The sequence below is a fragment of the Rhodanobacter denitrificans genome, assembly GCF_000230695.2.
Classification (GTDB): domain Bacteria; phylum Pseudomonadota; class Gammaproteobacteria; order Xanthomonadales; family Rhodanobacteraceae; genus Rhodanobacter; species Rhodanobacter denitrificans.
In genome coordinates, this window is record NC_020541.1 from 2,973,896 (window position 1) to 3,196,490 (window position 222,595).

At 67.7% G+C, this 222,595-nt stretch carries 221 protein-coding genes and 2 tRNA genes (2 of these 223 cut by a window edge); 91 read left to right on the top strand and 132 right to left on the bottom strand.

Annotation, left to right across the window (positions count from 1 at the left end):
• The 15 genes from R2APBS1_RS13795 to R2APBS1_RS20635 form a co-directional block, all read left to right on the top strand.
• Window positions 1-573, top strand: the 3' end of a protein-coding gene (locus R2APBS1_RS13795; RefSeq protein WP_015448386.1) for a hypothetical protein. It extends 1,032 nt beyond the left edge of the window; the window shows 573 of its 1,605 coding nt (coding positions 1,033-1,605); its start codon lies beyond the left edge, outside the window; it ends in the stop codon at window positions 571-573.
• Complete coding sequence (locus R2APBS1_RS13800) at window positions 567-2,195, top strand: DUF935 domain-containing protein (RefSeq protein WP_015448387.1); 1,629 nt, start codon at window positions 567-569, stop codon at window positions 2,193-2,195. The genes R2APBS1_RS13795 and R2APBS1_RS13800 overlap by 7 nt, the downstream gene beginning before the upstream one ends.
• 123 nt (window positions 2,196-2,318) lie before the next feature.
• On the top strand, window positions 2,319-3,584 hold the full coding sequence (locus tag R2APBS1_RS13805) for a phage head morphogenesis protein (protein WP_015448389.1): 1,266 nt from the start codon (window positions 2,319-2,321) through the stop codon (window positions 3,582-3,584).
• A complete protein-coding gene (locus R2APBS1_RS13810) occupies window positions 3,584-4,063 on the top strand; it encodes a phage virion morphogenesis protein (protein WP_015448390.1) in 480 nt (159 codons plus the stop codon). Before R2APBS1_RS13805 ends, R2APBS1_RS13810 begins: the two co-directional genes overlap by 1 nt.
• Before the next feature lie 227 nt (window positions 4,064-4,290).
• The gene (locus R2APBS1_RS13815; protein WP_015448391.1) at window positions 4,291-5,373 is read left to right on the top strand and encodes a phage protease; all 1,083 of its coding nucleotides are present in this window, start codon (window positions 4,291-4,293) and stop codon (window positions 5,371-5,373) included.
• Window positions 5,374-5,442: 69 nt separating this feature from the next.
• Window positions 5,443-5,847: a hypothetical protein gene (locus tag R2APBS1_RS13820; RefSeq protein WP_015448392.1), complete on the top strand. Its 405-nt coding sequence runs from the start codon at window positions 5,443-5,445 to the stop codon at window positions 5,845-5,847.
• Window positions 5,848-5,944: 97 nt separating this feature from the next.
• A complete protein-coding gene (locus R2APBS1_RS13825; protein ID WP_015448393.1) occupies window positions 5,945-6,841 on the top strand; it encodes a Mu-like prophage major head subunit gpT family protein in 897 nt (298 codons plus the stop codon).
• Window positions 6,842-6,921: 80 nt separating this feature from the next.
• Window positions 6,922-7,287 carry a hypothetical protein gene (locus R2APBS1_RS13830; RefSeq protein WP_015448394.1) on the top strand — a complete coding sequence of 122 codons (366 nt, stop codon included), beginning with the start codon at window positions 6,922-6,924 and terminating at the stop codon, window positions 7,285-7,287.
• A gap of 123 nt (window positions 7,288-7,410) precedes the next feature.
• Window positions 7,411-7,671 (top strand): hypothetical protein, encoded by a 261-nt coding sequence (locus R2APBS1_RS13835; RefSeq protein WP_015448395.1) that lies wholly within the window; start codon window positions 7,411-7,413, stop codon window positions 7,669-7,671.
• A 2-nt stretch (window positions 7,672-7,673) separates the two neighbouring features.
• Window positions 7,674-8,186: a gp436 family protein gene (locus tag R2APBS1_RS13840; protein WP_015448396.1), complete on the top strand. Its 513-nt coding sequence runs from the start codon at window positions 7,674-7,676 to the stop codon at window positions 8,184-8,186.
• The gene (locus tag R2APBS1_RS13845; protein ID WP_015448397.1) at window positions 8,183-8,650 is read left to right on the top strand and encodes a phage tail terminator protein; all 468 of its coding nucleotides are present in this window, start codon (window positions 8,183-8,185) and stop codon (window positions 8,648-8,650) included. The genes R2APBS1_RS13840 and R2APBS1_RS13845 overlap by 4 nt, the downstream gene beginning before the upstream one ends.
• Window positions 8,647-8,814 carry a DUF7210 family protein gene (locus R2APBS1_RS20220; protein ID WP_157769754.1) on the top strand — a complete coding sequence of 56 codons (168 nt, stop codon included), beginning with the start codon at window positions 8,647-8,649 and terminating at the stop codon, window positions 8,812-8,814. Before R2APBS1_RS13845 ends, R2APBS1_RS20220 begins: the two co-directional genes overlap by 4 nt.
• 3 nt (window positions 8,815-8,817) lie before the next feature.
• On the top strand, window positions 8,818-9,576 hold the full coding sequence (locus R2APBS1_RS13850) for a phage tail tube protein (RefSeq protein WP_015448399.1): 759 nt from the start codon (window positions 8,818-8,820) through the stop codon (window positions 9,574-9,576).
• A 2-nt stretch (window positions 9,577-9,578) separates the two neighbouring features.
• Window positions 9,579-10,112 carry a DUF6631 family protein gene (locus tag R2APBS1_RS19395; RefSeq protein ID WP_015448400.1) on the top strand — a complete coding sequence of 178 codons (534 nt, stop codon included), beginning with the start codon at window positions 9,579-9,581 and terminating at the stop codon, window positions 10,110-10,112.
• Complete coding sequence (locus R2APBS1_RS20635; protein ID WP_015448401.1) at window positions 10,112-10,237, top strand: hypothetical protein; 126 nt, start codon at window positions 10,112-10,114, stop codon at window positions 10,235-10,237. The genes R2APBS1_RS19395 and R2APBS1_RS20635 overlap by 1 nt, the downstream gene beginning before the upstream one ends.
• On the opposite strand, the gene R2APBS1_RS13860 is transcribed toward R2APBS1_RS20635, so the two are convergent.
• On the bottom strand, window positions 10,238-10,504 hold the full coding sequence (locus R2APBS1_RS13860) for a zinc ribbon domain-containing protein (RefSeq protein WP_015448402.1): 267 nt from the start codon (window positions 10,502-10,504) through the stop codon (window positions 10,238-10,240).
• A 38-nt stretch (window positions 10,505-10,542) separates the two neighbouring features.
• Here R2APBS1_RS13860 and R2APBS1_RS19400 point away from each other — a divergent pair, with 38 nt between their 5' ends.
• The 12 genes from R2APBS1_RS19400 (at window position 10,543) to R2APBS1_RS13925 (ending at window position 22,732) form a co-directional block, all read left to right on the top strand.
• Entirely contained in the window at window positions 10,543-13,395 is a 2,853-nt protein-coding gene (locus R2APBS1_RS19400; protein ID WP_015448403.1) for a phage tail length tape measure family protein, read from the top strand.
• A 1-nt stretch (window position 13,396) separates the two neighbouring features.
• The gene (locus tag R2APBS1_RS13870) at window positions 13,397-14,251 is read left to right on the top strand and encodes a hypothetical protein (protein WP_015448404.1); all 855 of its coding nucleotides are present in this window, start codon (window positions 13,397-13,399) and stop codon (window positions 14,249-14,251) included.
• Window positions 14,251-15,147: a hypothetical protein gene (locus R2APBS1_RS13875; protein ID WP_015448405.1), complete on the top strand. Its 897-nt coding sequence runs from the start codon at window positions 14,251-14,253 to the stop codon at window positions 15,145-15,147. The genes R2APBS1_RS13870 and R2APBS1_RS13875 overlap by 1 nt, the downstream gene beginning before the upstream one ends.
• A 9-nt stretch (window positions 15,148-15,156) precedes the next feature.
• On the top strand, window positions 15,157-16,857 hold the full coding sequence (locus R2APBS1_RS20225) for a hypothetical protein (RefSeq protein WP_157769755.1): 1,701 nt from the start codon (window positions 15,157-15,159) through the stop codon (window positions 16,855-16,857).
• Complete coding sequence (locus tag R2APBS1_RS20230) at window positions 16,854-17,645, top strand: phage BR0599 family protein (RefSeq protein WP_015448407.1); 792 nt, start codon at window positions 16,854-16,856, stop codon at window positions 17,643-17,645. The genes R2APBS1_RS20225 and R2APBS1_RS20230 overlap by 4 nt, the downstream gene beginning before the upstream one ends.
• A 9-nt stretch (window positions 17,646-17,654) precedes the next feature.
• Window positions 17,655-17,897: a hypothetical protein gene (locus tag R2APBS1_RS13890; RefSeq protein ID WP_015448408.1), complete on the top strand. Its 243-nt coding sequence runs from the start codon at window positions 17,655-17,657 to the stop codon at window positions 17,895-17,897.
• Complete coding sequence (locus R2APBS1_RS13895) at window positions 17,897-18,127, top strand: hypothetical protein (protein WP_015448409.1); 231 nt, start codon at window positions 17,897-17,899, stop codon at window positions 18,125-18,127. The genes R2APBS1_RS13890 and R2APBS1_RS13895 overlap by 1 nt, the downstream gene beginning before the upstream one ends.
• The gene (locus R2APBS1_RS13900; protein ID WP_015448410.1) at window positions 18,120-20,321 is read left to right on the top strand and encodes a phage tail protein; all 2,202 of its coding nucleotides are present in this window, start codon (window positions 18,120-18,122) and stop codon (window positions 20,319-20,321) included. Before R2APBS1_RS13895 ends, R2APBS1_RS13900 begins: the two co-directional genes overlap by 8 nt.
• A 2-nt stretch (window positions 20,322-20,323) precedes the next feature.
• On the top strand, window positions 20,324-21,160 hold the full coding sequence (locus tag R2APBS1_RS13905; RefSeq protein WP_015448411.1) for a hypothetical protein: 837 nt from the start codon (window positions 20,324-20,326) through the stop codon (window positions 21,158-21,160).
• Complete coding sequence (locus R2APBS1_RS19765) at window positions 21,157-21,486, top strand: tail fiber assembly protein (RefSeq protein ID WP_015448412.1); 330 nt, start codon at window positions 21,157-21,159, stop codon at window positions 21,484-21,486. Before R2APBS1_RS13905 ends, R2APBS1_RS19765 begins: the two co-directional genes overlap by 4 nt.
• 133 nt (window positions 21,487-21,619) lie before the next feature.
• Window positions 21,620-22,414 carry a DNA adenine methylase gene (locus tag R2APBS1_RS13920; protein WP_015448413.1) on the top strand — a complete coding sequence of 265 codons (795 nt, stop codon included), beginning with the start codon at window positions 21,620-21,622 and terminating at the stop codon, window positions 22,412-22,414.
• A 147-nt stretch (window positions 22,415-22,561) separates the two neighbouring features.
• Window positions 22,562-22,732, top strand: coding sequence for a hypothetical protein (locus tag R2APBS1_RS13925; protein WP_015448414.1), 171 nt, complete (start codon window positions 22,562-22,564; stop codon window positions 22,730-22,732).
• Here the strand turns inward: R2APBS1_RS13925 and R2APBS1_RS20570 are convergent.
• The 3 genes from R2APBS1_RS20570 to R2APBS1_RS13940 all read right to left on the bottom strand — a co-directional run bounded on the left by R2APBS1_RS20570 (window position 22,714) and on the right by R2APBS1_RS13940 (window position 24,992).
• On the bottom strand, window positions 22,714-23,106 hold the full coding sequence (locus tag R2APBS1_RS20570) for a cytochrome b/b6 domain-containing protein (RefSeq protein WP_236126956.1): 393 nt from the start codon (window positions 23,104-23,106) through the stop codon (window positions 22,714-22,716). The genes R2APBS1_RS13925 and R2APBS1_RS20570 overlap by 19 nt on opposite strands.
• A gap of 25 nt (window positions 23,107-23,131) precedes the next feature.
• Window positions 23,132-23,404 carry a PepSY domain-containing protein gene (locus R2APBS1_RS13935; RefSeq protein WP_007507599.1) on the bottom strand — a complete coding sequence of 91 codons (273 nt, stop codon included), beginning with the start codon at window positions 23,402-23,404 and terminating at the stop codon, window positions 23,132-23,134.
• 181 nt (window positions 23,405-23,585) lie between these two features.
• Window positions 23,586-24,992: a GGDEF domain-containing protein gene (locus tag R2APBS1_RS13940; RefSeq protein WP_015448415.1), complete on the bottom strand. Its 1,407-nt coding sequence runs from the start codon at window positions 24,990-24,992 to the stop codon at window positions 23,586-23,588.
• Between the two features lie 185 nt (window positions 24,993-25,177).
• Here R2APBS1_RS13940 and R2APBS1_RS13945 point away from each other — a divergent pair, with 185 nt between their 5' ends.
• From R2APBS1_RS13945 to R2APBS1_RS13960, 5 genes are all read left to right on the top strand, one after another.
• Complete coding sequence (locus R2APBS1_RS13945) at window positions 25,178-26,569, top strand: MBL fold metallo-hydrolase RNA specificity domain-containing protein (RefSeq protein ID WP_015448416.1); 1,392 nt, start codon at window positions 25,178-25,180, stop codon at window positions 26,567-26,569.
• A 233-nt stretch (window positions 26,570-26,802) separates the two neighbouring features.
• Window positions 26,803-26,940, top strand: coding sequence for a hypothetical protein (locus R2APBS1_RS20235; RefSeq protein WP_015448417.1), 138 nt, complete (start codon window positions 26,803-26,805; stop codon window positions 26,938-26,940).
• Between the two features lie 240 nt (window positions 26,941-27,180).
• A complete protein-coding gene (locus R2APBS1_RS13950) occupies window positions 27,181-27,426 on the top strand; it encodes a hypothetical protein (protein ID WP_015448418.1) in 246 nt (81 codons plus the stop codon).
• 59 nt (window positions 27,427-27,485) lie between these two features.
• Window positions 27,486-28,388: a c-type cytochrome gene (locus R2APBS1_RS13955; protein WP_027490599.1), complete on the top strand. Its 903-nt coding sequence runs from the start codon at window positions 27,486-27,488 to the stop codon at window positions 28,386-28,388.
• Window positions 28,388-30,085 carry a cbb3-type cytochrome c oxidase subunit I gene (locus R2APBS1_RS13960; protein WP_015448420.1) on the top strand — a complete coding sequence of 566 codons (1,698 nt, stop codon included), beginning with the start codon at window positions 28,388-28,390 and terminating at the stop codon, window positions 30,083-30,085. Before R2APBS1_RS13955 ends, R2APBS1_RS13960 begins: the two co-directional genes overlap by 1 nt.
• A gap of 120 nt (window positions 30,086-30,205) precedes the next feature.
• Here the strand turns inward: R2APBS1_RS13960 and R2APBS1_RS13965 are convergent, their stop codons facing one another.
• The gene (locus tag R2APBS1_RS13965; protein ID WP_015448421.1) at window positions 30,206-30,769 is read right to left on the bottom strand and encodes a cytochrome b; all 564 of its coding nucleotides are present in this window, start codon (window positions 30,767-30,769) and stop codon (window positions 30,206-30,208) included.
• Window positions 30,770-30,955: 186 nt separating this feature from the next.
• On the opposite strand from R2APBS1_RS13965, the gene R2APBS1_RS13970 reads away from it, so the two are divergent.
• The 3 genes from R2APBS1_RS13970 to R2APBS1_RS13980 all read left to right on the top strand — a co-directional run bounded on the left by R2APBS1_RS13970 (window position 30,956) and on the right by R2APBS1_RS13980 (window position 33,410).
• Entirely contained in the window at window positions 30,956-31,717 is a 762-nt protein-coding gene (locus R2APBS1_RS13970) for a cyclic nucleotide-binding domain-containing protein (RefSeq protein WP_007507585.1), read from the top strand.
• A 245-nt stretch (window positions 31,718-31,962) separates the two neighbouring features.
• Window positions 31,963-32,535, top strand: coding sequence for a GNAT family N-acetyltransferase (locus R2APBS1_RS13975; RefSeq protein ID WP_015448422.1), 573 nt, complete (start codon window positions 31,963-31,965; stop codon window positions 32,533-32,535).
• Window positions 32,536-32,579: 44 nt separating this feature from the next.
• Window positions 32,580-33,410 carry a universal stress protein gene (locus R2APBS1_RS13980; RefSeq protein ID WP_007507583.1) on the top strand — a complete coding sequence of 277 codons (831 nt, stop codon included), beginning with the start codon at window positions 32,580-32,582 and terminating at the stop codon, window positions 33,408-33,410.
• On the opposite strand, the gene R2APBS1_RS13985 is transcribed toward R2APBS1_RS13980, so the two are convergent.
• Window positions 33,407-34,093: a DUF2238 domain-containing protein gene (locus R2APBS1_RS13985; protein WP_015448424.1), complete on the bottom strand. Its 687-nt coding sequence runs from the start codon at window positions 34,091-34,093 to the stop codon at window positions 33,407-33,409. The genes R2APBS1_RS13980 and R2APBS1_RS13985 overlap by 4 nt on opposite strands.
• Window positions 34,094-34,258: 165 nt before the next feature.
• Here R2APBS1_RS13985 and R2APBS1_RS13990 point away from each other — a divergent pair, with 165 nt between their 5' ends.
• The 5 genes from R2APBS1_RS13990 to R2APBS1_RS14010 all read left to right on the top strand — a co-directional run bounded on the left by R2APBS1_RS13990 (window position 34,259) and on the right by R2APBS1_RS14010 (window position 40,905).
• Complete coding sequence (locus R2APBS1_RS13990; protein WP_015448425.1) at window positions 34,259-36,541, top strand: nitric-oxide reductase large subunit; 2,283 nt, start codon at window positions 34,259-34,261, stop codon at window positions 36,539-36,541.
• Window positions 36,542-36,624: 83 nt separating this feature from the next.
• Complete coding sequence (locus tag R2APBS1_RS13995) at window positions 36,625-37,029, top strand: SirB2 family protein (RefSeq protein WP_015448426.1); 405 nt, start codon at window positions 36,625-36,627, stop codon at window positions 37,027-37,029.
• Window positions 37,026-38,981, top strand: a complete 1,956-nt coding sequence (locus R2APBS1_RS14000) for a pyridoxal phosphate-dependent decarboxylase family protein (protein ID WP_015448427.1) — start codon at window positions 37,026-37,028, stop codon at window positions 38,979-38,981. The genes R2APBS1_RS13995 and R2APBS1_RS14000 overlap by 4 nt, the downstream gene beginning before the upstream one ends.
• A gap of 14 nt (window positions 38,982-38,995) precedes the next feature.
• Window positions 38,996-40,102, top strand: a complete 1,107-nt coding sequence (locus R2APBS1_RS14005) for a PLP-dependent cysteine synthase family protein (protein ID WP_007507572.1) — start codon at window positions 38,996-38,998, stop codon at window positions 40,100-40,102.
• On the top strand, window positions 40,099-40,905 hold the full coding sequence (locus R2APBS1_RS14010) for a prephenate dehydrogenase/arogenate dehydrogenase family protein (RefSeq protein ID WP_015448428.1): 807 nt from the start codon (window positions 40,099-40,101) through the stop codon (window positions 40,903-40,905). The genes R2APBS1_RS14005 and R2APBS1_RS14010 overlap by 4 nt, the downstream gene beginning before the upstream one ends.
• 35 nt (window positions 40,906-40,940) lie before the next feature.
• On the opposite strand, the gene R2APBS1_RS14015 is transcribed toward R2APBS1_RS14010, so the two are convergent.
• Window positions 40,941-41,246 carry a hypothetical protein gene (locus R2APBS1_RS14015; protein WP_007507567.1) on the bottom strand — a complete coding sequence of 102 codons (306 nt, stop codon included), beginning with the start codon at window positions 41,244-41,246 and terminating at the stop codon, window positions 40,941-40,943.
• Between the two features lie 14 nt (window positions 41,247-41,260).
• Entirely contained in the window at window positions 41,261-41,752 is a 492-nt protein-coding gene (locus R2APBS1_RS14020) for a hypothetical protein (RefSeq protein WP_007507566.1), read from the bottom strand.
• Window positions 41,753-42,078: 326 nt separating this feature from the next.
• On the opposite strand from R2APBS1_RS14020, the gene modA reads away from it, so the two are divergent.
• From modA to R2APBS1_RS14045, 5 genes are all read left to right on the top strand, one after another.
• Complete coding sequence (gene modA, locus R2APBS1_RS14025; RefSeq protein WP_231378400.1) at window positions 42,079-42,855, top strand: molybdate ABC transporter substrate-binding protein; 777 nt, start codon at window positions 42,079-42,081, stop codon at window positions 42,853-42,855.
• A gap of 27 nt (window positions 42,856-42,882) precedes the next feature.
• Window positions 42,883-43,557, top strand: coding sequence for a molybdate ABC transporter permease subunit (gene modB, locus R2APBS1_RS14030; RefSeq protein WP_007507564.1), 675 nt, complete (start codon window positions 42,883-42,885; stop codon window positions 43,555-43,557).
• Window positions 43,550-44,623 (top strand): molybdenum ABC transporter ATP-binding protein, encoded by a 1,074-nt coding sequence (modC, locus tag R2APBS1_RS14035; protein ID WP_007507563.1) that lies wholly within the window; start codon window positions 43,550-43,552, stop codon window positions 44,621-44,623. The genes modB and modC overlap by 8 nt, the downstream gene beginning before the upstream one ends.
• A gap of 252 nt (window positions 44,624-44,875) precedes the next feature.
• Complete coding sequence (locus R2APBS1_RS14040) at window positions 44,876-45,937, top strand: tellurite resistance/C4-dicarboxylate transporter family protein (protein ID WP_015448429.1); 1,062 nt, start codon at window positions 44,876-44,878, stop codon at window positions 45,935-45,937.
• A gap of 123 nt (window positions 45,938-46,060) precedes the next feature.
• Window positions 46,061-47,716 carry an MFS transporter gene (locus R2APBS1_RS14045; protein ID WP_015448430.1) on the top strand — a complete coding sequence of 552 codons (1,656 nt, stop codon included), beginning with the start codon at window positions 46,061-46,063 and terminating at the stop codon, window positions 47,714-47,716.
• A 181-nt stretch (window positions 47,717-47,897) separates the two neighbouring features.
• Here R2APBS1_RS14045 and R2APBS1_RS14050 read toward each other — a convergent pair whose 3' ends face one another.
• From R2APBS1_RS14050 to moaA, 13 genes are all read right to left on the bottom strand, one after another.
• Window positions 47,898-49,220, bottom strand: coding sequence for an MFS transporter (locus R2APBS1_RS14050; protein WP_015448431.1), 1,323 nt, complete (start codon window positions 49,218-49,220; stop codon window positions 47,898-47,900).
• 87 nt (window positions 49,221-49,307) lie between these two features.
• On the bottom strand, window positions 49,308-50,219 hold the full coding sequence (locus R2APBS1_RS14055) for a peptidylprolyl isomerase (protein WP_007507559.1): 912 nt from the start codon (window positions 50,217-50,219) through the stop codon (window positions 49,308-49,310).
• A 2-nt stretch (window positions 50,220-50,221) separates the two neighbouring features.
• On the bottom strand, window positions 50,222-50,926 hold the full coding sequence (gene narI / locus R2APBS1_RS14060; protein ID WP_015448432.1) for a respiratory nitrate reductase subunit gamma: 705 nt from the start codon (window positions 50,924-50,926) through the stop codon (window positions 50,222-50,224).
• A complete protein-coding gene (gene narJ, locus R2APBS1_RS14065) occupies window positions 50,923-51,606 on the bottom strand; it encodes a nitrate reductase molybdenum cofactor assembly chaperone (protein WP_015448433.1) in 684 nt (227 codons plus the stop codon). Before narJ ends, narI begins: the two co-directional genes overlap by 4 nt.
• Entirely contained in the window at window positions 51,603-53,147 is a 1,545-nt protein-coding gene (gene narH, locus R2APBS1_RS14070) for a nitrate reductase subunit beta (RefSeq protein WP_007507556.1), read from the bottom strand. Before narH ends, narJ begins: the two co-directional genes overlap by 4 nt.
• Entirely contained in the window at window positions 53,147-56,905 is a 3,759-nt protein-coding gene (locus tag R2APBS1_RS14075; protein ID WP_015448434.1) for a nitrate reductase subunit alpha, read from the bottom strand. Before R2APBS1_RS14075 ends, narH begins: the two co-directional genes overlap by 1 nt.
• Window positions 56,906-57,198: 293 nt before the next feature.
• A complete protein-coding gene (locus tag R2APBS1_RS14080; RefSeq protein ID WP_015448435.1) occupies window positions 57,199-57,552 on the bottom strand; it encodes a hypothetical protein in 354 nt (117 codons plus the stop codon).
• Window positions 57,549-58,133: a molybdenum cofactor guanylyltransferase gene (locus R2APBS1_RS14085; protein ID WP_015448436.1), complete on the bottom strand. Its 585-nt coding sequence runs from the start codon at window positions 58,131-58,133 to the stop codon at window positions 57,549-57,551. Before R2APBS1_RS14085 ends, R2APBS1_RS14080 begins: the two co-directional genes overlap by 4 nt.
• Window positions 58,111-58,611, bottom strand: a complete 501-nt coding sequence (locus R2APBS1_RS14090; protein ID WP_015448437.1) for a molybdenum cofactor biosynthesis protein MoaE — start codon at window positions 58,609-58,611, stop codon at window positions 58,111-58,113. Before R2APBS1_RS14090 ends, R2APBS1_RS14085 begins: the two co-directional genes overlap by 23 nt.
• Before the next feature lies 1 nt (window position 58,612).
• Window positions 58,613-58,873, bottom strand: a complete 261-nt coding sequence (locus R2APBS1_RS14095) for a MoaD/ThiS family protein (RefSeq protein WP_015448438.1) — start codon at window positions 58,871-58,873, stop codon at window positions 58,613-58,615.
• Window positions 58,870-60,123 carry a molybdopterin molybdotransferase MoeA gene (locus tag R2APBS1_RS14100; protein WP_015448439.1) on the bottom strand — a complete coding sequence of 418 codons (1,254 nt, stop codon included), beginning with the start codon at window positions 60,121-60,123 and terminating at the stop codon, window positions 58,870-58,872. The genes R2APBS1_RS14095 and R2APBS1_RS14100 overlap by 4 nt, the downstream gene beginning before the upstream one ends.
• A complete protein-coding gene (moaCB, locus tag R2APBS1_RS14105) occupies window positions 60,120-61,127 on the bottom strand; it encodes a bifunctional molybdenum cofactor biosynthesis protein MoaC/MoaB (RefSeq protein ID WP_015448440.1) in 1,008 nt (335 codons plus the stop codon). Before moaCB ends, R2APBS1_RS14100 begins: the two co-directional genes overlap by 4 nt.
• Complete coding sequence (moaA, locus tag R2APBS1_RS14110) at window positions 61,124-62,104, bottom strand: GTP 3',8-cyclase MoaA (RefSeq protein WP_015448441.1); 981 nt, start codon at window positions 62,102-62,104, stop codon at window positions 61,124-61,126. Before moaA ends, moaCB begins: the two co-directional genes overlap by 4 nt.
• A 251-nt stretch (window positions 62,105-62,355) precedes the next feature.
• On the opposite strand from moaA, the gene R2APBS1_RS14115 reads away from it, so the two are divergent.
• Together R2APBS1_RS14115 and moeB are read left to right on the top strand one after the other, a co-directional pair.
• Window positions 62,356-62,760 carry a hypothetical protein gene (locus R2APBS1_RS14115; RefSeq protein ID WP_015448442.1) on the top strand — a complete coding sequence of 135 codons (405 nt, stop codon included), beginning with the start codon at window positions 62,356-62,358 and terminating at the stop codon, window positions 62,758-62,760.
• A gap of 71 nt (window positions 62,761-62,831) precedes the next feature.
• Complete coding sequence (gene moeB / locus R2APBS1_RS14120; RefSeq protein WP_015448443.1) at window positions 62,832-64,010, top strand: molybdopterin-synthase adenylyltransferase MoeB; 1,179 nt, start codon at window positions 62,832-62,834, stop codon at window positions 64,008-64,010.
• Between the two features lie 24 nt (window positions 64,011-64,034).
• Here the strand turns inward: moeB and deoD are convergent, their stop codons facing one another.
• The 15 genes from deoD to R2APBS1_RS14195 all read right to left on the bottom strand — a co-directional run bounded on the left by deoD (window position 64,035) and on the right by R2APBS1_RS14195 (window position 79,283).
• Window positions 64,035-64,748: a purine-nucleoside phosphorylase gene (gene deoD / locus R2APBS1_RS14125; protein WP_015448444.1), complete on the bottom strand. Its 714-nt coding sequence runs from the start codon at window positions 64,746-64,748 to the stop codon at window positions 64,035-64,037.
• Between the two features lie 10 nt (window positions 64,749-64,758).
• Window positions 64,759-65,967 carry a phosphopentomutase gene (locus R2APBS1_RS14130; RefSeq protein WP_015448445.1) on the bottom strand — a complete coding sequence of 403 codons (1,209 nt, stop codon included), beginning with the start codon at window positions 65,965-65,967 and terminating at the stop codon, window positions 64,759-64,761.
• The gene (locus tag R2APBS1_RS14135; RefSeq protein WP_015448446.1) at window positions 65,964-67,298 is read right to left on the bottom strand and encodes a thymidine phosphorylase; all 1,335 of its coding nucleotides are present in this window, start codon (window positions 67,296-67,298) and stop codon (window positions 65,964-65,966) included. Before R2APBS1_RS14135 ends, R2APBS1_RS14130 begins: the two co-directional genes overlap by 4 nt.
• Window positions 67,295-68,053 carry a deoxyribose-phosphate aldolase gene (deoC, locus tag R2APBS1_RS14140; protein WP_041676793.1) on the bottom strand — a complete coding sequence of 253 codons (759 nt, stop codon included), beginning with the start codon at window positions 68,051-68,053 and terminating at the stop codon, window positions 67,295-67,297. The genes R2APBS1_RS14135 and deoC overlap by 4 nt, the downstream gene beginning before the upstream one ends.
• A 192-nt stretch (window positions 68,054-68,245) precedes the next feature.
• Complete coding sequence (gene trhA / locus R2APBS1_RS14145; protein WP_174315856.1) at window positions 68,246-68,905, bottom strand: PAQR family membrane homeostasis protein TrhA; 660 nt, start codon at window positions 68,903-68,905, stop codon at window positions 68,246-68,248.
• A gap of 23 nt (window positions 68,906-68,928) precedes the next feature.
• Entirely contained in the window at window positions 68,929-70,137 is a 1,209-nt protein-coding gene (gene fabB, locus R2APBS1_RS14150; protein ID WP_015448448.1) for a beta-ketoacyl-ACP synthase I, read from the bottom strand.
• Between the two features lies 1 nt (window position 70,138).
• The gene (fabA, locus tag R2APBS1_RS14155) at window positions 70,139-70,654 is read right to left on the bottom strand and encodes a 3-hydroxyacyl-[acyl-carrier-protein] dehydratase FabA (protein ID WP_007507524.1); all 516 of its coding nucleotides are present in this window, start codon (window positions 70,652-70,654) and stop codon (window positions 70,139-70,141) included.
• Between the two features lie 103 nt (window positions 70,655-70,757).
• Window positions 70,758-72,206, bottom strand: a complete 1,449-nt coding sequence (locus R2APBS1_RS14160; protein WP_015448449.1) for an L-aspartate oxidase — start codon at window positions 72,204-72,206, stop codon at window positions 70,758-70,760.
• Window positions 72,203-73,228 carry a quinolinate synthase NadA gene (gene nadA / locus R2APBS1_RS14165; RefSeq protein ID WP_015448450.1) on the bottom strand — a complete coding sequence of 342 codons (1,026 nt, stop codon included), beginning with the start codon at window positions 73,226-73,228 and terminating at the stop codon, window positions 72,203-72,205. Before nadA ends, R2APBS1_RS14160 begins: the two co-directional genes overlap by 4 nt.
• Window positions 73,229-73,429: 201 nt before the next feature.
• Window positions 73,430-73,813, bottom strand: a complete 384-nt coding sequence (locus R2APBS1_RS14170) for a putative zinc-binding protein (protein WP_007507518.1) — start codon at window positions 73,811-73,813, stop codon at window positions 73,430-73,432.
• Complete coding sequence (locus tag R2APBS1_RS14175; RefSeq protein WP_015448451.1) at window positions 73,810-75,063, bottom strand: hypothetical protein; 1,254 nt, start codon at window positions 75,061-75,063, stop codon at window positions 73,810-73,812. The genes R2APBS1_RS14170 and R2APBS1_RS14175 overlap by 4 nt, the downstream gene beginning before the upstream one ends.
• Complete coding sequence (locus R2APBS1_RS14180; RefSeq protein WP_015448452.1) at window positions 75,044-75,325, bottom strand: DUF2249 domain-containing protein; 282 nt, start codon at window positions 75,323-75,325, stop codon at window positions 75,044-75,046. The genes R2APBS1_RS14175 and R2APBS1_RS14180 overlap by 20 nt, the downstream gene beginning before the upstream one ends.
• A gap of 74 nt (window positions 75,326-75,399) precedes the next feature.
• Window positions 75,400-76,659: an alginate export family protein gene (locus R2APBS1_RS14185; protein ID WP_015448453.1), complete on the bottom strand. Its 1,260-nt coding sequence runs from the start codon at window positions 76,657-76,659 to the stop codon at window positions 75,400-75,402.
• Window positions 76,660-76,877: 218 nt separating this feature from the next.
• Window positions 76,878-78,395, bottom strand: a complete 1,518-nt coding sequence (gene nirK / locus R2APBS1_RS14190; RefSeq protein ID WP_007507508.1) for a copper-containing nitrite reductase — start codon at window positions 78,393-78,395, stop codon at window positions 76,878-76,880.
• A 126-nt stretch (window positions 78,396-78,521) separates the two neighbouring features.
• Entirely contained in the window at window positions 78,522-79,283 is a 762-nt protein-coding gene (locus R2APBS1_RS14195; RefSeq protein WP_007507504.1) for a helix-turn-helix domain-containing protein, read from the bottom strand.
• A gap of 438 nt (window positions 79,284-79,721) precedes the next feature.
• Here R2APBS1_RS14195 and R2APBS1_RS14200 point away from each other — a divergent pair, with 438 nt between their 5' ends.
• Both R2APBS1_RS14200 and R2APBS1_RS14205 read left to right on the top strand, forming a co-directional pair.
• Complete coding sequence (locus R2APBS1_RS14200; protein WP_015448454.1) at window positions 79,722-81,335, top strand: methyl-accepting chemotaxis protein; 1,614 nt, start codon at window positions 79,722-79,724, stop codon at window positions 81,333-81,335.
• 16 nt (window positions 81,336-81,351) lie between these two features.
• Window positions 81,352-83,157 carry a GGDEF domain-containing protein gene (locus R2APBS1_RS14205; protein ID WP_007507499.1) on the top strand — a complete coding sequence of 602 codons (1,806 nt, stop codon included), beginning with the start codon at window positions 81,352-81,354 and terminating at the stop codon, window positions 83,155-83,157.
• Window positions 83,158-83,280: 123 nt separating this feature from the next.
• Here R2APBS1_RS14205 and R2APBS1_RS14210 read toward each other — a convergent pair.
• From R2APBS1_RS14210 to grxD, 7 genes are all read right to left on the bottom strand, one after another.
• Window positions 83,281-83,357 (bottom strand) — tRNA-Asn (locus R2APBS1_RS14210).
• A gap of 69 nt (window positions 83,358-83,426) precedes the next feature.
• Window positions 83,427-84,827, bottom strand: a complete 1,401-nt coding sequence (gene ppnN / locus R2APBS1_RS14215; protein WP_007507498.1) for a nucleotide 5'-monophosphate nucleosidase PpnN — start codon at window positions 84,825-84,827, stop codon at window positions 83,427-83,429.
• Window positions 84,828-84,978: 151 nt separating this feature from the next.
• Window positions 84,979-88,317, bottom strand: coding sequence for a TonB-dependent receptor (locus R2APBS1_RS14220; protein WP_015448455.1), 3,339 nt, complete (start codon window positions 88,315-88,317; stop codon window positions 84,979-84,981).
• 363 nt (window positions 88,318-88,680) lie between these two features.
• Window positions 88,681-90,393: a bifunctional ornithine lipid synthase OlsF gene (gene olsF, locus R2APBS1_RS14225; RefSeq protein WP_015448456.1), complete on the bottom strand. Its 1,713-nt coding sequence runs from the start codon at window positions 90,391-90,393 to the stop codon at window positions 88,681-88,683.
• A gap of 98 nt (window positions 90,394-90,491) precedes the next feature.
• Window positions 90,492-91,091: a YhgN family NAAT transporter gene (locus R2APBS1_RS14230; RefSeq protein WP_007507491.1), complete on the bottom strand. Its 600-nt coding sequence runs from the start codon at window positions 91,089-91,091 to the stop codon at window positions 90,492-90,494.
• Between the two features lie 65 nt (window positions 91,092-91,156).
• Window positions 91,157-91,927 (bottom strand): SDR family NAD(P)-dependent oxidoreductase, encoded by a 771-nt coding sequence (locus tag R2APBS1_RS14235; RefSeq protein WP_015448458.1) that lies wholly within the window; start codon window positions 91,925-91,927, stop codon window positions 91,157-91,159.
• A complete protein-coding gene (gene grxD / locus R2APBS1_RS14240; RefSeq protein WP_007507486.1) occupies window positions 91,924-92,247 on the bottom strand; it encodes a Grx4 family monothiol glutaredoxin in 324 nt (107 codons plus the stop codon). The genes R2APBS1_RS14235 and grxD overlap by 4 nt, the downstream gene beginning before the upstream one ends.
• A gap of 113 nt (window positions 92,248-92,360) precedes the next feature.
• On the opposite strand from grxD, the gene R2APBS1_RS14245 reads away from it, so the two are divergent.
• Window positions 92,361-92,954, top strand: coding sequence for a superoxide dismutase (locus R2APBS1_RS14245; protein ID WP_007507484.1), 594 nt, complete (start codon window positions 92,361-92,363; stop codon window positions 92,952-92,954).
• A 67-nt stretch (window positions 92,955-93,021) separates the two neighbouring features.
• On the opposite strand, the gene R2APBS1_RS14250 is transcribed toward R2APBS1_RS14245, so the two are convergent.
• Together R2APBS1_RS14250 and purE are read right to left on the bottom strand one after the other, a co-directional pair.
• Complete coding sequence (locus tag R2APBS1_RS14250; RefSeq protein WP_015448459.1) at window positions 93,022-94,176, bottom strand: 5-(carboxyamino)imidazole ribonucleotide synthase; 1,155 nt, start codon at window positions 94,174-94,176, stop codon at window positions 93,022-93,024.
• The gene (gene purE / locus R2APBS1_RS14255) at window positions 94,173-94,676 is read right to left on the bottom strand and encodes a 5-(carboxyamino)imidazole ribonucleotide mutase (protein WP_015448460.1); all 504 of its coding nucleotides are present in this window, start codon (window positions 94,674-94,676) and stop codon (window positions 94,173-94,175) included. Before purE ends, R2APBS1_RS14250 begins: the two co-directional genes overlap by 4 nt.
• A gap of 58 nt (window positions 94,677-94,734) precedes the next feature.
• Between purE and R2APBS1_RS14260 the strand changes: the two genes are divergently transcribed.
• The 4 genes from R2APBS1_RS14260 to R2APBS1_RS14275 all read left to right on the top strand — a co-directional run bounded on the left by R2APBS1_RS14260 (window position 94,735) and on the right by R2APBS1_RS14275 (window position 98,669).
• A complete protein-coding gene (locus R2APBS1_RS14260) occupies window positions 94,735-95,004 on the top strand; it encodes a Trm112 family protein (RefSeq protein ID WP_007507478.1) in 270 nt (89 codons plus the stop codon).
• A 122-nt stretch (window positions 95,005-95,126) separates the two neighbouring features.
• On the top strand, window positions 95,127-97,376 hold the full coding sequence (locus tag R2APBS1_RS14265; protein WP_015448461.1) for a DUF1631 domain-containing protein: 2,250 nt from the start codon (window positions 95,127-95,129) through the stop codon (window positions 97,374-97,376).
• Complete coding sequence (gene nadC, locus R2APBS1_RS14270; RefSeq protein WP_015448462.1) at window positions 97,373-98,230, top strand: carboxylating nicotinate-nucleotide diphosphorylase; 858 nt, start codon at window positions 97,373-97,375, stop codon at window positions 98,228-98,230. The genes R2APBS1_RS14265 and nadC overlap by 4 nt, the downstream gene beginning before the upstream one ends.
• Window positions 98,231-98,273: 43 nt before the next feature.
• A complete protein-coding gene (locus R2APBS1_RS14275; protein WP_015448463.1) occupies window positions 98,274-98,669 on the top strand; it encodes a DUF3301 domain-containing protein in 396 nt (131 codons plus the stop codon).
• Between the two features lie 45 nt (window positions 98,670-98,714).
• Here the strand turns inward: R2APBS1_RS14275 and R2APBS1_RS14280 are convergent, their stop codons facing one another.
• From R2APBS1_RS14280 to petA, 5 genes are all read right to left on the bottom strand, one after another.
• Window positions 98,715-99,173 (bottom strand): ClpXP protease specificity-enhancing factor, encoded by a 459-nt coding sequence (locus R2APBS1_RS14280; RefSeq protein ID WP_015448464.1) that lies wholly within the window; start codon window positions 99,171-99,173, stop codon window positions 98,715-98,717.
• Window positions 99,160-99,798, bottom strand: a complete 639-nt coding sequence (locus tag R2APBS1_RS14285) for a glutathione S-transferase N-terminal domain-containing protein (protein WP_007507466.1) — start codon at window positions 99,796-99,798, stop codon at window positions 99,160-99,162. The genes R2APBS1_RS14280 and R2APBS1_RS14285 overlap by 14 nt, the downstream gene beginning before the upstream one ends.
• 73 nt (window positions 99,799-99,871) lie before the next feature.
• Entirely contained in the window at window positions 99,872-100,609 is a 738-nt protein-coding gene (locus tag R2APBS1_RS14290) for a cytochrome c1 (RefSeq protein ID WP_007507464.1), read from the bottom strand.
• A 13-nt stretch (window positions 100,610-100,622) separates the two neighbouring features.
• A complete protein-coding gene (locus tag R2APBS1_RS14295) occupies window positions 100,623-101,924 on the bottom strand; it encodes a cytochrome b (RefSeq protein ID WP_007507462.1) in 1,302 nt (433 codons plus the stop codon).
• Complete coding sequence (gene petA / locus R2APBS1_RS14300; protein WP_007507459.1) at window positions 101,924-102,529, bottom strand: ubiquinol-cytochrome c reductase iron-sulfur subunit; 606 nt, start codon at window positions 102,527-102,529, stop codon at window positions 101,924-101,926. The genes R2APBS1_RS14295 and petA overlap by 1 nt, the downstream gene beginning before the upstream one ends.
• Window positions 102,530-102,689: 160 nt before the next feature.
• On the opposite strand from petA, the gene R2APBS1_RS14305 reads away from it, so the two are divergent.
• Complete coding sequence (locus R2APBS1_RS14305) at window positions 102,690-103,871, top strand: S1C family serine protease (protein ID WP_007507457.1); 1,182 nt, start codon at window positions 102,690-102,692, stop codon at window positions 103,869-103,871.
• Between the two features lie 11 nt (window positions 103,872-103,882).
• Here the strand turns inward: R2APBS1_RS14305 and R2APBS1_RS14310 are convergent, their stop codons facing one another.
• On the bottom strand, window positions 103,883-105,013 hold the full coding sequence (locus R2APBS1_RS14310) for a lytic transglycosylase domain-containing protein (protein ID WP_015448466.1): 1,131 nt from the start codon (window positions 105,011-105,013) through the stop codon (window positions 103,883-103,885).
• A 229-nt stretch (window positions 105,014-105,242) separates the two neighbouring features.
• Here R2APBS1_RS14310 and miaB point away from each other — a divergent pair, with 229 nt between their 5' ends.
• Together miaB and R2APBS1_RS14320 are read left to right on the top strand one after the other, a co-directional pair.
• Complete coding sequence (gene miaB / locus R2APBS1_RS14315; RefSeq protein WP_015448467.1) at window positions 105,243-106,595, top strand: tRNA (N6-isopentenyl adenosine(37)-C2)-methylthiotransferase MiaB; 1,353 nt, start codon at window positions 105,243-105,245, stop codon at window positions 106,593-106,595.
• Window positions 106,592-107,086 (top strand): GNAT family N-acetyltransferase, encoded by a 495-nt coding sequence (locus tag R2APBS1_RS14320; RefSeq protein ID WP_015448468.1) that lies wholly within the window; start codon window positions 106,592-106,594, stop codon window positions 107,084-107,086. The genes miaB and R2APBS1_RS14320 overlap by 4 nt, the downstream gene beginning before the upstream one ends.
• 27 nt (window positions 107,087-107,113) lie before the next feature.
• On the opposite strand, the gene R2APBS1_RS14325 is transcribed toward R2APBS1_RS14320, so the two are convergent.
• From R2APBS1_RS14325 to R2APBS1_RS14340, 4 genes are read right to left on the bottom strand one after another with little or no spacing between them, the layout of a single operon-like run.
• Window positions 107,114-108,223, bottom strand: coding sequence for an ABC transporter permease (locus R2APBS1_RS14325; RefSeq protein WP_015448469.1), 1,110 nt, complete (start codon window positions 108,221-108,223; stop codon window positions 107,114-107,116).
• Entirely contained in the window at window positions 108,220-109,170 is a 951-nt protein-coding gene (locus R2APBS1_RS14330; protein WP_015448470.1) for an ABC transporter ATP-binding protein, read from the bottom strand. The genes R2APBS1_RS14325 and R2APBS1_RS14330 overlap by 4 nt, the downstream gene beginning before the upstream one ends.
• Entirely contained in the window at window positions 109,167-110,141 is a 975-nt protein-coding gene (locus tag R2APBS1_RS14335; protein ID WP_015448471.1) for an HlyD family secretion protein, read from the bottom strand. The genes R2APBS1_RS14330 and R2APBS1_RS14335 overlap by 4 nt, the downstream gene beginning before the upstream one ends.
• Window positions 110,138-110,812: a TetR/AcrR family transcriptional regulator gene (locus R2APBS1_RS14340; protein ID WP_015448472.1), complete on the bottom strand. Its 675-nt coding sequence runs from the start codon at window positions 110,810-110,812 to the stop codon at window positions 110,138-110,140. Before R2APBS1_RS14340 ends, R2APBS1_RS14335 begins: the two co-directional genes overlap by 4 nt.
• A gap of 110 nt (window positions 110,813-110,922) precedes the next feature.
• Between R2APBS1_RS14340 and R2APBS1_RS14345 the strand changes: the two genes are divergently transcribed.
• From R2APBS1_RS14345 to R2APBS1_RS14370, 6 genes are all read left to right on the top strand, one after another.
• Window positions 110,923-111,903, top strand: a complete 981-nt coding sequence (locus R2APBS1_RS14345; RefSeq protein WP_015448473.1) for a PhoH family protein — start codon at window positions 110,923-110,925, stop codon at window positions 111,901-111,903.
• Window positions 111,900-112,361, top strand: coding sequence for an rRNA maturation RNase YbeY (gene ybeY, locus R2APBS1_RS14350; protein ID WP_015448474.1), 462 nt, complete (start codon window positions 111,900-111,902; stop codon window positions 112,359-112,361). Before R2APBS1_RS14345 ends, ybeY begins: the two co-directional genes overlap by 4 nt.
• Before the next feature lie 117 nt (window positions 112,362-112,478).
• Window positions 112,479-113,318 (top strand): CorC family transporter, encoded by an 840-nt coding sequence (locus R2APBS1_RS14355; RefSeq protein WP_015448475.1) that lies wholly within the window; start codon window positions 112,479-112,481, stop codon window positions 113,316-113,318.
• 14 nt (window positions 113,319-113,332) lie between these two features.
• Complete coding sequence (locus tag R2APBS1_RS14360; protein ID WP_015448476.1) at window positions 113,333-114,550, top strand: lipoprotein N-acyltransferase Lnb domain-containing protein; 1,218 nt, start codon at window positions 113,333-113,335, stop codon at window positions 114,548-114,550.
• A gap of 40 nt (window positions 114,551-114,590) precedes the next feature.
• Entirely contained in the window at window positions 114,591-115,607 is a 1,017-nt protein-coding gene (locus tag R2APBS1_RS14365) for a magnesium and cobalt transport protein CorA (RefSeq protein WP_027484451.1), read from the top strand.
• Window positions 115,608-115,683: 76 nt separating this feature from the next.
• Window positions 115,684-116,244 carry an NUDIX hydrolase gene (locus R2APBS1_RS14370; RefSeq protein WP_007507427.1) on the top strand — a complete coding sequence of 187 codons (561 nt, stop codon included), beginning with the start codon at window positions 115,684-115,686 and terminating at the stop codon, window positions 116,242-116,244.
• A 51-nt stretch (window positions 116,245-116,295) separates the two neighbouring features.
• Here the strand turns inward: R2APBS1_RS14370 and R2APBS1_RS14375 are convergent, their stop codons facing one another.
• Window positions 116,296-116,658, bottom strand: coding sequence for a hypothetical protein (locus tag R2APBS1_RS14375; RefSeq protein WP_027484452.1), 363 nt, complete (start codon window positions 116,656-116,658; stop codon window positions 116,296-116,298).
• Between the two features lie 203 nt (window positions 116,659-116,861).
• Here R2APBS1_RS14375 and R2APBS1_RS14380 point away from each other — a divergent pair, with 203 nt between their 5' ends.
• Window positions 116,862-117,212 (top strand): hypothetical protein, encoded by a 351-nt coding sequence (locus R2APBS1_RS14380; protein WP_015448478.1) that lies wholly within the window; start codon window positions 116,862-116,864, stop codon window positions 117,210-117,212.
• Window positions 117,213-117,304: 92 nt separating this feature from the next.
• Here R2APBS1_RS14380 and R2APBS1_RS14385 read toward each other — a convergent pair whose 3' ends face one another.
• From R2APBS1_RS14385 to R2APBS1_RS14435, 11 genes are all read right to left on the bottom strand, one after another.
• The gene (locus R2APBS1_RS14385) at window positions 117,305-117,604 is read right to left on the bottom strand and encodes an STAS domain-containing protein (protein WP_007507420.1); all 300 of its coding nucleotides are present in this window, start codon (window positions 117,602-117,604) and stop codon (window positions 117,305-117,307) included.
• A 10-nt stretch (window positions 117,605-117,614) separates the two neighbouring features.
• Window positions 117,615-118,793 carry a methyl-accepting chemotaxis protein gene (locus R2APBS1_RS14390; protein WP_015448479.1) on the bottom strand — a complete coding sequence of 393 codons (1,179 nt, stop codon included), beginning with the start codon at window positions 118,791-118,793 and terminating at the stop codon, window positions 117,615-117,617.
• A gap of 17 nt (window positions 118,794-118,810) precedes the next feature.
• Window positions 118,811-119,902, bottom strand: a complete 1,092-nt coding sequence (locus tag R2APBS1_RS14395) for a protein-glutamate methylesterase/protein-glutamine glutaminase (RefSeq protein WP_015448480.1) — start codon at window positions 119,900-119,902, stop codon at window positions 118,811-118,813.
• A 77-nt stretch (window positions 119,903-119,979) separates the two neighbouring features.
• Entirely contained in the window at window positions 119,980-120,630 is a 651-nt protein-coding gene (gene cheD / locus R2APBS1_RS14400; RefSeq protein ID WP_015448481.1) for a chemoreceptor glutamine deamidase CheD, read from the bottom strand.
• A complete protein-coding gene (locus R2APBS1_RS14405; RefSeq protein WP_015448482.1) occupies window positions 120,627-121,511 on the bottom strand; it encodes a CheR family methyltransferase in 885 nt (294 codons plus the stop codon). Before R2APBS1_RS14405 ends, cheD begins: the two co-directional genes overlap by 4 nt.
• A gap of 2 nt (window positions 121,512-121,513) precedes the next feature.
• Window positions 121,514-123,235 (bottom strand): methyl-accepting chemotaxis protein, encoded by a 1,722-nt coding sequence (locus R2APBS1_RS14410; protein WP_015448483.1) that lies wholly within the window; start codon window positions 123,233-123,235, stop codon window positions 121,514-121,516.
• Between the two features lie 18 nt (window positions 123,236-123,253).
• Complete coding sequence (locus R2APBS1_RS14415) at window positions 123,254-123,760, bottom strand: chemotaxis protein CheW (RefSeq protein WP_015448484.1); 507 nt, start codon at window positions 123,758-123,760, stop codon at window positions 123,254-123,256.
• A 138-nt stretch (window positions 123,761-123,898) separates the two neighbouring features.
• Window positions 123,899-125,620 (bottom strand): methyl-accepting chemotaxis protein, encoded by a 1,722-nt coding sequence (locus R2APBS1_RS14420; protein WP_015448485.1) that lies wholly within the window; start codon window positions 125,618-125,620, stop codon window positions 123,899-123,901.
• A 151-nt stretch (window positions 125,621-125,771) separates the two neighbouring features.
• Window positions 125,772-127,763 carry a chemotaxis protein CheA gene (locus tag R2APBS1_RS14425; protein ID WP_015448486.1) on the bottom strand — a complete coding sequence of 664 codons (1,992 nt, stop codon included), beginning with the start codon at window positions 127,761-127,763 and terminating at the stop codon, window positions 125,772-125,774.
• Between the two features lie 10 nt (window positions 127,764-127,773).
• Window positions 127,774-128,136, bottom strand: coding sequence for a response regulator (locus R2APBS1_RS14430; protein WP_015448487.1), 363 nt, complete (start codon window positions 128,134-128,136; stop codon window positions 127,774-127,776).
• A 13-nt stretch (window positions 128,137-128,149) separates the two neighbouring features.
• Window positions 128,150-128,551 carry an STAS domain-containing protein gene (locus tag R2APBS1_RS14435; protein ID WP_231378403.1) on the bottom strand — a complete coding sequence of 134 codons (402 nt, stop codon included), beginning with the start codon at window positions 128,549-128,551 and terminating at the stop codon, window positions 128,150-128,152.
• A gap of 122 nt (window positions 128,552-128,673) precedes the next feature.
• On the opposite strand from R2APBS1_RS14435, the gene fliK reads away from it, so the two are divergent.
• Entirely contained in the window at window positions 128,674-129,816 is a 1,143-nt protein-coding gene (gene fliK / locus R2APBS1_RS14440) for a flagellar hook-length control protein FliK (RefSeq protein WP_007506929.1), read from the top strand.
• Window positions 129,813-130,067, top strand: a complete 255-nt coding sequence (locus tag R2APBS1_RS14445) for a hypothetical protein (RefSeq protein ID WP_007506934.1) — start codon at window positions 129,813-129,815, stop codon at window positions 130,065-130,067. Before fliK ends, R2APBS1_RS14445 begins: the two co-directional genes overlap by 4 nt.
• A 36-nt stretch (window positions 130,068-130,103) precedes the next feature.
• Here the strand turns inward: R2APBS1_RS14445 and R2APBS1_RS14450 are convergent, their stop codons facing one another.
• The 44 genes from R2APBS1_RS14450 to R2APBS1_RS14665 form a co-directional block, all read right to left on the bottom strand.
• Window positions 130,104-130,457 (bottom strand): DUF2802 domain-containing protein, encoded by a 354-nt coding sequence (locus tag R2APBS1_RS14450; protein WP_015448490.1) that lies wholly within the window; start codon window positions 130,455-130,457, stop codon window positions 130,104-130,106.
• Complete coding sequence (locus tag R2APBS1_RS14455; protein ID WP_015448491.1) at window positions 130,447-130,926, bottom strand: chemotaxis protein CheW; 480 nt, start codon at window positions 130,924-130,926, stop codon at window positions 130,447-130,449. Before R2APBS1_RS14455 ends, R2APBS1_RS14450 begins: the two co-directional genes overlap by 11 nt.
• Window positions 130,927-130,963: 37 nt before the next feature.
• Window positions 130,964-131,971, bottom strand: a complete 1,008-nt coding sequence (gene motD, locus R2APBS1_RS14460) for a flagellar motor protein MotD (RefSeq protein ID WP_015448492.1) — start codon at window positions 131,969-131,971, stop codon at window positions 130,964-130,966.
• Window positions 131,968-132,708 (bottom strand): flagellar motor protein, encoded by a 741-nt coding sequence (locus tag R2APBS1_RS14465; protein WP_007506948.1) that lies wholly within the window; start codon window positions 132,706-132,708, stop codon window positions 131,968-131,970. The genes motD and R2APBS1_RS14465 overlap by 4 nt, the downstream gene beginning before the upstream one ends.
• Window positions 132,709-132,713: 5 nt before the next feature.
• Window positions 132,714-134,588, bottom strand: coding sequence for a chemotaxis protein CheA (locus R2APBS1_RS14470; RefSeq protein ID WP_015448493.1), 1,875 nt, complete (start codon window positions 134,586-134,588; stop codon window positions 132,714-132,716).
• A gap of 13 nt (window positions 134,589-134,601) precedes the next feature.
• Window positions 134,602-135,243 (bottom strand): protein phosphatase CheZ, encoded by a 642-nt coding sequence (locus R2APBS1_RS14475; protein WP_007506953.1) that lies wholly within the window; start codon window positions 135,241-135,243, stop codon window positions 134,602-134,604.
• On the bottom strand, window positions 135,240-135,647 hold the full coding sequence (gene cheY / locus R2APBS1_RS14480) for a chemotaxis response regulator CheY (RefSeq protein WP_007506954.1): 408 nt from the start codon (window positions 135,645-135,647) through the stop codon (window positions 135,240-135,242). Before cheY ends, R2APBS1_RS14475 begins: the two co-directional genes overlap by 4 nt.
• Before the next feature lie 62 nt (window positions 135,648-135,709).
• Window positions 135,710-136,438, bottom strand: a complete 729-nt coding sequence (locus tag R2APBS1_RS14485; protein ID WP_007506956.1) for an RNA polymerase sigma factor FliA — start codon at window positions 136,436-136,438, stop codon at window positions 135,710-135,712.
• Window positions 136,435-137,391 carry a nucleotide-binding protein gene (locus R2APBS1_RS14490; protein WP_015448495.1) on the bottom strand — a complete coding sequence of 319 codons (957 nt, stop codon included), beginning with the start codon at window positions 137,389-137,391 and terminating at the stop codon, window positions 136,435-136,437. The genes R2APBS1_RS14485 and R2APBS1_RS14490 overlap by 4 nt, the downstream gene beginning before the upstream one ends.
• Window positions 137,388-138,641: a flagellar biosynthesis GTPase FlhF gene (gene flhF / locus R2APBS1_RS14495; RefSeq protein ID WP_015448496.1), complete on the bottom strand. Its 1,254-nt coding sequence runs from the start codon at window positions 138,639-138,641 to the stop codon at window positions 137,388-137,390. Before flhF ends, R2APBS1_RS14490 begins: the two co-directional genes overlap by 4 nt.
• Window positions 138,642-138,744: 103 nt before the next feature.
• A complete protein-coding gene (gene flhA, locus R2APBS1_RS14500) occupies window positions 138,745-140,838 on the bottom strand; it encodes a flagellar biosynthesis protein FlhA (protein ID WP_007506959.1) in 2,094 nt (697 codons plus the stop codon).
• Window positions 140,839-140,853: 15 nt separating this feature from the next.
• Window positions 140,854-141,990, bottom strand: a complete 1,137-nt coding sequence (flhB, locus tag R2APBS1_RS14505; protein ID WP_007506960.1) for a flagellar biosynthesis protein FlhB — start codon at window positions 141,988-141,990, stop codon at window positions 140,854-140,856.
• Between the two features lie 4 nt (window positions 141,991-141,994).
• Window positions 141,995-142,765 (bottom strand): flagellar biosynthetic protein FliR, encoded by a 771-nt coding sequence (fliR, locus tag R2APBS1_RS14510; protein ID WP_007506961.1) that lies wholly within the window; start codon window positions 142,763-142,765, stop codon window positions 141,995-141,997.
• Entirely contained in the window at window positions 142,762-143,031 is a 270-nt protein-coding gene (gene fliQ / locus R2APBS1_RS14515) for a flagellar biosynthesis protein FliQ (protein WP_007506969.1), read from the bottom strand. The genes fliR and fliQ overlap by 4 nt, the downstream gene beginning before the upstream one ends.
• A gap of 859 nt (window positions 143,032-143,890) precedes the next feature.
• Window positions 143,891-144,640: a flagellar type III secretion system pore protein FliP gene (gene fliP, locus R2APBS1_RS14520; RefSeq protein WP_015448497.1), complete on the bottom strand. Its 750-nt coding sequence runs from the start codon at window positions 144,638-144,640 to the stop codon at window positions 143,891-143,893.
• Window positions 144,637-145,008, bottom strand: a complete 372-nt coding sequence (fliO, locus tag R2APBS1_RS14525; RefSeq protein WP_015448498.1) for a flagellar biosynthetic protein FliO — start codon at window positions 145,006-145,008, stop codon at window positions 144,637-144,639. The genes fliP and fliO overlap by 4 nt, the downstream gene beginning before the upstream one ends.
• Before the next feature lie 46 nt (window positions 145,009-145,054).
• Entirely contained in the window at window positions 145,055-145,402 is a 348-nt protein-coding gene (fliN, locus tag R2APBS1_RS14530) for a flagellar motor switch protein FliN (protein WP_007515026.1), read from the bottom strand.
• A complete protein-coding gene (gene fliM / locus R2APBS1_RS14535; protein WP_007515028.1) occupies window positions 145,399-146,415 on the bottom strand; it encodes a flagellar motor switch protein FliM in 1,017 nt (338 codons plus the stop codon). The genes fliN and fliM overlap by 4 nt, the downstream gene beginning before the upstream one ends.
• A 16-nt stretch (window positions 146,416-146,431) precedes the next feature.
• Window positions 146,432-146,932: a flagellar basal body-associated FliL family protein gene (locus R2APBS1_RS14540; protein ID WP_015448499.1), complete on the bottom strand. Its 501-nt coding sequence runs from the start codon at window positions 146,930-146,932 to the stop codon at window positions 146,432-146,434.
• 264 nt (window positions 146,933-147,196) lie between these two features.
• Window positions 147,197-148,297: a flagellar hook-length control protein FliK gene (locus R2APBS1_RS14545; protein WP_015448500.1), complete on the bottom strand. Its 1,101-nt coding sequence runs from the start codon at window positions 148,295-148,297 to the stop codon at window positions 147,197-147,199.
• A gap of 91 nt (window positions 148,298-148,388) precedes the next feature.
• Window positions 148,389-148,814: a flagellar export protein FliJ gene (gene fliJ / locus R2APBS1_RS14550; RefSeq protein WP_015448501.1), complete on the bottom strand. Its 426-nt coding sequence runs from the start codon at window positions 148,812-148,814 to the stop codon at window positions 148,389-148,391.
• Window positions 148,811-150,178 carry a flagellar protein export ATPase FliI gene (gene fliI / locus R2APBS1_RS14555; protein ID WP_015448502.1) on the bottom strand — a complete coding sequence of 456 codons (1,368 nt, stop codon included), beginning with the start codon at window positions 150,176-150,178 and terminating at the stop codon, window positions 148,811-148,813. Before fliI ends, fliJ begins: the two co-directional genes overlap by 4 nt.
• A 115-nt stretch (window positions 150,179-150,293) precedes the next feature.
• A complete protein-coding gene (locus R2APBS1_RS14560; protein WP_007511350.1) occupies window positions 150,294-150,914 on the bottom strand; it encodes a FliH/SctL family protein in 621 nt (206 codons plus the stop codon).
• Complete coding sequence (gene fliG / locus R2APBS1_RS14565; RefSeq protein WP_196802026.1) at window positions 150,914-151,903, bottom strand: flagellar motor switch protein FliG; 990 nt, start codon at window positions 151,901-151,903, stop codon at window positions 150,914-150,916. Before fliG ends, R2APBS1_RS14560 begins: the two co-directional genes overlap by 1 nt.
• 16 nt (window positions 151,904-151,919) lie before the next feature.
• Window positions 151,920-153,623, bottom strand: a complete 1,704-nt coding sequence (gene fliF, locus R2APBS1_RS14570; protein ID WP_007511355.1) for a flagellar basal-body MS-ring/collar protein FliF — start codon at window positions 153,621-153,623, stop codon at window positions 151,920-151,922.
• A 47-nt stretch (window positions 153,624-153,670) separates the two neighbouring features.
• Window positions 153,671-153,997 (bottom strand): flagellar hook-basal body complex protein FliE, encoded by a 327-nt coding sequence (fliE, locus tag R2APBS1_RS14575; protein ID WP_015448504.1) that lies wholly within the window; start codon window positions 153,995-153,997, stop codon window positions 153,671-153,673.
• A gap of 161 nt (window positions 153,998-154,158) precedes the next feature.
• Window positions 154,159-155,583 carry a sigma-54 dependent transcriptional regulator gene (locus R2APBS1_RS14580; protein ID WP_015448505.1) on the bottom strand — a complete coding sequence of 475 codons (1,425 nt, stop codon included), beginning with the start codon at window positions 155,581-155,583 and terminating at the stop codon, window positions 154,159-154,161.
• A gap of 350 nt (window positions 155,584-155,933) precedes the next feature.
• A complete protein-coding gene (locus R2APBS1_RS14585) occupies window positions 155,934-156,548 on the bottom strand; it encodes a PilZ domain-containing protein (protein ID WP_015448506.1) in 615 nt (204 codons plus the stop codon).
• A gap of 173 nt (window positions 156,549-156,721) precedes the next feature.
• Window positions 156,722-157,006 (bottom strand): flagellar protein FliT, encoded by a 285-nt coding sequence (gene fliT, locus R2APBS1_RS14590; RefSeq protein WP_236126959.1) that lies wholly within the window; start codon window positions 157,004-157,006, stop codon window positions 156,722-156,724.
• Window positions 157,003-157,410, bottom strand: coding sequence for a flagellar export chaperone FliS (gene fliS / locus R2APBS1_RS14595; protein WP_007511364.1), 408 nt, complete (start codon window positions 157,408-157,410; stop codon window positions 157,003-157,005). The genes fliT and fliS overlap by 4 nt, the downstream gene beginning before the upstream one ends.
• A 12-nt stretch (window positions 157,411-157,422) precedes the next feature.
• Window positions 157,423-158,817 (bottom strand): flagellar filament capping protein FliD, encoded by a 1,395-nt coding sequence (gene fliD / locus R2APBS1_RS14600; RefSeq protein WP_015448507.1) that lies wholly within the window; start codon window positions 158,815-158,817, stop codon window positions 157,423-157,425.
• 65 nt (window positions 158,818-158,882) lie between these two features.
• Window positions 158,883-160,325 (bottom strand): flagellin N-terminal helical domain-containing protein, encoded by a 1,443-nt coding sequence (locus R2APBS1_RS14605; RefSeq protein WP_015448508.1) that lies wholly within the window; start codon window positions 160,323-160,325, stop codon window positions 158,883-158,885.
• 123 nt (window positions 160,326-160,448) lie between these two features.
• Window positions 160,449-161,651 carry a flagellar hook-associated protein FlgL gene (gene flgL, locus R2APBS1_RS14610; RefSeq protein WP_015448509.1) on the bottom strand — a complete coding sequence of 401 codons (1,203 nt, stop codon included), beginning with the start codon at window positions 161,649-161,651 and terminating at the stop codon, window positions 160,449-160,451.
• 3 nt (window positions 161,652-161,654) lie between these two features.
• The gene (gene flgK / locus R2APBS1_RS14615) at window positions 161,655-163,529 is read right to left on the bottom strand and encodes a flagellar hook-associated protein FlgK (RefSeq protein ID WP_015448510.1); all 1,875 of its coding nucleotides are present in this window, start codon (window positions 163,527-163,529) and stop codon (window positions 161,655-161,657) included.
• Window positions 163,530-163,601: 72 nt separating this feature from the next.
• On the bottom strand, window positions 163,602-164,678 hold the full coding sequence (gene flgJ, locus R2APBS1_RS14620) for a flagellar assembly peptidoglycan hydrolase FlgJ (RefSeq protein ID WP_015448511.1): 1,077 nt from the start codon (window positions 164,676-164,678) through the stop codon (window positions 163,602-163,604).
• Between the two features lie 15 nt (window positions 164,679-164,693).
• Window positions 164,694-165,767, bottom strand: coding sequence for a flagellar basal body P-ring protein FlgI (locus tag R2APBS1_RS14625; protein WP_007511377.1), 1,074 nt, complete (start codon window positions 165,765-165,767; stop codon window positions 164,694-164,696).
• Window positions 165,768-165,916: 149 nt separating this feature from the next.
• The gene (gene flgH, locus R2APBS1_RS14630; protein WP_015448513.1) at window positions 165,917-166,597 is read right to left on the bottom strand and encodes a flagellar basal body L-ring protein FlgH; all 681 of its coding nucleotides are present in this window, start codon (window positions 166,595-166,597) and stop codon (window positions 165,917-165,919) included.
• A gap of 11 nt (window positions 166,598-166,608) precedes the next feature.
• Window positions 166,609-167,394 (bottom strand): flagellar basal-body rod protein FlgG, encoded by a 786-nt coding sequence (flgG, locus tag R2APBS1_RS14635; protein WP_015448514.1) that lies wholly within the window; start codon window positions 167,392-167,394, stop codon window positions 166,609-166,611.
• Window positions 167,395-167,444: 50 nt separating this feature from the next.
• Complete coding sequence (gene flgF, locus R2APBS1_RS14640; protein WP_015448515.1) at window positions 167,445-168,185, bottom strand: flagellar basal-body rod protein FlgF; 741 nt, start codon at window positions 168,183-168,185, stop codon at window positions 167,445-167,447.
• A gap of 146 nt (window positions 168,186-168,331) precedes the next feature.
• Entirely contained in the window at window positions 168,332-169,555 is a 1,224-nt protein-coding gene (gene flgE / locus R2APBS1_RS14645) for a flagellar hook protein FlgE (RefSeq protein ID WP_015448516.1), read from the bottom strand.
• Between the two features lie 36 nt (window positions 169,556-169,591).
• Complete coding sequence (locus tag R2APBS1_RS14650) at window positions 169,592-170,230, bottom strand: flagellar hook assembly protein FlgD (protein ID WP_231381729.1); 639 nt, start codon at window positions 170,228-170,230, stop codon at window positions 169,592-169,594.
• 34 nt (window positions 170,231-170,264) lie between these two features.
• Complete coding sequence (flgC, locus tag R2APBS1_RS14655; protein WP_015448518.1) at window positions 170,265-170,681, bottom strand: flagellar basal body rod protein FlgC; 417 nt, start codon at window positions 170,679-170,681, stop codon at window positions 170,265-170,267.
• Window positions 170,681-171,085: a flagellar basal body rod protein FlgB gene (gene flgB / locus R2APBS1_RS14660; protein WP_015448519.1), complete on the bottom strand. Its 405-nt coding sequence runs from the start codon at window positions 171,083-171,085 to the stop codon at window positions 170,681-170,683. Before flgB ends, flgC begins: the two co-directional genes overlap by 1 nt.
• A 170-nt stretch (window positions 171,086-171,255) precedes the next feature.
• On the bottom strand, window positions 171,256-172,194 hold the full coding sequence (locus R2APBS1_RS14665) for a chemotaxis protein (protein WP_015448520.1): 939 nt from the start codon (window positions 172,192-172,194) through the stop codon (window positions 171,256-171,258).
• A 196-nt stretch (window positions 172,195-172,390) separates the two neighbouring features.
• Here R2APBS1_RS14665 and R2APBS1_RS14670 point away from each other — a divergent pair, with 196 nt between their 5' ends.
• From R2APBS1_RS14670 to R2APBS1_RS14690, 5 genes are all read left to right on the top strand, one after another.
• Window positions 172,391-173,695 carry a methyl-accepting chemotaxis protein gene (locus R2APBS1_RS14670; protein ID WP_015448521.1) on the top strand — a complete coding sequence of 435 codons (1,305 nt, stop codon included), beginning with the start codon at window positions 172,391-172,393 and terminating at the stop codon, window positions 173,693-173,695.
• Window positions 173,692-174,423 (top strand): flagellar basal body P-ring formation chaperone FlgA, encoded by a 732-nt coding sequence (gene flgA, locus R2APBS1_RS14675; RefSeq protein ID WP_015448522.1) that lies wholly within the window; start codon window positions 173,692-173,694, stop codon window positions 174,421-174,423. The genes R2APBS1_RS14670 and flgA overlap by 4 nt, the downstream gene beginning before the upstream one ends.
• A 109-nt stretch (window positions 174,424-174,532) precedes the next feature.
• Window positions 174,533-174,856 carry a flagellar biosynthesis anti-sigma factor FlgM gene (flgM, locus tag R2APBS1_RS14680; RefSeq protein ID WP_007511401.1) on the top strand — a complete coding sequence of 108 codons (324 nt, stop codon included), beginning with the start codon at window positions 174,533-174,535 and terminating at the stop codon, window positions 174,854-174,856.
• Window positions 174,853-175,299 carry a flagella synthesis protein FlgN gene (locus tag R2APBS1_RS14685; protein WP_015448523.1) on the top strand — a complete coding sequence of 149 codons (447 nt, stop codon included), beginning with the start codon at window positions 174,853-174,855 and terminating at the stop codon, window positions 175,297-175,299. Before flgM ends, R2APBS1_RS14685 begins: the two co-directional genes overlap by 4 nt.
• A gap of 105 nt (window positions 175,300-175,404) precedes the next feature.
• Entirely contained in the window at window positions 175,405-176,688 is a 1,284-nt protein-coding gene (locus tag R2APBS1_RS14690; RefSeq protein WP_015448524.1) for an EAL and HDOD domain-containing protein, read from the top strand.
• 28 nt (window positions 176,689-176,716) lie between these two features.
• On the opposite strand, the gene R2APBS1_RS14695 is transcribed toward R2APBS1_RS14690, so the two are convergent.
• The 7 genes from R2APBS1_RS14695 to rsmD form a co-directional block, all read right to left on the bottom strand.
• Complete coding sequence (locus R2APBS1_RS14695) at window positions 176,717-177,751, bottom strand: TMEM43 family protein (protein ID WP_015448525.1); 1,035 nt, start codon at window positions 177,749-177,751, stop codon at window positions 176,717-176,719.
• Window positions 177,751-178,623 (bottom strand): MBL fold metallo-hydrolase, encoded by an 873-nt coding sequence (locus R2APBS1_RS14700; RefSeq protein WP_015448526.1) that lies wholly within the window; start codon window positions 178,621-178,623, stop codon window positions 177,751-177,753. Before R2APBS1_RS14700 ends, R2APBS1_RS14695 begins: the two co-directional genes overlap by 1 nt.
• A 166-nt stretch (window positions 178,624-178,789) precedes the next feature.
• Complete coding sequence (gene ggt / locus R2APBS1_RS14705) at window positions 178,790-180,514, bottom strand: gamma-glutamyltransferase (protein ID WP_015448528.1); 1,725 nt, start codon at window positions 180,512-180,514, stop codon at window positions 178,790-178,792.
• Window positions 180,511-180,771: a YfhL family 4Fe-4S dicluster ferredoxin gene (locus R2APBS1_RS14710; protein WP_007511409.1), complete on the bottom strand. Its 261-nt coding sequence runs from the start codon at window positions 180,769-180,771 to the stop codon at window positions 180,511-180,513. Before R2APBS1_RS14710 ends, ggt begins: the two co-directional genes overlap by 4 nt.
• Before the next feature lie 94 nt (window positions 180,772-180,865).
• On the bottom strand, window positions 180,866-181,369 hold the full coding sequence (locus R2APBS1_RS14715) for a hypothetical protein (RefSeq protein ID WP_007511410.1): 504 nt from the start codon (window positions 181,367-181,369) through the stop codon (window positions 180,866-180,868).
• Window positions 181,362-181,901, bottom strand: a complete 540-nt coding sequence (coaD, locus tag R2APBS1_RS14720; protein ID WP_015448529.1) for a pantetheine-phosphate adenylyltransferase — start codon at window positions 181,899-181,901, stop codon at window positions 181,362-181,364. The genes R2APBS1_RS14715 and coaD overlap by 8 nt, the downstream gene beginning before the upstream one ends.
• A gap of 43 nt (window positions 181,902-181,944) precedes the next feature.
• Window positions 181,945-182,526, bottom strand: coding sequence for a 16S rRNA (guanine(966)-N(2))-methyltransferase RsmD (gene rsmD, locus R2APBS1_RS14725; RefSeq protein WP_015448530.1), 582 nt, complete (start codon window positions 182,524-182,526; stop codon window positions 181,945-181,947).
• A gap of 89 nt (window positions 182,527-182,615) precedes the next feature.
• Between rsmD and ftsY the strand changes: the two genes are divergently transcribed.
• The 5 genes from ftsY to R2APBS1_RS14750 all read left to right on the top strand — a co-directional run bounded on the left by ftsY (window position 182,616) and on the right by R2APBS1_RS14750 (window position 186,408).
• Entirely contained in the window at window positions 182,616-183,770 is a 1,155-nt protein-coding gene (gene ftsY, locus R2APBS1_RS14730) for a signal recognition particle-docking protein FtsY (RefSeq protein WP_015448531.1), read from the top strand.
• A 23-nt stretch (window positions 183,771-183,793) separates the two neighbouring features.
• Window positions 183,794-184,861, top strand: a complete 1,068-nt coding sequence (locus R2APBS1_RS14735) for an AsmA family protein (protein ID WP_015448532.1) — start codon at window positions 183,794-183,796, stop codon at window positions 184,859-184,861.
• Window positions 184,858-185,919: an A/G-specific adenine glycosylase gene (gene mutY, locus R2APBS1_RS14740; protein ID WP_015448533.1), complete on the top strand. Its 1,062-nt coding sequence runs from the start codon at window positions 184,858-184,860 to the stop codon at window positions 185,917-185,919. Before R2APBS1_RS14735 ends, mutY begins: the two co-directional genes overlap by 4 nt.
• A gap of 53 nt (window positions 185,920-185,972) precedes the next feature.
• Entirely contained in the window at window positions 185,973-186,251 is a 279-nt protein-coding gene (locus R2APBS1_RS14745; protein WP_015448534.1) for an oxidative damage protection protein, read from the top strand.
• Between the two features lie 81 nt (window positions 186,252-186,332).
• Window positions 186,333-186,408 (top strand) — tRNA-Phe (locus R2APBS1_RS14750).
• A gap of 280 nt (window positions 186,409-186,688) precedes the next feature.
• On the opposite strand, the gene R2APBS1_RS14755 is transcribed toward R2APBS1_RS14750, so the two are convergent.
• From R2APBS1_RS14755 to R2APBS1_RS14775, 7 genes are all read right to left on the bottom strand, one after another.
• Complete coding sequence (locus tag R2APBS1_RS14755; protein WP_015448535.1) at window positions 186,689-187,171, bottom strand: hypothetical protein; 483 nt, start codon at window positions 187,169-187,171, stop codon at window positions 186,689-186,691.
• A gap of 212 nt (window positions 187,172-187,383) precedes the next feature.
• Window positions 187,384-187,764 (bottom strand): hypothetical protein, encoded by a 381-nt coding sequence (locus tag R2APBS1_RS19775; protein ID WP_015448536.1) that lies wholly within the window; start codon window positions 187,762-187,764, stop codon window positions 187,384-187,386.
• A gap of 296 nt (window positions 187,765-188,060) precedes the next feature.
• Window positions 188,061-189,098, bottom strand: coding sequence for a hypothetical protein (locus R2APBS1_RS14760; RefSeq protein WP_015448537.1), 1,038 nt, complete (start codon window positions 189,096-189,098; stop codon window positions 188,061-188,063).
• A gap of 124 nt (window positions 189,099-189,222) precedes the next feature.
• Complete coding sequence (locus tag R2APBS1_RS14765; protein ID WP_041676796.1) at window positions 189,223-189,420, bottom strand: hypothetical protein; 198 nt, start codon at window positions 189,418-189,420, stop codon at window positions 189,223-189,225.
• Window positions 189,417-190,220 carry a hypothetical protein gene (locus R2APBS1_RS14770; RefSeq protein ID WP_015448539.1) on the bottom strand — a complete coding sequence of 268 codons (804 nt, stop codon included), beginning with the start codon at window positions 190,218-190,220 and terminating at the stop codon, window positions 189,417-189,419. The genes R2APBS1_RS14765 and R2APBS1_RS14770 overlap by 4 nt, the downstream gene beginning before the upstream one ends.
• A 49-nt stretch (window positions 190,221-190,269) precedes the next feature.
• Window positions 190,270-190,686: a hypothetical protein gene (locus R2APBS1_RS20240; RefSeq protein WP_157769756.1), complete on the bottom strand. Its 417-nt coding sequence runs from the start codon at window positions 190,684-190,686 to the stop codon at window positions 190,270-190,272.
• 140 nt (window positions 190,687-190,826) lie between these two features.
• Window positions 190,827-191,594, bottom strand: coding sequence for a hypothetical protein (locus R2APBS1_RS14775; RefSeq protein ID WP_015448540.1), 768 nt, complete (start codon window positions 191,592-191,594; stop codon window positions 190,827-190,829).
• A gap of 196 nt (window positions 191,595-191,790) precedes the next feature.
• Between R2APBS1_RS14775 and R2APBS1_RS14780 the strand changes: the two genes are divergently transcribed.
• The 5 genes from R2APBS1_RS14780 (at window position 191,791) to R2APBS1_RS20250 (ending at window position 198,046) form a co-directional block, all read left to right on the top strand.
• The gene (locus R2APBS1_RS14780; protein WP_236126961.1) at window positions 191,791-194,415 is read left to right on the top strand and encodes a protein kinase domain-containing protein; all 2,625 of its coding nucleotides are present in this window, start codon (window positions 191,791-191,793) and stop codon (window positions 194,413-194,415) included.
• A 62-nt stretch (window positions 194,416-194,477) separates the two neighbouring features.
• Window positions 194,478-194,582 (top strand): HNH endonuclease, encoded by a 105-nt coding sequence (locus R2APBS1_RS20710; RefSeq protein WP_081602828.1) that lies wholly within the window; start codon window positions 194,478-194,480, stop codon window positions 194,580-194,582.
• A gap of 47 nt (window positions 194,583-194,629) precedes the next feature.
• Window positions 194,630-195,034, top strand: a complete 405-nt coding sequence (locus tag R2APBS1_RS14790) for an H-NS histone family protein (RefSeq protein ID WP_015448542.1) — start codon at window positions 194,630-194,632, stop codon at window positions 195,032-195,034.
• Window positions 195,035-195,910: 876 nt separating this feature from the next.
• Window positions 195,911-197,131, top strand: a complete 1,221-nt coding sequence (locus R2APBS1_RS20245; protein WP_015448543.1) for a hypothetical protein — start codon at window positions 195,911-195,913, stop codon at window positions 197,129-197,131.
• A gap of 234 nt (window positions 197,132-197,365) precedes the next feature.
• A complete protein-coding gene (locus R2APBS1_RS20250) occupies window positions 197,366-198,046 on the top strand; it encodes a hypothetical protein (protein WP_157769757.1) in 681 nt (226 codons plus the stop codon).
• Between the two features lie 83 nt (window positions 198,047-198,129).
• Here R2APBS1_RS20250 and R2APBS1_RS14800 read toward each other — a convergent pair whose 3' ends face one another.
• Together R2APBS1_RS14800 and R2APBS1_RS20255 are read right to left on the bottom strand one after the other, a co-directional pair.
• Entirely contained in the window at window positions 198,130-199,911 is a 1,782-nt protein-coding gene (locus R2APBS1_RS14800; protein ID WP_015448545.1) for an ATP-dependent nuclease, read from the bottom strand.
• Between the two features lie 165 nt (window positions 199,912-200,076).
• Entirely contained in the window at window positions 200,077-200,748 is a 672-nt protein-coding gene (locus tag R2APBS1_RS20255) for a hypothetical protein (protein WP_157769758.1), read from the bottom strand.
• A gap of 773 nt (window positions 200,749-201,521) precedes the next feature.
• Here R2APBS1_RS20255 and R2APBS1_RS14810 point away from each other — a divergent pair.
• Window positions 201,522-202,262, top strand: coding sequence for a PEP-CTERM sorting domain-containing protein (locus R2APBS1_RS14810; RefSeq protein WP_015448548.1), 741 nt, complete (start codon window positions 201,522-201,524; stop codon window positions 202,260-202,262).
• A gap of 425 nt (window positions 202,263-202,687) precedes the next feature.
• On the top strand, window positions 202,688-203,395 hold the full coding sequence (locus R2APBS1_RS14815) for a hypothetical protein (protein WP_015448549.1): 708 nt from the start codon (window positions 202,688-202,690) through the stop codon (window positions 203,393-203,395).
• Between the two features lie 207 nt (window positions 203,396-203,602).
• Here the strand turns inward: R2APBS1_RS14815 and R2APBS1_RS14820 are convergent, their stop codons facing one another.
• Complete coding sequence (locus R2APBS1_RS14820) at window positions 203,603-204,451, bottom strand: N-acyl amino acid synthase FeeM domain-containing protein (RefSeq protein ID WP_231381730.1); 849 nt, start codon at window positions 204,449-204,451, stop codon at window positions 203,603-203,605.
• 514 nt (window positions 204,452-204,965) lie between these two features.
• Here R2APBS1_RS14820 and R2APBS1_RS14825 point away from each other — a divergent pair.
• From R2APBS1_RS14825 to prsT, 7 genes are all read left to right on the top strand, one after another.
• On the top strand, window positions 204,966-206,021 hold the full coding sequence (locus R2APBS1_RS14825; RefSeq protein ID WP_015448551.1) for a nitroreductase family protein: 1,056 nt from the start codon (window positions 204,966-204,968) through the stop codon (window positions 206,019-206,021).
• A 637-nt stretch (window positions 206,022-206,658) separates the two neighbouring features.
• A complete protein-coding gene (locus R2APBS1_RS14830) occupies window positions 206,659-207,471 on the top strand; it encodes a PEP-CTERM sorting domain-containing protein (protein ID WP_015448552.1) in 813 nt (270 codons plus the stop codon).
• 163 nt (window positions 207,472-207,634) lie between these two features.
• Window positions 207,635-208,630 carry a ThiF family adenylyltransferase gene (locus R2APBS1_RS14835; RefSeq protein ID WP_244868492.1) on the top strand — a complete coding sequence of 332 codons (996 nt, stop codon included), beginning with the start codon at window positions 207,635-207,637 and terminating at the stop codon, window positions 208,628-208,630.
• Window positions 208,631-208,856: 226 nt separating this feature from the next.
• Entirely contained in the window at window positions 208,857-210,026 is a 1,170-nt protein-coding gene (gene wecB, locus R2APBS1_RS14840) for a non-hydrolyzing UDP-N-acetylglucosamine 2-epimerase (protein ID WP_015448554.1), read from the top strand.
• A gap of 67 nt (window positions 210,027-210,093) precedes the next feature.
• A complete protein-coding gene (prsK, locus tag R2APBS1_RS14845; protein WP_015448555.1) occupies window positions 210,094-212,175 on the top strand; it encodes an XrtA/PEP-CTERM system histidine kinase PrsK in 2,082 nt (693 codons plus the stop codon).
• Entirely contained in the window at window positions 212,172-213,533 is a 1,362-nt protein-coding gene (gene prsR, locus R2APBS1_RS14850; RefSeq protein ID WP_015448556.1) for a PEP-CTERM-box response regulator transcription factor, read from the top strand. The genes prsK and prsR overlap by 4 nt, the downstream gene beginning before the upstream one ends.
• Window positions 213,523-216,378 (top strand): XrtA/PEP-CTERM system TPR-repeat protein PrsT, encoded by a 2,856-nt coding sequence (gene prsT / locus R2APBS1_RS14855; protein ID WP_236126962.1) that lies wholly within the window; start codon window positions 213,523-213,525, stop codon window positions 216,376-216,378. Before prsR ends, prsT begins: the two co-directional genes overlap by 11 nt.
• A gap of 27 nt (window positions 216,379-216,405) precedes the next feature.
• Here the strand turns inward: prsT and R2APBS1_RS14860 are convergent, their stop codons facing one another.
• Together R2APBS1_RS14860 and R2APBS1_RS14865 are read right to left on the bottom strand one after the other, a co-directional pair.
• A complete protein-coding gene (locus R2APBS1_RS14860) occupies window positions 216,406-216,603 on the bottom strand; it encodes a hypothetical protein (RefSeq protein WP_007511439.1) in 198 nt (65 codons plus the stop codon).
• On the bottom strand, window positions 216,600-217,289 hold the full coding sequence (locus tag R2APBS1_RS14865) for a phosphatidylserine decarboxylase (RefSeq protein WP_015448558.1): 690 nt from the start codon (window positions 217,287-217,289) through the stop codon (window positions 216,600-216,602). The genes R2APBS1_RS14860 and R2APBS1_RS14865 overlap by 4 nt, the downstream gene beginning before the upstream one ends.
• 529 nt (window positions 217,290-217,818) lie before the next feature.
• Here R2APBS1_RS14865 and R2APBS1_RS14870 point away from each other — a divergent pair.
• A complete protein-coding gene (locus R2APBS1_RS14870; RefSeq protein WP_015448559.1) occupies window positions 217,819-220,110 on the top strand; it encodes an RIFT barrel domain-containing protein in 2,292 nt (763 codons plus the stop codon).
• Between the two features lie 146 nt (window positions 220,111-220,256).
• Here the strand turns inward: R2APBS1_RS14870 and R2APBS1_RS14875 are convergent, their stop codons facing one another.
• The gene (locus R2APBS1_RS14875) at window positions 220,257-221,984 is read right to left on the bottom strand and encodes a hypothetical protein (protein ID WP_007511445.1); all 1,728 of its coding nucleotides are present in this window, start codon (window positions 221,982-221,984) and stop codon (window positions 220,257-220,259) included.
• Window positions 221,985-222,160: 176 nt separating this feature from the next.
• Window positions 222,161-222,595: the 3' portion of a class I SAM-dependent methyltransferase gene (locus tag R2APBS1_RS14880; protein WP_015448560.1), read on the bottom strand. The gene runs 429 nt beyond the window's last position; 435 of the gene's 864 nt are visible here — the last part of the coding sequence; the start codon falls outside the window, past its right edge — the gene reads right to left on this strand; it ends in the stop codon at window positions 222,161-222,163.

Consider the following 222,595-nt stretch of genomic DNA (forward strand, 5'->3'; position numbering starts at 1 on the left):
CAGATCGAGCAGAACCTGACGCGCCGCGTGCCGTTCATGTTGGAGCTGCGCAACATGCCGCACCGCCAGCAGGAACAGATCCTGTTCTTCGTGTGCGATCGCCTGCCGAACTTCGTCAAGGCAGCGGTGGATGCTCGCGGCAACGGCAGCGCCGTGGCCGAGTTCCTCGCCCAGCGCTATGGCTATAGTCGCGTCGAGCTGATCATGGCCACCGACTCCTGGTACCGCGAGCAAATGCCGCCGCTTAAAGCGGCCTTTGAAGACGGCACCATCCTGATTCCGCGCGACAAGGACGTGGCCAGCGACCTGCGCCTTGTGAAGATGATCCGCGGCGTGGCCCGCGTGCCGGACGAACGCACCACCGGCAAGGATGGCAACAAACGCCACGGCGATGCCGCCATCTCCATCGCCATGATGCATTACGCCAGCCGGCACCCCGGCGCCGAAATCGCCTGGCAGGCATTGCCCATCCAGCCCCGCGGCTTCGACAACCGCCTCGCCGACGACGGCGGCATGCGCATGCGCGCCGACGATGGCGCCGACTTCGCACTACCGGAATCCAAAGCATGGTGACCTCGACGATCCTCGGGTTGGACGGCCAGCCGATCCGCACGGCGGATCTGGCCGAGCCGCAAACCAGCCGCAGCCTGGCGCTGCGCAATGAATGGCAGAACCATCCGAGCCGCGGCCTCACGCCGTCGCGCGTGGCGGCCATCCTCGATGGCGCCGAGCAAGGCGACCTGGTCGCGCAGTGCGAGCTGTATGAAGACATGGAGGAAAAGGACGGCCACCTGGCCAGCGAGATGCTCAAGCGCCGCGGCGCCATCCGCGAGCTTGACTGGGACATCGTGCCGCCGTCGTCGCCGTATGCGGCGGAAAAGAAGAACGCCAAGCAGCTGAAGGAGCTGCTGGCGGAGATCCCCGACTTCGACGAGCTGGTGTTCGACGTCACGGATGCGATCGGCAAGGGCTACTGCTGCCTGGAGATCGAGTGGCACCAGCTCGACGGCTGGTGGCTGCCCAAGACCGTCACGCACCGGCCGCAGAGCTGGTTCACCGTGCACCGCGGCTACCGCGAGGAGATCCGCCTGCGCGACGGCACTGTCGCCGGCGAACCGCTGCAGCCGTTCGGCTGGATCACCCACACGCACAAGGCCAAGAGCGGCTACCTGGCGCGCAGCGGCATGTTCCGCGTGCTGGTGTGGCCGTACCTGTTCAAGAACTACAGCGTGGCGGACCTGGCCGAGTTCCTGGAGATCTACGGCATCCCGTTGCGCGTGGGCAAGTACCCGCCGGGCAGCAGCAAGGCCGAAAAGGCCACCCTGTTGCGCGCGCTCAGCGAGTTGGGCCATAACGCCGCCGGCATCATCCCCGACGGCATGACGCTGGATTTCCACGACGCCGCAACGGGCGACCCCGATGCCTTCGTGGCCATGATCGACTGGTGCGAGAAGACCCAGAGCAAGGTGATCCTGGGCGGCACGCTCACCAGCCAGGCCGACGGCAAGACCAGCACGAACGCGCTGGGCAAGGTGCACGACGAGGTGCGCAAGGACCTGCGCGACGGTGACGCCAAGCAGATCGCCGCCACGCTCAGCCGCGACCTGATCTACCCGATCGCCGTGCTCAACGGGCTGGCCACCAACCTGCGTCGCGCACCGCGCCTGATCTTCCCGGTCGAGGAAACCGAGGACATCAAGACGTACGCCGACGCGCTGCCGTCGCTGGTGGCGATGGGCATGAAGATCCCGCGCCAGTGGGCGCAGGAGCGCATCGGCATCCCGGAGCCGGAAGCCGACGACGCGGATCTGCTGGTGGCCCCGAAGCCGGCGGCGCCAGTCGTGGCGTCGCCCGCGCCCGCGCCCGCTGCCGCACCGGCGCCGGCTGATCCTGCTGTTGCGCCGCCCGCGCCCGGCACGGCCGTTGCCACCGCGCAGCCCGCCACGCCGCTGGACCCTCCCGCGCGCATGGTCGACCAGCTCGACACCGCGGTGGCGCCGGCGATCGGCGACTGGCTGGCGCAGATCCGCGCGCTGGCTGGTCGCGTCGACTCCCTCGAAGCGCTGCGCGATGGCATCCTGCAGCTGGCGCCGGACATGAGCCTGGAGCAGTACGCCGAGGCGATGGCGCAGGGGCTGGCGGCGGCCGCGCTGGCTGGACGCTACGAGATCCTGCAGGAGGCGAGCGGCGCATGAATGCCCATCAACGTCGGACACGCCTGCGGAAGCTGCTTGCTGAAGCGAAGCGGCTCGGCATGACTCTGCAGCCCTATCAAAGAGGATGGCTCTTGGCGGACGCGATCCGCGCGTGGAAGCGCCGTGGCTGACCGCGTCGCCTACGGCTCCCTCCCGTTCAAGGAACAGATCGCGTTCTTCCGCGCAAAGAAGAACGTGCTCACCGAAGCCTGGACCGACGTGTGGGAGGCGGAGCACGACCACGCCTTCATGGTCGCCGGCGCCAACCGGATCGACTTGCTGGTCGATCTGCGCGCGGCGGTGGACAAGGCGATCGCCGAGGGAACCGGCCTGGAGGCGTTCCGCCACGACTTCGATCAGATCGTGGCCAAGTACGGCTGGGCCTACAACGGCGGGCGTAACTGGCGCACGCGCGTCATCTACGAAACCAACCTGCGCACCAGCTACGCGGCTGGCCGCTACGCGCAGCTGCAGGCGCTGAAGGCAGTGCGGCCGTACTGGCGTTACCGGCACAGCGACGCCGTGCAGCATCCGCGGCCCATGCACCTGGCATGGAACGGCCTAGTGCTCGCTGCCGACGATGGCTGGTGGAACACGCACTACCCGCCGAACGGCTGGGGCTGCCAGTGCACCGTCGAGGCGCTCAACGCACGCGACCTGGCGCGCCTGGGCAAGACCGGCCCGGACACCGCGCCGCCGGTGGACATGCAGGAGGTCGTGGTGGGCCAGCGCGGCCCGCACCCGCGCACCGTGCAGACGCCGGCGGGCGTGGATCCAGGCTTCGGCTATGCGCCGGGCAAGAGCGCCTTCGAACGCAGCATGCCGCCCGTGCCGGTGCCGCCGCCGCGCGCGCCGCTGGTGCGCCTCACCCAGGACACCGTGCGCAAGGCCGCCCAGCTTCCGGCGCTGAGCGGCGCCGAGCTGCTGGCCCAGCTGCTGCAACGGCCCGGCGTTGCCCAGGTGCTCGATGCCACCTTCGACGCCTGGCGGCAATGGCTAATCGGACTCGGCCTGGCGGCCGCCACCCAGGTGCCGCACGACGACCTGGTGCTGGGCGCGCTCGATGCCGACACCGTGCAGGCGCTGGTCGCGGCCGGCATCACGCCCGCCAGCGCACCCATCGGCTCCGGCGACGCCGCGCTGGCCCGCAACGCGGGCGATGTCCCCCGCGTGCTGCGCAAGGCCGACGCCGTGCTGCTCGATCGCGCCGGCGGCCAATTGCTGTACGTGCTCAGCGGCGCCGGCAGTAACGCCAGCGTGGCGCGCGTGCAGCTGGCGCAGGCGCCCGGCGCCATCAATGCCTACGCCGGCCGCGAGATCGTGCCCACCGCCGGCCTGCAGGCGCGGCTGGCCAGCGGCGAGCTGGTGCTGTTGAGGGGCGCGCTGTAATGGCCGGCGCGCGCATCGAGCTTCAGCTCGACGTCGGCGAAGCATCGGCGGCGCTCAACGACGCCGCGGCCAAGCTGAGCCCCGAAGGCTCGCGCCTGTTGCTCTCCGACATCGGCGAGTACCTGCTACGCAGCACGCGCGACCGTGGCGACCACGAAGTGGACCCCGACGGCCGTCGGTGGCGCGCGCTCGAACCGTCCTACAGGCGCTGGAAGGCCAAGAAGCGCCCTGGCGTGCCCATCCTCAAGTTCGACCATCACATGCTGGGCGACCAGCTCAGTTGGCAGCTCGATGGCGACACGGCGGTGCTGGTCGGCACCAACGCGATCTACGGCGCCGTCCACCAGTTCGGCAGCCGCGACCCGAACCGGGGCATCCCCGCTCGCCCTTGGCTCGGCATCAGCGCCACCGATGCCGACGAGATCGTGGCGCTGACCCGCGATCACCTGCTCGCCGCCTTTTCCGGGCCGGCCGCCTGACGCGCCCTGTGAGCGCCTCCGGGGCTCCCGGTGGCGGCACTGATACGCCGGCAGTACCCCGCGGCGTTTTTAAACGGGTTTTAAATGCCTTCAAAGGCATTCGGGGCGTCTTGCCGGCCTCCCGCCCGACAGCGTAGGCTGTCCATCACCCCGAATCGGGTGCATCCCGCCGCCGCTGAAGCGCTTCAGTCTGCCCCCGGCACCCCGGCATCGCGACACTGATCGCCATGCCGCGCACCTCTCTCGCCATTGCCCTTGCCGCCTGCAGCTTCCAGCTGCCGACGAGTGACGCCACCACCGTCAGCATCCAGCTGACGCCCACCGGCGACTTCAAGCCGTGGGACGGCCGCGAGCTGAAGCCGGGCCGCTGGCACATCGACCAGGCGGTAGCGTCCGCGGTCATCGCCCGCTTTGCCGCCCGCAAGAATCCCCGCGTGCTCGACTACGAGCACCAGACCCTGCTCAAGGAAAAGAACGGCCAGCCGGCGCCCGCCGGCGGCTGGATCACCGGGCTGGAATGGCGCGAGGGCCAGGGGCTGTTCGGCACCGTCGAGCTGACGGCGCGCGCCCGCAAGGCGATCAACGACGGCGAATACAAGTTCGTCAGCCCCGTTTTCAGTTACGACCAGGCCACCGGCGATGTGCTCGATGTCCGCATGGCCGCGCTCACCAACGAACCCGGCATTGATGGCATGGAGCCGCTCGCGCTGCAGGCCGCCGCTACCGCTCTTTTTTCCGACGACGAGGAACCACCCATGAACAAGCTGCTCCTGGCGGTCTGCACCGCGTTGGCCCTGAGCGCCACCGCGACCACCGAAGACCAGGCCATCGCCGCGCTCGATGCCCACTTCAAGGCCGACCCGCTGGCGGACATCCGCAAGACCCTGGGCGTGGATGCCAAAGCGGACGCCACCGCCATCTGCACCGCGATCACCGCGCGCGGCACCGCCGAAGTCGACCCGGCCAAGTTCGTGCCGGTCAGCGTGGTCGAAAGCCTCAAGACCGACCTGGCCGCGCTCACCGCCAAGGTGCAGGGCGCCGACGTGGACGCCCTGGTGTCCGCCGGCCTGGCCGACGGTCGGCTGCTGAAGGCGCAGGAAGAGTGGGCGCGCGGCCTGGGCAAGAAGGACCTGGCCGCGCTGTCCGCCTACCTGGACACCGCCGCGCCCATCGCCGCGCTCACCCGCACCCAGACCGACGGCAAGCAGCCGGTGGTGGATACCGCCAACGGCCTCACCGCCGACGAGCTGGCCGTGTGCAGCGCCACCGCCGTGGACCCCAAGGACTTCGCGGCGGCCAAGGCCGCCTGACCCGAACTGCACGACGCGCGGCCGTAGCCGCCTGAGCCCAGCCGGGCCAGTCATCAAGGAACCATCGCAATGACCGCAACCACCGAAGGCCGCAACACCAAGCGCCGCGACGGCAAGCAGTTCAGCTTCCCGGCCGCGGCCAGCCTGTGCCTGGCCGGCACCATCGCCGTGCTCAACAGCTCGGGCAACGCCGAGATGGGCACCACCGCCACCGGCAAGGTGGCCGTGGGCGTGTTCGACGAAACCGTCGACAACACCGCCGGTGTCGCCGGCGGCGTCCAGGTCGCCACGCGCCGCGGCTGTTTCCAGTTCGCCAACAGCGCGAGCACTGACGCCATCGCCAACACCGACATCGGCACCACCTGCTACATCGTCGACAACCAGACCGTGGCCAAGACCAGCGGCACGAACACGCGCTCGGTCGCCGGCGTGGTTCGCGCGGTCGACAGCGCCGGCGTGTGGGTCGAGTTCTGACCGACTGACCGCTGATCCGCTGACCAGCGACACGCACAACTTCCGCAGCCGAGCCGTGGAACCGGCTGGCCCAGGCTAAACCCAAGAGGCTCTATCCATGATCATCAACGCAGGCAATTTGAAGACCCTGTTCGTTGCCTTCAAGGCGGCGTTCCAGGCCGGGCTGGGCATGGCCGAGTCGCAGTACAAGCGCATCTGCACCATCGTCCCGTCCACCACCGGCAGCGAAGAGTACGGCTGGCTGGGCAGCTTTCCCGGCATGCGCGAATGGCTGGGTGACCGCGTCATCAACGGGGTCAAGTCGCACGGCTACACCATCAAGAACAAGCCGTTCGAGCTCACCGTCGGCGTGCCGCGCGCGGCGATCGAAGACGATCAGTACGGCGTGTTCACCCCCATGCAGCAGGAGCTGGGTCGCGCCACCGAAGCGCATCCGGACGAGCTGGCTTTCGGACTGCTCAAGGCCGGCATCTCCACGCCGTGCTACGACGGCCAGTACTTCTTCGACACCGATCACCCGGTGATCGGTGCCGACGGCGCGGTGGCCAGCCAGTCCAACTACGACAGCGCCGGTGGTGGCAGCACCTGGTACCTGCTGGACACCAGCCGCGCGCTGCGGCCGCTGATCTTCCAGAACCGCAAGGCGCCCAACTTCGTCAGCCTCACGGCGGAGACCGACGAGAACGTGTTCAGCCGCGCCGAGTACCTCTACGGTGTCGACTGCCGGCGCAACGTGGGCTACGGGTTCTGGCAGATGGCCTACGCGTCGAATCAGCCGATCACCGAGGACAACATTGTGGCGGCCTACACCGCCATGACCGAACGCACCGGCGACAACGGCCGACCGCTCGGCCTCAAGCCGAACCTGCTGGTGGTCCGCCCTGGTTCGAAGTTCGCCGCGGCCAAGATCGTCAACGCCAGCACGCTGGCGAACGGCGCCGAGAACGTGATGAAGGGCATCGTCGAGGTCCTGGACACGCCCTGGATCATCTGATCCGCCGGCACCCGTAACCGCGCATAGAGCATGGGCGGCGCCAGGCAACTGCCGCCGCCCATCCGCACCTGGAGCAATCCATGACGCTGATCACCATCAAATCCAAGGGCGAGCGCTTCCGCCGCGCCGGCATCGAGTTCAGCCGCGCCGGCGTGGAGCTGAATACCGACGACCTGACGCCGGAACAGACCCTGGCCATCGCCAGCGAGCCGCAGCTGATCATCCTGGTCGACGGCAAGGAAATCCCGCGGCCTGATGCCGCGCAGCTCGCCGACATGCGGGCAGCGTTCGAACAGCGCGCCGCGGAGAAGGCTGCCGACAAGCAGACCGCTGCCGATGAGGAGAAGACCGCCGAGGAGCGAGCGACTGCCGACGCCGGGAAAGCTGCCGAACAGCCGGCCGCGGCCGCGAAGAAAACCGCCGGCGGCAAGAAGTCCGGCAAGTAATTCGATGGCCCGCATGGGCCGACATAAAGCGACCAGCAAGTGTCGCAAAAGCCCACCCGGCCGAGGAGCGCCTCGGCCGGGGAACCAAGAAGGCCGGCAAGTAAACCGACGAGGGATTCAAAAATGCATTACCGCAACGGCCGCGAGGCCAAGAACGGCGACAAGGTTGTATCACTGGCCGGCTACAGCAACGGCAAGCCGATCATCAACGCGATCGGCATCCTGTTCGACGCCACTCCGGGCAATGACTACTGCAATGGCATGATCGCCCCGATCACGGGTGGCGCCGTCACCGGCGCGTGCATGTGCGACTGCCTGCACATGGATGACGTCATGGCCATCCTGGCCGAGAAGGGCCTGGATAAGCGGCCCGAAGGCAAGTAAGCATGTACGTCACGCCCGCCCAACTTGCCGATCGACCTGGTGCCCGCGAGCTGGCCCAGGTGGCAACGCGCGAGCGTGACGCGATCGTGGCCGATGACTTGATGGAAGCCACTCTGCGCGCCACCGATCGCAGCGCCTGGTCAGCCGATCAGATCGCGATCGCGGACGACGCGCTGACGCGCATCACCCAGGCGATCGCCGACGCCGACGGCACGATCGACGGCTTCCTGGCCAAGCGCTACCCGGTGCCGCTGTCGCCCGTGCCGAGCGTGGTGGTGAACTGGTCGCGCGCCATCACGCGCTACAACCTGCACAAGGACCGCATCAGCGGCGAGGCGAACGATCCGATCCTGCGCGACTACCGCGACGCGCTGAAGCTGCTGCAGCTCACCGCCGACGGCAAGTTCAGCCTGGGCGCGGACGATCCGGTACTCGCCGACGCCGGCGACGCGGAGGTGCAGTTCACCGGCGACGGCCGCGTGTTCCGCCGCGACGCATCGCGAGGCTACCCGTGAGCTTCGCGCCCTTCAACGTGCAGCCCGTCGCCGACCGCATCCGCGCCGGCGTCGCGGGCCTGCGCCTGGTGGGCCTGGCCGCCGACTACGCCGCGGTGAAAAGCCTGCGCGACTTCACCCCGCCCAGCGTCTATGTGGTGCTGGCGCAGGAAACGTTCGAAGGCAACCCGCCTGGCCACGGCCAGCGCGGCGAGCAGGTACGCACGGCACAACGCGGCACGGTGGCGGTGGGCGTGGTCATTGTGGGCCGCAACTACCGCGAGCAGGCCGGCGCGCAGCTCAGCGCCGGCATGAACGCCCTCATCGGCCAGGTGCGCGGCGTGCTGTCCGGCTGGGTGCCAGATGTGCCCGGCGCCCGCCCATTCGAACTGCAGCGCGGCGACCTGCTGCAGTACGACGACTCCACCGCGCTGTGGTGCGACGTGTGGAAAACGCAAACCTTCATAGGCGCTGGAGCGCAATGACCATGATCGTGACCCTGAAGAAGGACCATACCCATGCCGGCAAGGATTACCCGGCCGGCGCCGAGATCGACGTGCCGCCGCATGACGCCGAGTGGCTCGCCGCCAACGAAGTCATCGACCCGTTGCCCGACACCAAGCGCGGCCCGGCCGCGAAGGAGAAGTAAGCCATGCGCGATTTCAGCTTCCAGGGCAAGGTGTACCTGGGCAACCGCGACGCGGTCACCGGCAAATCCCAGGCGCTGCGCTGGGTGGACGACGCCGCCGAGCTGCAGGTGAAACTGTCGGTGGACACCGAGGAGCGCACCGAAAGCTACAGCGGCAACAAGCTCACCAGCGTGCGCCTGCAAAAGGCCAAGAAGGCGGAGTTCTCGCTGAAACTCAACGCGTTCAGCAAGCTCAACCTGGCGCTGGGCCTGGCCACCACACCCATCGACGTCACCACCGGCACGGTCACCGCCGAGCCGCTGCCGACCGGCCTGGTAGCCGGCGACGTGGTGCAGCTGGACAAGCGCGACGTGTCCAGCGTGGTGGTGAGCGACTCGGCCGTCACGCCGGCCACGCTGATCGCCGGTACCGACTACGTGGTGGATTCCGCCGCCAACGGCATCGTGAAGATCCTCAACGTCGGCAGCTACACGCAGCCGTTCAAGGCGGCCTACAGCAATGCGGCCGCGATCCGCCTGCCCATGTTCACCGCCGGCGTGCAGGAGCGCTTCCTGGTGCTGGACGGCATCAACACGGTGGACAACAGCCGCGTGCGCGTGAGTCTGTACCGCTGCTCGTTCGACCCGATCAGCCAGCTCGACATGATCACCGACTCGCTCAGCTCGCTGGACCTCAGCGGCGCAGTGCTGTTCGACACGATCAACGCGGCCGACGCCAACATGGGCGGCTTCGGGCGCATCGACCTGCCGGCGGAGGTGTAGCGGTGGCGCGCAAGGTCACCGCCAGGAAGAGCCCGTCGGCGCCGCCCCCCAGCGGCGCCGACGATGTGGCGGTCATGCACCCCGACGTCACGCTCACCATTGCCGGCCGCGAGATCACGGTGCGCGAGTACGGCTTCGTCGATGGCCTGCGCGTGCGTGCGCAGACGCGGCCGTTCCTGCTGGCGCTGGAGCAGCTGTTCGGCGCCGGCGAGGGCCTGGCTGACGATGTGCTGGCGGTGGTCGGCGAGCACTACGACCTGATGCGCGGCGCGATCGCGCAGAGCGCCGGCGTCGACGTGGCCTGGATCGAGTCGCTCGGCGACACGGATGCCGACCGGCTGCTGATGGCATGGTGGACCGTGTGCGGCCCTTTTTTTCTCCGCCAGCTCATCCGCCGGAGCGGCGAACGAACCAGGCGGATCGAACTGATCGCTGGGCCGACGTCTATCTCGACCTCGCCGCCGCCGGCTTCGGCGACCCCGACCGGCTCGGCCGCTACACCGAGCGACAGCTCCGGCTCTTCCACGCGCGCCTGATGCACCGGCGCGACCGGCACCAGGCAGATCTGATCGAGGCGATCGCCAACGGCTACAGCTGCTGCCAGAGCAAAGCCGCCCTCAAGCAGATGCAGGCACTAGTGGAGGCACTGCGGAAGGGCTGATCAGCCGTGGTGCCACCAGCCGCCGATGGCCGAACCGACAAACAGGAGCAAGCCAATAACAACAATCGTCAGGCCTGCCGCTCCACCAATCGCCGCCGCCGAAAAGAACCCGCCGACCGCCACTATGAAGCCGATCAACATCCCGCCCTTGTATGACTTGCTGGTCTGTTCGACCTGCACCGGCGCGATCGGCCGTCCGCAGTTCGGGCAGGCGGGCGCGGTGTCCGACACGCTGTGTTTGCAGTCCGGGCAATTGATCAATGCCATGTCGCTCCCCTCAGTGATTGACCGAGCGGAGCATACCAGTGGCTGACCGCAACCTCGAAATCGCGCTGCGCATCAAGGCCGACCTGGAATCGGCCCGCCAGCAGCTGGACGAGTTGAACAAGTCGGTCAAGGCCACCGGCGACAACAGCAAGGCCAGCGCCGACAAGATCGCCGCCGTCGGCGAGCGCATCGGCGAGATGGAAGCGGAGGCCGCCCAGGCGAACAAGACGCTGGGGCAGACCGGCAAGGTCGCGGACGCTACCGCAGGCAAAGCGCGCAACCTCGGCCAGGAATTGGCCAGTCTTGCGCGCAACCTTGCCAACGGAAACTTCAGGAGTGCCGCCAGCGACCTGGAGCAGATCGGCAAGTCGACGTTGATCAGCGCCGGGCGTTCCAGCATGGTCGGTGTGGCAGTCGGTGCCACCACTGCCGCGCTCGCGCTCTTGGCCGTCGCCGCTGTGAAGGGTTACCAGGAGGAACAGCGCCTCAACCGCGAGATCATCGCGACTGGCAACTATGCCGGCGTGACCACCGGCATGCTTCGCGGCATGGCGGAACAATTGTCCGGGCCGGTCGGCACGGCAAATCAGACGCTTTCGTTGCTGGTGGCGTCTGGCCGTGTGGCCGGGACTGAATTGCAGAAAGCCGCACAGGCCTCGATCGACCTGGCCACGGTTACCGGCACCAGCGTCGACAAGGCCGTGACGCAGATCCTGCGTCTGCGCGAAGACCCGGTGCGTGCGATCGCCGAGCTCGATGCGCAGTACCACCTTCTCTCGCTGACGCAGTACGAATCCATCAAGGCATTGGCCGCGCAAGGCAATGCCGAGGCGGCTGCCACGCTGGCGCAGGACTCTGCCGCGGCGGCGCTTGCCGGCCGCGCCGCCCAGGTCCGCCAGAACCTGGGCTTGTTGGAGCGCGCGTGGGCAGAGGTGCGGGACACGGCCTCCGCGGCATGGGCCGCCATGAAGGGCGTCGGCCGGCCCGGCAGCAACGTCGACGACGTCGCCGCTGCGGACAAGGGCCTGCAGGCGATCAAGAACCGCCTGCCACAGACGAAGAGCCTGACGGATCAACAGCTGCTGGCCGCGGCCAAGAATGCGTCCGATCCGAACCATGCATTCTTCGCCGGCGACCTCGGCACCATCCAGCAGCTCGTTTCGCAGAAGAACGCCGCGCAGGCCGGCGCCAACTTCGAGCGCTGGGTCGCCGAGACGGAAGGCGAGCAGCGCCAGCTCGACACCTTGGGCAAGCAAGCCAGCGATGTGATGACGCGCTACCTGCAGTCGGCGAAGTCCGACGAGGCTAAAGCGGCCGAAATCGCTTCGGTGAAGGAGGCGACGCAGAAGCTGATCGCCGCCAATCCGTCGAGCGCCGCCAAGTACCTCGCGGATGAAAAGACCGCGCTGGCATACATCGAGAAGAAGTACCAGCCGCCCAAGGAACCCAAGGCCCGCGACACCACCAACGCCCTCGCCGCCGCGCAGAAGCAATTGCAGGACCAGATCCTCAATCTCGGCAACACCGCATTGGGCCCCGTCACGGGCATCTGGGACAAGTACACGAAGGCGATGCTCGATGCCGCCTCGGCCGGGGGCAAGGCGATCAAGGCCGGTGGCGACGTCGCCGCCGTGCAGGCGCAGGTGAGCCAGGTGCAGACCCTGGCTGCGCAGGCGCGCGATCGCGCGCTGGCCGAGCAGTCGCGCGGCCTGAACATCGCCTACCTGCAGGCCACCGGCCAGCAGGCCGAGGCAGCACGGCTGCAGATCGAACAGCAATACGGTGCGCTGCTGGAGGATCTGCAGCGCCGGGGCGACGCGGCCGGCGTGCGCCTGGTCAAATCGCTGATCAACGTGGGCGAGGCGCGCGCACAGCTGCAGCAGCTGCAGCAGCAGGTGGATGCGATTCTGGCCAGCCAGGGCCGGCAAGAGCAGAACATCCAGGCCGAGCAGCAGGCCGGCTTGATCAGCGAGTACTCCGCGCGCAAGCAGATCCTGGACCTGCACCACGCCACCGCCGCCCAGCTCGATGCGCTGCTGCCGAAGATGCGCGAGCTGGTGGCCGCCACCGGCGATCCGCGCGCGGTGGAGCAGCTGAAGAACCTGGAAGCCGAGCTGGGCCGCCTCAAGCTGCAGACGAATGACCTTAAAACCGCGTTTGAAAGCGGTTTGACCAGCGGCCTGGAACAGGCGCTGGAAGGGCTGGCCACGCGCACCATGACCGTGGGCGAGGCGTTCAAGACGCTGGCGCGCACCGTGGTGCAAAGCCTGGCGCAGGTGGCGGCCCGCGCGCTGGCGGCCAAGACCATCGAAGGCCTATCCAACCTGTTCGGCGGCGGCGATCAGAAGGCCGATGTGAGCGCGGGAGCCACCAAGCTCACCGTGGCCGGCGGCGTGGTCGGCGGCGCGGCGGTCATGCTGGGCTCCAGCGCCGACAAACTGCAGGCGGCCGCCACCACGCTGCTGATCGCCAACAGCGTCGGCTCGGTCGGCGGCTTTGCCGAGGGCGGCTACACCGGCCACGGCGGCAAGTACGAAGTGGCCGGTGTGGTCCACCGCGGCGAAGGCGTGCTCACCCAGAAGGAAGTCAACGCGCTGGGCGGCCCGTCCGGCTTCTACGCGCTGCGCCACGCGATCGCCTATGGCTACGCCGAGGGCGGCTACGTGAATGCGCTGCGCGACGCGCCGCGTTTGCCCGCCACCACCTCGCGCACGCGCCTGCCCACCGTGGCTGCCAACGACGCGCATGCCGCCCCGCAAATCAACCAGCGCATCGTGGTCGGCCTGGATACCAGTGCGCTGGATGACTGGGCCACCAGCAGCAGCTTCGAGGAGTCCGTGAAAGTGGTCATCGGCCGCAACCCTTCCTTCATCCGCCAGTCGGTGCGCTGAAATGGCCTACGAAATCGGCTTCGTCGACAACACCGGCACCGAGGGCCTGGCCCATTGGCAGATGCTACTCAAGATCAAGACGCTGGCCGAGGCCAACGGCTGGACCACGCTGCGCTATCTCAACCCCACGGACGGCAGCAACCGCGAGCTGATCCTGCAGGGCGTAGGTCTCTCCGGCACCGAACAGATCTTCATCGGCTTCCGCAGCTACCACAGCGCCACCAGCGACTACTACAACCTCAGCGTCGCCGCGTTCACCGGCTACGTCGCCGCGGCGGCCTTCACCGCGCAGCCGGGTTACATGGAAAGCGGCGTGTGCGCGCACAACCAGCGCATCGACTACTGGCTGTGTGTGAATGCGCAGCGCATCACGTTCGGCTTGAAGGTCGGGGTGGGCAGCTATCAGCACGGCTACGCCGGTTTCTTCTTCCCCTACGGCACGCCGGGCCAGTACCCGTACCCGATCGCGGTGTTCGGCATGCTCAACGGCGTGCCGGCCACGCGCTATTCCGACACCAGCTATTCGATGGGTCTCAAGGGCTACATCCAAGCCACCGCCACCTATAACGGCCCCAACGCGCGCATCCGCGACGTCGCCGGCACGTGGCAGCAGGTGTACAGCGCGCCCTGGAACACGGGCATGAACATGCGCGACACCGGCGGCTATTACCTCGCCAAGAAGATCGCGCTGTATCAGGCCAACCAGGTCTGGGGCGAGCTGGATGGCGTGCGCTTCATCAGCGGCTTCAACCAGGTCGTCGAGAACACCTGCGTCATCAATGCCAAGACCAACGTCGTGCTGCGTGACGTCACCCGCACCGGGTTCGCCGACTACTTCCTGCTGGAGCTGAGCTGATGGGCGCGTACGTCACCGGCACCGCCAACTCCTACGCGGATCTGCTCGCCGCGCTGCAAACCGCGTGCACCGCGAACGGCTACACGCTCACCGGCAACGTGCTCTCCAAGGGCACGCTGTTCATCGAAGCCAAGGTCGTGGGCAGCACGCTGCAGATCCAGGGCGGCAGCGGGCAAGCCGGCGGCGTGCTCAGCGGCCGCAGCAATGCGCAGCCGTCGATCATCGGGCTGACCGTCGTGACGGCATCGCCGATTGTCAATCACCCAATCGTTTTCCCAGTTACCTACGACATCCACATCAACGCCGCGCCGGACGAGGTGTACCTGTGGATCAACTACGAGGCCACCTGCTACCAGTATCTGGCGTTCGGCCAGAGCGATCAGCCCGGCCTGGTCGGCACGGGCAACTGGTACTACGGGACGGCGGGCACGAACACCAACGGATCGAGCTGGGACTTCCGCACGATCGGCGGTGGCAACACCGTAGGGCAGAGCTTCAACTGCGGACTGTTCGACGCCCTGACGAGCTATTACGCGGGCGTAGGCGGCATCGACCATCAGCTGGATGCGGCCGGCAACTGGAGCGGCTATTACTCCGCGAGCGATCGTTGGCCGGTGCAGCAGAACTCACCGAGCGCATGGAATGGCGAGTCGGTGCTGTCGCCCATCATTGTCTACGCAGCGCGACCATCCTCTCTGTTCTCGCAGGTGTTGCAGACGCGCCACCTGCGCTGGGTCATGCTCGACAACCTTACCGACGGCCAGATCGTCACGTTGGGTCCCGATCGCTGGAAGATGTACCCGTTGTGGCGCCGCAGCGCGCGCACCCTGGGCCCCACGCCGGATGGGCAAGGCACCGGCACGCTCGGCTATGCCGTGCGCTACAACGGGCCGTAACCGATGCCCGTGATCCTCGCCACTGATGGTGCAAGCGCCAACGCGGGTTACGTCAACCCGAACGTTTCGGCGGCGCTGCGCAGCTTCGCGGTCGATTACTGGCCGGCGCACACGGCGGACGCCAGCCTGGTGCCCGGCGCCTACGCGATGACGCCCGCCTGGCCGCCGGCCGCGCCGAAGGCAGTTAGTGCAGCCGCGGCGGTCAGCTATTTCGACGACTTCTACAACCGCATCCACGTGCGGCCGGCCGCGATCGACCTGGGCAACCTGGTGAGCGCGCAGACGCGCAGCATCGTCGTGTGGAATGCATGGCCCGATACCGCGCAATCGCTGACCAGCCTGCTGGCCAGCAACGCGGACGGCATCATGCTCACCGGCGAGGGCGCGCTGCCGCTCGCGTTCAGCCCACTGCAGCAACGCACGTGGACGGTCGCCGTCGATACCATTGGCCCTGCGGTGATCGACGCCGCGCTGCAGTGGCTGTTCGCCGGGCTCGACCCGGTGCAGGCGACCATCACCGGCCAGCGCCTCACCGCATGGATGATCGCACCGGACTGGGCCAGTCCGGTGCTGGAGTCGCTCACCTGGCTCACCGACGTGCAGGATGCCGTCGACGGCAGCCAGCTGCGCCTGCCATGCCGCGACGTGCCGCGCCGCGAGTGGGAGTTCGGCGTGGTTGCCGAAGGCGCGGAGCGACAGATCATGGAACATGCGCTGTACGACTGGAGCGCGCGCATCTGGGCGCTGCCGGTGTGGCCGGACATGACCTGGCTGGCCGCGCCGCTCGCCGCCGGCGCCAGCGTGATCTCGCTGGACACCACCAACCTCGATTACCGGGTGGGCGGCCTGGTGGCGCTATACCGCTCGGCGTCGCGTTTCGAGCTTGCGGAAATCACGGCCGTCGCCGCCGGCAGCCTCACGCTCAAGCAGCCGCTGGCGAAAGACTGGGGCGTAGGCGATCGCGCCGCACCCGTGCGCACGGCCACGCTCACCGATTACCCCTCGCTCGGGCGCAGCACCGACCGGCTGGTGCAGACGCAGGTGCGTTTCCAGGCGGCGGAGGATTGCGCGTGGCCAGCCGTCGCGCCGGCCACGCTGTACCTGGGCGTGCCGGTGCTGGAGCCGCGCAGCAACGAAACGGGCGACATGGCGCGCGTGTTCCGTCGACGCGTGGAGAACATCGACAACGACCAGGGCACGCCGACGCCGCACGACGCCAGCGGCCTCACGTACGCCAGCCAGCCGTGGCAATGGCTGCTGCACGGCCGCGCCGAACGCGCCGCGTTGCGCAGCCAGTTCTACTGGCTGCAGGGCCGCGGCAATGCGTTGTGGCTGCCAAGCAGCTGCGACGACATCACGCTCACGGCCGCCGTGACAGCCGCCGCCACCACGCTCAGCGTGGCCTGGGCAGGCATCACGCGCTTCGCATTCGGCAAACCGGGTCGGCGCCATGTGCGCATCGAGCTGGCCGACGGCCGCGTGTTCTACCGCCGCGTCAACGCAGCGGTGGAGGTCGACGAGCAGACCGAGCAGCTCGGCCTCGATGCCGCCCTGGGCACGGCAGTGGCGCCGGCACAGGTGCGGCAGATCAGCTGGATGATGCTGGCCACGCTGGCCGGCGATCGCGTGGAGCTGTCGCACGTTACCGACAGCGAAGGGGTCGCCACCGTCGCCGCCAGCTTCGTCGGCGTGCCGAAGGAGGAGCCGTGAGCTTCCTCAGCCGCTGGACCGAGTTCTACGATTTTGCGCGCGGCGTGGAGCACTACCGCTACACCACCGACAACGCCCCGCTGGTCTACAACGGCCAGACCTACACGTACGGCAACATCAAGCGCAGCGGCCTCAACGAAAGCGGCGACCTGGCGCGCGCGGTGCTCGACTTGTCCGTGCCCATCACGCTGCCGCTGCTGGATCTCTACCGCGGCGCTTCGCCGATGCAGGAGATCGCGATCACGCTGTACCGAAAGCGCAAGAGCGACGGCGTGGTCGAGACGCGTTGGGTGGGCGTGATCGGCGGCGTCGAATGGAGCACGCACAAGGCCATCATCCACGGCCTGCCACCGCTGGCCAGCCTGCAGGGCCAAGGGCTCACCCGCAACTGGCAGAAGGGTTGCCCGCTCACCACCTACAGCACCGGCCTGGGCCAATGCAACGTGGACCGCGAAACCATGCGCGTCAACGCCACCGTCACCGGCGCCAGCGGCAGCACGGTCACTGCGGCGGAGTGGGCTGCCAAGGCGGACGGCTGGTTCAGCGGCGGCTACCTGGAATGGTCCGTCGCCGGCGTGGTGGAGCGCCGCGCCATCGTGTCGCACGTGGGCAGCACGCTCACCCTGCTGCTGCCGCTGCGCGCGCCGGTGGGCACCGTGGTGGCCAGCTACCCCGGAGACGATCACTCGCTCACCACCTGCGCCAACAAGTTTCACAACGACATCAACTACGGCGGCGACCCGTTCATCCCGGAGAAAAACCCGATGGGCGCGGACCCGATCTACTGAGGAACAGGCATGGACCCGATCACCTGGGTTTACATCATCGTGCTGGTCGTGTCGCTGGTCGTCGCAGTGGCGATGGCGCCGAAGCCCAAGAGCGCCAAACCGCCGGCGCTCAGTGATTTCAGCGTGCCGACGGTGGAGGACGGCCGCGAGATCGTCGATTTCGGAGGCACCGTGTGGATCGACGATCCCAACATCACCTGGTACGGCGATCTCAAGGTATACCCGCCCATCAAGGCCACGGGCGGCAAGTGATGGCTCGCATCGTCGTCACCATGCAGCACGTGCGCGCCGCCAAGCTCGGCGGTGTCGGCGTGCTGTGCGCGCCCGGCATCCGCGCATGGTGCGAGCAACACGGCGTGGATCTGCGGCAGCTGGTTGAGGAAGGGCTGCCGATCGAGCAGGCCGAGCAGATCGACAACGCGTTCGCGCAGCGCGCTTGCGCGATCGCGCGCGCCGAAGCGGAGGCCGCGAGCAATGGGTAAGGGCGGCGCCGTCACCATCGGCTACTGGTACCAGATGGGCCTGCTGTTCGGCCTGTGCCGCGGGCCGGTCGACGCGCTGCGCAAGATCACGGCCGGCGGCCGCGTGGCGTGGTCGGGCAACCTCACCGCCAGCAGCACGTTCGCCATCAATGCGCTGGAGCTGTTCGGCGGCGAGAAGCGCGAGGGCGGCGTCCAGGGCACCGCCGACCTGATGATGGGCGAAGCCACCCAGATGCCCAACGCCTACCTGATCGGTCAGCTCGGCACGCCCATGCCGGCGTTCCGCGGCAAGGTGATGGTGGTGTTTCGCGGCCGCGTGGGCGCGATGAACCCGTACATCAAGCCGTGGGCATTCCAGCTGCAGCGTTTCACCGCCGGCTGGCGTACGCCAGTATGGGAACCCGCGCTGTGCCAGATCGACCAGGGCATGAACGGGGCGCACTACATCTACCGCGCCATCACCGACCCGGTCACGGGGCTTGGCAAACCGGATACCGTGCTGGACCTGCCGCGCATGAAGGCCGCGGCGCAGACGCTGTTCGATGAAGGCCTGGGCCTGTGCCTCAAGTGGTCGCGCAGCGACGTCGTCGGCAATTTCATTCGCCTGGTGTGCGACCACGTGGGCGGCGATTTCGTCACCGACCCGGCCACCGGCAAACAGTACCTCAAGCTGTTTCGCGGCGATTACGACATCAACACCGTGCCGCTGGTCGACGAAAGCAACATCGTCGAGCTGGTGAGCTTCGAGGTCGGCACCCTGGCCAACACGGTCAACCAGATCGTCGTGACCTATCACGACAGCGAAACCAACAAGGATGCCGCGACGCCCGCCATCCAGAACCTGGGCAACATCCAGGCGCAGGGCCGCGTGGTGAGCGAGGCCACGCGCTACGACGGCGCGTGGAACGGCACGCTGGCCGCTCGCCTCGGCGAGCGCGACCTGCGCGCCAAAAGCAGCCTGCTGGCACGCGGTAAGCTCAAGGTGCAAGCGTCGTTGGTCGTGGCCAAGGGCGACGTGCTGGCGTTCAGCTGGGCGGAACTCAACGTCTCGCGCATGCCCATCCGCGTGCTCGACATCGAGCGCGGCACGCCCACCGATACCACCATTACGCTGACCTACGCGCAGGACGTTTTTGCGCTGCCCACCAGTACCTACCTGGTGCAGCAGCCGACGCTGTGGGTTGCGCCTGTCATTGCCCCGCAACCGATTACCGTGCAGCGCCTGCTGGAAGCCAGCTATCGCGACCTGGCTGCCAATCTGCGCCCGGCCGACCTGTCCGCCGTGACTGCATTGGCGGGCTATGTGGGCGCGCTGGCGGTGCGGCCGGCGGGCGTGCCGATCAACTACGCGCTCACCACCCGTCTAGGCAGCACCGGCGCGTTCGCCGACGTGGCAACGGGCGACTTCACGCCCACCGGCCTTCTGGCCGCCGCCATGCCTGCCGGCGCAGTTCCCGTCGCGGTCACACTCACCAGCCCCAAGGACCTCGATCTCGTCGCCGTCGGCAGCGAGGCGCTGATCGACGACGAGATTTTCCGCGTCGACGCCATCGACCCGATCGCAGGCACCGCCACGCTGGCCCGCGGCTGCGTCGACACCGCGCCGGCAGCGCACGCCCTCGGCGCCCGCGTCTGGTTCACCGACAACTACACCGCGGCCGACCGCACCGAATACACCACCGGCGAAACCGTGCAGGCCCAGCTGCTCACCGTCGCGGGCGGCGGCAAGCTCGACCCCGCGCTGGCCACCACCGCCAGCATCGTGCTCAACAAGCGCCAGATTCGCCCCTATGCACCCGGCAACCTGCAGGTGCAGGGCGTGGCCTACCCCGCCACCGTGGAAGGCGCGCTCGCGCTTTCCTGGTCGCATCGCGATCGCCGCGGCCAAGCCGACCAGCTGATCGACACCACCACCGGCAACATCGGCCCCGAGGCCGGCACCACCTACACCGTCGCCGTGTACCTCAACGGCGTGCTCGACAGCACCACCAGCGGTATCACCGCGACCAACCTGACGCCCACGGTGAGCGGCGATGGCACCGTGCTGGTGCAGATCGATGCGGTGCGCGATGGCTATACATGCTGGCAGTCGCTGGCAGCGACATTCACCTATTACCGCGGCCAGATTCGTCTGCTCGAAACCGGCGATACCCGCATCACTGAAGCGGGCGACACCCGCATCCTGGAGTCCTGATCATGGCCAAGAAGATTTCCGACCTCGCTGCGGCCGTAGCGCTCGCCGGCACCGAGCTCATGGAGGTTGTGCAGGGCGGCGGCAACGTGCGCAGCGCGGCCTCGCAGGTTGCGGCTCTCTCCACACCAGGCTTAAAGAACTATCTGATCAATGGAGATTTCGCGATCAATCAGCGCGCGTTCGCTGGCGGGGCGTTGGCCGCTGGCGTGTATGGCTTTGATCGCTGGAAAGCGGGCACGGGTGGCTGCAATATCTCGCTGAGCGCCGGCGTGCTGACGCATACCAGCGGCCCGCTGGTGCAGGTGATCGAGGCACCGAACCTCGCGGGCAAGACGATCACGGTGAGCGTCGATGGGCTGAGCGGCGGTAACCTGGCGGTGAACGTGGAAGGGGTCGCGGGAGTCATCGTCGCGTCCGCTGGACGTTCGGGTGCTTCCATCGCCGTGCCGGGCACCAGCACCGGCAATGTGACCGTCACCCTGACGCCGGCAAGTGGCGCGGTGACCTACAAGCGCGTGCAGGTGGAGTTGGGAAGCGCAGCGACGGCGTTTGAGTGGCGTCCAGCAAATATAGAGCGTTCGATGTGCGAACGTTATTACCAATTAGTCAATGCAAGTTTCCAATACCCGTTCTCGGGTACAGCTATTAGCTTCTTCTTTTTCCACAACAAAATGCGCGCGACTCCGTCGTCTACCATCACGAATGCCGGCGCTCAGGCAGGACTTACTTCGGTTGGGGTGAACAGCTCGACTACGGATGGCGTTGCGGTTCAATACACGCTTTCCGGTACGGGAGGCTATGCAGTGGGTTTACAAACCGGATCGGACGCGGAGCTATGACCATATACCAACTTACCCCAAACCCCGATCAAGTGATTCGCCTTGATGACGGAGCGGACATTCCTCGTGGACACCGTTGGTGGGACGACTATGAAGCATGGCTTGCCGCGGGCAACACGCCGCAGGCTGCACCGGATACCCGCGCCGCTGACGCCCGCGCCACCCGCGACAGCCTGATCGCCTCATGCGACTGGACGCAGATTGCCGATGCGCCATTGACCGCTACTCAGCGCGCCGCGTGGGGGACTTACCGTCAGGCGCTGCGCGATGTGCCCGCGCAGGTGGGTTTCCCGGCAACGATCAACTGGCCCATCAGGCCGGCATAAAGCAAAACGGAGCGCCGGGCTGTCTCACCAGCCCGGCCTCTCTCCACGGTGTGTCGTGGATCGAGCGTGGCCCCTTCCGTGATCACGGCGAAAAGGAGGTTATGCAATCCCGATCTCAGATGTGGAGACAGTCATGGCTCAACCGATCATCCCCTGGCTTGGCGGCAAGCGCCGACTCGCCGATCGCCTGTTCAAGTTCTTTCCCAACACGCATACCTGTTACGTCGAGCCCTTCGCCGGCGGCGCCGCGCTGTTCTTCCTCAAGCCGCCCAGCGACGTCGAGGTGCTCAACGACATCAACGGCGATCTGATCAACCTCTATCGCGTGGTGCAGAACCACCTGGAAGAGTTCGTCCGGCAATTCAAATGGGCGTTGAGCAGCCGCAAGGTGTTCGAGTGGCAGAAGATGACCAAGCCCGAGACGCTGACCGATATCCAGCGTGCGGCGCGCTTCTACTACCTCCAGCAGAGCGCCTTCGGCGGCAAGGTCGATGGCCAGTCCTACGGCACCGCCACCACTGCACCGCCTGGCCTCAACCTGCTGCGCATTGAGGAGACGCTGTCGGCGGCGCACCTCCGCCTGGCCAACGCCTACATCGAGCACCTGCCGTGGCAGGCGGTCATGGCAAAGTACGACCGGCCACATACCCTGTTCTTCATCGACCCGCCGTACTGGGAGACCGAGGGCTATGGCGTCGAGTTTGGCTGGGACCAGTACCAGGCACTGGCTGAGACCATCGGCTCGATCCAGGGCAAGGCGATCGTGACGCTCAATGATCACCCGGCTATCAGGGATCTGTTCTGCCGCTTCCACATCGAGCGTGCCGACCACTCTTACACCGTCGGCGGCGGTGCCAAGGCCAAAGATGTCAGCGAGGTCTTCATCTTCAGCTGGGACGTGCAGGCCGAGCCGGCGGGCCTGTTTTAGTCGGCCGCGGCGCCTGAGACGCCGGCGGCGGCCGGCAGGAAAGACGGCGACAGCGCGGCGCTGGCCCATGTCGCACAGCGACATCGAAAGCGCTGGACTTGTCTTCCCCGTAGAGCGTCAATGGTTCCGTCCACCAAGGAGCACGCCATGAGCACCGTCGACCACCGCATCAACGCCCTGCAGCCCGGCCAGTCCATCCGCATCTCTGGCGACGCCGCCTGCTGGTGCACCGTCGAGCGCAGCGGCAATGGTCTGCAGCTGCGCTGGGTGCGCCACACCCCCAAGGGCTTCAAGGTGTTTCATCGCGAACGCTGCTGACCCCTCGCCACCGGCCAGAGACGGGCGCCGAGGCGCCCGTTTTCGTTTGTGCCGCCCGGTGACCCCGCTTCAAGTCCCGTTTGAGCCCCCCTCAACGACCCGTTACGATGCCCGTTCCGTGGCCTCCAGGCGCTTCGCAAACCAAGTGTCCCGACTTTGCAAACCAAGTGTCCGCTTACATCGGCGAAACGTGCATGCCGCGTGCCGACCCAGCCCCACACGAAGCGCACCGCGAGCAGGGCCAGCACGGCGTAGCCGATCCCGCGGTGGACCAGCTCGCCGTCCTCGGTGAAGAAATTGGCGAGGAACAAGCCCGCCAGCGACCAGTGAAACACGCGTACCAGCGGATCCCATACCTTGACCGTGGCGTGCATGGCTTGTCCTCGCTCGGGTGATCGATCAGCCACCCTTCCGCTTGACGATGCGGCCGTCGGTGGGGTCGAAGTAGATCTCGACGTTCTTGCCGGCCTTGTCCTTGCCGTAGATCTCGTAGCAGTTGCCCGAGACCTGGAACACCTTGATGGTGTAGCCCTGGTCGAGCACCTTCTGCTTCATCGCAGCTTCGGTGAGCCACTGCGCACGCGGCGCATTGGTGCATTGCGGTGCGGCGAAGGCGGACGCCGACAACGCGGCGGCGGCGAGGAAGAACGATGCAACGAGGGTGTGTTTCATGATGCGTCTCCGGTGTCGGCAGGATTGCCTTGGACGGCATTGCAACCGGAACGGCTTACGTGGGTCTTAAGGACCCGGCGCGTCACCCCGCGGGCGCTGAGCGGCGGCACGCGCCCGGCGCAGCCGCAGCGGCCGGCTGCGACCGGCGACGCCGGCGGCGGGACCGGGGGCAAGGCGCTGCTCAGGCTCCCGCGCGAGCCGCCCCCGGAGGCGCCACCGCCGCGACCACCACGATCTGGTCGCACCCCGCATGCTTGGCGTCATACAGCGCGGCGTCGGCACGCCGGATCAGGTTCTCGGCGGCGTCGCCGTTGGCGGACTGCGCCACGCCGATGCTGATCGTGACCAGGCGGTGTGGCCACTCGAAGGTGCGAAATGCGTCGAGGATGCGCATCGCCACCTCGCTGGCCCCGGCCAGGTCGGTCTCCGGCAACAGCAGCACGAACTCCTCGCCGCCATAGCGCGCGGCCAGGTCCGACGGCCGCAGCGCGGCGCGCAGCAGGTGGCCGGTGATGCGCAGTACCTGGTCGCCGGCGAGGTGGCCGAACTCGTCGTTGAAGGTCTTGAACCGGTCCAGGTCGAGCATCAGCAGCGAAAACATCCGGTCGTGTTCGCGCTGGCTGTGCAGCAGGCCGGCCAGCGCCTCGTCGAGCGCGCGCCGGTTGGCCAGCCCGGTCAGGATGTCGGTGTCGGCGTCGTTGCGCAGCAGCATGCTCTCGCGGCGCTGGCGCTCCAGCTTGTCGAACAGGTTCGCCGCCCACCACACCAGCCCGGCCACCGCGCCGCCGCTGAACAGGGTCATGAACACGGAGGCCAGCGTTTCGGACAGGCCCAGCCAGGACTGCAGCAGTTCGAATACGAACGCAAACACGCCCGGCAGCAGCAACGCCGGCAGCAGCAGTCGGCGCGCCAGCGCGCCACCCAGCGTGTCCGCCGTGGCCACCCGGGTCAGCCCGAGGGTGGGTGTGGCGGACAGCCAGCCCAGGGTCGCCAGCAGCAACAACAGCATGGTGTGGATCGGCATCCGTCCGAACAGCATGTCGTCCTTGCCGGCCAGTGCGATGCCGTAGGAAGCCAGGCCGCTCATGGCGATAGCCAGCAGGCCCACGGCCAGACCTTCGCGCAGGTACAGCCAGCGCCGGACCGGCAGCAGCAGGCCCAGGCCGCCAAGCAGCACGAACCCCGCCGCGACCGGTTCGGCCATGCGCCCTGGCCACGGGCCGGACCCATGCGCCGGCAGACCGCCGAACAGGTGGTCGATGCCCAGGTCGGTCGGCCAGAGGTATTCCACCAGGGTGGCCTCGCCGATCGCCAGCACGAGCAGCGACAGCCAGCGGCCGAGACCCGACCACCGCGGCGAGGCGTGCCGGCTGAGCAGCAGCGAACTGCCGGAAAGCACGAAGCCGATCGCCGCATTCGCCGTCATCGCGGCCTGCCCCGGCCATACCGTGGTCAGCCGCGGCCAGTTCCAGCACCAGCCGGCCAGCACCACCAGCGCCACCGCGCAGATCAGTGCGGCAGCCGCGCGCGAGAACTGCAGGAACCCCCGCACGACGTGCGAATCGTGGTGGAAAGGCACCGTGATCATGGCAAACCCCCGCGTGTGCCGGACGCCCGCCGCCGCCGTGCACGGCGGCACAACGACACAAGACGCACCATGGCACAGTCGCCGGGCGCCCCGAATTGACGACGATCAATCCGGCTGCCGGGGTACTCTGCCAGAGTGCGCCGCGAGCCGCCCGGGCCGCCCTCATCCATACCGTCGGGGAACGCATGATCATCTACAGCTGCCACGGCGCCGCCAAGCAGGTCACCGGCTCCTGCCACCTGATCACCTGCAACGACCGTCGCGTGCTGATCGACTGCGGCATGTTCCAGGGCAGCGAAGAAGTCGAGCGCGCCAACGCCGAGCCGTTCGGCTTCGACCCGGCCGGCATCGACGTGCTACTGCTCACCCATGCCCACCTGGACCACTGCGGGCGGATCCCGCTGCTGGTGCGACGGGGTTTTCGCGGCCGCATCCTCACCACCGCCGCCACCCGTGAACTGGCCCGCGTGGTGATGCTGGATGCCGCCGGCCTGCAGGAAGAAGACGCGCGCCGCGCGCAACGCAACAACCGCCGCGGCGAGGCGGTGGCGCCGCCGCTGTACACGCTGGACGACGCGCTGCACGCGCTGGACTTCTTCGGCGCCGACGTCGGCTACGACAAGACCGTGCCGGTCGTCGACGGCGTCAGCGCCCGCTTCCTCGACGCCGGCCACATCCTCGGCTCGGCCTCGATCCTGCTGGAACTGGACGACGGCAAGCAGCACCGTCGCATGCTGTTCTCCGGCGACCTGGGCAATCCAGGCCGCCCGCTGCTGCGCGACCCGACGCCCGCGCCGCCGGCCGACTACGTGGTGATGGAAAGCACCTACGGCGACCGTCCGCACCGCTCGGTACCCGACTCGGTCGACGAGATGTACCAGGCCATCCGCGACACGGTGAACCGGCGCGGCAACGTGGTGATTCCCACCTTCGCGCTGGAACGCACCCAGGAAATCCTCTACTACCTGCACCGCGGCATCGCCGGCGGCGCGATCCCGCCGCACGTGCGCGTGTTCCTCGATTCGCCGATGGCGATTTCCGCCACCGAGATCTTCCGCCGCCATCCGGAATGCTTCGACGACGGCTTCCTCGACGAGCTGCAGCATGGCGACCCGTTCGCCATGCCGGGCCTGCACTTCACCCGCGAGACGGCCGAGTCGATGGCGATCAACAACGTCGACGGCGGCGCGATCATCCTGGCCGGCTCGGGTATGTGCAACGGCGGCCGCGTGCGCCACCACCTCAAGCACAACCTGTGGCGCGAGCGCTGCAGCGTGGTGTTCGTCGGCTATGCCGCGGAAGGCACGCTGGCGCGGCGGATCATCGATGGTGCAGCCAGCGTGCGCGTGTTCAACGAGGAGATCCCGGTGCGCGCGCAGGTGTGGACGATCAACGGCTTCTCCGCGCACGCCGACCAACCCTCGCTGCTGGCCTGGCTGGGCGATGCGCCGCGACGCAAGGTGTTCCTGGTGCACGGCGAATACGGCCGCGGCATGCAGGCGATGCAGGAGACGCTGGCCGCACGCGGCGTCGGCTGCCAGCTGCCCGGGCTGCACGAGCCGATCAAGATCGACTGATGCCCCCTGGCGCGCGCCGAATGGCACGGCACGGTCACGCTGCGCCATGCCGGCTGCGAACCGCTGCGCCACCGCCTGACGCTGGACGACCTCAAGCAGGACCTGCACTTGCGCCTGGACTGTTCCGCCGCGGTGACGGCGACGGCGGCACGCGTGGCGCTGCCGGCAGCGACACCGGCAGCGACGGCAGCAGCGACGGTGACGACGCGCCCGCTGCCCGCCCACCGTCGACCATGCCGCAGCGTCAGCTGCGTCAGCTGCGCCAGCTGCGGACTCTGCAGGAGTTGCTGGACGAAGGACTCATCAGTCCGGCCGAGGAACAGCGCGTGCGTCGAAAGATCCTGCAGCTCGGCAGCGGCGCCGACGACTAGCCGCAGCCACTACCGCGCGTGGCCCGCGCGGCAACGCCGATCGTTCCCGCGCAAGCGATGGCCGGCGCCGAAGCCCCGCGACCATGCGCGTCGAAAACACGCGCACGCTTGACCTGGATCATGCGTGCGCGCAAATGCCACACCTAGTATTCAGCCCGCCTTGCACGCGAATCCCTCGGGGTAGGGTTTCGATGGTTCTGGTGCTATCCGACGAGGCTCGAACCCTTTGGGGAAAATCGCATGACGCAACGGATCACTGATCTGACGCTTTCGGTGCTGGCCTGTGTGGCAGCCCTTCTATTGTCCTGGCCATTCTGGCGCAACTTCGAGTATTGGCCCGAATCGCATCTTGCATGGTGGATCTACTTCATCACCGGCTTCGTGCTGGCGGTGTACGTGTTCTACGTCTTCATCGGCAGCCTGCGCATCCTGTTCCTGCACGACACCCAGGAGCAGGCCACCACCGTCAAGGACAAACTCTCATGAGCTGCGGAACCGGCGGTAGCAGTTGCGAGACGCCCCGGCGCCGGGGTGCATTTCTGGTATTGGCCATCCTGGCCCTGATCTTCGTCGCGCTGTCGATCTTCTCCTTCCTGAAGTCGCGCCATCAGGTAACCCCGGACACGGTTTCCTTCGGCCCCTATCAGGCGGTCGACGGCAAGCGTGTGTTCCAGGCGTACAACTGCATGGGTTGCCACACCATGGTCGGCAACGGCGCCTACCTGGGGCCGGATCTCACCGAAGAATACAAGCGCGTCGGTCCGGCCTGGCTGGCCGCCTTCCTGCCCTCGGCCGGAGGCTGGCCGACGACCGCGGCGGTGCGTGCGCAGTTGCTCGATCCGAACCAGCAAGCCGACACCGGCACCGATTCGATCGAGGCTTACCTCAAGAAATTCCCCGGCGCAGCGCAGCGCATCGAGCGGCGCGGCGGCGGCACCACGATGATGCCGAACCTGCCGTTCAGCAAGGACGAAATCGGCCAGCTGATCGCCTACCTGAAGTACACCTCGGCAATGAACACCGAAGGCTGGCCGCCGAAGGTGGAAGTGGAAGGGTTCGACCATCGCCTGCAGCTTGCGCACGGCATCGCGCCCGTCGCCCAGGCGAACGCTGCAGCGGCATCGCCGGCGCCCGCCGCGGCTGCGCCGGATCCCGTAGCCCACGGCGCGCAACTGGTCAAGGACACCGGCTGCCTGGCCTGTCATGCCACCGACGAGAAGCGGCTGGTCGGCCCGGGCTGGGGCGGCCTGTACAACTCGAAGGTCAGCCTCGCCGACGGCAGCACGGTCACCGCCGACGACGCCTACCTGAAGGAATCGATCCGCCAGCCCAACGCGAAAGTCGTGGCGGGTTACCCGGCCAGCGTGATGCCTGTCTATGAGACTTTGCTCAAGGACGACGAAGTCAACGCCATCGTGGCCTACCTCCACTCCCTGGAGAAGCAGTGATGCAGATCGAATTCCAGACTCAACGGCTGAGCATGCGTTTCTTCATGCTGATGCTGGTGCTGTTCGTGCTGCAGGTCGGTTACGGCCTGCTGCTGTCGGTGCAACAGACCGACCCGACCGTGCTGGCGGGGGTGATGAACTTCAACGTCGCGCGCGCCGAGCACCTCAACCTCGGCATCCTGTGGATCCTGTGCGGCTTCATCGGCGCGATCCTGTTCGTCGGCCCGCTGCTGGCCAAGCGCGAGATGGTCTCGCCGTGGCTGATCAAGCTGCTGTTCTATGCGTTGATCGTGATCGCCGTGTGGAACTTCTTCACCCTGCGGCTGGCCCAGTTCGGCATTGCCGGGTGGTGGCACGGGCAGCCATGGCTGCAGCAGGGGCTTGAGTACCTGGAGGCAGGTCGCATCGCCGGCGTGCTGGTGCTGATCGGCTTCGCGATCCTCGCCTACGTGGTGCTGCGCACGTTCCCGCCGGTGCGCCAGTGGAACGAGATCCACTGGGGCCTCGGCCTCGGCGTCAGTGCGCTGATGGCGGTCTGGGTGTTCGGCCTGTTCTACGTGGCGCGGCTGGACCTGCAGGAGTACTTCCGCTGGTTCGTGGTGCACTACTGGGTGGAGGGCGTGTGGGAAGTCATCCACATCACCCTGGTCGGCTTCCTGCTGGTGCTGATGTTCAAGGTCGACGTCAAGTCGGTGGGCTTTGCGGTGTTCTGGGGCGTGGCGCTGGTGTGGCTGTCCGGGCTGATCGGCAACGCGCACCACTATTTCTGGATCGGCACGCCGGCGTTCTGGCAATTCTGGGGCTCGCTGTTCAGCGCGCTGGAACCGCTGCCGCTGGTGTTCTGCTTCTGGCACATCTACCTCGATGCGCACACCAACAAGCGCCCGCTGGAAAACGCGCCCGCGTTCTACTTCATCCTGGGCTCGGTGGTGCTGGAGCAGATCGGCGCCGGCATCCTCGGCTTCACCATGACCTTCGCGCTGACCAACGTGTGGTCGCATGGCACCTGGGTGACGCCGGGGCATGCTCACCTGGCGCTGTTCGGCACCTTCGGCATGCTGGGCATCGCGGCGGCCTATTTCGCGGTACCGATCCTGCGCAAGGTGCCGAACTACGACCAGCGGCTGGGCAAGCTCAGTTTCTGGCTGGTGCTCACCGGCGTGCTCGGCATGGCGTTCTCCTTCTCGATCGGCGGCACGGTGCAGATCTACGTCTACCGCATCCTCGGGCTGGACTGGTTCGGCGGTGACGTGGCCCGCTCGATGGGCGTGTTCAAGCTGATGCTGCCGCTGTTCGGCGTGGTCTTCGCGACGGGTGCGGGCGTGCTGGTCTATGACCTGCTCACCCTGGGCCGCCGCCTGGCCGTGCCGGCCGGTGCGGATACCCACGGCGAGCCTGCCGAGGCCCATCCCGTCACCCGCTGGAGCCGGCCGCTGAGCGGCTTCGAGGCAGGCATCTGGCTGATGATGATGTGGATCTTCGGCACGATCATCACGCTCGGCCTGCTCAGCTTCAACCTGCCGCGGGTGCGCGTGGCCGGCGACCCGACCCTGCCCTACCTGCTGGCCGGCGTCGGCTACCCGGGGCTGCTGCTGGTCACCCTGCTGTTCGTGTGGCGCTTCCTCGCCTCGATGGAAGCGCGCGCGAAGGCGGTGGCGGCGCCTTCACTGTTGCGGGTGTTGCCCGCGCAAGCCTGAGTTCGAACCGGCCCCGGGGAACGGGGCCGGGAAGCAGCAAGACAAGGCCGCCGGGGAAACCCGGCGGCCTTGTCTTTGCATGGCCAACGGCGGCGCCCGGCGCCGGCGTGGCGGACGGCCTTACGGGCGCTGCCCGCCACGCCGCGGCAACATGCGCAGCAAGGTGTTGTCGCGGTTCACGTAGTGATGCACCAGTGCGGCCGCCGCGTGCAGGCCGACCAGGTAGTAGCCCACCGTGCCGATGGTCCCGTGGATGTCTTCCAGCGAGTCGGCGAACGCCTTGTCCGCCCCCACCAGCGCCGGCAAGTGCAGGCCGAAGAACGGCACCGGCTTGCCTGCGGCGCTGAGCACCAGCCAGCCGAGCAAAGGCATCACGATCAGGAAGGCGTACAGCGCCAGGTGCATCAGCGCGGCCAGGCGCTCCTGCCACACGGGTGGCGCCGGCCGGATCGGCGGCCGCGGCCCCGACCCGAGACGGATTGCCAGCCGCACGAAGACCAGGGCGAACACCCCCAGGCCAAGCATGAAGTGCCAAGTCTTCAGGCCCTCGCGCAGGTCGCTCCCGCGTGGGTAGAACTCGCGCAACTCGATGCAGGCATACACGGCGACCAGCAACAGCAGCGTCAGCCAATGCATGCCGATCGACAGCGCGCCGTAACGATCCTCGGTGTTCTTCCAGTTCATGGTGTTCTCTGCAGGTGAAAGTCGGGAGACACCGACCCGGCCGCCAGCCTACGGCGGGGTCACGGCGCGCCATTTGACCGCAGTCAAATACACACAGAATTTGCGTATCGTCATGCTAAGGTCCAGCCCTGCCCGGCCACAACCGGGTTCACCAGCCCCCTCCGCTCCAGCTACGCGAGGACGTTGATGGTTCCGGAAACCAACGTTTTCGACCTGAACCAGCTGCGCCGCAGTTGCTCCTCCTGCGCGTTGGGTGAGCTGTGCCTGCCGGCCGGCATCGGCCACGACGACCTGGATCGGCTGGACACCACAGTTCGCGACAAGCGGATGCTGGATCGCGGCGGCGTGCTGTACCGCGATGGCGACCCGTTCGCGGCGCTCTACGTGGTGCGTTCCGGCTCGCTCAAGACCTTCGTGCAGGACGAGGCCGGCGACGTGCAGGTGCTCGGTTTTCACCTGCCCGGCGAAATCATCGGTTTCGACGCATTGGCGCTGAACCGGCATGTCAGTCAGGCCGAGGCGCTCGAACGCAGCAGCATCTGCGAACTGCCCTATGCACGGCTGCAGCAGGTCATCAGCGAGGTGCCGGCACTGCACCGGCAGCTGATGCGGGTGATCAGCCGCGAGGTGATCGAGGAACACCGCCACCTGGTGATGATGGGCCGACAGCAGGCCCAGGAGCAGCTGGCGATCTTCCTGAAGAGCCTGGCCGACCGCTACCAGCGCCTGCAGCGCGATGGCATCGCGCTCTCCCTGCCGATGTCCCGCTACGACATCGCCAACTACCTCGGCCTGGTGGTCGAGACGGTCAGCCGGCTGTTTTCGCGGCTGGAGGAAATGGGCGTGCTCGAAGTCAATCGCAAGGCCGTGCGTATACTGCGCCCCGACCTGCTCGCCGACCTCTGCCGCAACAACACGGCGGCGACGAAACGACACGACACCGGCTGAGAGACCGGCCATCGAACCGCCGCGCGAGCGCGCACGTGCTGGCCGGCGCCGTTGCCGACCGATGCCGCGGCACGCCGGTTCATGCATGGGCACACGGCCCGCGCTCGCGTTCCGCACGGATTGACCGAGGTCAACTCGGGCCGCGGCCGGCCGGCGTAGAACTCGTCTCGCAAGCCGCCATGCCGTGATCGCCGCCGCTCACGGCATCGGAATCGCTCACGGTTCATCTGCCGCGGGAACAGTCCATGTCGAATATCCACCACACCGAACCCACCCCCACCCCCGCCGCGCCGTTCGGCGCCATCGAGGGAACCCACTGGATCGAGACCCTGAACGATGGCAGCCCGGTGCTGGTACGCCCGCTGCGCGCGGAGGACCGCCAGCGCGAAACGGAGTTCATCGACCGCCTGTCCGAACAGGCCTGCCGCTTCCGCTTCCTCGGCAACCTGAAGGAAGCCAGCCCGGCCCTGCTCGACCAGTTGATGAACGTGGATTACCACGACCGCATGGCGTTCGTCGCGCTCGCCCACGACAACGGCGAGCTGCGCCTGGTCGGCGTCAGCCGCTACGGCGCCAGCGGCGACGACAAGCAGTGCGAATGCGCGGTGACCGTGGCCGACGACTGGCGCCACCGCGGCCTGGGCGTGCTGCTGATGCGGCGGCTGATCGAGATCGCGCGCAAGAACGGATTCCGCCGGATGTTCTCGATCGACGCCACCGAGAACGAACCGATGCGCGAACTGGCCGGTTTCCTGGGTTTCCAGCGCCGGATCGATCCGGATGACGCCACCCAGGTCATCCACTCCCTCGACCTCTGAGCACCGCCGAACCCGGGCCATCCGCCATGACAAGCACCGACCCCATGCCGCGCGTGACGCGCCCGGGCGACATCCTCGCGCTGGTGACCGACACCGACCCGTGGAGCCCCGCCGCCGTTGCCGGTGTCGCCATCGCCGCACGCTGGGACGGCAACCTGACCGGCTGCTACGTCGACCCCGCCCTGCGCAAACTCACTGCCGGCGAAGCCGGCAGCGAGCCCACCGTACTCGGCCTGCTGCTCGAACCGCGGGCCGAGCTCGCCGACGAACACGCCGCCTTCGGCTCGTTCGCGCGCCATGCCGGCGTGCGCAACGCCGACTGGATCGTGGCCCGCTCCGGCATCACTCCGACCCTGCGCTGGCTCGGTGCGCGACACGACCTGGCGGTGATCGAACGCGACATGGTGCAGGCATCCGGCCTGCTCGACATCCTGGGCGAAGCGATCCTGGACTGCCGCCTGCCCTGCCTGGTACTGCCCCCGCACTGGGCCGGCGAGCTCCGCTTCGAGCGCATCGTGATCGGCTGCAACGGCAGCCTCGAGGCGATCCGCGCAATCCACTCCGCGCTGCCGTTCCTCAAGGTGGCAAAACAGGTCACCCTGGTCGACGGCGACGTGCGCGACGGCGACCAGGGACATCCGCGCTTCGACCCGTTCGTCTATCTGCTGCGCCATGGCATCATGGCCAAGCCCAGCTACGTCCGTGCCTCCTCCGCGATGGCCGGCGAGATCCTGCTGAAGGAAGTCGGCAACATCGACGCCGACCTGCTGGTGATGGGCGCCTACGGCCGCTCGCGCATGCGCGAGCGCGTGTTCGGCGGCGCCACCCGGCGCGTGCTGGAGGAAGCCACCCTCCCGGTGCTGATGCAGCACTAGCGGTGCGCTGACCCATTCGGCGTGGGCGTGGTGACGGCGTTGCGGCGACGGCGACGCCGGGCCACGCCGGCCAGCACCGCCACCGCGGCAAGGCTGCCCAGCAGGGCGAGCAGCATATCCTGCTGCGCGTCCCACGGATCGCCCTGGGTGCCGAGGTAGGCCACGCCGAGGTCGCCGCCGAACCCCACGGCGGCGGCCCATTCGAACAGTTCGTACAGGGTCGAGCTGGCAGTCATCAGACTGACCGGCACGATCCAGCGCCAGGCGCCGGGCGAGGACGTGCGCGCGGCCACCAGCTCCACCACCGCTGGCGTCACCAGCAGGCCGTAGGCGAAATGGATGGCACGGTCGAAGTGGTTGCGCGACAGGCCCAGTGCCGCATCCAGCGAGAAGCCGAACAGTGCGGCGAACCACTGGTCCCACGGCACCTCCGAGTAGGTGTAGTGCGCGCCGATCTCGTGCAGCAGCAGGAACGCGAACAGCGCCGCATAGCTGGCGTTCGAAAAGCGCAGCCGGCGAAACCCCAGCACCAGCGCCGGCAGCACCAGGAGCACCAGCACGTTCTCCATCAGCCAGTCCTGGCGATAGCGCGGCGCGATGCCCAGGGCCACCGCGGCAACCAGGAAAACAGCCAGCAACAGCAGCGGAAATCGAGATCCTTCCTTCCCGGGTCGCTCGTTCATGCCTGCCTGCATTCCGTCAGCGCTGCGCGTCGTGCCGATCATGCCACGCCGGCCGCGGGCCACTGCGACAATTCGCGCGGCACGCCGGCCGGACCGCCTGACCTGCATCAAGATCAGCGGACACTGCCTCGCCGAGCATGCGCGCACCTTTCTGGGAGATGCGCAATGAGTACCACCCGAAAACTCTGGCTGGGCCTGGCGGCCTTGCTGGTAGCGTCGTTCGCCGTGCTGCTGTGGGTCGGCAGCGTGGTCCACCAGCAGGCGCCACCGCTGCCCGCGGCGGTCGTCACCAGCGACGGCCAGACGCTGTACACCAAGGCCGACATGGAGCAAGGCCGCCAGGTGTGGCAGAGCATCGGCGGCCAGCAGCTGGGATCGATCTGGGGCCACGGCGCGCTGCTGGCGCCGGACTGGAGCGCCGACTGGCTGCATCGCGAAGCCACCGCCATGCTGGAACTGCTCTCGCGCGACGCAGGGCTGGGTCCGTACGACTCGCTCGATGCGCCACAACAGGCGGCCCTGAAAGCGCGGGTGCAGGAAGAACTGCGCACCAACACCTACGACGCAGCCAGCAACACCATCACCGTCTCGGCGCTGCGCGCGCACGCGATGGAAGCCGTCGCGGCGCATTACATGAGCCTGTTCGGCAACGACCCGGCCACGCACAAGCTGCGGGTAGGCTATGCCATGCGCGAGAACACCGTGGCCGAGATGGAGCATCGGCGCGCGGTCACCGCGTTCTTCTGGTGGACCAGCTGGGCCGCCGCCACGCAGCGACCGAACGAGGCGATGAGCTACACCCAGAACTGGCCATACGAACCGCTGGTCGGCAACGTGCCGACCTCGACCAGTTTCCTGTGGTCGGTCTTCAGCATCCTGTTCATGATCTTCGGCATCGGCCTGCTCGGTTGGCATCACGCGCGCCAGGCAAGCCATGAACCCCTGCCGCCGATCCCCTCGCGCGACCCGTTGACCGAAATGAAGGCGACGCCTTCGATGAAGGCTACCGGCAAGTATTTCTGGACCGTGCTGGCGCTGTTCCTGGCGCAGATCCTGCTGGGCGCCACCACCGCGCATTACCAGGTGGAAGGCCAGCAGGCCTACGGCTTCGCGCTGGCCAACTACCTGCCGTACAGCCTCACCCGCACCTGGCACACCGAGCTGGCCGTGCTGTGGATCGCCACCGCGTGGCTGGCGACCGGCCTGTACATCGCGCCGCTGATCTCCGGCCACGAGCCGAAGTTCCAGCGGCTCGGGGTGAATTTCCTGTGGGTCTGCCTGCTGCTGATCGTGGTCGGCTCGTTCGCCGGCCAGTGGTTTGCGGTGATGGACAAGATGGGCCTGCAATACAACTTCTGGTTCGGCCACCAGGGCTGGGAATACACCGACCTCGGCCGCTTCTGGCAGATCTTCCTGTTCATCGGGCTGATGCTGTGGCTGTTCCTGGTCGGCCGCGCGCTGTGGCCGGCGATGCGCGGCGGCAGGGAAGGCGCCTCGATCGTGGGCCTGCTGTTCCTCTCCACCGTGGCGATCGGCCTGCTCTACGGCGCCGGCCTGATGTGGGGCGAGCACACCCACATCGCGATGGTCGAGTACTGGCGCTGGTGGGTGGTGCACCTGTGGGTGGAAGGCTTCTTCGAGGTGTTCGCCACCGCGGTGATCAGCTACCTGTTCGTCAAGCTGGGCCTGCTGCGCGTGGGCAGCGCCACCACCAACGTGCTGTTCGCCACCATCGTGTTCATGGCCGGTGGCGTGCTCGGCACGCTGCACCACCTGTACTTCAGCGGCACCACCACGGCGGTGATCGCGCTCGGCGCCAGCTTCTCGGCGCTGGAAGTGGTGCCGCTGGCGCTGATCGGGCTGGAAGCCCACGACACCTGGAAGAAGCAGCACGCCGCGCCGTGGATGGCGCGCTACCGCTGGCCGATCCTGTTCTTCGTGGCGGTGAGCTTCTGGAACCTGGTCGGCGCGGGCCTGCTCGGCTTCCTGGTCAACACGCCGATCGCGCTGTACTACATGCAGGGCCTGAACCTCACCGCCAGCCACGGCCATACCGCGCTGTTCGGCGTGTACGGCATGCTCGGCCTGGGCCTGATGCTGTTCTGCCTGCGCGGCATCAAGCCGCAGGCGCAGTGGCGCGAAGGCTGGCTGCGCGGCGCGTTCTGGTGCCTCAACATCGGCCTGTCGCTGATGGCCGCGCTGACCCTGCTGCCGCTGGGCATCCTGCAGCTGAAGGCGGTGCTGGAACACGGCTACTGGTTCGCCCGCTCGGCCGAGTTCATGGATCGCCCGCTGATCCACATGCTGGTGTGGATGCGCGTGCCGGGCGACACCCTGTTCGCCGTCGGCGCCCTGCTGATCGCGGTGTTCGTCGCCGCCCTGTGGCTGTGGCCGAAGCGCCGGACCGCCAGCGCGCCCCTGCCGCAGGGCGTTCCCGAGCGCGCGTGATCCCTCGCGCACATGACGTACGTCAGGGCGCGCCGCACGGCGTGCCCTGATGCTTTCACCGTATCCCGAACCCCGGAACCCGCATGTTCGAGTTCTATCCGCAGATCAAATGGGTGCACATCGCCTGCGTGCTGGCCAGCGGCACGCTGTTCGCGTTGCGCGGCCTGCTGGTGCAGGCCGGCCACGCCGGCGCCGCGCAGTGGGAGCCGGTGCGCTGGCTCAGCTACGCCATCGACACCACCCTGCTCACCGCCGCATTGATGCTGGTGAGCATCCTGCCCGGCGCGATGTTCGCCAACGGCTGGCTGACCACCAAGCTGGTGCTGCTGGTGGCCTATGTGGTGCTCGCCATGCTCGCCCTGAAACGGGCACGCACGCCGCGCGCGCGGCGGGCCTTCTACGTGGCGGCACTGGCCACCTACGTCTACATGCTGGGCGTGGCCCGCATGCATCATCCGCTGAGCTGGCTGCACGGATGGCTGGCATGAGCGCGGCACAACCGTTCGACCACGTCGAGCCGCGCGACCACACGCTGGACGCCTGCTTCCTCGGCCCCTACGGCGAGAACGACACGCTGCTGGAAAAGCTGCTGGTGGAGTTCCTGCGCGATCACGTCTACTGGCGGCGCAACTTCCACCCGGAGGACCCGCCGGCGATCGGCACCGGCGCCGCGCACCACCCGGACTACCTCGCCTTCGAATCGCGCATGCGCCGCGAGCTGCACCAGCTCTCCGCCGCGCTGAAGAAGTCGGTGCCGTTCCACAGCCCGCGCTACATCGGCCATATGGCTTCCGACCTGCTGCTGCCGGGACTGGCCGCGCAGATGCTCACGCTGCCGTACAACCCCAACAACGTCAGCGAGGACGCCGCCCCGGTCACCGTCGACCTGGAAGTGCAGGCGGGCCTGCAACTGGCGCGCATGCTCGGCTATCCGCACGACCCGGCGCAGGAGGCCTGCGCGTTCGGCCACCTCACCTCCGGCGGCACCCTGGCCAACTACCAGGCGCTGCGCCTGGCATTGGCACTGAAAGCGTTCCCGGTGGCGCTGCGCGCCGCCGGCGCGCCGGAGCTGGCGCTGCCGGCGGACGACTGGAGCGCCTTCAATCTTTCCACGGCCGACGGCATCGCGTTGCTGGAGACCTGGCAGCACTGGCTGGCCGCGCAGACACCGGCGCAACGCGCGCACTGGCTGCACCGGGTCGAGAACGAGCGCATCGAACAACTCGGTCTGGTCGGCTTCTTCGCCGCGCATCCGTCATTGCGCGTGCCGCTGGTGCTGGCGCCGGTCACCGCGCACTACTCGTGGAGCAAGGGCCTGAAGCTGCTCGGCCTCGGCCGCGACCAGTTGGAACTGCTGCCCACCGACGGTATGCGGCTGAATCCGGCCGCGCTGGCCGACACGCTGGAACGCTGCGCGCGCGAACGCCAACCGGTGCTGATGTGCGTGGCCGTGCTCGGCGGCACCGAGTACGGCACGATCGACCCGATCGACGCCGTGCTCGCCGCGCGGCAGGCCTCGCGCGGGCGCGGCCTGGATTTCGCCGTGCACGTCGACGCCGCCTGGGGCGGCTACCTGGCCACATTATTCCGCAACGAAGACGGCTCGCTGCGCACGCGCGAGGAGGTGGCCGCCGACTACGTGCAGTTCCCCACGCCGGCAGTGCATGCAGCGTTCGCTGCGCTGGGCGAGACCGACTCGGTCACGGTCGACCCGCACAAGCTCGGCTACCTGCCCTACGGCAGCGGCGCCTTCATCTGCCGCGACCACCGCGCGATGACGCTGCTGGCCGAGCGCGCCGACTACGTGTTCCACGCCGCCACGCCCGCCGGATATCTGGCGCGCTACCGCAGCCTGGGCCAGTTCATCCCGGAAGGCTCGAAATCCGGCGCGGCCGCCGCCGCGGTGTACGTGACGCACCGGGTGCTGCCGCTGGACCACGCCCACTTCGGCGCCCTGCCGCGCGCCACCGTGCGCGCGGCGGAGACCTTCCACGCGCGCGCGCAGCGCTTCGCGCTGGAGCTGGCCGACGACGTCCACGCGCTGGTGCCGTTCGCGCCGGACAGCAACCTGGTCTGCCTCGCGCTCAACCCCTGCGGCAACACCTCGGTGGCCGCGGCGAACGCCTTCGTGCGCGAGCTGCACGACACCCTTCGCTGCGACCCGCACCAGCCGCTGCAGACGAAGGAATTCTTCGGCTCGGTGACCAGCCTGCGCCCGGACATGCTGGGTCCGGTGCAGACCTCGCGCATCTTCGCCGCGCTGGGCCTGGATACGGCCAGCCTCGGCCCGGACGAGGACCGGCTGCTGATCCTGCGCCACACGCTGATGAACCCGTACCTGATCGATCACGAAAACGGCATCAGCTACATCGACCGCTATTTCGACTTCCTCGGCCGTCGCATGCGCATGCTGCGCGGCGGCGCCACCAGCCAGACATGAACCCGGAGCCTCCCATGGACAGCGTCCTGCGCCTGGTCAGCCTGCAACACGAGACGGACCGCCGCTGGGTGCACGACGCCCTGGCGAAACTGGCGCAGGAAGCGGCACGCTCGGCCGACACCCACCTGCTGAAGCTGAACTTCCCCGGCTTCCACGGCATCGACTTCTACTTCAAGGACGAGGCCGCGCACCCCAGCGGCAGCCTGAAACATCGCCTCGCCCGCTCGCTGTTCCTGTACGCGCTGTGCAACGGCCGGCTGCGCGGCGGCCAGGGCGTGGTGGACGCCTCTTCCGGCAGCACGGCGATCTCCGAAGCGTGGTTCGCACGCCTGCTCGGCCTGCCCTTCACGGCCGTGATGCCGGCCTGCACCGCACCGGGCAAGATCCACGACGTGCGGGCGCTGGGCGGCGAGTGCGACCTGGTCGACGACCCCGCCCAGGTGCACGCCCGCGCCGCCGAGCACGCCGCGCGCGGCGCCTGCCACCTGGACCAGTTCGGCCTGGCCGAACGCGCCACCGACTGGCGCGGCAACAACAACATCGCCGAGTCGATCATCGGCCAGCTCGCGCTGGAGGCCGAACCGGAACCCGCGTGGATCGTCTGCGGCGCCGGCACCGGCGGCACCTCGGCCACCATCGGCCGCTACCTGCGCTACCGCCGGCTGCACACGCAGCTGTGCGTGGCCGAGCCGGCCGGCAGCGCCTATGTGCACGGCTGGCGCAACCGCGACGCGCAGGCGCTGGCCAGCCAGCCAACCCTGATCGAAGGCATCGGCCGGCCGCGGGTGGAACCGGGCTTCATCTTCGAGGTGGTCGACCGGGTAAGCGAAGTGCCCGACGCCGCCTCGATCGCCGGCGCCTGGCTGCTGGAGGAGCTGTTCGGCCACCGCTACGGCGGCTCGTCCGGTACCAACCTGGTCGCCTGCCTGCAGCTGGCCGCCTCGATGCGTGCCCGCGGCGAGCGCGGCAGCATCGTCAGCCTGCTGTGCGACCGCGGCGAGCGCTATGCGCAGACGCTGTTCGATCCGTCGTGGCTGGCCGCCCACCGCATCGACCTCGCGCCGTGGACGACCGCGCTGCGCGCCAGCCTGGCCAGCGGCCGCCCGCCGCTCACCGCATGAGCGCGGCCGGACCGCGCGAACCGGCGCCACCCGCTGCGACGGTTGCCGTGCTCGGCTACGGCCGCTTCGGCCAGGCCTTCGCCGGGCTGCTGCAGCAGGCGGGGCATCGCGTGCGTGCATGGGATCCGCGCGCGCAGATCCCCGCTGCGCTGGCTGCCACGTCGATGCCGACGGCGATCGACGGCGCAGCATGGATCGTGCTGGCGATGCCGGTGCCGCAGCTACGAGAGTCGCTGATCGCGCTGCGCCCGCTGCTGCATGCCGGACAGACCGTGCTCGACGTGGGCAGCGTGAAGATGCACCCCTGCGCGACGATGGACGAGCTGCTCGGCGCGGCCATTCCGCACGTCGGCACGCACCCGCTGTTCGGCCCGCTCAGCCTGGCCCGCGACGAGCGTCCGCGGCGCACGGTGATCTGCCCAGCCGCGGATCACCCAGAGGTCGCCGAGCGCGCCCGCGAGCTGTTCGCCGGACTCGGCTGCGAAGTCATCGAGCAGAACCCGGAAGCGCACGACCGTGCCATGGCGATGACCCATGCGCTGGCGTTCTTCGTCGCCAAGGGCCTGCTCGACATCGGCGTGAACGACGGCCTGCCGCTGGCGCCGCCTTCGTTCCAGGGCATGCAGCACATGCTGGCAGCGGTGCGCGGCGACGCCGGCCACCTGTTCGCCGCGATCCAGCGCGAGAACCCGTTCGCCGCCGAGGCGCGTGCGCGGCTGCTGGCCGAACTCGAACGGGTGCACCGGCAACTGCTGGCCGACGCGGACGGCGACAGCCTGGCCATCCCCGCGCCGCCCGCGTGAGCTTGCGCGACCTGCGCGGTTTCCGAACGCCGCCCTCACTCGTGCATGGACGCTTCCGGCAACGTCGCCAGCACCGCCAGCGCTTCGCGCAGCTCGGCCTGCAAGGCCAGCCACGAGCGTTCCCATTGGCCTTCATGCGGCGTGGCCAGAACAAAGCGCTGCAGCATCGCGCGGGCCCGCGCAAGCTGCGCGTGCAGCGCCGTGATTTCCGCCAGCGCGCGTTCGTGCGCCTCCTTGCCGACCATCAGGATCTTGTGGTCGCGGCACACGCCGATGCACGGCTGCGGCGCTTCGATCTTGCCGCAGCCGATGCATTGCCAGGCCTGGATCCAGTCAGTCATGCGCCGGCATCCGCTCAGGGCTCGTCGTGCATCTCGTGCACGGCCGGGGCCGGCTTGTCCCAGCCGGGGTCGTTGAAATACTGCGGATAGTGCGCGATCGCCGCACGCATCTCGGCTACCGCCGACACCTTTTTCGGGTCGGCCTTCAGCGTCTGCGCCGCGCTCATCAGCGGCACCAGGATGCCGTGCAGCGCGGCATCGGGCTCGGGTGCCAGCTTGCAGTTGGCGAACATGTAGGTCACCGCCTGCTCGACCTCGGTGGCGCGGTCGACCGCCATCGGCGCGCTCATGTGGCCCATCTCGTAGTGGCGCAGTTCGTCCACCGCCACATGGGCCCGGCGCATGCCCTCGCTGAGCGGCGCGTCCGGTGCCCAGCGCTGCGCCGGCGCGGCAGTCGTGGCGGCGTGCGCGGGGTGGCTTTCATGGGCGTGCTGGGGGGATGCCTGGGCCGCCAGGCCCAGGCCAAGGCCACACGCCAGCGCAATCACAACATTGACCGATTTCATGCGGAAGACTCCGGCAAGCGGCACGGCGGCCGCGGATGGGAAAAGGCTAGCGCACCGCGACCTCGCCGCGACTGACCCACGTCAACCTGGCGCCAGCGCGGCATGCGCCTGCGGCAAACGGCCGCCCGGCGGCCTGGGCACGCCGCAAGAACGCCCTTCGCGCCCGGCCAGCGGCTGCGGCAAGTTGCCCGGGATCCACCTGCGCGGTCCGCCGTTGTGTATAAATCGAACCCACCCATGCTGGCGGCCACGTCCGCACCGGGAATCGGCGCGGCAGGCCGGAACAACCCACCGAGGGGCAGGCGTTGCAGCTGAAAATCGTCCACATGCTGGTTCGTCGCGCCGTGCCGGTGCTGCTGGCCATCGCCAGTCTGGCCGCCTGGCCAGCAGGCCGGGCCAGCGCGAGCACGCCACCGGTGGCGCGGGCGCGGGTCGCCGTTGCCGCCAATTTCAGCGAGGTGGCCCACCTGCTGGCGGCACAATACACACGCCGCAGCGGCAACCGCATCGACATCAGCGTGGCCTCGACCGGCAAACTGTATGCGCAGATCCGCCATGGCGCGCCGTTCGACGTGCTGCTGGCGGCGGACGACAGCACGCCGCAGCGCCTGGTCGACGAAGGGCTGGCGGTGCGCTCGTCGCTGTACGACTACGCGCGCGGCCGGCTGGTGTTGTGGAGCCGCGATGCCGCGCTGGTCGCCGACGGCGAGCAGGTGCTGCGCCGGCACGACTTCCGCAAGTTCGCGATCGCCAACCCCGCGCTGGCACCCTACGGCGCCGCCGCACGCCAGGTGCTGCAGCACGTCGGCCGCTGGGACACGCTGCAGCCGCGGCTGGTGCTCGGCGAAAACGTGGGCCAGGCCACCCAGTTTGTGTTGAGCGGCAATGCCGAGGCCGGGCTGTTGCCGCGCTCGCTGGTGCTGGAGGCGCAGCGCCAGGTCGGCGGTTCGGCCTGGCTGGTTCCCGCCGACTGGCACCGGCCGATCGTCCAGAGTGCGGTCCTGCTCGACCACGGCCGCGACAACCCGGCGGCGATTGGCTTCCTGGAATATCTGCGCGACGATACCGCCCGACGCACCATCGCGGCCCACGGTTATGACTGAGCCGGCACCGGCATCGCAACGACGGCCATGACGACGCTGCAGGCCGCCATCCTGGTCACCCTCAAGCTTGCCGGGCTGACTACGCTGATCCTGCTGCTGCTGGGCATGCCGCTGGCCTGGTGGTTGGCGCGCAGCCGTTCGCGCTGGCGCATGCCGGTCGGGGCGCTGGTTGCCCTGCCGATGGTGCTGCCGCCCACCGTGCTGGGCTTCTACCTGTTGCTGGGGATGGGGCCGGACGGACCGCTTGGCCAGCTCACCACGGCACTGGGGCTGGGCACGCTGGCGTTCACTTTCCAGGGGCTGCTGCTTGCCTCGGTGCTGTATTCGCTGCCGTTCGTGGTGCATCCGCTGCAGTCCGGCTTCGCCGCGATCGAGGCGAGCGTGCTGGAGGCCGCCGCCACGCTGCGCGCGTCGCCGTTCGACCGTTTCATCAGCGTGGTGCTGCCGCTGTCGAAACCGGCGCTGGTCACCGCCACGCTGTTCGGCTTCGCCCACACGGTGGGCGAGTTCGGCGTGGTGCTGATGGTGGGCGGCAACATCGATGGCCAGACGCGGGTGCTGTCGGTATTGCTGTACGACCAGGTCGAGGCCATGGCCTACGCCGACGCCCACCGGCTGGCGGCCGGGCTGCTGGCGTTCTCCTTCGGCATGCTGCTGGTGGTGCAGTGGCTGGGCCGGCGGACGGCGCTCGCGCATGACTGAGCCGGCCCCGGGCATCGAGCTGCGCCTGCAGCTGCGGCGCACGAATTTCGCGCTGGACGTGGCGCTGTCGCTGCCCGCGCAGGGCGTCGCCGTGGTGTTCGGCCCCTCCGGCAGCGGCAAGAGCACCCTGCTGCGCGCGATTGCCGGCCTCGAGCCGGCGGCTCGCGGCGAGCTGCGCATCGGCGGGGAGACCTGGCAGGACGCGCACGTCCGCCTGCCGCCGCACCGGCGCCGGGCGGGCGTAGTGTTCCAGCATGCGGCGCTGCTGCCGCACCTGTCGGTGCACGACAACCTGCGCTACGGCTGGCGGCGTGCCGGCGCGCCAACCAGCGTCATGCAGGAGTGGATCGACAAGCTGGCGCTGGGGCCGCTGCTGGCGCGGCCGCCGGCCACGCTGTCCGGCGGCGAGCGGCAGCGCGTGGCGCTCGGCCGCGCACTGGTGTGCCAGCCGCGCTGGCTGCTGCTGGACGAGCCGCTGAGCGCGCTCGACGCCGAGCGGCGCGCCGAGATCCTGCCGTACCTGGAAGCGATCCGGCGCGAGACGCGCATCCCCCTGCTGTACGTCACCCATGCGGTGGAAGAAGCCACGCGCCTGGCCGACCACCTGGTGCTGCTCGAAGCCGGCCGGGTGCGTATCGCCGGCCCGGCGCTGGAAGTGCTGAACCGCTCCGACCTGCCGTTGGCGCTGCGCGATGACGCTGCCAGCGTGATCGAGGCCAGCGTGCTCGGCCACGACGGACACGGCCTGCTGCGGCTGGACACGCCCGCCGGTACGCTGCACGCCCACGGCCCCGCCCACCCCGCCGGCACCCGCGTGCGCCTGCGCGTGCAGGCGCGCGACGTCAGCGTCGCACTGAGCGCGCACGCCGACACCAGCGTGCTGAACATCGTCCCGGCCGTGCTGCAAGCGCTGTCGCCGCTGCCCAACGGGCAGCTCCAGTTGCAGCTGCAGGCCGGTGGCCTCCCCTTGCTGGCGCGCGTCTCCCACCAGTCGGCGCTGCGCCTGCAGTTGCGCGAGGGCCTGGCCGTGTGGGCGCAGATCAAGTCGGTAGCGCTGCTGGTCTGAAACGCGCCGCGGCATGGCCCGGCACCGGACCCGGCCCGGCCATGCCGGCAGCCTTCGCCGGGCGGGTTGACTGCAATCAACTTGCGCCCGTCCCGACCACCCTAATCTGTCCGCAGGCACGGACGCACACCTGCCGTCGAGGGAGCCGCCCCGTGCCGTGATTCGCATCCATCCCGCCACCGACCACGGAGGCGGGACCGTGATTTCCCGCCGTCCATTCCGGCTACGCCGGCGACCATCGAGAAACGCCACATGCAGCAGGCATCGCGCTTCCCCCCTTCCGCCCTGGCAGGACTCTCGCCGGCCTACTTCGGCATGGTCATGGCCACCGGCATCGTCTCCATCGGCGCCTGGCGGCTGGGCCTGCCGCGGCTGGCCTGGGGCCTGTTCGCCATCAATGCCGGCGTCTATGCATTGCTCTGGCTGCTCTACGCCTTGCGCCTGGCGCGCTATCCGCAACGATTCCTCGGCGACCTGACCGACCACCTGAGCGGGCCGGGCTTCTTCACCATGGTGGCCGCCTCCAGCATCCTGGGCTGCCAGTTCCTGCTGCTGGCCGGCAGTGTCCGCGGCGGCCTGCTGCTGTGGGGCGTGGCGATCGTGCTGTGGCTGGCGCTGACCTACACGGTGTTCACCGCCTTCACCGTCAAGGAAGGCAAACCCACGCTGGACCGCGGCATCAGCGGCGGCTGGCTGCTGGCAGTGGTGGCGACCCAGTCGATCGCGGTGCTGAGCGCCCTGCTCGCCGCGCACGCGGCGCAGCCGTACAAGCTGGAGCTGAACTTCTTCGCGCTGTCGATGTGGCTGTGGGGCGGCATGCTGTACATCTGGATGATGTCGCTGATCTTCTACCGCTACACGTTCTTCGAGTTCTCGCCGGCCGACCTGTCGCCGCCGTACTGGATCAACATGGGCGCGATGGCCATTTCCACCCTGGCCGGTTCGCTGCTCAGCATCAATGCGGTGGATGCGCCCTACCTGCTGTCGCTGCAACCCTTCATCAAGGGTTTCACGGTGTTCTACTGGGCCACCGGCACCTGGTGGATCCCGATGCTGCTGGTGCTCGGCGTGTGGCGCCATGTCTACAGGCGCTTTCCGCTGCACTACGACCCGCTGTACTGGGGCGCGGTGTTCCCGCTGGGCATGTACGCCACCAGCACGCTGGAAATGGCCAAGGCGATGGGCTTCGGTTTCCTCGGCTTCCTGCCGAAGCTGTTTTTCGCGATTGCACTGGTTGCATGGCTCGGCGCGTTCGCTGGCGTCGCGCACAACCTGTGGCGCCTCGCGCACGGTTCGCGCGCGCCGTCAACGTGACCGCTTCGTCCGGTTTGCCCGATGACGCACCACACCGACTCCACGATCCACGTCAGACACAGGCAGGAAGCCCCCACGCTCAGCCTCGCCGGCTGATTCCCACGAGACGACCCGAGGACCACCATGAACACGAAATCAGGCCCTGGCGCTGCGCCACCAACGCACTCAAGCGGCGCGGACATCGACGACTGGCGCCCGGAGGATCCCGCGTTCTGGGAGACGACCGGCAAGCGGATCGCCTACCGCAACCTGTGGATCTCGATCCCCGCCCTGCTGTGCGGCTTCGCGATCTGGGGCATGTGGGGCATCATCACGGTGCAGATGCTCAATCTCGGCTTTCCGTTCACGCAAGCCGAGCTCTTCACCCTGACCGCGATCGCCGGCATTGCCGGCGCCACGATGCGCATCCCGGCATCGTTCCTGATCCGCCTCGCGGGCGGACGCAACACGATCTTCCTGACCACGGCGATGCTGCTGGCGCCGGCCATCGGCACCGGCATCGTGCTGCAGCACAAGGACTGGCCACTGTGGGCCTTCCAGCTGATGGCGTTGTGGTGCGGCGTCGGTGGCGGCAACTTCGCCTCATCGATGTCCAACATCAGCGGCTTTTTTCCCAAGCGGTTGCAGGGCACGGCGCTCGGCCTCAATGCGGGACTCGGCAACTTCGGCGTGACGACGATGCAGATCGTCATTCCACTCGTGATGACGGTGAGCATCTTCGGCGCCCTCGGCGGCAACCCCGAGACCCTGCTCAAGGAAAGCGGCTGGATCTTCGGCAAGATCCCGGCCGGCACGCCGACCTGGATACAGAACTCCGGCTTCGCCTGGGCGCTGTCGCTGGTGCCGCTGTCGATCCTGTGCTGGTTCGGCATGAACAACCTGAAGACGATCTCGCCCGCCACCGGCAACCCGCTGGTCGCGTTCTCGAAGATCACCTATCTGTACACGCTCGCGTTCGTGCCGTCGATTTTCATGCTCTGGCTGTACCTGCCGGCGCCGACCGGCCTGGGGGTGCTCAACGTCTGGGTCGCGATCCCGCTTGACATCATCCTGATGCTGACGGTGATGAAGCTCGCCGCCTTCGGCCCGATGAAGGAGGGCGTGACCAAGCAGTTCGAGATTTTCCGCAACAGGCACACCTGGGCGATGACGATCCTCTACATCGTCACCTTCGGCTCGTTCATCGGCTTCTCGATGGCGCTGCCGCTGTCGATGAAGGTGATCTTCGACGTCATCCACGTGCCCGACGCGAACGGCGTGATGACCCACACGCAACCGAATCCGAACGGGTTGCCGGTGCTTGCCTACGCATGGATCGGCCCCTTCGTCGGTGCGTTGACGCGCCCGATCGGTGGCTGGATCTCGGACAAGATCGGCGGCTCGATCGTCACCCAGTGGGTCTCCGTGGTGATGGTCGTCGTCTCGGTGGCGGCCGGCTACGTGATGATGAAGGCCTACCACTCGGCGACGCCCGAGGATTACTTCTTCACCTTCCTCGCGCTCTTCGTCCTGCTGTTCGCCGCCACCGGTGTCGGCAACGGCTCGACCTTCCGCACCATCGGCGCGATCTTCGACCGTCAGCAGGCCGGTCCGGTGCTGGGCTGGACCTCAGCCGTCGCCGCCTACGGCGCGTTTGCCGCGCCGGTCGTCATCGGGGAGCAGATCAAACTCGGGACACCCGAGATGGCGATGTACGGCTTCGCGGCGTTCTATGCCCTGTGCCTGTTGCTCAACTGGTGGTTCTACCTGCGCAAGAACGCATACGTGAAGAATCCTTGATCGCAAGCGGCGGGCCGGGCAGGCGCGGCCCGCCGTGCTTGCCGGCGTTGCGCACACCCTGCCGTGCGGCGCACTCCGTCCGCATGCACCTTCGACGTGACGGCGTGGTCGGGTATCCGCCCGCGCGGCATGGGCGCCACCCACGGTTCCGGCGCAAGCGCGCTCCGCAGCCATCAGTTGCTCATCGGTCCCGCGACAGAGCCACGGCATCCATGACCTCCGGCAGATCCGTCTCGCCGCCAATCTGCGGGAAGTGCCTGCGCTCCATGCGCCGAATCGCGAAGTGCATCCACGCCAGCGAAGCGGCCACCAGGACGAACAGCAGCATGAAACAGCTGGTCCACACGCCCACGACGTCGTTCAACACACCGAACGCGATCGGCAGGATGAAACCGCCCAGTCCGCCGATCATGCCGACCACACCGCCCACCGAGCCGACGTGCCGGGGGTAATAGACCGGGATGTGCTTGTATACCGCCGCCTTGCCCAATGACATGAAGAAACCCAGCACGAACACCAGCACCGTGAACGGCACCACGCCGATCGCCAGGTGCAGGCTGATGTCGCCCGTGATGCCCTTCACGACATAGTGGGTGTCCGGATAGGCGAGCAGGAAGGTGCAGATGGCGGAGACGCCGAAGGTCCAGTACATCACCTTGCGCGCACCGATGCGATCGGACAGCACCCCGCCAACGATGCGGAACAGGCTGGCCGGAATCGAATAGCAGGCACCAAGAATGCCGGCGGTCCTCACGTCCAGCTTGTAGACCCCGGTGAGGAAGTGCGGCAGCCATAAGGCCAGCGCCACGAAGCCGCCGAAGACGAAGAAATAGTAGAGCGAAAAACGCCACACCTGCAGGTTGCGAAGCGGCATCATCTGTTCGCGGAACGACATTGGCTTGGTGCCGGACTTGCGCCGCTGCGCCAGCGAAGGGTCCTCCTGACTGAACAGGTAGAACAGCGCGGCGGTCAGCGCCAGAGCGATCGCCCAGATCTTGCTGACCAGGATCCAGCCCGAGGCAACCATCACCATCGGTGCCAGCAGCTTGGTGACCGCGGCGCCGACGTTGCCCGCACCGAAGATACCCAGCGCCGTGCCCTGCCGGTTCGTCGGGAACCACTTCGACACGTAGGCCACCCCGACCGAGAACGCGCCGCCGGCAATGCCGACGAATAGCGCGGCGACCAGAAACTGTGGATAGGTGTGCGCGTAGCCCAGCATCCAGGTGGCCATGGCCGCGCACAGCATCACCGCGGCGAACACGCGGCGACCGCCGTACTGGTCGGCCCAGATGCCGAGCAGCAGGCGGATCAGCGATCCGGTGAGGATCGGCGTGGCGATCAGCAGGCCGAACTGGGTTTCATTGAGGCCGAGTTGCTGCTTGATCTGGATGCCGATGATGGAAAATATCGTCCACACCGCGAAACACACGGTGAAGGCGAAGGTGCTGAGCCACATGGCGCGCTGCTGCTCGCCACGGGACACGATGTTCGGCTCATGCATGCTGGTGCATCCGGTAGATGTGAGGCGTTGAGGGCCGGTCCACGGGAAGGCCGGCTGTCGTCGTCGCGGAAACGTGCGACCGGCGCATCAGGCGCTGGCCAGTGCCTCGATCGCATCCAGGCCGCGCACCGGGTAACGCTCCTGCAAGCCGAGCAGGTAGCGCTGCAGCTCGCGTTGACGCACCTGCAATTCCAGATAGTCGGAAATCCGCTCCCGGACCGCGTCGAACGCCTGCTCGGCGCCGGGCCGGATGCCATCGACGCTGACCACGTGGTAGCCCCAGCGCGACTCGACCGGGAACGCCGCCAGACCCTCGCGCAGGCGGAACACCTGGCGATCGAATTCGGGCGTGGCCTGGCCCCGCTGCAACCAGCCGAGTTCGCCGCCCTGCGTCTTCGACGGGCAGTCGGAATGGCGCATCGCGAAATCGGCAAACAGCACGGGGTTGATCTTCAGCTCGGCAATCAGGCGCTCGGCCTCGGTACGGGCACGAATGCGGCCAGTGACGTCGTCGGCCGCCGCACCCAGCAGGATGTGCCGCACGCGGATCAAATCGGGCGCGCGGAACAGCTGGCGGTTCTGCTCGTAGTAGCGCCGGCAATCCTCTTCCGCAGGCACGCGATCCTCGATTTCGCGTTCCAGCAGCACGCGGATGCCGGCCTCCTCCGCGGTTTCCTGGCTGCCGGCCGGCATCTGGTCGGCCAGGCCGAGCCGCTGCACTTCGCGGCGCAACAGCTCGCGCACCACCAGCGCGCGGGCTGCAGCGGCGCGGGAGTGCGCCGGGGTCGGTGCACGATGGTGCTGCATCTCCTGCGCGATCTCGGCTTCACTGATTGCCTGCTCGGCCACGAACAGGTAGCACGGCGCCGGCTGGCCCAGTGTGCGCGGGCCCTCGCCCTTGCTGTCGTGCCGATGCTCGTGCGCCTCCTGCGTCACCGGCTTGGCCGAATCGATGATGGTCAGCGGGATGCCTCGCGCACCGGCTTTGCCCAGCGTCATGCTCAGTCCCTCGCTCCGTAGCGCAACGTCGCCTGGCGCCGGCGCACCACCTGGTAGGGCCGCCACAGGTAGCTGACCGGGATGCTCCATACGTGCACCAGCCGCGTGAACGGCGCCACCAGGAACAGCGTCATGCCGAGGAAGATGTGCGCCTTGTAGACCCAGTCCACGCCGATCACGTAACTTGCCGCGCCCCAGCGGAAGGTGACGATGTGCTGCGCCCACTCGGCCAGCGCGATCATCACGCTGCCGTCCATGTGATGGCTGGAAAGCACGATGGTGTACAGGCCGAGCAGCAGCTGCAGCAGCAGCAGCACCAGGATCACGCTGTCGCCGACGGTGCCGGTGGCACGCACCCGCGGGTTGAACAGCCGGCGCGCCAAGAGGATCAGTAGACCCGCCAGGCAGATCACGCCGAACACGCCGCCGACCAGCATCGCCAGCAGCTGCTTCTGCGGTGCAGTGATGAAGATCGTGTACACCGAATGCGGCGTCAGCAGGCCGACCAGATGGCCGCCGAGCACGACCAGGATGCCGACGTGGAACAGGTTGCTGCCCAGCCGCATGCCGCGACTGGACAGCAACTGGCTGGAGCCGGTGCGCCAGGTGTACATGGCACGATCGAAGCGCGCCCAGCTGCCGATGAAGAACACCGCCATGGCGATGTACGGGTACAACTGGAAGGCGAATTGGTCGAGATAGTTCATGGCTGCACCTGCGGGGCGGCAGTGGATGGCGAGGGCCGGAGTGTGTTCGGCCGGCAGCTGTCGTCAGGCGCCTCGGCGCCGAAACGGACCGCTTCCTCCTCCCACAACCGATCCATCGCCTCGGCGGTGTCGTCGCGTGCCTCCTCGCTGGCGCGCTGGCGCAGCACGGCCAGGTCGACCTTGCCGTCGGCCAATTCCAGCAAAAGCTCGAACAGCACCTGGCTAGGGCTGCCGCGCTCGCCGGCACGCGCCGCGAGCATGCCGACGATGTGGCTGATGTGGCCGAGCCAGTCGCGCACCTCGGCCGGCGGGCGCTGCGCCAGGAATTCCAGCAGCAGCGGCAGGTAATCGGGCAGCTCCTTCGCGGCCAGTTCGAAGCCCTGCTTGCGGTAGGCTTCGATCAGGTCGACCATCGCCTGGCCGCGGTCGCGCGATTCGCCATGGATGTGCTCGAACAGCAGCAGGCTCATCGAGCGGCCGCGGTCGAAGGTCTGCAGCCAGGCGTCCTGCGCGGTCAACGGGTCGCTGTCGAGCAGGCCCTGCAGGAAGCCCGTCAGCGCCTTGCGCCGCGCCGCCGGCAACGCCGGGTCGGCGGCGGCGTCGAGCAGTTCGTCGCCATGCCGCCACAGCTCGTCGTCGGGGTAATCCAGCAGCACGCCGATCAGTTTCAGCAGGCTCATGGCGCGACCCCGTCTTTTTCCTTGCGCACCGGCTGCACCGCGAAGGTGGTGATCTTGCGCTCGCTGAACAGGTCGGCCGGGCTGTCGCCGCTGCAGCCGTTGCCGAAGCTGAAGCCGCAGCCGCCGCGCTCGCCGAAGGCGTCGTTGGCGTATTCGCGGTGCCCGGTGGGGATGACGAAGCGGTCCTCGTAGTTGGCGATGGCGAGGTAGCGGTACATGTCCTCGGCCTGTGCCACGCTCAGGCCGGCCTGCTTCAGCACGGCCAGGTCCTCGATGCCGTCGACATTGCGCGCGCGGCGCCACGCGCGCATCGCCATCATCCGCTCCAGCGCGCGCACCACCGGCGCCTCGTCGCCGGCCGACAGCAGGTTGGCGAGGTAGCGCAGCGGGATGCGCAGCGAGGCGACATCCGGCAGCTCGCCGTTCATGCCCACGCGGCCGCGTTCGGCGGCGGACTGGATCGGCGACAGCGGCGGCACGTACCACACCATCGGCAAGGTGCGGTATTCCGGGTGCAGCGGCAGCGCCAATTTCCACTCGATCGCCAGCTTGTAGACCGGCGAACCCTTGGCCGCCTCCAGCCAGCTGTCGGGGATGCCTTCCTTGCGTGCGGCTTCGATCACCGCCGGATCGAACGGGTCGAGGAAGATGTCCAGATGCGCCTGGTACAGGTCCTTCTCGGCCGGCACCGAGGCCGCCTGCTGGATGCGGTCGGCGTCGTACAGCATCACGCCGAGGTAGCGGATGCGCCCGACGCAGGTTTCCGAGCACACGGTCGGCTCGCCCATCTCGATGCGCGGGTAGCAGAAGGTGCACTTTTCCGACTTGCCGCTTTTCCAGTTGTAGTAGATCTTCTTGTACGGGCAGGCCGACACGCACATGCGCCAGCCGCGGCACTTGTCCTGGTCGATCAGCACGATGCCGTCTTCCTCGCGCTTGTAGATCGCGCCGGAGGGACACGCCGACACGCACGCCGGGTTGAGGCAGTGCTCGCACAGGCGCGGCAGGTACATCATGAAGGTCTTCTCGAACGCGCTGTAGATTTCCTTCTGCACGTTGTCGAAGTTGCGGTCCTTGGCGCGCTTGGCGAATTCGGTGCCGAGGATTTCCTCCCAGTTCGGCCCCCACTCGATTTTCTGCATGCGCTCGCCGCTGATCAGCGAACGCGGGCGCGCGGTGGGCTGGTGCTGGCCTTCCGGCGCCTGGTGCAGGTGCTGGTAGTCGAAGGTGAACGGCTCGTAGTAGTCGTCGATCTGCGGCAGGTCGGGGTTGGCGAAGATCTTCGACAGCATGCGCCAGCGTCCACCAGCGCGCGGCACCAGCTTGCCCTTGCCTGTGCGCACCCAGCCGCCGTTCCACTTGTCCTGGTTTTCCCACTCCTTCGGGTAGCCGATGCCGGGCTTGGTCTCGACGTTGTTGAACCAGGCGTACTCGACGCCTTCGCGGCTGGTCCACACGTTCTTGCAGGTGATCGAGCAGGTGTGGCAGCCGATGCACTTGTCGAGATTCAGCACCATCGCGATCTGGGCACGGACTTTCATCACGCCACCTCCTTGGCATCCGCCGGGCTGGGGGGTGCGGAGCCCGGCTCGCCGTCCAGCCAGTCGACCTTGTCCATCTTGCGCACGATCACGAACTCGTCGCGGTTGGTGCCGCAGGTGCCGTAGTAGTTGAAGCCCCAGGCCAGCTGCGCGTAGCCGCCGATCATGTGGGTCGGCTTGAGCACCACGCGGGTGACCGAGTTGTGGATGCCGCCGCGGGTGCCGGTGATTTCCGAACCGGGCATGTTGATGATGCGTTCCTGTGCGTGGTACATCATCGCCATCCCCGGCATCACGCGCTGGCTGACCACCGCGCGCGCGGCGATCGCACCGTTGACGTTGAACAGCTCGATCCAGTCGTTGTCCTCGATGCCGGCCTCGCGCGCATCGTCCTCGCTGATCCACACGATCGGGCCGCCGCGCGACAGTGTCTGCATCAGCAGGTTGTCGCTGTAGGTGCTGTGGATGCCCCACTTCTGGTGCGGGGTGATCCAGTTCAGCACGATCTCGCGGTGGCCGTTGCCGCGCTTGTTGTGCAGCGGCTCGATGGTCTTGGTGTCGACCGGCGGGCGGTAGCTCATGAAGCCCTCGCCGAAGGCGACCATCCACTCGTGGTCCTGGTAGAACTGCTGGCGGCCAGTGACGGTGCGCCACGGGATCAGCTCGTGCACGTTGGTGTAGCAGGCGTTGTAGCTGACGTGCTCGTCCTCCAGGCCCGACCAGATCGGCGAGGAAATGATCTTGCGCGGCTGCGCCTGGATGTCACGGAAGCGGATCGCCTCGTGTTCCTTGCCGCGCGCCAGGTGGGTGTGCTCGCGCCCGGTGAACGTGCCGAGCGACTCCCATGCCTTGACCGCGACATGGCCGTTGGTCTCCGGTGCCAGGTGCAGCACCACCTCGCAGGCGTCGATCGCGGTTTCGATGCGCGGCCGCCCGTGGCTGACGCCCTGCTCGGTCACCGTGTGGTTGAGCTTGCCGAGGAAGTCGACCTCGTCGCGCGTATCCCACTGCATGCCCTTGCCGCCGTTGCCGAGTTTGTCCAGCAGCGGCCCGAGCGAGGTGAACTTCTTGTACAGGTTGGGGTAATCGCGTTCGACCACCGCGATCGACGGCATGGTCTTGCCGGGAATCGGCTCGCACTGGCCCTTCTTCCAGTCGGTGACGCCGAACGGCATGGCCAGCTCGCCGGGCGTGTCGTGCAGGGTCGGCACCAGCACCAGGTCCTTTTCCACCCCCAGCACGCCGGGCGCCATCTCGCTGACCGACCTGGCGATGCCCTTGAAGATGTCCCAGTCGCTGCGCGACTCCCACGCCGGATCGACCGCCTTGGACAGCGGGTGGATGAACGGGTGCATGTCGGAGGTGTTGAGGTCGTTCTTCTCGTACCAGGTCGCCGTCGGCAGCACGATGTCCGAGTACAGCGCGGTGGTGCACATGCGGAAATCCAGCGTCACCAGCAGGTCGAGCTTGCCTTCCGGCGCCTCGTCGCGCCACTTCACTTCCTCGGGCTTGACCGCGCCGCGCTCGCCGAGATCCTTGCCCTGCAGGCCATGCCGCGTACCCAGCAGGTGGCGCAGCATGTACTCGTGGCCCTTGCCGGAGGAGCCGAGCAGGTTCGAGCGCCAGATGAACAGCACGCGCGGGAAGTTCTGCGGCGCATCGGGGTCGGCGTAGGCGAAATCCAGCTTGCCCTGCTGCAACTGCTCGACCACGTACTCGGAGGGCGAACGGCCGGCCTGTTCGGCGGCCTTGACGATCTCCAGCGGGTTGCGGTCCAGCTGCGGCGCACTGGGCAGCCAGCCCATGCGGATCGCCTGCAGGTTGAGGTCGGCCTGGCTGCCGGTGAAGCGGGCCGGGTCGGCCAGCGGCGACAGGATTTCCTTCATCTCCAGCTTTTCGTAGCGCCACTGGTCGGACATGAAGTAGAAGAACGAGGTGCCGTTCATCTGCCGCGGCGGACGGCTCCAGTCCAGACCGAACGCCAGCGGCTGCCAGCCGGTCTGCGGGCGCAGTTTTTCCTGCCCCACGTAGTGCGCCCAACCACCGCCGGTCTGGCCGATGCAGCCGCACATCATCAGCATGTTGATCAGGCCGCGGTAGTTCATGTCGTTGTGGAACCAGTGGTTCATGCCGGCGCCGACGATGATCATGCTGCGGCCGCGGGTCTTGGCCGCGGTGCCGGCGAATTCGCGGGCGATTTCCACCACTTCGGCGCGCGACACGCCGGTGATCTTCTCCTGCCACGCCGGCGTGCCCGGCACGTTGTCGTCGTAGCTGCCGGCGACGTTGGCGCCGCCGAAACCGCGGTCGACGCCGTAGTGCGCCAGCAGCAGGTCGTAGACGGTGGCCACTTCCCACTGCTTGCCGTCGGCCAGCTGCAGGCGGCGCACCGGCACGTTGCGTTCGAGGATGTCCTCGAACTTCGAGGCGGTCCAGCGATCGTGCTCGATGCCGCCGAAGTAGGGGAAGCTGACCGCCTCGATGCCGTCGTTGGCATCCTTGAGCGACAGCCGCAGGCGGGTCGCCCGGCCCTGGCTGTCCTTCTCCTCGACGTTCCACTTGCCCTGCTCGCCCCAGCGGAAGCCGACCGAGCCGTTGGGCACGGTGATTTCGCCGCTGTGCTCGTCCAGCGCCAGCGTCTTCCACTCGGGGTTGTTCGATTCGCCCAGGCCGCCGAGGTCGCTCGCGCGCAGGAAACGCTCCGCCACCAGGCGGCCGTCGGCACGCCGCTCCAGCCGCACCAGCAGCGGCATGTCGGTGTACTGGCGGCAGTAGTCGATGAAGTATTCCGTCGGGTTGTCGACGTGGAACTCCTTCAGGATCACGTGGCCGAAGGCGAAGGCCAAGGCTGCGTCGGTACCCTGCTTGGGGTGCAGCCAGTGGTCGGTGAGCTTGGCGACTTCGGCATAGTCGGGCGTGATCGCCACCGTCTTGGTGCCGTTGTAGCGGGCCTCGGTGAAGAAGTGCGCGTCGGGCGTGCGCGTCTGCGGCACGTTGGAACCCCACGCGATGATGTAGCGGCTGTTGTACCAGTCGGCCGATTCGGGCACATCGGTCTGCTCGCCCCACACCTGCGGCGAGGACGGCGGCAGGTCGCAGTACCAGTCGTAGAACGACAGGCAGGCGCCGCCCAGCAGCGACAGGTAGCGTGCGCCCGACGCGTAGGAAATCATCGACATCGCCGGGATCGGCGAGAAGCCGATCACCCGGTCGGGGCCGTGCTTCTTCACCGTGTGCAGGTTGGACGCGGCGATGATCTCGTTGGCCTCGTCCCAGCGCACGCGCACGAAGCCGCCCATGCCGCGCTTGCTCTTGTACGACTTCGCGCTGGCCGGGTCGCCGACGATGCTGGCCCACGCCTCGACCGGCGCCATCGTCTTGCGCGCCTCGCGCCACAGGCGCAGCAGCGCACCGCGCACCAGCGGGTACTTCAGGCGGTTGGCGCTGTACAGGTACCAGGAATAGCTGGCCCCGCGCGGGCAGCCGCGCGGCTCGTGGTTGGGCAGGTCCGGCCGCGTGCGCGGATAGTCGGTCTGCTGGGTTTCCCAGGTCACCAGGCCGTTCTTGACGTAGATCTTCCAGCTGCACGAGCCGGTGCAGTTCACGCCGTGGGTGGAGCGCACGATCTTGTCGTGCTGCCAGCGGGCGCGATAGCCGTTTTCCCAGTCCCGGTTGTCCGTGCGGGTGATGCCGTGGCCCGCTGAAAACGTCTCCGAGCTGCGCTTGAAGAACTGCAGCCGGTCAAGGAAGTAACTCATGCAAAGCCCTCTTGGCAGTCTGTGGCGTCGTCGTGTCAGCAGCGCTTGCGCATCACTTCCAGCAACCCGATGACCGGAGCCTAGGCGAGCGATGCCACCGTAAAATTGACACCGATCAAGAGTGCGAAATCACGACCAGATTGGTACGGATTCGACTGGGTCGGCGCGACCTGTCCGCAAGTTCCGCCGCAACTGTTACCACACCTGCGCTGGCGCCGCGAGCACGGCACTCCCCCCGTCCGTCGCATGCCGTCGGCGCGGCCACGCTGCGACGCCTTGCCGCAGCGGCTTCCTCAGCGCGGGCGCTGCGGCACGCCGCGGCGACTCACGCTGTCGCGCACGTCCACCTCGAACAGCAGCCGCCACTCGGCCGCGGCGCCGGCCGGCAGCACGAATTCCAGCCCCTTTTTGCACGGCAATTGCTGTACGTACGCCTCCACGCGCTCGAGCGGCAGGCCGAACGACCAGCTGTCGCCGCGCCGCCGCAGCTCGGCCTGCGCCACGGGCAGCAGCGCCAGCGAAAAGCCGAATGCGGCACCGTCGGGAAGGCAGCTCACGCTGTCCAGCGCCCGGCCGTCGCGCAGGCGCGCGAGCTCGTCCTCGTCGATCCGCAAGCGCCATTGCTGGCCATCGATCTGCAACTTCACGGCCGCACCTCCTTCCACTCTTCGGGTGTGTTGCAATTGGCCAGGCAGCGGCGCTCGTCGTCGCTCACGGCCAGTTCCACGCTGCGCAACCGGGCATGCAGGGCATGCAGCGAACGCATGCGCGGCGCCTGCTCGGCAACCTCCTCGATCGCCGCGCGCGTGGTTCCATCCAGGCGCAGGCACAGCGGCAGCATGTGCCCGGCGAACATCGCGCAAGGCATTTCTTCGGCATCCGTGAGTGCGCCGACCAGCCGCCGCAGCAGCCCGCTCGTCAGCCGCGGCATGTCCACCGGCAGTATCAGGTAGACGCCGTCCGGCTGGGTCTGCGCCAGCGTGAGCAGGCCGCCGAGCGGCCCCAGGCCGGGCTGCCGGTCGGGCAGGCTCTGCGCATCGGGGCCGGGACCGCAAATCAGCACGCGCTGCGCGCCGGCCTGTTCCAGCAGCCCGCGCACGTGCTGCAGCAGCGGGCGGCCGCGCCACGGCAGGCCGGCCTTGTCGGTGCCCATGCGCGAGGATCGGCCGCCGGCAAGCACCACGCCGTCGAACGCGGCCGCCAGCTCAGCCGTGCGCGTGGCCGTCATGTCGCGACTCCGCCCGGCTGTCCTGTTCGTGTGGCTCGCACAGCGAGCAGCCTTCGCTCCACTCGCTGCTGCCGTCCACGCAGTGCTCCTGCTTCCAGATCGGGCTGCCGTGCTTGACCGCCTCGATGACCTGGCGGCAGGCGCGGAACGCCTCGTCGCGGTGCGGCGTGCCCACCGCCACGACCACCGCGACGTCGCCAATGCCGAGCCGCCCGCGGGCATGGGCCAGATAGATCTTCAGGCGCGGCCCGAACTGCTCTTGCGCACGCCGCATGATGTCGTCGAAGCCCACCAGCGCCAGCTGCTCGAACACGTCATAGCTGACGCCGGTGACCGCCCGTCCCTGGTTCTGCTCGCGCACCCGGCCGACGAACATGGCGAACCCGCCGAAGGCCGGATCGGCGACGAACTCCAGCGCGGCGGCCGGATCGATGCACTCGTGTTCGACGTCCACGATCCTGCGCAAGAAATTGCCCATCTCAACCTCCACCGACCGGCGGCAGCACCACGACCGGCCCGCTTTCGGGCAAGTGCTCCTGCTCGCCCAGCACGCAGGTCTGGCTGGCGAAGGCCGAGCGCATCAGCAAACCTTCCCTGAATCCCGGCCAATGCGCGCGGCCGTGCGCCGCCAGCGCGCTGCGCAGGTCGGCCACGCGCGCGCCCGCGGGCACCTCCAGCGTCACCGCCGCAGCCGGCTCGTAATCGCGGAACGCGCCGAACAGGCTGACTTCGACCTTCATGCCTCGCTCCCGATCGCCAGCGGCTGCAAGTGCCCCAGCGCGTAAACCTCGACCATGCTGCCCGGTTCGCGCACCTGCGCATCCTCGGCCAGCACCACCCAACCGCCGGTGTCGAGCAGCGGCCGGATCCGGAACGACTCCTGCCCGTCCAGCAGCACGGCCTGCAAGCGTCCGTCGGCCGCCAGCGCCAGCTTGCCCTTGAGGAAGCAGCGCAGCGGCGCGCGCTGCTCGAAGCGCTGCCGCAACGGCAACCGCAGCGGGCGCTCCGGCGGCAGGCCGAGCATGCCGCGCAGGGCCGGCTCGACGAAGAAGCGCAGGCCCACCGCGCTGGACACCGGGTTCCCGGGCAGCCCGAAGAACAACGCGCCATCCGGCAAACTGGCAAACAGCAAGGGCTTGCCCGGGCGAATCCGCAGCTTGTGGAAATGGATCCGCGCACCGAGCCCGCGCAGCGCCTCGGGCACGAAATCATGGCGCCCCATCGACACCGCGCCGGTACTGAGCACGACGGTGGCCCCGGCGTGCAGCGCCTCGCCCAGCGCGCGCACGAAGGCCGCCGGATCGTCCCCCACCGTCTGCCGATACACCACCTGCGCGCCGGCGGCGACGAGGCGCACGGCCAGGAACGGGCCGTTGCTGTTGCGGATCTGCCCGCTCTGCAGCGGCTGACCGGGATCGTCCACCAGTTCCCGGCCGGTGCAGATGATGGCCACGCGCGGGCGCCGCACGACCGGCACCTCGGCGATGCCCAGCGCAGCCAGCAGCGCCAGGTGTTGCGCCTGCAGCAGCTCGCCCGCCGGTATCACCTCGGCATCGAGCGGCACGTCCTCGCCGCAGCGGCGCACATGCCGGCCGGCCTCGACGTCGATGCTCAAGCGGATGCGCCGCGGCCGGCCGTCGCCCGCCTGCTCGACGATCTCGACCTGCTCCACCGGCACCACCGTGTCCATCCCGGCGGGCATGCGCGCGCCGGTCATGATCTCCCAGGCGCCGCCGTCGGCCTGCGCCAGGGCGTCGCCAGCCGCCTGCGCGCCCATCACGGCATGCTCGCTGCCGGCCGGCAGCCGGGCCTGGCCGGCATGCAGGGCGAAGCCGTCCATCGCGGCATTGTCGAACGGCGGCAACGCGGCGGGGCTGCTCACCGGCCGGGCCAGCACCCGACCCAGCGCCTGGTCGACGGGGCATGGACGCTCCGGCAACCGGCGCGTGCACTCGAGGATGAGCATCAGCGCATCGTGGTAGCCGATCACGGGTGGCCCTCGCCGTTCATCATGGCCAGCGCATGCGCCAGCAGCGGCCCCACGATCGCCAGGCCCTGGCCTGCCGCCCGCGGGCTGCCCGGCATCGCCAGCACCAGCATGCGTCCCACCTGCACCGCCTCGGCCCGACTCAGCCATGCCAGCGGCGTATGCCGCGCGCTCTCGCTGCGCAGCATCTCGGCCAGCCCGTCGACCCGGCGATCGGCCACCTGCGCCAGTGCCTCGGGCGTGAGGTCGCGCGGACCCAATCCGGTGCCGCCGGTGCACAGGCACAGGCGCACCTGCGCCTCGGCCAGCGCGCGCAGGTGCGCGGCCAGCGGCTGCACGCCATCGGGCAGCACCTCGACGTGGTCCACCTGCGCGCCCAGCTGGCGCAGGCCTTCCACCAGCAGCGGGCCGGAGCGATCCTCGTAGCTGCCCTCGTGCGCGCGGTCGCTGAGCGTGACCACGGCGCATGGCACGCCCTGCAGGCGCGCGATGTCGCGCGGGCGGTAGTGCGCCTGCTCCGCCTCGCTCATGCCTTCCGGGTGCCGCCACAGGCCGCTCTTGCCGCCCTCCTTGAACAGCAGCCGGATGCCGCCGATCGCCAGCGCCGGCTCGACCGGCTTGCTCAGGTCGTACAGCGTCAGCAGCGCGGCGTTGACGCCGGCCAGCGCCTCCATCTCCACCCCGGTGCGCGCCTCGGTCGCCACCTCGCAATAGACCCGGATCGCCAGTCGCTCGGCCACCGGCTCGCAGTGCACGCGCACCAGCTCCAGCGGCAGCGGGTGGCACAGCGGCATCAGTGCCGAAGCCTGCTTGGCGCCCTGCAGCCCGGCCACTTCCGCCATCACCAGCGCATCGCCCTTGGGCAGGCGGCGCTCGACGATCAGCGGCCAGGCCACCGGACCGGCCTGCAACTCGCCCACCGCCACGGCGCGGCGGCGGGTCGGGCGCTTGTCGCGGATGTCCGCCATGTGGAAGGCGGCGACGTGTTCGGTGGCGGGCAAGGTCATCCTCCGATCGAGGCCAGGTGCGGCGTGATGCCGGTCAGTCCCTGATGCAGGCCGTGGCCGGCGGCCTTCAGGCCGAGCTGGGTGGCGATGTGCGCCACCAGCGCGTCGTGGTCGTCGTCGGACTGCAACAGCGGCCGCAACGAAACGCCGAAATTGCCGAACAGGCACAGGCGCAGGTCGCCGCGCGCGGTGACCCGCAGCCGATTGCAGCCGGCGCAGAAATCGCGGGCATACGGCGCGATCACGCCAATGCGGCCGCGATAGTCCGGATGCGCATATTCGAGCGCCGGCCCGGCGTCCGCCGCGCGCGGTCGCAACACCCAGCCGTCGGCCAGCAACTGCCGCTGCAAGCCCTCGGCGCGCAGGTGGTGGCGCTCGAAGAACTCGCGGTTCTCGCCGGTTTGCATCAGCTCGATGAAGCGCAGCGCGACATCGCGCCCGCGCAGGTAGTCCAGCCAGGCGGGAAGCTCGTCGTCGTTGCGCCCGCGCAGCAGTACCGCGTTGATCTTCACCGCCTCGAAGCCCAGCGCAAGCGCCTGCTCGATGCCCTCGGTGACCTCGGCGAAACGGTCGTGTCCGGTGATGTCCAGGTAACGCGCGGCATCGAGGCTGTCGAGGCTGACATTGAGCGCGGTCAGCCCCGCCTCGCGCCAGCCGCGCACCAGCCGCGGCAGGCGGCAGCCGTTGGTGGTCAGCGCGATCCGGCGGATGCCGGGCACCGCGGCCACGGCGGCGATGATCGCCGGCAGGTCCTTGCGCAGGCTGGGCTCGCCGCCGGTCAGGCGGATCTTGCTCATGCCCAGCGCGGCAAACCCGCGCACCAGCCGCCGGATTTCCTCGAGGACGAGGAAGACGGGCCGGCCGTTCGCCTGGTAGCCGTCGGGCAGGCAATACGCGCAGCGATAATTGCACGCCTCGGTCAACGACAGGCGCAGGTAGGGAAATGAGCGTCCATGATGGTCAACCAGGGTCTGCACTGCCGCTCCATTTCGATTAGCGAACCTGCCGATCCGGCGGTCCTTCGGCCACGTCGCGGGCGGCCGACGTGGCCGCTGCCGCAAGCGGGTGCCGCATCGGCATCAGTTTACGCACAACTCACGTTAGCGTGTCGGCACGCAGGCACGATTGACCGGAGTCAAACCGGCGTGCGGCACGTTGTCACGACCGCGGCGCCGGCACGCGCAGCGCATGCTAATTTGCCCATCCACTCCGGGAGACCGTGACCACCATGGCGCTGACCAGCTTCCAGGATCTGCTCGACGCGAGCCGCCGACAGCCCGAGCCACAACGGCTGCTGTTCGTCTTCGCACGCGTCGAATTGCCGGAGGCGGCCACCGACGCGCAGCGCAAACGCGCGGCGCGGGGAGAAGGCGGCCACCTGTCGCCCAGCCTGTGCGTGGACAAGGCGCCGGAGGAAGTCGCCAGCTTCGCCGCGCTGGTGGAGGAGTCCGCAACCACCGGCCTGCCGTGGGACATCGTGTGCGTCGCCAGCCTGTCCGGTCGCGCCGGCGTGGCCCCGGGCACCGACGAAGCCGCGCAGCCGCTGCGCTTCATGGTCAACGCGATCAACAACGGCCGCGTGGCCGAATTCGCCGCCTTCGACCGCGAAGGCAACGTGCTGCAGTTCTGCTGAGCCGGGCCACGGCTCCGCCGCGCTCCGGGCGCCGGCTTGCATACCCTTCTCCCCGCGCACAGACTTCCGCCATGAGCGTCCCGACCAACCGCGACTCCTGGCTGGAACAGCTGCGCCGGCGCATACCGGAGGTTTCCCCGGCGCAGGCGCTGGCGCAACAGGCCCTGGGCGCGCTGCTGATCGACGTGCGCGAAGACGCCGAGCGCGCCGGCGGCCTGCCCGCCCATGCGCTGGGCCTGTCGCGCGGCCATCTCGAGCTGCGCATCGAAGACGTGCAGGGCGATCGCGAACGCCCCGTGCTGCTGCTGTGCGCCTCCGGGCAACGCTCGCTGCTCGCCGCCGAATCGCTGCAACGCCTCGGCTACCGTCAGGTGAGCTCGGTCGCCGGCGGGTTCGCGCGCTGGAAAGCCGAAGGCCTGCCCATCGCCGCCGGCACGCTCGACCCGGATGCCGCCGAGCGCTATGCACGCCAGCTGCAGCTGGCGCCGGTCGGCGAGCGCGGGCAGGCCCGCCTGGGCGCGGCCAGAGTGGCGATCGTGGGCGCCGGCGGGCTGGGCTCGCCGGCGGCGCTGTATCTCGCCGCCGCGGGCGTCGGCCAGCTCACCCTGATCGACAACGACACGGTGGAGCGCTCGAACCTGCACCGGCAAGTCGTCCACGCCGATGCGCGCGTGGGCATGGCCAAGACCGAGTCGGCGCGGATGACGCTGCAGGCGCTGAACCCGCGCATCCGCGTCGAGACGCGAACCGAACGGCTGGACGCCGGCAACGTGGAGCGGCTGCTGGCCGGCCACGACCTGATGCTCGACGGCACCGACAACTTTCCCACCCGCTACCTGCTGGCTTGTGCCTCGCTGCGCCTGAAGCTGCCGATGATCTACGGCGCGGTGGAGCGCTTCAGCGGGCAGCTCGGCGTGTTCGATCCGCGCCGCGACGATTCGCCGTGCTACCGCTGCCTGTTTCCGTTGCCGCCGTCCGCGGCCGACGCGCCCAATTGCAGCGAGGCGGGAGTGCTTGGCGTACTTCCCGGCATCGTCGGCCTGCTGCAGGCGACCGAGGCGCTGAAGCTGATCCTGGGCCTGGGCGATTCGCTGGTCGGCCAGTTGCTCAGCATCGATGCGCTGGGCATGCAGTTCCACAAGACGCGGCTGCCGCGCAATCCGGATTGCCCGGGCTGTTCGCCGCAGGCGTCATTCGCGGGCTACCCGCAGGTCGCGGCGCTGTGTTCGTCCGGCGATCGCCCGGACTGAGCGCGACGGCGCGCCGGCCGAAACTCAACTCCCTGCCGGCAGCAGGCTGTCCAGCACCAGCGCGGTCATCCGCGCCAGGCCCTGCTCGCGCTGCGTCGGCGGCATGTGCGCGTCGTGCTGCAGGTGGTCGCTGACGGTCAGCACGGACAGCGCCTGGAAACCTTCGCGCATGGCCACGCCGTAGAGCCCGGCCGATTCCATCTCGACTCCGCGGATGCGGTGCGCCAGCAGCCGCGCGAGCAGCTGCGGGTCGCCGCCGTGGAAGCAGTCGGTGCTGAACACGCCGGCCACGCGCAGCTCCACGCGCTGCGCGGCGGCGGTGTCGACGGCCGCACGCATCAGGCCGAAATCGGCGCACGCGGCCAGCTCGTGGCCACCGAACTGCAGTCGGTTGAAGTTCGAGTCGGTCGATGCCGCCTGCGCCAGCAGCAGGTCGCCGAGCGCGACGTCGCCGACGCCGCCGCAAGTGCCCACGCGCACGATCCGGCGCACGCCGAAGACCCGCGCCAGTTCGGTGGCGTAGATCGCGCAGGACGGAATGCCCATGCCGCTGCCGATCACCGACACCCGCATGCCGCGGTAACGGCCGCTGTAACCGAGCATGTTGCGGCGGGTGTTGACCTCGACCACGCCATCGAGGAACTCGCGCGCGATGTGCCTTGCGCGCAGCGGGTCGCCCGGCAGCAATACGGTGTCGGCGATGTCGCCGGGCCTGGCGTCGAGGTGGGGCGTGCTCATGCGGCGCTCGTCATGCGGGAGAAAGGAAGCTGCGGCCGGCCGCCAGCGGCGGCAGGCCGAGGTGGCTGGCCATGCTCTGGCCGATGTCGGCAAAGCTGTCGCGCCGGCCCAGCGCACGCGGCGCCAACCCCGGCGCGAACGCCAGCACCGGGATGCATTCGCGGGTGTGGTCGCTGCCCGGCCAGACCGGGTCGCAACCGTGGTCGGCGCTGACCACCAGCAAGTCGCCCGGCTGCAGCGCCTGCAGCAGCTCCGGCAGCCGCGCGTCCAGCGCTTCCAGTGCCGCGGCGTAGCCGAGCACGTCGCGCCGGTGGCCGTACAGCATGTCGAAATCGACGAAGTTGGTCGCGATCAGGCTGTGCGCGCCGGCCTGCGCCATCGCCGCCAGCGTGGCGTCGAACAGGGCGTCGTGGCCGTACGCGTGCACCACCCGCGACACGCCGCGGTGGGCAAAGATGTCGTCGATCTTGCCGATCGCAATCACCTCGCCGCCGGCCGCCTGCAGCGCGTCGAACAGGGTCGGCGCGGGCGGCGGCAGCGCATAGTCGCGCCGGTGCACGGTGCGGCTGAAGCCGGTTTCCGCGTCGCCGACGAACGGCCGCGCGATCACCCGGCCGATGTGGTAGTCGGCAAGCAACGCGCGTGCCAGCTCGCACAGGCGGTACAGGCGCTCCAGGCCGAACGCCTGCTCGTGGGCGGCGATCTGGAACACCGAATCGGCCGAGGTGTAGACGATCGGACAGCCGTTGCGTAGATGCTCCGCGCCGAGGCGCTGGATGATCTCGGTGCCGGAGGCATGGCAATTGCCGAGCACGCCGGGCACGTCGCCCTGCGTCACCAGGGCCTGCAGCAGGGCGGGCGGGAACGAATGCTCGGCCTGCCCGAAGACCCCGAACGGCTGCGTCAGCACCACGCCGGCGGTTTCCCAGTGCCCCGACGGCGTGTCCTTGCCGCGCGCGCGCTCCACCGCATGGCCCCACAGGCCCTCGGGCGCAGGCAGCCCGACGAAGCCCGGCGCCGCCTGCCCGTGGATCGCGGCATGCGCCTGCGGCAGGCCGAGCCGGCTGAACTGCGGCAGGCGCAGCGGGCCGCGGGCCGCGGCGACACACGCGGCGGCGATGTGGCCAAAGGTGTCGGCGCCCAGGTCGCCGTAGGCGGCGGCATCGGGCGCGGCGCCGAGCCCCAGCGAATCGCACACCAGCCAGATCGCGCGGGTCATGCAACACGCTCCGCCGGCACGTGCCATTGCCACAGCGGCCGGCTCGGCGGCATCTCGGAGGTGATCCGGAAGGCGCAGGCCACCCTGCGCTGCACCGCCTCGGCATCGTCGGCGCGGCGGGCGTGGATGATCGCCAGCGGCTGACCGGCCTCGACGGCGCTGCCGCAGCCGAGCACCTCGGCCAGGCCTACCGCGTGGTCCAGTGCCTGGCCCGGCCGGCTGCGGCCGCCGCCCAGCTCGACCACCGCCTGGCCCAGCGCGCGTACATCCACCGCCACCACGTAGCCGGAGCCGGGCGAACGAACCTCGCGTTGGATCGGTGCCCTGGCCAGATGGACGTCCGCTCGCTGCAGCAGATCCGCCGGCCCGCCCAGGGCGACCACCATGCGCGCGAAGCGCTCGGCCGCCTCGCCCGTGTCCAGCGCGCGGCGCAGGCGCCGTTCCGCATCGTTCCGATCGTCGGCCAGGCCGCCCGTGCAGAGCAACGCAGCGGCCAGCTCCAGGGTCAAGCTGAGCAGGCGCGGGTTGTCGCCGCGACTGCACAGCAGGTCGAGCACGGCGCGCAGTTCCAGCGCATTGCCCGCCTCGCGGCCCAGCAACTGGTCCATGTCGCTGTACACGACCCGCAGGTCGAGGCCGCTGCCTTCGGCAACCGCCAGCATGCGCCCGGCCAGCGCGCGGGCAGCCGCCATCCCCGGCAGCTGGGCGCCGTTGCCGGTCTTGATGTCCAGCACCAGCACGCGGGCGCCGCCGGCGAGTTTCTTGGAGAGGATCGAGGCCACCATCAGGTCGGCCACGTCCACCGTGGCGGTGACATCGCGCACTGCGTACAGCCGGCGATCGGCCGGCACCAGCTCGTCGCCCTGGCCGACGATGGCGCAGCCGACCTCCTCCACCACCTGGCGCAGACGCGCGGTGGAAGGATGCACGTCGTAGCCGGCCAGGCTTTCCAGCTTGTCGAGGGTGCCGCCGGTATGCCCCAGGCCGCGGCCGGAGATCATCGGCACGTAGCCGCCGCAGGCCGCCAGCAGCGGCGCCAGCAGCAGGCTCACGCCGTCGCCCACGCCGCCGGTGGAGTGCTTGTCCAGCGTCGGCCCGGGCAGGTGATCCCAGCGCAGGCACTGGCCGGAATCGCGCAGCGCCAAGGTGAACTGGCGGCACTCCGGCGTGCTCATGCCGCGCCACGCCACCGCCATCGCGAATGCCGCGATCTGGCCTTCGCTCCAGGCGCCGCTGCCGATTCCCTGCGCCACCGCACGCAGCTGGCTGGCATCGAGCTGGCCGCCATCGCGCTTGCAGCGGATCAGGCCGGTGGCACGCTGCGCGCTCACGACGCCGCCGAGGCTGCCGCGACCAGCGCGCCGAACAGCGCGCTGGCGCCGATCCGGAAATGGGCCGGGTCGCTCCAGCCCGGGCCGAGCCGGGCTTCGGCCAGGTCCAGGTAGGCGGCCGCATCGGCCAGCGTGCGGATGCCGCCGGCCGCCTTGAAGCCGCAGCGCCCACCCGCCTCGGCGATCGCATCGAGCATCACCGCCGCGGCCGCCAGGCTCGCGTTGACCGGCACCTTGCCGGTGGAGGTCTTGAGGAAATCCACGCCGGCCTCGAGCCCGATCGCACACGCCTGACGGATGTGTTCGGGCGTACCCAGCTCGCCGCTCTCGACGATCAGCTTGAGCACGATGCCGTCGCCGCAGACGGCGCGGCAGGCGCGCACCACCGCGCCGGCGACGGCCGCGTCGCCGGCCAGCAGCGCGCGGTACGGCAGCACCAGGTCGATCTCGTCGGCGCCGGCCGCCAGCGCCCGCTGCGCTTCGCGCTCCACCCGGGCCGGGTCGCCGCCGCCATCGGGGAAATTCACCACCGTCGCCAGCTTGATCGTGCTGCCCTGCAAGTGGCGCCGCGCGCCGGCCACGTGCTCTGGATAGACGCACAACGCCGCCGGCAGCACCGGCGCGGCCAGCGCGCTCGCGCACAACGCCTCGATCTGCGCCGGCGTGTCGCTCTCGCCCAGGCTGGTCAGGTCAAGCAGGGACAACAGACGCGCCGCCAGGGCGCGCGGGCTGTGGGGGTCGTCGGACACGGGCATGCTCCATGGATCTTCAGCGGCGTGTCGGAAAAGGATCGTCCTGCCTTTTTCCAGCGCGCCAACCCAGGCACTTGGCGTGCCTGATCCGCGACTGGCCTTCCATGGCTCGGCCTGGCAGACGGGTTTCCACACCCTGCCAGCCTGCAGCCTAGGCCGCGCTGACGGGGGCTTCCTTGATCTGCGACAAGTCGATCAGAACGCGTAGAACAGCACGGCGAAGAAGTGGCAGGTGGTGCCGGCCAGCACGAACAGGTGCCAGATGAAATGGCCGTAGCGCAGCCTTTCGTCCAGCACGAAGAACACCACGCCCAGGCTGTAGGCCAGCCCGCCGGCGGCCAGCCAGGCCAGCCCGCCCGCTTCCATGCGCACCCACAGCGGGTGGATCGCGATCAGGCCGACCCAGCCCATGGCCAGGTACAGCGCGGTGGACACGTGCGGGAAACGCATCCCGCCCAGCGCCTTGAACAACATGCCGGCCAGGGCCAGGCCCCAGACCAGGCCGAACAGCCCCCAGCCCCAGCCGCCGCGCAACACGCCCAGCGTGATCGGCGTGTAGGTTCCCGCGATCAGCAGGTAGATCGCCGCATGATCGAGCGCGCGCAGGACCGCCTTGGCCTTCGGATGCGCCATCGCGTGGTACAGCGTCGAGGCCAGGTACAGCAGCACCGCGCTGCCGCCGAAACTGAGCGCACCGGCCATCGCATAACCGCTGTCGAGGTGATCGGCCCGCACCACCAGCACCGGCAGGCCGGCGATGGCCAGCAGCAGGCCCAGCCCGTGGCTGAGGCTGTTGGCCAGTTCCTCGCGCCAGCTCTGCGGCCGGGCGATCGTGGCGGTGCGGGTCGGTGACATGCGGATGGCCGGGGCGCGCGCCGTCACGCCTTGGCGAACACCAGGCTGGCGTTGGTGCCGCCGAAGCCGAAGCTGTTCGACATCACCGTGGCCAACTGCGCCGGGCGGCTCTCGCGCAGGATCGGGAAGCCCTCGGCGCGCGGATCGAGTTCGTCGATGTGGGCCGAGCCGGCCATGAAGCCCTCGTTGAGCATCAGCAGGCTGTAGATCGCCTCGTGCACGCTGGCCGCGCCGAGCGAATGGCCGGTCAGCGCCTTGGTCGAGGACAGCGGCGGCACCGCCTCGCCGAATACTTCGCGCACCGCATTGAGTTCGACGATGTCGCCCAGCGGCGTGGCGGTGCCATGGGTGTTGAGGTAGTCGACCGGCGCGTCCACGCCGGCCAGCGCCATCCGCATGCAGCGCACCGCGCCCTCGCCCGACGGCGCCACCATCTCGGCACCGTCGGAGGTGACGCCGTAGCCGACCAGCTCGGCATGGATGTGTGCGCCGCGCGCCTTCGCGTGCTCGTACTCTTCCAGCACCAGCATGCCGCCGCCGCCGGCGATGACGAAGCCGTCGCGACCGGTGTCATAGGGACGCGAGGCGGTGGCCGGCGTATCGTTGTGGTGGCTGGACAGCGCGCCCATCGCATCGAACTGCGCGGTCATGCCCCAGTGTTCTTCCTCGCCGCCGCCGGCGAACATCACGTCCTGCGCGCCGTGGCGGATCAGGTCGGCGGCAGCGCCGATACAGTGCGCCGAGGTGGCGCAGGCCGCGGAGATCGAATAGCTCAGCCCCAGGATGCCGAACGCGGTGGCCAGCGAGGCGGACACGGTCGAGCACATCGTGCGCGGCACCATGTACGGGCCGATCTTGCGCACGCCCTTCTCGCGCAGGATGTCGCCGGTCTCGATCTGCCACTGTGCCGAACCGCCGCCGGAACCGGCGATCACGCCGCTGCGCGGATGGCGGATGTGCTCGATGGCCAGCCCCGCGTCGGCGATCGCCGAACGCATCGCCACGTAGGCATAGGCCGCGGCGTCACCCATGAAGCGCTTCAGCTTGCGGTCGATCGCGGCATCAAGATCGATCTGCGGCACGCCCGCCACGTGGCTGCGCAGGCCGCGCTCGATGTACTCCGGGATCGCCTGGATGCCGCTGCGGCCGTCGCGCAGCGCGCGTGCCACCGTGGCCGGAAGATTGCCCAGGCACGACACGATGCCCATGCCCGTCACTACGACACGACGCATCTCAAAAACCCTCGGTGGTCTGGAACAGGCCCACGCGCATGTCGCTGGCCTCGTAGATCAGGCGATCGTCGACGAAGGTCTTGCCGTCGGCGATCACCAGCCGCAGCTTGCCGCGCATCACGCGGCGGATGTCGATCTCGTAGCGCACCAGCTTGGCCGTCGGCATCACCTGGCCGGAGAACTTCACGTTGCCCACACCGAGTGCGCGGCCACGACCGGGTTCGCCCAGCCAGGGCAGGAAGAAACCGCTGAGCTGCCACATCGCATCCAGGCCCAGGCAGCCGGGCATCACCGGGTCGCCGATGAAGTGGCAGTCGAAAAACCACAGCTTCGGATGGACGTCCATTTCGGCATGGATCAAACCCTTGCCGTAGGCACCGCCTTCCTCGGAGATCTGCGTGATGCGATCGAACATCAGCATCGGCGGCGAAGGCAGACGGGCGTTGTCGTCGCCGAACAGCTCGCCGCGACCGCAGGCACGCAGCTGTTCGTAGTCGAAGGAGGAAGGACGTGTCATGAAATACTCGCGGGGTGAGGAACGCCCAGTGTGCCAGCTGCGCGCCGTCCTGTCTTGACGCCGATCAACCTCGGCTTGCCGTACGCAAGCGCATTGAAATGGCTCAGCGCGGACAGCCGCGATCCTGCCGCCAATGCGCGCCCAGCGAACGCCGGCGCAGGCGCATCGCGCGCAGCAGCGCCTTGGCCAGCCGTGCCTGCCAGCCGAGTTCGGCCAGCGCCGCGCAGGCCCGCCATGCATCGCGCAGGGCACCGGCCTCGCGTACCGGGCCGGCCGAGCGCCACAGCAGCTCGCGCAGCGCCGCGAGCTGGTCGGACGGCAGACTTTCGCCGCGCTCGATCACGCGAAGCGGGCCGTTGCCGGACGCCGATACCGACGCGTCCGCCAGCAACCGGCCCAGCCGGCGGCCGCACAGCACGCCTTCCAGCAGCGAATTGCTGGCCAGGCGATTGGCGCCGTGCACGCCATTGCAGGCCACCTCGCCCACCGCGTACAGGCCCGGCACGCTGGTGCGCCCGTCCGCATCGGTGGCCAACCCGCCCATGTGGAAATGCGCCGCCGGCGTCACCGGCAGCGCCTGCCGGCGCGGATCGAAACCGTGCGCCAGGCACGCGGCCAGCACGGTAGGAAAGCGCTTTCCCCAATCGCCGTCCACTGCCGTCGCGTCGAGCCAGACCCGCCCACCCGCTGCCTGTTCTGCAGCCACGCGCCGCGACACTACGTCGCGTGGAGCCAGGTCGCCCAGCGGGTGCACCCCCGCCATCAGCGCGTTGCCGTCGGCATCGTGCAGGCGGGCACCGGCACCGCGCAACGCCTCGGTGATCAGCGGCAGGCAGTGGCCCGGCACGTCGAGCGCGGTGGGATGGAACTGCACGAACTCCAGGTCGCGCGGTGCGGCCCCCGCCGCCAGTCCCAGCGCGAGACCGGCGCCATCGGCGCCCGGCGGGTTGCTGGTGCGCGCGTACGAGGCGCCGATGCCGCCGGTGGCCAGCACCACGGCCGCCGCCTCGACTTGCTCATGACGGCCGCGCTCGTCGCGGGTGCGCACGCCCACCACGCGCCCTCCGCGCAGCAGCAGGCCATCGACATCGACACCACCGCGCCACTGCACGTGCATCGCCGCCTGCGCCATGGCGCGCAGTGCCTGCACCAGCACGGCCCCGCTGGCATCGCCGCCGGCGTGCACGATGCGCGCCGCGCCGTGGCCGCCTTCCCGGCCAAGCTGCAGACGACCCTGTGCATCGCTGTCGAAAACCACCCCCTGCGCCTGCAGCCACGCAATTGCCGCGGGCGCCTCGGCCGCCAGCCACTGCACCATCGCCGCGTCGTTGTGGTTCGCACCGGCGGCCAGCGTGTCGGCGGCATGCGCGGCGGCGCTGTCCTGCGGATCGAGTGCCGCGGCGATGCCGCCCTGGGCCAGCGCACTGGCGCTGCCGCAGCCATCGTGGGCGCGACACAACAGCCGCACCGGCGCCGGCGCCATGGCCAGCGCCGTCGCCAGCCCGGCCACGCCGCCGCCCACCACCACGACTGGCAGGTATGCGTGCCTCACACGCTTTCGCGCCGCCCGATGGCCAGCATGCGCTCCAGCGCCGCGCGCGCGCGCGCGCTGACGTCGTCGGGAATCTCGATCGCGTGGCGCAGGTCGCGCAGGCTGGCGTAGATGTTCTGCAAGGTGATCCGCTGCATGTGCGGACACAGGTTGCACGGCTTGATGAACTCGGTCTGCGGGAACTGCGACTTGAGGTTGTCGGCCATCGAGCACTCGGTGACCATCGCCACCCGGGCCGGCTTCTCGCGCGCCAGCCACTTGCCCATGGCGGTGGTGGAGCCGACGAAGTCGGCCTCGGCCAGCACCTCGGGCGAACATTCCGGATGCGCCACCACCTTGGTGCCGAACTGCTCGCGCACGTGCCGCACTTCCTGCGCGGTGAAGCGCTCATGCACTTCGCAGCGGCCGTGCCACAGGACGATTTCCACCTGCGTCTGCTTGGCGATGTGGCGGCCGAGGAACTCGTCGGGCAGGAAGATCACCTTCGGCGCGCCCATCGCCTCCACCACCTGCACCGCGTTCGCCGAGGTGCAGATCGCGTCGGATTCCGCCTTCACCGCAGCCGAGGTGTTGGCGTAACTCACCACCGGCGCGCCGGGATGCTGCGCGCGCAGCGCACGCACGTCGGCGGCGGTGATCGAGGAGGCCAGCGAGCAGCCGGCCTCCCGGTCGGGGATCAGCACAGTCTTGTGCGGCGCCAGGATCTTCGCGGTCTCGGCCATGAAGTGCACGCCGCACAGCACGATCAGGTCGGCATCGCAGCTGGCCGCGGCCTGGGCCAGGCCGAGCGAGTCGCCGGTGATGTCGGCCACGCCGTGGAAGATCTCCGGCGACTGGTAGCTGTGCGCCATGATCACCGCGCCGCGCTGCTTCTTCAGCTTGTTGATCGCGTCGATCCACGGCAGGTGCAGCGGAATCTCCAGGCACGGCACCAGCGGTTCGAGGCGCTCGGCCAGTGCGGCGTATTCGTGTTCCAGTTCGTCGCGCCAGACCGGCACGGGCAGGTTTGCAGGGGCGGTCATGCTGATCGCTTTTCGATGGAGGGAAACGGATGGGCTCAGGCGGTGGCGGCGCGGCAGACGGGCGCGGCGTGCCGGCCCGGAGGCTCCGCCGCCCGCGGCAAACGGCGCGGCAACGGCCGTGAAGGGATCGCGCTGAAAATCGGGCCGGGCATGGTGGGCGGCATCATGGCCGGCCCGACCGCCCGCGCGCCTTGACCCACGTCAACCATCCTGCCCGGTGGCGGCGAGCGCCTGCGCCGCCGGCAGCACGTCGGCGGCGTACAGCCGCTGCGCCTCGACCGGATCGAAATCCGCGTGCTGGCGTTTCTTCACGCCATGCTCGGAGAGCACCACGTGGGTATCGGCCAGCACGCCCGCGTTGGCGAGGCAGGCCGCGACACACTTCAGCACGCAGCCGTCCAGCGCCAGGATGCGCCGCCCGCTCCGCGCCGTGCGCACCAGCCCGGTGACGCCGCCGCCGACGCCGGCGATGCAGGACATCTCGGCGACGCCGGCTCGATCGAGTTGCAGCGCCAGGTGATTGGCCATCTGCGCCGCACTGGAACAGCCGGAGCAGGAATAGACGAGCGGCAACTTGGCACTCACGGGCGAGCCTCCACGGTCGACAGGAAAAGATGCGCGCGCCGGCGCACGCCGCGCAGCGTCCACCACGCGCTGCCCCACGCCAGCACCAGTGCCAGCCCGGCGACACGCGCCAGCCACGCCGACGGCCACAGCACGGCAGCCGGCAACAGCAGCAGCGGCAGTTGCGCCAGCAGCGCGCGGGTCTTCTCGGGCACCGGCAGCAGCCGCTGCACGCCGGGCAGCTGCACGCCGCGGCCGATGCGCCGGTGCAGCTCGATCCAGCCGATGAAGGGCACGATCTCCAGCATCATGCCGGTGACCAGCAGCGGCAGCGCGACGCCCAGCCCCAGCGCACCGGCCAGCATGCCGCCGCGCACGTCCGCGAGCAACGCCAGTGCAGCCAGCGCCAGCACCATCAGTCCGGCGCGCCAGCTCCACAGCAGCGGCCCGCGGCGCAGCCGCGGCGCACGCCATTGCAGCCACAGTCCGGCGACGGCGAACGCCAGCGTGAGCACAGCCACCGTGCCGACCAGCCAGGCGCCACCGCCATCGACCAGACGCCAGATAGCCGCGCCGAGCAGCATCAGCACCGCGCTGCCCAGCCACGCCGCCTGCATCGGCTCGCGCACCGTGCCGGTACCCTGGAACATCGGCATCACCACCCGCGCCACGCTGGCCATCAGCACCACCACCCAGCCCAGCACGCCCCAGCCTGCATGCACGTCGGCGATGGCGGCCAGCGGCAAGGCCAGGCGCCCGGCAAGGCCCAGCGCCAGCAGGCCGCCGAGCAGCGCGGTGAGCACGGCGAAGCCGATCGCCACGCCGAAGCCCGCGCGCAGCAGGCGCTGCCCGGCCGTGGTCAGCAGGCCGGGCACGGTCATCGCCGCCAGCAGCACGAAGGCCAGCGGCAGCAGCAGCGCCGCGGCGATCAGGGCCAGGCGCCAATGTTGGTGCAAACCGGCCACCAGCAGCAGCACACCGAGGTTGAACAGGCCATGCAGCCACGGCCCCAGCACCGCGCTGCCGCGCACCCGCACGCCGGCCGCGGCCGGCAGGAACTGCAGCACGCTGCCGAGCATCGCGTTGCCCAGCACGCCGAGCGTGAACACGTGCACCAGCGCCAGCGTGGCCGGGTTCCAGCGCATGCGCAGCGCCACCTCGCCATCGACGATCAGCAGCGCGCCGGCCAGCATGCCCCAGCATGGCGCGCCGAGCAGGAAGCGCCGCGGCAGCGACGGCTTCGGCGCCTGCTCAAGCCGAAGCTGCGTCATCGCCGTCCGGGCAGCGGATCAGCACGCGCGCGCCGCCGGTCGGCAGGGCGAACGCCGTCGTCCGCATGCCGCGCGATGCCAGTGCGTCGAGCAGCGGCAGCGGCATCAGCGGCGTGAGCACCTGCACCGCCTGCCCCGGCAACAGCGCCTCGGCTGCCGCCAGCGCGCGCAGCATCGGCTCGGGCGACGGCAGCCAGCGCAGGTCGAGTTCGGGAAGTACCGCGTCGTCGACGCGGTGTTGCGGGGAGGGTTTCGCGTGCATGGCGCCATCTCAACGCAGCGGCGGCGCCGGCGCGCTGACCTGGGTCAACGCGCCGGTGCGCATGGCGGTTTCGTTCAAGGTGCACCGGCCACGGCCTGCCGGCCGTGCCATTCCAGTTGCAGCCACAGTTTCGCGCTGTCGCGGCCGAAATCGTCGGCGCGATAGTCCGCCACCTTCAGCAGGCCGCTGAGGCCCGGCGCCAGCGGAAACGTCAGCGCGGCATCCCACTCGCTGCCGTAGCGAGCGCCGCGGTCGGCGCGGTAGTCGTGATATGCCACGCTCCAGCCCGGCTTGCCGGCAGCGCCGCCGCGACCGAAGCTGCCGTTGACGCCGACGTAGCGATCCTCCAGCCCGCCGGGCGGGGTCACGCCGAACTGGTCGTCCCAGCCATTGAACGCGTGCAGCGTGGCCAGCGGCGTCTGCAGCGCGTGCCGGCCGTCGCCGCCCAGGTGCTCCCAGCCCAGCTTCGCGGTGATCCCGGACTGCGTCCAGCTCGGCTCCAGCAGCCAGTAGCCGTGTGCGAAATGCTGCGGGTTGTTGGCGTAGTCGTACTGCCGCGCCGCTTCCAGCGTCCAGCCGAGACCGTTGCCTTCGCGCAGCGCCTTGCCGCTCCAGCGCAGGCCGTAGGTGGCACTGGAAGCGCTGGCCACGTCGCGGTCCTCGTGCAGGTAGGCATAGCCGACCCATTGCTGGGCATCCCGGCTCCAGGCCAGGTTGAACAGATGGGTGTTCAACTTGCGCTCGCGCGCGAGCGGATTCAGCGCATCGCGGCCGGCCACCCGGTGCACGCGGTCGAGCCAGTCGTAGCGCAGCGTCAGCGCCGCCGACGGCCGCCAGCGCAATTCGAGCGCGTCGAAGGTCTGCTCGTGCTGGCGCCAGCCGACGTTGCCGACCCAGCGCTGGTTGTCCAGCAGCAGCCGCTGGCGGCCCGCACTGGCGCCGAGCTTCTCGCCCTGCCAGCGCAGCCAGTACTGGTTGAACTCGCCGCCGCGCGGATCGGTCACCGCCGGATACGCGGTGCGGCCATTGGCGCCGCTGTTGTAGCGGCTGCCGGCGCTGGCCACGCCGGCGCCTTCGACCAGGCCGCTCCAGCCGTGCCCGAACTCGCCATGCAGGCCGAGGCGCAGGCGCACGGTGTCGGCCTCGGCGCTGCGCGCGAACGCATCGTCATCGACCCGCTCGTGACGCAGGCGGGCATCCCACTCCAGTTGCCAGGACGGTCCGGCCGATGCTGCCGGCTCGCCGGTACTGACGGTTCCGCCGGTCGCCCAGGCCGGTGCGGCCAGGATGGCGAGCAGGCAGGCGGCCGAAAGACGGTTGCGTGCATGATTCATGGTGTTGCTCCCTTGAGGTCGGCGCAGTCTCGAAGCCGGCGCGCGCGCCCGGGCTGATCCCGGTCAAGTACCGCTCATGCAAGGTGCGGCTGTGACAACGCACCGCGGCCACGCTGGCCGTCGAAACGACAACGCCGGCCACGGGGGTCGGCGTTGTTTCACGCAGTGCTTCGTCTGGACGTCTTTACTTCCAGACAGTTTTTCAAGAACGGCCCGGATCAGTGCTCCGGTGCCGCCGCGGCGGGTGCCTCGGCGCGCGCCTTGGTCACCTCTTCCTTGCTGAACTGCCCGCCCGGGTTGCCCCAGCTGTTCAGCACGTAGGTGAGGATGTTCGCCACTTCGTCGTCGTTGAGCTGGCTCATCGGCGGCATCACCGAGTCGTACTCGTGGCCGTTCACCGTGACCTTGCCGGACAGGCCGTGCGTCACGATGGTCATCGCCCGCTTCGGGTCGGCCGCCAGGAAGTCCGACTTGGCCAGCGGCGGGAACACGTTCGGCAGGCCCTCGCCGTTCGCCTGATGGCACACCGAGCAGGTCCCGGTGAACAGCTGCTTGCCCGCCGCGACCTGCTCGGCCTTGGTCAGCGTGCCGGCCGCATGCGCCGTCGCCGCCGTGGTCACCGCCTTCAGGTTCGGCTCCGAGCGGTCGCCCAGGTAGACCGAGTCCACTTCCTTGCCCGAGTAGATCGTCTTGTCTTCCGGGCCGTCCACCTTGAGGATGCCCAGCGCGCCCTTGTTGAACGCGCGGAAGATCGAGTGGTCGACCAGCACGTAGCTGCCCGGCACGTCGGTGTGGAACTCCACCATCGCCGCGCCGCCGGACGGGATCAGCGTGGTCTGCACGTTGTGCTGCGCCACCGTGCCGCCTTCGGGCTGCACCTTGTCGAAGATCTCGCCGATCACGTGGAAGCTCGACACCAGGTTCGGCCCGCCGTTGCCCACGAACAGCCGCACCGTCTGGTTGGTCTTGGCGGTCAGTGCGTTGTCGCCGGTGAGCGCGCCTTCCCTGCCGTTGAACAGCACGTAGGTCGGGTGCTCGTCGATCGCCTTCTCCATGTCGAACGGCTGGTGGCCCTTCTGCCGGTACTTGCCGGTGGTGTAGAAGTCGCCCTGCATCACGTAGTACTCGTGGTCGACCTTCGGCAAGCCTTCCGGCGGCTCGACCAGGATCAGCCCGTACATGCCGTTGGCGATGTGCATGCCCACCGGCGCGGTGGCGCAGTGGTAGACGTAGATGCCCTGGTTCAGCGCCTTGAAGGTGAAGCGCGATTCATGCCCCGGCGCGGTGAAACTCGACGCCGCGCCGCCGCCCGGCCCGGTCACCCCGTGCAGGTCGATGTTGTGCGGCATCTTGCTGTCCGGCGCGTTCTTCAGGTGGAACTCCACCGTGTCGCCCTGGCGCACCCGGATGAAGCTGCCCGGCACGGTGCCACCGAAGGTCCAGAACGTGTAGCTCACGCCTTCGGAGATCGGCATCTCCTTCTCCACCACCTCCAGCTCCACGATCACCTTCGCCGGGTAGTTGCGGTTCACCGGCGGCGGCACATGCGGCGGGCTGGTCAGCACCGCGTGGATCGGCTCACCCTGCGGCGGACCGAAGTCGCCGTGGGTGGCGGCGATCGCGGCGGGGCTGGCGTCAGCCTCCCCTACCGGCGATACCGCGGACGGCTTGCCGGAGCAGCCGGCAAGCGCCAGCGCGCCTGCCGCGGCAAGAATGAGGAACAACGAACGTGACATGGGTATCTCCCTGTGGTTTCTGCGTGCAGAGCCTAGGGAGACGTCGCGAAACGCGCTTGATGTATGTCATCTCTGTCGATGGAAAACGGCTGCTGCGTCAAGCCGCCACAGCTGCCGCGAAGCCACTCACTGCGGCAGCAGATTCTTGCCGATCTCGCGCAGTCTCTCGGGGTCGCGCAACACCATTTCGCGCCCCTCCAGTTCGATCAATCCCTGCTGGCGGAAACGGCTGAGCACGCGGCTCACCGTCTCGGCCGCCAGGCGCAGGTAGTTGGCGATGTCGCCGCGCGACATGCTGAGATGGAAGCGCGTGCCGGAGAAGCCGCGCTCCTCGTAACGCGCAGCCAGGTCGGTGAGGAAGGCGGCCATGCGCACGTCGGCGTTGTGGTCGCCGGCCAGCAAGGTGGCCATGCCGAGCTCCTTGCTGATCAGCCGGAACAACCGCTGCTGCACCGCCGGCATGCGCGTGGCCAGCGCGCTCATCGCGGGGAACGAGAAGCGGCAGAAGTAGGCCGTGTCCAGCGCCACCGCATCGCACGGAAACTGATCCGGGTAGATCGCGTTGAGGCCGATCACCTCGCCGGGCAGGTAGAAGCCGAGTACCTGTTCGCGTCCGGCAGGGTCGACCATGCTGGTCTTCACCGTGCCGGCGCGCACCGCGAAGATCGAGCGGAACGGATCGCCGGTGCGGAAGATGTGCTCGCCGGCGTGGAACGGCCCCACGTGCTCGACCAGGCAGTGCAGCGCAACCAGCTCCGGCTTGCCGTAACCTTCGGCGATGCATGCGCCGGAGAATGCGCAGGTGCGGCAGAAGTGCGTCTCGTCGCCATCGTCGGCGATCGGGCTGGGCGGTTCGGGCAGGCGGCCTGCCGAGTGGTTGTGGCGCATGGGGAACCTGTGGGGATCGCGCGTGGGGTTCGGGCGTGATGGCGCCAGGTCGCAGCCATCACGTCAACATGGGGCGGAACATATCGCGATGATACGCAACGGCGACGGTTGCGGTGGGCAATGCCGCGGGGCATGACGTCGCAGCAACGACTGCGCCCGGTTTTTGCCGGCCCGGAAAGAACAAGGGCCGGCATCGGGCGCCCGAAGTTGGACTCGAACCGGCGCCCCCTGATCAACAGCCCACCAGATTCTCCCGAAGCAACCATCGGCCCCCGCGACCCTGATCCTTCATGTACGCGGACTATGCTGGGCGGGCACATCGGGCGGAGCGTCATGATCGCTTCAAGACACTGAAATAAAACAGAAATATTTTAAACAGCGCTCAAGCTCCCTACCCGATCTGCCGCTAAACAAGCTCCTCCGACAGCCGGTATCCCCATGCTTCCGCGATTGTCTCTCCCCTCGCCGTCCTCGTTTGGTGCACGCCTGATCGCCCGTCTCGCGGGTACGGTGGCGCTGTTGTTGCTGGTGCTGCTGGTGTCGGCCGGATTGCTCAACCGCTCCGACATGCGGCTGCAGAGCATGGTGTCCGAAACGCTCGCACCCGCCTCGGCGGTGGGACATATCCAGAACGACTACGCCACGGTGCTGCAGACACTCACCCACGCCGCGCTCACCGAGCTGCCCTCGTCGGTCGACGATGCGCAGACGTTGATCGAGGCGCGCCGCGTGAGCATCGCCAGGTACCGGCAACGCCTGCTCGAGAGCGGCCTGGGAGCGCAGCAGAAGCAGCTGATCGGCCTGATCGACGTGCATCGCGCCGCAGCCGACCAGGCGGTGGACGAGGCCATGCAGCTGCTCAAGGCGGAACAGTTCGACCTGGCGCGGCTGAAAATATCCGGCGACGTCTACGACACCTTCGGCCCGCTGCAGAGCGACTTCTCCAACCTGTTCGGTTCGGCGCTGGACGACGGCCAGGCCACAGCCGCCGCCCAGCACCGGGTCAACAAGGTCGGTCTCTATACCCTGGTCGCGCTGGTGCTGGCGGCGATGGGCCTCACGCTGTGGATGGACCTGCGCATCCTGCGCCAGCTCACCAGGCGGCTGATAGCCGCCACGCGCGTGGCGTCGCGGATCAGCGAGGGTGCGCTGGGCACGCCGGTCGACCCCGGTCGCAACGACGAGATCGGTCGCCTGCTGGTCGGTCTCGGCGGCATGGACAGACAACTCGTGCAGGTGGTGCGACGCGTGCGCCAGCGTGCCGACACCCTCAGCCACGGCGCATCGGGCATGGCCGACGGCAACGATGCGCTGAGCCGGCGCACCGAGCTGCAGGCGATGCGGCTGGAGCAGACCTCCGGCGCCATGTCCCGCATCACCGCCACTCTGACCGGGCATCGGCAGCTCGGCACGCAGGTCGATCGCGCGGTGGACGAGGCACGCTGCCAGGCCGGGCTGGGCCGCACCGCGGTCGGCGAGGCGATCGATGCCATGGGCGCGATCGAGCGCAGCAGCCGCCGCATGGGCGACATGCTCGACCTGATCGACCGGGTTGCCTTCCAGACCCGGCTGCTGGCACTCAACGCCGCAGTCGAGGCCGCGCGTGCCGGTCAGCATGGCAAGGGTTTCGCCGTGGTCGCCATGGAGGTCCGCGAACTGGCGCAGCGCAGCTCGGAGGCCGCGCGCGACATTCGCCGCCTGATCACCGGCAGCGAACAAGCCGTGCGCACTGGCCTGGAGCGGGTGAGCCGCACCGGCGAGGTGATCGAGAGCATCGGCAGCAGCGTTGACCGCCTGGCCGAGACGGTGACCGCCATCCTCGCGGCAGGCCGCGCCCAGGCGGACGAGATCGCGGCGGCCAGCCAGGCGGTGATCGCCATGGACGCGATGACCCAGGAGAACGCCGCACTCGGCGAACAGGCTGCAGCCGCCAGCCGCGCCATGCTGGAGAGCGTCACCGCGCTGGTGCGCGACGTGGGCTTCTTCACCCTCCCGGACGAGGCAGCCGTCGCGGAACCGGCTGCCCTGCGGCCGGCCGAGGCACTCGCATGAGCACGGAACTCCCGCCATGACCCCAGCCTACGGCCCGGATCCCCGCCACGCGTCGCTGCTTGACCAGATCACCGGCGGCGCCGGCCTGCGCGCGGTGTTCCAGCCGATCGTGCGGCTGGACACCCTGACGGTGGTGGCGCACGAGGGCCTCAGCCGCCCGGCCGAGGCCGCCGCCGGCCTCAGCGTGCTGGACATGCTGGACCTGGCGCGTGCCAAGGGGCGGCTGGGCGAGTTTGAGCTGCTGGCAGCACGTACCGTGTGCGGCGCGTTCGCGGCCCAGGACGGCCATGGTCGGCTTCTGGTCAACCTCAGCGCACAGGCCGTGCTGCACGGTGGCCTACGACCGGACGAGGTGATCGATGCGCTGTCCGGCGCAGGCATCGGAATGGAGCGCGTCACGGTGGAGATCACCGAACGTGACGTCGTCAAGGACCCTGCCGAACTGGCCCATGCGCTGGGCTACCTGCGCGCCCGCGGCACGCGCATTGCGTTGGACGACTTCGGCAACGGCCATTCCAACTTCGAGATGTGGAACGAGCTGCATCCGGACGTGGTGAAGATCGATCGCTACCTGGTCAACGGGCTGGCGCGCAGTGCGGGAAAGCTCGCCATCGTGCGCGCGCTGTGCCGCGTGGCCGAGACGCTGGGCGCGGACCTGGTCGGCGAAGGCGTGGAAGAGGCGGAAGACCTGCGCATGCTGCGCGAACTGGGCATCTCCTACGCCCAGGGCTATCTGCTCGGCGTGCCCCTGCCGTCCCTCGTGGCCGATGTACGGGACGAGGCACGCGACGCCTTCCGCATCCACGCCGTCCCGGTGCCGCCGCACCCCCGCGGGCCGGTCACGCAACGGCCGCTGCAGGTCGGGCACCTGGCGATCGCCGCGCCGAGCCTCGCCGTGCAGCAGCTCAACGACGACGTGGCTGCGCTGTTTGGCCGCAACGAGTCGCTGCACGCGGTGGCGGTGACCGACCACGACCGTCCGGTCGGCCTGATCAATCGCCGCATATTCGCCGAACGCATGGCGCAGCCGTTCGCACGCGAGCTGTTCGGGCGCAAGTCCTGCATCAGCTTCATGCACGCCGAGCCGCTGCTGTGCGACGAGCAGCAATCGCTGGACAGCCTCACCGACGTGCTGCGCGGCGAGGACCAGCGCTACCTCACCGACGGCTTCATCATCACCCGCGAGGGGCGCTACCTCGGCCTTGGCACCGGCGAGTCGCTGGTGCGCCGGGTCACCGAGCAGCGCATCGAGGCGGCGCGCTACGCCAATCCGTTGACGTTCCTGCCCGGCAACATTCCGGTCACCGCCCACATCGAACGGCTGATGCGCGAGCTGCGGCCGTTCGTCGCCGCCTACATCGACCTCAACGACTTCAAGCCCTTCAACGACCAGTACGGATACTTCCGCGGCGACGAGATGATCCGCCTGCTGGCCGCCATCGTCACCACCAGCATCGATGCGCGGCACGACTTCGTCGGCCACATCGGCGGCGACGATTTCATGATCCTGTTCCAGAGCGGGGACTGGGAAACGCGCTGCCGCAGCATCATTGCCGCGTTCAACGAGCGGTCCCGCGCGCTGTTCGACGAACAGGACCTCGCGCAGGGCGGCATCGAGGGCGAAGACCGCCGCGGCGCACGGCAGTTGTTCGCGCTGACCACGGTGTCGATCGGCGCGGTGCAGGTGCCGGCGCAGGCGCCACGCCGCCCCGAGCTGATCGCTACACTGGCCGCGCGCGCCAAGCGCCACGCCAAGCGCGGACGGCTGGGCTTCCACGTGCTCGCCGCCATGGGAGGCGAATGGCCGGAGCCGGCCGCCTGAACCGGACACGGTCCGCTTTGGCGCAATCGGCGCTCGCTGCCACATTGACGGCGCTGGGTGACACAACGATTTACACGCCGGCCAAGAAAAAGGGCCTGCATCGCTGCAAGCCCTTGATACATCTGGCGCCCGAAGTTGGACTCGAACCAACGACCCCCTGATTAACAGTCAAGTGCTCTAACCGGCTGAGCTATTCGGGCGGGAGCTGCGTAGTTTGCTGAGCACCCGACAAACTGTCAAGCCGCGCCGGGGGCTGCCGCCGCACTTCGTCAGGCGCTCAGCACCCGGTAGCACGGCACGTACGCGGTGCCGCCGGGAAGCTTCATGCGGTGCTGGTCGACGAAGGCCTGCAGCAGCTTGTCCAGTGCCCGCATGATGTCCGCGTCGCCGTCGATGGCGAACGGGCCGTGCTGTTCGATCGCCTGCACGCCTTCTTCCTTCACGTTGCCGGCGACGATGCCGGAAAACGCCCGACGCAGGTCGGCCGCCAGCGCGTGCCGCGGACGCTCGCGGTGGATCTGCAGCGCGCGCATCGCCTCGTGGGTGGGGCGGAACGGCTGCTGGAACTCCAGTGGAATCTGCAGCGCCCAGTTGAAGAAGAACGCATCCTTGGTGTCGAGCCGATTGTGGCGCACTTTTTCCAGGCCCTTGATCATCATCCTCGCGACCGTTTCCGGATCGTCGACCACGATCTGGTAGTGCCGGGCCACCTCGTCGCCCAGGCTGAGCCGCAGGAAGCGGTCGATCTGCTCGAAATAGGCGGCCGACTGGCGCGGCCCGGTGAAGATCAGCGGGAACGGCGTGCTGGCGTTGTCCGGGTGCAGCAGGATGCCGAGCAGGTAGAGGATTTCCTCGGCGGTGCCGACGCCGCCAGGGAACACGATGATGCCGTGGCCCAGGCGCACGAACGCCTCCAGCCGCTTCTCGATGTCCGGCATGATCACCAGGTGGTTGACGATCGGGTTCGGCGACTCGGCCGCGATGATGCCCGGCTCGGTGATGCCGATGTAGCGGTTGTGCCGGCGCCGCTGCTTGGCGTGCGAGATGGTGGCGCCCTTCATCGGCCCCTTCATCGCGCCGGGGCCGCAGCCGGTGCAGATGTCCAGCCCGCGCAGGCCGAGCTGGTAGCCGACCAGCTTGGTGTAGTCGTACTCCTCGCGCGAGATCGAGTGGCCGCCCCAGCAAACCACCAGGTTCGGATCGACCTGCGGCTTCAGGATGCGCGCGTTGCGCAGGATCTCGAACACGCTCTGGGTCAGCGCGGCGGAGGCGTCCAGGTCGAAGCCGACCTGTTCCAGCTGGGTCGACACGTAAACGATGTCGCGCACCACCGCGACCAGCAGCTCGTTGATGCCGCGGATGATCTGACCGTCCACGAACGCCTGTGCCGGTGCGTTCGACAGCTCGATCTTCATGCCGCGGTCCTGCTGCAGCACCTGGATGTCGAAATCCGGATACTGCTCCAGGATCGCGCGCGGATCATCGCTGATGTTGCCCGATGTCAGCACCGCCAGTGCGCAACGGCGCAGCAGCGCATGCAGGCCCGAGCCGCTGGCGCCGCGCAGGCGCGCCACTTCATGGCGCGAAAGTACGTCCAGGCCGCCGATGGGTGAGATCCGTGCGCTGACCGTGCTGGGCTTGCCGGCACGGCCGGCCTGAAAATCGTTCATCCGCTAATTCTCCTGCCGCTGACGGCATGGCTGCCTCATGCAGCGCCGTGGCGGACCGCCTAGCATCCCTTGCTCGGCAGGCATGGGTCAAGACAAGAAAAAACCGGCGCCCTCGCGGGCGCCGGTCCTGGGCCAAGCCGGTGACGGGCGATCAGAACGTGTACTTGACCGTCAGCAACACCGACCAGCGCTGGGCGAGATCGTCGCCGAAGTTCACGTAGGTCGGGATGGCGCGCGGCGCGTAGTTGCCGTTCGCATTGGTGTAGTTGCCGCCACTGATGTCGTAGATGTACTTGCCGGTGGCAGGATCCACGCCGTAGTAGTCGGCGAGGGCGCGGCCACCCGGGAAGGCCACCCGCTTCTCGATGCCCCACTTCTTGTTCAGCAGGTTCGTGAAGTTGTAGACGTCGAGCTTGATGATGCCCTTGTTGCCCTTGAAGATGCCCGGAATCTCCTGGCTGAAGCTCAGGTCGATCTGGTTGATCCAGCCCGCGCGATCACCGTTGCGACCGGCGATGCCGCCCTGGTGATCCTTCAGGTAGTCGTTCTTCTGGATGTAGGCGTAGAACTGATCGATCCTCTGCTGGCTGACATTGGAGCGGAACTCCACCTCGCCCGGCTTCGGAATGTAGACCAGGTCGTTGGTGACGCCGTCGCCGTTGGCGTCGTTGCCGAAGGCCCAGCTGTACGGAGCGGCGTTGTGGCCGTCGTAGAAGATGCTGGCGCTGGTGGCGTAGTCGCCGAAGAAGCGATGCTGCCAGTTCAGGCTCGCCAGCACGCGGCGCGGAATCGAGTAGTTCGACGGGCTCGCCTTGTTCTCGCCCGGGTTGGTGATGTAGCTGTTGACATAGTTCGAACGGGCGACGCTCGACGTACCCGGGTTCACCTCGGTGGCGCGGCTCCAGGTGAAGCCGACCATGCCCGACCAGTCCTCCGAGAACGGCTTCTTCAACGACAGCGCCAAGCTGTCCGCCTTGCCGCGGCTGGTGTTAGCCAGGTTGATGGTGCCGTCGGTGAACGCCTTGTTGGCCAGGTAGCGGTTCGACTGTGCCTTGTTGCGCGGATCCAGCGAAATGTCCTTGTAGTAGCTGAAGCGGCCGTCCGGCAGCACGGCGGTGGGCGCGCCGGTGTTGTAGTTCTGGTACCAGATCGCGTCACGCACCTTGATGTGCTCGTAGTCGGCGGTGGCGATCAGGCCCCACCACGGCAGCTCCTTGTCGAAGCCCAGGCTGAGCTTCCACACGCTCGGCAGGCGGAAGCCCGGCTCGATCGTGTTGACGGTCTGGGCGCCGGTGCCCGGCGTGCCGTCGTTCTGGTGGTGCGGGTCGGCGCTGAACGCCGGCAGGTTGGTCTTGCAGCCTGACTGCGTGGGACCGCAGTTGAACTGGGTCTGGGTGACGCCCGAGTTGGAGTAGATGTTGCCAAGCCACACGGTCGGCGGGTTGGAGATGAACAGGCCCGCACCGCCGCGCAGCTGGGTCATGCGCTCGGTGTCGAACGCATAGTTGAACGACAGGCGCGGCTGCACCACGCGGTTGCCGTTGATGGTGGTCTGGTTGGTGCGGCCGAAGCCGCCCGTGGCCGGGGTGCCAGTGTGGGTGGCCGGGTTGTACGTGCCCGCTACCGGGGCAGCGGCGAACTTGGCGTTGTACAGCGGCTGGTCGCTGACCAGCGGAATGTCCACGCGCACGCCGTACTGTACCGACAGGTTCTGGTTGACCTGCCAGGTATCCTGCAGGAACACGCCCCACTGCTTCATGCGGAAGGCGGCGGCGACGTCGGCCGTGCTCAGGCCGTCCGCCGGGCGGTTGTAGCGGTACTGGTAGTAGCTGCCGCGCTTGAAGTTCTCCAGGCCGGTGTAGGGATTGCCGGTAGCCGGATTGATGTCGGCACTGTCCTCGAACGTGTAGCTGCCGTAGGCATTCTGCATGAACAGGTTGTAGATGTCGTTGTGCTCGTAGTCGAAGCCGCCCTTGATCGTGTGGTCACCGGCGTAATAGGTGCCGGCCCAGGCGAAGTTCAGCGTCTTGGTCTTGAGCACGTTGGCCTGGCTGGAGTACTCGGTGCCGAACTCCACCGAAGTGCCGTCACTGAAGGTGGTCGGGTACACCCTCACGTCCGGGCTGGCGACACCGTTGTAGGGGCCGCGCAGCTGGTCGAACTTCGCGTACGACAGCGTGGTGTCGGTGGAGAAGTTCGACGACCAGTCGTCGTAGAAGTGCAGCGCGTAGCTCTTGTTGTCGACGTTGGTGGTGTACCAGCCGCTGGACAGGACCAGGTTGGTGTTGGTACCGGTGATGACCGGCTTGGTTTCCTTGGTGCGGCTGTAGGTGAAGCTGGCGCGGTGGTTGTCGCTGATGTTCCAGTCGATCTTGCCGAGGTAGCGCTTGTCCTGCAGGTTGGTGTTGCCGCCGCCGTAGCTGCCCGGGTCGGCCAGGCCCAGCGCCTTGGCGGCGTCGATCACCTTTTGCACCTGGGTCGAGGTCAGCCCGGCGATCGGCGTGGAAGCACCGGAATCCGCCGGACCATACGGGCTGCCCGCGCCTACCTTCACGCTCTTTTCCGCGGAAAGGAAGAAGAACAGCTTGTCCTTGACGATCGGGCCGCCCACGGTCGCGCCGCCCGTCCACTGGCGATCGAACGCGGTGTACTTCGCGTCGTTCTCGTTCTTGCCGATCATGTTCTGGTTCTGGAACACGTAGTAGACCGAACCATGGAAATCGTTGGTGCCGCTCTTGGTGACGGCATTCACGTTGGCGCCCACGCCCCGACGGATGGAGGTGTCGTAGTTCGCCGTGGAGATGTTGTACTCCTCGATCGTGTCCTGCGAGATCGGCGTGGCCAGCGTCGGCAGGCCGTTCGCGTTCAGGCCGAACGGATCGTTCGCGCTGACCGAGTCCACCGTGATGTTGTTGTAGCGGCTGTTCTGGCCGATGGCCGAGAACTCGCCGCGCTCGCGGTCGGTGATCACGATGCGCGGGTCGAGGCGGACGATGTTCTGGATCGAACGGTCCGGCGCCGGCATGGCCTCGATCTCGCGCCGGGAGACGTTGGTCGAGATGCCCTTGTTGTCGGGGCTGAAGGTCTGCGCCAGGGTGCTGGCCGAGACCGTCACGCCGCCCAGTTCGGTGGCCTGCTGCGCACTGGCACCGGCCAGCGTGATGTTGATGGCCGATTCCTGGGCCAGCTGCAGGTAGACGTTGTCGTGGTCGGCCTGCACACCGTCCTTGCTGGCCTTCACGTCGAACGGACCACCGACGCGCAGGCCCTGTGCCGCATAGCGGCCGTTGCTGTCGGTGGTGACCACCTTGGTGGTGCCCGACGGCTCATGCACGATCTGCACGGTGGCGCCGGCCACCGGCTGGCCCTTCGCGTCGAGCACGCGGCCGCTGATCGAGGAGGAGGTGTCCTGCGCGATGGCGGGCACCGACGCCGCCAGCAGCGAGGCAATGGCAAACGGCAGGAGTTTGGCGCGAATTCGGCTGTTCATTCTTGGGTCGTCCCTCAGGCTCGCAACGAAAAAAACGCTTGTTTGGGGCCAAAACCGCCGCCTGCCCGTCAGCTGCCAGGCGTGACCGGACGCAATGCGTGACCCCGGTTGTGGTATCGCCGCCACTCCACGGAGCATGGAGCCGCAAATAAGCTTCGCTCGCCGAACTTTTCCGCCTACGGCGATTGTTAAGCAACTTTAACGATATTGTATGACATTTTTGTAACAACTACACGTCGACGGCCATCATCGAATTTCCCCCAAGCCGCGTCGCGAACCGTTACGGATCAATGGGATAGATTCGCCCCGTCATCTCCATCGCGTCCCTGCCGCGCCACACCGGCCTGCCCTGCCTATACCGGATCACTCCCGCTTGCTGAGATATCGCGCACGTTTCGCCGGCTTCAGGTTGACCAGGTCGAGCATCACCAGGCCATCCACGCAGCCGGAAAAACCCGGATCCTCGCCGAAGTCGAGGAATTGCACGCCGGCGGGCTCGACCAGATCCACATACTGGCGATACAGCACCGGCATGCTGACGCCCAGCGCGTCCAGATGGTGTTTCAGCTTGCCCAGCCCGGCAATGGCGTCCAGCCCATCCAGCGCCTCACGCACGCCCTGCACCACCTCGGGCGAGACCACGAAGGGCTGGCGCGCGGCGGCCAGTCCCGGCACACCGAAATAATGCTGGTGCGCCGCGGCGATCCATTCGCGCGCCTCGCGCGGCAGGCTCATCGACATGCTCACCGGACCGAACAGGTAGCGCAGTTCCGGGTGCCGCTGCAGGTACAGGCCGATGCCCTGCCACAACTGGTCCAGTGCGCGCGAACGCCAGTAGGCCGGCGCAATGAAGCTGCGCCCCAGCTCCAGTCCCTGCGCCAGCCGCGACTCCAGCGCCGGCGAATAGTCGAACAGGCTGGAGGTGTACAGGCCGGCCATGCCGCGTTCGGCGATCAGCCGGCCGCCGTGGCCGAAGCGATAGGCGCCGACGATACGCAGCGCCTGCGGATCCCACAGCACCAGGTGTTCGTAATGCGGGTCGTAGGCGTCCAGGTCGCGCCGGGCGCCGGTGCCCTCGCCGACCTTGCGGAACGTCAGTTCGCGCAGGCGGCCGATCTCGCGCATCACCGCGCTGTCGGGCGTGCCCATGAACAGCCAGGCCTGCTTGCCGTCGCCCAGGTCGGCCAGTTTTTCGCAGCGCGCCAGCCCCGCCGCGACCTCCGCGGCCGGCTCGGGCAAGGCCAGCGGCGCCTGGCCGCCGAACACCAGGCCGCGATGCTGGCCGACCCGGTAGACATGCCGGCGCATCAGCTTGGCGGCCTGCTTCGGCGAGCTGCCGCTGCGTTGCGCCAGCTCCTCGGCACCGACCAGGGCGCCGATGCTGAAACCGATCCGCCGCTTGCCGGGCGCCACTGCCTCGCGCGGCAGCATCGCCGTGCTCAGCGGCTTGGCCAGCATCGACAGGCCGTAGAACATGGCCGAGTTGCGAGCCGAGACGTGCACCGGCAGTACCGGCGTCTTGCTGCGCAAGGACAGCCGCGCGAAGCCGTCCGACCAGCGGCCGTCGCGCACGCCACCGGGGCGCACGCGCGACACTTCGCCAGCGGGAAACACGATCAGCGCCTCGCCATTCTCCAGCGCCCGATAGATGCCGCGCAGGCGCGAGGTGGCGCCCTTGCCGAACACGTCCACCGGCAGCAGCAACTGGCCCAGCTGCGGCACCGTCGCCAGCCAGTCGTTGCCGAGGATGCGCGCGTCGCGGCGGACCGAGCCGATCAGCTGCAGCAGCGCCAGTGCGTCCTGCATGCCCAGCGGATGGTTGGCCACCACCAGCAGCGGGCCGTCGACGGGAATGTTCTCCAGATCGCCGGGGTTGACGTGATGGCTGGTGCCGAGCACGTCCAGCACGCGATCGACGAAGTCGAAGCCTTCGGCGGCGCCGACCCGGTCCAGCACGCGGTTGAAGCCGTCTTCGTCGGCCAGGCGCCCGAGCATGCCGGCCATCGGGCGCCGCAGGCGGGGGTACTGCGCCAACCACGGCAGTCGATCGACAAGGGACTGTTCGATGCTCAGCATGTCTGCCTCCTCGGATTCCCCCCATCCTGGCGGCCGATTATGACAGCCGCACGAACATGCGAACCGGGTCCTGCGACAACAGGGGCAAAATCACCGTTTCAAACGTTCATGTGCAGGAACGACGCCACGCCGGCCATGAACATCTGCACCGACAAGGCGATCAGCAGCATGCCCATCACGCGTTCCAGCGCGGTCAGCACGCTCTCGCCCAGCCAGCGGAACAGATAGGTGGCGCTGAGCAGGATCAGCGAACTGGCCAGCCACGCCAGCAGCAGCGCGATGGTCCAGTCGGCGGTACGACCGGGCTGGGTATTGGTCAGCAGCAGCAACGCCGCCATCGCCGAGGGGCCGGCCACGCCGGGGATCGCCATCGGCACGATGAACGGCTCGCCGCCGCCGGCCTTGCCGAAGATGCCGCTGCCGTCGGCCGGCGGAAACACCATGCGGATGCCGATCAGGAACAGCACGATGCCGCCGGCGATGCTGATCGACTCCTGCTTCAGCTGCAGCAGCCGCAAGAAATACTGGCCGCCGAACAGGAACGCCAGCAGCACACCCAGCGCGATCAGCAGTTCACGCACCATGACGCGACGCCGCCGCTTCGGCGGCACGTCCTTCAGCAGACTCAGGAACAGCGGGATGTTGCCCAGCGGATCCATGATCAGGAACAGCAGGATGCCCGCCGACAGTGTGGTCATCTGCGATTCCATCTCGACTCCATTTTCGTTGGGCGGACGCCACGCCGGCGCCGCCGGGCAACCGTTCAGTCGACCCGCAAATCCAGTATGGCCCCACGCGCCGCCGCGCCCTGCGCGCTGAGCAGATAGACCGCGGCGGCAGCAGCCGCATCCGGCAGCGGTCGCTGCAGGATATCTTCGCCGAAATAAGCCAGCTGCCGCAGCGCCGTGCGCATCGGCGCGGGCAGCAGTGCATGGGTGCGCAGCGGGCCGTTATCGGTCTCCTCGTGCAGGATCGCCACGAACCGTTCCAGCGCCGCCTTCGATACGCCGTAGCCGCCCCAGTGCGCGCGCTGCAGCAGCGCGGGATCATCCAGCACGAACACCACCGCGCTGTCGGCGGCCTGGGTCAGCAGCGGCAGGCAGGCCTGGGTCAGCGCGAACGGCGCGTTGACGTTGACGTGCATCGCGCGCAGCCAGGCATCCGGCTTGTGCATGCTGATCGGGGTCAACCCGCCGAAACTGACCGCCGCGTGCACGATGCCGTCGAGCCGGCCGAAGTCGCGCTCCAGCCCCTCGGCCAGCGCAGCGTATTCGCGCGGCGTGGCCACTTCCATGTCCAGCGGATGGATCACCGGCTCGGCCAGGCCTTCGGCCAGCATCGCGTCGTACAGCTGTTCCAGCTGACGTTTGCGCTTGCCGGTGATCACCACCGTGGCGCCCGCTCGCGACACAGCTCGCGCCACCGCGCCGCCGAGCCCGCCGTAGGCGCCAGTGACCAGCACCACGCGACCGGCCAGGGTCTCGGGGGGCGGCTGCCAGCCGACCGGCAATCGGGAAACCGGCAGCGTCGTCAAGGCGCCACCCCGGCCACGTCGCTGGCCATGCGCGACAATTCGCCGGAGGACTTCAGATCCTCGACGATGTCGCAGCCGCCGATCAGTTCGCCCTGGATGAACAGCTGTGGAAAGGTCGGCCAGTTGGAGAAGTGCGGCAGCGCCGCGCGGATCTGCGGATCGGCCAGCACGTTGACCGCATGGAACACGGCGCCGGCCTCGGTCAACGCCCTGGCCGCGCGACTGGAAAAGCCGCACATCGGAAATTCGGGCGTGCCCTTCATGAAAAGCACGATGGGATGCGCGGCCAGCATCGCCTTGATTTGCTCGTTGATGTCCATAGCTCGGTGATTCATCTTTACAATGCAGGCAGACCGGTATTGTATCAGTCACCCGTCGGCTGCCGTCCGCTGCGCCGGCCTTTTCTCCCCCGCCACCGTCAAGGAGCCTCATCATGGCGATCGAACTTCCTCCGCTGCCGTACGAAAAGAACGCACTGGAACCGCACATTTCCGCCGAAACGCTGGAGTACCACTACGGCAAGCACCACCAGGCCTACGTGACCAACCTCAACAAGCTGATCGAGGGCACCGAGTTCGCCAACGCGCCGCTCGAGGAAATCATCAGGAAGTCGTCCGGCGGCGTGTTCAACAACGCCGCGCAGATCTGGAACCACACGTTCTACTGGAACTCGATGAGCCCCAGCGCTCCTCAAGGCCGGGGCGGCGGCGCACCGAGCGGCAAGCTGGCCGACGCGATCACCAAGGCGTTCGGCTCGTTCGACAAGTTCAAGGAGGAGTTCAGCAAATCCGCCGCCGGCAACTTCGGCTCGGGCTGGACCTGGCTGGTGCAGCGCCCGGACGGCTCGCTCGGCATCGTCAACACCTCGAACGCGGCCACCCCGATCACCGGCAGCGACAAGCCGCTGTTCACCACCGACGTGTGGGAACACGCCTACTACATCGACTATCGCAACGCCCGCCCGAAGTACGTCGAGGCGTTCTGGAACCTGGTGAACTGGGAATTCGCAGCCGGCAACCTGGCCTGACTCCCCCATCGCAAACAAAAAAACGGAGCCCTGGCGGCTCCGTTTTTTTGTGCCCATGCCCGGCGGTTCAAGCGAGCACGGACAACACCGGCGCCACCTGCGCCTCGCGCCCGAGTGCCACGGCCATACCGCCCAGCCGTGTGGCCAACAGTCCGGCATCGGGTGCGCACACCGTGGCATGGCCCACCTTGCGGCCTGGCCGGGCCTGCTTGCCATAGTCGTGCCAGTGCGCATCGACGCCCTGCAATACCGCCGTGGCGTCAGGCAGCTCGCCGATCCAGTTGAACATCGCCGACGGGCTGCGTGCGCCGGTGTCGCCCAGCGGCAAGCCGAGCACCGCGCGCACGTGATTCTCGAACTGGCTGGTGTGGGCGCCCTCGATGGTCCAGTGGCCGGAATTGTGCACCCGCGGCGCCATCTCGTTGCCCAGCAGTTCGCCGTTCCTGACGAACAGCTCCAGCGCGAACACGCCGACGTAGTCCAGCCGCTCGGCCAGCGTGCGGGCCAGCTCGGTGGCGCGCGGCTGCAGCAGCTCGATATCCGGCGCCGGTGCCAGGCTCATCGACAGCACGCCGTCGACATGCCAGTTGCGGGTCAGCGGCCAGGTGCGGAAATCGCCATCGCGCCCGCGCACGGCGAGCACCGACAGTTCGCGTTCGAACGGCACGAACGCCTCCAGGATCAGGCCATGCTTCGCCGCCTGCGCGCCGAGCGCGGCCCACGCCGGGTCCGCATCCGCCAGGTCATGCAGACGGAACTGACCCTTGCCGTCGTAACCGAGCCGGCGCGTCTTCAGGATCGCCGGTGCGCCGACCGTCGCCAGCGCCTGGTCCAGTTGCTCGCGCGTATCCACCGTCATGAAGTCCGGGGTGGGCAGCCCGCACTCGCGGAACAGGGTCTTCTCGGCCAGCCGGTCCTGCGCCACCGCCAGCGCGCGCGGGTTCGGAAACACCGCCACCCGTTCGGCCAGCCGTTGCGCCGTCTCGGCCGGCACGTTCTCGAAATCGAAGGTGACCACATCGACCCGGGCGGCGAACGCCTCCAGCGCGGCATAGTCGGTCCAGTCGGCTACCAGCAGCGGCGCGACTTGTCCCGCACAGGCGTCGGCCACGCTGTCCACCGCCAGTGTCTTCACGCCCAGCGGCGCTGCCGCCAGCGCCAGCATGCGCGCCAGCTGGCCGCCGCCGAGTACGCCCAGCACGGGTTGCCGTCGCCCGCTCATTGACGCGGATCCGGCTGTTCCAGCACGGCCCGGGTCTGGCGTGTGCGCCAGTGGTCCAGCGCCGTGGCCAGCGCCGGGTCATGCAGCGCCAGCACCGCGGCGGCCAGCAGGCCGGCGTTCACCGCGCCGGCGCGGCCGATCGCCAGGGTGCCGACCGGGATGCCGGCCGGCATCTGCACGATCGACAACAGCGAATCCATCCCGTTCAGCGCCTTCGACTGCACCGGCACGCCGAACACCGGCAGGCGCGTCTTGGCCGCCAGCATGCCGGGCAGATGGGCGGCACCGCCGGCGCCGGCGATGATCACCTGGATCCCGCGCGCCGGCGCCTGTTCGGCGTAGCTGAACAGCAGGTCCGGCGTGCGGTGGGCGGAAACCACCTGTACCTCGTGCGGCACGCCCAGCTCGGTCAGCACGTTGGCCGCGTGCTGCATGGTTTCCCAGTCCGAACGCGAGCCCATCACCAGGCCGATGCGCGGCGCTCTGCTTGTTCCTGTCATGGCCGGGCCGTCCAAAAGCGGCTATTGTACGGGCTTTCCCCACCCCGCACACCCAAGCATGGACAAGCGTCTGCTCGACATCCTGTGCTGCCCGGTCAGCAAAATGCCACTGCGTCCGCTGGGCAAGCGCGAACTCGACGCGCTGAACGACGCCATCGGCGCCGGCAAGGTCGACACCGTGGCCGGCGCCGCCGTGCACGAGCGGGTCGGCGAAGGCCTGATCACCACCGACCACAAGGTGATCTACCGGGTCGAGGACGGCATTCCGGTGATGCTGCCCGAGGAAGGCATCGGTACCACCCAGCTGACCGGCTTCCCCGCCGGCTGAAAGCGCCTGGCGGCTGAAAGCGCCCGGCGCATGACACGGGTACCTGCTTTGCCTTATCGTCGACACTTGCGCGGCTCCCTCCCGGGTTGGATCGCGCACTGCAATGTTCCAGGGGGTTGGCGATGAACGAAGCCAGTGATCCGTCCCGCGTCATCCATCTGAATCAGCGCCTGGATCCGGCCAGCGAGCGCGTCGGCGAGTTGCTCGGCTCCGTGCGCAGCATCGCCGGCAAGCGGTTGCAGCAATGGGTCGGCAATGCCTTCGAGCACGTCGACGACGCCCTGTTCGACCTGGCCGAGAAAGCCGAGAACAATGCCGCCCAGATGCATTACTTCGACGGCATGCGCGAAGTGCGCAAGCGCCGTCCGGCGGTGGAGCGCAGCTTCCTGGGCGCAATCAGCCGCCACATCGGCGAACTGCCCCACCCGCAGCTGTCGGGCAACCCGGCCTCGCCGTTCGGCACGCCCGAGCTGACGCTGGTGGCGGACAACGAGCTGGAAGAATCGCTGGCCATCACCAGCATGATCAGCAAGAACGACGCGCGCCTCGCGCGCGAGCTGTTCACGGTCAACCAGCGTTTGTCAGTGATCTGCGGCGGCCGCAAGATCGAGGATTCCAGCAACCCGGTGGCGCCGGCGATCCTGGCCCAGGCATTCCGTCAGGCGCTGCACGAGCTCAGCGCCGACATGCGGGTCAAGCTGATCATCTACAAGCTTTTCGACCGCTACGTGCTGTCGTCGCTGGAAGAGCTCTACCAGGAAATCAACACCGAACTGGTGCGGGCCGGCGTGCTGCCACAGCTGCGCCACGAGGTGCTGCGCGGCGACGCGAAAGGAGCCGGCCCGGCGGCGGCCGACGCGACCGACGAGGCGACCGGCGAGATCCCCAGCGACCTGCTGCAGACCCTGCATGCGCTGTTCAGCGCGCGCCGCGGTCCTGCCGCCGGCGGCATGCACGCGATACCGAGCGGCCCGCTGCCGTCGGCGAACGAATTGCTGGGCGCGCTGAGCGTGCTGCAAAGCCAGATCGCCAGCGCCGGACCGCTGCCGTACGCGCAACCGGACGACGCCGCCGCACTGAGTCGCGAAGTGCTCCAGCTGAAAGGCCAGCTGCTGACCCAGCTTGGCGCGCTGCGCGGCGAGAAGCCCAGCAACGTCGCCACCATCGATGAAGACACCATCGACCTGGTCGGCATGCTGTTCGAATTCATCCTGGAGGACCGCAACCTGCCGGCCACGATGCAGGTGATGCTGGCGCGGCTGCAGATTCCGTACCTCAAGGCGGCGATCCTCGACCGCAAGCTGTTCGCGCATCGCCAGCACCCGGCACGCCGGCTGCTGGATTGCCTGGCCGAGCAGGCCAAAAGCTGGTCGGAGGAGTCCGACCGCGATCGCCGCCTGCACGACAAGGTGAAGTCGACCGTCGACCAGCTGCTGCACGACTTCGACAACGACATGGGCATCTTCGAGCGCCTGCTGGTCGACCTTCAGCAGTTCCAGGACCTCAACAAGCGCCGCTCCGAGCTGGCCGAGCAGCGCGTGGCCGAGTCCACCCGCGGCCGCGAGAAACTCGAGCAGGCGCGCCGCCGCGCCGCCCGCGAGATCCTCGACCGCATCGGCGAGCACAAGCTGCCGCCACTGGTGCACGGCGTGCTGGCCCGCGCGTGGGCCAACCACCTGGTGCTGACCTTGCTGCGCCAGGGCGAGGGCTCGCCCGAGTTCAAGAGCGCGCTGCGCTTCGTCGACGACTTCATCGCCAGCACCAAGCCGGCAACCACCCTGGAAAGCCGGCAGGCGTTGCGGCAGATGCTGCCCGGGATCGAGCGCGCGCTGCGCCAGGGCCTGGCCAACGTGGCGTTCCAGGAACAGGATATCGAGCGTCTGCTCGGCCAGTTGCACACCTATTACCGCCAGCAGCTCGGCGAGACGCCGGAAGCCACCGAAGCGGTCGTCGTCGGTGAGGACGCCGCGATGCTGGCAATCCCCGACAGCATCCAGCCGGTCATCGACCAGGACACCACGCCGCCGGACAGCGTCGAAGAGGACCTCGTCGAGGCGCCGCTGGACAGTCCGGAATGGCACCAGGTGCAGTCGCTGCAACCAGGCACCTGGCTGGAGTTTTGCCTGCCCGACGAGCCGATGACCCGGGCCAAGCTGTCGTGGATCAGCCCGATGAGCGGCCGCTACCTGTTCGTCAACCGGCGCGGCCTGAAGGTGGCCGACTATTCGCCGCAGGATTTGACCGTGCTGATCACCGATGGCCACGCCCGCATGCTCGCCGCCAACGCGCTGTTCGACCGCGCGATGACCGCGATCGTCGACAAGCTGAGCCAGCCCGGCACCACGCCACCGGCGGACACGGCCACCGAATGAGCGGGGCTTCGTCGTTCGCGCCGCCCGACGCCGCGCAGATCGCCGCCGACGTCGAACGCGCCTTTGCCGAGGATCTCGGCCCGGGCGACGCCACCGCAGGGCTGCTGCCGCCCGACGCCAGGGCCCACGCCGAACTGACCTGCCGCGATGCGGCGGTGATCGCCGGTACGCCGTGGTTCGATGCCTGCTTTCGCCGGCTCGACCCGGCTGTGCAGATCGACTGGCGGGTCCGCGACGGCGACCGGGTCGCCCCCGGCACGGTGATCTGCCGCCTGTCGGGGCATGCCCGCTCGCTGGTCACCGCCGAGCGCTCGGCGCTGAATTTCCTGCAACTGCTCTCCGCCACCGCCACGGTGACCGCCGGCTATGTCGCTGCCACCGCCGGCACCGCGGTGCGCGTGCTGGACACGCGCAAGACCATCCCCGGCCTGCGCCTGGCGCAGAAATACGCGGTGCGCTGCGGCGGCGGCCACAACCAGCGCATGGGCCTGTACGACGCGGTCCTGGTCAAGGAGAACCACATCATCGCCGCCGGCAGCATCGTTGCCGCGGTGCAGGCGGCGCGCCGGCTGCATCCGGAGCTGCTGCTCGAAGTCGAAGTGGAAAACCTCGACGAGCTGGAGCAGGCGCTGCAGGCTGGCGTGGACCGGATCATGCTGGACAACTTCGAGCCGGCGCAGATGCGCGAGGCGGTGCGGTACACCGCCGGCCGCGTGCCGCTGGAAGCCTCGGGCAACATCGACCTCGGCACGATCGGCGACTACGCGCGTACCGGCGTCGACTTCATCTCGGTCGGTGCGCTGACCAAGCACGTGCACGCCATCGACCTGTCACTGCGCCTGCAACTGGACTGAACCCGCGCTTGCGCCCGCCCACCGGCACCCACACACTGCGGGGATGAGCGACCTTTCCAACCTGTTGCTGCTGCTGGCGCTTGCCGCCGTCGTGGGACTGTGGCTGAAGCTCAGCGCGGCGCGCGAACGCGCCGTGCGCGAAGCACGCCAGCAATGCCAGCAGCACGGTCTGCAACTGCTCGACGAGACTGTCGGCCTGCGTGCCGTGCGCCTGCGCCGGATCAACGGCCTGCGCATGCTCGAGCGTTGCTACGGTTTCGAGGTGAGCATCGACGGCCACGACCGCGAGTCGGGCCGGCTGTGGATGATCGGCGACGCGCTCAGCAGCCTGAGTCTGCCCACCATCGAACTGCTGCCGCATGAGGAAGCCGCGGCACGGAACACGACGGTAGCGTCCGGCAATGTGGTGCCGCTGCGCCCGCGCAACCGGTCGAACTGAGTAGGAGCGGAGCCCGCCGCACGGGTTGAGCGCGGCAGCCCGTTTCTACTTGACCACGCGAAGGTGCGGCGTGCTGCGTTTCGGCTTGTCGCCGCCGGCGTTGTCGGCACCCGACGCCGGCGCGGTGTCGTCGGGCTCGGGGGCCGACGGCGGCGGCGGGTCGCCGCCCTCTTCCTCGGCCGGAAACATCATGCCCTGGCCGTTCTCCTGCGCGTACAGCGCCAGCACCGCCTGCACCGGGATCTGGATCGCCTGGCTGACCCCGGAAAAGCGCGCCTGGAAGCTGATCCACTCGTTGCCGAGGTCGAGATTCGCCACCGCACGCATCGCCAGGTTGAGCACCACCTGGCCGTTCTTGACCACCTGCGGCGGCACCCGCACGCCGGCCACACCGGCGTCGACCAGCACGTACGGGGTCAGGTTGTTGTCGCTGATCCAGTCGTAGATCGCCCGCAGCAGGTACGGGCGGTTGGAGCTCATCGGTACCGCTTCATTCTTGCTCATGGATCTGCCGCATCGCCTTTTCCTGGTCGGTCATGCTGCGCGCAAAACCCTGACTGTGGAACAAACGCTCGCCGTAATCGATCACCGGCTTGCCCTCGCGCCCCAGCTCCACGCCCAGCCATGGCAGCCGCCAGATCACCGGCGCCACCAGGCAGTCGGCCAGGCTCATTTCCGGATTGAGGAAGAACTTCGCGGCCTTGAACAGCGGCACCGAGGACAGCAGGTGCCCGCGCAGGCGCTTGCGCGCCGCGTCCGCGGGCCGGCCGCCGGCGCGGATGATGTCGACCTCGGTCAGCCAGTCCTTCTCGATGCGCACCGCGGCCACCCGCAGCCGTGCGCGCGACTGCGGATCGATCGGCATCAGCGGCGGGTGCGGATAGCGCTCGTCGAGGTATTCGCAGACCACCGAGGTGTCGAACAGGGTCAAGTCGCGGTCGACCAGGGTCGGCGTGCTGGCATACGGATTCAGGTCGACCAGGTCTTCCGGCGGTCGGGCCGGATCGACCAGTACCCGTTCGTAGCTGACCCCCTTGGCGGCCAGCACCAGCCTGGCGCGATGACATTGCACGTCGTCGGCGGTGGTGTAGAGCGTCAGTACGCTGCGTGAGCGGGCGCTTGGGACCATGCGCAATTCCCCATCGGTGAGACGACTGCGGCGGCTCGTGGCCGCCGCAGTCGGATAATGCCATCCAGGCTGCTCAGTGGACGTCCTTCCAGTATTCCTTCTTCAGCAGGGCGGCCAGGAAGGTGAAGAACGCCAGGAACAGCAGCACCCAAACGCCGTAATGATGGCGCTGCAGGGCGGCTGGTTCGGAAGCGTATTCCAGGAAGGTCGTCAGGTCACGGCTGGCCTGCTGGAACTGCGCCGGAGTCAGCTTGCCCGGCTGAGACAGCACCAGCTTCTCCACCCTGGCGTCCTCGCCCGGCTTCGCCTCGGTCATCACCGCGCTCTGCAGGCCCTGCAGTTCCCACAGCGGGAACGGCATCGACGCGTTCGGGAACACCGTGTTGTTCCAGCCCACCGGGCGGCTCGGGTCCAGGTAGAACGAGTTGAGGTAGGCGTAGACCCAGTCGGCTCCCTTCGCGCGCACTTCCAGCGAGAGGTCCGGCGGAGCCTTGCCGAGCCACTTGGCCGCCGACGCTTCGGGCATGTGCGAAACCACGGTCTCACCGAACTTGGCGCCGGTGAAGTTGAGGTTCTGCATCACGTCCTGCTCGGTCAGCCCGAGGTCGCCGGCGATCCGCTCGTAACGCATGTACTTCAGCGAATGGCAGCCGATACAGTAGTTGAAGAACAGCTTGGCGCCGCGCTGCAGCGAAGCCTGGTCCTGCACATTGGTGCCGGCATGCGGCAGGCCGCCTTCCGCTGCCTGCACCGACACGCTGCCGACGACCAGAGCGAGCGCCAACGCCACCGGGAAGATGTACCGCTTCATTAGCAGCTGCCGCTTAGTCATGCGTCGTCACCCGTTCCGGAACCGGCTTGGTCTTTTCCCAGCCGAAATATGTGTAGGCCCAAAGAAATGCGAAGAACCCGAAATAGACCGCCGTCATCACGCGACCGAACAGGTTCTCCCAGAACGTCACGTCGACGTCGCCGAACCAGCTCGGGATCACCTCGGCCGTGATGCCCGCGCCGACCGCACCCAGCGCAATGAAAGACAGCACGAACAGCCCCAGCGCCACCTTGAAGCCGGTCCCGCGGTAGCGGATCGACTTCACCTTGCCGCGATCGAACCAGGGCAGCGCGAACAGCACCGCGATGGCGCCGAACATCGCCAGCACGCCCCACACGGCCGAGCCGAGGAACGACGGGATCATGCGCACGATCGCGTAGAACGGGGTGAAGTACCAAACCGGCTTGATGTGCGACGGCGTCGCCAGGTTGTTCGCCGGGATGAAGTTGTCGTGCTCCAGGAACCAGCCGCCGAAGGTCGGCGCGAAGAAGATGATGAACGCGGCGATCAGCAGGAAGAAGCCCACGCCGACCAGGTCCTTCACCGTGTAGTACGGATGGAACGGAATGCCGTCGGCCGGCTTCAGCGCATCCCAGCGGTTGCCCTTGGGACCCTTCTTGATCTCCACGCCGTCCGGGTTGTTCGAACCCACCTCGTGCAGCGCGGCGATGTGCAGCACCACCAGCAGCAGCAACACGATCGGCAGCGCGATCACGTGCAGCGCGAAGAAGCGGTTCAGGGTGGCATCGGCCGGCAGGAAGTCGCCCATGATCCATTCCACCAGCGAATTGCCGATGTAGGGGATGGTGCCGAACAGCGAGATGATCACCTTGGCGCCCCAGAACGACATGTTGCCCCACGGCAGCACGTAGCCCATGAACGCTTCGGCCATCAGCACCAGGAAGATCAGCATGCCGAGCAGCCACACCAGCTCGCGCGGCTTCTTGTACGAGCCGTACATGATGCCGCGGAACATGTGCAGGAACACCACCACGAAGAACAGCGAGGCGCCGGTGGAATGCATGTAGCGGATCAGCCAGCCCCACTCCACGTCACGCATGATGTACTCGACCGAGGCGAAGGCTCCCGCCGCGCTCGGGTTGTAGTTCATGGTGAGGAAGATGCCGGTGACGATCTGGTTTACCAGCACCAGCAGCGCCAGCGAACCGAAGTAGTACCAGAGGTTGAAGTTCTTCGGCGCGTAGTACTCGGTCATGTGCGCGCGGTACATCGGCATCATGCCCGGTGCGCGCTCGTTGACCCAGTCACCGATGCTCGTGAATACGTTGGCCATTAGCCAGCCTCCTTCGGATCCACGCCAATCTGGATGGTGCTGTCGTCGATGAAATGGTACGGCGGCACCGGCAGGTTCTTCGGCGCCGGCACGCCGGCGTAGACGCGACCGGCCAGGTCGTAGCGCGACTTGTGGCAGGGGCAGTAGAAGCCGCCCTTCCATTCCGGATCGAACGGCTCGGGCTTGATCTCCGGCACGAAGTCGGGCACGCAGCCCAGGTGCGTGCAGATGCCGATCACCACCAGCCATTCCGGCTTGATCGAGCGCCCCTCGTTCTGTGCGTACTTCGGCTGCTGGTCGGCGGAGGCGCCGTCGGACTTGGGGTCCACCAGGCGCGAATCGACCTGCGGCAACGTGGCCAGCTGTGCCTTGGTGCGGTTGAGCACGAACACCGGCAGGCTGCGCCATGACACGGTCAGCATCTGCCCCGCCTCGATCTTGGCCAGCGACTGGGTGACCGGAGCGCCAGCGGCCTTGGCGCGCGCGCTGGGTTCCCACGACTTGATGAAGGGCACAGCCGCCGACACGATTCCGATACCACCAACCACCGCGGTGGTTGCTGTCAGGAAGCGGCGGCGGCCATGATCGACGACTTCGTTCGCCATCAGGCTCTCCGGTACTTGCGATGTCATGCCAGGTGGGGTTTGGGCCCCGCAAAAATCGCGTTAGTGTAGCGTCAGGCCCCGCCCCGTACAATAAAGCGCATCGCGGCGAAGTCCAGACGCCGCAACACTCGCCACGACTGCCGGGACCTCTCCTTTCGACATGAAACATGCCGCCGGCACGCTCCTCTTCATCGCGCGCTTTGCCATCCTCGGCCTCGCGATGGCCTTCGTGGTCGGCCTGTTCTGGCCAGGCAGTGGCGAGCACCTGCGCGAACGCTTCGGGCTGGGTGCGGCAGCGCCGACCGCGCCCGCGGCCAGGTCGCCCCATCCAGGCAGCGGGCCGGTCTCCTACGCCGACGCCGTGGCGGCCGCGGCGCCCTCGGTGGTCAACATCTACGCCAACCGGATCGTCACCGAGCAGGCCGTGCGGATGTACGACAACCCGGTGCTGCAGCAATTGTTCGGCGGCCAGCCCACCACCTTCCAGCACCGCGAGCAGACCCTCGGTTCCGGCGTCATCGTCAGCGCCCAGGGCCAGGGCTACGTGCTGACCAACAACCACGTGATCGCGCACGCCGCCGACATCCAGGTGTTGCTGTACGACGGGCGCATCGCCAAGGCCAGCCTGGTCGGCGCGGACGAGGAATCGGACCTGGCGGTGCTGAAGATCGACGCCAGCAACCTGCCGGTGATCCACATCGCCGAGCAGCCGCTGCGGCCCGGCGACGTGGTGCTGGCGATCGGCAACCCGCTCGGCCTCAACCAGACCGTCACCATGGGCATCGTCAGTGCGATCGGCCGCCAGTTGAACAGCTCCAGCGCCGAGGATTTCATCCAGACCGACGCGGCCATCAACCTGGGCAATTCCGGTGGCGCGCTGGTCAATGCCGAGGGCGAACTGGTCGGCATCAACACCTTGCTGATCGGCAAGGCCGCCGGTGCCGAAGGCATCGGCTTCGCGATCCCGGTGACCACGGCCAAGAAGGTGCTGGACCAGATCATCGCCACCGGCCATGTGGTGCGCGGCTGGCTCGGGGCCGACTATGCGTTCGTGCCGGTGGCCGCCAACGGCGGCCTGCCGGGGGCAGCACGCGGTGCGCTGGTGACCATGGTCTACCCGGGCGGCCCGGCCGCGCTGGCGGGCATTCGCCCGCGCGACATCCTGTTGCGCATCGGCGCCGACGACATCCTCGACCCGGCCGACCTGCGCCGGCGCGAGGCGGCGCTCAAGCCGGGCAGCACGGTGACCGTCTCCGGGCTGCGCAACGGCACTCCGTTCCACCTCGACGTCACTCTTGTCCAGCGCCCCGCCATGAGCGCCGGCAGCATGCCGGACGGCTGACAGCCGACGGCTCAGCCCGGCCCGCGCAACGCCAGCGGCGGATGGATCGCCGCGCCGTAGCGCCGGCGCAAGGTGTCCACCCGTTCCACGTAGACCTGGGTTTCGGCGTACGGCGGCACGCCCTTGTAGCGCTGCACTGCACCGGGGCCGGCGTTGTAGGCGGCCGCGGCCAGCCGCTCGTTGCCGTCGAAGTCGCGCAGCAGCAGGCCCAGGTAGCGCGCGCCGCCGCGGATGTTCTGGTCGGAGTCGAACGCGTCCAGCACACCCATGTCGCTGGCCGTGCCCGGCATCAGCTGCATCAGTCCTTGTGCGCCCTTGAGCGACAGCGCGCGCGGATTGAACGCGCTCTCCGCGTGGATGATCGCGCGCAGGAACGCCTCGTCGACGCCGTACTCGATGCTGGCGGCACGGATGGTGTCGGCGTAGGCGATCAGGTTCAGCCGTGTCGAATTCCAGTGGATCGGCGAGTGCAGGTCGCAGGCGGCGCAGGTCCTGATGTACTCGACGAAGGTCTTGGTCAGCACGTCGTCTTTCTGCAGCGGCGGCGAGTGGTCGCCCAGATACATGCTGCCGTCGGCGTGCACCACCTTATAGTAATAGGTGCGCCCGATGGGCCCGTTCGCCGATGCCTCGGCTTTCCGGGCATCCCATGCCGGCTGCGCCGCAGTGGGCGTTTCCGTTGCCGGAGGAAGCGGCACGCCACCGGTCACCACCGAGCCCCGGACCGCGGCCAGTGAAGCCCGCTCCTGCGGCTGGGCGTCTAGGCGGCGGGCACGGGTCTCGACCACCGCGCCGCGCACGCCGGCCAGCGAAGCCACCCCCGCTGCTTGCGCCTGCAACGGGTTGGCCGTGGTCTGCACCGTGCCGGCCACCCGGTTCAGCGCGGCCCGCGGCGGCGCCGCGCGGCGCCGAGGCGCGGGGGCGGCATAGCCGCCGATCGCCTTGCAGCCGTGGTAGCCGACCTTGCTGGAGCTGTACACCGCCTCGCCGCTGGCGCCGGCGCACTGGTACAACGTGCCCGCCCGTGCTGTCGGCCACCACAACAGCGCGCAGCCGAACGCGATCCCGCAAAGGATCGAACGTGTTGGGAAGCCCCCGGCAGGCCGATCGGCGCTTCCCCCTTGGCTTGCGACGCCGAACATGGGGCGCAGTGTGCCGCCATGCACCCGTCAACGCCAAGTGCGCACGTCTCATTCCATGACCTTTGCCGGGCAGGCACGCCCTCGCGGCCCTGCCGCTTGGAAACGGCGGGTGGCAGCCGCCCTGCAAAGCCCGCAAGTGCTTGATCTGGCAGGTGCGTCCGCGCGGGGGTAAACTGCGCGGTCAATCGGATGGCCAGTCCGGCCTCACGCACCACGGTACCCCACGCCCATGAGCGGCAAACTTTTCATCAAGACCCACGGCTGCCAGATGAACGAGTACGACTCGGCCAAGATGGCCGACGTGCTGAAGGCCTCGCACGGCCTGGAGCTGACCCAGGACGAGTCCGAGGCGGACGTGATCCTGATCAACACCTGCTCGATCCGAGAGAAGGCGCAGGAAAAGGTCTTCAGCCAGCTCGGCCGCTGGAAGCAGCACAAGCAGGACGGCAAGCCGGTACTGATCGGCGTCGGTGGCTGCGTGGCCTCGCAGGAAGGCGCGGCGATCGTCAAGCGCGCGCCCTATGTGGACCTGGTGTTCGGGCCGCAAACCCTGCATCGCCTGCCCCAGCTGATCGAGGCGCAGCGCGCCAGCGGCTTGCCGCAGGTCGACATCAGCTTCCCCGAGATCGAGAAGTTCGACTGCCTGCCCGAGCCGCGCGCGGAAGGCCCGACCGCCTTCGTCTCGATCATGGAAGGCTGCTCGAAATACTGCAGCTACTGCGTGGTGCCGTACACCCGCGGCGAGGAAATCAGCCGTCCCTTCGACGACGTGCTGGTGGAAGTGGCCAAGCTCGCCGCACAGGGCGTGCGCGAGGTGAACCTGCTCGGCCAGAACGTCAACGCGTACCGCGGCCCGACCTTTGATGGCGGCATCGCCGACCTCGCCGTGCTGATCCACGCGATCGCGCAGATCGACGGCATCGGCCGCATCCGCTTCACCACCTCGCATCCGCTGGAGTTCTCCGACTCGCTGATCGAGGCCTACGCCAACGTGCCGCAACTGGCGAACTACCTGCACCTGCCGGTGCAGGCCGGCTCCGACCGCATCCTCGGCGCGATGAAGCGCGGCTACACCGTGCTGGAGTTCAAGCAGAAGATCCGCAAGCTGCGCGCGGTGCGGCCGGACATCTGCGTGTCCACCGACATCATCGTGGGCTTCCCCGGCGAGACCGACGAGGATTTCGCCAAGACCATGAAGCTGGTCGACGACGTCGGCTTCGACCAGAGCTTTTCCTTCATCTTCTCCTCGCGCCCCGGCACGCCGGCGGCCAAGCTCGCCGACGACACCCCGATGGCGGTGAAGCACGAACGCCTCGCGCGCCTGCAGGCCGCGATCAACGCGAACGCGAGGAAGATCAACGAGGCGATGGTCGGTTCCGTGCAGCGCGTGCTGGTGGAAAAGCCCAGCACGCGCAATCCGGACGAACTCAGCGGCCGCACCGAGAACATGCGCTACGTGAACTTCGCCGGCCACCCGCGCCTGATCGGCCAGTTCGTCGACGTGGTGATCACCGATGCGATGAGCAACTCGCTGCGTGGCCGTGTGAAGCGGGCCGACGAACCGGCCGCGCTCGCTTCATGAGGGCTGGGCTGGTGCTGCGGGAGATCGGTGCGGACGAGTTCGCGCGGGTGTGGCCGTTTTTTCTGCCGATCGTCGCGGCCGGCGACACCTACGTCTACCCGCTCGAGCTGGGCCTCGAGCAAGCCCGTGCCATGTGGACCACGCCACCGGCACGCTGCTTCGTGGCCGAGCGCGATGACCAGGTGCTTGGCTGCTACCGGCTGGCGCCGAACTTTCCCGGGCTCGGTGATCACGTGGCCAACGGCAGCTACATGGTGGCGCCCGAGGCGCGCGGCCAGGGCATTGCCTCGGCCATGTGCGAGCACTCGCTGGAACAGGCGCGCCAGACCGGCTTCACCGCGATGCAGTTCAACTGCGTGGTGGCCAGCAACACCATCGCGGTTCGCCTGTGGCAGCGCCACGGCTTCCGCATCGTGGGCACCGTGCCCGGCGGGTTTCGCCACGCACGACTCGGCCCCACCGACCTCTACGTGATGCACCGCACGCTGTGACCGGGTGGCCGCACGCGGCATGACGGCTCAATCCAGCCGTTTGCGGAAGCGCAGGATCGCCAGCGCCATCATCACCAGGACGAACGCCGCCAGCGCCAGTACGTCGCCCCACATTTCCCCCAGCCCCGCGCCGCGCAGCATCACGCCGCGGATCAGGCGCAGGAAATGGGTCAACGGCAACACCTCGGCCAGCCACTGCACCAGCTTCGGCATGCCGGCAAACGGGAACATGAAACCCGACAGCAGGATCGACGGCAGGAACACGAAGAAGGTCATCTGCATGGCCTGGAACTGCGACTGCGCGCGGGTGGAGATCAGCAGGCCGAGCGCGAGGTTGGCCAGGATCAGCAGGCCGGAGGCCAGGTAGACATCGAGCACGCTGCCGCGGATCGGCACCTCGAACAACCACGTCCCAAGCGCCAGGATCACGCTGGTCTGCACCAGGCCGATCGCGACATACGGCAGCACCTTGCCGACCATCAGCTCGGCGCTGGTCAGCGGCGTGGCGATCAGCAGCTCCATGTTGCCGCGCTCGCGTTCGCGCACGACCGCGATGGCGGTGAACAGCACCATCGTCATGGTCAGGATCACGCCGATCAGGCCAGGCACGATGTTGACCGCGGAGCGCCGCTGCGGATTGTAGAAGCCGACCACGCTGATCCGCCCGTCGACCGGCGTGCTGGTCAGCGGCGCGCGCGTGTCGGGCACGGCGCTGTCGATCGGCACCTGCATCAATTGCGCGGCGGCGCCCTGCACTGCCGTGTCGCTGCCGTCGACCAGGATCTGCGCCACGGCGCGTCCGTCGCTGCGGCGGCGCTCGAAATCCGCCGGCAGCACGATGCCGATGCTGATCCGGCCGCGCCGGATCATCGCCATCAACTCCTGCGGCGTATCCGCCCTGGCCACCGGCGCCACCACGCCGGTGGCCAGCATGTCCAGCACCAGTGCGCGCGAACCGGCGCTGTTGGCCTGGTCGACGATGCCGGCGTCGAGCCCGCGCAGGTTGGTGTTGATCGCATAGCCGAACAGCACCAGCTGGATCACCGGAATGCCCACGATCATCGCCAGCGTGATGCGGTCGCGGCGCAGCTGGCGCAGCTCCTTGACCACGATCGCCCACAGCCGGCGCCAGTTCATGCGGCGCGCTCCTCGCCGCCGCCCCTGTGCGTGGCGGCGACGAACACGTCTTCGAGATTCGGCGGTGCCGCCGCCAGTCCGGCTTCCTGCCCGGCCGCAGCCAACGCCTTGTCCATGTCCGGCGTCGCGCCATCAGCGCCGATCAGCACGCGCAAGGTATTGCCGACCTGGGCCACGCCGAGCACGCCCGGCACATCGGCCAGCGCGCGCTGGGCGGCGCGCGGGTTGCCCGTCTCGACGAGGAAGGTGCGTCCCTCCAGTTGCGCGGTCAGCTCATGCGGCGTGCCGTCGGCAACCAGCACGCCCCGATCGAGGATCGCCAGCCGGTGACAACGCTCCGCCTCGTCCATCAGGTGGGTCGAGACCAGCAGGGTGGTGCCGATGTCGGCCAGTTCAAAAAGCTTCTCCCAGAAATCGCGGCGCGATTCCGGATCGACCGCGCTGGTCGGCTCGTCCAGTAACAGCAATTCCGGCTCGTGGATCACCGCGCCGGCCAGCGCGAGGCGCTGCTTCTGGCCGCCACTCAGGGTGCCGGCCAGCTGTTTCTGCCGATCGCCGAAGTGGTATTGCCCGATCAGCTCGTCGATGCGGCGCCTCGTCTTCGCCTTCGGCACGCCCTGGATCGCGGCCAGGAACTCCAGGTTCTCGCGCACGCCGAGGTCCTCGAACAGCGAGAAATTCTGCGTCATGTAGCCGATGTGCGGACGCAGCGCGTCGGCCTGCGCCGGGACGCGCAGGCCGAGCACCTCGATCTCGCCCTCGCTCGGCGTCAACAGGCCGCACAGCATGCGGATCGTGGTCGACTTGCCCGAGCCGTTCGGGCCGAGGAAGCCGTAGACGCGTCTGGCCGGCACTTCGAGATCGACATGATCGACCGCCACCAGCTTGCCGAAGCGCCGGGTCAGGCCGCGCGCGCGGATCGCCACGCCGTCGGCATCGGCGCTCATTTCGCGGTCCGGCGAAATTCGACGCGTACCGGCAGGCCGGCAGGAAGCTCGGCCGCATCCGCGCCCAGCGCGACCTCGGCGAGATAGCTCAGCCGCGCCGCGTCGTCGCCGATCAGCGCGTAGTACGGGGTGAAGTCCGGTTCGCTGCGGATCATCCGCAGCTTGCCGGCATACGGCTGCGCGCGACCGGCCACGAAGACCTCGATCGGGTCGCCGACGTGCACGCCGGCGCGTTGCTGCACCGGCACGTAGATGCGCGCGTAGGGCGCGTCGCCCGCCAGCAGGATCGCCAGCGGCGCGCCGACCGGCGCCTGGTCACCGAGCTTGTACGGCAGGCTGTCGACGCGCCCGGCGCGCGGCGCCACGACGGCCAGCTTGCCCAGCAGCACCTGCTGCGCACCGACTTGCGCGTCGGCCGCCGCCAGCGCGGCCCGGGCCTGCGCGATCTGCTCCGGACGGGTGCCGTGCAGCAGCTCGTCCAGCGCGGCCTGCGCCGCCGCCAGCTGGCCCTCGGCGTTGCCGGCCGCGGCGCGGGCGCGGTCGAGGTCGGCGGCGGCCACGTAACCGTTGCCCTTCAGTGGGGCTAACCGCGCGTAGTAGGCCCGCGCCTCGCGCGCCTGCGCCTGCGCGGCGGCGAGGTTCGCGCGCCCCCGGTCGATGTCCTCGCGGCGCGGCCCGGTTTCGAGCTCGGCCAGCAACTCGCGCTGCTGCCGCGCCTGTGCCTGCGCCGCAGCGAGTTCGGCGCGGGTGTGCGCGGGATCGAGCTGCAGCAGCGACTGGCCGGCCTTGACCCGTTCGCCCTCGCGCACGTCGATCGCCACGATGCGCTCGGCGGCCGGCGCCGGCAGGGTGATGCGGTCGAACTCCAGCGTGCCCAGCGCCTGCGGCGGCGGCTTGCTGCAGCCGGCCAGCGCCGCCACGGCCAGCAGGAAGACCGCTGGCAGGCGGTGAATCGTGCGTGCGACGTTCATGCGGCTTCTCCGGATTTGCGGGTGCCCACGCCATGACCCAGCAGCGCGAGCGTGTGTTGCGACATCGCCGCGGACTCCAGCCCTTCGGCACCGAACATGCGCCGCCAGATCGGCGCGCCAGCGGCGGGGAACAAGGTCAGCCCGACCAGCGAGACGACCAGCAGGCGCGGGTCCATGCTGGCATTCAGCCGTCCATTCGCCTGCGCCGCCGCGAAGCGTTGCGCCAGCAACTGCGGCAAGCCCGGCACCGCCTGGGTGAACAGCACCTCGCGCAGCGCACCGCCGTCGCACAGCACCTCGCGCACCCATAGCGGCGGCAGCCATGGATGTCGCGCCACCACTTCGCCGATGCCGCGCACGAAAGCTTCGATCAATACCCGCGGATCGTCGCCGGCCCGTTCCAGTTGCACGCGCAATGGCGCCAGTGCCGGCAACAGGCGCTCCTCGACCAGCGCCTGGACCAGCCGTGGCTTGTCGCCGAAGTAGTAATGCAGCATCGCGGGCGTGACCTCCGCCTCGCCGGCGATCGCGCGCAATGACGTCGCGCCTATTCCCGCCCGGGCGAACTGCGCGATCGCGACATCCAGCAGGCGCGCGCGCAGGTCCAGGTCGTCGCCGCTGGGACGCCCGGCGCGGCGCCCGGCTTTCGCGCGCTTGGTCGAAGTAGCCATGCACATAAATTAATTCAACATTTAATTTCATGCAACTGGCGACATCGCGGCCGTCACGGCCGACTGTCGTCATGGCTCTTCCCGCAGCGGCGCGCTACTCTCGCGCCCCTATGAGCGAACTCAACCAGCGCGACTTCACCCTCGACCCCGACGACAACGCCCGCCTCGCCAACCTGTGCGGGCCGTTCGACGAGCATCTGCGCCAGGTCGAGCTGCGTCTCGGCGTGGAGATCAACCATCGCGGCAACATCTTCCAGGTAATCGGCGAAGACGCCCCCGCGCGCGCCGCCGAAAAGGTGCTGCGCGCGCTGTACACCGCCACCGCCGAGGAAGCGCTGACCGGCGCGAAGATCAACCTGCAGCTGGCCGAATCCGGCATCGACGCGATCGCCGAGGCGACCGCCGAAGGCGCCCAGGAAGTGGTGATCAAGGTCAAGCGCGGCGTGATCAAGGGCCGCGGCCCGAACCAGGCGCGCTACCTGCACGCGATCGCCGGCCACGACATCAACTTCGGCGTGGGCCCGGCCGGCACCGGCAAGACCTACCTGGCGGTGGCCAGCGCAGTCGAGGCGCTGGAGGCGAACCGGGTGCAGCGGCTGATCCTGGTGCGCCCGGCGGTCGAGGCCGGCGAGAAGCTGGGCTTCCTGCCTGGCGATCTCAGCCAGAAGGTCGATCCCTACCTGCGCCCGCTGTACGACGCGCTGTACGAGATGCTCGGCTTCGAGAAGGTGGCCAAGCTGATCGAGCGCAACGTGATCGAGATCGCGCCGCTGGCGTACATGCGCGGGCGCACCCTCAACGATTCCTACGTGATTCTCGACGAGGCGCAGAACACCACGGTCGAGCAGATGAAGATGTTCCTCACCCGCATCGGCTTCGGCACGGTGGCGGTGATCACCGGCGACGTCACCCAGGTCGACCTGCCGCGCAACACGCGCTCGGGCCTGCGCCAGGCGATCGAGGTGCTGCGCGGGGTGGGCGGCATCAGCTTCACCTTCTTCACCTCGCGCGACGTGGTGCGCCACCCGCTGGTGGCGAAGATCGTGCGCGCCTACGAGGCGTTCGAGCAGAAGGACGAGGACGGCGCATGAGCGCCCCGCTGACGCTCGCCGTGGGCTATGCGGTGCCGCGTGCCGGCCTGCCCGCGCCGGCCAGCTTCCGCCGCTGGGTCGAGGCGGCGCTGCGCGGGGCGAAGCGGCGCAAGGGCACCGAGCTGGCGATCCGCATCGTCGACGCCGACGAAGGCCGCGCGCTCAACCGCGACTATCGCGGCAAGGACTACGCCACCAACGTGCTGTCGTTCCCCGTCGAACTGCCGCCCGGGGTGGCGCTGCCGCTGATCGGCGACCTGGCGATCTGCGCCCCGGTGGTGCTGCGCGAGGCCGCCGAACAGGGCAAGGCGCTACGTGACCACTGGGCCCACCTGACCGTCCACGGCGTACTGCACCTGCTCGGCCACGACCATATCGAAGACGCCGAGGCCGAAGCCATGGAAGCGCTGGAAACCCGCATCCTGGCTGGCCTGGGCATCGCCGACCCGTACGCCTGAGCCACCGGGCGGGCGGCGGGCGAAGCGGAGGCACCTGCGGCGCCTGTGCCTGAACCGTCACGTTTTTTCCGCTAGAATCGGCCTTCCGCCCGGTTTCGGGCAGACTCCCAACGAGTAATGAGCGACGACCCTGGCAGTACCAGCGGCCCGGCCCACCGAACCTGGTGGGATCGACTGGGCCACATGTTTTCCGGCGAACCGCGCAACCGCGACGAACTGATCGAGGAGTTGCGTTCCGCCCAGAGCAACGGACTGCTGTCCGTGAACACCCTCACCATGGTCGAGGGTGCGATCAAAGTCACCGAACTGAGCGTGGACGACGTGATGGTGCCGCGCGCGCAGATCGTGATGCTGGCGGCGGACTCGCCGCTGCCCGACATCCTCGCCGCCGTGGTCGAATCCGGCCACTCGCGCTTCCCGGTGCACGGTGAGGACAAGGACGAGATCCTCGGCATCCTGCTGGCCAAGGACCTGCTGAAGTACTTCGGCGCCGCCGAGCATTTCGACATCCGCGCGATCCTGCGCCCGGCGGTGCTGATCCCCGAGTCGATGCGGCTGAACGTGCTGCTGGAGGAATTCCGGCTCAGCCGCAACCACATGGCGCTGGTGGTCAACGAGTACGGCGGCGTCGCCGGCCTGGTCACCATCGAGGACGTGCTCGAGCAGATCGTCGGCGAGATCGACGACGAGCACGACGACGAGGTGGAGCCCGAGCTGATGCACGAGCAGCCCGGCGGCGACTGGCTGGTCAGCGCATTGACCCCGATCGAGGACTTCAACGAACAGACCGGCGCCGACTTCCCTGACGAGGAATACGACACCGTCGGCGGCATGGTCACCGCCGGGTTCGGCCACCTGCCCGAAGTCGGCGAGGAAGTCGCCATCGGCGATTACCTGTTCCACGTCACCGAGGCCGACGACCGCCGCGTGCAGGCGTTCCGCGTGGTCAAGCAGTAGGCGCGCCCCTGCCGATGCACCGCATGCACCTGATCCGCCGCAAGCTCCTGCTGCTCGCACTGCTGGTCCTGGCCGCGCTTTCGCCAGCCCATGCCGGCGTCGCCAACGCGCCCGGCGCCAACCTCGAGGTCTCGCTGATCACCTACGGCCCCGGCGAAACCTACTGGGAGCGCTTCGGCCACGATGCGATCGAGCTGCGCGACACGGTCTCGGGCGAGGCGGTCAACTTCAACTACGGCGTGTTCGATTTCAGCGAGAAGAACTTCCTGCTGAACTTCGCCCGTGGCCGCATGCACTACCTGATGGACGCCGCCCCCAGTGATGCCGACGAACGCTACTACGTCGAGGCCGGCCGTTCGATCACCCGCCAGCGGCTGGCGCTGACGGCCGAACAGGCCGCCGCGCTGCGCGACTTCCTGCTGTGGAACCTGCGCCCGGAAAACGCCGGCTACGCCTACGACTACTACGTCGACAACTGCACCACCCGCGTGCGCGACGCGCTGGACAAGGCGCTCGGCGGCATGCTGGCGACGCAACTGAAGACGCATGCCGGCGGCATGACCTACCGCCAGCAGACGGTGCGGCTGATGAGCGCGCAGCCGTGGCTGATGCTGCTGCTCGACCTGGGCCTGGGGCCGTATGCCGACCAGCCGCTGGACGCCTGGCAGGAAAGCTTCCTGCCCGACGTGCTGCAGGCGCAGCTGCGCGAAGTGCGCCTCGACGACGGCCATGGCGGCCGGCGCCCGCTGGTGCTGGACGAACAGCTGGTCTCGCCGAACCGGCTGCAGGCGCCGCCGTCGACCGCGCCCGACCTGCGCCTGCCACTGGCCCTGGCTGGCCTGCTGCTGGCCGCGCTGATCGTGCTCGCCCGCCGCCGCTGGCCTACCGGCTACGCCCTGCTCGGCACGCTGTACCTGCTCGCGGCCGGCGTGACCGGCCTGCTGCTGCTGGCGCTGTGGACGCTGACCACCCACCACTCGGCGTGGGCCAACGCGAATCTGCTGCTGTTCAACCCGCTGGCGTTCGCGCTGCTGCCGACGCTGTGGCGCGCGCGCCGCGGCCTCGCCGCCTCGCGCTTCATCGATGGCGTGATCGCGCTGCAGCTGCTGGCCTGCATGGCCGCCGTGCTGCTGCACCTGCTGCCCGGCACCGTGCAGCAGAACCAGCCGTGGCTGCTGTTCGCCCTGCCGTGCTGGCTGGCGCTGGTCTGGAGCCTGCGTCGCCGCCAGTGATGCAATTGCCCCGTCCACCGGCGCGGGGCATGATGCGCGCATGAATCCGATCACGCCGCCGAGCGCACCGCCGAGCAGCAGCCCGCCGATGGTGGTCAACTGCATCGCCTACCGCAGGGACGGCAGCCGCATCGGCGAGGTCACCATCGATGCGATCAGCGACGTGCTGGCCGAGCCGGACACCTTCGTCTGGGTCGGCCTGTACGAGCCGGACGAGACGCTGCTGGAGAAGATCCAGGACGAATTCGGCCTGCACGACCTGGCGATCGAGGACGCGCACGCCGCGCACCAGCGCACCAAGCTGGAAACCTACGGCGACTCGCTGTTCCTGGTGGTGCAGACCGCGCAGCTGGTCGACGGCGAACTGGCGTTCGGCGAGACGCACATCTTCTTCGGCCCGCGCTACCTGGTCACCGTGCGCCACGGCGCCTCGCAGTCCTACGCGCCGGCGCGGCGCACCTGCGAGCACGCGCCGGAATTGCTGGCGAACGGGCCCAGTTACGGGCTGTACGGCGTGCTCGACTTCATCGTCGACAACCTGCTGCCGATCGTGCGCGACTTCCGCGAAGAGGTGCACCAGCTCGAACACGACATCTTCGGCGAGACGTTCAAGAGCAGCACGGTGCGCCGGCTGTACGACATGCAGCGCGACCTGATGACGCTGCGCCTGGCGGTGGCGCCGCTGCAGGACATCATCAACCAGCTGATCCGGCTGCACCCGCACCTGGTCCCCGAGGTGCTGCACGCGTACTTCCGCGACGTCTACGACCACGCCTTCCGCGTCAACGAGGCGATCGGCGCGATGCGCGAGATGCTCACCGCCGCGATCAACGTCAACCTGTCGCTGGTCAGCCTGCGCCAGAACGAGGTGATGAAGAAACTCGCCGGCTGGGCCGCGATGCTCGCCGCGCCGACCCTGCTGACCAGCTGGTACGGCATGAACTTCGCGCACATGCCCGAGCTCGGCCAGCCCTGGGCGTACCCCGCGATCATCGTGGTGATGGCCTGCGTGGTGGGTGGCATCTACCTCGGGCTGAAGCGCGCGAGGTGGCTGTAGCGGGCGGCGGGCGGTTGTCGCTGCCGCGCGAACCGTTCAAGATGCCGTCCGATACCCGCCCCGCACGCGACCACCGATGAACGATCCCAGCCGCATCCCCGCCGACGCCGCCGCACCGGTGGAAACCCTGTACGAAGGCCGCTGGCTCAGCCTGCGCAAGCGCGGCCGCTGGGAATACGCCGAGCGCAACAACCCCGGCGGCGCGGTGATCATCCTGGCGGTGACGCCGGCGGACAAGGTGCTGTTCGTCGAGCAGTACCGCGTGTCGATCCTGCAGAACACCATCGAGATGCCGGCCGGCCTGGTCGGCGACCTGGCCGGCCAGGCCGACGAGAGCGCGCAACTGGCCGCGCAGCGCGAGCTGGAGGAGGAAACCGGCTGGCGCTGCCGGCGGGTGGATTTCGTCCATTGCGGCCCATCGTCCTCGGGCATGAGCACCGAGATGATCACCTTCGTGCGCGCCCGGGAGCTGGAGAAGGTCGGCCCCGGCGGCGGCGACGAGACCGAGAACATCGTGGTGCACGAGGTGCCGCGCCGCGAGGCCGGCGCCTGGCTGTTCGCACGCGCCGCCGAGGGCTATTCGATCGACCCGAAGCTGTTCGCCGGGCTGTGGTTCATCGAGCACGCCGACGGCTGAGCGGCGGCGGGGTTCCGGGCGCAGCCTTGCCGCGCCGCGGCAGCGGGCCGCTCACCAGGTGCGCACGTCGACCACGCTGACCGTGTAGCTGCTCATGCCGGACTGGTAGCGGAACAGACGGCCCAGGTCGAACTTCACCACGTCGCCGGGGGCGATGTTGGCCGTGCCGGCCGGCCACGCCTGCTTGCTCTGGATGACGGAACCGGCATCGTCCTTGATGTCGATGCGGATCTGCGCGGCCGAGGCCGCGGCGCAGTTGTTGACCAGCTCGCCGCGCAGGCTCATGCGGGTGACCGTTCCCGTGTTGTTGACCGCGGGCTTGAAATCCTTGATGGCGAAGTCCTTCGGATTGCAGTCGGCCTGGGCGGCCAGCGGGGCGAACAGGAGTACGGCGGAAATGATCAGCGTCTTCATGAGGTTTGGGCCATCCCGAGGCATGCCTTCGATGCGGGCATGGAAAATCATCGGCATGCCGGCGGAATTCTTTAACCGGCCGCGCCCGGCGCGTGGCCGCAGAGAGCCGGTCACCTGCCGCTAAAGTTCTTCGCGCTGGCGTCGATAGAGGGAGGTCCCGTCCCCCGCATTGCGGTCCCCCCACTGTCCGATGGAGTTTCCCCATGAAGGCTCTCGTTGTTTCCGCCGTGTTGCTGCTCGCTCCGCTGGCCGCCCAGGCTGCCTGCGCGCCTGGCGATTTCGCGATCAAGGATTTCAAGCCCGGCGTCGCGGCGTCGCGGCTCAGCCTGCGCGGCGAACTGGTCAACAACTGCGCCGCGGCCTCGGCCGCGCAGGTCCGCATCGAGGTCAAGGACGCCGGCGGCAAGGTGCTGCAGAGCAAGCAGGGCTGGCCGGCCGGCACCGCCAACATCCCCCCCGGCGACGTGGTGAAGTTCGACCTGGGCCGCATGTTCCACTACCAGGCGGAGATGGACAGCTACACGGTCAGCGTGGTCGACGTGCGCACCTGGTGAGGCAGCCGGCAGCGTGACGCGACGAAGGCTCCGCAAGGAGCCTTCGTCGTATCCGGCGCCGCCGCGTGCACGTCGCGCCGGCAGGCAGGCGGTCAGTGCAACACGAACAGCTTGTCGAAGCCGGCCACGCGCAAGGTGCCGCGCAACTCGCCGGAGGCATTGACGATGCGGATGTCGGCGCGGTCGGCGCCGGCGTGCTCGCGCAGCAGCAGCAGCATGCCGAGCGCCGAGCTGTCCATCCCGGTGACCTCGCCCAGGTCGATCACGTAGCTGCGCGCGGGCTTGCCGCTGCCCAGGCAGGCGTCGTGGAAATCGCGGTGGATGCTGAAGTCGAAACGCTCGCCCAACTGCAGGGTCAGGCAATCGAGTTCGCTGTCATGGTGGACGATCATGGGGCCATCCTCAGAAGAGTTCGATTTCGCCGGCGTCCATCGTGTTCTGCAACGCCGGGCCGCGCGAGCGCAGGCGCGCCTTCTCGCGCTGGATCGCCAGCCGGCTGCGCACGCGCTGGGCACGTTCCTCCAGCGCGTCGGCCTCCAGCGGGGCGCACGCCAGTTCCTCGATGTCGCGGGTGCACTCGGTGGTGACCTCCTGCAGCTCGGTCAGCCGGGTGCGGGTCTGGCTGATCAGCTGGCTCAGGATGTCCTCGAACTGCAGCGAGCGGATGGTGGTGGAGACGTCGCTGCCGAGGCCGCGATTGATCTCCACCGCCTGGTCGGCCACCGCGCTGGTGCGCGCGTCGCTCTCGGTGACGTGGGCGGTCATCGCGTCGATGCCGCCCTTGGCCGACAGCGCCACGTTGAGGTCCTGCGAGGCCATCGCGCCGATCAGCCCGCGCAGCTGTTCCATCGCCGAGCGCGCGCGCTCGACATGGCCGCCGATCTGCTCGTTGAGCTGGTTGGAGTTGCTGGCCAGGTTGCGGATCTCGCCGGCCACCACCGCGAAGCCGCGGCCGGATTCGCCGGCGCGCGCCGCCTCGATCGCCGCGTTCAGCGCCAGCAGGTTGGTTTCCTCGGCGATGGTGTTGACGTTCCTGAGCAGGCCAAACACCGCGTCCATCTCCTTCGCCATGCCGTCGATGCGGTAGACGATGCGCAGGCTCTCGCGCGACATCTGCACGATCATGCCGACGAAGTGCTCCAGCAGGTCGCCGGTGCGGGCGGCGAAATCCTGCACGCTGACGCCGCCGTCCTGCACCTCGATGATCTGCTTGAGCAGCGACTGCTGCAGCGCGGTCTTGCTGGACAGCCCGTCGAAACCGCCGCCCAGCTCGGACACCGCATCGCGCAGCAGGTCCAGGCCCTGGTGCAGCTCGCGGGTGGCGTGGCCGAGCTCGTCGACCAGCGCGCCGCGCACGTCTTCCAGCGCCTCGCGCACCGGTTCGGCGCGGGCGCCGGCGGCGGCCTGCACGGCCAGCGGCGCGGCGGGCCGTGCCGACAGCGCCCACGCCGCGGTCAGTGCCGCCACCAGCAACGGCGCCAGCCAGGCCGGGTGCCAGGCCAGCGCCAGCAGCAGGGCGACGGCGCTGGCGATCCAGCCGGCGGCTTGGCGTTGGAGCAAGAGAGCGGGAGTGAATGGCATGATCCGGTATCCGCGAGTCAGGCGCCGCCGGCGCCGGTATGGGGGTGGCGGGCCAGCGCCAGCAGGCGCGCCGCCATGTGTTCGATCGACTGCATTTCGCCCGCGGCGTCGAGCTTCCAGGCGGCACCGGGCATGCCCCACACCACCGAGCTGGGTTCGTCCTGCACCAGCGTGGCGGCGCCGGCCTGGCGCAGTTCCAGCAGGCCGCGCGCGCCGTCGTCGCCCATGCCGGTGAGCAGCGTGGCGATGGTGGCGGCGCCGGCGCTGGCCGCCAGCGAGCGGAACAGCACGTCGACGCTGGGGCGGTGCCGGTTCACCGGCGGGCCGTCGTGCAGCCGGCAGACGTACTTCGCGCCGTCCCACATCACCAGCAGGTGGTGGCTGCCTGGCGCGATGTAGGCATGGCCCGACTGGATCGGCTGGCCGTCCTGCGCCTCGCACACGCGCATCGCCGAGCAGCGGTCCATGCGCGCGGCGAACGGGCCGCTGAAGGCGGCCGGAATGTGCTGGGTCACCAGGATCGGCGGCGCGTCCGGCGGCATCGCCTCCAGCACCACGCGCACCGCCTCGGTGCCGCCGGTGGAAGCGCCGATCGCGATGATCGGGCTGCCGCCGCGCGTGCCCGCAGTCTGCGCGCGCGGCAGCACCGCGTCCGCCGACAGCCGTGGCGCCACGTCCAGCTTGCGCACCGTGGTGCGCGCGCGCGGCCTGGCCTGCGCCGCCTGCTTGACCTTGGCGCAGATCTCCAGCGCGTGCTCGCCAAAACTGCTGGCCAGGTCGCTGCTCGGCTTGGCCAGGAAATCCACCGCACCCAGTTCCAGCGCGCGCAGCGTCACCTCGGCACCCTGCGTGGTCAGCGACGACACCATCACCACCGGCATCGGCCGCAGCCGCATCAGGTTTTCCAGGAAGGTCAGCCCGTCCATGCGCGGCATCTCGACGTCCAGGGTCAGCACGTCGGGGTTGAGCTGCTTGATCTTGTCGCGGGCGATCAGCGGATCCGCCGCCGTGCCGACGACCTCGATGTCCGGATCGCAGGCAAGCATGGTCGACATCAGCTTGCGCACCAATGCGGAATCGTCGACTACCAGAACACGCACTCTATCCATTGCTCACCTTGCCATGCAGCCACGGCCCCGTCGCCCGCGACGGTGGCCCGATCGATTGCCACGCCGGAACCGCGACGCTAGAACAGCTCGACCTCACCCTTTATCGGATCGTTTGCCAAACGCTTGAGGTAGCCGCGCTCGTCGGCCACCAGCGCCACGTCGTCGCTGCGGCGCAGCTGGCGCACGCGGACCCGCCCGCTGTGCGGGAAGAACTGCACCTGGCGCGGGTAGACGTCGCCCAGGTCCTCGGCCGCCAACTGCAGCCGCTCGGCCTCGATGTAGCGATGCACGAAGTCGATGTTGCGTTGGCCCACGTCGCTCAACTGGGCCAGCACGCGGCCGCCGCCGAACACCTTGACGCGCAGGTTCGCGCGCTGGCCGCCCGCCTTCAGGATCGCGTTGATCAGCTGCTCCATCGCGTCGCTGCCGTAGCGCGCGGCGCGCCCGATGGCCGACGACCAGCTGTCGCGCTCGCCCATCGGCTCGGGCAGCATGAAGTGGTTCATGCCGCCGACGCCGCGCTCCGCATCGTGGATGCAGGCCGACACGCACGAACCGAGCACGGTGCTGACCAGCTCGTCGCTGCCGCTCACGTAGAACTCGCCCGGCAGCACCCTCACCACCATGCGGCCCTGGGCCGGGTCCCAGAACCGGCGCAAGTGCTCGAAGCCGGGCATGGCCTCGGGCAGCGTGGTGGTACGGCGCTCGGCCGTCACTACCGGCGTCATCCGAGCTTCCGGTAGACGGTGCGGCCGATCAGCTCGAAATCGTCGTTGATGCCGTGCAGCGACTCGGAGTGGCCGAGGAACAGGTGGCCGCCGGCCGGCAGCAGCGCGGCGTAGCGGCGGAACAGGCGTTGCTTGGTCGGCTGGTCGAAGTAGATCACCACGTTGCGGCAGAAGATCGCGTCGAACGGACCGCGCATGGGCCACTCGTGCAGCAGGTTCAACGGCTGCACGGTCACCAGTTCGCGCAGGCGCGGATGCACGCAGGCGAAGCCTTCGTACTCGCCGGCGCCGCGCAGCATCCAGCGGCACCGGCGCTCGTCGCTGATGCCGGCCAGCCGTTCCAGCGGATACACGCCGTTGCGCGCGGTTTCCAGCGCCTGCGGCGACAGGTCGGTGGCGAGGATCTTCGCGTCGATGCCCGCCGCGCCGTGCCGCTCCAGCGCCTCGGCCAGCACCATCGCCAGCGCATACGGCTCCTCGCCGGTGGAACAGCCGGCCGACCAGATCCTTAGACGGTCGCCGCTGCGGCGCTTCTGCTGCAGCCACTGCGGCAGCAGTTCGTCGACCAGCAGGTCGTAATGGTGCTGTTCGCGGAAGAAGGAGGTGACGTTGGTGCTGATCACGCTGGCGAGGTTGTCCAGCTCGCTCTGCGGGTCGTGCCGCAACAGCTCGCAGTACGCGCCGAAGTGGCGCAGGCCCAGCGCACGCAGCCGCCGCGCCAGGCGTCCCTGCACCAGCTGGCGCTTGTGTTCGCCCAGCGCGATGCCGCAATGCTCATAGACGAAGTCGCGCAGGAAGCGGAACTCGGCATCGCCGAGCGCCACCCCGCCGCCGTCCGCCGGCACGGCATCGCCTTGAACCATGCCGGCAGCGGCGCGCACGTTCAGAACTCCTTCCAGACGCCGGCATCCGCCGTCTCGGCGGCAACGGCGCGCGGCGGCGCCTTGCGTACCGCGGCGAACACCGCCTCGGTGGCGCGGGCCACGTCCTTCGCGCGCTCCGGCGGTGCCGCCGGCGACGCCGCGCCATCATCGGCCAGGCGGAAGAAGCCCACCTGGTTGGACAGGTCGCCGGCCTGCTCCTGCATGGCGCGGGCGGCGGCCGAAGCCTCTTCCACCAGCGCGGCGTTCTGCTGGGTCATCTCGTCCATCTGCATCACGGCGTTGTTGACCTGGTCGATGCCGGCCGACTGCTCCTGGCTGGCCGCAGCGATCTCGGCCACGATGTCGGTGACCTTCTTCACGCTCTCGACGATCTCGGCCAGCGCCTTGCCGGACTGGTTGACCAGCTCCGAGCCGCAACGCACCTTCTCCTCGCTCTCGGCGATCAGGCCCTTGATCTCCTTCGCCGCGCCGGCGCTGCGCTGCGCCAGGCTGCGCACCTCGCTGGCCACGACCGCGAAACCACGGCCCTGCTCGCCGGCGCGCGCCGCTTCCACCGCGGCGTTCAGCGCCAGCAGGTTGGTCTGGAACGCGATCTCCTGGATCAGCCCCACGATGTCGCCGATCTTGCGGCTGGAGGCGTCGATCTCGCCCATCGCGGCAATCGCCCTGCCCGCCACCTCGCCGCCACGCTCGGCCTGCTCACGGGCGCCGCGGGCCAGCTGGTTGGCGTGGCTGGCGTTCTCCGCGTTCTGCTTCACGGTGGAGGTCATCTGCTCCATCGACGAGGCGGTCTCTTCCAGGCTGGAAGCCTGCTCCTGCGTGCGCTGGCTGAGGTCGTCGTTGCCGCGCGCGATCTGCTGCGCCGCGCTCGACACCGCATCGGAGCCGTGGCGCACCTCGCCCACGATCGCGCCGAGGCGCTCGTCCATGCTGCGGAAGGCGTCCAGCAACCGGCCCAGCTCGTCCTGCCGCTTGACCTTGATGACATGGCCCAGCCGGCCTTCGGCGATGGCATGCGCCACCTTGACCAGATGCGTCAGCGTGCCGCTGATCGAGCGCACCAGCAGGGTCGACACCAGCAGCGCGAACAGCAGGCCGCCAATCAGCGCGAACAGCACCAGGTTGCGCACCAGCTTGTAGCGGCTGACCTGCGCCTGATAGATCTGCTTCACCTCGTCGCTCTGCGCCTGCATCAGCTTGTTGATGGTGTCCACGCGCAGCATCAGCTCAGGGCGCACCTGCATTTCCAGCAGGTCGCCGGTGCCTTCGTCGTTTTGCGCCAGCGCGTCGTAGATGTCCTTGAGACCGCTCAGGTAGTCCGCATCGGTGGCGCGGTAGGCCTTGTACTTCGCGGCGATGTCCGCGCTCATCGGCATCGTCGACAGCTGCTTGTTGACCTCGGCGATCTCCTTCTGCAGGCGCTCGGACTCGGCGACCTTCTGCTTCATCTGGTCGGGTTTGCCGATCGCCCCGGCCGCTTCGCCGAGCACGATGAAGTCGGTCAGCGACTTGACGCGCAGGCTGCCGATCAGCTGGGCCGGCACCATCGCCTCTTCGTAGCTGCGCCGCATGCCCTCGTTCTGCCAGGACATCATGCCGAGGCCGACCGCCGCGCCGGCCGCGAGCATCAGCCCGAGCAGCGCGAACACGCCGATCAGGCGCGCCTTGACGGACAGCGTCGGCAACTTGGTGAAACGTGCCATGAATTTCTTGATGTTCATCGTGATTCCCGGATCGGATCAGGCGGCAACTTCGACATCCCGGACGCCGGTCAGCGCGGCGTCCAGCGTTTCAACGTCTTCCGGACGCATCAGCTTCTCCACGTCCAGCAGCATCACCATGCGCTCGACGTGGGTGGCCAGGCCCTTCAGGTAGCGCGTGTCGACGATCGCGCCCATGTCAGGCACCGGCTTGATCGCCGCCGGCTCGATGTCGACCACGTCGGACACCGCATCCACCACGATGCCGAACAACCGCTCGGCGACCGCCACGATGATCACCACCGTGCTGTCGCCGTAGCTTTCGCGTGCCAGGCCGAAGCGCAGGCGCAGGTCCATCACCGGCACGATCGCGCCGCGCAGGTTCAGCACGCCCAGCACGTAGTCGGGGGTCTGCGGGATGCGGGTGACCCGCGACCAGCCGCGGATCTCGCGCACCGACAGGATGTCCACGCCGTATTCCTCGCCCGCCAGGTTGAACGTCAACTGCTGGACGGTGGGGGCCGTGGCCGCGTTGTCTTCGTACATGGATCGTCTACCTCGTGATGGGCGCCTGCGGGCGCCCGGCCTCGATGTTGTATCGGCCCCGCCAGAGAGGACTTGAGCACGCCGCCGCAGCCCGCCGCCCGCGCCGCCACGTCACCGCGACGACGCGGAAGCCACCGCTCAGAACTCGCTCCAGCCGTCGGCCGCCGCGACGGCGGCGACCGGCCCGGCATGCCGCGCCGGTCGCGCCGCTCGCGGCGGCATCGGCAGCACGCGCGCGCTCGGCCCAGCGGGTGCGGCAGGCGCGGCTGCCGGCACGGCCGCGTGTCCGTCCAGCCGGAAGAACGCCACCTGCCGCCGCAGTTCGTCGGCCTGCTCCTGCATCGCCCGCGCCGCCGCCGCCGCCTCTTCCACCAGCGCCGCGTTCTGCTGGGTCACCTCGTCCATCTGCATCACCGCGCGGTTCACCTGGTCGATGCCGACGGACTGTTCCTGGCTGGCCGCGGCGATCTCCGCCACGATGTCGGTGACCTTCTTCACGCTGTCCACGATGCCTGCCAGCGCCGCGCCGGACTGGTCCACCAGCACGCTGCCGGCGTGCACCCGTTCCACGCTTTCCTTGATCAGGCCCTTGATCTCCTTCGCCGCCGCCGCACTGCGCTGCGACAGGCTGCGCACCTCGCTGGCCACCACCGCGAAACCACGGCCCTGCTCGCCGGCGCGCGCCGCCTCCACCGCCGCGTTCAGCGACAACAGGCTGGTCTGGAACGCGATCTCGTCGATCAGCCCCACGATGTCGGCGATCTTGCGGCTGGAGGCGTTGATCTCGCTCATCGCTGCCACCGCCTGCGCCGCCACTTCGCCGCCGCGCTCGGCTTGCTCGCGCGCACCGCTGGCGAGCTGGTTGGCGTAGCCGGCGTTCTCCGCGTTCTGCTTCACGGTGGAGGTCATCTGCTCCATCGAGGCGGCGGTTTCCTCCAGGCTCGACGCCTGTTCCTGCGTGCGCTGGCTCAGGTCGTCGTTGCCCTTGGCGATCTGCTGCGCCGCGCAGCTCACCGCCTGCGAACCGTGCTGCACTTCGCCCACGATGCCGGTCAGCTTGTCGCGCATGCGCACCAGCTCGGCCAGCAGACTGCCCACGGCGAAGGCCTTGCCGCCGTCGTCCCGGCCGAGATCGCCGTTGGCGATGCGCGTGGCCATGGCCACCGCAAAACCCGGCTCGCCGCCGATGCTGCGGCGGATGCTGCGCAGCGACACCCACACCAGGGCGATCACCAGCAGGCCCAGCAGGCCGGCCCGGGTCAGGTTCACCATCAGCGTGTGGCGGAACTGCGCGTCGATGTCGTCGAAATAGGCGCCGGCGCCGAAATGCATGCCCCACGGCTGGAAGCGCTCGGTGTAGGTGAGCTTGCCCACCACCTTGCGGGTGCTGGGCTTGAGCCAGTCGTAGTAGGTCACGCCGCGGCCGTCCTTCATGTCGATGTCGTGCATCGCCTGGAAGATCGGCTTGCCGTTCTGGTCGGTCATCTCGCGCACACTGGTACCCAGTTTGTCCAGCATCACCGGGTGCTCGGTCAGCACGTAGTTGTCATCGAACGCGAACACGTAGCCGGCGCCCTTGTCCCACTGCATGTCGCGGATCTGCGCCAGGGCCCGCTTCTGCGCCTCGGCCTCGCCGAACTCGCCCCTGGCCGCGCGCTGGTGGAAGCTGCTGGCCACCGAAACCGCCGATTCGATCTCGCTGCGCAGCAGGCGTTCGAGCCCTTCCATCTGGCTGGCGCGGCTCTGCAACGCGTTCATCACGGTCAGGCCGAACAGCCCCAGCACGACCACCGACACCACCATGACCAGCCGCGCATTCAGGCTGAGCCGATCAAAGAACCCGCGTATTCCGGACAACATGTCGCAAACCTCAACCTCGTAAAAGAAGCCCGCCAGCCACGACGGCCATGCGGGGTGGCGCGCAAAGACGCCGGAACCTTCGCCAGCGGAAGCGCCCGCTCCGTTCGCGCATTGCTTCACGCCGTGGCCGCGGCCACGGCAACTGCGTGTCTCAGGCGGCCTTGCTGCGCCGCCCCAGCCGCACCACGCCGCCCACATCGACGATCAGCGCGACCGAGCCGTCGCTGAGGATGGTCGCGCCGGACACGCCCTGCACCCGCTGGTAGTGCTTCTCCAACGACTTGATCACCGCCTGCTGCTGGCCGAGCAGGTCGTCCACCAGCAGGCCCACGCGGCGGCTGTCGTCCTCGATCACCACCACGATGCCGCGCTCGACCTCGGTGATCGCGTCGGCGCAGTCGAAGGCGCGGTGCAGCCGCATCAGCGGCAGGTACTCGCCGCGGAACTGGAACACCTCGCCGCCGCCGGCGATCCGCCGCACCGCCTCGGCGCCGAGTCGCTGCGACTCGACGATCGAGGTCAGCGGCACGATGTAGCGCTCGTGGCCCACCGCGGTCACCAGCCCGTCGATGATGGCCAGGGTCAGCGGCAGCGCGATGGTGAACACGCTGCCCTTGCCCGCCTCGCTCTTCACGCCGACGCTGCCACCGAGGTCGCGCACGTTGCGCCGCACGACGTCCATGCCGACACCGCGGCCGGACAGGTCGGTGGCCTGCGCGGCGGTGGAGAAGCCCGGCTGGAAGATCAGCTCGGCCACCTCGGTGTCGCTGGGTTCCTGGCCGGCGCCGAGCAGCCCGCGCTGCTGCGCCTTGGCCACGATGGCGGCGCGATTCAGCCCAGCGCCGTCGTCGCTGATCTGCACCACGATGTTGCCGCCTTCGTGATAGGCGTTGAGCTTGAGCGTGCCGGTCTCCGGCTTGCCGGCGGCCTTGCGCTGCGCCGGCAACTCCAGGCCGTGGTCGATCGCGTTGCGCACCAGGTGCACCAGCGGGTCGCCGATCTTCTCCAGCACCGTCTTGTCCAGCTCGGTGTGCTCGCCGTGCAGCTCCAGCCGGACCTGCTTGCCGAGCTTGCGCTCCAGGTCGCGCACCAGCCGCGGGAAGCGGTTGAACACCGAGCCGATCGGCAGCATGCGGATGCGCATCACGCTCTCCTGCAGCTCGCGGGTGTTGCGTTCGAGCTGCAGCAGGCCTTCGCGCAGGCGCTCCAGTTGCGAGGGCTGGAAGTTCTCGCCGATGTCGCTGAGCATCGACTGGGTGATCACCAGCTCGCCCATCATGTCGATCAGCGCATCGACCTTGTCGATGCCGACGCGGATCGAACTGCCTTCGCCGGCGGTGGTGGCTTCGCGTGCCGGCGGCGCGGCGGGCGCGGGCGCTGCTGCGGGAGCGGCAACCGCCGCCAGTGCCGCCGCGGCCGACGATTCCGCGGCCAGCGCCGCGATGGCCAGCTCGCAGTCGCCGTCGAGCCAGTCGAACACGGCGTCGACGTCGCCGCGCGCCACCGCGCCGTGCAGGCGCAGCTCCCAGCCGAGATGGCAATGGCCGGGATCGAGCTCGGCCAGTCGCGCCGGCGCACTGTCGAGCACGAAGGCCCGCCGCACTTCCAGCCGGCCCAGTTGCCCAAGCTCGCGGAACAGCCGCAACGGATCGTTGCCGGTCTGCAGCAGGTGCGGCAGCGCGACGAAACGGATGTCCCAGCCGTTCGCCGATGCGGCCTTCGGCGCGGCCGCGGCGGGCGCCGTCGCCAGCTCGCCGCTGACCAGCCGCACCAGTTCGCCGCGCAGCGCCTCGCTGCCGGCGTCGGCCGCCGGCTGGTCGCTGCCCGAGCGCGCCAGCATGGCGCGCAGGCAGTCGACCGAGCGCAGCAGCAGGTCGATCAGCTCCGCATCCACCGCGCGGCGCTCGCTGCGCACTTCCTCCAGCAGCGATTCGGCCACGTGGGTGAACGCGGCGACGTCGGCGAAACCGAAGGTCGCCGCGCCGCCCTTGATCGAATGTGCCGCGCGGAAGATCGTGTGTACCAGCTCGTGGTCGGTCGAACCCGAATCCAGCGCCAGCAACGCCGTCTCCATCGCGTCCAGCCCTTCCAGGCTTTCCTCGAAGAAGGTCTTGTGGAATTGAGTCAGGTCGACGGCGCCCATGGATCTTCCTTCAGCCCAGCACGCGCTTGACGGTGGCCAGCAGCTGCTCCGGGTCGAACGGCTTGACCAGCCAGCCGGTGGCGCCGGCCGCCTTGCCTTCCATCTTCTTCTCGGTGTGCGACTCGGTGGTCAGCATCAGGATCGGCACGCCCTTGTAGGCGTCCATCGTGCGCAGCTCGCGCACCATGGCGATGCCGTCCATCACCGGCATGTTGACGTCGGCCAGCACCAGGTCGAACGCGCTGCCGCGCGCCACGTCCAGCGCCAGTTGCCCGTTCTCGGCCTCGGCCACCTCGTGCCCGGCGCCGCGCAGGGTGAACGCCACCATGCCGCGCATCGAGACCGAATCGTCTACCGCAAGAATCTTTGCCATGCTGCCACCTCGTTCAGGCCGGCCCTGCGGCCGGCAGTTCCAGAATCCGCGCCAGGCCGAGCAGGCCAGCCGCCTCGTTGAACGCCTCGCTCGCGCCGCGCCAGTCCAGCGCGCCGCCGCGTGCCTGCAGCTCACGCCGCAACAGCACCAGCAGCTGCAGCGCCGCCGTATCGACACGCTCCACCTGGCTGGCATCCAGCACCACGCTGGCGCCATGCTCCAGCGCACCCAGCAGCTGCGTCTTCAGCGCGGCCTGGGCGGCGATGCGGCAGTCAGCCGGAAGCACCACCGCGGCCGCACCGTCCGGCGCCGCCTGCCGCTCGTCCTGTTGCTGCTTCACCGCCCGTTTGCCGGCCATGCCGCCACTCCACGCGCGCTCGTTGGCGCTGACGAGTTGCTTATCGGCCGTCGCCACGATCGCTTTAGGGATCGCCGGCCGTGCCCCGGCATCGAACGCGGCTCAAGTTCCCCCGCGCGCGGCCGATGTCCTGCTGGACGAACCCGATCGCCCCCACCGGCCCGCGTGCAGGAACCGACTTGATCATCCAACCGACCAGCCTGGCCGCCCTCACCTGGGCCGGTGCCGCTTCCGGCACCAGCGCGCAAAGCTGGCGCATCGGCACGGTGCTGTCGGCGCGGCCGCTGGGGCTGAACCCGCAGGGGCTGCTGGTGCTGCAGGTCGGCGCGCTCGCGGTGGAGACGGAACTGCCCGGCAGCCAGTTGCCGGCGCAGTTCCAGGTCCGCGTGCTGAGCCTGGGTGCGCAGCCGCAACTGGAGGTACTGTCGCCTCCCGCCGATCCAACCTTCCAGCGCGTGCTGCGCGAACGCCTGCCGCAGCAGAACGGCTATGCACCGCTGCTGGCCACGCTGGGCACGCTGGCGCAGCGGCCGGTATTGCGCCAGTTGCCGCCGGACCTGCGCGCAGCGCTGGCCCTGCTCGAACAATCGCTGCGCACGCCCGCCGAAATCACCCGCGGCGAAGGCCTGCGCGAGGCCGTCAGCCGCAGCGGCCTGTTCTTCGAATCCCGCCTGGCCAGCCCGCACGGCAACCTGGCGGCGCTGGCCGAGGACGACTGGAAGGGCGCGCTGCTGCGCCTGGCCGGGCTGCTCGACCGGCGCGCGCCGGCGCCGGCGCCGGCCAACCGCAGCGATGCCGCACCACCGATGCTGCAGCGTGGCATGCAGGCGCAACCGCGCGTGCCGCTGCCGCTGGTACCGGCCGACGATGGCGTGGACCCGCTGCTGGATCGCCTGCACGGCGACGTCAAGGCAGCCCTGGCACGGGTCGAGGTGGCCCAGCTGGAAGCCGGCACGAGCCCGCTGCCGGCATGGATGATCGAGATTCCGCTGCAGGGCGAGGGCGGGCGCGACGTGCTGCAGCTGCAGCTGGAGTTCAGCGCCGATCCCGTCGACGGCAGTCACGGCTGGACGCTCGGTTTCGCGCTGGACCTGCCCGCACTGGGCCCGCTGCAGGGCGAACTGCAACTGCGCGAGCCGCGGCTGACGGTGCGCCTGTGGGCCGAGCGGGCACAGACCGCGCAACGCATGGAGCGCCAGTTCGGCCCGCTGCGCCAGCGGCTGGCCGCCTGCGGCGTGCTGCTCGACCAGCTGAGCTGCCAGGTCGGCCTGCCGCAACCGCCGGGCCGGCACAGCGCCGTGCTGCTGCAGGCCACCGCATGAATGCCTCGCTGCCCCCGCGCCGGGTCAGCCTGCGGCTGGCTGGCGGCAACCACGCCGAGATCAAGCCGATGCCGCCGGAGGCGCTGGAAACGCTGCTGGCCCGCGCGCAGGTGCTGGGCCTGCCGCTGCATCACGATCCGCAGATCGCCGCCCTGCTGGCCTCGCTGCGCCTGCGCGACGACGTGCCGGTGCTGCTCTACGCGGCCGCCGCCTCGGTGCTGGCGGCCGTCTACGACGCGGCGGAAGAATGACCCGCGCGGCTCACGCCGGCCGGCGACGCAGCGCTTTCAGGAGTTGGCCGGGTGCATCTGCAGCACCAGCCTCGCCTCGTCGCGCGACAGGCCGCAGCGACTGACCAGTTGGTCGAGGTCGGCGCCTTCGCGCGCCAGCCGCTGGGCCAGTTCGTAGGATTGCCGCAGCGGCGGCGGTTGCTGCTCGATCCGGCCGAGCTGACGCTCCAGCCGCCCCAGCGCGGTCACCAGCATCGAGGTCGGCACGTCGGTACAGGCATAGCCCGCCTCGCGCGACAGCGCGCCGACACGCCGCTGCAGTTCGCGCAGCTGGCGCCAGCCGTGGAACAGCAGCAGCGACTGCACCAGCGCCAGCGCCAGCAGGACGCCCACGCCAAGTTCAAGCCACATGGCCGCCCCCGTCCTCGGCCCGGCACAGCCGGCGCACGTCGAGCAGGGCCACGAACCCGCCCTGCCAGGCCAGCACGCCGCTGACCGGATCGTCGTCGCGGCTGGCGCGCCCCGGCGGCGGCGGTGCGATTTCGATGCCGTCGCTGCACAGCAGTTCGCCGACCGCATCCACGCGCAGGCCGACGCGCTGGCCCGCCTGCGACAACATCACCACCCGCACCATGACCGGGTTCGCCGCCGGCGCCTCCGCCAGGCCCAGCCGACGGCGGCCGTCCATCACCGGCACGATGCGCCCGCGCAGGTGGCGCACGCCGAGCAGGTCCGGCGCGGCGCCCGGCACCGGGGTCAGGTCGCCGTCGCGGATGACTTCGCTGACATCGTCCAGCGGCGCCGCATACAGCTGCGTGCCGATGCGGAACGACAGCCAGTGGCGGGTGTGTGTCGCGGACGCGGGGACGGCGGCATTCATGCGACTACTCCATGGCCGGTGACGACATGCATCGGATTCATTGGCTCGAACCGGCCTGACGCGCGGCGCCGGCGGCATGCGGCAACACCGCGGCGTCGCTGTCCGGCAACGGCTGGCCGGACGCGCCGCCGCCGACGGCGCGCACAGTCGGCAGTATATCGACCGCCGGCGGCGGCGCCGCCGCCAGGCCGGCGATCCCGCCGACGCTTTCCGGGGTGGCGTGGTCGCGCGGCGCGGTCGGGTGGTCGCTCATCACCACCACCAGCACCCGCCGGTTCTGGTTGCGGCCTTCCTCGGTGGCGTTGTCGGCGATCGGGCGCGTCTCGCCCCAGCCGATGATGCCCAGCCGCGCCGGGGCGATCCCGTTGGTGGAAAACAGCCGCGCCACGCGCGCCGCGCGCGCCGCCGACAGTTCCCAGTTCGACGGGTACAGCGTGTTGCTGATCGGCTTGTCGTCGGTAAAGCCCTCCACCCGCAGCGGGTTGCCGAAGCGGGCCAGGATCGCCGCCAGGTCGCGCAGCACCGCCGTGGCCGGCTCCGACAGTTGCGCCACGCCGCTGGGAAACAGGATGTCGGTGCGGATCTCGATTTCCAGCCAGTCGGGCTTGTGCCGGACCACCACCAGCTTGCGGTCGATCAGGGGCTGCAGCGCCTTGCGCACCTGGTCCTCGATGCGCCCCAGGGTTTCCTGCGGCTTCGACTGGTGGCCCGCCTCGCGCCCGCTGCCGCCGCTGGCGGGCACCGGATGCGGCGGGATCGGCACCGCGATCGGCACGATCGACGAACCCGACTGCCCGGCCGGCGCGGCGATCGCCGGCGCGACGTTGTGCGGCCGGATCCGCGTCGGCGGCAGCGGCGCGATCGCGTGGCTGGAGCCGTTGAACGCCTCGATCAGCGACTCGGACATCACCCGGAACTTGCCTTCGTTGACCACCGACACCGCATACATCACCACGAAGAACGCGAGCAGCAGGGTCATCAGGTCGGCGTAGGGGATCGCCCAGGCCTCGTGATTGACGTGTTCCTCGTGCTTGTGCCTTCTCATGCCACGTAACCTTGCAGGCGCGCCTCGATCTGCCGCGGGTTGTCGCCCTGCGCGATCGACACCAGACCCTCGATCAGGATCTCGCGCATCTGCGTCTGCTTGCTGATCAGGCCCTTCAGCCGCGCTGCCATCGGCAGCATGAACAGGTTGGCCAGCGCCACGCCGTAGATGGTGGCCACGAAGGCCGCGGCGATGCCGTGGCCGAGCTTGCTCGGGTCGGCCAGGTTCTGCATCACCGCCATCAGGCCCATCACCGCGCCGATGATGCCCAGCGTGGGCGAGTAGATGCCGGCCATTTCGTACACCTTGGCGCCGGCCAGGTCGATCGCCTCGCGCGTTTCCAGGTCCACCTCCAGCACGCTGCGGATCGCCTCCGGCTCGCCGCCGTCGACCAAGAGCTGCAGCCCCTTGCTGACGAACGGGTCGGGCTCCGCCTCGATCTGCGGCTCCAGCCCGAGCAGGCCCTGCCGCCGCGAGATCTCGCTCCAGCCGACGATGCGGCTGATCAGGTCGCCCGGCTGGTGCCGGGGCGGCCGGTAGACCATCGAGAGCATCTTGAACGCTTGCTTGAGCACCTTGCCCTGGTTCTGCACCAGCAGGGCGGCGGCCGTGCCGGCGAAGACGATCACGAACGCCGCGGGATTCCACAGCGCGCCCACGGTGGAACCCTTGAGGATGGTGCCCACGATGATGACCACGAAGGCCAGAATGGTGCCGATGATGCTTACCAGATCCATGCCGATCAGCCGGTCAGTTGCGGTGAAGTGGAAAGTTGCCCGGCATCGCCGGCCAGGCCGGCCAGGTCCATCACCAGCGCCAGCCGGCCGTCGCCGGTGACGGTGGCCCCGGCGATGCCCGGCACGCCGTCGAACAGCGGCCCCAGCGGCTTGACGATGACGTCCTCGCGGCCGAGTACCTCGTGCACCAGGCAGCCGAGGCGCTGGTGGCCGATGTGCAGCACCACCACGTGCCGCCCCGCCGCCACCATCGCGGCGGCCCAGCCGGCCAGGTCGAGCAGCGGCAGCGCGCGACCGCGGTGACGGGCCACCAGGCGCCCGTCCAGCAGGCAGTCCTGGTCCGCATCGAGTTCGAACACCTCCTCCACGTTGCCCATCGGCAAGGCGAACAGGCGCGTGCCCACGCGCACCATCAGCACGCGCAGCACCGCCAGGGTCAGCGGCACGGTCAGTTCCAGTTCGCTGCCGTGGCCCAGCTGCGAGCGCACCTGCAAGGTGCCGCCGAGTTCGGCCACGCGGGTCTTCACCACGTCCATGCCGACACCGCGGCCGGAGATGTCGGAGACCGCCGCGGCGGTGCTGAAGCCCGGACGGAAGATCAGCTCGTAGCACTCGGCCTCGCTCAGCCGCGAGGCCTGCGCAGCGTCGATCACGCCCTTCTCCACCGCCTTGCGGCGCAGGATCGCCGGATCCATGCCGCGACCGTCGTCGCGCACCGCGATCACGATACGCTCGCCGCGCTGGCTGGCCGACAGGCACACGCGCCCCTTGCGCGGCTTGCCTGCCCGTTCGCGCTCGGCCGGCTGCTCCACGCCGTGGTCGAGCGCGTTGCGCAGCAGGTGGATCAGCGGATCGGCCAGCGCCTCGACCAGGCTGCGGTCGAGGTCGGTGCCCTCGCCTTCCAGCACCAGTTCCACGTCCTTGCCGAGCTGGCGCGCCAGGTCGCGCACGATCCGCGGGAAGCGCTGGAACAGCCGGCCGACCGGCTGCATGCGCATGCCCATCACGGCGTTCTGCAATTCGTCGGTGACCCGGTCCAGCTCGCCGGCCGCGGCGGCCAGCACCTCGCTGCCGTGGCGCGCGGCCAGGCTGAGCAGGCGGTTGCGCACCAGCACCAGTTCGCCGGCGTGGTTGACCAAGAGGTCCAGCCGCGCGGTGTCGACCCGCACGCTGTTTTCCGCCGGCGCCGCATGATGCGCCGCCGTGGCCGCGGCGGGTTTCGGCGCAACCATTTCGGCCACCGCCGCCGGCGCCATCGCGGCTGCCGCGGCCGGCTGCCCGGCCTTGCCGTGCAAGGCGTCCAGCAACGCCTCGAACTCGTCGTCGTCGATCGTCGCGGACGCGGCCGGCGCGACCGGCAACGCGGCCGGCGCGACGGTACCCGGCGCAGCGCTGCCGTACATGCTGTCCAGCAGCGCCTCGAACTCGCTGTCGTCGATCGCGCCGCCGTCCGCCGACGGCGCCGGCGTGGCCGCTGGCGCCACGACCGGAGCCGGCCGGGCTCCCGGCAGCAGCGATTGCAGCAACGCCGGCGGCGGCATGTCCAGCGGCGCCTCGGTGCTCACCGCAGCCATCATGTCGTTGAGCAGGTCGAGCGCCTCGAGCAGCGCATCCATGTGGACGGCGCCGAGCACCACCTTGCCGTTGCGGGCCTCGTTGAGCAGGTCCTCGGCGTGATGGCACAGCACCACCATCGGCTCGAGCGCGAGAAAGCCGGCGCCGCCCTTGACGGTGTGGAAGGCGCGGAACACCGCATTCAGCAGCTCGCCGTCGCCCGGCGCCGCTTCCAGCCCGACCAGCTGCTCGCCCAGCCGCTGCAGCAGTTCGCCGGCCTCGACCAGGAAATCCTGGCGCAGCTCGCTGTCGAATTCCGCATTCATGACCGGCGGCTCGTCAAAACCCGAATTCGCTGAGCAGGCGGTCGGCATCTTCCTGGCTGGAGACCTTGGCCGCCTTGGCCGGCGCCTCGCTGCCGGCCAGCGCACCGGTCAGGCGCACCAGTTCCAGCAGCGACGACTCGACCGTGCCGATGAAGCTGGCCACCTTCTTGATGCGCTGCCCGGTCAGGTCCTGCCACGACTGCGCCAGCACCATGTCGGCGAGGCCGTCGCGGCAGCTGCCGGCGAACGCCACCGCCTCGCGCGCCAGCACCGCGGCGGCGTCGTTGCCGTTGGTCCACTCCAGCACCTGGCCGGCATTGCGCGTCAGCGACTCGGCCTGCGGCCGCATGCGTTCGGCGAAGTCGAGGCTGCGATGCGCCGCCTGCGCGCTCATCTCCAGCGCGTCCTGCAGGTGCTGGCGCGCGTCGGCCACGATGCCGGGCACGCCTTCCTGGGTCAGTTCGCCGCCGAGCCGGCGCACCGCATCGTGCAGGTCGCGGGCCAGCTGGCCGAGCGCGCGGAACAGGCGCTGCTCGCGCTGGCGCACCATCACGTCCAGCGCCTGCTCGAACGCCTGGCCGTCGGGGCTGTTCAGCAGATCGCGCAGTTCGGGCGGCAGCGTCTCGTCGATGGCGAGGGGGGAAGAAACGTTCATGCGCTGACTCCGCTGGCGGCGATCCGTTCGAAGATCTTGGTGAGTTTTTCCTTGAGCGTGACCGCGGTGAACGGCTTGACGATGTAGCCGTTCACGCCGGCCTGCGCGGCGGCGATGATCTGGTCGCGGTTGTTCTCCGCGGTGACCATCAGCACCGGCAGGCCCTTCAGCGCCTCCTCGGCGCGGATCGCGCGCAGCAGGTCGATGCCGGTCATGTTCGGCATGTTCCAGTCGGTCACCACCAGGTCGAACGGCTGGCTGCGCAGCAGCGCCAGCGCGCTCTCGCCATCGTCGGCCTCCTGGATCAGCGGGTTGCTGAAACCCAGCTCGACCAGCAGGTTGCGGACGATCCGGCGCATGGTGGAAAAATCGTCCACCACCAGGATTTTCATGTTCTTGTCCAAACGCTTTCTCCACGTGCGGTACAGGCCGAGGTCCGGCCGCGGGGATTCAATGGGTTACTGGATCAACTGCGCCAGCCGGCAAGTCGTGCGCGCAGCCGGATCACCGCCTGGCCATGGATCTGGCACACGCGCGACTCGCTCACGCCGAGCACGGCGCCGATTTCCTTGAGGTTCAATTCCTGCTCGTAGTACAGCGACATCACCAGCTGCTCGCGCTCGGGCAGGCCGCCGATCGCCTCGGCCAGCGCCTCGCGCATGCCGTCGCGCTCGATGTTCTCCGACGGCCCCAGGCTGCCTTCGTCGGCCACGTCGAGCACCGTGCCCTCCTCGCCGTCGTCCGAGGCGGTGAGGCTGAGCAGGCGTACGCAGGCCGCATCGGCGAGCACCTGGTGGTACTCCTCCGCGCTGATGCCGAGCCGGCGGATCACCTCGGCATCGTCGGCCTCCGCGCCGGTCTCGGTCTCGATCTGGCGGATCGTCTCGGCCACCTCGCGGGTCTTGCGGTGCACCGAGCGCGGGGTCCAGTCGGTCTTGCGCAACTCGTCCAGCATCGCGCCACGGATGCGGATGCCCGCATACGTCTCGAAGCTGGCCCCCTTGTCGTGGGCAAAATGGCGCGCCGCCTCCAGCAAACCGATCATTCCCGCCTGGATCAGGTCGCCCACATCGACGCTGGCCGGCAACCGCCCCATCAGGTGATAGGCGATCCTCCGCACCAGCGGCGCGTGCCGACGCACCAGTTCGTCGGCACTCTCGCGGGAGAGTTGCAGATATTCCGAAGCCACACTCATCTCGGCACCCCACCCACCGGTGTTGTCCGGCCAGCAAAAAAAGCAATCCGGTCGAGACCCGCGCGCTCGGGCTCCACCCACTTATCGGCCGCACCGGCCAATTGCTTGAATGCCAGCGCGGCATGGCTGGACGGCCACAGGTCGACCACCGCGCACTGCCGGCGAATGGCCTGGCGCAGGCGCTCGTCGTGCGGCACCCAGCCGCCGAACTCGATCACCACGTCGAGGAAACGGTCGCTGACCCGCGCCAGCTTCTGGTGCAGCGCGCGCGCGTCGCCCTCGTTGCGCACCATGTTGGCGACCATGCGGATGCGGCGCACGCCGAAATCGCGGCTGAGCACCTTGGTCAGGCCGTAGGCGTCGGTCAGCGACGCCGGCTCGTCGCACACCACCACGATCACCTCGGCGGCGGCGGCGGCGAACATCGTCACGTTGTCCGACAGGCCGGCAGCGGTGTCCACCAGCAGGTATTCGGGCGGCTGCGCCAGTTCGTCGAAGGCGCGGATGATCGCCGCGTGCTCGCCGCTGGAGAGCTGCGCCAGCCGGCGCGCGCCGGAGCCGGCCGGCACCACGCGCAGGCCACGCGGTGCGCTCAGCATCAATTCGTCCAGCGTGCACTCGCCGTCGAGCAGGTGGCCGATGTGGCGCGACGGCGCGAGGCCCAGCATCACGTCGACATTGGCCAGGCCCATGTCGGCATCCAGCAGCACCACGTCGCGCCCGGCCACCGACAGCGCCATGCCCAGGTTCACCGCCACCGTGCTCTTGCCGACGCCGCCCTTGCCGCCGGCCACCGCGATGGTGCGGCAGTGCCGGCGCGCGGCGGGTGCGGCGGCCAGCAGGCTGCTGGCCTGGTGGTGCGCGGGCGGCGCCTCCGCGGCGGGCCGGCGGGTCATCGCCGACAGCATCTGCGTCAGCCCGGAAGCCTGGTCCATCGCCAGTACCCCGCTCATGCGCCAGCCACCGCGAAGCCGAAGCGCTCGGCCATCAGGCCGTCGTCGGGCGGCGGGCTTTTCAGCGACTGCGCGGCGCGGCACACCAGCACGCGTGCGTCCGCCGCGGCGATGTCCTCGGGCACGCGCTGGCCGTCGGTGACGTAGTCCAGCGGCAGCCGGTGGCGGATCAGCACCGACAGCGCGCCGCCCAATGCCGGCGCCTCGTCCAGCTTGGTCAGGATGCAGGCCTGCGGCTGCAGCGGCAGGTAGGCGCGCACCGCTTCGTCCAGCGACTGCGATTGCGCGTTCGCCGCCAGCACCAGGCAGGCGCGCAGGCCGCTGGCGTCGGCGAGGATCTCCAGTTGCTGGTTGAGCCGCGGGTCGCTACCGGCGACGCCGGCGGTATCGATCAGCACGGTATGGCTGCCGCGCAGCATCTCCAGCACCTTGCGCAGGCTCGCCGCGTCGTAGGCCGGGTAGACCCGCGCGCCGAGCAGCCGGCCGTAGTGCTCCAGTTGCGCGGCGGCGCCGATGCGGTAGTGGTCGGTGCTGACCAGCGCCACCTGGTCGGCACCGTGGCGCATCACCGCGCGGGCCGCCAGCTTGGCGATGGTGGTGGTCTTGCCCACGCCGGTCGGCCCGACCAGCGCGACCACGCCACTGTCGTCGCCGGACAGGTCGCGGCCGCTCACCAGCAGGCTGCGGCTGAGCATGCCCAGCGGCAGGTAGCGCGCCTGCTCGGCGTTGATCGGCTCGGGCAGCTCGGCCACCAGGGCGCGCGCCACGTCGGCTTCGATGCCCAGCCGGGTCATCTCGCGCAGGATCCGCGCGCGCAGCGGCTGGCGCCGCTCCATGTCGTTCCAGGCCAGGCTGGACAGCTGCATCTCCAGCATCTCGCGCAGGCTGCCCAGTTCGCTGCGCAGCTGCGCGGTGTCCTGTGCGGCGCGTTCCACCAGCGGGCGCATCGCCGGCATCTCGTTCGCCGGCGGCGGTACGACGGCCACGCGCGGGCGCGGCGGCGGCGCGGTCGCCGCGGCCGGCTCGGGCTGAGGTTCGGCGATCGTCGCCTGGGACGGTGCGGCCGCGAGCGGCGCACCGTGCCGGACCGCCTCGCGCACCAGCGACTCGTCGTAGTCGATCGCGGCCACCAGCTCGATGCCTTCATCCAGCCGGCGGGTGGACAGGATCACCGCTTCCGGTCCCTGCTCTTCGCGCACTTCGCGCATCGCCTGGCGCATGTCCGGCGCCACGAAACGTTTGATCTTCATGTCCGATTGCTCCGCTGCATCACGCGGACGACGCGGCGGGAGAGCCGCCGAGTGGAAGTTCCGGTTGCGCGTTGCCTGACCATCGCCATCTCATCCATCCTGTTCACCGCCCCAGCGCCTGCACCAGTCGCACCCGACGGTTGTCGGGCACCTCGTTGTAAGCGAGTACGTGCAGGTTCTGTGCCACGTGGCGGGTGAAGCGCGCGAGCCACGGCCGCAGCAGTGGCGCGACCAACAGCACCGCCGGTTCGCCGCTCAATTCCTGGCGCCGCGCGGCGTCGGCCACGCTCTGCTGCAGGCGGTCGGCCAGGCCCGGTTCCACCGCGGCGCCGGCCACGCCACCGCCGCCGGACAGCGAGCCGAGCAGGATCTGTTCGAGCTCGGGCGCCAGCGTGATCACCGGCACCTCGGTGCCCAGCCCGGTGATCTCCTGCACGATCTGCCGGCCCAGCGCGACGCGCACGGCGGCGGTCAGTACGCCGGGATCCTGACTCTGCCCGGCGTGCTCCGCCAAGGATTCGACGATGCTGCGCATGTTGCGGATCGGCACCCGCTCGGCCAGCAGGTTCTGCAGCACCTTGACCACCACGCCCAGCGTCAGCCGCTTGGGCACCAGGTCCTCGACCAGCTTCGGCGCGTTGGCGGCGAGCCGGTCCAGCAGTTGCTGCACGTCCTGGTGGCTGAGCAGCTCGTGCGCGTGGCCCTGCAGGATGTGCGACAGGTGGGTGGCGATCACCGTGGCCGGGTCGACCACGGTGTAGCCGTAGCTCTGCGCCAGCTCGCGCTGGCCGCTCTCGATCCACACCGCTTCCAGCCCGAACGCCGGATCCTGCGTGGCGATGCCCTGCAGGGTGCCGTGCACCTGGCCCGGATTGATCGCCATCAGGCGCTCGTTGTGCACCTCGGCCTCGCCCATCGGCACCCCCATCAGGGTGATCCGGTAGGTGTTGGGACCTAAGTCGAGGTTGTCGCGGATGTGCACCGCCGGCACCAGGAAGCCCAGCTCCTGCGACAGCTTGCGGCGCACCGACTTGATCCGCCCCATCAGCTCGCCGCCCTGGTGCACGTCGACCAGCGGGATCAGCCGGTAGCCCACTTCCAGGCCCAGCGGATCGACGCTGGCCACATCCTCCCAGCCCAGCTCCACCCGCTCGGGCGCCACGGCGGCAGCCGGCTTTTCGGCGACCGACTCGGCCAGTTTGGCGCGGGTATCGCGCTCGCGCTTCAGCAGCATCCACGCCGCGCCGCCGCAGCTGGCGCCGAGCAGCAGGAACGCCACGTTCGGCATGCCGGGAATCAGCCCCATCACGGTCAGCACCGCCGCCGCCACGCCGAGCGCGCGCGGCTGGCCGAACACCTGGCCGATCACCTGCTTGCCCATGTCCTGCGACTTCGACACGCGGGTGACGATGATCGCCGCCGCCACCGACAGCATCAGCGCCGGCACCTGCGCCACCAGGCCGTCGCCGATGGTCAGCAGGGTATAGGTCTTGGCCGCCTCGCCGGCCGACAGGCCGTGCTGCATCACGCCGACGAAGAAGCCGCCGACGATGTTGATGATGAGGATCAGGATGCCGGCGGTGGCGTCGCCGCGCACGAACTTGGAGGCGCCGTCCATCGAGCCGTAGAAGTCCGCCTCCTCGCGCACTTCCTGGCGCCGCTCGCGCGCCTGCTCCTGGGTCAGCAGGCCGGCGTTGAGGTCGGCGTCGATCGCCATCTGCTTGCCGGGCATGGCATCGAGGGTGAACCGCGCGGTCACTTCCGACACGCGGGTGGCGCCCTTGGTGACCACCACGAAGTTGATGATGGTGATGATCGCGAACACCACCAGGCCGACCGCGAAGTTGCCGCCGATCACGAACTCGCCGAACGCCTCGATCACCTTGCCGGCGGCGCCGGGGCCGTCATGCCCGTGCAGCAGCACCACGCGGGTGGAAGCGATGTTCAGCGCGAGCCGCAGCAGCGTCGCCATCAGCACCACGGTGGGGAATGCGGCGAACTCCAGCGGTCGCATCACGTAGACCACCGCCAGCAGGATCACCAGCGACAGCGCGATGTTGAAGCTGAACAGCATGTCGAGCAGGAACGGCGGCAGCGGCAACATCAGCATCGCCAGCATCACCAGCATCATCACCGGCGCGCCAATACCCCGTCGCGCCAGGTGTTTGAAATTGCCCAGTACATCTGCACCCGTCATGGATTTGACTCGTCGTTATTCGCGGTAAGGCCCCATCAGGTCCGGATCGACCTCGGGGGTGGGCGCTGCCGGTGGTGTCTCGCCCTGCGCCGTGGCTTGCTTCAGCTGGTAGACGTAGGCCAGGACCTGGGCCACCGCCACGTACAGCGCGGCGGGGATTTCCCGGCCCAGTTCAGTCGTTGCATACAAGGCGCGTGCCAACGGCGGCGCCTCGACCAGCGGGATGCGATGGCTGCCCGCCACCAGGCGGATCTGCTGGGCCAGCACGTCGACGCCCTTGGCGATCACCCGCGGCGCGCCGGTGCGGCCTTCGTCGTAGCGCAAGGCCACCGCGAAGTGGGTGGGATTGACCACCACCACGTCGGCCCGCGGCAAGTCCTCCATCATGCGGCGGCGCGCCTGCGCCTGCTGCACCTGGCGGATGCGCCCCTTCATCTCGGGGTTGCCTTCGCTTTCCTTCATCTCGTCGCGGATCTCCTGGCGGGTCATGCGCAGGTTTTTCGCGTGGTCGAATTTCTGGTAGATGGCATCGATGCCGCCGATCAGCGCCAGCATCGCGCCGAACCACAGCGCGGCGCGGCCGAGCAGGCCGATCGACTGCGCGATCCCGGCCAGCACCGAACCGCGGCCGGTGGCCTGCAACTCGCCCTGCCAGTGCCGCAGCAGCAGGGCCAGCACCGCGCCGATGAACAGCAGCTTCAGCAGCGCCTTGCCCAGCTCGACCAGACCGCGCATCGCGAAGATCCGGCCCAGCCCCTTGACCGGGTCGAGCCGCTCGAACTTCGGCTGCAACGCCTGCGCGCTGAAGTTCATCCCGCCCAGCAGCAACGGCGCGGCCAGCGTGGCCAGCATCGTCGCCAGCGCCACCGGCGCGAACAGCCCCAACGCCTCGTACACCACCGCATGCAGCGTGCGGCCCGGCAAGTCATCGCTGAACAAGGCGTCGCGCGAGTAATGCATGCCCAGCGAGAAGATCCGCCTGGCATGCACCAGCGCCTGCTCGCCGCCGCTCATCAGCGCCGCCACGCCGGCCAGCACCACCAGCGCGCCGGACAGGTCGCGCGATCGCGGAACCTCGCCCTTCTCGCGCGATTCGCGAAGCTTCTTCTCGGTCGGTTGTTCGGTTTTTTCCTGGTCGCTGTCGTCGGACATGGCCTCAGCCTCCGAACAGTTGGCGCATCAGCGACCAAGCGCTATCCTGCAGCGCCTCGAACGCGCCCGGCAGGCTGCGCAGCGACAGCCACAGGGCGATGAAGCCCAGCGACACGGTGATCGGGAAGCCCACTGCGAACAGGTTCATCGACGGCGCCGCGCGGCTGATCGCGGCGAAGCCGATGTTCACCACCAGCAGCGAGGTCACCGCCGGCAGCGCCACCCGCACCGCACCGGCAAACAGTTCCGCGGCGAAGCCGACCACCGCGTGCAGGCCGTTGGCGTCGATCGTCGGCACGCCCGGCGGCAGGCTGCGGAAGCTGTCGGCGAGCAGCGCGATCAGGCGCAGATGGCCGTCCATCGCCAGGAACAGCAAGGTCACCAGCAGCAGGTAGAACTGGCTGAGCACGTTCGAGCTGCCGCCGGCCTGTGGGCTGATCACCTCGGCAAAACCCAGGCTCATGCTCTGCCCTACCAGCTCGCCGCCGAACGACACCGCCTCGAACACCAGCTTCAGCACGAAGCCCACCGCCGCGCCGATCAGCACCTGTGCGGCCATCGTCGCCACGCCGTCGCCGCTGAGCGGGTCGATCGTCGCCGGCGCCAGCGGCGCCAGCACCAGCGCCAGCACCACCACCACGCCGACGCGAACCCGCGCCGACACCACCGTCGCGCTGAACACCGGCGCCACCAGGCACAGCCCGCTGACCCGGCCGACCGCCCAGAACAGGCTGCCCAGCCACGCCGGCAACTGCGCCAGGTCCAGCGCCGTCATCTGACCGCGCCCGGCAGGCTCTCGATCAGCTGCGTGGTGTACTGCACCAGCAGGCGCAGCATCCACGGCCCGGCGATCAGCGCCACCAGCGCCATCGCGATCAGCTTGGGGATGAAGCTCAGCGTCATCTCATTGATCTGCGTGGCCGCCTGGATCACGCCCACCAGCAGGCCCACCGCCAGCGCGGTCAGCAGCAGCGGCGCGGCCACCAGCATCGCCACGTAGAGCGCGTGCTGGCCGATCTCCATGATGGATTCGGGGGTCATGGGCAGGCTCCGGTAGTGTGCTTCGCCGCAGCAGCGGCGGAGCGCTGTCGCGCCTGCAACTGCAGGAGCGCACTTGTGTGCGATGCTCTTGCTTCGTTCAGGGCAAAAAGCTTCAGAGGCAAGAGCTTTCGTGCGCCTGCGGCGCCCGAGTTACTTCTCTTTTGCTTGTCCAAAAGAGAAGTAACCAAGAGAAAACGACCCCCCGCTTGGCGCTTGCCGGGCATCCTGCCCGGCAAGTCCGTGAGCCGGGGCCGGGCTTTTCGAACGGGCATCCTGCCCGTGCGAAAAGGAACCGACATCCCTGTCGGTTCCCGCTGCGCGGCCTGTCGACCCCGACTCACCGCCGCGCAAGGGACCCCGGTAGAGCAGCGGGCCATCGTGGCCCGCACTCGGTGATGAAGCCGGGAAGCAAAAGCCAGAGAGCAAGGCCCAGCGCTGCTGTTGCACTGCCGTTGATCCGGCTGTTGATCTGGCTGTTGCTCTGGCTTTTCTGAAGAGTGCGGGCCACGATGGCCCGCTGCTCTACCCGGGGCCCCTCTGCAGCGGCGGGCGGGCGAAGGAAAGCCCGCAGGGTGGCCGGCAGGGATGCCGGCCAGTTTGGCGTCAGGGCAGGATGCCCTGTCGACAAACCCCGTAGCCCGCACGCGGACTTTCCGGGCAGGATGCCCGGAAAGCGCGGAAGCGGGGTGGCCTTTCTCTTGGGTTACTTTCTCTTTGGCCACGCAAAGAGAAAGTGACTCGGCTGCCGCAGGCAGACGAAAGCTCTTGCTCTGAAAGCTCTTAGCTCCGAATGCAGAGACAAGCGAGAGCATCGCCCGCGAGCGGGCTCCCACAAAGGTTACGGCCAGCCGACGCACGGTCACGTGTAGAAGCTCCCGGCCAGGGTCCCGAGCAGCAGCGTCCACCCATCCACCAGCACGAACAGCATGATCTTGAACGGCAGCGAGATGATCATCGGCGAGACCATCATCATGCCCATCGACATCAGCACGCTGGCCACCACCAAGTCGATGATCAGGAACGGGATGAACAGCAGGAAGCCCATCTGGAACGCGGTCTTCAGCTCGCTGGTGAGGAACGCCGGCATCGCCACCTTGAACGGCACGTCCGCCTTGGCCGCATAGGGCTTCTCGCCAGCCAGCCGTGTGAACAGCGCCAGGTCCGCTTCGCGGGTCTGGTCGAGCATGAACTGCTTGAACGGCGCCGACGCCGCCGGCAGCGCCTGTTCGGCGGCCAACTGGCCGTCCATGTACGGCTTCACGCCGTCGGCGTAGGACTTGTTCAGCACCGGCGACATCACGAACAGGGTGAGGAACAGCGCCAGCCCCAGCAGCACCTGGTTCGGCGGGGTCGATTGGGTGCCCAGCGCCTGGCGCAGGAAACCGAGCACGATGATGATGCGGGTGAACGAGGTCATCATCAGCGCGATCGCCGGCAGCAGGGTCAGCGCGGTCATCAGCGCCAGCACCTGCAGCGACAGCGTCCAGCTCTGTCCGCCGCCGGGCACGTTCTGCACGTTGACCAGCGGAATGCCCGGCGGCGGCGCCGCCAGCGCCACTAGCGGCAACAGCAGCAGCGACGCGGCCACGATCCAGCGCCAGGTCCTCATGCACTGCGCTTCCAGCGTGCTAGCAGCTCGCCGAACGCAGGCAGGGGCGCCGCGGCGGCGGGTTCGATCGCGACGGGCTCGGCCGGCGTGCCGTCGTAGACGTGCAGCGTGCGCATGCCGCCCGGGCCCACGCCGACCAGCAGGCGCTTGCCGTCGGCGTCGAGCAGCAGCACGCGCTCGCGCGCGCCCACCGCCATCGCCTCCACGCAGCGGATGCGCCGCCCGCCGGGCCGACTGCGCGCCTGCAGGCGCCGGCTCAGCCAGCCCGCCACGAAAATCAGCGCCACCACGGCGGCCAGGCTGAGCAGCACGCGCACCAGCTCGCCGCCCACGTTGACGTCGGCGGCGGGCAGCGCTACCGGCGCCAACGCCGCGACGATCCTATTCCCTATTCCCGATTCCCTGTTCACGGCTTCACCGCAACTTGCGCACGCGTTCGGCCGGGCTGATCACGTCGGTCAGGCGGATGCCGAACTTCTCGTTGATCACCACCACCTCGCCGTGCGCGACCAGGGTGCCGTTGACGAACACGTCCAGCGGCTCGCCGGCGGCGCGGTCCAGTTCCACCACCGAGCCCTGGTTCAGCTGCAGCAGGTTGCGGATGCTGATGCGGGTGCGCCCGACTTCCATCGCCAGGGTCACCGGCACGTCCAGGATCATGTCGAGGTTGACCTCGCCGCTGCCGGCGGCGAGGCCATGCAGCGAATCGAACTCGACGCGTTCGCCGGCAATGGCGGAGGCAGCTTCTGTGGACTGGTTCATGCGGGAGTCTTCTCTTTGAAATGGTCGCCGGCCGCGCGCTTTTCGCGGCGCCCGGCCTGGGCATGGAAACGCACGGCGTTGCGGCCGCCGGACTGGCCGTAGTGGCCGCGGAACACCGGCACGTCCTCGGCGTAGACGGTGGCCAGCTCCGGCAGCTGCACCGGAATCACGTCGCCCGGGCGCAGGTGCAGGAACTCGCCAAGGCTGAGCTGCACGTCGAGCAGCAGCGAACTCAGGTCCACCTCCGCGTCGAACACCTCCTCCTGCAGCATCTCCGCCCAGCGGTCGTCGCGGTCGGCGCGGTCGCTCTGCACGCCGGCGTCGAGCAGGGTGCGGATCGGTTCGACCATCGCGTACGGCAGGCTCAGGTGGATCTCGCCGCCGCCGCCGTCCAGTTCGACGTGGAAGCGCGACACCACCACCGTCTCGGTCGGGCTGACGATGTTGGCGAACTGCGGATTGATCTCGGAGTTCTGGTATTCGAACTGCAGTTCCAGCACCGGCGCCCACGCTTCGGTCATCGCGCCGAACAGCTCCTCCAGCATGATCTGGATCACGCGGTTCTCGGTGGCGGTGAAGTCGCGGCCCTCGATGCGCGCGTGGTAGCGGCCGTCGCCGCCAAAGAAATTGTCGATCACGGTGAACACCAGGCGCGGCTCGAACACCACCAGCGCGGTGCCGCGCAGCGGCTTGATGCGCACCAGGTTCAGGTTGCTCGGCACCGCCAGGCTGTGCACGTACTCGGCGAACTTGACCATCTTCACGCCCAGCACCGAGACCTCGCAGGTCTTGCGCAGCACGTTGAACACGCCCAGCCGGAAGAACCGCGCGAAGCGCTCGTTGACCATTTCCAGCGTGGGCAACCGCCCGCGCACGATGCGGTCCTGCTGGGTGAAGTCGTACGCGATCACCGCATCGCTCGGCGGCGGCTGGTCGCCGCCGGTGGCCACCGCGCCGCCGCTGACGCCGTCCAGCAGCGCGTCGATCTCGTCCTGGGAAAGCAGATCGCTCATGCCTGCGGCCTCTTCGTCACTGCATCACAAAACTGGTGAAGTACAGCGCGTCGACGCCGGGCCGGCCGAGCCGCGCCTTGACGATCTTGCGCACGGCGGCCAGCGCATCGGCCTGCAGCTTCTGGCGTCCGGCGGCATCGCCGATGATCGCGAAGTCCTGGTTGCTGAACAGCGCCACCAGCGCGTCGCGGATCACCGGGTCGGCGGCCTTGGCCACCTCGATCGCCGCGGGGTCGTGCGACATCAGGGTGACCCCGACCTGCAGATAGCGCAGCGAACCCGCGTCGCGGAAATTCACCACGAAAGCCGGGTCCAGCGGCAGGTAGAGTTCGGCCTGGGCAACCTTCGGCGCCGCCTTGCCGGCCTTGCCCGGCACGGACTGGCGCGATTGCCAGACATAGCCGCCGATGCCCAGCGCCAGCAGCAGCGCCACCGACACCGCGATCACCAGCGGCTTGCGGCTCTTGCGCTCGGGCGTGGCATCGGCCACCTCGCCAGCTTGTTCCTCGTCGACCATGGAAACCTCGATCTGCAGATAGTTGAAAGGCATGCGGTGCGCGTGCCCTGCAGCAAAAGCAAACCGCGTGCCATCGACGGAAAGCGTTGCCCCGGCTCGCTTGGCGGCGGGCGCGCCAAGTGCGCGGCGCTTTCTTGACGCCCGCCGGCGCATCGACGCGACGCGATCACGGCGGACTTCTGCCGGGCGAAGATCCGCGCGCCCGTGCCGCGGCGAAGCCATGGCGCGGACGTCAGGCTGGCGAAGGAACGGGAGCGGACGAACTCAGGCGAACGCGTCGAGCAGGCCGACCTTGCCCAGGATCACCGACACGCCGCCGTGGCTGTCGGCGACCTCGTCCAGTGCACCGGCGCCGCCACTGCCGGCCGGCCCGCGGCGGTCGCCGCGATCGCGCTGGCCGACTTCGGTGTGGCCGAGCGAGAGGCCGTGCCGCGCCAGCATCTGGTCCAGCTGCGGCAGGCTCTGCTGTACCGCCGGGATCGCCGCCGCGTGCTGCGCGCTGAACACCACGTCGACGCGCCCGTGCGTCACGCTGACGCTGACGTCGAGCGAACCCAGTTCCTCCGGATGCAGGCGGATTCGCGCCTGCTTGATGTTCTGCCCGCTCAGCCAGGCCACCTGCTGGCCCAGATCCTGGCCGAACGACGGACTTGCCGGCGGTGTGGGCAGTTGCAGCTGGTGCGCCGCGAGCGGCGCGGCGGTCGCGGGCGGCGCTGCCAGCACGGCGGCGGCCGCGGGCGCCTTCGATGCCTCCTTGTCGAGGAGGTTGGCGGCCGGTGGTGCCGCCTGCGCCGCGGCCAGCATGCTGGCCGCCTGCGGCACGACGTTGACGGGCGCGGCCGCCGGGCCGGCTGCCGCGGCGAGCTGGAGCATGGCGGCGGCCCCGGCGTTGACGGCCACGCCCTTGCCGGTCTGCGCCAGCGCGCCCCTGGCGCCGCCGGCGACGGGCGCCAGCACGCCGGCCACCGACGAGCCGAGCAGGGCGAACATGGCATCCACCACGGCGGTCGCCGGCTCGTCGTCCGGCTCGCGCCGTGGCGCCGGGGCGTCCGCTGCCGGCACGTCGGCCGGCTCCGCTGGCGCGGCCGCGGATACCGGTGCAGCCGGCATGACGCCCGGCTTCGCCGCCGGCGCGGGATCCGTTGGCGGATCGAGTGGCGCGCGTGCTGCCGGCGTCGGCCGGTGCTCGTCCTTCGACCCGCTCGACGCGTCGTTCGCACCGCTGGCGTCGTGCTGCTGGCGCGCGGCGTGCAGCTGGCTGTCGAAGCCGGCCGCCGCCGTGTCGTCGCGCGGCTCGGCCACGGCGCCGGGCCGCGCGGCGGACGGCACAGCAGCGTTGGATGCAGCAGGGACGGAAGCGGTCATGGGGTAGACAGTCCTTCGGCGAGGAATCCGCGCGGCTGGCGGCGGCACGGCCCGGCGACCCGGGCGGACAACGGCGGGGCGGGCGTGGCGCTCATCGCAGCCGCCGGTACTGCATGCGTTCGTCGAGCTCGGCCTGCTCGTGACGGTCGGCGGCGCGACGCTCTTCCTCGCGGTGCTGCGCGACCACGCTGCTCAGCGCGCTCTCGCGGGCATGTGCGCGCCGCCAGTGCTCGCGCAGCTGGGTGAGCTGGCGGTGCTGCCGGGCCAGCTCGGCCTGCTGCTGCACGATCGCCTGATCGATCCGTTCCACGAATTGCTGCCGGTTGAGCAGCGCCGTCACGCTCTGCGCCCCATCGGCGGCCGCCGCGTACTCCAGCCGGTAGCGCTGCAGTTCGCCGAGCTGGTGCTCGGCCCGGGCCAGCACCTGCTGCTGGGTCGCCAGCTGGGCCAGCGCATCCTCGCTGCGCTGCCGGGCCTGCTCCACTGCGGGCTCCAGTTGTTCGGCGCGCGAACTCATGCGGCCACCTGCTGGGCGAGGGCGTCGAGTTTCCCGACCGCCGCCTCGAGCGTCATCGGTTCGTCGACTTCCTGCTGCAGGAAGGCGCGCAGCTGCGGCCACAGCTCGATCGCCTGGTCGACCTGCGGGTCGGAGCCTTTCTGGTAGGCGCCCACCGCGATCAGGTCGCGCTGCTGGCGGTAGGCGGAATAGACCTGGCGGAAGCACTGCGCCGCACGCAGGTGTTCGCGCGCCACCACCGCCGGCATCACGCGGCTGATCGACGCCTCGATGTCGATCGCCGGGTAGTGGCCGGCTTCGGCCAGGTCGCGCGACAGCACGATATGGCCGTCCAGAATCGCGCGCGCGGCGTCGGCGATCGGGTCGTGGCGGTAGTCGTCGCCCTCGGTCAGCACGGTGTAGAACGCGGTGATCGAACCGCGGCCGTCGGCGTCGTTGCCGGCGCGCTCGACCAGCGCCGGCATCATGGCGAACACCGACGGCGGGTAACCCTTGGTCGCCGGCGGCTCGCCGATCGCCAGCGCGATCTCGCGCTGCGCCTGGGCGTAGCGGGTCAGCGAATCCATCAGCAGCAGCACGCGCTGGCCGCGGTCGCGGAACCATTCGGCGATGGCGGTGGCGTACTGGGCGCCGCGCAGGCGCTTGAGCGGCGGCGCGTCGGCCGGCGCGGCGACGATCACCGCGCGCCGCCGCCCTTCTTCGCCCAGCGTGTGCTCGACGAATTCCTTCACCTCGCGGCCGCGTTCGCCGATCAGCCCGACCACCACCACGTCGGCGTTGGTGTAGCGGGTCATCATGCCGAGCAGGGTCGATTTGCCCACGCCGGAACCGGCGAACAGGCCCAGCCGTTGGCCGCGGCCGACGGTGAGCAGCGCGTTGATCGCGCGCACGCCGACGTCCAGCGGCGCGTCGATTGGCTTGCGCGCCATCGGGTTGATCGGCTCGCGCTTGAGCGCGGCGTGTTCGTCCGCTTCCAGCGCGCCGAGTCCGTCCAGCGGCACGCCGTCGGCGCCAATCACCCGGCCGAGCAGGCCCATGCCGACCGGCAGGCCGCCGCTGCGCGCATACGGGCGCACCCGCGCGTTCGGCAGCACGCCGTGCATGTCGCCCACCGGCATCAGCAGCAGGCGTTCATCGGCGAAGCCGACCACCTCGGTCTCCAGCGTGGCGCCGTCGGCGGTGTCGACCAGGCAACGCGCGCCGAGCGCGGCCTCGCAGCCCTCCGCCTCCAGGGTCAAGCCGACCACCCGGCGCAGGCTGCCTTCCACCACCAGCGTGCGCGTCGCCTGCGCGCGCGCGCCCTGCCGCGCGAACTGGCGTTGCCAGTTAGCCTGCCGCGCGGCAATGAGCGCCTCGGTGTTCATTGCGCGACACCAACCGCTGCAGGAGCCCGCTGGCGGGCGATGCTCCTGCATATCCCGAGTCCCGGCCTTGAAAGCATCGCCCGCCAGCGGGCTCCTACGGGGGCGGTCGGGTGGATCATTCGGCGAGTCCCATGCTGTCGCCGAGCACGGCGTCGATCATCGCGGCCAGGCGGGTTTCCACCCGCGCGTCCAGCCGCGAACGTTCGCTTTCCAGGCGGCAGTCGCCGCGCGCGAGCGTCGCATCGGCCAGCAGCTGCCAATGCGTTTCGGCCACACCCGATTCGCGCAGCAAGGTCAGATCGGCCGGGTGCAGGTGCACGCGCAACTCGCGCGTGGCCGCCGGCAAGGCGTCAGCCGCGTGGCGCACCGCCTGGACGACCAGCGCCGGCGACAGCTGCAGTTCGTGCGCGATCACCCGCTGCGCAACGATCATGGCCAGCTGCGCCAGCTCTTGCCCGGCCTGCTCGTCGAAGGCCTGCAGCGGGCGCGCCGCCGCGTCGTACAGCGCGTCGAGCTCGGCCATGCGCTGACTCAGCAGTTGCTGCGCGGCGGCCGCGCCTTCGGCGTGGCCCGCCGCAAAACCTTCCTCGCGCGCCTGCTGCTCGAGCGCCGCCAGCTCGCGCACGGTCGGCTGCGGCGTCGCGTTGGCCGCCGGCGACGCCGCCGAGCGGGTGCCCACGTTCGGCAGCTCCCAGCGCTGGAACTCCGCCGCCACGTTGTGGATGGTGGCGGCCATCAGACGAACTCATCCCCGCTGGAGGCCAGGCTGAGCTGCCCGGCGTCGGAAAGCTTGCGCGCGATGCCCAGCACCTCCTTCTGCGCCGCGTCGACTTCGCTCAGGCGCACCGGTCCCTTCACCTCGAGGTCGTCGCGCATCATGTCGGCGGCGCGCTTGGACATGTTGGCGAAGATCTTCTCGCGCACCGCCGGCTCGGCGCCCTTGAGCGCCGTGATCAAGGTGCCCGACGGCACTTCGCGCAGCAGGATCTGCATGCCGCGATCATCCAGTTCGGCCAGATCCTCGAACACGAACATCAGGTCCTCGATGCGACCGCCCAGGGCCTCGTCCTGGCTGCGGATGGCGGTCATCAACTCGGTCTCGCGACTGGTTTCCATCGCGTTGAGGATGTCGGCGGCGGCCTTCAGCCCGCCGACGCTGGCGGACTTGAGTTTCTTGGTATTGCCGGAGAACTGCCGCTCCATGATCTCGTCCAGTTCGTTCAGCGCGTGCGGCTGCACGCCGTCGAGCGTGGCGATGCGCATCACCGCGTCGGAGCGCACGCGCGGCGGCAGGTAGCCGATCACCTCGGCGGCCTGGTCGGGCTCCAGGTGCGCCAGCACCAGCGCGATGATCTGCGGGTGTTCCTGGTTGATCATCTCGGCGATCGCGCGGCTCTCCATCCATTTCAGCGATTCCAGCCCCTTGCTGGAGCGGCCAAGCAGGATGCGGTCGATCAACCCGCCGGCCTTGGTCTCGCCCAGCGCGTTGGTGAGGATCTTGCGGATGTATTCCTCGGTGCCGACGCCCAGCGAGGTCTGCTGGCCCATGTCCTGGTTGAGCCGGGCCAGTGCGAGCTCGACATGCTCGCGCGAGACGCTGGTGAGCCCGGCCATCGCCGTGCCGACCGCCTGCACGTCGCGGGCACTGAGGTGCTTGAGCACCTCGGCGGCGTCCTGCTCACCGAGCGTCAGCAGCAGGATTGCCGCGCGCTGCGCGCCGTTGATGGGCGCATCGGAACGATTAGTTGCCATCTTCGCTCACCCAGTTCCTCACCACTTGCGCCACCTGTTTGGAGTTTTCGCCGACCATCCGCCGGGCCTGGCCGACGCGCTGCTCGTACGAAAGCGTGGGCATGGCGCCGCCGAGCCGGGCCGGTTCGTTGGCCGCCAGCTCGTCATCCACGCGCACCGAGATCTGCGGCATCGGCGAAGGCAGCGCGCGCGCCGCCGGCTCGCCGCGCAGCAGGCCCTTCAGCAGCGGACGCAGCAGGCCGAACGCCACCAGCAGCGCGATCAGCACGCCGGCGCCCTGCTTGAGCAGGTCGAGCACGCCGGGCCGGCCCCACAGCGGGGTTTCCGGCAGCGCCTCAGGCGCCGCGCCACGCTGGAACGCCTGGTTGACCACGCTGACGCTGTCGCCGCGGGCGGCGTCGAAGCCGACCGCGTTCTTGGTCAGCTCGGTCAGGTGCTGCAGTTCCTGCGCGCTGAACGGCACGCTCTTGGGCGCTGCCGTCGCATCGTCGGCGCTGGCGTCCGGGTTGGCCGGAACCGCCAGCTTGTCGTCCACCACCACCGCCACGGTCAGCCGGGCCAGCCGCCCCGCCGGGTCGCTGACGTGGCTGATGGTGCGGTCCAGTTCGTAGTTGCGGGTGGCGCTGCTGGAACTCTCGCCCGGGTTGGTGGTCGCCGCCGTGGCCGTCGCCGCGGCGGCCTTGCCGGCATCGGGCTTGGCCGCGGTGGGCTGCGCCACGGTGACCGGCGGCTGGTTGCTGAGCGCGCCGGGCACGCCGCCGCCGGCGGCATCCGCGCCACGTTGCTCGCTGCTGGTCTGCTCGCTGCGCAGCGCCGGGTGGTCGTGGCCGAACGTCTCGGTCGCTTTCTCGGTGCGGCTGAAATCCAGGTCGGCATGCACCTGCGCGTGCACTCGGCCGGGGCCGACCAGCGGCATCAGCAATTCCTCGATGCGCTGGGCGTAGGTGTTCTCGATCCGCGTGGCGATGCGCAGGCGGTTGTCGCCCACCGCACCCGGGCTTTCCGGATCGGTGGTCAGCAATTGGCCCTGCTGGTCGATCACGGAAACCTGGCGCGCTTCCAGGTTCGGCACGCTGGCCGCCACCAGGTGCACGATCGCCGCCACCTGGCCGGCGTCCAGCTGGCGGCCCGGGTACAGCGTGACCAGCACCGAGGCGCTGGCTTCGCGACTGTCGCGGATGAAGGCGGAGGGTTTCGGCAGCGCCAGGTGCACGCGCGCGGCGCGCACCGACTGCAGCCCGCCGATGGTGGCGCCCAGGTCCGCTTCCAGCAGTTGCTGGTAGCGTGTGCGTTCGGCCAGGTCGCTCATGCCGAACGGCGAGTCGGCGGCCGGCAGCGCACTGCTGCTGGCGCTGCCCTGGGGCAGGCCCTTGGCCGCCAGCTTCAGGCGCAACGCGGCCAGGTCGGCGGCCGGCGCCATGATCGACGAGCCGTCGCTGCTCAACTGGTAGGGCGTGTTGCCCGCCTGCAGTTCCTGCGTGATCGCCGAGGCGTCCTTCTGTTCCAGGCCGGCGTACAGCAGCCCGTAGTTCGGGCCGCGCGACCACAGCACCACGGCCACGCCCAGCGCCACCGCCGCGGCCACCGCCACCAGCAGCACCAGCTGCCGCGTCGCCGGGTTGCGGGCGAGCTGCTTGAAGGGGTCCAGGCGCGTACCGTTGTTGGCGGTCGTCGCGATGGCGTTGTCGGCCATGCTGCTGCTCTTTGGCTAGGGGACGGAACCGGCTCGGCGCATGCGCGTCAGACCGGCATGTTCATGATTTCCTTGTAGGCATCGACCAGCTTGTTGCGCACCTCGACCACCGTGCGCAGGGACAGGTCGGCCTTCTGCACCGCGATCATCGTGCGGCCGAGGTCGGCGCCGGGGTCGCCGCGCTCGAAACTCGCCGCCAAGTGGCCGGCTTCCAGCTGGTTGCGGCCCACGGCGGACAACGACTGCTTGAGCACGTCGGAGAAATCCGCCTGCCCGACGGCGGCTGCCGGCTTCACCGCCGCTTCCGGCGCACGCACCTGCGCGGTCATCTGGCGCATCTGGGACAGCAGGTTGTTGACGTCGATGGTGCTCATCGCGATGCGTCCTCATGACGGATTCCCGACGCGTGACGGGGTTTCGAGTGAGTGGTTGCACGAGGCGTGCCAGTTTTTCCGGGCATAGGGAATGGGGAGCAGGGAATCGCAAATGCAAAGGCTGACGCGCTTCCCGACTCCTCATTCCCCATTCCCGGCCCTCACGCCGCCAGGCTGTTCTGCAAGCCGTACTTGCGCAGCTTTTCCACCAGCGTGGTGCGTTGCATGTGCAGCAGGCGCGCGGCATGCGCCACCACGCCGCCGGTGACGTCGAGCGCCTGGCGGATCAGCCCCACCTCGATGTCGGCCAGGTGGTCCTTCAGGTCCAGGCCCTGCTCCGGCAGCGTGCGCAGCGCCTCGGCTACCGGATGCACGCCGGTTTCGCACGGCGGCAGCTCGTCGTCCATCAGCGCCAGCAATGCCGCGCCGTGCACTTCGTCGACGGCCTGCTGGCCGCGGTACTTCTTCGGCAGATCGCTGCCGCGCACCTCGCCGTGCGGGAACAGGATCGCCATGCGCTCGACCAGGTTGGAAAGCTCGCGCACGTTGCCCGGCCAGGCATGCGCGCGCAGCGCCTGCATCGCGCCGGCGCTGAAGCGCACCACGCCGAGCCCGCGGCGGGCGAGACGCTGGTTGAACTCGCCGATCAGCACCGGCAGGTCGTCCAGCCGCTCGCGCAGCGACGGCAGTTCGAGCGGGAACACGCTGAGCCGGTAGAACAGGTCCTCGCGGAAGCGGTCGCTGGCGATCGACTCTTCCAGGTTGCGGTGGGTGGCGGCGATGATGCGCACGTCGCAGCGCAGGGTCTTGCTGCCGCCGACCCTCTCGTAGGCACGCTCCTGCAGCACGCGCAGCAGCTTCACCTGCATCGGCAGGCTCATGTCGCCGACCTCGTCGAGGAACAGGGTGCCGCCTTCGGCCATTTCGAAGCGCCCCTTGCGCGCGCTGATCGCACCGGTGAAGGAGCCCTTCTCGTGGCCGAACAATTCGCTCTCCAGCAGCTCCGCCGGAATCGCCCCGCAGTTGATCGCCACGAACGGCTTGTCGCGACGCGGCGAATGCTCGTGGATCGCCCGTGCCACCATTTCCTTGCCGGTGCCCGACTCGCCCAGCACCAGCACGGTGGAATCGAACGGCGCGACCTGGCGGATCAAGCCGTTGACGCGGATCATCGGTGCCGAGTTGCCGACGAAGCGCAGCGCGCCGGACTGGCCGCCGAGCAGGCGCGCATAGATGTTGCGCATGGCCTCGGCCATCTTCTCGTAGCGCAGCGGAAACTCCAGCGTGGCCATCCGCGCGGCAAACGGCGACGACGCCGTGCTGAAGCGCTCGACCCAAGGCGAATCGCCGGCCAGCAGCACCGGCACGTGCGACGCGGCGGCGCCCAGCAGGGCGAACTGGCGCTCCGCCTCGGCGGCGTCGGCAACGCTGCCGATGTACACGGCGCGCCATGCGTGGGTGGATTCGTCCACCTCGCCGCAGGCGGCGCCGTGTTGCGGCCGGTAGCCCAGGAAGTGAAGTGCCGAGAGCACGAAATCCACACGCGCCTCATCGGATTCGATGACCAGGAAGTCGAATTTCTGCATCGCTCTCTCCTTATCCACACTGCTCGTTTTGGCGGCCCCATGCTTCCAGCGGGAGCGCTTTTTCATCGGTGCCGGGTTTCCGTTGCCGGCCTGATGAACCATGAGCAATTAGGAGGCCAATGTTTCCGGCCATCGCGACGACAAAATGTCACCTGTCGGAAAAACTGCCACCGCCGCGTCGACAAACATGCGTAACCGTGTTCCCTAACTGCATGAAACATGGACGGTTTGCACGACGTTCGCGGCATGGCATGGCGCACATGCCAAATGTGACCGGCGTCGAGAGAAGCGCCCGCGGAGTTTCGCAATTGCGAACTGCATCACATCCGATGCATCGACCGGATCCCGCCTCACGCCACCGGCTGGCGCGCCCCTGCCACTTTGCGTCGGTGATGGCGGAAAACCAGACGCTCAATTGCGTCACTCAGTGCCTCGCCCAATGGCGCAAAAATCACGAACACTCGACCATCGTCGAATTGACGCTGCACCTGCGCGGCGAGTTCGAGCGGCAGGCTGCGGCACAGGTCGAAACGGATGCGCAGCAGCAGCCCGCCGCCGGCCGGCGCCAGGCCGGCGGGCAACAGCGCGCCGATCGCATTGAAGCGCAGCAGCTGCCGCGGCGGCAGCACGCTGTCGGGCACCAGCAGGCTGTTGACGATTTCCACCAGTACGTTGAGCTTGGCGTCCATCCGCAGGATTTCCTGCATCAGCGGGCTGTCGTCCTCGCCGCTGTCGGCGCGGCGCTCCTCCAGCGCGGCGATCGCCGCCAGCACGTTCGCGTTGCGTTCGGCCAGCTGCTGCAGCAACGCCGGCGAGGGCGGCCAGGCCAGCGGCTCGCCGTCGGCATGCAGGCTCTCCTCGCAGCTGACCCGTTGCTCGAAATCGTCCCAGCCGGCCACTGCCGCGCCGCCCGATGCCGTAATGCCGGAGGTCGTCTTGCCCGGGGACGTGCTGTCTGAGGTCATGGCGTGGCTCCGCGACGCGGTGAGGCCGAAACCGCCACGCCGGCGGCTTTCGGAGGGGGAAGCAAGGCGCTGGTGAAAAAAACCGCTTCCTGCGGCCGTTTCCCTCGCCAGTCCGGCACACGTCCGGACTGGCCCATGCGCCCGTTGCACAGACCCTCGGCCGCCGCCGGCGATCACGGCCGGGCGTAGGCGGCGATCGCGCGGGCGCGGTCGGTTTCCTGCTGCCATTGTTCGGCCGCCGAGTCCCGCGCGCGGCCGACGATGGCCTGCAGCTGGCGATCGTACGCCAGAATCTCGTCCAGCCGGGCCAGGCTGTCCGGGTCGGACGCGTGCCGGCGCAGCAGCAACGGTTCACGCTCGGCCTCCAGCTCGATCAGCCGCGGCCACTCCTGCGCCTGCGCAGCGGCCAGCATCGCGCGGGTCAGCCCGAGCGCGAGTTCGAGGACGTCCACGCTCACGCGCCTGCCACCCGCTGGCTGGCGGCCGGAGCGATCTGCACCCAGCTGTCGCGGATCGGCTGCAGCAGGTTGCTGACCTCGTCGATCAGGCTGGCGTCGTCGCGCAGGTTGGCCTGCAGCAGGCGGCGGCTCATGTAGTCGTAGAGCGAATCCAGCCGGCCGACCAGCACCGGGTCCGCCTTGGGATCGAGGCTGCCGCGCAGGCCGCCGATGATCTCGATGCAACGCGAGATCGCCTCGCCCTTCGCCGCGACCTCGCCGCGCAGCATGTGCGCGCGGGCCTTCACCAGGCGCTCCAGCGCGCCATCCATCAGCAGCGTGATCAGCCCGTGCGGATCGGCCGACTCCACCCCGCCGTGCGAGCGGACTTGCTGATAGGCGCCTGCGCCGTAGCCGAATCCCATGACCGTGTCCTCTTACTTCTTGCTGCTGTTGGTAAGCGCGTCGAACTGCTGCTGCAGGTAGGTGCTGGTGCTGTTGAGCTTGGACATCAACGTGTCGAGCGCGGTGAATTGCGCCTGGTAGAGCGCGGTGAGGCTGTCCATGCGGCTGTTCAGCGCGGTCTGCTGGTTGGCCAGGTCGCTCAGCTGCTGGCCGATGCTGCTGGTGCGGCTGGCCAGCACGCCCTGGCTGCCGACCCAGCTGGTCAGCGGAGCATTGAGCTTCGCCGCGAAACCGTTGGTGCCACCGAACAGGGCGCCCACCTGCTTGCCGCCGTCGCCGAGCGCGGTCGCCAGCTTGCCGCTGTCCAACTTCAGCGTGCCGTCCACCTGCAGCGAGATGCCGATCGAGGACAGCGAGGCGCCGTTGGCGGTGCCGCCGACGATGCTCGACAAGGTGTTGTTGATGCCGTTGAGCGTGGCGTCGCCGAGCAGTGCGCCGGCGGTGCCGCTGGTGGCGTCGTACCTGGTCAGGTTCTGGTAGATCCCGACGAAGCTGTTGTAGGTGTTGACCAGGTTGGTGAGTGCGCCGGTGGCCTTGCTGCTGTCGCTGGTCACGCTCAGCGTGCTGCTGCCGGCCTTGACCAGGCTCAGGGTGAGGCCGTCGATCGCGCTGCTGACGGTATTGCCGGCGCTGCTGGCGGCCAGGCCGTCGATGCTGTACTTCGCGTCGGCCGCCGCGGTGACCACGTTCAGCCCGTTGCCGGTGGAGGCCGCCGGATCGTATTTCAGCGCCGCCAGCTTGCCGTCGCCGCCGCTGCTGCTTACCGAGAAACCGTTCGCCGCGCCGGTGCGGGTGCCGCTCAGCACCAGGTGCGCGCCGTCGGTGCCGGTGACGATGGTGGCGCTCACGCCGGGATTGCTGCTGGCGCCGTTGATCGCGTCGCGGATCGCCGCCAGCGAGTTGTTGGTGCTGTCGAGGGTGAGGCTCATCGACTGGCTGCCCACCGCGATGGTCAGCGTGCCGGTGCCGACCGCAGCGGTGCTGCTGGCGAATGCGCCGGACGACGCCTTCAGCGCGCTGGCCAGCTGCGTCACGACGATGTTGTAGCTGCCGTTGACGGGAGTGCCGGTGGCGCTGGCGCCAAGTACGGTGGTGTCGCTGCTGCCTACCGTGCGCGCGGTGAAGGCGCTGCCGTCGGTGAGCGGAGCCATCGCCGACTGCAAGGCGGAAAGCGCAGCGCTGACCTGACCCAGCGCCGAGAGCTGGGTGTTCGCCGCGTTGGCCTGGCTGGTGATCTGGTTCTGCTGCGGTGCTTTCTTCGCGGCGACCAGCTGGCTGACCAGGCTGGCCACGTCGAGCCCGGAACCCACACCCATGGAGGTCAGCAAACCCGAAGTGGGTGTGGTGGAGCCTACGGTGATCGCCATGGGTGTGGGTTCCTGAAATGAAGGGAACGGCCGCGAACTGCTCGCGGCCGTTCCGGGTTACCTCGTTACTGCAGCAGCTTGAGCACGCTCTGGGTGGAGGCGTTGGCCTGTGCCAGCACCGAGACGCCGGCCTGTTGCAGGATGTTTGCGCTGGACATGTTCGCGGTTTCCGCGGCGAAGTCGGCATCCTGGATCTGGCTGCGCGACGAGCTGAGGTTCTGCGAGATGGTCTGCAGATTGGCGATGGTGGACTGGAAGCGGTTCTGCACCGCGCCGAGGTCGCTGCGCATCGAACTGACCGTGCTCAGCGCGGCGTCGATGCGGCTGATGGTGTCGTTGGCGCCGGCCACCGTCTTCACATCGCTGCCGGACAGGCTGCCGCCGGTGGCGATCGCGGTGGCGCCCGCGCCGGTGAAGCCCAGGTTGCCTGCGCCCGCGCCGGACTTGGTGCCGTTCACGGTCAACGCCGACTGCGAGTTCAGGTGCACCATGTGGCTGGTGCTGTCGTAGTAGGCCGAGACGCCGGCGACGCCCTTGGCGTTGATCGCATCGACCAGGTTTTGCGCGCTGTTGTAGGTGCCGTTCATGTCGACGGCGGCGCCGCCACTTGCCGACTGGATCGTCAGGTCGCCGGTGGCCAGCGTGAGGATGCCGGTGGAGGCCGGCGTCTGCGCGGCGACGCTGGTGGTGCTGAAATAGGTCGCCTGCTTGGTGCCGGCAATCGCCACCGCCGCCGCAGTGGTGTTGCTGATGGTGATCTTGTTGCTGGTGCCGTCGAAGGTCGCGGTGACGCCGGCGCCGCCCGCGGTCTGGATCGCGGCGGCGAACTGGGCGCCGGTGTAGGTGCCGGCGGCCACGGCGGTGCCGCCGATGGACAGGTCGCCCGCGGCGATGGTGGTCGAGGCGCCGACCGCCAAGCTGACCGCCGTGCCCGGCGCCGCCGCACTGGCGGTGAACATCGCGCCCAGGTCGACGCTTTGCGTGTTCGCCATCTGGCCGACCTGTTTGGCGCCCGCGCCCTGGCTCAGGTTGACCGAGATCGTCTCGCCGACGTTGGCGCCGATCTGGAACGCGGCGCTGCCGAAGCTGCCGTCGAGCACGTGGCGGCCGTTGAACGTGGTCTGCTGCGAGATGCGGGTGATTTCCGACAGGCGCTGCTGCACTTCGGCATCCAGCGCGGCGCGGTCGCTGTCGGAGTTGGTGGCGTTGGCCGACTGCACCGCCAGCGTGCGGATGCGCTGCATGTTGTTGGTCACCTCGTTCAGCGCCGACTCGGTGGTCTGCGCCAGCGAGATGCCGTCGTTGGCATTGCTGACCGCCTGGTTCAGGCCGTTGATCTGGGTGGTGAAGCGGGTCGAGATGGCGAGGCCCGCGGCATCGTCCTTCGCGCTGTTGATGCGCATGCCGGAGGACAGGCGTTCGATCGCGGTGGCGAGTTTGCTCTGCGACTTGGCCAGGTTCTGCTGGGCATTCAGCGAGCTGATGTTGGTGTTGACGCTCATGACCATGGGAGTATCTCCAGAAGGGGTCGTAGGTGCCGGTGGCCGGCGGTGGTAGCCAGCGGGGATTCCGATGGGAACACCGCCGCCTCAGACACTGTTTCGACCCCCACCATGGAAACTTGAGCCTTGTCAACGCAAATAGTCGAACAATTTTGAACCCTGGATTTTGGTGAACGTCTGCTGTGACGCCTGCAACGCCGTGGTCTGCGCACCGAGCTGGCTGATCGCGTCGTAGTAGTTCAGGTCCTGCACGTCCGACAGCGCGCTCTTGTACTGCAGCGTGAGGTCGTCGTTGAGTCCGCGTTGCTGGTCGAGCGCATTCATGCGCGCGCCGACCATGCCGCGCGTGCGGCTGATAGTGTCGATCGCCTGGTCGAGATTGGCGAATTGCGTGTTGATGTCGTTCTGCATCGGCGCGCCGCCGCCGTCGGGGGTGCGCAGCGTCGTGATGATCTTGTCCAGCGTGGTGAACACGTCCTGCTTCGCGGAGGCGCCCAGCGCGAACGCGTCGCCGGCGTTGGGCGTGCCGCTGAAGGCGACCTGCGCGCCGCGGAAGCTGATGTTGCCGCCGCGGGTCGCGTCGTAGTTGCCGCTGTCCAGCACGGTGCCGGCGCCGTCGCGCACTTCATACGCGTCGGCGGCGGTGAACACGATGTGGTAGCTGCCGCCGTCCCACGCCGAAGGGTTCGCGTTGGGGTTGCTGACGCTGCTGGCGCCGGCCACCGCGCTGCCGGTGTTGGCCGGGTTGGCGCTGACCGCAAACCTGCCGTTGCCGGTAGCAATGTCGGCGAACACCGTGCTGCCGGGATCGCCCGTAGCCACCTGCAGGCCGGAGCCGGCGGCGACCATGCGCTGGCCGTCGTCGCCGACGTAACTCACGCCGTTCTGCGAGACGAACGGCATCGTGCCGGTGCGGTTGCCGGCGAACAGGTAGTCGCCCTGGCCGTCCTTGCTGTTGGCCTGGCCGAGCAGTTGCTGGCGCAGCTGCACCATCTCGGCGGCGATGTCGCCGCGGGTCTGATCGGTCTGCGAACCGTTGGCGGCCTGCAGCAGCAGCGTGCGCACGCGGCCCAGCACGTTGCTGACGTTGGACAGGGTCTGGTCTTCCAGCCCCAGCCGCGCGTTGGCGCTGGTGATGTTGCGCTGGTACTGCGCGGCGTCGGCGGTGAGATGGGTCAGATCCAGTGCGCGCGCTGCACCTACCGGATCGTCGGACGGCTGGTTGATGCGCTTGCCGGTGCTCAACTGGATGTTGAGATCGGACAGGTCGCTCTGCCGGTCCATCATGCTGCCGACGGACTGCTGCTGCATCCAGCTGGTGGAAACGCGCATGGCTTACCCCTTCACGGCGCTGAGCAGCGCGCCGAAGATGTTGTTGGCGGTGCTGATGACCTGCGCGGAAGCCTGGTAGGCCTGCTGGTAGCGCAGCAGGTTGGCGGCTTCCTCGTCCAGGTTCACGCCGGACACGCTCTGCTGCGAACTCATCGCCTGGTGGTACACCGCGGTCTGCGTGGTCAGGTCGTCCTTGGCCAGCGCGCCGGCGCTGCCGACCTGGCCGACCAGCTGGCTGTAGGCACGGCCCGCGCTGGTGACGCCGCCGTCGAGCACGCCGAGATTGGCCACCTTGCCCAGCATCAGCGCGTTGCTGTTGTCGCCCTGCGCGTTGCTGTTGGCCTGCACGCCGAAGCTGTCGCCGGCCTGCGGTGCGCCGCCGAGCTGCAGGCTCCAGCCGTTGTGGACGATCGGCTGACCGGGGGTGAAGACCTGCGCCGGGCCGCCGTCGATGCTGTAGCTGGTGGTCGAGGCGAACACCACGGAGCTGCTGTTGAACAGGTTGGGGTTGCTGCCGTCGCTGACGCTGACTGCCGCTGCTGCGGTGCCGGTGTTGCCGGCCGCGGCAGTGGCCTTGAGCGGCGCGGCGGCGGCGACCTTGTCGGGGTCGTCGATTGCCAGCGAGAAACTCGCAGCGGCGTTGCGGCTGGGCTGCACGCGGAAGCTGTCGCCGGCGTTCGCGCTGCCGCCCACCACCAGGCTCAGCCCGGCAGCGACGAACGGATCGGCGCTGGTGCCGCTGCCGCTCAACGCGACGCTGTTGCCGCTGGTGTCGCGCATGCGCCAGCTGCTGCCGTCGTAGCTCAGCACGTAATCCTTGCCGGTCAGCGCGCCAATGTCGCCGATGGCGGCGCCCAGCGTGCCGCTGCCGCTGTTGCTGGCGGCCGCCTGCACGGTCGGGCCGGCCACGTCGAAGAAGGTGCCGCCGAGCTCGCCGCGCAGGTCCATGCCCTGCGCGTGCTGTGCGTTGAACGCACTGGCCAGCGCCTGCGCGGCACGGCCCAGCTGGTTCTGCGCGGGATCGAGCACGTTGCCGCGAAAATCCAGCAGGGCGCCCAAGGTGCCGCCGCCGATGCGCCCGCTCAGCACGGCGCCGGACGCCGCGCCCACCACTTCCAGCCGGGTGGCGTCGTACATGTTGGGCGCGGTGCCCAGCGCGTGCGCCTCGGTGCCGGTGACCAGCGCCTGGCCGTTGCCCACGAACACGCTGAGGGTGTTGTCGTTCTGCGGCACCACGCTGATGCCGACCTGGCCGGCCAGCTTCTTCACCAGCGCATCGCGCTGGTCGAGCAGGTCGGCCGGCGGCGTGCCGTCGGTGGCCTGCGAGGAACGGATCAGCCCGTTCAACCTGGCGATCGACTGGCTGTCGCTGTTGATCGCATCGACCGCCTCGCCGATCTGCTGCTGTACCTGGCCGGAAAGCTGATTGAACTGGCCGGACAGCGCGCGGAAGGTGCTGGCCAGCCCGCCCGCGCGGGCCAGCAGCACCTGGCGCGAGGCCGCGTCCGACGGCGCGTTGGCCATGTCCTGCACGGCGCCGAAGAAACTGTCCAGCGAGGTCTGTAGGTTGCTGTTGCCGGACAGCTGGTCATTGAGCTGGCCGGTGAGGCTGTCCATGCTGCTGGCACGGCCCTGCGCCGAGGTGGCCGACCACAGCGAGCTGTTCAGGAACTGGCTGTAGGCGCGCTGCACCGCCACGGTATTAACGCCGGTGCCGACGTAGTAGTTGGCCTGCCCCTCGGGTAGCCGCGCGGCGTACGACACCAGCTGGCGACTGTAGCCGTCGGTGTTCGCATTGGCCACGTTGTGGCTTACCGTGCTGAGCCCGATCTGCGCGGCAAGCAGTCCGGACACGCCGGTCGAAAGCATGTCAGCCATGGATCATCCTCGACACCTGGGGCGCCGCCGGAACGGCACGGCACGTGATCACGGTAACGGCCGGGCCCGCGTTCACTTGAGTTCACCCGACGACCGCAGCGCCGCCAGCGCCTCGCGCATCTGCGGGCTGTTGGCGATCGCGGTGATCTTGGCCGCGTACGCCGGGTCGGTCGCGTAGCCGCCGCGCACCAGTGCCCGCGCAAAGCCGGCGATGTTCTCGCCCTGACCCAGCGCCTGCGCATAACGCGGGCTGTCGGTCAGCAGGCGGGCATAATCGGAGAACGATTCCGATGGCGAGTCGTAGGCACGGAACTGGTCGCGACGGCGCACCGCCACGCCGCCCTCGTACTCCAGCGTGGGCACGCTGACCTTGTCGCCATCCCAGCTGCCGCCGGCCTTGATGCCGAACAGGTTGAAGCTGCTGCTACCGTCACGGTGGCTGGGCAGGTGCTTGCCCCAGCCGGTTTCCAGCGCCGCCTGCGCCAGCAGCGCGCGCACCGACACGCCCAACTGCTTCGCCGCCTGCTCGGCGTGCGGCGCCAGCGCGCGGACGAAACCCACCGGGTCGCCGCCCGGCAGCAGCTGCGCCGCGCTGCCGGCCGCCTCGAGCGCGCCCTGCGCCATGCGGTCCAGTGCCTGGCGCCATGCCGAGCCGGCGTCGGCGGTCGAGGGCATGGCCATGATGCCGGTACTGCCGGCCGCCTCGTCGGCCCCGTCAGCCGCGCCACCACCGGCGCCCAGTTGCAGCAGCGCGCGCACGTTGGCGTTGGCCACATCGGCAGTGGGCAGCGGCAACCGCCCATGGGCATCGACGGCGGCCGTCGGCGGCTTGCCGCCCAGCTGGCGCACCAGCATCTTCGCGATGCCGAGGCCGTTGTTGCCGTTGGCCAAGCTCAGTGAGAGCTGCTGGTCGAACAGTTGGCGATAGGAGTCGACCTGCTCACTGCCGGCGAAGTCGCTGCCCATGCTGGTGTTGGCGTCGCGCATCGACTTCAGCATCATCTGGGTGAAGATCGCCTCGAACTGCTTCGCCACTGCCGGCAACGCACCCTTGCCGCCATCGCTGCGCGCTTGCGCGCGCAGTTGCTGGAAGCCGGACAGTTCGGTCCAGGTGTCGAGCGCGGGCGCGGGGCTGTTGGTCGGCGTCATGGTTCCGTCGCTCGGTCAGATCACCACGAGGTCTGCATGAAGCGCGCCAGCCTGCTTCAGCGCCTGCAGGATCGAGATCAGGTCGCTCGGCGTGGCGCCGACCTGGTTCACCGCGCGCACGATGGTGTCCAGGCTCACGCCGGGGCCGAACTTGAACATGTGCGCGCCCTCTTCGCTGACCTGCACGCTGCTGCTGGGCACCACCGCGGTCTGCCCGCGGCCGAACGGCGCCGGCTGGCTGACCTGGGGCTGCTCGCTGATGGTGACCTGGATTGCGCCGTGCGCCACCGCGGCGGCGCTGACCCGCACGTCGGAACCGATCACCACGGTGCCGGTGCGCGAGTTCACCACGATGCGCGCCGGGGCATCGCCCGGCTGCACGTCGAGGTTCTCGATCGCGCCCAGCCATGCCACTTTCTGCGCCGGATCCTGCGGCCCGCGCACGGATACCGAGCCGCCGTCGAGCGGCTGCGCGGTGCCGGCGCCGTAGGCCCGGTTGACCGCCGTGGCGATCCGCGTGGCGGTGGTGAAGTCGGCGGTGTTGAGGTTCAGCATCAGGTCGCCGCCGCCGGCGAACGACGAGGGCACGATGCGCTCCACCGAGGCGCCGTTGGGGATGCGCCCGCTGGCGGAGATGTTCACCTGCACGCTGGAGCCGCTCTTGCCCTGCGCGCTGATGCCGCCGACTACCACGCTGCCCTGCGCCACCGCGTAGACGTTGCCGTCGGCGCCGCGCAACGGCGCCATCAGCAACTGGCCGCCGCGGATGCTCTTGGCGTTGCCGATCGAGGCGACGGTGACGTCGATGGTCTGGCCCGGCTTGGCGAACGGCGGCAGATCCGCCGTCACCATCACCGCCGCGGCGTTCTTCAGCTGCGGCCGCGCGTTGGCCGGCACCGTGATGCCGAACTGCTGCAGCATGTTCTCCAGGCTCTGCGTGGTGAACGGCGCCTGCGTGGTCTGGTCGCCCGAGCCGTCCAGGCCCACCACCAGGCCGTAACCGATCAACTGGTTGCTGCGCACGCCCGCCACCTGCACCAGGTCGCGGATCTTGTCGGCATGGGCCGGGGCGATGGCGCCGAGCAGCAACACCAGTAATGCGGCGATAGCGCCCCTCCCCCTGCCTGCAGGGGGAGGCTGGGAGGGGGTAAAGCTTTTGATCTTCCGGCGAAGAGCACCCCACCCCAGCCATCCCCTGCAAGCAGGGGAGGGAGCAGAAATGCGCGGTGTGGTGTTCATCAGAACGGCATCCACTTGGAATTGAAGAAGCGCGACAGCCAGCCGCGCGTGTTCGCGTCGGCCAGGGTGCCGCGGCCGGTGTAGCTGATGCGCGCGTCGGCGACGCGGGTGGACGGCACCACGTTGTCCTGGCCGATGTCCTGCGGGCGCACGATGCCGGAGATGCGCACCAGCTCCTGGCCCTGGTTGATGGTCAGCCACTTCTCGCCGCGCACCAGCAGGTTGCCGTTGGCCAGGCGCTGCGCCACGGTGACGGTGATCTGCCCGGTGAGCTGGTTGCTCTGCGTGCTGGAACCGGCGCCGTCGAAGCTGCGCTTGCCGTCCAGCCCGATGTTTGCCACCTTGCCGCCGATCGACAGGTTCTGGCCAAGCACGGTGGGCGAGGCGATGTTGGCCTTGTCGGTCTTGCTGGTGCTGGTGGTGGCCTTCTTGCTGGCCTGGGTGCTTTCCACCAGCGCCACAGTGAGGATGTCGCCGACGCGGTGCGCGCGCGGGTCGGCGAACAGCTCCATGTTCTGCTGGTCGTGGTAGATCGAGCCGTCGGCCTGCGCCGGCGCGATCTGCGCCGCGGGCGGCGGCGTCGGCGCCCACTCGGCATCGTCGTGCGCGCGCGGGCCGCTGGCGCAACCGGCCAGCAGGGCCAGCGCGCACAACGCAAAGGGATGGCGACGAACGGACATCACGGCGCGCCTCAGGTCTTGTTGGTGAGGAACTGCAGCATCGAGTCGGCGGCGGACACCGCCTTGGAGTTCATCTCGTAGGTGCGCTGGGTCTCGATCATGTTGACCATCTGCTCCACCACGTTGACGTTGGAGCTTTCCAGCGCGCCCTGCGCCAGCGTGCCCAGGCCGTTCAGGCCAGGCTGGCCGATCTGCGGCGAGCCGCTGGAGGCGGTTTCCAGGTAGAGGTTGTCGCCGTTCGGCTGCAGGCCGGCGGGGTTGATGAAGTCGGCCAGCTGCACGGTGCCGATCTGCTGCGTCGCGGCCTGCCCCGGCACGCTCACGCTGATGGTGCCGTCGCTGCCGATGGTGATGCTCTGCGCGTTGGCCGGTACGCTGATGGCCGGGTCGATCGCGTAGCCGTTGGCGGTGACGATCTGCCCGTTCTGGTCCATGTGCAGCGAGCCGTCGCGGGTATAGGCGATCGAGCCGTCGGGCATCGTCACCTGCAGGAAGCCGCGGCCTTGCACGGCCACGTCCAGCGAGTTGCCGGTCTGCTCGATGTTGCCCTGGGTGAACAGCTTCTCGCTGCCGGCCACGCGCACGCCGGTGCCCAGCATCAGGCCGGACGGCGCCTGGGTCTGCTCGGTGGTCTGGCCGCCGGGCTGGCGCAGGTTCTGGTAGACCAGGTCCTGGAACGAGGCGCGCGCGCTCTTGTAGCCGGTGGTGTTGGCGTTGGCGAGGTTGTTCGAGATCACGTCCATGCGCGTCTGCTGCGCATCGAGGCCGGTCTTGGCTACCCACAGGGATGAGAACATGTCGATGGACTCCGTCTGGACGTCTGGATGTCTTTATGAAATTCGTGTGATCAGGTCATCTGCAGCAATCGCGAGGCTGACTGCGCGTTCTCGTCGGCGCTGTGGATGGCGCGGATCTGCAGCTCGTACTGGCGCGAGAGCTGGATCATCTGCACCAGCGTCTGCGCCGGGTTGACGTTGCTGGATTCGAGCACGCCGGACTTCAGCGTCACCGCGGGGTCGGCATCCGCCGTGGCGCCGCCGGCCAGGTGCATCAACCCGTCGCTGCCCAGCGCGAGCTGGTCGGCGGCCGGGTTGACCAGCTTGATGCGGCCGACCGCGGCGATCGTCTCCGGACCCTGCCCCATCGGCACCACCGACACCGTGCCGTCGGCGCCGATGTTCACGTGCGCGCTCTGCGGCACGCTGATCGGGCCGCCGTCGCCGAGCACCAGGTTGCCGCGGGCGTCGGTGAGCAGGCCGTCGGGGGTCAGCCGCAGCTCGCCGGCACGGGTATAGCCTTCGCTGCCGTCGGCGCCCTGCACCGCGATCCAGCCGGCGCCCTGCACCGCCACGTCCAGCTCGCGGCCGGTCTCGATCTGGCCGCCCTCGCGCAGGTCCACGCCCAGCCCCTGCGCCACGCCGTTGATCCGCGTGGGCAGGCCCGGACCCTGCACCGCCAGCGGCTGGAACGCCGACAGCTGCGCCTTGAAGCCGACCGTGTCGGCGTTGGCCAGGTTGTGCGCCACCTCCGACTGCCCGCGCATCATCTGCGTGGCGCCGGTCATGGCTACATAGAGCGAACGATCCATGGAAAACCTCGAATGGTTTTAACTCGTCATTCCGGTGCAGGCGGAATCCAGCGTGTTGCCTTGACGTTGTGTCCCGGCTTCCGCCGGGACGGCTCTTTCACTGGATCCCGGCCTGCGCCGGGATGACCTCACGCATTCGCGTGAGGTCAATTGCGGATGTTGATGATGGTCTGGGTCAGCTGGTTGTCGGTGGAGATCACCTGCGCGTTGGCCTGGTAGTTGCGCTGCGCCTTGATCATGTTGACCAGCTGCGCGGTGAGGTCGGCGGTGTTGGAGGCCTCCAGCGCACCGGCCTGCACGCTGCCGAAGGTGCCGTTGCCGGCCGCGCCCATCACCGGCGTACCGGAATCGTAGGAAGCGGCCCAGTTGGTGTTGTCCAGCTGGCGCAGGCCCTGTTCGTTGGAGAACTGCGCCAGCGCGAGCTGGCCGAGCGCGGTGGTCTGCCCGTTGGAATACTTGGCCTGCACCACGCCCTCGCGCGACACGTCGATGCTGGACAGGATGCCGGTCGGATAGCCGTCCGGATTGATCGCGCTGGCCGCGTAGGCGTTGCCGAACTGGGTGGCCTTGCTCATGTCCAGGCTGAGCTGCATCGGGTCGGCGCCGGGGCTGACCGACACCGCCGGGAAACTCAGCTTGCCGTTGGCTGGCGCGACCAGTGCGCCGCTGCTGTTGAAGGTCAGCTGCTGCGACGCGCCGGTCGACGTGCCGTCGATATACAGGCTCGCGTTCCACACGTTGGCAGCGGCACCCTTGACGAAATAGACCACGCCGTTGTGGGTGGCGCCGAGCGAATCGTAGGCCGTGAACGGCGTGGCCTGGTTGTAGCTGGACGGGTCGTTGAGCGGGTCGAAGGCGGTGGCCGGCGGCGTGGCGTCCGACGGCAGGTTCAGTGACATCTGCACGGTACCGGTGGCCTTGGCCGCGTTCTGCGCGGTGAGCAACTGCAGGTCGGTCAGCGTGCTGTTGTCGAAACCGCCGTTGGCGACCGGCGGGAACACCTGCAGGCGCTGGCCGTTGGCATTCATCACGTAGCCGTTCTGGTCCTTCTGGAACGCGCCGGCGCGGGTGTAGGAAAAGCCCTTGCCGTCGCGCACGGTGAAGAAGCCGTCGCCGCTGATGGCGAAATCCAGGCTGTTGTTGGTGGTCTCGACGCTGCCGGCGGTGAATTGCTGCGCCACGTTGGTCAGCCGCACGCCGCTGCCGGTCTGGCTGGAGCTGAGGTTGGGGCCGGCGGCGTTGAACAGCTCGGCGAACTGCGTACGCGAGCCCTTGAAGCCGGTGGTGGCGGTGTTGGCGATGTTGTTGGCGGTAACCTCCAGATCCTTCGAGGCTGCGTTGAGACCGCTCAAGGCAATGTTGAAAGCCATCGGATAATTCCTCTGTGTTGAAGCCCCGCGGGGCCGTCAGTTGATCTGCGCGACCTGGCTCAGCAGGGCACCGCCAAAACCGTCCACATCCAGGTAGGTACCGTCGCTGCCGGTCATGCCCACGCCGGTGACCTTGCCGCTGACGTAGGTGGCCACGGCGGTATCGCCGGCCTGCGCCGCCAGGCCGTAGGTGCCAGCCGGCAGCGCCTGGCCGCCGTCGCCGGTGCCGTCCCAGTGGAAACGCGCCAGCCCAGCCGGCGGCGTGCCAAGGCTGATCGTGCGCAGCACGTTGCCGTGCGTGTCGCTGATCTTCACCAGCACCTGGCCGCCGCCGTCGGGCACGTTCACCGCGCCGTCCAGGCCGCCGTCGCGCAGCGTGCCGGCCGCGGACGGCACCACCACGCTGCGCCCCACCATGCCGCTGGCCTGCAGGATCTGGTTGCCCTGCAGCGCGGCACTCAGGCCGTCGAACGAGCTCTGCAGCGCCTGCGTCGCCGAGACCTGGCTGATCTGCGCCAGCTGGCTGACCATCTGCGACGAATCCATCGGCTTGGTCGGATCCTGGTTGCGCATCTGCTGCGTCAGCAGGCTGAGGAAATCGGCCTGGCTCAAGGTCTTGTCCTTGCCCACGCTGGCCGCTTGGCCGGCGCTGGCACCCACGTTGGAAACATTCATGCCGCTCATGCCGTCTGCCTCATGGTTCGCCGCCTCACTTGCCCAGGTCCAGCGTCTTCTGCATCAGCTGGCGGGTGGAATTCATCACCTCGACGTTGTTCTGGTACGAGCGCGAGGCGGAGATCATGTTGACCAGCTCGTCCACCGGGTTGACGTTGCTGCTGTAGACGTAGCCGTCGGCGTCGGCCAGCGGGTTGCCGGGTTCGTAGCGGCTGGGGATCGCCGCCTGGCTCTCGGTGACGCCGAGCACCTGCACGCCTTCGCCCGGCGCATCGCTGCCGTCCAGCCGGCTCTTCACCGCGGCGAACAGCGGTTCGCGTGCGCGATAGGCCGCTTCCGGCGTGGTCGCCACGCTGTCGGCGTTGGCGAGGTTGCTGGCTACCGTGTTCAGGCGCAGCGACTGTGCCGCCATGCCGGAACCGGCGACGTTGAAGATCGAGAAGAGCGACATCAGACCTGGCCTCCGGTGATGGCGGTGCGCAGCATGCGGATCTGTGCGGTGATGAAGGACAGGCTGGCCTGGTAGTGCACGCCGTTGGCGGCAAAGGCGGCCTGTTCGGCCTGCGCATCGACGGTATTGCCGTCCATGCTCGGCTGGGTCGGCACGCGGTAGGCGAGCGCGCCGTCCGCCGCCGGCCCGGCCGTGCCGATCTGGCCGGCGGCCGTGGTCTGCAGCGGCAAACTGCCGGCGCCGCCGCTGGCGTCCGCCAGCACCTTGCGGAAGTCGACATCGCGGGCGAGATAGCCCGGCGTATCGGCATTGGCCAGGTTGTTGGCGAGCACTTCGGTACGGCGCTGCCACAGGTCCAGTGCCTGGGTATGTATGCCGAACAGGTTGTCAGTGGTCAGGGACATCGCTTCGCTCCGCGTGCAGTTGCCGCACGGAGCTGGAGGCAATTTGCATGCCACCACGGGGAGAAGCGTTGCTGCAGCTGGGCTGGCGCGGCAACACCGGCAACGCCACGAAAGCGGCATCGGCGAAAAGACGGATTGTTGACGCTGCCCCTGCCGGGCCGCGGCGGACGTCAGCCCGCCGGCGGTTCCGCCGGCTCCGGCAACAGCTCCAGCACCGCCTGCGCCAGCAGGTCCGGCTGGAACTTGGCGACGAAACCGTCGGCCTTGACCTCTTTCACCATCGCCTCGTTGAAGATGCCGCTGAGCGAACTGTGCAGCACCACCTTGAGCTGGCGCAGGCCCGGCGCCTCGCGGATCGCGCGGGTCAGCGCGTAGCCGTCCAGCCGTGGCATCTCGATGTCCGACACCACCAGCCTGACCCCGTTGGCGGGGTCGCCCACGGCGAGTTCCTGCAGGCGCTCGAGCGCCTCGCGGCCATCCGTCGCCACCACGCACTCGATGTTCATCTGCTTGAACAGGCCGACCAGCCGGCGGCGGGCGATCAGCGAATCGTCCACCACCATCACCCGCCGCGGCGACAGCGCGCGGGTGTCGGCGGCGCGCTGCATCTGCACGGACAGCTCGGCCGGCGCGGCGTCGATGCTGGCCAGCACATGCTCCACGTCGACCACCGCCATCAGCGCGCCGTCGATGCGGGTTACCGCGTTGACCCGCGCGCCGAAGCCCAGGTTGCTCGGCGGCGCCACCAGCGTTTCGCCCGCGCACTGCACCATGCGCTGCAGGTCCGCCACCAGGAAGCCCTGCACCGAGCGGCTGAACTCGGTCACCATCAGGTGCGCCGATGCCACCTCGCGCAGCGGCGCGTAGCCCAGCGCGGCGGCCAGGTCGATCACCGGAATGGTCTGCCCGCGGTAGTCGCAGCTGCCGGCCAGCAAGGCGTGCACGCCCGGCATGCGCTCCAGCGGCGGGCGGCGCAACACCTCGCGCACCTTGAACACGTTGATGCCGAACAGTTGCTCGTCGCCCAGCCGGAACAGCAGCATCGCCACGCGGTTGTGCCCGGCCAGTCGGGTGTGCTGCTCCACTTTTTCCAGCAACGTGCCGCCCATGCGGTCTCCTCGGGTGGGTTGCCGCCGTGGCGGCCGTACGCGGTGGCTATCGGCCGTGGCCCGCCGAGCTTGAGCGGCGCCGGCGAAGGGGCCGCCATGCCCTGGGCTGGCATGCGACTTGCTTCCTCAAGTTTCGAAGGTTGTTGTCGATGCAGCGATTGCACTCCCGCGCCATAACCAAGGTGATCTCCGCCCCATGAGCCTGATCTGGAACCAGCACCTCACTGCCCTGGTCGAGGCCGCCGCCGCGGGCGACGACGCGCAGCTCGCCGCGCTGCGGCGCCGCTACCCGCGCGCGGCGCTGGCGCTGGCGCCGCTGCTGGCCCGCGTCGTCGGCCGCCCGCCCGCCTCGGTGGCGCTGCAGACGGTGGAACAGCAGAGCCTGGTGCTCGGCGCAGTGCAGCAACTGTCGCGCGAGCAGGCGGCGCTGGAGAAGGCCGCCGGCGAAGGCCGCGGCAGCGTCGATCGTTTGACGGATGGCAGCGCCGGTATCTCGACGGCGCTGCAGCAGATCGGTGCCGAGCTCGACCAGGCCAGCCAGGCCGGACAGGCCGGCGAGCGCAGTGTCAGCGAACTCGACGGCCAGCTGCGGCTGCTGCGCAGCGCGCTGTCGGCGATGAACCGCAACCAGAGCAAGCTGGCCGAGCAGGTCGCGCAGATCCGCAAGCTGATCGGCGTGGTGCAGGAGATCGCGCACCAGACCAACCTGGTGGCGCTGAACGCGGCGATCGAGGCGGCGCGTGCCGGCGAGGCAGGCCGCGGCTTCGCCGTGGTCGCCGACGAGGTCAAGCAGCTGGCGGAGAAGACCACGCTGGCCACCGCCGAGATCGAGACCGTCACCGGTTCGATCGGCGACTTCTCGCTGCAGCTGGATGGCGACGTGCAACACGGCCTGCAGCAGCTTGAGCGCGCGCAGGCCGGCGTCGGCCAGTCCGGCACTACCCTGCGCGAGGGCAGCGAAGTGCTGCGGGCCGCCAGCGGACGCATCCACAAGCTGCAGCAGAACCACGACGTGCAACACGCGCGCGCCACCGCGGCGCAGGCCGCGCTCGGTGCGCTGCAGCGCCGCGGCAACGAAGCGCGTCGCCAGTCCGACTCGCTGCACCGCGCCGCCCTGCTGGCCCATCGGCTGGGGCTGGACTGGCTGGAAGGCGAAAGCGGCCGCGACCCGGCCAGCCTCAGCCTGACCCTGCGCGAAGCATCGCTGAGCCTGCGCCAGGCGGCGGAGCTGGCGCTGCTGGAACCGGGCGCGCTGGACCGGCGCTGGTTCGACACCCACGCAATCAACCGCAGCGTCGACCGGCTGGGCACCCTGTACCAGGGCCACCCCGCCAGCGCCGGTCTGAGCGACAGCGGCAGCCGCCTGTGCGAACAGGGCAGCCGCTTCGTCTCGCTGCTGTGCGATGGCCAGCTCGAACAGGCCGCCGCGCTGTCGCAGCAGATGGAATCCGGACGTGAAGCCCTGCTGGGGCAACTCGGCGCCCTGCTGGCGGACGCATGAGGAAACCCCGGCTCATCGCTCTCGGTGTGCTGGTCGCCGCGCTGGGCAGCGGTGCGGCGTGGCCGCAGCGGGCCCGTGCCGACACCGCGGCCACCGCGACGCAATCGCCCGACAGTGTGCGCAGCGCGGCCGAGCAGGCCGTGCGCGAGCACTACGCCCTGCCCGGCGGCCGCGTGGTGGTCAGCGCCGCGCCGCTCGACCTGCGCCTGCGCCTGGACGCCTGCCGCGAGCCGCTGCGCGCGGTGATCCCCGCCCACGCGGCAACCTCATCGCGCATGACGGTGCCGGTGCAATGCCCGCAACCCGGGGGCTGGACCGTGCGGGTGCCGTTGCGGCTCGAGCTGTTCCGCCAAGTGCTGGTGACCAGCCGGCTGCTGCTGCGTGGCGACGGCCTGGGCGCGGCGGACGTGCACGCGGAAGAGCGCGACGTCACCCGGCTCGGCTACGGTTATATCGACAATCTCGCCCAGGTGGCTGGCCGTACGCTGACCCGCGCGCTGGCCAGCGGCAGCGTGCTTTCGCCCGGCGCGCTGGGTGGCCGCCGCATGGTACGTGCCGGCGATCGCGTGGAAATGGTGGCCCGGCTCGACGGCATCGAGGTGCGCGCAGCCGGCGTGGCGATGGGCAGCGGCGACAACGGTGCCCGCCTGCGGGTGCGCAACGAGAGCTCGGGCAAGGTGGTCGACGCAATGGTCAGCGCCCCCGGCGTGGTGGTCGCACTGCCATGAGCCGGACAAACCGGTGCCCACGCCGCTACGCTCGCCATTCACCCCTAAAGTTTCCGCGACAGCGGCCGATCTGACGGTTACAGGGCCACACCCCAGCGAGCACGGACCCATGAATACGACCATTCCCAACAACGGCTTGCCGAAATTCACGCAGACCACCGGCAGCTCGGGCAACGGCCCGGCGGCGACGGCCAGCGGCCCGGCGGATGCCGCGGCGTCCGCGCCCAAGGCCGGCGACCAGCTCAAGCTGACCGATTCGGCCCTCGCGCTGCAGGAAGCCGCGCGCACCGGCGACAGCTCCGCGATCGACGCGCCGCGGGTGGAACGGCTGCGCCAGGCGCTGGCCGACGGCAGCTACACGATCGACGCCAACCGCATCGCCGAGCGCATGCTCGCGCTGGAACAGCAGCTCGGCGGCACGGGCAAGGCATGAACCGACGCCTGCAGCACGAGCTGGACGAGGCGCTGGCCGCGGTGCTGGGCGACATGCAGCAGGCGGTCGACCGGCTCGCGCAGGTACTCGAGGCCGAGCGCTCGGCGCTGGACGCCAGCGACAGCGACGCGCTGGACCAGGCCGGCACGCGCAAGCAGGCGCTGATGCTGCAACTGGAGCAACTCGATGCCGAGCGCCAGCAGCTGGCGTCCGAACAGCCGGCCGTGGCAGCCGCGGCAGCGGCCGGCTGGAGCCGGATCGTGCAGCGCCTGCAGTATTGCCACCTGCTCAACCAGCGCAACGGCAGCGTGGTCAGCCAGCGGCTGAACCAGACGCGCCGGGCGCTGGCCGTCCTGACCGGGCATGCCGGCGAAAACGAACTGTACGGCCGCTCCGGCGAACTGCGGGCCAGCCTGCGTTCGCAGGTACTGGCGGCGGTATGACAGCGCGATGAGAGGCGGCACCCCCAGCTGCCCACGCAGACGATCTTCCCACTGACCGCGAAGCAGCCTCCCCGGCATGCCCAGCGTTAACCACGACGACTGATCATGAGCCATCCGAACGCCTCCACCGCTGACACCCCCTCCATCGGCGCGCCGGGTCGCGACGGCGTGCCGACCTCGGTGCCGCTGCCGGTGTTGCGCGTACCCATGCTCGACCGCGAGCGCCAGCTGTTCGCCTACGAAATCGTCTTCCATCGCGAGCCCGGCGACGAACAGACCCTGCTGCAATGCGTGCTGTCGACCATCACCGACGGCGCACTGACCCGGCTGGTGCGCGGCAACCGCGCCTTCCTCAACATGCCGGCCGAGCTGCTGCCGGAAGACTCCGACGTGCTGCTGCACCAGCCCCGCCTTGGCGTGGTGCTGCAGCCCCACGTGGCCAGCGACACGGCGCTGATGAAGCGCCTGCAGCAGATGGCGCAACGCGGCTGCCAGTTCATGCTCGACGTGGCCGGCGCCGACCTGCAAAGCAGCCTGCCGCTCGAGACGCTGCTGCAGATGGTGCAACTGGTGCGGCTGGACGCCAGCCATCTGAGCCCCGAGCGGTTGAAGGAGCACGCCGAGCAACTGCACCTGCGCGGCATCCAGGTGGTGGCCGGCCACGTCAACGACCACCCCACCTACGAACGCTGCCTGCAACTGCCGCTGGAGGCGATCCAGGGCCGCTACCTGCTGATCCCGCAGCCGGTGGCCGTGCCCGTGCTCACCGCCAACCGGCTGAGCATGCTGCGCCTGATGCGCGTGCTGCAGGAAAGCAACCCCGGCCCGGTGGAACTGGGCAACATCGTGCGCGACGACGCGGTGCTCAGCTACAAGCTGCTGAGCTGCGTCAACTCGGCCTACTTCGCGCTGCCGCGGCAGCTGAAGTCGGTGCAGCAGGCGGCGATCTTCTTCGGCGTCACGCGCATGCGCAACTGGATCGACACCATGTCCATGTGCGGCATGGACGACCGCCCGCCGGAGCTGCTGCGCGCCGCGCTGATCCGCGCCCACATGTGCGAGAAGCTGGCCACCGGCATGCCCAACGGCCATCCGGAGATGGCCTTCACCGTGGGCCTGTTCTCCCTGCTCGACACGCTGATGTGCGCGCCGATGGAGTTCCTGCTGACCCACCTGCGGCTGGTGCCGGAGATCAGCGACGCGCTGACCGGCCGCGGCGGCCCGTTCGCGCCGTTGCTGAAACAGATCCTGGCCTGGGAGGCCGGCGAGCTGACCAGCGAACACGCCGTGCCGCAGCGCATCCAGCGCATGGCCACGATCTACCTGGGCGCCACGCAGTGGGCCGATCAGGTGTTCGCCTCTGCCGGCGGCAAGTCGGCCACGGCGTAAGGAGTCCGCACGCAAGGAGCGCGCGCATTCAGCGCGCGCGGCGCAGCCGCCAGCCGGTGAGCAGCAGGCCGCACAGCGCCAGCGCCAGCCAGCCGAACATGGTGCGCGTATCTTCGCCGAGCCACAGCACGCTGGCCACGATGCCCACGACCAGGGCGCCCAGGCCCAGCGCCAGCAGCGGGTCGCGCCGGTCACGCTGGGTCGCCAGCAGCACGAACGTCCCCAGCGAAGCCAGCAACACCGCCAGGACCCGCCAGCTCAGCACGAACTCCGGCGGCACCGGCAAGTCCGGAAAGATGTCCAGCACCGGCACGTCGCCGACCTGCACGACGTAACCCTTGCCGTCGGCGGCATCGGTGGCCGCCACCAACCGGTCGCCGTCGATGCGTCCGACCACGGTCAGCTGCTGCAGCGGCACCTCGTTCCAGCTCACCCGCACGTCGCCCAGGCGCGGGTCGCCCGGCCGCGCGCTGGTCACCAGGTAATCCTGGTAGCGGCTGAAACTGGCCGCCAGGTTCGCCGGCAGCGCGCCGGGGTCGGGCGTGACCCGCTGCGTGCCCGGTATCGCATGCAGCAGCACCGGCCCCAGCTCGAACCCGCCCAGCCGCACCAGGCCGGCATCGAACTGCTTGCCGCTGAGCGGGAAGCTGGCCGGGTTCGCATGGCCCTGCGGCTCCTCGAAATGGCCGGCATCGAGCAGGTGGTCGACCCAGTCCAGTTCGTAGTGCACGCCGCTGCCGACGCGCACCTCGCGCCACTGGAACATCTCCACGTGGCGCACCAGCACCGGGGTATCCGCCCGCAGGTTGAAATCCGGATCGCGCGGCGCCTCCACCACGGTCGGCGTGCCGACCACGCGCGCCATCGCGCCGTGCTGGCCGCCGCTCGGCGGCGAGTTCGTGCCGAGGTCGATCACCTCGCCGCCGTGCAGGCTGGCCACCGCGCGGTAGTTCAGCAGGCTGCGCGCGGTAGTCGCCACCAGGCCGATGCCGGCCAGCACCAGCAAGGCGCCGACGACGTTCAAGGCCAGCGCCTGCAGGGAGACCCCTTTGCGCCGTACCATCAGGCCGCTCCCGCCTGATGGTACGGCGGCATGCCGCGCACGACCTGCTGCTCGTCGGCCGTGCCGAAGCGGCCGCGCTCGCCGCGACTCACCCGTGCCAGCGCGCAATCGTGGTCGTGCGTGAAGAACAACCGCACGTCGCGCGCCAGCTTGTCTTCCAGGAACACGCGCTTCTCGTCGATCAGCTTCTCCGGCCAGCGGTCGTAGCCCATGGTGATCGGCAGATGCACCCAGAAGCGGCCCGGGATCAGGTCGGCGCAGAACACCACGCCGCCGACTTCGGCCAGCATCAGGCCCGGCGTATGGCCTTCCGAAAAGAAGAAGCGCACCGACTTGCCCAGCGTCTGCGAATGTTCGCCCTCGACCAGCTCCAGCCGGCCGCTGGCCTGCAGCAGCGGCTGCAACTCGTGCACGAACGAGGCGCGGTCGCGCGAGTGCGGGTGGGTGGCGCGATGCCAATGCTCCGCGCCCACCACGAAACGCGCGTTCGGGAACAGCAGCCGCGGCGGCTGGCCGTCCTCCCATGCCGCCAGCAGGCCGCCGGCATGGTCGAAGTGCAGGTGCGACAGCACCACCACGTCGATGTCTTGGTGAGAAAGACCCACTTCGGCCAGCGAATCCAGCAGCACATGCTGCGGCTCGACCACGCCATAGCGTTCGCGCAGCGCCGGCTCGAAGAACGCGCCGATACCGGTCTCGAACAACACGTTGCGGCCGTCCAGGCCCTTCACCAGCAGACAGCGGCAGGCCAACGGAATGCGGTTCTCTGCGTCCGGCGCGATCCAGCGCGACCACAACGCTTTGGGAGCGTTGCCGAACATGGCGCCGCCGTCCAGTTGCTGCGAGTTGCCGAGCAGGGACCAGAGTTCCATCTCAGATACCTCGCGTTGCCGACGGATTCGCCGGGAGCGAATCCGGACGCCGCAGGCGGCCCCGCGCAGCGCGCGGGGTGAGGCCCACGGATGGGCCGAACCACATGGCGCCGCCATCCAGCTGCTGCGAGTTGCCGAGTATCGAGAACAGTTCCATGGCCCGACCTCACTGCACCTTGCCCAGCCCCGACGGTCGGCGCGGGTCGCTGGCGGCGTCGAGCTTGTTGGCCTTGCGGTCCCAGGTCACCACGTTCATGAAGCCCCACGACTCGCGCGGCTTCAGCGTGTAGCCCATCTTCGTCAGCGCCTCGCCGGTGGCGGCGTCGAACGTGCCGTCCTCCACCATCACCATGTCCGGCAGGTACTGGTGGTGGAAGCGCTTGTGCGCGGCGATCTGCTGCGCGCTCTCGCCGTCGATGAAATGCAGGATGCCTTCCAGCACCTGGGTAATGATGGTCGAGCCGCCGGGCGAGCCGATCACCGCGGTGCGCTCGGCACCGATCACGATGCTGGGCGACATCGACGACAGCATGCGCTTGCCGCCCCTGGGCGCATTCGCCGCGCTGCCAAGCAGGCCGTACACGTTGGGCTTGTTCGGCACCAGCGCGAAGTCGTCCATCTCGTCGTTGAGCAGCACGCCGGTGCCGGCGGCGACGAAGCCCGAACCCATCGTGTAGTTCACCGTGGAGGTCACTGCAGCCATGTTGCCGTCGGCGTCGATGATCGAGAAATGGGTGGTGTGCATGCCAGGCTCCGGTGCCTCGGCGCGCGGCAGCATCGACGACGGCGTGGCCTTGTCCGGCAGGATGCTCTGGCGCAGGCCGGCGGCGTAGTACGGCGACAGCAGCATGTCCAGCGGCATCTGCACGAAGTCCGGGTCGCCCAGGTAGTCGTTGTGGTCGCGGAACGCGCGGCGCATCGCCTCGACGATGTAGTGCACGCGCGTGGCGGCATCCATCTTCGTCAGGTCGTAGCCGGACAGGATGTTGAGGATCTCGGCGATCGCCACGCCACCGGACGACGGCGGCGGTGCGGTGATGATCTGGTAGCCGCGATAGTCCACGCTGATCGGCGTGCGCTCCTTCGCCTGGTAGTTGGCCAGGTCGGCCAGCGTCCAGTTGCCGCCGGCGGCGCGCACCGCCTTGACCAGTTTCTGCGCGGTCTCGCCCCGGTAGAAGCCGTCGCGGCCGTGCGCAGCGAGCAGTTCCAGCGTGCGCGCCTGGTCCGGGTCGCGCCAGGTCGCGCCCTCCGCCGGCGGCTTGCCGCCCGGCAGGTACTTGGCGGCCGAGGCCGGCCAGCGCTCGAGGTCCTTCTGCGTGCCGGCGATCGCGCCGCGCAGGCGCTCGTCCGGCTGGAAGCCGTCGCGGGCGATGCGGATCGCCGGCGCCAGCGACTGCGCCAGCGGCAGCCGCCCGTAGCGGCTGGACAGCAGCGCCAGCCCGGCCGGCTGGCCGGGGATGCCGGCCGACAGCGGCCCGCGCAACGCGGTGTCGCGGTTCGGGCTGCCGTCCGGGTTGAGGTAATCCTTCGGGTTCACCGCCGCCGGCGCGGTCTCGCGCGCGTCGATGAAGATGTTGCGGCCGTCCTTCGCCCGGTGCAGCACCGCCATGAAGCCGCCGCCGGTGCCGGAACTCTCCGGTTCCACGATCGACAGCGTGGAGGCGACCGCCACCGCCGCGTCGAACGCATTGCCGCCCTTGGCCAGCACTTCGAGGCCGGCTTCGGTGGCATGGAAATTCGCGCTGGCGACGGCCGCGTGGCCGGGGCGCAGTGGCGCGACAGGGGTCGCTGCGGTCGGCGCCGCCGACGGCGCGCCGTCGGCGGCGAACGCCGCGCTGCCGGCCAGCAGCAGGCTCAGCGAGAGCACTGCCCAGTTCAGGGAAAACCTCATGCCGCGGACTCCTTCGCCATCAGCTGGCGATACTTGAGTTCAAGCTGTTCACGCGATTCGACGTGGTCGGGGTCGCTGACGATGCATTCGACCGGGCACACCACCACGCACTGCGGCTCGTCATGATGACCGACGCACTCGGTGCACAACGCGGGGTCGATCACGTAGAACTCCTCGCCCAGCGAGATCGCCTTGTTCGGGCAGGCCGGTTCGCAGACGTCGCAATTGACGCAGGTGTCGAGGATCTTCAGGGACATGGGATCGAAACAGAAGCGAGGGAGCAGTAGCGGGAAAGGCGAGGAGGCGAAGCCGCCTCTCCCAGCCCACTGCTCTCCACTCGCTCCGGCTTTCTCACATCGCGACGAAACGCACCGTGGCGCCGGTCGGCTTCAGCACGGCATCGACGCGCTGCTGGTCAGCCTGGTCGCCGATGAACAGGATGATCACGTCCTTGAACGAACCGGGCTTGGCATCCTTGAACGCCGCGACCACCAGGTCGGCGGTCTTGGCCGAATCCGGACCGGCGAACACCAGCATGTTGCCCGGCAGCACGCCGCGCGCCACGGTGTCCTGCACGTTCGACAGCTGGCGGCCACGACCGGCCACCGCCTCCTCCGAATCGCCGGCCGGCACCAGGTACGGGTACGGACGGTCGGCCTTCATGCCCTGCATGTTGTTCTGCACGATCTGGCCGAGATAGGCGTTCCACGCCTTGGTGTCGTTCGGATCGGTCGGCTTGGTCGCCTGCTGGCTGGCCTGCTGGCCGGCCTGCTCGGCGGATTCGTGCTTGCCGCAGGCGCTCAAGGCCAGACTGGCGGTCAGCGCGAGGGCAGCGATGAGAACGAACTTACGCATGGTGGTCACCTTCCGTTTCGGGTTGCTTGTTGTGGCCGGTCCGGCCCTTCTGCCAGCGCTGCCGCATGGCCTGTTGTACCGCCGGATGCACGAAACCGGAGATATCGCCGCCGAGGCGGCCGATCTCGCGCACCAGCGAGGAGGAGATGAAACTGTATTGTTCCGCCGGCGTCAGGAACAGCGTCTCGGCCTGCGGAATCAGATGCCGGTTCATGCTGGCCAGTTGGAACTCGTATTCGAAGTCCGACACCGCGCGCAGCCCGCGGATGATCACGCCAGCGCCGATATCCTGCACGAAGGTGGCCAGCAGGCAGTCGAAGCCGCGCACCTCCACGTTCGGCAGGTCGGCCAGCGCCAGCCGCGCCAGGGTGATCCGCTCGCCGATGCTGAAGCCGGGCCCCTTGCTGGAACTGTCGGCCACCGCCACCACCACCTTGTCGAACAGCGGTGCCGCCCGCGTCACCAGGTCGGTATGGCCGTTGGTGATCGGATCGAAGGTGCCCGGATAGACGGCCAGGCGCGGATTGCCCAATGGTTTGCTCACAAGACGGAGGAAGGCGGTAGCGGAATTGACCCTAGCTTAACGGAAGCGCGCGCCGATAGAGCGCAAAGCGCACCTCGCCGGCCTGGCCTTCGCGATGCAACTGCCAGTTCGGCGGCAGCGCCGGTGCGGGGCCGCGCGGCGACTCCACGTAGATCCAGGCCCGCGCGGCGAGCCAGCCACCCTGCTCCAGCTGCCGCGCCAGCGCCGGCCACAGCTCCAGCGCGAACGGCGGATCGAGGAACACCACGTCGCAGGGCTGTGCCGTGCCGCGCAGGAACGCCTCCGCCTCCAGTGCCGCCACCTGGCCGCCGTCGGCCTTGAGCCGCGCCAGATTCGCGCGCAACGCCTGCGCCGCGCGCGCGTCGCGCTCGACGAACTGCACGGCGGCCGCGCCGCGCGACAGCGCCTCGATGCCGAGCGCGCCGGTACCCGCGCACAGGTCCAGGCAGCGCGCGCCGTCGATCACCGGCGCCAGCCAGTTGAACAGGGTTTCGCGCACCCGCTCGGCGGTGGGGCGCAGGCCGGGCAGGTTCGGCACCTCCAGCCGCGAATTGCGCAGGCTGCCGCCGATGATGCGGATGCGCCCCGGCGCGGCCCGGCGCATGTCGTTCATGCCGCCGTGCCCTCGGCGAACGGACCCTCAGCGGGCAGTACGGGTTGGGGTGTTAGCATGCCGCCCATTGTCTTCGAATCACGCCCGCAATGCTCAAGTTCTGGAAGAAAAAGCCCGCTGAAACGGGGCCTGCCGACAAGGAGGAGAAGCACGCCGTCGTCGTGACAACCGCCGACGCCGTCGCACCGGAGAGCGGCGATGGCCCCCTGCACGAAGCGCTGGCAGAAATCGCCGCGCCGGCGGAAACCCAGCTCGAAACCGAACGCTTCGCGGTGCCGGCCGGCGATGACGTCGCCGAAACGGCGACCCCGGCCAGGCGCAGCTGGCGCGAACGGCTGTCCGGCAGCGCCTTCGCGCGCAGCCTCGGCTCGCTGTTCGTGCGTCACCCGAAACTCGACGACGACCTGCTCGACGAACTGGAAACCGCCCTGATCGGCGCCGACGTCGGCATCGAGGCCAGCACCGAGCTGGTAGAGAGCCTGCGCAAACGCATGCACAAGCGCGAGTTTGCCGACGCCCCGACGCTGCTGGCTGCGCTGCGCGAGGCGTTGCTGGTCCTGCTCAGGCCGGTCGAGCAGCCGCTGCAGGTGGCCGGCCGGCAACCGTTCGTAGTGCTGGTGGTCGGCATCAACGGCGCCGGCAAGACCACCACCATCGGCAAGCTGGCGCGCCGCTGGAGCGACGAGAAACGCGCGGTGATGCTGGCCGCCGGCGACACCTTCCGCGCCGCCGCGGTCGAGCAGCTGAAGACCTGGGGCGAGCGCAACGCGGTGCCGGTGATCTCGCAGGGCCAGGATGCCGACGCCGCCAGCGTGATCTTCGACGCGCTGCAGGCGGCGCGCTCGCGAGGTGCCGACGTGCTGATCGCCGACACCGCCGGCCGGCTGCACACCCAGGGCGGCCTGATGGACGAGCTGGGCAAGATCGCCCGCGTACTGAAGAAGCTCGATGCCGACGCGCCGCACGAGGTGCTGATGGTGATCGACGGCACCACCGGCCAGAACGCGGTCAGCCAGGTGCGCCAGTTCCGCCAGATCGTCGGCGTCACCGGGCTGGTGGTGACCAAGCTCGACGGCACCGCCAAGGGCGGCGTGGTGTTCGCGCTGGCGCGCGAGTTCGGCCTGCCGATCCGCTTCGTCGGCCTGGGCGAGAGCGCCACCGACCTGCGCGTGTTCGAAGCCGCGGCGTTCGTCGACGGCCTGCTGCCGGCCAGCCTCGGCGGCGAGGCGCCGGGCCATGACTGAACCGCAATGGCGGAGCTGAGCGCATGTCGCGCCGACTGCGGCTGACCCTGCTGGCCCTTGGCGGCGTCGCGCTGACACTGCTGCTCGCCGCGGTGATCGCGGTCTACATCCTGCTGCAGCCGGAGCGCTTCACCCGCATGCTGCAGACCCAGGCGCGCAGCGCCGGGCTCGAACTGAACCTGGCCAGCCCGGCCAGCCCGACCCTGTTCCCGCGACCGGCACTGGGCCTGGACGGCATCACGCTCAATGCCGCAGGCGCCGGCGCGCCAATCCTGCTGGCCGCGCACGGCCAGCTGGTGCTGCCGTGGCATACCGTGCTCGGCGGCCCCACGGTGATCTCGCAACTGCAGATCGAGTCGCCGCGGGTCGACCTCGACGCGCTGCAGGACTGGCTCGCCGTGCTGCCTGCGCAAGCCGAGGGCGCGCCGCCGAACATCCCGCGCATCGACACCGGCGTCAGCATCAGCCGCGGCAGCGTGGTGCGCGGCAACCAGGTGCTGCTCGGCAATGTCTCGCTCGAAGCCGGCAGCCTGATTTCCGGCCAGCCGTTCCCGCTCGCGCTGTCCGCCGTCACCGCCGCCGGCACGCCGCTGCGGCTGCGGCTGTCCGCCACGCCGCGCATCGAGGGCAACGCGCTGCAGCTCAACAACATCACCCTGCACCTGTCGCAGGGCAGCACCACGACGCTCGCGCTCACCGGCCAGGCACGCTGGCACGGCGCCGCCGACGCCGCCGCCAGCCTTGCCGGCAAGCTCGACCAGGCCAGTGCCGGCCAGTACGACGTCTCGCTGCAGCTGACCCCCGCCGACCAGAGCAACCCGCTGCTGCTCACGCTGAAACTCGACGGCCCCGCCAACCACGCCGACCTGCGCCTGCCGCCGCTGGCGCTGGCGCACTGGTGGAGCCAGCTGGGCGACCCGCAGGGGCCGCAATTGAGCGTGCCGCCGGGCAGCGGCCATGCCGAGATCGCGCAGCTCGACGCCGGCGGCATCCACATCGAGGGTCTCGCCATCCGTGCCGGCGACGCCGTGCCCGCGCCGGCCGGAACGGTAGCCGCACCGGCGAAACCCGCCGGCAAGAAGCAGCCATGAATGCATCCCTGGCCCCCCGCCTGCTGCGCTGGTTCGACCAGCACGGCCGCAAGGACCTGCCATGGCAACGCGCACTCGATGACGGCCGGCGCGACGCCTACCGCGTGTGGCTGTCCGAGGTGATGCTGCAGCAGACCCAGGTTGCCACCGTGCTCGGCTACTTCGAGCGCTTCGTCAACGCGCTGCCCACCCTGCGCGCACTGGCCGCTGCCGACGAGGACACCGTGCTGGCGCTGTGGTCGGGCCTCGGCTACTACCGCCGCGCGCGCTTCCTGCATCGCGCCGCGCAGCTCTGCGTCGAGCGGCACGGCGGCGAACTGCCGCGCGACTTCGACGCGCTGGCCGCGCTGCCCGGCATCGGCCGCTCCACCGCCGGTGCGATCCTGGCGCAGGCGCACGGGCTGCGCTTCGCCATCCTCGACGGCAACGTCAAGCGCGTGCTGGCGCGCCACCACGGCATCCACGGCTACCCCGGCGACAGCGCAGTGGAAAAGCAGCTGTGGCAACACGCCGAGGCGCACACGCCGGCCGCGCGCGTCGCCGACTACACCCAGGCGATCATGGACCTGGGCGCCACCGTCTGCGTGCGTGCGCGCCCGCGCTGCGCGGACTGCCCGCTGGCCGCCGACTGCGTCGCCCGCCGCGACGGCCTCACCGCGCAGCTGCCCGGGCGCAAGCCGGCGAAATCCATCCCCACCCGCGCCACCGTGATGCTGGTCCTGCGCGACCGCCGCGGCCGCGTGCTGCTGGAGCGGCGCGGTCCGCAAGGCGTGTGGTCCGGCCTGTGGAGCCTGCCCGAAGCCAGCGACCCGGACGGCGCCTGGCGTCTCGCGCAGCAGCACGCGCGGATCGACGACGCGCAGGCGCTCGCCCCGTTCACCCACGTCTTCAGCCATTACAAGCTCGCCATCGAGCCGCTGCTGTTCGACCACGCGACAGCGCAGCGCGGCATCGCCGATAATCCGCAGCTGCGCTGGTGCGACGCCGACGAACTGGGCGCACTCGGTCTGCCCGCGCCGGTGCGCAGCCTCCTGCTGCAGATCAACGACAAGCCTTGAGCCGCCCCGCAAGCTGCACGCCGCATCGCGACCGCCCCATCAGGATCCGAACCATGAGCCGTACCATCCACTGCGCCAAGCTCGGCACCGACGCCGAAGGCCTCGACTTCGCCCCCTGGCCCGGGCCGCTCGGCCAGCGCATCTACGCCGAGATTTCCAAACCCGCCTGGCAGCAATGGCTGGCCCACCAGACCACCCTGATCAACGAATACCGGCTCAACCCGCTCGACCCGAAGGCTCGCAAGTACCTCGGCGAACAGATGGAGAAATTCCTGTTCGGCGGCGACTTCGACCATGCCGCCGGCTTTACCCCGCCCAACCTCGAGTCTTGACGAAAAGCCGTGCATTCGGTCTAATGCGCGGCTCCACGCATCATCGGCAAGCTTCATCGCTGCCCTGATTGCCAGGTTCCCGGCCGGGTAGCTCAGTTGGTAGAGCAGGGGATTGAAAATCCCCGTGTCGGCGGTTCGATTCCGTCCCCGGCCACCATGTAAAACAACGACTTAGGCCATCCTGCGGGGTGGCCTATTTTGTTCCAACCCGCAGCCAACTCGCGGGCGAAACTGGGGGGCGGGGCACGGAACATAAAAATCCCCGTGTCGGCGGTTCGATTCCGTCCGGCCACCATGTATATCCAAGACTTAGGCCATTCTTCGGAGTGGCCTAGTTTATTCCAACCCGCGTCCAACCCATGGGCCATACCGATCGACGTCGGAAAAATCCCCGTCGCCCTGGACCGGGTTGCACACTGATCGCGCGAGGCAAGACCTCACAAACCCACTATCGTGATGTAAGCGGCGCGCAATGCCTCCGCGTCCACTGCTGCGTGATGTCGGCGCGCCGCCTTCTCAGGTCTGCAGCCGAAATAAACCTCCTGTTCACCCAGGACGTCTTGGCGCGTGACGAGCACCGGCTCCCACGCCGGCACCTCACCGCTCCACGTTCCAAACCCGGCCAGCGCCCTCGCCAACTGTCTCTTGTCGATCGCCCCGTCGAAGTGGATGCGGGGGTGGTCGAAGGACGCCACGAACGCCCGTAGCTGTTCACCGAAATTCTCATCTGAGAGCGCTGCATCGCCGCCGTCCAAGAGCGGATAGACCACCTTGCTGACGAAGGATGACGATGCTCCAGGTCGTGGAGCCCGCTCGGCGTAGAAGTATTGGGTGGCATCCGCGTTGACCAAGGCCAAGCTGACCAGCTCGCGCACAGCATCGTTGTTCCACTCGGTGTCGAGAAAGAGAAGATCGGCCATGCTGGGCCCCGGTGTCATTGGGCGGTGATTGGGAATAGTGACGGACGGCGATGTCGTCAGTATGCCCGCGAACGACTTCCTCACCTGATCAGGCCATCCGATTCGATGTGGGTAGCGGCGTTTTGGCTAGGCGGGGCCGAGTCCACTCGCAAGCCGCCCCACCACACCGGGAACAGGGCTGGTTGGGACGAAACGCGCCCAGCGCTGGGTGATCAGGAGTTGTTAACCCACGTGGACAAGCGCGAAGACCATTCCTCCCGTGCAAGGTGCGCCCCACGACTGTTGCGTCCGAAGCTGACAAGGATCATAGGGTGGTCCAAGTCATGTACGTGGATTTGTACGCCAAAATGTCCGTTATTATCAAATTTGTTCCAGCGCAGAATGTTGGCCTTCTTGGTATAAACGACGCGTCCAGATACACCGTCCTTGGTCATGAGAATGTTTTGGCTCATGTCGATGGCAATAAGGTTTTTTAATTGGAAAGTCGGATTGAACCCCGGAGGCGCAGACATGGAGGCCCCACCTCCACTCATGCCCTTTTTCACGACTACAATGAGCACCACGACCACGATCAGCAAAATGAAGAATCCCACGGCTCGCCACTCCTTTTACGTTTAGGTAATGAAAGTCAGACAGCCGACTCCAGGTCAAAAACCTGGATCAGAGTCGATTTTCTATGACTCGCACAAAATTAAAGTTCACTCTGACCCGAATGGCACTTACTTAAGCTCGTCATCCCCGCGAAAGCTCATCCAACGCCTCTGGTAGCCCGTAGTCACTGGATTCCTGCTTGCACAGGAATGACGTTAGTGAAGCTTTGCGCTCAAGTAAGTGCCATTCTTCTCTGCCCCCTGTCGTCAACCATGATTTCTGTTTTCGTGCATCCACGTCATGGCATGGGTTCCTTCTCGTCGTACTCCGACTGGAACCCATCCCCCACAAAAACGATCTTGTCGATACGCACTGGCAGGTCATACCACGTTTCCGATTGACCTTTAACGTCCAGCCGCGGGGTTCCGACGGTAAAGAAGATGTAACTCAGCGAGGTCAGTTGCCAATTGGCGACCTTGGTGTGATCAATATCGACCACCAGTTTGTAAGTGGTTTCGCCGAAGCCAGGATTCACGTTGGGAGACGTCGGATCGGGCCAATGGGGATAGAGCCCCGACCTCATGTCGCCCCAAGACCAGTGGGGACCAATAATGTTGAAGTACGTACCGGAATCGCCCTGCACCATGCCCGACACAGTTCCTCCCAGCAGCTGGATGACAATGTCCTCGTCGGTGGGCGTCAGGCGAGGTTGACCCGGCACGTTCCAGAACATTCCGACTATTTGTCCGCGGTAATAGTATTTGCGCGTGGCTCTCAACTCGGCGATGCGCTTCCGAACCGTGTCCTCGGTCGCGGATGAATCCAGCATCTTCTCCCGCCCCAGGCAGTAGGAGAGTTCTCGGGGCGTGAGGGTGCGGCCCGTCACGATTAGCCCGATGTACTCGGGGTCGCAGGTGTCCACCCCAGATGTGCCCCTGACGTTGTAGCGCGACTGGGCGCTTGAGCCCCAGCGGATGTGGGTGTACCCGTCGATCTGCGGTGGGTCGAAGACCAAGTGATTCCAGTTCATGCCGCCGTCCAGCTCATCTCCATGGATTCCATCGTTACCTTGGGTGGCAGTGCTGGCGGCACCGCTACCGAAGGGCGGCATTCCGGCACGTGTGTGCGTGATCGACTGTACCGCCGCCCCACCCATCTGAGTGGCCGCCTGTTCTACGCCTCGTCCGAGTTGCTTGAAGAAACCACCAATCTTGCTGCCAGTGGACGGTTGGGCGGCGGTGCCGGCATGGGCCGGTTGATCTTGTGCGGCGGCGGTTCCGGTGAGAGTGAGAGCGAGGGCTAGCGCCCCCGCCCGCAGGTGGAAAATGGTGATCATGGTGATGCGCCTTGTGATGGCTTGGCCGGAGTGTGGTCACACGGATTTGGGCTTCTGGACTACGAACATCCAGGAAGCGCTTCCTGACCCCGGCTCCTGGTCTTGTGCAACGGATACGATGGATCTAGCTGGCTTTGGCCAGTTCCGTCAGCGTATGCGTGCCAGCATGGCCGCACACGGGCACGGTCGTGTCCTGCAGGCGGTTGGTTGCCATGGGCGATTTGGCGTGCGAGTAGCACACGTCTGCATCGCCGGCCCATAAAGCAGTTGCAAAAAGCATCAGGCACATGCCGAACGTGGCCGTCTTGAGAGACGTCATCATTGCTCTCCCTTGTTCTGCGCTGCCGTATCTTCGAGCAACACCTGACCGTGCAAGTCAAGCAACTGCACCTTGGTGACAACGGCCTGCACGGTGGTATAGCCGTTATCGCCCGTGCTCTGGATAAATGCGAAAATACGCATGTGCAATTGACCAAGAGTTGCCTCGATAGCACGGGCCTTCGCTTGATCCGTGACGTGTAATTGCTGAAAAGCCTCGCCATTCGTCATAACAAGGCTGATGCCATTACTTAATTCGTACATGCTGCCGTCATGAACGATGCTGTCGCTGAACCTGATTCCTTGACCTTGCTGGAATAGGGTTTCGCCGACAGCAAAAGTATGGTTGGCGAAGTCGTAATGCCCGATCTCAGGGCTATCGTCTGTGTAAGTGATGTACCGATGCGCCTTGGCATCGGCAACTCCGGCGTCGAGACTCGGTTGCAATGTCTTCAGCAAGTCGTGCTTCTTGAAGGCATCGGAGGTTAAGTAGTAGTCGATGGAATACGATTCTGCCATTTTGTCGTAATTCGCCGGCAACCCGGAAAACGCGGCATACAGGAACAGGAGCTGGCTGCCCTTGGATATCTCCACGTAGGCGCTGTCAGGTGTGGCGAGATCGGGCTGCGGCAAACTGGCCGTTTTCGCAGCCTGCTGCACGGCGGCCGGCGACAGCGCGCTGCTCAATGAAGGTTTCGATGCCGAAGCACTGGTGTCGGACGAAGGCGCGGATTTGGAACAGGCACCAAGCATCAGAGTAGCCACCACGAGGGCGGATGCAGACAGCAAAACGGAACGGGACATAACGATTTTCCGAAAGTTTGTGGACGACCTGATAGAGGAAGAGTCGATGTCATTCATCAGCGTCAGGTAACACTTTGGACAGATAAAAATCCCTCCATTTGTCTCCATCACCGATGGCCAAAGATTTATCTTTGCTTGGGCAGTTCATGCTGGTCAGTTTGATCTGCGCTCCGTCATTCAAGATCGTGGCGCTCTCAATTACTGAAGGACAACCGTTGCTGTTACCGTGCGTCGTAAACGTCAACCTATCTCCATCCTGTACATAATCGACGTCATATGACATACCGCTCCAGAGAGATGTACCTATAAGCCATAAATCAGCCTTCGTTGAGGTCTTGAATTTGACATATCCCGCATTGCCATTGTAGGTTCCAGAGACAGGCGGCGTTTTATGGCATGCGCTGAGTAAAGCAACGACACTAATTACCGCGATCGAAGACAAGAGTTTTCTTGTTGCCATTGACATGCCTATGTTTCCTGTTTGATATGAATAGGAAGAGTGGTGTCGGTAGAGCACATTTCAGGGATGCTTTAGTTTCCTGCCCTGGTGCGACTGAACCGTCACCCTGGTGATGCGGTAGCTACCAACAGATTCGTGAGTGGTTTTTAGCCCGCCGGTGACAACAGCGCGCGCTTCAGGCCGATGGCAGCGATAAACAGTGCGGTCAGCAGGCACAGCACCGCTCCGGCACCGGGGCTGAGCATGTTGCTGATCTGGTCGCTCATCTGTTGGGCATAGCCGCTGCCCAGTAAGCTGCCCCCCGCGCTGCCGGCTTGGCTTATCGCGCTGTGGATGTCGAACCACGGCTTGAGCGTGGCCAGTAGTGGCAACAGCAGCGCCAGCCAGGCCCAGCGGTTGCGCCAGAACAGCGGCAACCCGATCGACAGGATGCCCAGCCAGGGCCAGAAGCTGCTGCCGGCTGACCCACCCAGGCTTTCAGTTGCCCCGGCCAGACTGGTCAGCGAAAAACCCCTGCTCATGCCTGTGCCTGGGAGTTTGATTTCCAGATACGACAGGAACAGCGCACCGATGGCGAACAGGCCCTGTGCGATCAACAGTGGCTTGCCTAGTCGGGTCAGCCAAGCGCCGGCGCCTCCCGCAGGGGCACCTTCCTTCAACGACTGCAGGGCTGCGCCACCCGCGCTACCCAATCTGCCCGCTAGCACGCCGGCCTTCTCTTTCAGCAGCACGTCATCAGTAATGCGTGTCACCGACTGAAGTTGGTCATCCACTATCCCAAGCTCCACGGTCTGGTTCACGGTAGGGGCGCTGTCACTGCGCCACTGACTGATGTCGAAGGCGAACTGGCGTTCGCCAGCCAGGATCAGGCCTTTGCCATCGTTGCCGTTGTAGTGGATGATCTTTCCTCGCATGGGGAATCCTCTTGGTCGGTTGGCACCAGCAGTCACTGGTGGTGCCGATAGTCCGTGGACTGTTCGCTGGATGTCCTCACGCCTTTCAAACGAAGTTCAAATGAAATTTATCTAGCTGATTTGTAAATTTTTTTTGCTGTCGTTGTCGAAACAGGGGTTGGGAATGACATCGAGTCACGCGGTTCCGGAAGCACCGGTGCTTTACAGGTGGTCGTTCGGCAAGACGGAATTTGACGAGGGGCGCTGGCAGCTGAGCATGGAGGGGGTGGTTGTCGAGCTGGAGCGCAAGCCGCTCGATGTCCTCCAGTACTTGCTGCACCACGCCGGCGAGGCAGTGACCAAGGAGGAACTGCTGGCCACGGTGTGGGAAGGCCGGATCGTGGTCGAGGCCGTGTTGACCAACGCCATCGGTAAGCTGCGCAAGGCGCTGCGGGACGAAGAGCAGGAACTCATACTCACCTTGCCCAAGGTCGGTTATCGCCTGGATGCCAAGGTCAGCCGCCGCGTGGTTGAGCACGTGCCGGAGGCGAGTCGCTTGTCGGTGGGCGACCTTGTCCCGCGTCGCGGCAACTGGCGCTTGGAGCAAGCGCTGGCCCGCCGCGGTGACGGCGAGGTGTGGCTGGCCCGGCATACCAAGACCGGACAAACCCGCGTTTTCAAGTTCAGTCTGGACGGGTTTCGCCTGACCGGTCTCAAACGCGAGGTCACGGTTGGGCGACTGCTGGAACAGGCGCTGGACAAACGCCCGGATCTCGTCCATGTCATCGACTGGGATTTCGAGCAGGCACCGTACTTCATTGAATTCGAATATGGCGGCGTCAGCCTGGATACTTGGCAAGAAGGCGGGAGCGGTATCGAAGCCCTGCCGCTGGAAACGCGCCTGGCGCTCTTCGTGGAGGCTGCCGACACCGTGGCGGCCGCGCATGGCGTCGGCGTGTTGCACAAGGATCTGAAGCCGGCCAACCTGCTGGTATACGGTGAACCGGGCGATTGGCACCTGCGCGTGGCGGATTTCGGCAGCAGCCGAGTGTTCGATCCAGGGCTGCTGGATAATCTGGGCATTACCCGACTGGGGCTCACGCAGACCCAGGCACTGTCGTCGGACACCGGTACTCCGCTGTACTTGGCACCGGAAGTCATGGCAGGACAGGTGCCCACCATCAAGAGCGACATCTACGCACTCGGCGTCACCTTGTACCAACTCATTGTGGGCGACTTCCGGCGACCACTGTCTGCCGGATGGGAGAACGACATCCCCGACCCCTTGCTGCGAGCCGACATCGCGGCGGCGGCCAACGGAGATCCCACACGGCGCCCGGAGTCGGTGGCCACCCTGGCTGAAGGCATCCGCAATCTGGAGCAACGCCGGCAGAAGGCGGCACTCGAAGCCAGCGTGCGGGATCGCATTGCCGTTGCCGAGCGACGCGCTGCACTGGCGCGTGCCCGGCGGCCGTGGATCGCCGCCGCCATGCTGGTACTGGTCGCAGGTACGGCGATTTCGCTGTTCTATGCGCAGCGCTCATATCGGAGCTCGCAACAAGCTCTGTCCGCCCAAGCCAAATCGCTGGCGGACAACGTCAGGATGAAGGCCGCGATTGGGAATGCGGATGCTCTCAACGACTTTCTGGTGCACAAGTTGCTGGAACCAGCCGACATCTTCAGCACCGGAAAGAGCAACACGACCCTGCTGGATGCATGGAACAAGGCCGAACCAAAGATAGCCACAAGCTTTGCCGGTCACCCCAAGCCGGAAATCAACCTGCGCGGCATGTTGGCCCGCGTCTACGACGCCAACCTTCAATACGACAAGGCCAACGAGCAAAATGCCCGGTCGGTGGCCCTACTGATCGCCAACCCGGACATTCCCCGCAAATATGAGTGGGAATACCGCCTGCACCAAGGCAACGATCTATCCAGGCTCGGTAAGCTGAAGGAGGCCGGCGACGTCATCGCGCCCGTTCTCAAGGCTGCCGCTGAAGGGAAGCTCGACGACCCCAATCTGCTTTACTCGCTTTACAGCCTCGAAGCACGCCGCAACGAAAACACTTCGCCGGCACAAGCCATAGCACTTTCCCGGAAAGCCCTCGACGCCGCCAAACGGGAGACAGCCTATCCTCGGGCTGCAATTGCCGCCGAGTTGAACTTGGCCAGCGAACTGGAAACGGCCGGTCAATATAAGGAGGACATCTCGCTGCTACTGGATGCACAGAAAAGGTCGACCACCGCCTACGGGCCGAAGCACACGATCACGCTCAATGTTCGCCGAAACTTGGTCATGGCCTACGCCGCATCCGGCAAGCTTGATCAAGCGCAGCGCCAACTGGATGCCCTCAAGGTGGATTTTATCGACACCTATGGAAAAAACTCCCGATGGCAGGTTGGTATGGATCGGGCGCAAGCCAACATCTACGCGCTGGAAGGGCAATATGCCAAGGTTCTCCCGCTATTCGCTTCAATCTACCAGCATGAGAAGGCGATCACGGGCCCCAGCGGGAACACCACTCTCTACGATCTGCGCGAGTACATTGAGGTCGCCCGACTGGTCGATCCCAAGCTCGCCAGCCGGCTACTCGACACCATGGATGAGGCCATCGCCACCCTTCCTGCGGGAGCCGCTGGCCAGTACGGTGCCACCTCTGCCTTACAACGAGCTTGCGTACTGGTTGCCGAAGGACAGCCTGGGAAGGCCCGCGCGCTAGCTGGCTCGCTGAACAGCACAAAGCTCGACAAATTGGACCCAACAGGCGAATGGAGCAAACGCGCCAAGAGCCTCACTCAGCCGGAGGCAGCGCAGAAGTCCGTATGCGCAACCACAATGTAATGATCGGTGAGGGTTAGCGCTCAGGGAACGACACCGGTCAGCATCAATTCGCTCTGAACGAGATGCACGGCGATCACATCACGCCGTGGTCCAAGGGCGGTCACACCACCCCCGAGAACTGCCAGATGCTCTGCATCCCGTGCAATCGGGACGAGAGCGATCAATGATCTCATCGCACCGTCGAAAGCCATCCCACCACACAGAGAATCACTCCATGGCCATTGATCTGAACAACCTCTCCCCGAAAGAACTTCAAGCGCTCATTGCAAACGCGAACGCTCGGATGCACGAAGCGCACGCGAACCAGGTTCGTGCGGTGCGCGCGAAGATCGATGCGATGCTCCAATCGGCCGGGCTGACGATCAACGAGGTCTACCCGACCCGGGGTGGCAAGAAGTCCGCGACCAAGAAAGGAACGGTTGCGCCGAAGTACCTCAACCCCAACGGTCCGGACACCTGGTCCGGCCGTGGCCGTGCGCCGGTGTGGTTTTCCGAGGCCCTCAAGAAGCGCGGCGTCACCGCTGAGAGCTTGCTGATTGGTGGCGGCGCCAAGAAAGCCGCAACGGCCAAAAAGGCTACGGTGAAAAAGGCCAAGAAGGCCCCCGTCAAAAAAGCCTGACATCAGAAGCTTCAACAAACAAAGGCATCCGGAAGGGTGCCTTTTTTGTTGAGCAGGGCTCCTTGGTGCCGCGCAGAGACAGCTGATGGTCACCGACGGGTCGTCGGCCTCGTCCACATCCTCAACCCCACCGGATCGACCCGCACCACACCGGGAACCCGGCGTCGAAGAATGTGATGCATCGTGCAGATTGAGAAATAGCGTCATACGGCAACCCTCGCAACTCCAACCCGCAAACAACCCGCGGGCTACGCCGAAAAAGAGGGGGTTGGACCGGGTAAGACCGGGAAGAGCTCCGTCCGAAAGCCCGGAAAACAAGGAGTTTTGGCCCGAGGAGCCGTTCGCCGCGAATCTTGAAAATCCCCGTGTCGGCGGTTCGATTCCGTCCCCGGCCACCATTTTATGGTTGTATATCAAAGACTTAGCCTGCTTTGCGATTTTTCGTGAAGTGGGCTTTTCTTTTGCAGGTAACGTCTTGGTAACGGCCAGAGCACCCGTTTGGGGCTTTAAAGTGTTCGACGAACAAATCCCCTGCTCGACGAACATGTCCCCTGTCCGACGAATTACATCCCCTGCTCGACGAATGATCGACGAATGGGGGCCATGCATGCGGGCGTTCGGACGCTTGCGAACGACCCGTTTAGACGTCCATTTCGTGGTTTCCGTCAGAAAACCCTGACACCCACCAGCACCCTACCCTGATGGGCTACAGGCTACACCGCTGGCACACTGTCCGTGTCTGGGAAGTCTGGACGCCGTGGAGGCCTCCACATCAAGGATGACCGACGCACCAGACCACGCCACCTCTTCATGGGGTGGCGTTTTTGTTTTGGGCATCGCATGCTCGACCACGACAACAGCGGGGGGGGGGGCGTCATGGCCGACGAAGGTTCCAAACACAAGCCAGGGCTTGTGCTCTCAAAGCTACTTTTGAACGAAGGAACGTTGGTCCAAACGGAGGGTTTGGGAGCAATCAAAGTGTTCAATCCCACGGTGCGAGTCATCGAGGGGCTGAACAGCAAATTTGCCAAAAACCTCGAATCAACACCCGTTGACGATGTGTTTGATGCTTACCTTGAACAAGCATTAGCCTTTGGGGAGGACGCCACCAAAGAAAGCCAAGGCGCGGCACTTGCTGATGTCAAAAAGCTCACACCCGCCGATAGGGAAACTATCGCTCGTGCGTTGCTGCACATCAAAATCGAAGATCCCAGCATGGCGGCACCAGAACCAACGACTTACGTCGGTACGTTCGTCCAAAAGGTGATTCAGCAAGTCAAAGATATGGCTGAAAGCCGCAAGGCCATGATGGAGCAGTTCCGCTCAATAGCCAGTAGTCCTCTATCGAAAAGCCTTTTGGATGAAAGCTTGCAGCAAAGCGAAATGCTTCAGCGCTTAGTCAATCCCATGATCACTTACCGATCTGCATTAGAAGCCATTGATCCCCTGGCAAAGATTAGGGAAAGTCTTGGAACGGGTGCCGCAGTGCGCTGGTTGCAAGAACAAGACGAACGAGCGGCCCACATCCGCAATTTGGGCTCTGCATCTGCGGCAATTCGTAGTGCTCAGGAGAAGCTGAACATTCCTCCTCCGATAGAGACTTACAGATTTGAGCCATCGACACGGACAATTCTGGATACAGGGAAGCCTGTCAGAGAGCACCATCAGAAGGTTGAGAAGATGGGTGCGCGTGTTGTTGAATTGACGGAAATCACAGCCCTGCGCATCGACAACCTGGTCCAGGCAGCTCAGGTCTCGCAAGAAACAGCAGTCAGAAATGCTGAAAAAAATGATCGGCGGGATGGTCGTAGCTACATGCTGGCCGTGATTGCACTGTTTCTTACAGTGTTCTTGTCGATGCTTTCCTTGGGCTACCAGATATGGTCCGCATCAAACAGCACTGCCGATCAGGAACGAAAAATGGATGTGCTAAAGCAATCCCTGGCCGAGCAGAAGCATCAAACCGAACTTCTGAATCGTGCACTCCAACAACGATCCGTAGAGCCAAATTCAGCCACAACCCTACCAAACGCTTCCGCTAAGCCAAACCCCATAGAAACTTTGAAACCGCCGACAACAAAGATGCAACATCAATAGAGTTCGCATCCACAATCATTATTGCGATGCCGCACGCATTGAATGATGTCATCGTCGGTCATCGGCCCGACGTCCCACCTGATTTTCGTGCCGGATTCTTCGAACAGCCCGCTCACCGAACTTGAATCTTAAAGGACTTCGGTGCGCCTCATAAAAATTCTTCAGTACCCCTCTTGCGCTCCTTCCGATTTCTGTTTGTATGGATATTACGAAAACAGAAACAGGAGAAAGCTTGTGACCAATTTGCCTTCCTCGCCAGCCATCGCCCCCACAAAACCGTCCCCTTGGTTACTCAATGATGAGCCTGACCTCACTCCCGACCAGGTCTGGATGGTGTTGGCCTCCGCGGGCCAGGGTGGTCTGAAAGTCTTGCGTGAGGGGGTTGCGATTGCTGACACCGCAGAACAGGCGGCCAAGGGCATCGAACAATCGCGGTGGACTCCGCTTGTTCTTGTGAATGAGACGGCACTGGACGCCCAGATCTCCGTCGCAGAGAAAGCGCCGACTTACGTGGTGCGCAACGTCTTCGGCCACGCTGGCACCCATCGGTTTGCGTGCGTGTTTGCCACAAATGATGACCAGCGGCCTATGCGCTTAGTCTGGGTTCTGGCACCCAATGAAAATGCGGCCAGACATGCATGGCGTCATCTCGGAGAGACAGAAGAGCCCACTGCGGTTTTCAAACTTTCAGACCTCGTGGCTTCGCGAGACAAGGTCCGCGATGTGCGCCTCCACCGTGGCGATGGTGCGATGACAGATGGACGCGATTTCTCAAACTGGCGTGAGAGATGGCGTGGACTGGAAGAACAAAATCGACCAGGTGGCCGCGCAGAGTTTGAGGCTGACATGAAAGAGCTTGATGCGATTCGAATGCGCGTTCAAACGAAGCGGCTCGCCGCCAAGGGCGAAAGGTGAGCTGCCACCTCGTAGGTCCTGATGATCCGCCCTACCGCGTCAGGTTGAAAACCTAATTCGCGAGAAACCGCCGCTGGGCTTTATCAAATCTGCTTGATCCATTCGAAACAAGCTTTGAAGCTGGGCATCTCTTGCGCAATCTCATCAGCCGCCATGACTCTCAATCGTTCTTCCTGCGCGATGATGGCTTCTTCCCCTTTGTCCCTCTCTCCAAGCACGTCCTCAATGCATCCAACCGGCCACGCCCAGACATTTTGAGCTTTCAATGCGTCATGGCATCCCAGCGCGATCGGCGCGCCTTCTGCATCCTCCGCAAATCTGGCCCAGGTTGTTGCAGCTGAATTTTGCCCCTGGTTGATCGGCAGTCCGTTCCCGCCCAAGGGCAACCCTTGCGCTGGGCCCAGTCGGGCCAACACCACTTTCGCCTGTGCCAAGTCGGCACCATCCTTATCCAGCCAAGCATCCGCTCCCTTGCGGGCCTCGACAAATGCGAAGTCCAGATCGACAACCGCGCAGAACTGGATGCCCATGGCTAGGAGCACTGAAAAGCTCTTGGGAATGCCCGAGCAATTGCCCAATGAAACGAAGCAAATGCGGTCGATCTCCGCGGAGCAACCGTAAAGGCGTTCGTAAAGCAGTGGCAGCAGTCGTTGATCGGTCTTGCCTTCGCAGATCACGACTTTGTCGCAAAAATAGATTTCAGCCACGTTGCCCAGTTCGAAGAGCGTGCGCGATTGGGCTTGGGCGTCGTTGAGCGCAGTGAGGACCGCCTCTCTGAGCGGCGCTTTCACCACTGCGCCTGCCGCTGGATCCCTGCGAACAACCACAGTGTCTGGGGCATTCTCACGACTGAGCATGAGCGGTGAGTGCGTGGAAAAGATGATCTGAAATCCTGCCTCAGACAATTTTCGCAACGCCTCTCTCAAACGCCGGACGCCTTGGGGATGTAAATACAATTCCGGCTCATCAATCAGCAAAATCCGGCGGGCCAGAACTTCGGCGCCCCCTCTACGTATATCAGCGAGGTAACGGATCAAGGCCATTTGAATGGCGCGCTGCGCACCGCTTCCCACCTGGTCGAAACGCCGCCTGTCCTTCGAAACATCATCGGTGACATGCAAGTCGCCTACCTTGAAGAACTCCTTTATGTCGATGCTCGGAACATCCATGTCGATCGCCAAGCCCGGGAAGAAATCAGCCAAGGCTATCGTCGCGTTCGCATCGAAACTTCGAAGCAAGGGTGACCGTTGTTGACCGTTGCTGGCGAGGAGGCCCCGAACCGAGTCCAATGCCTGCTGGACCTCGGCATGAGCTTCCAGAATCGGAGCCATGATTTCGTCAAGCAGACCACGAATGGTGCTTCCAGCCTTGGCCTTACCGAGGTCTTCGCTGACGTCCTCCATGGCGATGACGTGTAACGCCTCTGGCAGAAGAGCATTGACTGCCTCTGGCAACCCAGTGGGGTATTTACGCCATTCTGTAGGCGTTCCTTCACCAACATGCTTGGCTGGTTCCCAGACTTCTTGGACCGGCTTCATCGTGCCGAGGGTGCTGCTCACGCGGACCCACAACCGACCCTCCACACAATAGGGCGTGATTGCTGTTTGGTGTTTTGCCTCGGGAATCAGCGCAATGATTTCAGGCGAGATGCCGTCGATACATGCCGCGATGGAGATGATCTCATCTGGATTGTTTGGGTCCGTTTTCTGAAACGTGCGAGGTGTCAGAACAATCTTGATGGCTTCCAAGATCGTGGACTTGCCCACGTTGTTCTGGCCCACAAGCGGCGTGAAATCGCCCAGTGAAAGAGACACGTCCCGGCACGCGCGAAAGTTCACGATATGGATTTGGCTGATGCTGTGCACGGTTCCCCTCCCCTTCCCTAGGATTGAGCGCGACACCTCAACTATGTCGCCTCATATGCGCCCCACGATACTCCGACTCCACTGACTGCCAAAATAGTCAGTCGCCCGACCACGCCCACAAAGCTGATCAGAGCGATCCTTTACTCCTTTGTGTTGCGATCGCATTCAAAGAATGCCGCTATAGGGCGCCACCTCAACAAAGCCCGTGACTCCGTGCTCGTCGGTCACCCGAATCGTCGCCTTTGTGCCGACTGGGTCGAGCCCCTGGGACTTCGCGGTGTCCCAAGCCAAGGCGCGCACCTTGTCCATGTTCTGCTTAACGGTGGGTGGAAGGGGGACTTCCCGCCATACAGCCACCACCACCCTGCCGTTGGTTAGTTGGTGGGAAAACAGATACATGATGGGAGCTTGGACAAACACCGAATGCTCCTCGGGAGGACCTGGCAGCGGTTCTGTTATAGCGAGAACCACCTTCACTGCACGCATCGCCCCGGGGGCGGGAATGCGTATGGCCTTTCCTTCATTCGATGGCCGCCCCTGCCGAAGTTCACTGTCCGCCAGGAGGAGGAAGAACCACTCTCGCATGGGCCCTCTCGTCCCGTCGAGTGTGTTCCATTGAGCCAAGTGTCGCCCACCAGCCGGAACAAAAGGTGCTTCAGTCAGGGATTCATACTGAAGAGACCAATTGCCTTGCCCACTTTCGTGCAGACTAATCTTGGTGTGCTTTCCACCCGAAGTCGTCAGGTAGACATCACTTTTTGTGATGATCACAGTCCAGACTTCAGATTGCCGTTCCGTATCGCCCACTACGAACTTGAACTTCGCCCGCTTGCCCATCACTCCCCCGCTCTCACCGGACTTGCAGAGTAACCTGCGCAACGGGTTAGTTGGTGGCCATCGGTGGCACCCGACATGTGGGGCCAAAAGCGCCAGGTCGAAACCACCTTCGCCACCCTCACATTTTTCATCCCCTGCTCGACGAACGATCGACGGGCCAAATCGCGCAACCTTAATAGGTAACGTCTTGGTAACGGCAAACCGTGCCTTTCTGTGCCGCCTGGTGCCGGCAGGTGCCTCAGCAACCCTTGTGCCAAGCCAATCACGTCGCGGTCTGGCGCCATCCGTTTCGCCAATCAATCGGTTGAAAATCCCCGTGTCGGCGGTTCGATTCCGTCCCCGGCCACCATTTCATGCGGGTTTCCAGCCATCGGCTGACGCGCTTCGCATCTGACTGGGCGCTGCCAGTCTCCCCCGCTGTTCCGCCAGCCCCCGGGCCCGTCCTCTTGGGGTACAAAAGCCGGGCGTGCCCCACGTGCGCGATGCCGACTGGGTCCGCCTGCCCCACCTGTTCCTCACTTCAGGAAGTTCCCCCCCGCAACGGGCGGGATCGGGTCACGAGCGCACGCCAGATTCGGGTATTTCTCCGGCAGCAGGCGAAAGCAGCCATCGCCCATGCTGCGTCCGGAAAATCGTCGGAGAACCTTACATTTTTCGGCGTGTAACCCACTCGCGGACGATCAGCCCTCTGATCTACAAGCCATTTCGTTTTTGGCATAGGTCGTGCTCTCAAAACGTGCCGGGGGGCTTTCATTTCGACGGAGGCACTACACATGAACCTGCTGACAAGACGTTGGAGTACGGCAATCCTCGCGGGGCTGTTCGCTGCCGGAATGATCGGGGCCGCGCACGCTTCGACCACCACCTTCGCCGGGCAGGACGATGGTGCGCCCACGACCGGCCCATTCACCAACTCGGACGCCGCCCAGACCAGCTTCCTCGCCGCGGCATCCGTGTTCGGCCCCACCCACACGATCACCTATGAGAGCCTGGCCACCGGCTACTATTCACCCATCGCCGCCGCGCCAGGGGTGTCGATCACCCTGACCGGCCCGAATTTTGGGTCCGGGTTTTCGGGGATCAGCAACACCACGTTCGGCAACCTCTACGGCTTCAATACGACCTCCGCTGGCAGCCAGTGGCTCGGCTTTGCCGGAGGCTCGGCCACCTTCACCTTCGCCACGCCGACGTATTCCTTCGGGACGTTCCTGACCGGTCTGCAGACAACTTTCAGCGGCACCAACGCCCTCCAGGTCACCTTCAACGACGGCACCAGCCAACTCTTCACGCCGGCGATCAATGTGGACGGGGGAGCCGCGTATTTCGGCTTCACCGACACGTCGCCGTTCAGCTCCCTCACGTTGACCAACTTGACCACCGACGCCTGGGGTATCGACGACACGACATACAACGGGCGTTCGACCTCCGTGCCGGAGCCTGGCTCCCTTGGCCTGTTGGGCATTGGGGCGCTGCTGATCGGGGCGTTCGTGGCTTTGCGTCGCCGCTTTGCCTGAAGCGTTGCTGGGTTCGACTTGGATAAGCCCCCCGGCAACGGGGGGTGTGCTTTTGTGCGACGCGCAGTGCCGAGTCTGGTCGCATGCATGAGCAGGTGCGCAGGTGGCCCGTCCGGACACTGCATGGCGTCGCAACAGGGTCATATCCTGGTCGGCCGCCTCCATTTCCGGGTGATAGGGGAAAGGAGGGCGTTTCATGTCGCCAGCGGCGGGATTGTCGGAAAACCTTACAAAGCTACAGTATTTATGGATGGAAACTGATAAAAAACGCAATAAAATAAATAACTTGCGAGTTTGGCCCGAAGTGTGCTTATAAAAAACTGCTAGTGAGGTGTGCTTGCTGGTAGCGACGAATACCAGGCATTCGAAAAATCCCGGGCTGCCTGGCTACGGATGATGACAAGTCTCGATGGGAGTCAAACAACATGAAAAGAATCCCGGCTCTGACAGGCATTGCCCTGGTAGCACTGACGGTGCTGCCCTTGCAGGTTGCCGCGACCCCCATCTCGACCACCATTGCCCTGAACACCGTTTTTTCTGGCAACACACCGGATGGCCCTGCGCCCTGGCTCATTGCCGAGTTCACATCCTCGACGGGTTCGAACACGGGAACGCTGGTACTGTCCTCCCACACGACCGGCCCGGATTTCATACAGGGCCTGAGCAGTCAACAGTCCACCGTCGGCTGGGCCTTTTATCTCAATCAGGCGATCTCCCTCTCTGGCGCCACCTGCACCGCCGGTACTTGCGCGGACCAGGGCGCGTCGTACAAGGCCGGTGGTTTCAATACGGGCCCGGTGCCGGGCATGTTCAACCTTGCCTTCGGCTGGTCGCAGGGCAACCGGTTCATGATCGGGGATTCGGCGACCTATGCTTTGACGTTCACGAGCCCGCTGACCGGGAATCCGTTTGTGGAGAACGACAGCAATTGGTCATCGGTGGCGCACATCCAGGGCATCGCCAACAACTGCAGCGGCTGGATCGTGTCGGGGGACGGAACCGGCGCCGAGGGCAGCGGGCCCTGCGGCGACCCTCCGCCGGTGACGGTGGCGGAGCCCGGCGAGCTGGGCATGCTCAGCCTCGGCCTGTTGTTTGTCGGACTGTTGCTGGGTCTGCGTCGGCGTTACAGCTGATCGGCCCGCTTGTGTGAAGTCAGGTGCAGGCGACGCGAGAGCCTGCCGGGGCGTAGCCGGGCCGATCATGGTCGCCGCGGCGGCGCCAGTCAGGCGCGGACGCCCCGTTCCTCGCCGGGCCACCGACTTCTGCGCGCAGGGCTCCTTCGCTGAGGGAACCCTACTTCCGATTGGCTCACATCCTCGCATCAGCGAGGACACCTCAACCTAGGCTGCCGACCAGGCGAGACCGCGGCCCGCCAGACCGGTGCCGGCCGTCCGGCACGGATCAATACCGTAGCTGGCTTTCAAAAGGCCCGCGACCAGGGAACCACGCAGTTGCTCGGGCTCAAACGCGAAGCGATGCGAGAACTTGCTGGCGGGCAGTGGATTGTCACGCGCATCAGCGAGACCTCGTGGCAACTCGTCTTTCGCCAGCCCCTCAATCAGGCGAAGGCGCAAGGGCACCACGGGATTGTTCCGCACCATGGGGTAGCTTGTCGGTGGCGCGAATTGCTCGAAGCCGTAACAACGCACGTAGAACTGGGCATGCCGCGGATGCACACCGATGACGATGTCAGTCACGCCGATGTGCAACCCATAGTGCACGGCCCAGCGCATCATGCTGAACAAGGCCGCGACACCACGTGATGCGCACTGGCGACGATCCGCCAGCATCCCCACCTCCAGCAGGCGACGCCCTTTTCGGCGCAGTTCACCCAGAGGTCCCGCATATACGCTGTCCAGCGCGAGCCCCTTGGGGTTGTCACGAAACAGCGTCATCGTATAGCCGACTTCCGCTCCTTCCGCTCCCCATATCACGCATGCATGCTGTCCCACGGCAGAGGGAGCGGCATGCAGGCCATACGGGTTTTCGTCAATCAGCCCCATTTGCGTATAGCGCTCATATACCAGTCGCCAGGCCGATTCAACCTGTTCAAGACTGGTCGCGCAGGAACAAGGCTGTTCATTGCCGCGCACTGTTGAACGATTGAGACGCGCCGTAATGTCGACAACTGTCTCGGGCATTTCTGCCGATCTGATTATATTCATGTTCCAATCGCCGATCAGGGACACGTTGTTTCAAGGCATACTGCTTTCTTGGCAACACGGAGTTGGCTCCGTATTTGTCGACGTCGTCCCAGACGGGTATCGGTGCTGTGGGTGTGTCATCACCACGCAACCTGCAGCGCAGCGACCGTTTAGATGCAACGTACCGCGGGCTGGGTCCGATTGTACAACCTCGGGTACGATGGTTGTGTGAACGGCGTCGCCATATGCACAGGCCCCCCAGGAGCCCGGATCGGCCCCAATCCACGTCGAAATCGGCAACGGGGCATCGACACGCCGGGCAGCTGCCACCAGCCCGCGTGCCCCGGCCTTGAGCTTGAAGCGCGGGTGGAAGCGGCAGTGGATTTCGGTGGCGAATCGACTTTCCGAGTCGAACTAGACTGGTTTCGCTTCTTGAAATGGCCTATTTTGGTACATGCTTTTATCCATGAATAATGTGCTTGTGCGGGCAAGCTGATTGCCAGCCCCACAAAACCGTAATCGGCCGAAATCAGTTGCCATATCGGGACAGACGCGAACCGTGGACCGGTATACGAAAACTGGCATTCTTTGTGCAGGCATCGCCGCGCCCTCGGCAGATAATTCGCAGCCGTGGCGTTTCGAATGGCGCGGCGACGACCTGGACCTCCGAATCGACGCGAGCCGTAGCGGCCACGTATCCGATACCCGATATGTCCTCAGTGACCTGGCCGCCGGCGCGTGCCTGGAAAACATGGTCATCCACGCCGGGTCGCTAGGTTATGTGGCGGACCTGCAGCCCTTCCCGCAACCCGACGACGAGCTGTGGGTCGCGCGCATCCGTTGGCGCCGCGACCGGGAGCGCGCCCTCCCCGAGCCGCTGGCTGCTGCCATCGAGCAGCGTCACACCGATCGCCGTTTCCCTTGGCGCGGCCCGATCACCACCGCTACCCAGGCGCGCCTGGACGCCCAAGCCCGGCTGATTCCAGGACAGCGGCTCTGGTGGCCACAGACAGCGCGTGAGCGAAATGCCGCACGAAGCGTCATCAGGCAGGCCGAGACGCTGCGTTTCAAGAGCCCGACGCTGCACGCGGAACTGTTTTCGAGTATCCGCTTTGCCGCTGGCTGGCACACCGCCTGCGAGGAAGGCCTGGCCCCAATGACACTCGCCGTGGAGCCACCGTTGCGCCCGGCCTTTCAGGCGATGCGTCGCCCCGCGGTGATGAGCGTGCTCAATCGGCTGGGCGCGGCGTCGGTCCTAGGGTGGCGCTCGGCCTGGCTGCCCATCCGGCTGTCGCCGGGACTCTGTCTGCTCGTCATTCCGTCCACGGCGCGATCCGATGTACTCGCCGGTGGCCGCGCCTTGCAGCGCGTGTGGCTTCAGGCCACCCTCGATGGGCTGTCGGTCCAGCCGTATGCGGCGGCGGGAGTTCTCAGCCTGGGGTTCGTACCCGTCGAGCCGGCCTTTCAGCAGACGCTCTCGCGCCTGGGCTCGGCCCTGCACGACCTGTGCGCGCCGGGGTACGGCCTCGTGTTCCTGCGGCTTGGCCATGCGCAATCCGCACCGCGTGATCGCAGTGGGCGGCGAGCGCCTGGAAGCTTCGGCGCCCTCCCATAGTCCTGGCAAAGCGAGACCCTCGCTGGTCTGCGATAACCCTCGGCCCCGACGCAAGCTCATTTTCCGCCCGCCCTCTGCGGCTTGCCGCAGGCACCCGGCGATAGAACGTCGCAACCCGCAGACGTCGACCGCGACTTTCCTCGCTTCGCGGTTTCCCGCAAGGATGAGAGTGATTTACGCCTGTGTCGAAATCCTTTACAAATTCGGCCCGCAGTCGATCTCTCTAAATAAATTGCATTAAAAACAAATAATTACGCCAGTACCCCCCAGGGCGTGCGATCGCTCGGCGAAATGCCGGCAAGCGGGTTCGACCCCCCGGCGACCGACGGACGGTCGATTGCTTGAACATGTTGCTATTCAACAGGTTAGTGCCATGCCGATGCGACGGACACGGGGACACGATGGCAGAGACATCTGGATGAAGCACCCGCGGCTCTGCGCATGGCGGGCGCGGCATAGCGCCGGAATGCCTTACAGGTACCGGGCAAACTCGGCAGGCAAGCATGAAGAAACAAATACAAAACAGTGTCTTATATTCATGGCACGCCCGTTGCTTAATAAAACTCGCAGGGCGACGTCAATCGGGTACCACTGTCGTTGCGGTTATCCAGGTTGTTTCTCAGTGGAGGAAAGAATCATGTTGAAGAAGAAAAGCATCGGAATCGCCCTCGCATGCGCGCTGGCGCTGGGTGCGTGGAGCGGATCGACGTTTGCAACCCCCACCAATGTGGGCGGTGTCGTGTGGGATCCCAGCTCTCCGTTGGACCTGACCGTCCAGGCACTCAACTTCCGCGAATCGAGTATCTCGGGCGTCGGCAACGTGCTGACGGGCTACGGGGTAATTGGCTCGTTCAACGGGACAAACGAGGCAACGTTCTGCCCGGGCTGCAATCTCAACTTCACCTTCCAGTACACGGTGTCGAGCATCATCGGTAACCAGGTTGAGTTCAGTCCTGGATCCATCAGCTTTTTCGTCGACAACACCAGCAGCTTCAACGTGCTGAATCCGGCGACGGCCGGGATCGGTACGCCGTGGCTCACCTTGTCCGGCCATACCGGCTCGTTGCTTGGCTTTGCGGGCACGGCACAGCTTTTCTCGACGATCGTCGGCACGGTTGCCAATCCCCTGACCGGATCCAACGGCATCGGTTTTCTGGATGCGACCGGAGGTCCTGCGGCGTCCTACTTCCAGACCCATACGCAGGCCGATGGTCTGGGCGGATTCGCGGATTTCACGCTCAATTCGGAGTTCCTGTTCAGCGCAGTCAGGACGTGCACGGGTATCTCGCCGGATCCGGCCAATATCTGCCACTACCCGATTACGGGCACGGCCACGTTGATCGGCAGAACGGTACCCGAGCCGGGAGAGATGGGCCTGCTGGGTCTTGGACTGGCCTTTCTGGGCTTGCTTGTACGGCGTCGCGGCAAAGAGGCTGATGGACGCGTCTAGAGCCGGCGGCTCCTGACGTGTGCAGTTCTGCGATGGATGGCGCCGCTTGCGGAAGCGGCGCCATCCATCGTACGTCTGCGTCGAACCGGTTGGCTGGCCACGCAGCGCTTGTCCTTCACGCGGCAATCCACCTGACCCGCACAAACTCCCGACGCAGTCACTCTTGTCGAGCCAACGCCGCCGGCCCAACGTTCGGCAATGCTTCCAGGCAAGCCGATGTTGCCGCCTCGGTTCAGCAACCGCCCTGCGCAGCAAGGTCGAGAGTAGACGCCTCATGATGTCTGATGCACCGGTCACGCCCGAGCCGTTCGACTACGCCACGGCATTCAGCCGGACGATCGGCTGGATCACCAGGGCCGAGCAGGCGAAGCTTCGCTCCAGGCGCGTGGCGATCGCCGGACTCGGCGGCGTTGGCGGCAGCCATCTGCTGACCCTGACCCGACTCGGCATCCAGTCGTTCAACCTCGCCGATCTCGACCGATTCGGCACGGAAAATTTCAACCGCCAGGCCGGGGCGTTCCTGTCGACTGTGGGCCAGCCCAAGGTCGACGTGGTATCCCGGATGGCGCGGGACATCAATCCGGATCTGGACATCAACAAGTTCCCCGGCGGCGTCACCGTCGACAACATGGAGCAGTTCCTGTCGGGGGTGGATCTGTACGTCGACGGACTGGATTTTTTCGTGCTCGATATCCGCGCCAGGCTGTTTGCCCTGTGCGCCGAGCGCGGCATTCCGGCGATCACCGCGGCGCCGTTGGGCATGGGCGCCGCGGTACTGGTGTTCCTGCCGGGGCAGATGACATTCGAAGAGTATTTCCGGCTGGAAGGGAAAACACTCGACGAGCAATTGCTGCGCTTCATGGTGGGCTTGGCGCCCGCCGTGCTGCATCAAGGCTATCTGGTCGACCCGTCGGCGGTGGACCTGGTCAACCATCGGGGACCATCGACGCCCATGGCCTGCGAAATCTGCGCCGGGATAGCCGGCACCCAGGCGCTGAAGATCCTGCTGGGCAGGGGCAAGGTACTCGCGGCGCCCCACGGCCTGCACTTCGATGCCTACCGCAACAAGCTCGCCCGCACGTGGCGACCGGGGGGCAACAACAATCCGCTGCAACGCTTGCTCCTGTCCGTGGCGCGCCGCCGTTTCATGCGCCGGTAAGGGGCCCATTGGCGAGTCACTTTTTGGTTTTCCCGCATGACCCGATACAGGGGAATCTCCCCGATGGACTCGACCCGCCAGCGGCGAAGTTACGACGGCGTGAACGCCGAACAACGCGCAAATGCAGATACCCGCAAGCAAGCCGGTTTACTCACGCAAAACCACGCCGGCATGCGGCAACGTCTTGCTACACTCAAGCCACCACGGAACCGGGGGGTGTCCCGTCATGCAGCGGCTCAGGATTGATTTGATCGCCGCCGCGCGACCCAATTTCATGAAGGTCGCGCCGCTGTTCCACGTGCTGCACGAACAGCCGTGGTGCCGCCTGCGACTGGTACACACCGGCCAGCATTACGACCAGAACATGTCGGAGGCTTTTTTCCGTGACCTGAAGTTGCCGCCGCCGGACCTGCACCTGGGCGTGGGCAGCGGCAGCCACGCGAAACAGACCGCCGACGTGATGCTCGCCTACGAAGAGGCCTGCGCTGCGGATCGGCCGGACCTGGTCGTGGTGGTCGGAGACGTCAATTCAACGATGGCCTGCGCCCTGGTCGGCGCGAAGCTGCACATTCCGATCGCGCACCTGGAGGCCGGGTTGCGCAGCGGCGATCGCCGGATGCCCGAGGAAATCAACCGGCTGGTGACCGACACGCTGGCGGACATCCTGTGGACGCCGTCGCCGGACGCGGACGAACACCTCGCCGCCGAAGGCGTGCCACCGGAAAAGATCACCCGCGTCGGCAACATCATGATCGATTCCTACGAACTCATGCGTGAGCGCATCGACGCCAGTGGGGAGCGGCGCCGACTCGGGCTGGAGAACCATGCATACGCGGTGGTGACCCTGCACCGCCCCTCCAACGTGGACACGCCCACGCCGCTCACGGCGCTGGTCGACCAACTGATCCGCATGGCGGCCAGATTGCCGCTGGTGTTTCCGGTGCACCCGCGCACCCGCAAGAATCTGGAAGCCTTCGGCCTGTGCTCGAAACTGGCCGACGCGCCCAACCTGCAAGTCATCGAGCCGCTCGGTTACGTGGATTTCATGAACCTGGTCTGCGGTGCGCACCTGGCCATCACGGATTCGGGCGGCATCCAGGAGGAAACCACCTATCTCGGCATACCCTGCCTGACACTGCGCACCACGACCGAGCGGCCCATCACGATCACGGAGGGCACCAACCGGTTGGTGACTGCCGCCGGGCTGGTACCGGCGGTGGACGAGATTCTCGCCGGCCGCTGGCCGCAGGGACGCAAGCCCCGACTCTGGGACGGACATACCGCGGCACGCGTTGCGGCCGACATTCGCCGTCGCCTGCTGCGCGCACCGCCCCACGTCGCCGAAGCAACAGCAGTTCCCGCAACCGCCCACCAGCGTACGCGGGGCAATGCCTGAATCCGGGAGCGGACATATGCCCGATTGAGCGCAGACAACCGCGTTGCACGTCGGGGATCGTCCAGATATGCACGTCATCATCATCGCCAGTTACCTGACCGCCGCCGCCGCGTTTCTCGTCGGTACGGCACTGCTGGGCGCCGGTTGGCGCGGTCAGCGCACCGGGGCCTTGCTGGTCCTGGCCACGATGATCTCGATCCTGTGGGGCGTGTTTCTGGCTTACGCCGAGTGGCAGCGCACGGTGGCGGTCCACTGGATACTGCTGGCCGAGGTTCTGCACTACGGCGCCTGGATCGTCTTCGTAAGCGCCCTGTTCAGCACCTGGCCGATGTCCGGCATGCTGCGTGGCCTGCACGTCGTCGCGCATGCACTCTGGGTCGTGCTCGCGCTCTACTGCCTGGGGCCGCTGACGGGTTTGGCGCAGGCAGCCGGGTTGCCGTTCAGTGTCAACGTACCGCTGGTCGGCGTACTGGTGCTCGCCCTCACCGGATTGGTGTTCCTCGAACAGATCTACCGCAACGTGCAACGGGAACAACGCTGGGCGCTCAAGTTTCTGGTGATCGCGCTCGGCCTGCTGTTCGCCTACGGCATCTTCCTGTATTCCTACGCGGTGCTCTACCGGCAGTTCAACGCCAGCGCATGGGCGGCGCGCGGCTTCATCGATGCCCTGCTGGTGCCGCTGTTGCTGGTGGCGGCGGCGCGCAACCCGCAGTGGTCGCTGGATGTGGGGGTGTCGCGACGCGCGGTGTTCTATTCCACCAGCCTGCTGGTGGTCGCGCTGTACATCATCGCCACGGCGATCGGCGGTTATTACGTGCGCTTGTACGGGGGCGACTGGGGCCGGGTGGCGGAAATCACGCTGGTCTGCTTCGCGCTGTTGCTGGTGCTGTTGATCGCATTCTCCGGCCAGGCGCGCTCGCGTCTGCGGGTATTCCTGCACAAGAACTTCTTCAGCTTCCGCCACGACTATCGAGAGGAATGGCTGCGCCTGACCGCGACACTGTCCGCCGGCGACACGGAGTTGCCGCAGCGCGCGGTGCACGCGATCGCGCAGATCATGGACAGCCCGGCCGGCGCCCTGTTCACGCGCGACGACGCCGACGACTTCGTGGCGGAAGCGCGCTGGAACATGCCAACGCCAGCCGGCCTGAAGCTTCCGGCCAGCGTGCCGGCGTTCGGGCTCATGCAGACGCGCCGGTGGATTTACGACTTGAGCGAACCGCCGCCGCTGGGCGACGAACAACTGCGGGCGCCGGCCGAATTGACCGGCCTGCCGCACGCCTGGCTGCTGGTGCCACTGGTGCTGGAAGACCGGCTCGTCGGTTTCGTGGTGCTGGCGCATGCACGCGCGCGTCGCGCGTTCGATTGGGAGGACATCGACCTGCTGCGGGCAGCCGGCAGCCAGGTGGCCGGTATCCTGGCGCAGGCGGTCGATGCCCGGCGCCTTGCCGAGGCGCGCCAGTTCGAAGGCTTCAACCGGCTCACCGCGTTCCTGATGCATGACCTCAAGAACCTCGCGGCCCAGCAATCGTTGCTGCTGCAGAACGCCGAGCGCCACCGGCACAACCCGGCGTTCGTGGATGACATGCTCGCGACCGTAGCCAATTCGGTACAGCGCATCTCGCGCCTGCTCGAGCAGTTGCGCGGCGATGCAGCGCCGGCCAGACACGGCCGCGTGCCACTGGCGGCGGTGCTCGACAAGGCGCTCGACGAGTGCCACGCGCAGTCGCCACGGCCGCAGTACCTGCCGGCCACGGATGAGCTGTGGGTGCAGACAGATACCGATCAGCTGGCCACCGTGCTCGGGCACGTGATCCGCAACGCCCAGGATGCAGCGCAGGCCCACGGCCATGTCACGCTGAGAGTCAGGCACGAAACCGGGCATGCCACCATTGAAATCGAGGATGACGGAGCAGGCATGGACGAGGATTTCATCCACAACCGGTTATTCAAGCCGTTCTTCACCACCAAGGCCAGCAAGGGCATGGGCATCGGCGCCTATCAGGCTCGCGCTTACGTGCACTCATTGGGTGGAACGATGCGTGTGGACAGCACCCCCGGCCAAGGCAGCGTATTCACGATCCAGCTGCCGCTGGCCGAACCCGCCGGGGCCGCCGTGGTGACCGGCAAGCCGCAGGCCGCGCCATGAGTCAGAAGCAGCGCTGCCTGTTGATCGTCGAGGACGATGTCGGCCTGCAGCGCCAGCTGCGCTGGAGCTTCGAGGATTACGACGTGGTCATGGCCGGTGATCGGCCGACCGCGCTCGCCCTGCTGCGCCGCCATGAACCGGCGGTGGTGCTGCAGGACCTGGGCTTGCCTCCCGACGCCACCGGTACCACCGAGGGCTTCGCCACGATCGCGGAAATCCTGCAGGACGCACCGCACACCAAGATCGTCGTGGTCACCGGCAACGGCGACCGTGACAACGCGGTCAAGTCCATCGGCTGCGGCGCCTACGATTTCTGCTCCAAGCCACTGGAACTGGAAGTCCTGCGCCTGATCGTGGATCGCGCCTTCCGGGTGCATGAGCTGGAGGCCGAGAACCGCAAGCTCAGAAGCCAGTCGTCCACGGTGCTCGAAGGCATCATCGGCAGCAGTGAAGCCATGCTCGACGCCTACCGGCTGATCGAGAAGGTCAGCCCTTCCAGCGCCACCGTCCTGCTGCTCGGCGAGACCGGCACCGGCAAGGAGGTGTTCGCGCGTGCGGTGCACCGCCTGAGTACGCGGCGCGACGGGCCGTTCGTGGCAATCAACTGCGCGGCCATTCCTGAAACCCTGCTGGAAGCCGAGCTGTTCGGCCACGAAAAAGGCGCCTACACCGGTGCGCACAAGCAGACCAGGGGCAAGATCGAACTGGCCGTCAACGGCACCCTGCTGCTCGACGAGATCGGCGACATGCCGTTTGCGCTGCAGGCCAAACTGCTGCGGTTTCTGGAGGAGCGGGTGGTCGAGCGCATCGGCGGCCGCGAACTGATTCCGGTGGATGTGCGCATCATCTGCGCGACGCACCAGGACCTGCCCGCGCTGATCAGCGCAGGGCGCTTCCGCGAGGATCTGTTCTACCGCGTCAGCGAAGTAACCATCCGGCTCCCGCCGCTGCGCGAACGCGCCGGCGACATAGCGCCCCTGGCACGGCATTTTCTCGAGCAGGCGGCCAGCCGCCACGGCCGCGCAGTCCATGGCTTTACTGCCAAGGCGCTCAAGGCCATCGAGGCGTCTCCGTGGCGCGGCAACGTGCGCGAGCTGGAGAACGCCGTCAACAGCGCCGTCATCATGGCGGACGGGAAGCAGATCGACCTGGAAGAGCTGCGTCTTGGTGCGGCCGGCGGAGATATTCTGGACCTGCGCCAGGTACGAAACGATGCCGAAAAAAGGGCGATCCAGCGGGCTCTGACCCAGGCCGGCGGCAACCTCTCGCATGTCGCGGGCCTGCTCGGGATCAGCCGCCCGACGCTCTACGATCTTCTGGACAAGCATGGCTTGAAAAAGCCTGCCGATGCAGATTGACCCCGCGCGCCGCGCGTGGCGAACTGAGGGTGACGATATGCGCTTGATCAGGTTGAACACGCGGGTCGTTCGTTGCGCCCTGGCGCTGTTGTGCGCCGCCTTGTCACTGGGCGGCTGCGGCCTTGGCAGCCGACACGGCAGCGTCGAGGCCGGCGCCAGATACCAGGCCAACGGGGAGTATCGCGCGGCGTACATCGAGGCCAAGAAGGTCCTGCAACGCGATGCCAAGAACGGCGAGGCCTGGCTGCTGCTCGGGCAAGCTTCGCTGATGCTCGGCAATCCAAAGGACGCCCTGAGCGAACTGCAGAACGCCGAGGCGAACGGGGTGCCGGCAGAACGTTGGGCGGTACCCATGGGCCGGGCGCTGCTGATGACACGCCAATACGACCAGTTGCTCGCAACCCTGACTCCCGACAAGCCCTACGAGGCCGCCACCAAAGCGCGTGTAGCCGTGCTGCGGGGCGACGCCTATCGCGGACTCAGGCAGTTCGACCAGGCCCGGCAGGCGTACATGGCCGTGCTGTCGGGGGACCCGAAGAACCCGGGTGCGCTGGTGGGGCTGGCCCAGTTGGCGGTCATCGCCGGCGATCCGGATGCCGCCGGCAAGTACGTGCAGCAGGCATTGGCCGCCGCGCCAGACAATCCGCAGGTCTGGGTGGCGAAGGGCGATCTCGCGTTCGACAACGCCGATTTCGCCGGCGCCGAAGCGGATTACCAGAAGGTGATGGGCTTCAAGAATCCCGACTGGCTGCCGCAAGAGCGCTTCTACGCCTTGGCCCGGCTGGCCAACGCACAGGCGCAGCAAAGCCAGTTCGACAAGGCGCTGGCCAACATCCAGACGCTGGAAAAAATGTTGCCGCAGCACCCGTACCTGCACTACCTGCGCGCCGTGGTGCTGTACAAGCAGGGTCATCTGGACGACGCCGTTTCCGAGCTTCAGCAGGTGCTCAAGGTGTCCCCGGACAACGCCCAGGCGCAACTGCTCATGGGCGCGGTCAACTACGCGCAAGGCAACTACAGCCAGGCGGAAATGTACCTCAGCAACGCCATGGGCATGGACCAGAAAAACGTCAATGTGCGCAAGTTGCTGGCGCTCACGCTCTACCGCGAAGGCCGCTCGCGCCAGGCGCTGGACACGCTTCGACCGGCCGCGTCGGGCACACCATCCGACGCCGAGCTGCTGGCGCTGTTGCAGAAATCTGCCGCCACGAATGCCCGTTCACCAGGGACGGTAGCCGCCGCAACCAGTGCAGGCACTCCGTCCGACACCCTGTTTGCACGCGCCGGCAACGCCATCGCGGGCGGAAATGAAGCGGAAGCGATCAACCTGCTGCAGGATATTCCTGCGGGCAGTACCTCCACCGAGGCGCGCCGCAACAGCCTGCTGGTCATGGCCTACGTACGCGAACAACGCCCGGCCGAAGCGGTCAAGGTGGCGGCCGCCTATGCGTCCAGCAATCCGCGCGACAGCGCCGCGCACCTGCTGTACGGAACCGCGCTGGTCGCGGCCAGTCGGCGCCCCGAAGCACGCGCCCAGTACGCCGAGGCCTTGAAGCTGGACCCGGAAAATCTTGCCGCGCTCCTGAGCTTGGGTGGCCTGGATTCACTGGAGGGCCATCACGAAGCTGCTGCCAGCCGCTACGCAACCGTATTGAAAAAGGACCCGCGCAACGCGGCGGCGATGACCGCGCTCGGTCAACTCGCCGCGCTGCAGGGTGACAGGGCGGAAGCCGCCAAGCGATTCAAGCAGGCCATCGACACGGCGCCGAAGTCCCCCACCGCGTATATCGCACTGGTGGTGCTATACGGCGAAGACGGCAAATACGACGAAGCCGTGAGCACGGCCAAACAGCTGGTAGCTGCCAGCCCCGACAACCCGGCGGCACTCAATGCGCTCGGAGCAGCGGAACTCAATGCCGGCCATCACGGCGAAGCGTTGAAAGTGCTGCAGCAAGCCGTGAACTTCGCGCCGCAAGTGCCGTTGTACCGCACCAATCTGGCGCGTGCGCAGATCCTCGGCAAGGATACGAAGGCTGCCGCAAGCAATCTTGACGCGGTGATCAAGGCCGATCCGGGCCAAGTGACGGCGGTGGTCCTGCGGGCGCTGCTGAAATCGCAGGACCATGATCTGGCGGGTGCCACTGCGCTCGCGCAAATGCTGCAGAAGCAACCTGCCACCAAGGCAGCGGGCTTCACGCTGGAAGGCGACTTGTACATGGCGAACAAGTCCTATCGCGAAGCCGCCCAGGCCTACCAGCAAGGACTGAAGCTGCAGTACGACCGGCCACTGGTGGTCAAGAGCTTCCTCGCGCTGAACGAAAGCGGCGCCAACGCTCCAGAAGGCGTACTGCGCGACTGGTTGGCCAAACATCCGGACGACAACGCCACCCACCTGCTGTTGGCCGACTACTACCTGAAGCACACGCAGAACGCGCTGGCTGCCGCGCAGTACGAGCAGGTGTTGAAGACCGATCCGTCCAGTATCGACGCACTCAACAACCTCGCCTGGATTTACACGGAGCAAAACAATCCCAAGGCGCTGGCACTGGCGGAGCGAGCCTACAAACTGGCGTCTGGCTCGCCGGGCATTGCGGACACCTATGCCTGGGCGCTGGTCGCGCACAACCAGCCAAGGACCGCGCTGCCGATCCTGCTGCAAGCGGCCAAGGCAGCGCCCAAGGCACCGGCGATCCAGTATCACCTGGCCGTGGCCCAGGCGCGCACCGGCGACCATGCCGGCGCGCGAAGCACGCTGGTGGCGCTGCAAAAATCCGGTGCTGATTTCCAGGGCAAGCCGGCCGCGGAGAAGTTGTATCGCGAGTTGACCGGCGCCAGCGCCAAGTAGGTGCAAGCTATCGGCGGCCTCGCACTCTTACTCGATACGAAAGCCCAGGAGAATCAGCCCGGCCCCGATAGCCCAGCCGATGGCCAGCGTAACCAGAAGCCGGCTGATCCGGATGTTTTGCAGGCGCCAGTACAGATCGCTCAGCAACCACCATAGGCCGGTGAAAACGGCAAGCGCAAAAACGCCCCAACCCAGATGACCGGACGACCACAGAAAGTCATTCATGGGCAGGTCGCGCCTTCTGCAACCGCCGTTTCGCCGGCCCAGACGCGATCGCCCGTATGCACCAGCAGGTTCACCGCAGCCGGCAGCTCGAGCACCACCGTGCTTCCCAGCAGGATCCGGCCGATCCGCTGGCCGCGCTTGATCTCCTCGCCCTCCTGGACCCAGGTCTCGATACGCCGCGCCGCCAGGCTGGTAATCAAGCGCACCGCAACTTGCCCGGCGCCCGTCCCAATCACCAGACGCTTTTGCACCGGGCAGGATTTCTCGCGCAGAAAAGCAAACTCCCTTCCCTCCCCGTCCATGAAGCCGTCGCCGTGCGACTCCACGGCGAGCACCCGACCGGACACCGGGCTGCGCTGCACATGCATGTCCCAGAAACTGAGCGCGATCACCAGATAGCGCACTCCGCCTTGTACCTGCGCACTGGTCACCAGCCCGTCTGCCGGAGCCAGCATGGCGTTGCCGGGAGGCGCGATGCGCTCCGGATCACTGTAAAAGTGGCGTAGAAACGCACGCTGAAATTCCCCCCGCTTCAGCCATGTGCGGATCTGCGTTTCCGGCCAGCGCTTGCGCGGCGCAAGCCAGCGCCGTATCAGCGGCGACGGGTACGGGAAATAAAACGCCCAGAGCACGATGGCCGCGGCCACCAGGCACAGGATCACGATCTGCAGGACAAGTATCGTCATTTCATTGCGAATCCTGATTGGCGACAACACTCAGCCATGAAAATTGTCGACGGCGCGCAACTAGGCCCTGACCAAGGCTTGCACAGGATCACGACGCGCGCCAGTCGCCGCCGCAGTTCGACCAGGCGAAAGCGGCAGCTGAAGCGGCACCTTGGCTTGAGGCGCGTGTCCCGGATTTTGTGCAAACCGGTCGCGGTCAGGCCACTGCTGCCTGATCCGGAGACACGATGGGCCAAAGCAGGCGTGAGGCAACATGAGCCTGCGCAGCATCGGCAAGGAATGGGCGATGCCGATTCATGACTGGAAGGCAGCCTCGAACCACTTGCGATCCAGTCCGGGGAGCGACTTTCTCAACGGCAACTCACATCCCGGTGACGCAAAGTCATGTATATCCTCGCCCGGATCGGCGACATCGTGGGGGCAACCACATCGTCAGCCACAGGTCGCATATGTCGAGGCGGCCTGACTCGAATGCGGCCAGCACCGGGACATCCGGAGCGGCATCATAAGGTGGCAGGATCACAATCCCATGCATATAAGCAAGCAAGCCGGACGCTTCAACCAAGGCAGCTGGGTTGGCCAAGCCGCTGTGAAGATGCTGTGCGGGTGCGCAAGCTGCGTGCTGATGCTCGACACGGCGCCGGCGCGAGCGGGAATGGTTGTGACAGACAACGTGATCAGCACAGTCGCGCAGGCGCAGACCCATGTTCCCGTCACTTTCGGCCAGGTCTTCGAGGCTGGCGACATACCCCGGGGCAGGACCGTCACGGTTACCGCCACCCTCAATGGGCAGCCGGTAGCCTTGCAGGTGGACAGCAAGGCTACCCATCCCGACGGCAGCTTGCGCCACGCGGTGCTGACGGCGATGGTTCCGGCACTGCCGGGCAATGCAACGTTGCCACTGACGCTTTCCACGAACCCATCGCCAACGGTGACCGGACAGGACCAGCCCATCAGCTTGTCGCAACTGCTTGCGACAAACTACGACGCCGACGTATCGCTCGACATCGGCGGCCGCAGATACGCCGCAAATGCCCGCGCACTGTTGCAGACGGCCAACAACACGAATGCATGCAAGCCGTGGAACCGCCACTGCAATGTGTGGCTGTCGGGTCCGCTGGCGAGCGAGTGGGTAGTGAACGGCCCGGTGACGGCTTCCGACGGCACCACCAACCCCAGCCTGCAGATCTACTTTGCAGTCCGCGCATATGCGGGAACGGTACCAGGCAGTGTCGGGCTGGTGCGCACCGACATCATCGTCGAGAACTCCGATGCGTTTTCGCCACAGGCGCAGCCACAGTACACGGCAACCCTGACGTCGGGGAGTGCCAGCTACACCAGCCCCGCACTGACACAGTACGCCTACACGCGCTGGCACCAGGTACTGTGGTGGAACCATGTCCAGCCACAAGTCTATTTGCAGCAGGACACCGGATACATTCAGGCGAGCAAGGCAGTGTCCCGCTACATGCCACTGCAGCCTGACGAGAAGTTTTTGGCCAGTTTGCGCCAGACCTGCGCGCCGCTGGACCACTGTGATCAGACCCAGAAGATGCATATGACCGGGGCACAGGCAGCGATTGGGCCACTGCCGCGCTGGACCAGCGTGTACATCGTCGACCCGGATGTGCGGGCCTACAACTGGATGCTGGCCAACACAGATGCGCTCGGCGCCTATGGCATCCATTACCGGGACCAGGCGACCGGCTGGCCAGTCAGCATCCAGCAACATCCTAACGTCACGACAGTGGGCTGGACCTACGCAAATGGCGTTGCAAAGCAGGCGTTGACAGGGTCTGCGGCCCACCGGGACAAGGTTGCTGCCTACCGGCGGGATCTGCTGCCAACCTGCGTGAACAACACCGTGGTGACGAATTGCACATCGACCTCATATGGGACGGGTAACCCGAACCTGTGGGACAACGCGCACCAGCCGGCACAGTCCTACGTGCCATACATGGTGACCGGTTCGTACTACTACATGTCCGAGCTGGCGTTTGCGGCCTCGCTCAACGAGATCTGGTCAGGCGCGGAGTATCGCGATTATGCGAGGGGATTGATCGACAAAAGTCATAGCCAAGTGCGTGGCAAGGCATGGACGCTGCGCCAGATGGCGGATGCGGCGTGGCTGTTGCCCGATGACTACCCCTTGAAAGCCGAGTTCAAAGCGGATGTGGAGAACTCGCTGGCAGACTGGAACCAGAAGTACACCAACAATCCGAACGCCAATCCGCTGGGGCTGCTGGACAGTGGCCACAGCTACAGCATGCAAGGTGGCACCCGAAACGCGATGGCGCCATGGATGCACAGCTTCTTCACTTGGTCGGCAGGCCACGCGGCGGAGCTCGGTTTTGCGGGAGCCGCGGAGCTGCGCGACTGGTTGGCGAAGTTCGAGATCGGTTTGATGACGGACTGGCAAGCCAATCCAACCCAGGGCTATTGCTGGCTGGAAGCTTCCGCCTACACGCTGGTGGTTACCGATCCCACTGGGAAGACCTACCTGCCCTCACACAGTGCCATATACGCAGCGACGTTCCCGAGTCTAGTCGGACTGGCCTGCAATTCGCCGGCCATGGTGACCGCCATGGGAACGCTGGAGAAGCAACCGTGGCAAGCTGGCAAGATGCATGGATACCCAAACTCGGCAACGGGTTATCCGGCGAATTTGCAGACCGGGCTGGCCGCCGCCGCCGATAGTGCCGTGCCCAAAGCACACGAGGCCTGGAATCTTTTCGAGTCGCGCAGCGTGAAGCCAAGCGGCACCACCGCCTACAACAACTATCCCAATTTCGCCGTCATGCCGCGCCTCGTGCCGCAATGACATGCCGATCTCCGTTCTAGCGAGGGCGCCCGCCTGGCGCAGCCATTGCTTTGGTCCGATGCAATCAGGATTGTCTTCCAGATTTTGCTCCGACACTGCGCGCTTCGGCCGCCGAACCTCATGCGCAGGATGCCGCGCATTGAGCACTAGAGCAGCCGCCGCCATACGACCTCGACGGCAAGAGCGCGCCCCAAAGCACGCTCATCCGTCAACTGAATGAGGTCGAGCAGCGAGTCCATGCGCCACTCGCCTGGAAGCAACGCACGGTACCGTTGCCACACCGCAGGCGCTATCCGCATATTCTGCAGACTCCGGCGTGTGGCATTGATCAGTGGGCGCAGCCGCGCGGGACGCGCGCACGTCGTCCACTCGGCCAGTCGTGCCTTCCAGCCCGGTCCAGCATCAAAGCGAAAGCCATAGGTCGAAGGTTGCGCAGCGACGGCCAGATGCAGTGCGGCGACCAGGCGACTTTCCAGGGCCCCTGCGTTCTTCCAGCGCAACGGCACCCGGAGCGCCAAGCGCACGGACTCCAGATCCACCAGCGGCGTCGCGTAGTTACCGTGGCGTACCGCCACACTGTTGTTGAGGCCCATCCAGTAGTGGCAGCGAAACAGAGGGTAGAGCAGCTCCACTTGCTCGCGCGACAGACGTTCGCTCCCGACTTCAGACATGCCCACGATATTCCGCATCGACGCGGCGAGCCGCGCTTCGTAACTCGCCAAGCCATCGGGGTCGCGAAAAACGCTGCGGCTGAAGCCGCGATAGAAGGTTCTCACGATGTCACGGGCGGCAAAGGCACGGTTCGGCAGATGGAAGAAGTTGCGGAAGATCTCGCCGCCGCCACCATTCAGCGCAATGCGCCCGTCGGCAGTTTGCTGCAAGCGGGTGTGGCGGTCGGCGCCCGGATCATCGATGCCGTCACTGGGCAGGCCGTCGAAGAACAGCGCGCTCTGCTCCAGGGCTTCGATGTCAGGCATCGGAAAACCACGATTCATCGCGCGTTTGTCGATTGCTTCGAGCGCGAGGTCGGCCGCAGCAGCCACGGTCCGGGCTGCCGCCACGTCGGCGGAGTCGGCATCGCCATATACAAACAGCCGAGGCCGCACACCGGCATCAAGCAACCCTGCGACAATCAGGCGTGAATCGAAACCGCCCGACAAAGCCGCATTGACCCGACCCGGAAAGGCCGATGCCACCTCGGACGAAGTCGTGCGCAGATGCCCGGTGATGGCCTCCACCGCCTCGTCCAACGAGTGGAACTCAGGCGCCTGCACCTCGAAACCGCGGGGGAAGCGCTGCCACGTACTGCGGCGCCGAAAATCCTGGACACGCCCGAGGGGAAGCAGGTCGACACCGCGCGCGACCGATTGGCATGAATGCGCCGCCCCCAGCAGTACGTATTCAATCGCCGAGGCGGCGTCAGGTTCGACGCGCTGCCCATAAGCGCAGACAGCCAGCCAGCTAGTACTGAAAAAACAGCCATCTGCACTCGTGTAAATGCGTATGAAGCCCAAAGCGTCGTTCAACAGCCAAGTTTGTTCGCCCGTGTCGAGGAACAGCGCAAAGTTGCCGCGCAGCGAACCTTCTTCCAGACGCCCCGTCGCGCGAACTTCGTCGAGCAGTGACGCCAACGCCTGCCGGCCGAAATAACCGCGAAACCACAGTGGACCGACGCAGCAAGCTGCCCCCAATGGGCTTTGAACGACGCAATCCTCGACTCGCCGTTGCTCCGGATGCCCCCACGCGACAACGCTGCCTCCGTTCCATTCGATCTGCGTGGCACGGATAAACCGTTGCCGCTCCAACGAGCGTGCCGCGCGGGTTTGCCCGTCGGAATCGCCGCCAACAAGGAATACCGACAGTGCGTTCAGCATGGATATGCGTCGCGTGCCGATACACAACCGAAGGAAGACACATTCAGGCCCATGACCTCACCGTCGATGAGTTACGACCGCCGTTCCTGTCCACGCTGCGATCATGTGACTTCCCTCCGAGTCTATCCGTGTTCCGCTGCAGCACACCGCTCACCCATGACCGCTTCACGACGAGGTCATTTCGTCGGTATCTCCACCCGCAACACAATATCTTCAACCTCCGACCCGGATCCAAACCGGTGAACCGCCTCAAAATGCCGACCATTCCCCCTGCGAAACAGGGTTCCGTGGCTGGCACGGTCTTCATGTGTGCGCACCACCAGTAGACTGCCCTCGGGTTCGGTCAGGTAGCACCCGATGTTCGCTACCATTGCCGAAAGGACCGTGGGAGAAAAATATCCGCTGTTGAGCACATTAGCTGCACGAACAAAATCAAATCTTGCCTCGAATTCACTGTTGTACCTGCTTATATCATCGGTGCACACGGTGATACCAGACTTGGCCAGCGCTCGTGGGGTAACCAGCTTCACTTCACTGATCCGGGCGTCGTCCGGATTACGCAACATTCGATGCACCTGATGAGTGAATAATGTATTGATGAACTTGCGCAA

What these genes read in the sequence shown, in the direction of transcription:
- R2APBS1_RS14710 (WP_007511409.1), bottom strand. Translation starts at nt 180,771, where the DNA reads ATGTCCCTGAAGATCCTCGACACCTGCGTCAATTGCGACGTCTGCGAA.
- R2APBS1_RS14005 (WP_007507572.1), top strand. Translation starts at nt 38,996, where the DNA reads ATGGACAGCGTCCTGCGCCTGGTCAGCCTGCAACACGAGACGGACCGC.
- R2APBS1_RS14115 (WP_015448442.1), top strand. Translation starts at nt 62,356, where the DNA reads ATGGCGCTGACCAGCTTCCAGGATCTGCTCGACGCGAGCCGCCGACAG.
- R2APBS1_RS13830 (WP_015448394.1), top strand. Translation starts at nt 6,922, where the DNA reads ATGACGCTGATCACCATCAAATCCAAGGGCGAGCGCTTCCGCCGCGCC.
- R2APBS1_RS14755 (WP_015448535.1), bottom strand. Translation starts at nt 187,171, where the DNA reads ATGGCCGATCTTCTCTTTCTCGACACCGAGTGGAACAACGATGCTGTG.
- R2APBS1_RS13840 (WP_015448396.1), top strand. Translation starts at nt 7,674, where the DNA reads ATGTACGTCACGCCCGCCCAACTTGCCGATCGACCTGGTGCCCGCGAG.
- R2APBS1_RS14195 (WP_007507504.1), bottom strand. Translation starts at nt 79,283, where the DNA reads ATGCGCCACAACCACTCGGCAGGCCGCCTGCCCGAACCGCCCAGCCCG.
- R2APBS1_RS14410 (WP_015448483.1), bottom strand. Translation starts at nt 123,235, where the DNA reads ATGAACATCAAGAAATTCATGGCACGTTTCACCAAGTTGCCGACGCTG.
- R2APBS1_RS13900 (WP_015448410.1), top strand. Translation starts at nt 18,120, where the DNA reads ATGGGTAAGGGCGGCGCCGTCACCATCGGCTACTGGTACCAGATGGGC.
- fabB (WP_015448448.1), bottom strand. Translation starts at nt 70,137, where the DNA reads ATGCGTCGTGTCGTAGTGACGGGCATGGGCATCGTGTCGTGCCTGGGC.
- R2APBS1_RS14465 (WP_007506948.1), bottom strand. Translation starts at nt 132,708, where the DNA reads ATGGATCTGGTAAGCATCATCGGCACCATTCTGGCCTTCGTGGTCATC.
- petA (WP_007507459.1), bottom strand. Translation starts at nt 102,529, where the DNA reads ATGGCGAACGAAGTCGTCGATCATGGCCGCCGCCGCTTCCTGACAGCA.
- R2APBS1_RS14275 (WP_015448463.1), top strand. Translation starts at nt 98,274, where the DNA reads ATGAGCGACCTTTCCAACCTGTTGCTGCTGCTGGCGCTTGCCGCCGTC.
- R2APBS1_RS14370 (WP_007507427.1), top strand. Translation starts at nt 115,684, where the DNA reads ATGAACGATCCCAGCCGCATCCCCGCCGACGCCGCCGCACCGGTGGAA.
- R2APBS1_RS13850 (WP_015448399.1), top strand. Translation starts at nt 8,818, where the DNA reads ATGCGCGATTTCAGCTTCCAGGGCAAGGTGTACCTGGGCAACCGCGAC.
- R2APBS1_RS14200 (WP_015448454.1), top strand. Translation starts at nt 79,722, where the DNA reads ATGCTTCCGCGATTGTCTCTCCCCTCGCCGTCCTCGTTTGGTGCACGC.
- R2APBS1_RS20635 (WP_015448401.1), top strand. Translation starts at nt 10,112, where the DNA reads ATGCACCGGCGCGACCGGCACCAGGCAGATCTGATCGAGGCGATCGCC.
- R2APBS1_RS14700 (WP_015448526.1), bottom strand. Translation starts at nt 178,623, where the DNA reads ATGGAACTCTGGTCCCTGCTCGGCAACTCGCAGCAACTGGACGGCGGC.
- ggt (WP_015448528.1), bottom strand. Translation starts at nt 180,514, where the DNA reads ATGAGGTTTTCCCTGAACTGGGCAGTGCTCTCGCTGAGCCTGCTGCTG.
- R2APBS1_RS14455 (WP_015448491.1), bottom strand. Translation starts at nt 130,926, where the DNA reads ATGAATGCCGCCGTCCCCGCGTCCGCGACACACACCCGCCACTGGCTG.
- nadC (WP_015448462.1), top strand. Translation starts at nt 97,373, where the DNA reads ATGAGCGGGGCTTCGTCGTTCGCGCCGCCCGACGCCGCGCAGATCGCC.
- R2APBS1_RS14290 (WP_007507464.1), bottom strand. Translation starts at nt 100,609, where the DNA reads ATGAAGCGGTACATCTTCCCGGTGGCGTTGGCGCTCGCTCTGGTCGTC.
- R2APBS1_RS13925 (WP_015448414.1), top strand. Translation starts at nt 22,562, where the DNA reads ATGAGCACCGTCGACCACCGCATCAACGCCCTGCAGCCCGGCCAGTCC.
- R2APBS1_RS14450 (WP_015448490.1), bottom strand. Translation starts at nt 130,457, where the DNA reads ATGTGGCTTGAACTTGGCGTGGGCGTCCTGCTGGCGCTGGCGCTGGTG.
- R2APBS1_RS13870 (WP_015448404.1), top strand. Translation starts at nt 13,397, where the DNA reads ATGGCCTACGAAATCGGCTTCGTCGACAACACCGGCACCGAGGGCCTG.
- R2APBS1_RS14770 (WP_015448539.1), bottom strand. Translation starts at nt 190,220, where the DNA reads ATGTCCCGTTCCGTTTTGCTGTCTGCATCCGCCCTCGTGGTGGCTACT.
- R2APBS1_RS14365 (WP_027484451.1), top strand. Translation starts at nt 114,591, where the DNA reads ATGAATCCGATCACGCCGCCGAGCGCACCGCCGAGCAGCAGCCCGCCG.
- R2APBS1_RS14670 (WP_015448521.1), top strand. Translation starts at nt 172,391, where the DNA reads ATGAGCCTGATCTGGAACCAGCACCTCACTGCCCTGGTCGAGGCCGCC.
- R2APBS1_RS14180 (WP_015448452.1), bottom strand. Translation starts at nt 75,325, where the DNA reads ATGCACGCGAAACCCTCCCCGCAACACCGCGTCGACGACGCGGTACTT.
- R2APBS1_RS14870 (WP_015448559.1), top strand. Translation starts at nt 217,819, where the DNA reads ATGCATATAAGCAAGCAAGCCGGACGCTTCAACCAAGGCAGCTGGGTT.
- fliI (WP_015448502.1), bottom strand. Translation starts at nt 150,178, where the DNA reads ATGAACACCGAGGCGCTCATTGCCGCGCGGCAGGCTAACTGGCAACGC.
- fliJ (WP_015448501.1), bottom strand. Translation starts at nt 148,814, where the DNA reads ATGAGTTCGCGCGCCGAACAACTGGAGCCCGCAGTGGAGCAGGCCCGG.
- R2APBS1_RS14045 (WP_015448430.1), top strand. Translation starts at nt 46,061, where the DNA reads ATGAACACGAAATCAGGCCCTGGCGCTGCGCCACCAACGCACTCAAGC.
- R2APBS1_RS13985 (WP_015448424.1), bottom strand. Translation starts at nt 34,093, where the DNA reads ATGAACGAGCGACCCGGGAAGGAAGGATCTCGATTTCCGCTGCTGTTG.
- flgF (WP_015448515.1), bottom strand. Translation starts at nt 168,185, where the DNA reads ATGGATCGTTCGCTCTATGTAGCCATGACCGGCGCCACGCAGATGATG.
- fliM (WP_007515028.1), bottom strand. Translation starts at nt 146,415, where the DNA reads ATGAGCGATCTGCTTTCCCAGGACGAGATCGACGCGCTGCTGGACGGC.
- R2APBS1_RS14395 (WP_015448480.1), bottom strand. Translation starts at nt 119,902, where the DNA reads ATGGATAGAGTGCGTGTTCTGGTAGTCGACGATTCCGCATTGGTGCGC.
- R2APBS1_RS14385 (WP_007507420.1), bottom strand. Translation starts at nt 117,604, where the DNA reads ATGATCGTCCACCATGACAGCGAACTCGATTGCCTGACCCTGCAGTTG.
- R2APBS1_RS14765 (WP_041676796.1), bottom strand. Translation starts at nt 189,420, where the DNA reads ATGATGACGTCTCTCAAGACGGCCACGTTCGGCATGTGCCTGATGCTT.
- R2APBS1_RS14010 (WP_015448428.1), top strand. Translation starts at nt 40,099, where the DNA reads ATGAGCGCGGCCGGACCGCGCGAACCGGCGCCACCCGCTGCGACGGTT.
- R2APBS1_RS14715 (WP_007511410.1), bottom strand. Translation starts at nt 181,369, where the DNA reads ATGCGTAAGTTCGTTCTCATCGCTGCCCTCGCGCTGACCGCCAGTCTG.
- R2APBS1_RS14040 (WP_015448429.1), top strand. Translation starts at nt 44,876, where the DNA reads ATGCAGCAGGCATCGCGCTTCCCCCCTTCCGCCCTGGCAGGACTCTCG.
- R2APBS1_RS14695 (WP_015448525.1), bottom strand. Translation starts at nt 177,751, where the DNA reads ATGGTACGGCGCAAAGGGGTCTCCCTGCAGGCGCTGGCCTTGAACGTC.
- R2APBS1_RS13950 (WP_015448418.1), top strand. Translation starts at nt 27,181, where the DNA reads ATGACGCAACGGATCACTGATCTGACGCTTTCGGTGCTGGCCTGTGTG.
- cheD (WP_015448481.1), bottom strand. Translation starts at nt 120,630, where the DNA reads ATGACGCCGGTAGTGACGGCCGAGCGCCGTACCACCACGCTGCCCGAG.
- narI (WP_015448432.1), bottom strand. Translation starts at nt 50,926, where the DNA reads ATGAACTATCTCGACCAATTCGCCTTCCAGTTGTACCCGTACATCGCC.
- miaB (WP_015448467.1), top strand. Translation starts at nt 105,243, where the DNA reads ATGAGCGGCAAACTTTTCATCAAGACCCACGGCTGCCAGATGAACGAG.
- R2APBS1_RS14230 (WP_007507491.1), bottom strand. Translation starts at nt 91,091, where the DNA reads ATGACCACACTGTCGGCGGGCATCCTGCTGTTCCTGATCATGGATCCG.
- R2APBS1_RS14735 (WP_015448532.1), top strand. Translation starts at nt 183,794, where the DNA reads ATGTCGCGCCGACTGCGGCTGACCCTGCTGGCCCTTGGCGGCGTCGCG.
- R2APBS1_RS14415 (WP_015448484.1), bottom strand. Translation starts at nt 123,760, where the DNA reads ATGTACGAAGACAACGCGGCCACGGCCCCCACCGTCCAGCAGTTGACG.
- R2APBS1_RS14355 (WP_015448475.1), top strand. Translation starts at nt 112,479, where the DNA reads ATGAGCGACGACCCTGGCAGTACCAGCGGCCCGGCCCACCGAACCTGG.
- flgL (WP_015448509.1), bottom strand. Translation starts at nt 161,651, where the DNA reads ATGCGCGTTTCCACCAGCTGGATGCAGCAGCAGTCCGTCGGCAGCATG.
- flgH (WP_015448513.1), bottom strand. Translation starts at nt 166,597, where the DNA reads ATGTCCGTTCGTCGCCATCCCTTTGCGTTGTGCGCGCTGGCCCTGCTG.
- R2APBS1_RS13960 (WP_015448420.1), top strand. Translation starts at nt 28,388, where the DNA reads ATGCAGATCGAATTCCAGACTCAACGGCTGAGCATGCGTTTCTTCATG.
- R2APBS1_RS14280 (WP_015448464.1), bottom strand. Translation starts at nt 99,173, where the DNA reads ATGAGCAAGAATGAAGCGGTACCGATGAGCTCCAACCGCCCGTACCTG.
- R2APBS1_RS13875 (WP_015448405.1), top strand. Translation starts at nt 14,251, where the DNA reads ATGGGCGCGTACGTCACCGGCACCGCCAACTCCTACGCGGATCTGCTC.
- R2APBS1_RS14295 (WP_007507462.1), bottom strand. Translation starts at nt 101,924, where the DNA reads ATGGCCAACGTATTCACGAGCATCGGTGACTGGGTCAACGAGCGCGCA.
- R2APBS1_RS20245 (WP_015448543.1), top strand. Translation starts at nt 195,911, where the DNA reads ATGGCCGACGAAGGTTCCAAACACAAGCCAGGGCTTGTGCTCTCAAAG.
- R2APBS1_RS13815 (WP_015448391.1), top strand. Translation starts at nt 4,291, where the DNA reads ATGCCGCGCACCTCTCTCGCCATTGCCCTTGCCGCCTGCAGCTTCCAG.
- R2APBS1_RS13890 (WP_015448408.1), top strand. Translation starts at nt 17,655, where the DNA reads ATGGACCCGATCACCTGGGTTTACATCATCGTGCTGGTCGTGTCGCTG.
- narH (WP_007507556.1), bottom strand. Translation starts at nt 53,147, where the DNA reads ATGAAAGTCCGTGCCCAGATCGCGATGGTGCTGAATCTCGACAAGTGC.
- R2APBS1_RS14545 (WP_015448500.1), bottom strand. Translation starts at nt 148,297, where the DNA reads ATGACCGCTTCCGTCCCTGCTGCATCCAACGCTGCTGTGCCGTCCGCC.
- R2APBS1_RS14220 (WP_015448455.1), bottom strand. Translation starts at nt 88,317, where the DNA reads ATGAACAGCCGAATTCGCGCCAAACTCCTGCCGTTTGCCATTGCCTCG.
- R2APBS1_RS14875 (WP_007511445.1), bottom strand. Translation starts at nt 221,984, where the DNA reads ATGCTGAACGCACTGTCGGTATTCCTTGTTGGCGGCGATTCCGACGGG.
- R2APBS1_RS13970 (WP_007507585.1), top strand. Translation starts at nt 30,956, where the DNA reads ATGGTTCCGGAAACCAACGTTTTCGACCTGAACCAGCTGCGCCGCAGT.
- flgJ (WP_015448511.1), bottom strand. Translation starts at nt 164,678, where the DNA reads ATGACGCCGACCAACAGCCCCGCGCCCGCGCTCGACACCTGGACCGAA.
- R2APBS1_RS14245 (WP_007507484.1), top strand. Translation starts at nt 92,361, where the DNA reads ATGGCGATCGAACTTCCTCCGCTGCCGTACGAAAAGAACGCACTGGAA.
- R2APBS1_RS14085 (WP_015448436.1), bottom strand. Translation starts at nt 58,133, where the DNA reads ATGACGGCCACGCGCACGGCTGAGCTGGCGGCCGCGTTCGACGGCGTG.
- R2APBS1_RS13860 (WP_015448402.1), bottom strand. Translation starts at nt 10,504, where the DNA reads ATGGCATTGATCAATTGCCCGGACTGCAAACACAGCGTGTCGGACACC.
- R2APBS1_RS14420 (WP_015448485.1), bottom strand. Translation starts at nt 125,620, where the DNA reads ATGTTGTCCGGAATACGCGGGTTCTTTGATCGGCTCAGCCTGAATGCG.
- R2APBS1_RS13895 (WP_015448409.1), top strand. Translation starts at nt 17,897, where the DNA reads ATGGCTCGCATCGTCGTCACCATGCAGCACGTGCGCGCCGCCAAGCTC.
- R2APBS1_RS14490 (WP_015448495.1), bottom strand. Translation starts at nt 137,391, where the DNA reads ATGAGCGGGGTACTGGCGATGGACCAGGCTTCCGGGCTGACGCAGATG.
- R2APBS1_RS14560 (WP_007511350.1), bottom strand. Translation starts at nt 150,914, where the DNA reads ATGGCCGCCACCATCCACAACGTGGCGGCGGAGTTCCAGCGCTGGGAG.
- R2APBS1_RS14175 (WP_015448451.1), bottom strand. Translation starts at nt 75,063, where the DNA reads ATGACGCAGCTTCGGCTTGAGCAGGCGCCGAAGCCGTCGCTGCCGCGG.
- R2APBS1_RS14775 (WP_015448540.1), bottom strand. Translation starts at nt 191,594, where the DNA reads ATGCGAGGAAAGATCATCCACTACAACGGCAACGATGGCAAAGGCCTG.
- moeB (WP_015448443.1), top strand. Translation starts at nt 62,832, where the DNA reads ATGAGCGTCCCGACCAACCGCGACTCCTGGCTGGAACAGCTGCGCCGG.
- R2APBS1_RS13800 (WP_015448387.1), top strand. Translation starts at nt 567, where the DNA reads ATGGTGACCTCGACGATCCTCGGGTTGGACGGCCAGCCGATCCGCACG.
- olsF (WP_015448456.1), bottom strand. Translation starts at nt 90,393, where the DNA reads ATGCTGAGCATCGAACAGTCCCTTGTCGATCGACTGCCGTGGTTGGCG.
- R2APBS1_RS14340 (WP_015448472.1), bottom strand. Translation starts at nt 110,812, where the DNA reads ATGGCTACTTCGACCAAGCGCGCGAAAGCCGGGCGCCGCGCCGGGCGT.
- R2APBS1_RS13835 (WP_015448395.1), top strand. Translation starts at nt 7,411, where the DNA reads ATGCATTACCGCAACGGCCGCGAGGCCAAGAACGGCGACAAGGTTGTA.
- R2APBS1_RS13990 (WP_015448425.1), top strand. Translation starts at nt 34,259, where the DNA reads ATGAGTACCACCCGAAAACTCTGGCTGGGCCTGGCGGCCTTGCTGGTA.
- ftsY (WP_015448531.1), top strand. Translation starts at nt 182,616, where the DNA reads ATGCTCAAGTTCTGGAAGAAAAAGCCCGCTGAAACGGGGCCTGCCGAC.
- R2APBS1_RS14470 (WP_015448493.1), bottom strand. Translation starts at nt 134,588, where the DNA reads ATGAATGCGGAATTCGACAGCGAGCTGCGCCAGGATTTCCTGGTCGAG.
- R2APBS1_RS13810 (WP_015448390.1), top strand. Translation starts at nt 3,584, where the DNA reads ATGGCCGGCGCGCGCATCGAGCTTCAGCTCGACGTCGGCGAAGCATCG.
- R2APBS1_RS20240 (WP_157769756.1), bottom strand. Translation starts at nt 190,686, where the DNA reads ATGTCAATGGCAACAAGAAAACTCTTGTCTTCGATCGCGGTAATTAGT.
- fliD (WP_015448507.1), bottom strand. Translation starts at nt 158,817, where the DNA reads ATGGCGATCACCGTAGGCTCCACCACACCCACTTCGGGTTTGCTGACC.
- R2APBS1_RS14090 (WP_015448437.1), bottom strand. Translation starts at nt 58,611, where the DNA reads ATGGGCAATTTCTTGCGCAGGATCGTGGACGTCGAACACGAGTGCATC.
- deoC (WP_041676793.1), bottom strand. Translation starts at nt 68,053, where the DNA reads ATGCCCGTGTCCGACGACCCCCACAGCCCGCGCGCCCTGGCGGCGCGT.
- R2APBS1_RS14260 (WP_007507478.1), top strand. Translation starts at nt 94,735, where the DNA reads ATGGACAAGCGTCTGCTCGACATCCTGTGCTGCCCGGTCAGCAAAATG.
- R2APBS1_RS14580 (WP_015448505.1), bottom strand. Translation starts at nt 155,583, where the DNA reads ATGCAGAAATTCGACTTCCTGGTCATCGAATCCGATGAGGCGCGTGTG.
- R2APBS1_RS14335 (WP_015448471.1), bottom strand. Translation starts at nt 110,141, where the DNA reads ATGAACGTCGCACGCACGATTCACCGCCTGCCAGCGGTCTTCCTGCTG.
- R2APBS1_RS14380 (WP_015448478.1), top strand. Translation starts at nt 116,862, where the DNA reads ATGAAGGCTCTCGTTGTTTCCGCCGTGTTGCTGCTCGCTCCGCTGGCC.
- R2APBS1_RS13935 (WP_007507599.1), bottom strand. Translation starts at nt 23,404, where the DNA reads ATGAAACACACCCTCGTTGCATCGTTCTTCCTCGCCGCCGCCGCGTTG.
- moaCB (WP_015448440.1), bottom strand. Translation starts at nt 61,127, where the DNA reads ATGACCTTGCCCGCCACCGAACACGTCGCCGCCTTCCACATGGCGGAC.
- R2APBS1_RS14360 (WP_015448476.1), top strand. Translation starts at nt 113,333, where the DNA reads ATGCACCGCATGCACCTGATCCGCCGCAAGCTCCTGCTGCTCGCACTG.
- R2APBS1_RS14325 (WP_015448469.1), bottom strand. Translation starts at nt 108,223, where the DNA reads ATGAACTGGCGCCGGCTGTGGGCGATCGTGGTCAAGGAGCTGCGCCAG.
- motD (WP_015448492.1), bottom strand. Translation starts at nt 131,971, where the DNA reads ATGAGAAGGCACAAGCACGAGGAACACGTCAATCACGAGGCCTGGGCG.
- R2APBS1_RS14075 (WP_015448434.1), bottom strand. Translation starts at nt 56,905, where the DNA reads ATGAGTTACTTCCTTGACCGGCTGCAGTTCTTCAAGCGCAGCTCGGAG.
- R2APBS1_RS14375 (WP_027484452.1), bottom strand. Translation starts at nt 116,658, where the DNA reads ATGAAGACGCTGATCATTTCCGCCGTACTCCTGTTCGCCCCGCTGGCC.
- ppnN (WP_007507498.1), bottom strand. Translation starts at nt 84,827, where the DNA reads ATGAACGATTTTCAGGCCGGCCGTGCCGGCAAGCCCAGCACGGTCAGC.
- R2APBS1_RS13905 (WP_015448411.1), top strand. Translation starts at nt 20,324, where the DNA reads ATGGCCAAGAAGATTTCCGACCTCGCTGCGGCCGTAGCGCTCGCCGGC.
- flhA (WP_007506959.1), bottom strand. Translation starts at nt 140,838, where the DNA reads ATGACGGGTGCAGATGTACTGGGCAATTTCAAACACCTGGCGCGACGG.
- flgK (WP_015448510.1), bottom strand. Translation starts at nt 163,529, where the DNA reads ATGGCTGACATGCTTTCGACCGGCGTGTCCGGACTGCTTGCCGCGCAG.
- fliP (WP_015448497.1), bottom strand. Translation starts at nt 144,640, where the DNA reads ATGAGGACCTGGCGCTGGATCGTGGCCGCGTCGCTGCTGCTGTTGCCG.
- flhF (WP_015448496.1), bottom strand. Translation starts at nt 138,641, where the DNA reads ATGAAGATCAAACGTTTCGTGGCGCCGGACATGCGCCAGGCGATGCGC.
- R2APBS1_RS14050 (WP_015448431.1), bottom strand. Translation starts at nt 49,220, where the DNA reads ATGCATGAGCCGAACATCGTGTCCCGTGGCGAGCAGCAGCGCGCCATG.
- flgM (WP_007511401.1), top strand. Translation starts at nt 174,533, where the DNA reads ATGAATACGACCATTCCCAACAACGGCTTGCCGAAATTCACGCAGACC.
- R2APBS1_RS20570 (WP_236126956.1), bottom strand. Translation starts at nt 23,106, where the DNA reads ATGCACGCCACGGTCAAGGTATGGGATCCGCTGGTACGCGTGTTTCAC.
- fliQ (WP_007506969.1), bottom strand. Translation starts at nt 143,031, where the DNA reads ATGACCCCCGAATCCATCATGGAGATCGGCCAGCACGCGCTCTACGTG.
- R2APBS1_RS14390 (WP_015448479.1), bottom strand. Translation starts at nt 118,793, where the DNA reads ATGCCATTCACTCCCGCTCTCTTGCTCCAACGCCAAGCCGCCGGCTGG.
- R2APBS1_RS13820 (WP_015448392.1), top strand. Translation starts at nt 5,443, where the DNA reads ATGACCGCAACCACCGAAGGCCGCAACACCAAGCGCCGCGACGGCAAG.
- R2APBS1_RS14305 (WP_007507457.1), top strand. Translation starts at nt 102,690, where the DNA reads ATGAAACATGCCGCCGGCACGCTCCTCTTCATCGCGCGCTTTGCCATC.
- flgG (WP_015448514.1), bottom strand. Translation starts at nt 167,394, where the DNA reads ATGTTCTCATCCCTGTGGGTAGCCAAGACCGGCCTCGATGCGCAGCAG.
- R2APBS1_RS14650 (WP_231381729.1), bottom strand. Translation starts at nt 170,230, where the DNA reads ATGAATGTTTCCAACGTGGGTGCCAGCGCCGGCCAAGCGGCCAGCGTG.
- R2APBS1_RS14330 (WP_015448470.1), bottom strand. Translation starts at nt 109,170, where the DNA reads ATGAGCGCCGATGCCGACGGCGTGGCGATCCGCGCGCGCGGCCTGACC.
- R2APBS1_RS20255 (WP_157769758.1), bottom strand. Translation starts at nt 200,748, where the DNA reads ATGGGCAAGCGGGCGAAGTTCAAGTTCGTAGTGGGCGATACGGAACGG.
- purE (WP_015448460.1), bottom strand. Translation starts at nt 94,676, where the DNA reads ATGACAGGAACAAGCAGAGCGCCGCGCATCGGCCTGGTGATGGGCTCG.
- nadA (WP_015448450.1), bottom strand. Translation starts at nt 73,228, where the DNA reads ATGACCGCCCCTGCAAACCTGCCCGTGCCGGTCTGGCGCGACGAACTG.
- prsT (WP_236126962.1), top strand. Translation starts at nt 213,523, where the DNA reads ATGCAGATTGACCCCGCGCGCCGCGCGTGGCGAACTGAGGGTGACGAT.
- flgA (WP_015448522.1), top strand. Translation starts at nt 173,692, where the DNA reads ATGAGGAAACCCCGGCTCATCGCTCTCGGTGTGCTGGTCGCCGCGCTG.
- R2APBS1_RS14020 (WP_007507566.1), bottom strand. Translation starts at nt 41,752, where the DNA reads ATGAAATCGGTCAATGTTGTGATTGCGCTGGCGTGTGGCCTTGGCCTG.
- deoD (WP_015448444.1), bottom strand. Translation starts at nt 64,748, where the DNA reads ATGAGCACGCCCCACCTCGACGCCAGGCCCGGCGACATCGCCGACACC.
- flgB (WP_015448519.1), bottom strand. Translation starts at nt 171,085, where the DNA reads ATGTCCCTGACCACTGACAACCTGTTCGGCATACATACCCAGGCACTG.
- R2APBS1_RS14865 (WP_015448558.1), bottom strand. Translation starts at nt 217,289, where the DNA reads ATGACGATACTTGTCCTGCAGATCGTGATCCTGTGCCTGGTGGCCGCG.
- fliS (WP_007511364.1), bottom strand. Translation starts at nt 157,410, where the DNA reads ATGGGATTCGGCTACGGCGCAGGCGCCTATCAGCAAGTCCGCTCGCAC.
- R2APBS1_RS14095 (WP_015448438.1), bottom strand. Translation starts at nt 58,873, where the DNA reads ATGAAGGTCGAAGTCAGCCTGTTCGGCGCGTTCCGCGATTACGAGCCG.
- R2APBS1_RS14760 (WP_015448537.1), bottom strand. Translation starts at nt 189,098, where the DNA reads ATGATCACCATTTTCCACCTGCGGGCGGGGGCGCTAGCCCTCGCTCTC.
- R2APBS1_RS14000 (WP_015448427.1), top strand. Translation starts at nt 37,026, where the DNA reads ATGAGCGCGGCACAACCGTTCGACCACGTCGAGCCGCGCGACCACACG.
- trhA (WP_174315856.1), bottom strand. Translation starts at nt 68,905, where the DNA reads ATGTCACCGACCCGCACCGCCACGATCGCCCGGCCGCAGAGCTGGCGC.
- R2APBS1_RS14815 (WP_015448549.1), top strand. Translation starts at nt 202,688, where the DNA reads ATGAAAAGAATCCCGGCTCTGACAGGCATTGCCCTGGTAGCACTGACG.
- R2APBS1_RS13975 (WP_015448422.1), top strand. Translation starts at nt 31,963, where the DNA reads ATGTCGAATATCCACCACACCGAACCCACCCCCACCCCCGCCGCGCCG.
- R2APBS1_RS14485 (WP_007506956.1), bottom strand. Translation starts at nt 136,438, where the DNA reads ATGAGTGTGGCTTCGGAATATCTGCAACTCTCCCGCGAGAGTGCCGAC.
- R2APBS1_RS14810 (WP_015448548.1), top strand. Translation starts at nt 201,522, where the DNA reads ATGAACCTGCTGACAAGACGTTGGAGTACGGCAATCCTCGCGGGGCTG.
- flgE (WP_015448516.1), bottom strand. Translation starts at nt 169,555, where the DNA reads ATGGCTTTCAACATTGCCTTGAGCGGTCTCAACGCAGCCTCGAAGGAT.
- rsmD (WP_015448530.1), bottom strand. Translation starts at nt 182,526, where the DNA reads ATGAACGACATGCGCCGGGCCGCGCCGGGGCGCATCCGCATCATCGGC.
- R2APBS1_RS14130 (WP_015448445.1), bottom strand. Translation starts at nt 65,967, where the DNA reads ATGACCCGCGCGATCTGGCTGGTGTGCGATTCGCTGGGGCTCGGCGCC.
- R2APBS1_RS14540 (WP_015448499.1), bottom strand. Translation starts at nt 146,932, where the DNA reads ATGGTCGACGAGGAACAAGCTGGCGAGGTGGCCGATGCCACGCCCGAG.
- modA (WP_231378400.1), top strand. Translation starts at nt 42,079, where the DNA reads ATGCTGGTTCGTCGCGCCGTGCCGGTGCTGCTGGCCATCGCCAGTCTG.
- R2APBS1_RS14665 (WP_015448520.1), bottom strand. Translation starts at nt 172,194, where the DNA reads ATGGGCGGCACGTTGCTGGAAAAAGTGGAGCAGCACACCCGACTGGCC.
- R2APBS1_RS14015 (WP_007507567.1), bottom strand. Translation starts at nt 41,246, where the DNA reads ATGACTGACTGGATCCAGGCCTGGCAATGCATCGGCTGCGGCAAGATC.
- R2APBS1_RS14860 (WP_007511439.1), bottom strand. Translation starts at nt 216,603, where the DNA reads ATGAATGACTTTCTGTGGTCGTCCGGTCATCTGGGTTGGGGCGTTTTT.
- fliE (WP_015448504.1), bottom strand. Translation starts at nt 153,997, where the DNA reads ATGAGCACCATCGACGTCAACAACCTGCTGTCCCAGATGCGCCAGATG.
- R2APBS1_RS14475 (WP_007506953.1), bottom strand. Translation starts at nt 135,243, where the DNA reads ATGAACGTTTCTTCCCCCCTCGCCATCGACGAGACGCTGCCGCCCGAA.
- R2APBS1_RS13965 (WP_015448421.1), bottom strand. Translation starts at nt 30,769, where the DNA reads ATGAACTGGAAGAACACCGAGGATCGTTACGGCGCGCTGTCGATCGGC.
- modB (WP_007507564.1), top strand. Translation starts at nt 42,883, where the DNA reads ATGACGACGCTGCAGGCCGCCATCCTGGTCACCCTCAAGCTTGCCGGG.
- R2APBS1_RS13995 (WP_015448426.1), top strand. Translation starts at nt 36,625, where the DNA reads ATGTTCGAGTTCTATCCGCAGATCAAATGGGTGCACATCGCCTGCGTG.
- nirK (WP_007507508.1), bottom strand. Translation starts at nt 78,395, where the DNA reads ATGTCACGTTCGTTGTTCCTCATTCTTGCCGCGGCAGGCGCGCTGGCG.
- R2APBS1_RS20235 (WP_015448417.1), top strand. Translation starts at nt 26,803, where the DNA reads ATGCCGCAGCGTCAGCTGCGTCAGCTGCGCCAGCTGCGGACTCTGCAG.
- prsK (WP_015448555.1), top strand. Translation starts at nt 210,094, where the DNA reads ATGCACGTCATCATCATCGCCAGTTACCTGACCGCCGCCGCCGCGTTT.
- R2APBS1_RS14310 (WP_015448466.1), bottom strand. Translation starts at nt 105,013, where the DNA reads ATGTTCGGCGTCGCAAGCCAAGGGGGAAGCGCCGATCGGCCTGCCGGG.
- fliN (WP_007515026.1), bottom strand. Translation starts at nt 145,402, where the DNA reads ATGAACCAGTCCACAGAAGCTGCCTCCGCCATTGCCGGCGAACGCGTC.
- R2APBS1_RS14345 (WP_015448473.1), top strand. Translation starts at nt 110,923, where the DNA reads ATGAGCGAACTCAACCAGCGCGACTTCACCCTCGACCCCGACGACAAC.
- R2APBS1_RS19765 (WP_015448412.1), top strand. Translation starts at nt 21,157, where the DNA reads ATGACCATATACCAACTTACCCCAAACCCCGATCAAGTGATTCGCCTT.
- R2APBS1_RS14605 (WP_015448508.1), bottom strand. Translation starts at nt 160,325, where the DNA reads ATGGTCATGAGCGTCAACACCAACATCAGCTCGCTGAATGCCCAGCAG.
- fabA (WP_007507524.1), bottom strand. Translation starts at nt 70,654, where the DNA reads ATGACACGTCCTTCCTCCTTCGACTACGAACAGCTGCGTGCCTGCGGT.
- fliR (WP_007506961.1), bottom strand. Translation starts at nt 142,765, where the DNA reads ATGACGGCGCTGGACCTGGCGCAGTTGCCGGCGTGGCTGGGCAGCCTG.
- R2APBS1_RS14320 (WP_015448468.1), top strand. Translation starts at nt 106,592, where the DNA reads ATGAGGGCTGGGCTGGTGCTGCGGGAGATCGGTGCGGACGAGTTCGCG.
- prsR (WP_015448556.1), top strand. Translation starts at nt 212,172, where the DNA reads ATGAGTCAGAAGCAGCGCTGCCTGTTGATCGTCGAGGACGATGTCGGC.
- R2APBS1_RS14685 (WP_015448523.1), top strand. Translation starts at nt 174,853, where the DNA reads ATGAACCGACGCCTGCAGCACGAGCTGGACGAGGCGCTGGCCGCGGTG.
- R2APBS1_RS13980 (WP_007507583.1), top strand. Translation starts at nt 32,580, where the DNA reads ATGCCGCGCGTGACGCGCCCGGGCGACATCCTCGCGCTGGTGACCGAC.
- R2APBS1_RS20220 (WP_157769754.1), top strand. Translation starts at nt 8,647, where the DNA reads ATGACCATGATCGTGACCCTGAAGAAGGACCATACCCATGCCGGCAAG.
- R2APBS1_RS14790 (WP_015448542.1), top strand. Translation starts at nt 194,630, where the DNA reads ATGGCCATTGATCTGAACAACCTCTCCCCGAAAGAACTTCAAGCGCTC.
- R2APBS1_RS14585 (WP_015448506.1), bottom strand. Translation starts at nt 156,548, where the DNA reads ATGACCTCAGACAGCACGTCCCCGGGCAAGACGACCTCCGGCATTACG.
- narJ (WP_015448433.1), bottom strand. Translation starts at nt 51,606, where the DNA reads ATGAGCCTGCTGAAACTGATCGGCGTGCTGCTGGATTACCCCGACGAC.
- R2APBS1_RS13825 (WP_015448393.1), top strand. Translation starts at nt 5,945, where the DNA reads ATGATCATCAACGCAGGCAATTTGAAGACCCTGTTCGTTGCCTTCAAG.
- R2APBS1_RS14205 (WP_007507499.1), top strand. Translation starts at nt 81,352, where the DNA reads ATGACCCCAGCCTACGGCCCGGATCCCCGCCACGCGTCGCTGCTTGAC.
- R2APBS1_RS14185 (WP_015448453.1), bottom strand. Translation starts at nt 76,659, where the DNA reads ATGAATCATGCACGCAACCGTCTTTCGGCCGCCTGCCTGCTCGCCATC.
- R2APBS1_RS20710 (WP_081602828.1), top strand. Translation starts at nt 194,478, where the DNA reads ATGCACGGCGATCACATCACGCCGTGGTCCAAGGGCGGTCACACCACC.
- R2APBS1_RS14265 (WP_015448461.1), top strand. Translation starts at nt 95,127, where the DNA reads ATGAACGAAGCCAGTGATCCGTCCCGCGTCATCCATCTGAATCAGCGC.
- wecB (WP_015448554.1), top strand. Translation starts at nt 208,857, where the DNA reads ATGCAGCGGCTCAGGATTGATTTGATCGCCGCCGCGCGACCCAATTTC.
- flgC (WP_015448518.1), bottom strand. Translation starts at nt 170,681, where the DNA reads ATGTCGCTCTTCTCGATCTTCAACGTCGCCGGTTCCGGCATGGCGGCA.
- ybeY (WP_015448474.1), top strand. Translation starts at nt 111,900, where the DNA reads ATGAGCGCCCCGCTGACGCTCGCCGTGGGCTATGCGGTGCCGCGTGCC.
- R2APBS1_RS14745 (WP_015448534.1), top strand. Translation starts at nt 185,973, where the DNA reads ATGAGCCGTACCATCCACTGCGCCAAGCTCGGCACCGACGCCGAAGGC.
- R2APBS1_RS13920 (WP_015448413.1), top strand. Translation starts at nt 21,620, where the DNA reads ATGGCTCAACCGATCATCCCCTGGCTTGGCGGCAAGCGCCGACTCGCC.
- fliF (WP_007511355.1), bottom strand. Translation starts at nt 153,623, where the DNA reads ATGGCCGACAACGCCATCGCGACGACCGCCAACAACGGTACGCGCCTG.
- R2APBS1_RS14285 (WP_007507466.1), bottom strand. Translation starts at nt 99,798, where the DNA reads ATGGTCCCAAGCGCCCGCTCACGCAGCGTACTGACGCTCTACACCACC.
- R2APBS1_RS14425 (WP_015448486.1), bottom strand. Translation starts at nt 127,763, where the DNA reads ATGGGCGCCGTCGACCTGACTCAATTCCACAAGACCTTCTTCGAGGAA.
- R2APBS1_RS14830 (WP_015448552.1), top strand. Translation starts at nt 206,659, where the DNA reads ATGTTGAAGAAGAAAAGCATCGGAATCGCCCTCGCATGCGCGCTGGCG.
- R2APBS1_RS13940 (WP_015448415.1), bottom strand. Translation starts at nt 24,992, where the DNA reads ATGATCACGGTGCCTTTCCACCACGATTCGCACGTCGTGCGGGGGTTC.
- modC (WP_007507563.1), top strand. Translation starts at nt 43,550, where the DNA reads ATGACTGAGCCGGCCCCGGGCATCGAGCTGCGCCTGCAGCTGCGGCGC.
- grxD (WP_007507486.1), bottom strand. Translation starts at nt 92,247, where the DNA reads ATGGACATCAACGAGCAAATCAAGGCGATGCTGGCCGCGCATCCCATC.
- mutY (WP_015448533.1), top strand. Translation starts at nt 184,858, where the DNA reads ATGAATGCATCCCTGGCCCCCCGCCTGCTGCGCTGGTTCGACCAGCAC.
- R2APBS1_RS14250 (WP_015448459.1), bottom strand. Translation starts at nt 94,176, where the DNA reads ATGAGCGGGCGACGGCAACCCGTGCTGGGCGTACTCGGCGGCGGCCAG.
- R2APBS1_RS14055 (WP_007507559.1), bottom strand. Translation starts at nt 50,219, where the DNA reads ATGACGCTGGGCAAAGCCGGTGCGCGAGGCATCCCGCTGACCATCATC.
- R2APBS1_RS14445 (WP_007506934.1), top strand. Translation starts at nt 129,813, where the DNA reads ATGAATGCCTCGCTGCCCCCGCGCCGGGTCAGCCTGCGGCTGGCTGGC.
- R2APBS1_RS14430 (WP_015448487.1), bottom strand. Translation starts at nt 128,136, where the DNA reads ATGGCAAAGATTCTTGCGGTAGACGATTCGGTCTCGATGCGCGGCATG.
- R2APBS1_RS13945 (WP_015448416.1), top strand. Translation starts at nt 25,178, where the DNA reads ATGATCATCTACAGCTGCCACGGCGCCGCCAAGCAGGTCACCGGCTCC.
- flhB (WP_007506960.1), bottom strand. Translation starts at nt 141,990, where the DNA reads ATGTCCGACGACAGCGACCAGGAAAAAACCGAACAACCGACCGAGAAG.
- R2APBS1_RS14690 (WP_015448524.1), top strand. Translation starts at nt 175,405, where the DNA reads ATGAGCCATCCGAACGCCTCCACCGCTGACACCCCCTCCATCGGCGCG.